We start from the raw sequence: 216476 nt of genomic DNA, 5'->3' as shown, positions 1-216476 counted from the left end.
TGACGTAATCTCTCTTCCTCAGCCAATCTAGCAGCTTCTGCTTCTTGACGTAATCTCTCTTCTTCAGCTAGTCTTGCAGCCTCAGCCTCTTGACGTAATCTCTCTTCCTCAGCTAATCTAGCAGCCTCAGCCTCTTGACGTAATCTCTCTTCCTCAGCCAATCTAGCAGCTTCTGCTTCTTGACGTAATCTCTCTTCTTCAGCTAGTCTTGCAGCCTCAGCCTCTTGACGTAATCTCTCTTCCTCAGCTAATCTAGCAGCTTCTGCTTCTTGACGTTGTCTCTCTTCCTCAGCTAGTCTAGCAGCTTCTGCTTCTTCATCTTTCTGCACAGAAACTTCTCTTTCTAATGATTTCTGAGATTGCTCTCTTCTTCTCTGCTCGGCCATTTCCTGCTCCAGTTTTTTCTGAGAGGCTAATCTTTCTTCCTCAGCTCGTTGTTCTGCAATCTCCAACTCAAGCTTTTTCTGTGCAGCTAATCGCTCTTCTTCTGCCTTTTGCGCTGCCATCTCCTGTTCTAGCTTTTTCTGTGCAGCTAATTGCTCTTCTTCTTCAGCTTTTTGCTTAGCTTCTGCCTCAGCAATTTGTGCTTGTCTAGCATCTTCCTCTTTAGCTGCTTCTTCAGCTTGTCTTTTCGCTTCAGCCTCTGCTTCCGCTTCTGCTTCTTGTCTTTCTGCTTCCGCTTCTCTGGCAGCTTCTTCAGCAGCTATTCTTGCCTCCTCAGCTTGTCTTCCAGCTTCCTCTTCAGCAGCTATTCTTGCTTCTTCTGCTTCTCTCGCTGCCGCTTCTTGAGCTTCTTTTTCTTCTTCTGCTCTTTTCTGCTCAGCTAATTCTAACTGAATCTTCTTCTGCGCTGCTAATCTTTCTTCTTCTGCTTTTTGCTCAGCCATCTCCAACTCCAATTTCCTTTGAGCAGCAAGCTCTTCTTCTTTTTTCTTATTCAGTAATTTTACTTCCTCTTCTCTCTGTAGCGCAAGCTCTCTTGCCTTTCTCGCTTCCTCTTCTTTTGCTTCCTGAATTGATCTCTCTAATTTATTCATTGCTCGTTGAGCCTGACTTAGAGAGTCATTCCTAGTACTTTGTAATTCTCTTATTAGTTTATTTTGATCTAAAATTTCTTTCTTCAATCTTCTTATTTCAGAATCTCTTTGTAAAGAACTTTTTGATGATAAGTTTCTTCTTTTTCTTCTACGTTCTTCTTTAGCGAAATTAAATGCCAAACCAAATTCGTGAGTTGCGCCAAATTCTGCTACACTTGCATCTCCTCCAATTCCAGGTTCTACAGTATATCCCACAGAAACAACTTTGGTAATATTAGCACCTATTCCTATTGATCCTCCATAGAAACTATTATAACCTAATTGTGCCCAACCGTATTTTTGAATTTCAAATAACACGTTTCCACCATATCTTAAATCTTGCTCACCTGGTTTAGAGGCGTAAACCATCCCTCTTAATTCATTTTCCGTTCTTCTCCAATCCAATTCAGTAGTATACATTACATGTCCAGAATATTCGAAATTATCCGTAAGCAATTCACTAGCCGTAACATTATAAGTAACTAAATTTCCAACAGAAACCCCTACATCAAAATTTCCGTAATTAAAATTTACACCTGGTCTAAGAAGAAAAACCGAACTGTTTTCATAATTATTTATGATGTCATCATCTGCTTGTGCTTGGTCTAGGTTACTTTTTAAAGCACTTTGAGAATAATTTAAATTTACACCAAAAGTGAAATTCATATCTCTGTTTAGTTCGAGATTGTATGCGTAATTTAATGTAGCCCCAAAAAACCTAAAAATTCCAACATTCTGTTGAAATAATCCAATTCCAATTCCTGTTTTTTCTTCAAATCTCGCTGAATAATTAAGGAAATATGTCTGAGAATTATCACTAAAACTGGAACGAGGATTTCTATTATAGATGTTTATAGAGTTTTTGTTTTCTCTTACTAAAGAAAACGTAGGATTAAACAAAAACCTATTATATTTTAAAGAATTATGTAACGGAATATCCGAAGGTAATATACCTGATGTATTGGAAGATCCATCTTGTGCAGATACTAGATGTGCACAAAAAATGAAAATAGATATATAGAGTATTTTTTTTATCATAAATTATCTCATTACTGTAATTGTCCCCTTTTTAACAACTGTATTACTTCTTGATATTATATAATAGTATATAAGTTCACTTGCTTGTGAGGCAGACTCATTTGGCCAATCAGCATTATAACCACCATTCTTTTGGAAATCTAACTTTCCGTTGGATGAATATATGCTTACTTCGACATCATTATCTGTAAAGGAATTTGGCAAAACCCATGAATTGTTTGCAGCATTTCCTCCAGGTGTTACAACATTAGGTATTAATTCGGATAATGCACCAGGTCCTCTAACCTCTGCGATCAGAGTATCTGTAGTACAAAGAGAGGAACTTATTCTTGCAAAGTAGTCTCCTTCTTCAGAAACCGTAAGCGTATTGGTTATTTCGCCATCGATTAATACTTCTGTACCATTTTGAATTACATACCACTCATACGTAAAATTGGTACTCGCTGGAGCTGTTAGCGTAACTGTTTGTCCATCTTCCAAAACAGCAGGATTTATATCTAAAACAATGCTATTGGATAAAAAGTCAATAGGTAAATTGTTAGAAACCGTATCTGGTAAACCTCCTGGATTAAAAATAGCCCTCAACTCGAAACTTCCTCCATTATCAGCACGAGAAACATCTAACGACAAAGAAGTCTCACCTGTAGAGACTCCATCATTAAACCACTCGAAATCAAAAAAGTTAAATTGTTCTGTAGTTAAGGGAACACGATCCCCTGTAGATGTTATACCAACCATTTCTTCTAAAGCAATAGTTATTGTGTCCTGATCACAATCGACGACCTCTCCAGGAGCAATCGTTATATCAAATCTTTCTGCTGCTACCACAACCGTTTCTGTTACTAGTTCTGACATACAAGGATCATCCGGAAATAAAGCATCAATTTCTAATCTATAATCTCCAACACCATTTGCAGGAACATCAAACGTAATAGTTGAGCCAGTAGTAACTCCTTGAATTATAATATTAGTATCACGAATCCATCTGAATGTACTTCCTATCGGGGCATCCGTCTCTACAGTTAGTGTTAAAATTTGTGTTGGTAGTAGTACCAATCCTGGCGGTAAAGGAGTTGTAATACTCGATCCTTCATTAGTAACCGTAACTGGATTTGTAACCAACGTACAATCTTCACTTAGATCTATACGTAATTCATATTCACCTCCAAAATCGTTATCAGGTAGCGTAATTGTTGGAGAAGTTTCTCCATCCAAGTCCACTCCATCTTTAATCCATTGATAACTATAAGAAAAGTCTATTTCACTAGCCTGTAAAACTTTTGTCTCATCAGGACAAAAAGAAAAATCTGGAGCTGTTGTAACAATAGAAATTTCACCAGTATTGACCAAAGACGCAGAGATCCTATTAGATTTATTAAAAACAAAAACATTATTACATAAACCTACCGAAACTCGTGCTTGGTAATCTCCTTCTTCCGTTATGAGTAGTCTTGGACTATTCTCACCAGGTATTAATGCTCCGTCCCTTAACCATTCCCAGTTAAAATTATTAACATCTACTTCGTTATTATTTTGATCTAAAACGACTACCGCCACTTCTTTAGCAAATGAAGCTACATTACAAAAAATGATATCGTCACCGCTATTCAAGCGAATTAAAAGATTATCATCATCGAAAAAATGAAATGGAATGGGGTCTGAAATTTCACTAATAATATTAGCTTCTGTAGCTATCACTCTTAGTCTATAATCGTCACTATTTGCATCCTGTGGAACAACTACATTAGGAAATTGAATAACCACTCCCGCCCCACTTGCCTCATTAGGAGGATCCACTGCCTGACCTATATCAGTAATTTCGGATGCATTCGCAAAACTTCCAGAAGGGTTGGAAAGCTGTAAAATAAAATCATTATTTGAAGGTAGTGCAACACCTGCTGACATATCCGCAGTAAAATCGAAGCTATTCGTCAATGTACCGCAAGCTTGAGCGCCTGATACCAAAGTAGGTGCTTCAATATTTCGTTGAGCTAAGGCTTCTTGAAATCCAAGAGCCAAAACAATCAAGACAAAGACTAAGTTAAGTTTCCTTCTCATAGCGATTATATCACTTAAATACGTGTGAAAATATGCACTACTAATCAAACGATTTGGGGCGTTTGTTAATAATATTGTTAATATAAATATACTAAAGTCATAAAATTATAAATTAAAAATTTATATCAAACCAAATTTTCATTTTTTTTTGTAATAATATTCTTACTAAAAGTTGAGGACAATAATTACATGTGTGAAAACCGTAGTTGATACATCTATAAAAAGATAGTAAAGCATTATTAACCAAATACTTAAATATAATCATTTTACAACAAATGTGGTTCAAAAAACTAGGAAAACAGTAGATAAATCTGAAAAAAAACAAAATTTTTATCCAAATTTCCTAAAAATACCATTGATATTCTGACATTTTATAGGATTGAAAAAAATCTAAAAACGGCAACTTTATCCGATTAAGTGTTTTTTTTTATTCCTTTTTTGAACTAATTTTTATAGCTTATCTAGAATATATGTAAGTAAAAATGTTTTAGGGAATTTTCCCTAAAAATAATATAAAAAAAGAACTCACTTTACTATGCAATTTTGCACATCTTTACTTGAATATAAAACGACTTAAAACGATATTTATACTAGTAAAACAAACCAAAATCATTCTTTTTTGTGTTTATTTATACAAGTAAAACCTTCCCGCAATTTTCCTTAAGCTTCATACAATCCTTTTCTTAATTTTAACAACAAAACATAAAAAAACCCTATAATTAATATTATAGGGTACGATATGGTGTTTAACTTGGTACTATTCTTTACTTTCTTCTGATGGCTTTTCACCATTAAGTTCAGTAATAATTTTATCAGTTAAGTCTAGCTCTTCTTTAGCATAAAAGATATTCTTTACTTCTGTTTGACCATAAATGTAAGTATATCCATTCTTTTTACCATAATCTTTAATAAAATCTTCAACCTTAGCAACAATAGAATCAATCTCGGTCTGACTACCTTGTTGAATCTCTTGCATTCTAGTTTGCTGTTCTCTTTGCAGTGCTTGTTGTTTTACCATTAACTCCTGCTCTTTTTTCTCTCTATTTGATTGTGTCATGGATTTCATTATATTTTGATATCCTTGAACCTCAATTTGAAATTGTTTTGCTTTTTCCTCTAACTCTGCCCTTACTTCATTATTCTTCTTTGTCCATTTTTCTTTCGCAGCTTTCATTTCTTTAAAATCTGAAACAACTTTTGTATTATTTACAAATCCTGTTTTTTCGGCCTGCTGATTACATGAGGTCATTACAAGTAATCCTATAGCGATGCATAAAAATTTTCTCATTATTCTAAATTTAGTTCTGCGCAAAAATATCAAAGTTCAGTATATGTTATCATTATAACATCATCAAATTACCTCGTCATAAGAAAAAACAATAATTATATCTTTTACAATTATCAAAATCAATTAAAAACGACTCAAAACAAAGCATTTTAAGCTGTTTTTAGAAATTTCCTATAGATTGGGTAACTTTTATTGCAAAAATGTCCTTAAAAAACTTTAAAAACAGAATTAATCGTTTTTTAGCACATAAATATGTGAAGAATACTGTTTTGATCTTCGTGCTTTAAGATTAGATATAAAACCTAGCCGAAAAGCTTTTATAAAATTCATTTTCCCATTCCTATACTTTTCGGATAATAATGAGACATAAAAAGAATCAAATAAAAGTGGTAATGTTTTTTGAAGTTTTATTTTTTCTTCCTGAAAAAGGTTTTCTATCGCCTTTTCAGAAAAATGCCATAAATGCCTAGGTACATCATAAGCAGCCCAATGCGAATTATAGTATTCTGCATCGTATGACTTAAAATTGGGAACAGCGATTATGAGGTGACCATTTGGTTTTAAGAGTCTCTTCAATTCTTTAATTTGAGCAGACAAATCGGGTACGTGCTCAAGAACATGCCACATTGTAATCACGTCAAAATTATTAGAAGATAAGTTAGATGTCGTAGTTTCTAACAAGACTCCTTTCTTTTTTGCTTGTTCCTTAGCTTGATCGTTGGGCTCAACTCCTATTACATCCCATTTTTGTTTTTGGGCTTGCATCAAAAAATCTCCAGTTCCAGCACCAATATCTAACAGAGTGCCTGGTTGATTATTTAATTCAGTTATTAGACGAACCTTTTTTCTTAATGAGTAACTTTTTACAATGTGATACAACTTTTCGAAAAACGTTCTTTTGGAATCGGTATGAGAAATATAATCATCACTTTCATAATATCTCCCCAAGACATCTTCGGATGGTTTAGGGACTGTTACAAGCATATCATATTTTTCATCCTTATACAATTTAAACAGCTCACCAGAAACTGTATAATCTTTACATTCTAAATAATATTCGTTTTCGTTATTCATTATCTATTCTAAACCAACTAAAAATCCTTTACTATTTCTATTTATGTTCACTGATTGACATGATATTAGTTTTTGTTCTATACATCGAAAATTATAATCAAGTATTAAATGTTCCACGTGGAACTAAGATTTTGTAGCATCAAAAACTTCAATATTTAAGAGTTTGCTTAATTCTTTGGCCTTTTCTAAAGCTTTATCATACTTCTCTGATTGAAACAACGTTGTTTTTTTATTTTCCTTAAAAAAACGAACAACATACTTATCATGTCTTTCTTTTGTTCCAATGGCACTTACCGTACTCCAATCATTATTCTGCACAAAACTTCCAGAAAACACAGAAACATAATCTGGAAATTCTAAATTCAGCTTTGTCTTAAAAAGCACCAAACCAAACACAGAAAATAATTTATAATTCTCGAAATGACTATTTATCTTATAGGAAGTTGAAAATCCAAAAAAAAGAGAAGAGACAACAACCAACAATATTCTTGACCACAATTCTTCTCTTCCAAAAAAAAGCATTAAAACAGAAAACACAAAAACTATTGTTACTAAAATCTTCCCTTTTAACGCTCTTTCTTGTTTACATATTACATAATTACTCATCGACCCATATAAACTAAAAGGACAGAAATATCACTAGGCGATACTCCACTAATTCTTGATGCCTGAGAAATTGTAGCAGGTTTTATTTTCGTCATCTTCTCACAAGCTTCATACGAAAGTGATTTCAATTTTGTATAATCAAAGTCCTTTGGAATTTTAATATTTTCCAATCGATTTAGTTTGTCAGCATTATTTTTTTCTTTTTCTATATAACCCGAATACTTAACCTGTATTTCTGTTTGTTCTAACACTTCCTTATCCAACTCATTTTTTTCAATATAATCCGCTACTTTTTCCAAGCGTCTCATATCTTCTAAATTAATTTGAGGTCGTGCAAAAATCTTGAACATTTTACCACTTTGGTTAATCGGAGAAGATCCTTTTTCCTCCAATACTGGATTCGCTTCTATAGGAGTCACACTTGTATCTTTAAAAAACTGAACAAAATTATCAGACTTCCTCTGCTTTTCTTCCATTCTTAATAAACGATCATCCGAAGCCAATCCGATTTTGTGAGCAACAGGAGTTAACCTAAAGTCAGCATTATCTTGTCTTAATAAAGTTCTATACTCTGCTCTTGATGTAAACATTCTATATGGTTCTTCTGTTCCCTTAGTTATCAGATCATCTATTAAAACTCCAATATAAGCTTCGCTTCTAGTTAAAATAAATGACCCCTCTTCTTTAACTTTTAGCGCTGCGTTTATTCCTGCCATCAAACCCTGAGAAGCTGCTTCCTCATACCCTGTAGTTCCATTTATCTGTCCTGCGAAAAATAAACCATCAATTAACTTTGTTTCCAAAGTATGTGTTAACTGCGTAGGTGGAAAATAATCATATTCTATTGCATAACCTGGTCTAAAGAATTTCACATTTTCAAACCCCACAACTGAACGTAATGCTTTAAATTGAACATCCTCTGGTAAAGATGTAGAAAATCCATTTACATACACTTCTACTGTATTCCACCCTTCTGGTTCAATAAACATTTGATGTCTTTCTTTATCGGCAAATCTATTAATCTTATCTTCAATTGAGGGACAATATCTAGGACCGATACTTTTAATTCTTCCATTAAACATTGGAGATCTATCGAACCCTTCTCTAAGTAAATCATGAACCTCCGGGGACGTGTATGTCATAAAACAAGATCTTTGCTCAGTAAGTGGTTTTGATAAATCAGAATAACTAAACTTTTCTGGATTATCATCTCCTGGCTGTTCAATCATTTTAGAATAATCTAGGGATCTTCCATCTACACGAGGTGGAGTTCCGGTTTTCATTCTTCCTGAATCAAAACCTAAATCTATCAATTGTTCTGTAATACCAGTTGCCGCTCTTTCTCCTGCTCTTCCTCCTCCAAATTGCTTCTCTCCAATATGAATCAAACCATTCAAAAAAGTTCCATTCGTTAACACAACAGTTTTTGCTTTTACCTCAATTCCCAATGATGTTCTTACTCCCACAACTTTCTCTCCTTCGATCAAAAGTCCATTCACCATTTCTTGATAGAAATCCAAATTTGGTGTTTGTTCCAAAAGCAATCTCCATTCTTCAGCAAATCTCATTCTATCACTCTGAACTCTTGGACTCCACATAGCTGGCCCCTTTGATTTATTCAACATCTTAAATTGTATAGCAGTTCTATCACTTACAATACCACTATAACCTCCTAAAGCATCAATCTCTCTTACTATTTGTCCTTTCGCTATACCACCCATTGCTGGATTACAACTCATTTGAGCTATATTTTGCAAATTCATTGTAATCAACAACGTGCTACAACCTAAATTAGCGGCTGACGCCGCAGCTTCACTTCCTGCGTGTCCTCCTCCAACAACAATCACATCATACTCTTTATCAAACATACCTGATCTACATTTGTTCCACGTGGAACATTTAAATTATATAAAAAATTTGTTCCACGTGGAACAAATTATAAAAACAAACTAAAGATGTTCCACGTGGAACATCTTTAGTTTTTCATTTTCTTTTTGTCTCATAACAAGCTTCTCTTCTTCTGTTTTGTCTTTGTAACCACAAAAATGCAACAGTCCGTGAACCATAACCCGTCTTAATTCTTCCTCAAAATCCACGTCGTATATCTCAGCATTCTCCTTTACCCGATCTACAGATATAAAAATATCACCAGCCAGTTCATTACCCATCGTATTATCAAAACTAATTATATCTGTATACGTGTCGTGGTTTAAATATTTCTGATTAATGTCCAACAAATAATCGTCTAAACACAATATTAAACTGATTTCACCAATTGACTTCTTCTCTGAAACAGCCACCTTGTTCAACCAACTTACAGTCGACAACTCATTAATATTCGTAGCCACCGATTCATAAAAAAAATTAATCATTTTCCTTTTTAAAATATTCTTGAACCTTTCTTTTGTGATTTTGCCGCAAAGGTAATACTTGTCTGTTTAATATCTCAGTAGTATTAAAATATTGTTGCGCCTTTTGAAGTTGACTGCTTGTGTCGTTTTTAAACAATGTTTGATTTGTTTTACTTTCCCTTCTGTTCTCTTCACCCTGTTCTAATGTGGCATCTTCTAGTTTTAATAACTCATGTTTTAGATTCAACATCTTACTAAGAGTGTTATTATTAAATCCTTTTTCTAATAACTCATTTTCTACTTGCTCCATTTTCTTTAACAACGCACTACCCTTACTACCTCCTATTCCTTCTTTTTTAAGTTTATCCTGTAACGCACTCCTTAATTGCTGTTGCTGCTTATATATCTCATATAGCTCTCCATCATTATTTTCCTGTTCACTATCGGCCTCTCCTTTACCATTTTTACCATCTTTACTTTCTCCTTTTTTGTTCCCACTCTCTCCTTTTCCTTTTTCTCCATTTTCTCCAGAACCGCCTTGGTTAGACTGACCCTGTTGTTGTCCCTCCTTTTTACCCTGCTTCTCACCCTTCTCAGTTCCATCTTTCATTTGCTCATTTAATTCTCCCTGTTTCTTTATAATATCCGGTAACTGAAAACCTCTTGATTTTCCACTATTCCCCTTACCTGCAGCAGACATACTGTTTTGCATTTGGTCCAATGCCTTACTTAAAAAATACGCTAAGTCATTAGAACCCGTTACTGCATATTGTTGATTAGCGGTTCCCTGTATTACTTGATTCTCAGACAAGCGTTCTAATGATTTATCTATATTAAACTCTATATCCGTTAATTTACTAGTCACTTCATCAGATATCTTAGGTTGACGTAACGCTAATGCATATAAACTATCATCTATATGAATAAAATTTTCTCTTAAGACACTTTGCTTTTTCAGTTTTGATGAGTAAGTTGGATTATTATTATTTATTCCTTTGAAACCTTTCATCAGCCCTTCTTGTTCCATTGAAAAATCTACCAGATTATCTAGAATCTGCCTCAACATTTCCATGTCTTCCTGTTGCTGTTCTCCACCAGCCATTTGCATCTGCATCTGCATTCCACTACTCATTTGTTTCATTTTCTGAGCTGCACTTTTCTGATTTTTCTTAGCATCAGATTTGTTGTTTTTATCTAGGTTATCGCTCGCTTTCTCTTGTTCCTCTTTAATCCCATCCTCATCTTTTTGCTCCTGATCCAAGTTCATAGGCTTCTTTAGTTTTTCATTATCCTTTCTTAACTCCTTCATTTCATCCTGAAACTTCTCGAACTTTTCATTTAATTTATCCTGCTTTTCCTTGGTGTTTTCTTCTTCCTTTTCAGACAACTCTTCCTGTTCTTTAGCAAGCTGACTCAACTCCTCTGCTAATTTCTCATGCTTCTGAATTACGTAATATCTTTTAGTAAGCTCCAAAAGCTGTTCTAAATTCTTCTTCAAATTCTTATTTTCTTTCGCAAGCTCCTCCAACTTTTCTGTTAATTCCTCCTTCTGGATCTTCTCTGATAACTTATTTATCTCTTCTAATAACTTTTCATTTTTCTTTAGCTTTTCCTCATTACGCTCCATCATTTCTTTTAATGCATCTTTAAAAGGTTCCTCCTCTTTCTTATCATCCAATTGCTCAAGATTATCTTTTAGCTTTTTAGAGAAATTCTGCATCATCTTTTCCTGTTCCTTTTGTCGTTTTAGATAGTCCTCTAATTTCTTTTTATCGTTAAAATCTAATTGTTTTTTTTCCTTTTGAATCTTACTAAGTTCCTTTAGATCGCTTTCCTGTTCCTCGAATTTTTTCAATGATTTATTCAAACCTGAAATCGCCTCATTTTGTTCCTTTAACCTTTTCTTATCTTCCTCTAAATTTGTCAATTTTCTGAAACTAAAAACTTGGCTTTTTGTTGATTTACTTCCATTCACTCCATCGTTATCATAAACTTCAAAATAAAAATCATAATTAATCCCATTATCCAAATCAAGATCACCTGGAAAAACATAGATAAATTCGTCAAAAACAGAAGAATTAATACTAATCTTTTTCTTTATTTTTACATCATCTTTATCGCTATTATAATACACCAAATTCAGACCTCTTAAACCATAATCATCACTTACTCTTCCAAAAAAGTAAAGTGTACTATTATCTATACTATCCTTCTCTGAAGTTAAATTAATTTCTGGATACTGATCCTTAATAACATTTATGCTAAAAGACAAATTGTCATAATCCTTAATATTCTTATTCGATGATGTTATCTGATAATCCCAATTTCCATATAACCTATTTCCATATTTAAAAGTAGATTTATCCTTCATAAACGTTATTACAGAATCTTTCGAAATCATATTAACGTATTCTGTATTTCTTGTATTCACTGACCAAGACACCTTTGTTCCTTCCGGAACTATTGCATTACCCGAACTATTAACACTTTCGTCCTTCTTTTGTGTATACTCCGGATAATCAAGATTCATTTTAAAATCCAATAATGTTGGTACTGGCACAACTTTTAATTCATAATCCTTAGAACGCACATCGCTCGCTGACAACCTAAAACTAATTGACTTCTTTGGCTGTATAAAAGTATATTCGAACTCCCCTACCTTATTACTTTTCATGAAATAAGTTTCTCCCTCATAATTGATACTCACACTCTCAGGAATCACATCACCACTCGTACGTACTTTTACAACAAAATCTTCATTCTCCAATGCATTCAAATTCTCGTTTACCACGAAAAATTGAAATGGTGCTGGCGGTTCATATGCCGTTCCATAGTTAATAACTCTATTGTAACTTTCTGAATACCAGTTTCTTTTATTAAATATACTTACTAGTAAAAAAACCGAAATCGGTATAATTATATACTTAAGATATTTCATATTTTTCTTAAAGTCTATTGCAGTTTTAAACGGTACAGGACTTAACTCTTGGGATTTTTGTTCTATACTCGCTAACAATAATGAAGATGAGGAATTATTTTCGTTTAACTGTAACAGGTTTAACAATTTATCATTTACTTTTGGAAAATGATCTCCTATAATTTTCGAAGCACTTTCATAATCTATACCCCTCGCAAGCTTAAATAATTTAAACAAAGGAATCACTATGAACTTCGAAAACAGACTTAACTCTACAATAACAAACATCCAAAATAATATAGTCCTCCATAGTTTACTTAACCAAAAAACATATTCTATTAACAGTGTAATCAAAAAATACAACAACCCAATAGCGGCAAAAAGAATTACGCCTTTAATCAGTTCGTTTGTATAATATTTCCTTATAAAACTTTCTAGTTTATTCTTGATTAACTCAAAACTGCTCATAACTTCACCTTTTCTTTTTCAGTAATTTATAAAACTACAACTTTATTTCTTATAGATTTGTTATATTTATTATAATTCAAAACCCTAGATTATAACTTGTTATGAAAGATCTTAAATACATATCTGCATATAGCATACCTTTAGCTGCAGTTTTAAGTATCTATCTAATGGATATTTATACCTACCTAACCCCTATCTATGTTTTTGGTATTATACCAATAATTGAACTTTTTACTCCTTCGTCTGAAGAAAATTTAGACCCTGATACCAGATTAACTAAATCCAAGAAAAAAATATTCGACTGGCTTTTATATATAAATCTCCCTTTGATTTATTTAATACTATTTTATGCTCTTTATACCATTTCCTCAAATGATTTAAAAACCTTTGAAATTGTAGGAATTATTATATCGACCGGAATAGTTCTTGGTGCCAATGGAATAAACGTCGGTCATGAATTAGGGCATAGATTTTCTAACGAAAGATTTATCGCTAAGGCTCTTCTACTTCCTTCATTATACATGCACTTTTATATAGAACACAATTTTGGACATCATCTTAAAGCTGCTACTAAAGATGACCCTGCTACAGCTCGTTATAACCAACCTGTATACATTTTTTGGATCACATCTGTAATTGGACAATATATAAGTGCTTGGAAAATTCAAAAAACACTTCTTAAAAAAGAGAATCGTTCATTTTTATCATTCAAAAACGATATGTTTTGGTATATGATTATCACAATATGCTATTTAGGTATGACCTATTCTTTTTTCGGTTTAACAGGACTATGGGCTACTATATCATGCGGTACTGTTGGCTTTTTACTTCTAGAAACTATCAATTACATAGAACATTATGGTCTTGTTCGTAAGAAAAATAACTCCGGACGTTACGAAAGAGTTCGTGAAATACATTCCTGGAACTCCAATCATCTACTAGGCCGTATTCTTCTTTTTGAACTTACTCGCCATAGTGATCATCATTATAGAGCCTCTAAAAAATATCAAATTCTTGATCACCATGACCAAAGCCCTCAACTACCATTTGGCTACCCTACCTCCATGGTACTTTCCTTATTTCCACCATTATGGTTTATGTTAATGAATAAACGTGTTCCACGTGAAATGAAACCTTTGTAACATTACATAATTAATTACTTTAAATCCTTTTTATACACTTTCATAAGATCGTATCTTTGTCATTTCTTTTATAACCTTACGGTTTAAAACATTTAACTATGACAAACAAACCACGTGTACGATTTGCTCCAAGTCCTACCGGTCCGCTACATATTGGTGGTGTAAGAACAGCTTTATTTAATTACTTATTTACTAAAAAACATCAAGGAACTTTTGTTCTTCGTATAGAAGATACAGATCAAAACCGTTACGTTCCTGGAGCTGAAGATTATGTAATCGACGCATTAAACTGGTGCAATATTCCTTTTGATGAAGGTCCAGGAAAAGAAGGCAATTACGGCCCTTACCGACAAAGTGAACGAAAACATTTATACAAACAATATGCTGACCAACTTATCCAAAATGGTCATGCCTATTATGCTTTTGATACTTCAGAAGAATTAGATCTACATCGTAAACAACATGAAGAAAACGGAAAAACATTCGTTTACAACTGGCATAATAGAGAAAAACTGAATAACTCACTGTCCTTATCGGAGAATGAAATATCGCAAAAAATTAATTCTGGCGAACCTTATGTTATTCGTTTTAAATGTCCTGTCGACGAAACTCTTCAACTTATTGACGAAGTACGCGGTACTATAACTATCGAAACTAATGTACTTGATGATAAAATTCTTTTTAAAAGTGATGGTATGCCAACGTATCACCTAGCTAATATTGTTGATGATCATCTTATGGAAATTACTCACGTAATTCGCGGTGAAGAGTGGTTACCTTCTCTACCGTTACATGTGCTATTATATAGATCATTAGGATGGGAAACTCCAAGTTTTTCTCACCTACCACTTATCCTGAAGCCTACTGGAAAAGGTAAATTAGGAAAACGCGATGGTATCAAAGGAGGTTTTCCTGTATTTCCCCTACAATGGATAGATCCAAAAACGAAAGAAATCGCCTCTGGTTATAGAGAAGATGGTTATCTACCCGAAGCTGTTATTAACATGCTAGCGTTCTTAGGATGGAATCCGGGAACAGAACAAGAAATCTTTTCCTTAAAGGAACTTATTCAATCATTTGATCTTGGAAGAGTGAATAAAGCGGGAGCCAAATTTGATCCTGAAAAAACAAAATGGTTTCAACAACAACATTTTCAAAATACAGACGACTCTCTACACGTGGAACAATTAAAAAATATTCTACAAAATAAGAACATATCTTCTTCCTTTGATTTAAACAAAATTGTTGGTCTTATTAAAGAAAGAGCCGTTTTTACAAATGACCTTTGGGATCTTAGCTCTTTCCTATTTATTGCTCCTTCTGAATATGATGAAAAAGCAGTTAAAAAAGCGTGGAAAGAAGACACAGCATCTCTCATGCATGAACTAACAAGGATACTAACTGATATTGATGATTTTTCATCAGAAAATGTTTCCAACATCGTTAAAAGTTGGATCAAATCAAAAGAAATTGGTTTTGGTAAAATTATGATGCCTCTTCGAATATCATTAGTTGGATCTCTACAAGGTCCAGACCTATTTGAGATCATGTCCATCATTTCAAAAGAAGAAACGATTAAAAGAATTGAATCTACGATAGAAAGAATATAACATCTATTTTACGCATTATCTTACTATAGCCTGTTACACAATTAACAGGCTATTTTGTTTTATTCTGTAACGTTTATGACTAAAACCATACAGATAAAGTAATGATCTTAAACTTTGTCATCTATGGAAAAACAATATAAAGTACTTAAAATATCAAATCTTTGGTCTACTGAAAAACTTCGCAAACAGGTTGAAGATACTCTTAATAAAGCGTCCAAAGATGGATGGGAAATAATTTCTGTAGCATTCGGTACCTCTAGCAGCTCTGGAATGTCCACCGCAATGATTACTATTGCGAAATAAAATTTATCTATTTACAATTAATTAGTAAATTCAAAGTATCTAATAACATTTAATATCGAAACCAATGACACTATATTTTATACCAATAATTATCCTAGGATTTCTTATACTGGTATCCGGGATATTTACAGTAAAACAACAGACAGCAGCTGTTGTTGAAAGATTTGGAAAATTTTTAAGTATTCGTAACTCCGGATTACATTTTAAAATTCCAATCTTTGATCGAATTGCCGGTCGTATTAATCTAAGAATACAGCAATTAGACGTTATTGTTGAAACAAAAACAAAGGACGACGTATTTGTACGTCTAAAAATATCAGTACAATTCCAAGTTATAAAGGATAAGGTTTATGACGCTTTCTATAAACTAGAAAATCCACATGATCAAATTACATCTTATGTATTTGATGTAGTACGTGCAGAAGTGCCAAAGATGAAACTTGATGATGTTTTTGAAAGAAAAGACGATATTGCTATCGCTGTAAAACAAGAATTAAATGAAGCGATGGTTAATTATGGTTATGATATCATAAAAACTCTTGTTACTGATATCGATCCAGATCTTCAAGTAAAAGAAGCAATGAATAGAATTAACGCTGCAGAAAGAGAAAAAGTTGCAGCCGAGTATGAGGCTGAAGCTGAACGTATTAAGATTGTAGCAAAAGCTCGAGCTGAGGCAGAGAGTAAGAGGTTACAAGGTCAAGGTATTGCAGATCAACGAAGAGAAATTGCTAGAGGTCTAGAAGAAAGTGTGGATGTTTTAAACAACGTAGGTATCAATTCTCAAGAAGCCTCTGCTTTAATTGTGGTTACCCAACACTATGATACTTTACAATCTATAGGTGAAGAAACCAACAGTAATTTAATTTTACTACCAAACTCTCCTCAGGCAGGAAGTGATATGCTAAACAATATGATTGCATCCTTTACAGCATCCAACCAAATAGGAGAAGAAATGAAACGCCAAAATGCCAAAAAAGGTATTGGTAGAAAAAACACAGAAGAATAAGAATTTCTTATTATAAAACTAAATCCGATCATTAATGGTGATCGGATTTTATTTTTTTACTAATTTTCAAAATATCTAATGAGATAAATTACTAATTTTGTAAAAAAACTAAAATAAACGGTTTTAAGCGCATTTTAAAAAAAAGATATAAAATCATACTATGCAACTTTTATTTAAGCTCATAGTCTTTTATATAGGACCATTTATGATAGATAGAACTAATTAAGAAAAATAATTAATCAATTTTTCTTATATACAAAAAACAGTCATTTATAATCGCAAGTCATGAAAAATTACTTAATCCTCTTTCTATTAATCTCAGGAAGTGTTTTTTCCCAAAGCATGTCCAAATTAGAAAAACTAGCTTTACGAGATGCAAAGATCGTATCCGAAGCTTCTGTACGAAAAGATGTTAATACTCTTTTACTTCATACACATCCTAAAATATCCAAAAAGATAGGAAACGAACAATTGAAACAAGAATTAGAAGATACCTTTAGAGCTATGACTGCTCAAAAAATTAAAATTGTTAGTTCACAAGTTGATGAAGTAACTGATATACGAAAAGAAAAAAAAGAATATCGCTGTCTAGTAAAAAATACCATAGAGATGGATTATAATGGTCGTACGGTGAAATTTAAATCCTCTTTATTCGGATTCTATAATAAGAAAAAAGAAAAATGGTACTTTATAGACGCTAATAAATTACTAGATGATGAGGATACTAAAAAAGTATTTAAAAATTTCAATACTGATATAGAAATTCCTCAAGATGAACAAATTGCAGATTTCTAACAGTATACATTAAAACAAAAAAAAGACGGACTAACATCCGTCTTTTTCTTTTTATGATGGTAATCAAAACTTTATAATCCTAATCCACTCGCTACTTGCTCAGCCTCTGCTCTTAATAACTCGTTAGCATCTTCTCTACCCTTCTTTATAAAATCAATAGCATCCTGATCAGGCGTTATACCCTTATGTTCTAATATAGCACCAAGCGCTAAAGTTGTCACTATTCTCGTTCCTATTTTCTTAGCAGCTGTTCCATATAACGGAACCAATTCTTCAATATCAACATCTTTAGCCGCTTCCAATATTTTCGATTTAAGAGCCTCTCTTTTCTCTTCTGATAAGTTGGTATACTTCTTCCCTGCTCTTTTAATCTCATTAATAGCAGACACTTCTATCTTTGTATTCTGAGGCTTTTGAGTATTGTTATTAGTATTCTGGGTAATAGGTTTAACTTTAGCCCAAGTATCTCTTAAACCGACAGTTTTATTAAAAATTAGGCTGTCCGAAGTACTATCAGGATCCACATTAAAATAACCCAATCTCTGGAACTGAAATCTTTCTAAATGTGTTGATTCTTTTAAACTAGGCTCTACATAACCCGTAATTATTTTTAAAGAACTTGGGTTCAAGAATTCCATAAAATCTTTCTCCTTGTGACTATCAGGAGCTTCATCGTTAAATAAACGATCATACAATCTTATTTCTGCTGGAATGGAATGTTGTATAGATACCCAATGTAATGTTCCTTTTACATTACGTTTAGATTCCTCTGTGCCACTACCCGATTTACTCTTAGGATCATACGTACAATGAATCTCAGTTATTACTCCATTGCTATCTTTTATAACATTCTCACCTTTGATAATATAGGCATTCTTAAGTCGTACTTCTTTACCTAATGTAAGTCTAAAATACTTACGCCCAGCTTCCTCCTTAAAATCTTCTCTCTCTATATATAATTCTTTAGAAAAAGGTACCTTTCTATTTCCTGCAGCTTCATCTTCTGGATTATTTTCAGCCTCTAACCATTCTTCTTCACCATCAGGATAATTAGTTATAACCAGCTTTACTGGGTCTAAAACAGCCATTACTCTTGGTGCTGTTTTATTTAAATCTTCACGAACACAAAATTCAAGTAATGATACATCTATCACATTCTCTCTTTTTGCCACACCAACAGTATCTACAAATTTTCTAATTGATGCAGGAGTATATCCTCTTCTTCTTAATCCAGAAATTGTAGGCATTCTAGGATCGTCCCACCCCTTTACTACACCTTCATTTACCAATCTAAGCAGCTTACGTTTACTCATAATAGTATAACTTAGATTTAGTCTGGCAAACTCTCGCTGTTTAGGTCTAATACTTGTGTTATCATACACCTGATCCAAAAACCAATCATACAATTTTCTATGTGGTTTAAATTCTAAAGAGCATAAAGAATGTGATATATTTTCTATGTAATCACTTTCTCCATGTGTCCAATCATACATAGGATAAATACACCATTCATCACCCGTTCTATGATGAGATTTTTTAAGGATTCTATACATCAAAGGATCCCTCATAAGCATATTAGGATCTGCCATATCAATCTTGGCTCTTACAACATGCTCTCCTTCTTCAAAATGCCCATTTTTCATTTTTTCAAATAGATCCAGATTTTCTTCCACTGTCCTATCTCTAAATGGACTATTAATACCAGGTTCTGTAGTTGTCCCCTTTTGTTCTGCTATAGCCTCTGAAGATTGACTATCTACATAGGCTTTTCCATCTTTTATTAATTGAACAGTCCAATCATATAACTGCTGAAAATAATCAGAAGAATAACATTCTTTATCCCATTGATATCCTAACCAACTAATATCCTCTTTAATCGCATCCACATATTCTTGCTCTTCTTTTGCAGGATTGGTATCATCAAAACGTAAATTTACTGGAGCATTATATTTTAAACCCATACCAAAACTAATTCCTATAGCTTTAGTATGACCTATATGCAAATATCCATTTGGTTCTGGAGGAAAACGAAAACGTAAATCTTCTTGATTCATTCCATTGGCCAAATCTTCTTCGACAATATGCTCTAAAAAATTGAGTGATTTTTTTTCTTCTGTCATTTGATAAAAATAAAACACAAAACTACCTAATATTTCCAATGATACACAACAATTATATAATTACTCTTTAATTGTTACAATAACCTAATACAAAAGGGGTGTTTCCTTGTAAATTCTTTGCAAAGATTCTATTACCTTTGTAAAAAAATTTTGTGGGGTTAATTACACTAAAAAACATCAAGGTTTATGCATATCATGGATGCCTTGTAGAGGAGAAAAAAATTGGTTCTGATTATAGGGTTGATCTAAAAGTTAAAGCTGATTTAAACACATCAGCTCATTCTGACCAGCTCTCAGATACTGTTGATTATGTGCATCTTAATCTTATCGTAAAAGAAGAAATGGCTATACGTTCTAAACTACTAGAACATGCCGCAGAACGAATTTTAAATCGTATATTAGAAGAGTTACCATTGGTTGAAAAAGCTACGGTAGATGTCTCTAAAATTAATCCACCTATTGGCGGAAATGTACAAATGGTTACAATTACCAGAAGTAAAAAAAGATAAATACATCTGAAGTATTCATAAATTTTTTTACATTTGCCGTCTAAGATCAAAAAGGGTGTCGTGGCCGAGTGGCTAGGCAGTGGTCTGCAACACCATCTACAGCGGTTCGAATCCGCTCGACACCTCAAAAAAAAGTCCTGTTAAATAACAGGACTTTTTTTATTTAAAACCAGAATCTGGTGTAATTTTCTCTATTCTATCTTGAATTTTCCGCTCCATCGTATCAGGAAGCACTCCTTTTACAATCAAAAAAATTCCAAAAACAACCATAATCATACTAATACTTCTTTTGATTAGGTATGTTCGCTTTGGAGTTAGTTTTCTTTTTAGTCTTTTTGCAAGTAACATTTTAAGTATATCAACAAATAGATAGGTAATTAAAACCATTGCAAAAAATACAATGATTCTATTTGTATTCATGTCCATCTGAGGTCCAGCTACTACAATAATGCCAATCCAAAATCCTAAAACACCAATATTGATGAAGTTTAATAAGAACCCTTTTATAAACAATACCAAGTAATTATTCTTATTAATAATTTCTACGGAAGTATCTCTAAGCTTATTGTAATTTTTTCGTTCCTTGATAAAAGATATAGCACCATAGGTCGCTAAAAGCATACCTCCAAATACAAAAAGTGCAGGATCATCCTTTATTTTTTCTAATATTTGATTGGTACTAAAATATGCAATTAAAATGAAGACAATATCTGCAAAAATAACTCCAAGATCTACAGCCAATGCTGCTCTAAACCCCTTGATTGCCGCAGTTTCTAATAAAACAAAAAAAACAGGTCCAATTAAAAAGGCAAGCACAAAACCTAAAAATATTGCTGCTTGAGCATCTTGAAACATAGAAAAGTAGATATATTTCTTACAAAGTTAGAAAATACTACTTAGTTTACCTCTATAATTTTACCACCAAAAACTTTTTTTCCATCTACTTCCTTCGGATTTCCATAAATTCTAATTGTTCCACCAGCCGCAGTATTTGCTTTTACATATTCACTTGCATTAACATTAGCTCTTCCTCCTGCGCTAATTTTAACCAGAGTACTTTTTGTTTTTAGATCTTCTCCCATAAACTGTCCACCTGCTTTTACAGTGACTTCTTGCTCATCAGCACTACCTTCTAAATGCAATCCACCGCCACTAACAGCTCTAGCCAACAATCTACCAGTTTTAATTTCAGCATAGATATCACCACCTTCTTGCGCTCGTAAATCTAATTCATCTGCAGAGATCATATCTTTCACCATAATCTTTGCTCCTTCATTCACATCTAACTTTGATATTGACTTATAATAGACAATTACTTCTGTATCATTATTATCCCAAGTATTGCTTAATGACATTTTTATTTTTAATACTTCATCCTTAAGCACTACATCCACTTCTCTTCTACTAATCCCCGAAATTTCAACCTTGTTTTCTGAACCCTTCAATAATTTTACTTCGATCTTATCAAAAACTTTTAGTTCATTAAAATCACCTACATTTTTAGTGATTACTTTTTGCGCTTGCAGTCCTGATACTACCAATAAAAATGTAAGAATTATTACTTTTTTCATTTCCCGATTACTTTTAAATTTGATAATTGTGTGATTTTTATTTAATAAACGATTATTACGTTTATTTTATTCTAATTCTTCTTTACTACCAAGCAATGTAAAATCTAAATGCCTCTTCACTAGATCTGCATTCTTAACTTTTACATACACTTCATCTCCTAACTGATACATTTTTTTAGAACGTTGACCAATTATAGCATATTCATCCTGATCAAAAATATAGTGATCATCATTCATATCTTTTAATCTGATCATTCCTTCGCATTTATTACTTATAATTTCTACATAAATTCCCCATTCTGTTACTCCAGAAATTACACCTAAAAACTCTTCATCTTCATGATCTTTCATGAATTTGATCTGCATATATTTAATAGAATCTCTTTCTGCACTTGCAGCTAAATTCTCCATTGAGCTACTATGATTACACTTTTCTTCATATTCTTCTTCTGCCACAGTTTTTCCGTTATCCAAATAATGTTGTAACAAACGATGTGCCATAACATCAGGATATCTTCTAATCGGTGAAGTAAAATGTGAATAATAATCAAAGGCTAATCCATAATGACCAATATTATGAGTAGTATATTCTGCTTTACTCATACTTCGGATTGCAAGGGTATCAACCAAATTTTGTTCTTTTTTTCCTTGAACATCTTTTAACAAACCATTTAATGATTTTGTGGTTGTTTTTCGATCTCGCAAATCCAACTTATATCCGAACCTTCCAATTATGTTTTGTAAAGCAGCAAGTTTTTCATCATTAGGTTCATCATGTACTCTATATACAAATGTTTTCTTTGGATTTTGTTTTCCAACGAATTCTGCGACCTTTTTATTAGCTAATAGCATAAACTCCTCAATAAGCTTATTAGCGTCCTTAGAAGTCTTAAAAAACACTCCTACTGGGTTCTTTTCTTCGTTTAAACTAAATTTAACTTCGACTTTATCAAAAGAAATAGCTCCTTTCCCCATTCTTTGAGTCCGCATTATTTTTGCTAGTTCGTCCAATTTTAATACTGCATCAGCTATTTTTTGATCCGCACTATATGCATTTCCAGTTAATGAAATTTCTTTCGGAATACTGTTTTTACCAGTCTCGATGATATGTTGTGCTTCTTCATACGCAAAACGTGCATCTGAGTAGGTTACTGTTCTCCCAAACCATTGTTTTTTAATTTCTGCTTTGTTATTTAATTCAAAAACAGCAGAAAACGTATACTTTTCTTCATGAGGTCTTAACGAACAAGCATTATTTGATAATACTTCTGGTAACATGGGAACTACTCTATCTACTAAATACACTGATGTAGCTCTTTCATAAGCTTCATCATCCAGAATAGTTCCTGGTTTTACGTAATGAGAAACATCTGCAATATGAATTCCTATTTCGTAATTTCCATTTTCTAATATTTCAAAAGAAAGTGCATCATCAAAATCTTTAGCATCTTTAGGATCGATAGTAAACGTTAGCGTTTTACGCATATCTCTCCTTTTTTTGATTTCTGATTCCTGAATGGAAGTATCTAGTTCATTTGCATAATTTTCAACTTCAGATGGAAACTCATAAGGTAATCCATATTGGGCTAAAATTGCATGAATTTCTGTATTATGTTCCCCAGGTTTACCAAGTACTTTTACTACTTTTCCAAATGGAGAATCTGCTTTTTCTGGCCAATCTTCAAGCTTAACTAAAACCTTATCTCCGTCTTCAGCATTTTTTATCTTGTTCTTAGGGATAAAAATATCCGTATACATTCTAGAATCTTGCATATTTACAAATGCATAGTTCTTCTGTATTTCTATAACTCCAACAAACTCATTTTTACTTCTAGAAATGATTCTAGAAATTTCTCCTTCGCTCTTACCTCTGCGTTTTCTTTTGTATACATAAACCTCTACTTCATCACCATTTAGTGCTTTGTTAAGATTATTATTTGGTACAAAAATATCATCCTCCAATTCCTCTACAATCACATATCCTGTTCCTTTAGAAGTTAATTCTAATACTCCTGTATAAGTGTTGATATTAGGAACTATTTTGAATTTTCCTCTATCTACCTCTTCTATCTCTTTTTTAGCCGCTAATTGCGTCAACTTTTTAATTATTTGATTCCTACTACTAGGATCATCTACCCCAAACTTGGCGGCAATCTGTTTATAATTAAAAGTTTTGTTAGGTTCTGATTTAAGTATCTTAAGTATTCCTTGTGTAATGTTTTCAATTTTGGGAGACTTTTTCCTTCTTCCTCTTCTTCTTTTTCTTTTCATTAATGTCTTTTAAATTTTATCATATAAAATTACAGCTTATCTTTTTAGGTTCACTGTTTTCTATATAAACTTTTACTTAATATTAAATTTTATTCTTGTTTAAAGTTAAAAAAATATTATATCTGTAAATCAAATGTTTACGTTTAAAATATTTAAACAAATCTTATTATTTTTCTTAAAATTTACTTAATTTTAAAATACGAAGATTGTTATTTATTCGTTTGGTACTAAGTAGTATGATACCTAAAGTCAAAAAAATTCATAAGATAATATTTCTGTTTACCCTAATATTTCTATTAGGCTTATATTATGCTACAGTATATATTGGAAACACAATGGACGAACATACAGATACCAATAAAAAATCAGAAATAAACGGTACGATCTTATCCGATAAGGAAGCAACACAAATCAACTAAGTCTTTTTTTAGATAATTTGTATATTGTAAATCATCAATTATCTGGACTTTTTTCATGAAAGATTTTATAACTATAGCAACCTTTACATATCCAAACGATTATGCAATATTACGACTTCTTTTGGAAAGAGAAGGAATTTCTTATTTTTTTGAGAATGAAACAATGATTGGCGTATTTCCATTTTACTCAAACGCTCTTGGCGGAATCCATCTAAAAATCCATCCAAAGGATAAAATTAGAGTTCAAGAAATCATAGATGATCTTAACACAAATTCTCATCTAAGAATTATCTAGTCTTATTATCCATACTTTTTATAGTTTTCAACATATATCATATATATATCTTTTTCTTTTTTTAAAATTTAAAATAAAAATGATGATTATAATATAGTGTTGATAGCGGTATAACTTTTCTATTTTTTTTTTGCTTTTTAAGTTAGATTGATTTTTCAGAAATATATTAACAACATATAAAAAGGTTAAATACTTGATAATCTTATTAGAATTAATTTTAATTAACAGATGTTCATAGTTTATAAACACATCTTTTTATTGATATTTTTGCATAAAAATCACAGTTGATAACAATAAATTAATGTTTAAAAACTTCACAAGAAAAAGTCATTAATAAATTTTGATTTGATGTCAAGACCTTTGTATTCTAATTTAAATTAAGATGTCCAAATAAAGTTTCTTTAATTTAGCAACTATTTATTCACATCCAATGTTAACAGAAGGTAAGGAGTTATTAACATTAGGGTAACGTTAAGGTAATTTATTGATTTTTTGAAGTTTACTTTTTTTGTTTGAAGTATCTTTGTTTTCAAATTATAAATCTAGAATCTTTAATAAAATAAAAATTTAAAAGTTGTGAAAATAGCTATTGGAAATGATCACGCAGGAACTGAATATAAATTCGGAATAATAACTTATTTAAAATCACAAGGAATAGAGGTTGTTAATTACGGAACAGATGAAAATAGTAGCGTAGATTATCCAGATTTTGTTCATCCGGTTGCGAAAGATGTTGATAATGGAACTGTAGATTATGGAATACTTATTTGTGGAAGTGGAAATGGTGTTTCTATGACAGCAAATAAATATAAAAATGTTAGAGCTGGTCTATGTTGGACTAAAGAAATAACGGAATTGACGCGCTTACATAACAATGCTAATGTGATTAGTATACCTGCTAGATATACTTCGTTACCACAGGCGGTAGAAATGGTTAAAACGTTTTTAGCTACTGATTTCGAAGGTGGAAGACACGAGAATAGAGTTAATAAGATCTCTATGTGTTAATCATTTTCTTTTATGAGCGATATAAATTTTGAAATTAAGCGTTTTGATGGATTGTCAACTCAGGAGTTGTATAAAATTTTGCGCTTACGCGCAGAAGTCTTTGTTGTTGAACAAGATTGCGTTTATCAAGATATAGATAACAAGGACCAAAAAGCACTTCATGTTATAGGTTATAAGAACGATGATATTGTGGCATACACAAGAATATTCGATGCAGGTAATTATTTTGATGAAAGCAGTATTGGTAGAGTTGTAGTTTCAGAAAAGGAACGAAAATATGGTTACGGACACGATCTTATAAAGCATAGTATCTCAGCGATAAAAGAGCACTATAAAACCGATAAAATAAAAATTTCTGCCCAATGTTATTTGAAAAGATTCTATGAAAAACATGGATTTATACAACAAGGTAAGGAGTATCTAGAAGATGGAATTCCTCATATAGCAATGATAACTTCATAAAAAATAAAACCCAGCAATAAAGCTGGGTTTTTATATGTTTACTATGAAAGTGTACTAACTATTTTAATATACTTTCATACTTAGATTTATTACCTAATATTTCTTTACTTTTTTCAATTTCAGGATTATTATTGATATAATAGTTATACAATCCTTCTCTATACGAATAACGTTTTACAATTTCGTCTGTAAGCAAGTTTGCAATTTCAGTTTTATAAGTATCTAATCCTTTTGCCTTAGAGGTTTTTATTGTAGCAAGTAATGCATTATAACTTTCTTTAATATCGGTATCCAGCTTGTCTCTTCTAGCAACTTCTAATGATTTTTTTAAAGATTTTTCTGTTGCTGTTTCATAATCAAAACCACTTTCTTTTACGAATTTTTTAAAGTCTTCATAATCTTTATCGGTAAACTTAAACTTGTTAACATCCATGTTCTCATGTTCATAATAATACTTTGTACCATAATCAAATATTGCGTCTGATTGTAATAATGAAGTGGTTATATTACTAAATTTAGAAGTTTCCATTTCGATATCTGGTTGTATTCCTCCTCCATCATAAACGGTTCTTCCATTTTTTGTTTTAAAAGCTTTAAAATCTTTTTCACTGATTCGAACTGCTTTATTGTTTTCATCTCGATTCCAATAATCCAATGCTTGAATACATCGACCACTTGGTGTATAGTATCGGGAAATAGTAATTTTAAGTTGCGTACCGTACGTTAATTTTTTTGGTCTTTGTACCAATCCTTTTCCAAAACTTCTGGCTCCTATTACTACTCCTCTATCTAAATCCTGGATACTTCCTGCAACAATTTCACTTGCAGAAGCGCTTCGACCATTTACAAGTACTACTAAAGGAATTTCGGTATCAATAGGAGTTTTTTTAGTAAAGTATTCCTTATTGTATTTTTTTACCACAGATTTTGTAGTTGTAATTAACTCTCCTTTGGGTACGAAAATATTCGTTACGTTTATGGCTTCACTTAATAAACCACCAGGATTTCCTCGAAGATCTAGTATGATCTTATCAGCTCCTTTAGCTTTTAAATCTTTTAAAGCAGCTATAGTTTCGGATGAGGCTTTGTTATTAAACTTTGATAATACTATATATCCAGAATTATCATCTAGTAATGTAAAAAATGGTACTGCTTTTACTTCTATTTCTTCTCTGGTTAGTGTGGTTGTCTTAATTTGATTTTGTCTTCTGTAACTAATTTCTACTTCGGTACCGCTAGCTCCTTTAAGAAGCTCTCCGGCATCTTCTTCAAAATCTGACACTGTAACATCACCTATTTTGATTATTTCATCTCCGGCTCTTAGACCAGCTTTATCTGCTGGATAATCTTTATAAGGTTCTACAATGATTATTTTATCTTTCACTGTTTTTACAGAAGCACCAATCCCTGTATATTCTCCTGCATTTCTAATTTTAGAAGCTTCTACATCCTGTTCATTCCAATATTTAGTATATGGATCCAAATCATCTAGCATTGCCTTTATAGCAGTATCCATAAGTTCTGCAGGATTTGTTTCATCTACATAGTTCATATTTAATTCTTTAAACATGGTAGTGAAAATTTCAATCTGTTTTGCTATTTCAAAAAAATCAGATTTAAAACTAACAGTAGAAAATAAAATGGCCACGATAAGGGTAGAATAAAGGATTTTCTTTTTCATACTTTTTATTTTTTTAATAAGTGAAAGGATATTAAAGCTAAGAAGTCTCTATTTCCTTTACAACAAACTTTTGTAGTATTTCTTTTATTTTAGATTCTATTAATATATAGTCAGGCATTTCTTTTCCTGTATACAAGAACATAAAAGTAAAGTGATGAGAAGTGTTATTGATCACAAGATACTTATTTTTTCGATAACTTTCGCGCAACAAACGTTTTATACGATTTCTTTGTACAGCTTTTTTAAAATTACGTTTACTGACCGAAACTGATGTTTGTATCGAAGACTCATTTTTAGATGAAGTTTTTCTATATATGAGACGTACAGGATATCTAGCAATAGATTTGCCTTCGGAAAAAATTAAATCAATTTCCTTTTTACTTTTCAATCGTTCTTTAGCGCCAAAAGTTGCTGTCATATACTGATAAATGTACTGATTTAAACGTTATTTACAATTATAAACCCAGAATTGATCGTGTCAATTCTGGGTTTTATCTTTTAAAAACAAATTTAATATTTACGGTTGTGTTGAAGAATATTCATTATTCTTTTTGTCTACGTCCGCCATTTGCTCGGTAATATCAATTTTCAAGGACTTTATGTCAGATTTAGGTTTAGAAATATTAAATGTATATGTTGGGTGCGTCCATGTCCAATCCGACAGAACAGCTCTCTTTGTTTTAGGAAAAGGGTTTTCTTTTTCTTTTCTCATCATTCTTAAAGGAATATAAAATGATTCTTTACTACCATCGTTATATTCTACATAAATATCTATAGGCATTGGCATTAGTCCTAAACGTTCTAAGGTTACTGCGGTGGTATTTCCTTTTTCCGAAACATCTTTAATACTATAATCAATAGTATTTGTAGTTTGTGTCCAATCAGTTAAATACCAATCTAACTGCATTCCTGAAACTTTCTCAGCAATACGTTTGAAATCATTGGGTGTAGGATGTTTAAATTTCCATTGATTATAGTATTTTTTAATAGTTTTGGTTAGGTTCTCTTGTCCAATAACATATCCAAGTTGTGCCATAAAAACGGCACCTTTTGCGTAAGCAGATGCGCCATAGGCTCCGTTTCTAGAGAAACGATCAGCATGAGTAGATTGCGGTTGCTCTATTCCGGATGTGGCTAATTGAAAATATCCTTGATACATACCTTTCATAGGATTTGGTTTGTTTTGCTCCATTACCTTATCCATCGCTAAAGTAGAAATATAACTGGTAAACCCTTCGTCCATCCATTCATGTTTAGCTTCATTTGTTGCTAAAATATGCTGAAACCACGCGTGTGCCATTTCATGAGCCGTTACGCCAACTAAACTACCAAAACTTCTTTTTCCAGTTATTAATGTACACATCGCATATTCCATTCCACCATCTCCTCCTTGTATTATCGAATATTGATCGTATGGATATTTTCCTATAGTAGTACTAAAATAGTTCATTAAATCTACTGATTTAGGCTGTAGCTTTTTCCAGTTTTCTATAAATGCTTTATCGTCACTTTTCTTATATAAGAAATGAAGAACAGGACCATCAGGAACTTGTACAACGTCATGAATATATTCTGGATCTGCTGCCCACGTAAAATCATGAACATTCGGCGCAATAAAATGCCAAGCAAGCTTTTTTCCTTTTTGTTTTACTTTGGTTCCAGGTTTTTCATATCCGTATCCAATTTCTTCTGGGTTTTGAAGATACCCTGATCCTCCGAGAATATAGTTTTTATCAATGTTAATAGTTACGTCAAAATTACCCCAAACACCATGAAATTCTCTTGCTATATATGGATCTGCATGCCATCCTTCGAAATCATATTCAGCAATTTTCGGATACCATTGTGTCATAGACAAGGCAACACCTTCTTTACTATTACGTCCAGATCGACGAATTTGATTTGGAACCTGACCGTTAAATTCCATTGAGAAGGTTACCTTTTCTCCTGGTGCAATTGCTTTATTGAGTTGTACCTCTAAAATAGTTCCCGCAACCTCATATTGTACTTTTTTTCCATTTTGCTTTAAAGAAGATACTTTTAGATACCCTATTTCTTCTGGAGAAAGCTTACTAATTCTATCCATTACCCTAGGATCTGGATCAGCAATATTTCGGGATCTTACATCCATTTCGCTTCCTGGTTGGAATGCATTGAAGTATAAATGATAAAAAACCTGATTTAAAGAATCTGGAGAATTATTGGTATAAACCAGTTCTTGGGTTCCGGTATACTGGAAATTTTTTACATTCATATCCACGTTCATTTTATAATCAACGTGTTGTTGCCAGTAGCTGGTGTTATTTTGTGCCGTAACACTGAAAATGGATATTAAAAATCCAATGGAGATTATTTTAGAGATCATGTTTTTTTATTTTGATAGTTTTTCAGCCAAAATAAGGGCGTTATATAGATTAACCATTTTACCGGATTTGGATAATTCGGTAAATTTATCAGACTTGATACCGTCTGATCCTACTACAACAGTTGCAGTTGTACTTAAACCACTATCCATTAAAATTTGTTTTACTTGTGTAGCCTTTAATTTAGGATAATAAGATCTAATTAATGCTGCCACACCAGATACTGCAGGAGCTGCCATTGAGGTACCCTGAAGATATTCATACGAATTTGATGGAGTAGTAGCCCATATTTTTACTCCCGGAGCAAAAGCATCTACATTACTTTTTCCGTAATTAGAAAAGCTTGCCACTAAATTAGAACCATATTCATAATTCAAAGCACCGATGGTAATAAAGTTATTAGAAATTTCAGAGGTGTTATCTGTTTGATCATTTGGATATACTGCTTTTTGATCTAGATCTAAACCTTCATTTCCTGCAGCATTCACAATTAAAACATCTTTTTCTCCTGCGTATTTTATCGCGTCTCTAACCCATTCTGGATGTGTAGAGTAGTATTTTCCAAAACTTGTGTTAATTACCTTAGCTCCATTATCTACTGCATATCTTATAGCAAGTGCAATATCTTTGTCATACTCATCGCCATTAGGAACGGCTCTAATAGCCATAATTTTTACATTTTTAGCAATTCCATTAACTCCTTTTCCATTATTACGTTCTGCTGCAATGATACCAGACACATGTGTTCCATGTTTTATTCCTTCTTTATCTGGATTAGGTCCCATGACATTGTTATTTCCGTAATTAACATCCGAAATATCATCTACATTATCTTTTACGATTGTTCTTCCATCAAAGTCTAGGTTTAGATGATAGTTTAGTTGTTCTGTAAAGTATTCGATACCACCTTCTAAATTATGAATCAAATCTGGAATTGTTTCTCCTTTTTCTAAAAAACCAAACATTTGAGATAACAAAGCAACATGTTGTTGCATTTGTGGGGTTTCAGCTTTTACGTTTAATAGTTCGTTTTGACTATAATCTTCTTTTCCTAAAACTTCGGCTATTTTTTGATGAGAAGGTTTTACCTGTTGCACGATCTGCTCATATCGTGTTTTGGTTCCAACAGCTTTTTGATATTCTTCTTCTAGTTCTGCTTTGGCGGAAATATATGTTTGATATTCTTCCTTATCTGAAGCGCTTACTGAAGCAAAGTTTTTCCCTTCAAATTTTGGTTTTAGCTTCTTTACGATTCTAGTATATTCGAGGTTTTCATTTTCAGAATCTCCAAGAAAGTTCCAACCATGGATATCGTCAACATACCCGTTTTTGTCATCATCTTTACCATTATTTTTAATTTCTTTTGGATTCGTCCAGATAACACCATCTAAGTCTTCATGTTCAATATCAACACCGCTATCAATCACAGCAACAATAACGGTTTGTCCGTTTTTGTTTTTGAGTAATTCATTGTAAGCTCTATCTACACTCATTCCAGGAATTGTGTCTGTCTTTAGATCCGCAGAATTCCAGTTTTTTAATTGTGCTTCTGTTAATACAATATTTTTTAGAGGAACTGTGTCAATATTTTCTATTGGAGTAGAAATTATTGTAGGAGCACCACAACCCACCAATAGCATTGATGAGGCAACAGAAGCAAAGATTATTTTATTAGACTTGGGGTTCATAGCATTTTTAATTAAATATTTCATTACAAGTAAATGTTTCTTTATATCGTACACCTTTTTCGGTTTCCTGTACAGTTATTATTTCGTTATGAGCATCATGTTCCATAAACAAATACCAATTATTTTTAGCTGCATTTTCCAAAAATAGTTTTTTCTCAGGCAATGTTAATAGCGGTCTGGTATCATATCCCATTACATATGGTAAAGGTATGTGACCCGCAGTTGGCAAAAGATCCGCCATAAACACAATGGTTCGATCTTTATAGGTTATATGTGGAATCATTTGTTTTTCTGTATGACCATCAGCAAATAGCACGCCAAAACCTAATTCAGTTTGTCTCTGGAAGGCCTCTCCTGTTCTAGAAATAAAATTAAGATGACCGCTTTCCTGAATTGGTAATATGTTTTCTGATAGAAAAGATGCTTTTTCTCGAGCATTAGGTTCGGTGGCCCATTTCCAGTGATTTTCATTACTCCATACTTTTGCATTTTTAAATGCCATTTCGTAACCCGTTTTATCTTTATTCCATGTTACGACACCTCCACAATGGTCGAAGTGTAAATGGGTAATAAATACATCGGTAATATCGTCTCTATGGAATCCCTTTTCTTTCAAAGATTTATCTAAATTATCATCTCCCCACAAGGAGTAATAACCAAAAAATTTATCAGATTGTTTGTCTCCCATACCAGAATCAATAAGAATTAATCGATTTCCTTCTTCTATTAAGAGACATCTGGCAGCAATATCTATTAGATTGTTTGCATCAGCAGGATTCGTTTTATTCCATAAAACTTTTGGAACAACACCAAACATTGCTCCTCCATCTAGTTTAAAGTTTCCTGCTTTTACAGCGTGTAATTTCATCTATTGATATGATTAATTTTAGAAATCAAATTGATTCATTGTATATTCTAAAGTGGGTTCAAAATTTTTGCAAAATAGAAAAAATGTTAAGGATCAGTATTTAATTTTTCGACTTTTTAACAATCTTTCTAGGTTTTACTGCAATAATCATAAAATAGGTCCTTATTTATATACGTTTTTTGCGAAAGTAATCCATCAGATCACTAAAGTTGTTATTTGTAAAAAATGTTAGGAAACCTTTTAAGCGATCATAAATTTGATTTGCGCTATGAATTTCTAAAAAAAATCTCATATTTTGCTAATCGTAACACTTATAAATGCAACATGGTTGAATTAGCCGGTATTATTATTTTAGGAATTTTGGCACAATGGGTTGCTTGGAAATTTAAAATTCCTGCAATATTACCTCTTATCCTTATTGGCCTCTTAGTAGGTCCTATTGCTACATTATATACTGAAGACGGCACAAAACTGATACAGCCTATTTATAATGGAACCGAAGGGCTTTTTCCTGGAGAGAGTTTATTTTATTTTGTATCCTTAGCAATTAGTATTATTCTTTTTGAAGGAGGATTAACGCTTAGAAGAGATGAAATTCTTAATGTAGGCCCAGTAATCCTGAAGCTTATTACTGTTGCTGTGGTGGTAACATTTTTTGGAGCAGGATTTGCGGCGCACTACATTTTTGATCTTAGTTGGCCAATTTCCTTTTTATTCTCATCTCTAATTATTGTTACGGGTCCAACAGTAATTACTCCTATTCTAAGAAATATACCTCTCAAAAAAGATATTTCTGCAGTTCTAAAATGGGAAGGTATTTTAATTGATCCGATAGGTGCTTTAGTTGCGGTATTAGTTTTTGAATTTATTAGTGTAGGTGAGGGAGAAGCTTTTACCAAAAAGGCGTTTATAGAATTTGGTAAGATTGTTTTGTTTGGTTTCACATTCGGTTTCACATTTGCGTATGCTTTAGCTTTTGGAATCAAAAGAAAAATAATTCCACATTATCTATTAAATGTTTTTACTCTTGCTGTGGTTCTTGGGGTGTTTGTATTATCGGATGTATTTGCTCATGAGTCTGGTTTATTATCTGTGGTAGTAATGGGGATGGTTTTAGGAAATATGAATCTTCCTAATTTTGATGAATTGTTATATTTCAAAGAATCATTAAGTGTATTATTGATTTCGATCTTATTTATTCTTCTTTCTGCAAATATCAATATTGAAGAATTACAATTAATATATAACTGGGATGCTATTTTACTTTTCGCCGCTGTTGTTTTTATTGTAAGACCTTTGGGTGTTTTTCTGAGTTCGATGAACTCGGGATTAAAAACAAACGAGAAATTATTTATTAGTTGGGTAGGTCCTCGAGGGATAGTTGCTGCTGGTATTGCATCGTTATTTGGCTTGAAATTAGCTAAAAATGGTATTCCGGAAGCGGAGTATATTACTCCTTTGGTTTTTATGATCGTTTTAGGAACCGTTCTTTTAAATGCTACTACTGCAAGATTATTTGCCAAAGTGGTAGGTGTGTTTTTAACGAAATCAGAAGGTATACTCATTATAGGAGCATCTAAGGTTTCTCGTTTGATTGCTTCATATTTAAAAAAGAATCAACGCCATGTTGTATTAGTAGATAGTAACAGAGAGAATATAAAGAAAGCTAAGAGCCTTGGTTTAGAAGCGCTAGAAGGAAGTATTTATAATGACCAATTAAAAAACAATATAGAATTAAATGATATTGGATTTTTAATGGCGCTTACTGGTAACAGTGATATCAATAAGTTTGCCATTCAACAATTTAAAGATCAGTTTGGCGAAAATGGATCATTTAGACTAGTAAGTTCTGAAGAAATGAATGATCCCGATAATAATCCGGATGAGGGATTATTTTCACATACAGATGATTACAACACTTTAATGAATCTAGCAGAAAAGTATCCAAGTATTCAGGAGATTAAAATTAATGATGGAGCGCAATACGATTCATTAATTGAATTGACCAAAGAAGATGAAGATATTATTCCTCTCTTTATTAAAGGACCAAATAATTCTATAAGAATTATTTCAGCCTATAGCGAAAAAATGGAACAAATCGATGAGGGTAGCTTCTTAGTTTATATTGGAAAACCAATAGATGTAGAAGAAGTTGGTTTAATCGACAAAAAGTAGGAAAATTCGATAAAATACTCATAATTAACAAAATATTTTGTTAATTATAAAATATTACTCTATATTCGCTCACATTTAAATTTTAAAACCCAAATTATGAAAAAACTTATGTTTGTTGCCGTTTTCGGTATGGCTTTAGGATTCACTTCTTGTGGTGAGGACGATGTTGTTGATTTCGTTTGTGATGCTGTAGTAGAGGAACTTAGAGCTGACGTAGATTCAGCATTTGCTGATTGGCAGGCAGAAGAAACTCCAGCAACTTGTAGTGCGTTAAAAGACGCAATTGATTCTTTTAGATCTAGTGATTGTGGTACTGCTGATGCTTATGCAGCACAAAGAGATGCTTTACCTGAAGATTGTTCAACAGCAGGTCAAGGAAACTAAAATCTATATATGATATTAATGAAAAAGGAGGCAATTGCCTCCTTTTTTTATACCTCTACTTTTCTTATCCATTAATTATTTTCTTTTATAAGATATACATAGACCGGGAAGTGATCACTATATCCTCCTGTATAAGCTCCATTTGCAAAACTTCGGTAAGGATAACCTTTATATCTTCCTCTTGGATTGGCAAGATAGTTTTTATTAAAAACTCCTGCTTTATAATATCTGTAAGAGCTGTAGTCTTTATCTAACAGTCCCTTAGAAACAATAATTTGATCAAAAAGGTTCCAACTATCTCTCCAGGCAAGTGATCCAATTCCTTTTTTAGACATATTATACATCGGATTATATAAGCCTTTTAGTTTTACGTCCTTTTTCTCAGATTTTGCACCTAATACTTTTTTCACACTATCATTATCTGGATCATCATTCAGGTCGCCCATTGTAATTATTTTGGCGTAGGGATCAATATCAAATAAGGAGTCAATAATCTTTTTGTTTAAAGCTGCAGCCTCCTCTCTTTTATATCGACTTCGTGCTTCTCCACCACTTCTAGAAGGCCAGTGATTCACAATGACATGTATTAAATCACCGTCTAAATATCCGCTTACCAGTAATTGATCTCTGGTATACACTCGCTTTTTGGCATCATTATTACTATAAATAAGCAATTCATGCACACTAGTATTCACTGGTCTAAATAGAGATTTCTGATATAATAGTGCCACATCAATACCTCTTCGATCAGGTGAATCAAACTGCACAATTCCATAGTCTTTTGGTAGAAGAACAGGTTCATTTGCAAGGTCTTCCAAAACTTTTCTATTTTCAATTTCTGCAACTCCTAAGATGGCGGGAGCGTTTTTTGTTACGTCAGCACCTATTTCAGAAATGACCTTGGCCATATTTTTTAGCTTGTCCTTGTAAATTTCTTCTGTCCAATGATCTTTTCCATTCGGAGTACGATCATCATCATATGTAATAGGATCATCCAGAGTATCAAAAAGATTTTCCACATTATAAAATGCAATTGTATTAACTTTATATGTTTTCTTTTCTTGAGAAAGAACAGTAAACAAAGGACTAAGCACAAAAGCAAAAATGAATAAATATTTTGCGTTCATTATGTAATTGATTATTAACTTATTGTAAAATACATTCCAAAATTTGAGCCAAAATTAGCTTTTCTATTTAAAACATGTACTTTTGCGCGGCAGAAATGTTAATTTTTTAACTAAAACAATTATTGAATGAAAGTGTCACAACTCAAAAAGAATCTTTTCTTTTTAATGATTTTTTTAAGTTCTGTTGCTATGACTAATGCTCAGCAAACAGGATTAAAGGGTAAAATTGTTGACGCATCTACCAATGAAAATCTAACTCAAGTACTTATTACAATTGAAGGAACTTTGCTTTCTGCAACGACTAATAATCTAGGGGAGTTTGATTTTGGAGGCGTACAACTACCATTAGGAGAACAAATAGCAGTTATATCCAAAGATGGATATATCACTAAGCGTTTTCCTATAATTATTAATGAAGGAAGTGTGTTAGATCTAAAAACGATAGATCTAAATTATGATGTAAATCAGGAACAAATCCAAATAGGTACGATAAGCCTTACGGATAACGAATTAGATGATGGTGATGACGATGCATCTGCTAATGTATCGGGATTATTACAAGCATCAAGAGATGTATTCCTTAGTGCGGCAGCGTTTGATTTTAGCGCTACATTTTTCCGCCCAAGAGGTCTTGGTAACGAAAATGCCAAGGTATTGATCAATGGAATTGAAATGAATAAATTGAACGATGGACGACCACAGTGGAGCAACTGGGGTGGACTAAATGACGTTCAGCGTAATCAGGAATTCTCCATGGGAATTTCTGCCAATGATTATACTTTCGGTGATCTGGCAGGATCGACTAATATTATTATGAGAGCTTCTCAATACAGACAAGGAGGTCGATTATCTTATGCAGCTTCTAATAGAAGTTATACCGGTAGAGTAATGGGTAGCTATAGTTCCGGATTAATGAGTAATGGTTGGGCATATACCATTTCTTTGGCAAGAAGAATGGGTAATGAAGGATATATCGAAGGAACCTTATATGATGCTAATTCTATCTTTGCAGCCGTAGAGAAAAAAATTAATGACCAACACAGCATTAATGTAACTAGTTTTTATACACCAAACAGAAGAGGTAGATCGACTGCAATTACCGAAGAAGTTTTTAGGCTAAAAGGAAGACAGTATAATCCAAACTGGGGATATTTTGATGGTGAAAAGAAAAACTCAAGAGTTCGAGAAATAGAAGAACCCGTTTTCATGTTAAATCACTTTTGGAATATCAGCGATAAAACAACGTTAAATACCAATATAGGGTATCAAACAGGTAAGATAGGAAATAGTCGAATTGATAACGGAGGTACAGAATTAGTTACTTTTAACGGAGTAGATACTTACTCTGGTGGTGGAGCCAGTAGAGATACTAATCCAATTCATCCTAGTTATTTACCAAGTTCTTTTTTAGATGATCCAAACCCTACACCATTAGATTTTCAAAATGCATTCTTAGCTCAACAAGAATTTGTAAGAAACGGGCAGTTGAACTGGAATCAGCTAATACAAGCGAATCAATTAAATGCCCAAAGAGGTGTTAATTCTACCTACATATTATATGAAGATAGAATAGATGATACGCAATGGACTTTTAATTCGATATTAAATAGCCAATTGACAGATAATATTACATTAAATGCTGCTGTAAACTATAGAACCTTAAAAAGTGAGAACTTTGCAGAAGTAACTGATTTATTAGGCGGAAGAGGTTTTTTAGATGTCGATTTGTTTGGAGCTCAACAAGATAATGATGTAGCTCCAGAAAATAGACTTAATCCAGAACAATTAGCTGATCGAGCGCAAAGTGATTTACGAAATCGTAACAGAGTTGTTGGAGTAGGTGATCGATATGACTATAATTACGAAATAGATGCTGATGTAGTTAGTGGTTTTGCACAAGCACAGTTTAAATTTAATAGAGTAGACTTCTTTTTGGGAGGTAATGTTTCTCAAACGACTTACCAAAGAAACGGATTATTTGAAAATGGATATTTTCCTGGTGAAGGACGTTTAGGATCTTTTGGTAAGAGTGATAAGTTAGAGTTTACGAATTATGGTGCAAAAGGAGGTTTTACTTATAAAATCAATGGTCGTAACCTTATTGATATTAATGGAACATATTTTACAAAAGCTCCAACGATTCGTAACTCTTTTGCAAATTCTAGACAAAACAATAGAACTATTGCTCAGTTGATAGAGGCTGAACCTACAATTTCTGGAAGTCAGGAAAGTGAAAAAGTTCAATCTTTTGATGCAAGTTATATCTTAAGAACACCAAAGTTAAAGGCAAGATTAACAGGGTATTATACGAAGATACAAGATGCGACAGAATTATCTTTCTTCTTTACGCAAGCTATCTCTGGATCTGATGTTGGTTTTGTTCAGGAGATTCTTACAGGTGTAGATAAGCAACATATAGGTGCTGAATTAGGTATTGAATATCAAATTACTCCTACGATTAAATTAAAAGGAGCTGCTGCGATAGGACAGTTTACATATGCTAACGATCCTGATTTGTTTGTGGCAAGTACCAGTAGTGATTTCTTGGGAGAAACTACAGGAGATTTGGACAGAGTGCGTTACTTTGGAAAATCTTCTCTAGAAGATTATCGTATCGCTGGAGGACCACAAAATGCAGCGCAGTTTGGTTTTGAGTATCGAGACCCTAAATTCTGGTGGTTTGGAGCAACAGCAAACTATTTTTCAAATGCCTATATAGATGTAAGTCCGTTTGCAAGATCATCGAACTTTAATCAAGATGTAGACGGATTACCGTTTAACGATTATGATGAAAACATTGCAAGAGAATTATTAAGACAAGAACAATTTGATGACTATATTCTTGTAAATGCGGTAGGAGGTAAGTCTTGGAGAGTAAAAGATTATTATATAGGGTTCTTTGCTACTATTAATAACATATTTGACAAAGAATATAGAACTGGTGGTTTTGAACAGGCTAGAAACGCAAATTATAGATTAGCATTAGAAGAAGCTCAGCGCGACACACCTGTTTTTGGACCAAGATATTTCTATGGGTTTGGTACTTCATACTACCTAAATGTATATGTAAGATTTTAATGATGAACACAACAAAAAAATATTATAAAATGAATTCAATTAATTTAAAGAAACTAATAAGCGTTTTAGTTTTAGCAGTTACTATTACTGCTTGTGTACAAGACGATGATTTTAGAACACCTGCGTTGGTGATAGAGGAGCCTGATTTTCCAGAGAACAGTACGTTTGTTCAAATTGGTGGTATTTTAGGTGATTTAGCGCAAGCTCAAAATGATGATGGTCCTGATGCTAAAGTTACTTTTGAAGTAGCCAACCAGTATTTAGAAGGTTATGTTGTGTCTAGTGATAAAGCAGGGAACTTTTTTGAAGAATTTGTAATTCAGAACTCACCATCCTCTCCTACTGCTGGATTAAGAGTTTTGATTGATGTAAATCCGTTATTTACAAGTTATGAATTTGGACGTAAAGTATTTATCGATTTAGAAGGGTTATCAATTGGAACAGAAAATGGAGTAGCAACACTTGGGGTGCTTTCTGGTGATGAGGTAGATCAGATTCCTTCGTTTTCACAGGAAGAGAGAATTCTTAGATCTTCCGAGGTTGCAGAAATTACACCTTTAGAAATCACGTTCGAGGAGTTTTCTGATGATTTAACTAATTTATACGTACAGATTAACAATGTACAGTTTAATCGAAATGATGTACTAGGAAATGACCCTTTAACCTTTGCTGGAGAACCTAGCGATGAGTTTGATGGAGAAAGAAACTTAGAAAGTTGTGATACGGGTGCTACCGCTGTATTAAGCACAAGTACTTTTGCTGATTTTAAATCATTAACATTACCAACACAACAAGGAAGTTTCGCAGGAGTTTTAACCAAAAACTTCTTTGGTGACACCTTTAATTTAGTGCTTAATGATGTTACAGGATTAGCATTCGATAATGAAAACCGTTGTGATCCTAATGTATTAGAGTGTGATGGAACTAGTGGTGGTGCCAATGTAGTTTTCGAAGAAGACTTTACAGGATTAAGCATTAGTGATTTAGAAGGTGCAGGATGGTTAAATGTAAATACGACTGGTGGAAGTTTAGATTATGTGGTTGGTAGTTTTAGCGGTAACCAATACGCGCAAATCTCTGGATTTAACTCTGGAGAAAGTCCATTCGAAGTTTGGTTAGTAACACCACAAATTGATCTTACAGCATCTTCTGCAGAAGAGCTGTCATTCGATATCCAAGCAAATTTTGATAACGGTAATATTCTTACAGCATTTATTACGGATAATTTTACAGGGGATGTAACCACTACAGAGTGGACGCAATTAGATGCATCTATACCTACTGGACCAAGTGGAGGTTTTGGAGATTTTGAAGGTGTCGGACCTATTAATATATCTTGTATTGATGGTAACGTTCGTATTGCGTTCCGTTATGCAGGAGCCGATCCTGGACCAACAACAAGATATCACATCGATAACATTGAGATTTCAGGAAACTAAGAGTTTCTTTGTTTACGACAACGAATAATAAAACTCCCTTAAGAAGCTTCTTAAGGGAGTTTTTTAATGGTTTAATACATGTTCCGTTAATAATCAAAAGTTACAGTGTAAGCACTATTATTTTTAGTTTTTACACGGAATCTAAACTGGTAACAAGGATTCTTAGTGTGAGAGAAACTTTGATTGTTAGAAATTAGTTTCCACTCATTTTGAATAGTAGCCCAACTACTGTTGCTATATGCTTTATACTTTAATCCATAATATACCCTTCTCCAGAAGTTATGTCTTGCAATCTCCGCTATTTGAGCTTGATTTACAGAGCTATAGTGCGTATAGTATTGCCAGCTAGCTTTGGAAGCATTTGTTTGAGGGTGATTAAAGTTGATCGCATATTTTGAATTTGGATTCGCTTTTGTAAGCTGTACTAATTCAAAGGCGATATCATTACCAGTTTCTTCAAAAGAGGCATCTTTAGCATCTCCCTCTTCAGAATCAATAGTAGTTTCTGTAAGATCCATGATGTTATGACGTACTAGGCTCTCTTTTAAAGTTTCATTAGAATGAATTTCCATTAAACTAAGGTTTTCAGTAGAATAATTGGTTAATGCTGATTGGTTATTTGCATAAATTCTTACCACTCCAGTACTACCTTCTTCTGAGCTAATCGTGACATCTTTTTGAAAGTCATAGATGTCTTTTAAAGAAAAATCAGATGTTATTGCTGATTCATCTATGATTTCATTGGATTCGTCCTTATCACAGGAAGCAAAGAATAATAATCCAAAGATTGGTAATGCATAAAATAACTTTTTCATTTGTTTGGTTTTTAAGAATAATTAATTGACTTGTTTAGCTTTTTGATACTTAGTATCCTTATTTTTTACTGTTTAATTGAAAAGAAGATTATTGTTATTGAAACTTCTTTTGGCGCCATTTGAGCTTCTTATCCTATGAGATGGATGATCTTAATACTATTCTTTTCATTTTAAGTAAAATGCGAACTCATAATTTTCTTTTTGAATTCGGATTCAAAAGTATAGGGGTAGGTATAATCAGCAAAGGAGATATTTTGTTTTGCGGAAATTTCCGCAAAACAAAATATTGAATATCAATTATTTAAGAATAAACAAAGGGTTTGTTACCAGAACAAAAAGGGGTTTATGTCCCGGCGTTTTAAAGTGAAATAACTTTATAGAAAAAAGGTGTTTGTTGGGTGTTTTTGTATGGGATTTACATATGATGTTTTAAATAAATGTAAACAGGAAAATGATCGCTATAACCTCCTTTATATTTTCCTCCAGCATATGTTCTAAAGGGCTTGCCTTTATATCGTCCTTTATAGATTTTAAGGAAGCTATCATCAAAGATATTAGCTTCGGCGAAACTATGTGTTCCTTTTTCGAACTTATGGAAGTTATTGCTAAAAATGATTTGATCAAATAGATTCCATTGGTTTTTATAGTTTAATGTTCCACGAAATCTAGTGTGTAATCTTTCCATTGGATTATAGAAATCATGACCAATAAGATGTTGTTTCACACTTTCACTACTAGGGTCATCATTAAAATCACCCATGATAATAATCTTTGCATTTGGATCTTTTTCGGTAATCCGATGAATGATTTCACGGTTTTTTTCTGCAGCGGCAATACGTTTATAAGCTGTTAATTCAGCTCCATCTCTTCTAGATGGCCAGTGATTTACCAAAATATGAATTTCTTCGTTCTGTAGTTCTCCCGTTACCCACAAAATATCGCGAGTAAAATCTCTTTCTCCATGATCATTCATTACTAGTAAAGGAACACTTTCTGAATATGTAACCGTAAATTTTTCTTTTTGATATAATAAACCAACATCTATTCCACGTTCGTCAGGAGATTCGTGATGGATTACACCGTAGTTTTTATGAATCAGGTGCTTTGTTTTTACAAGATCTTCTAAAACAGCTTTATTTTCTACTTCAGCTACTCCCAAAATCACAGGAGCCTTACCAGACTTAGCAAATCCAATATTAGAAATAGCGGTTCCAAGTTTAAACAGCTTCTTCTCATACCTTTTTTTATTCCATCTTTTTTCAGAATCCGGTAAGAAATCATCATCCAAAGTGTTAGGATCATCTTTGGTATCAAATAAGTTTTCTAGATTATAAAAAGCAATGGTATGTAGGTTTGTATCTTTTTTTTTGAAATAAGGTTTAGAAGACATGAAATAAAAATTTATTGTAGAGGCCTAAAGTACAAATTCAAATGCATACAATATTGTACCTTTGTAGATTAATTGTTGAAACAGTACGTAAGAAGTAGATCGCTGAAAAATTAGGCGCAGATGTTAGAAAAGGAAAAAATAAAATACGAAAAGGCAATACTAATAGGTATTGTTACGAAGAATCAGGATGAGGAAAAGCTAACAGAATTTTTAGATGAGCTGGAGTTCCTTACCTATACTGCTGGTGGAGAAGTGGTGAAGCGATTTACTCAAAAAATGGAGGTGCCCAATTCTAAAACATTTATCGGTTCTGGTAAAATGGAAGAGGTGTTGGCATATGTAGAACAACATGATATTGGAACTGTTGTTTTTGATGATGAATTAACGCCTGCTCAGCAACGTAATATAGAACGTATATTAAAAGCTAAGATCATTGACCGAACGAACTTGATTCTGGATATTTTTGCACAACGCGCTCAGACAAGTTATGCCCGTACACAGGTAGAATTAGCGCAGTATCAATATTTGTTACCGCGATTAACAGGTTTATGGACTCACTTAGAACGTCAGCGAGGAGGTATTGGAATGCGCGGACCAGGAGAAACAGAGATCGAAACCGATAGACGTATTGTAAGAGATCGTATTTCTTTATTAAAGAAAAAACTACTTACCATCGATAAACAAATGGCTACACAACGAGGTAATCGTGGAAAATTGGTGAGAGTAGCCTTGGTAGGATATACGAACGTGGGTAAATCTACCTTAATGAATGTAATTGCAAAAAGTAATGTATTTGCCGAAAATAAGCTATTTGCAACCTTAGACACCACAGTAAGAAAGGTGGTTATTGGCAACCTTCCTTTTTTATTAAGTGATACCGTAGGGTTTATCAGAAAACTTCCAACGCAATTGGTAGAAAGTTTTAAAAGTACCTTAGATGAGGTAAGAGAAGCAGATTTATTGCTGCACGTAGTAGATATATCTCATGGTCAGTTTGAAGATCATATCGCTTCTGTAAATAAGATCTTAGGTGAGATCGAAAGTATGGATAAGCCTACGATTATGGTGTTTAATAAAATAGATGCTTACGAGCATAAGACTATAGACGAAGATGATCTTACTACCGAAAAAACGGAAGTTCACTATACACTAGATGAGTGGAAACAAACCTGGATGAGTAGGATAGGTGATAATGCCTTATTTATATCTGCCATTAATAAAGAAAATATGGACTCTTTTAGAAAAAGAGTTTATAAAGAGGTAAGAGATATTCATGTAACCCGTTTTCCTTATAACAACTTCTTATATCCAGAGTTTGTGGAGGAGTAAAACTTACTAGAAATTTTTATTTATTTTTTAAAGTTATAAAGTTTCAAAGGCAGTAATGTCTTGGAGCTTTATAGGGAGAAATTTGCGCTCATTTTTTAAAAAGATTCGATCTAAAAATTCCCATTTTCAAAATATTTCTACAAAAATTCCTCATCTAGAGGTAACATATATTCTTTTGAAGACACTTACTAATATGTGACGGGAAATTTTAGGTTTTTTTATCAGGCTACTTTATTGATTTAAAGCAGTGTTTAAGCCTAAAGGACAAGTCATATAATAACACATTTATTTTTTAAATAAGATTAAATAGATGTGTTTATCGAATAAGTAAATTATTGTTTAACTTTAAATTTTTTAAAAATGAATGCAAATTTTTTTAAGCTATTAGAGGCTGGTAGTGTAGAATTAACACGAAATGAATTAAAAGAAACTACTGGTGGTTTTTCTATTCCAGCTGCAGTAGCTATTAGATGTGGAGATGGAAACATTTATACTTGCTCAGGAAACGATTGTACTGGACAAGACAATGTAGGCTGTTCCTGTGATGGAGGTGCGCAAAGTGTTTCTTGCGCCGATCATCCAAAGGAATAAGATCTAAAATTTTCTTGTTACGCAAGACCTTTATATTAATTAACGATATAGAAGGTCTTGTAACTTTTTAAAAATTTATTTATGAAACGAAGTTTTGTTTACACTATCTTTTTATTGACAATAATGCTTTCTTGTAAGCAAGAAAAAGATATAATCTCAGGAAAACAGAATGTTGAATTAGTTAAACAATCTGATCAAGGTCCTTTTCCGATTATGACTTCAGCATTTACCATGGTTGATTCTGTTCCATTTAATCTAAAGGGTATTCTAGATCTGGATAGCTTATCTATTCAAAGTATTAGGAGAACAAGTGAAAAAAGATTGAAAAAACTTTTGAATGATAATGAAATAGATTCTTTAACATTTAAAGAGCTTAATATAGAATGGTACGCTTTATCTGCTATTAAAGATGATAAACAAATTATTATCATAGACCAGAATCGAAATCTTGATTTTAGTGATGATAAACAACATATTATCGACAAAGAAATTAGAGAAACTTTAAGGAATAATGAAAAACTTCAAGATTCCTTTCCAACTATTATCTTTCCATACAAAAGATACATTAATGGTAAAATTTTAAATGATGACCTTAGAACAAAGGTCTTACCATATAAAAATTTCTTTTATCGAGAGAAACCAAGCGCTAAGGAATTAATGTATCTAGATCTATTATTAGTCTCTAGTAGACGTGAACATTGGCTTGGAAATTTTAAGTTAGATAGTATTCATTATAAAACAGCAATTGCCGATCATTGGAATGATTATCAGATAGTTTTTAGAGAACAAGACAAACCTTTTTATTCGCGTAGAAATAAAGATGACGAATATGAAGAATTTGTGGTGGGCGATACTGTGCAGTTAGGTTCTCATTTTATAAAAATTGATAGTGTAGGTGCTGATTTGAAAAACTTATACTTGCAAAAGTTACAAATTACCTCATTACCGCATGGGTATCGAAGAGAAGATGTAATGCGTAATTATCTTATAGAAGATATGGATGGTCGTAAGAGCAGAATTAAAGATCTTATTGGTTTTAATGATTATTTATTGATAGATTTTTGGGGGACATGGTGTGTTCCTTGTTTGCAACTTACACCGGATCTAAAGAAATTTCATGAAAATTATCCTAATGTTGCTATGTTAGGTGTGGATTTTGACTATGAAAAAGAACCAGGAGTTAAATACATAAAAAACAAAGAATTAGACTGGACACATATGTTTATTGAACGTGTTCGTAAAGATAGTTTATTACATACCAAATTAGTAGGTAAATTACGTATTGATCGATATCCAACTTTCATGCTTATCGATAAGAATTTAAAAATTATATATAGAGGAGTTGGTAAAAAAGGGTTGGATAGAATTGAAGAGCTGGTTGTAGCCTATAAAGCAAACGAAGAGTTTCAGAAAAAAAAGGAAGCGACTAATTAAAACTCATAATTTAATCCTAGTCCAAGAACTTCTCTGATTTGGAATCCGCTAGTAGCATTATCATCGTAGATGGCTTGGAATGCAAAACTACCGGAGATGTATTTATTTACGATTAAGTTGATGTTTAGCGTGTAATCAATATCGATATTATAAGGATCCTCGATATAATTAGAGTACAAATTTAGGATCTGCTCCATTGTAATGTTTTTGATAATGGGAAACTTAGCATAAGCCGCTAAGGATCCTCCAAACTCAAATCGTGAGCTTTTGCCAGCGTCTACACCAAAATAATCACCATCTACATAATCTGGAGTAGTGGTAAACTGATCGTCTACGAAAATCATACGAGAGGTTACAGGTGCTATATTAATATTTAGGTTATCGCTTTTTTTCCAAAGCAATCCTGGACCTATTTGTAAAAAAGCAGGAGAGAAAAAATGAGTTTCCTCGGTACGAATCGTTTCGTCGGTATCTGGGTCTTTGGAAAAACTATATCCCTTGGCAAATTGAGATCTAAAATTTACAAATAAGGAGTAGTTCCAATAGGATTCTGCAATCCTCTGTCCTAAACGAGAGTTCAATTCTAGACGATCATTCGTTTTGCGAGCAAAATTTTCGCCTTTTAGAAAAGTAAGACCATAATCTGCTAAAATTTTATTATCCCAAGTTAAACTGTTCTTTTTGTAGTTAATCTCATAATTAAGCGCTAGGTTTCCAGCTACGTTAGAAGTTCCTCCACCTTGCCAATCATAATTAAATGCAGATTGATTAAAAAAGAAAGAAAACTTTCCGAAGGATTTCCATCCTATATGAGGCTTTTTAACAGGCTTAGGGTTTAGTTTGTTCAAGAGTTTTTTAAGGACAATAACATTTAGTTCTTTGGGAGTATTTTGGAGTAAACTATCCAATGACCTTTCCAATCGAACTTGTATAGAATCTAGTTGTTTTACCTCTTTTTTTTCTTGACCAAAAGCTTTAATCAGTAAAAAGTATAGAAAAATAAATACAACAATCTTGCGCATGGGTAACAACGGATATGGGCACAAATATAATTTATGCGTATAGCTTATTCAAATATATAGACGTAACCTAATACCTAATGTAGCAGTGATTGTATTATGTAAACTATTATTTTTTTAGATTAGTATGCATGTATTTGAAAAATAAACTAGAAATAAAATGAACATCAAACTGCATAAGGCAACAAATGATGATATTACTTTTTTGTTGGAATTAAGAAGGCAAACTATGATTGAACATTTGGAAAAAGTAGGGTTGTTTTTATCAGAAGAACAACATTTGGCTAGAGTAAGAATTCATTTTGATCATGCATTTATAATTCTACAGCATAAAGAAAAAATAGGTGTACTAAAATATATCGAAACAGATAGTGTTATCGAAATTCTTCAACTTCAGATAACCCCTAAATTTCAGGGAAAAGGAATTGGAAATTACGTGCTTAACGATGTCATAGAACAAGCTATAGCAACCAATAAAGAAATAAGACTTAAAGTACTAAAAGAAAATCCAGCAAAGTTTCTATATGAGCGAAATGGTTTTTCGATATATGATGAAGATTCATACGAGTTTTATATGAAACTCCTGAAATGACAGAAATAAAAAAGGGTCAACTTCTTTAAGTTGACCCTTTTTTATTATACTATTTTTTTACTTAGAATGAGTAACTTAATCCTAAGTTCCAGAAAGATTGTAATTCATTATCAGTGTTCTCTAAAGTACGTACTTCTGTTGGAGGAGGAACAAGTAAAGCGTCTTGCGCCAATGCATAGTTGAATGCTTCTTGCTTGTTACTTCTAAGACCAAAATCAAATCCAACTCCTATAGCTTTCCATAAAGTATAAGAGAAAGAATTTGTCCATGTCCAGTTAGAATAATCAGCATCCTCATAACTTACAAAAGCAGATAAGTTGGTTTTAAAGTTAATAGCACCAAACTTACGTGTGTAATCTGCAACAATTTTAGCACCTAAAGAAGACTCGTACTGAGCATCACCTTTGCTAAATACAAAATTGTAGTTCAATGGATGCACAACTACAACTAGATTGTTAATAGGAGTCCAAGTAATACCCACACCTAAATCTAAATATCCAGGATCGTTAAAGTTGTTAAGAAGCGTAGTTCTATATTCTCCTAAAGTTGAAACCGCTAATGTATTTGTCAGTTTGTAACCAAATAAAGAAGAAACAGTAAACACATCTGTAGACTCTCTAAAGCTATCATCATCTGTTGGATCATCTCTATCATCTAATTTTACCCATGCTAAATTTACGTTAGCGCTATTTCTCCAAAAATACTTTTCTTCTAATAAGTTAGCGTATGCATTTACGGTTACTCCAATAGTACCTGCATCATTATTAGGAATTCCTTGTGCAAACCAGTTATTAAAACCAGAAAGACTTCCTCCAATGGTACCAAAAGCACCGATTTTCCATCCTGGTAAAGCATCTATTTGTGCTTGGATCGCGTTAGCTCTTCCTTGTATTGCAGCAATAGAATCTTTTTTTGCAGCTAATTTTGTTTTCAATTCTTCTTCTGTTTGTGCAAGCCCTATTTGGATTCCTGCTACTAGAAAAATAAATGTGAATACGATTTTTTTCATAATCTATATAGTTTTAAGTAGTTTGTTTATCACAAAGGATATTCTAAATTTAGTAATAAACTTTGGTAAAACAAGTTCAAGGTTTATGCAAAATTTTGCGTTGGCAAATATAATTGAAGTAATACGCTTCGATATAAAAGAATAGTATTCAAGGGTGAATTTTCGATAAAAAGCACTTTTTAACGATGAAGTTGTTATTTTCTTTTAAAAAGAGGTACAGAAGAGCATGCTTCACCGTACATAATACTTTTAGCAATTGGTTGTAGTTTTTGGATAAGTTGTATGTAAGCGTTTTCAGGAATAGGCTTATTTGCACAACCTTTTATGATTAATAGCTTATCCTGATATGCTGAGATATCAAGTGTACGAACAATATCAGAAAAGAGTATAGTCTCCAGGTCTTTTAATGATCCTACTACAACATGTTTGGCAAACGGAGTTAACTTGGTAGTGAGTAATAAATATGCCCATCCAGGAATAATAGCATCACTAGAACAATGTAGTGCCACATATGCGTTCTGGTATTGACTCCAATCATGTTCGGAAACTTGCTGTCTAAATTCCTTTTCGCGAAGAATAAAACCTTCATAAAGCCAATCCTTTATATCAAATACTACTCGATCTCCTGCTGGATAGTAATCCTCAAGATCAATGGTAATAAGATTTTTGTTATTTGCAACTCTATTAATGATTTCTTCTGCCATGGTATTAGATTTTATATCCTATTTTTTCGGTAAGGGCTATTTTACTTTTGGCAAAATTGCCAGTTCCAAAACCTATTTCTTTGCCATCTTCGTTATATAATACGGATTCTGCAACATAAAGATTTTGAGATCGGAATTTTATTTTTCCAATAGCTTTAATATCTCCTTTGTTTGCAGGGCGCACTAAATTTATATTGAAGGATGTGGTTAGTACAAAAGCATCTTCAACAATTGAATTTACAGAAAAAAACGCTGCATCATCTAATAATTTGAAGTAAACAGAACCATGAATTGCACCTAGTGCGTGAAAATATTTATCGGATATAGTCAGTCCAATTTCTGATATTCCTTCAGAAATCTTAACTGTTGTGGTATCAAAGATGTCCGTATTGATATTTGCATTCAAATACATCTTTTCTAATTTACGATAATGCTCCAGATTCATTTTTACTGTATATCAGCTATGCGAAAGAATGGTTTTTGAAGCTTACTTACAGCATTCCTAATTCTAATTTTGCCTCTTCACTCATTAAATCCTGAGACCATGTTGGCTCAAAAGTGAGTTCTAACTCTACATCATTAACTGCATCTAATGATTTTACTTTTTCTCTAACCTCTTCTGGTAAAGATTCTGCAACTGGACAATTTGGAGAAGTTAATGTCATAAGGATTTTTACATCATTATCTTCATTCACAAACACATCATATATTAATCCAAGTTCGTATATATCAACAGGAATCTCTGGATCGTAGATTGTTTTAAGCACTCTTACGATTTTTTCTCCTAGTTCTGCGGTATCTATATGGGTTTCGCTCATAGTATATTTTTAGTCGTCTTTTTCTAAATAAACTTAATTAATAGAAGACGAATTAATTTAACTGAGTTTGATATGCTACAGCATACATTTTTAATTGCTTAATCATGCTTACCAATCCGTTGGCTCTGGTAGGTGATAAGTGTTCTTTTAGTCCAATCTCATCGATAAAAGCGGTGTTTGCCTCAATAATATCCTTTGGATGCTGACCAGAAAAAACTCTAATCAGAATGGCAATGATACCTTTGGTAATGATAGCATCACTATCTGCGGTGAATTCTATTTTTTCATCTTTCATTTCTGCATGAACCCATACTTTGCTTTGGCATCCTTTGATGATATTTTCATCGATTTTATATTTTTCTTCTATCAGAGGAAGGGATTTACCAAGATCAATCATGTATTCGTAGCGTTGCATCCAATCATCAAACATGCTAAATTCATCAACAATCTCTTCCTGAAGTTTTTGTATAGACATATTCCTACAATTTTTTACAAAAATACAACAAGAATCCTTGCTATTCAACACTTTCGGTTAATCATAAGATAGTATTAACTATTTGGTTTACTTTGCGAGATTGATTTTTGAGAAAGAGGATAGTAATAAAAGAAGTTTTTTTGAAATTTAGAAGATTCTTTCACAGGTTTTCTCATAACGCAATACTAATAAACCCAAACGATATACAGATGTATACCATTTGGGTCACCGTTAATCAAATTAAAATGAAAACAATTCAATTTTTAACAACCAATTGCTTCGTTGTAATACCTTTTTTGGTAAAGATTTTTAAGATATAATTACCTGATTGTATCTGAGAAGTATACGTTTCTTTATTATAAGATGTATGTATAAGAATTCCTTGTTGATTATAAAATTCAACTTTTTCGAACGCGTTCGAATTTTTGGTTCCGATTGTTATTTTTTGAGTTGTAGGGTTAGGAGAAATTACAACCGTAGGGTTTTGATCTATAATCGTTGCCTGATTATTTTCTAAACATCCATTTTCATAATCAATAGCATCGGATGATAAGTCACTTATAAACTGTTCTTGTGCGGAGATATCACTTTTTAACTTGTAAGCAAACCAAGAATTAAGATAACCAAATACGATTTCTTGTTGTTCTTCTCTTGTTATTTGGATATTTCCTGAAGAAGAGTTTTCTCCAAAGTCGCACGCAAAATTACTGTTTGCATAATAACAATGTGCACCACCTAAAATATTAATGAAGTATTTACAATTAGCACCTAAACTATTGTAAATTGGGATATGATCTTCATTAGCAGGAGTAACTGCATCTCCACTTCCAGAAAAAACAATGGCATCTTCTGTAACTTCAGATGCAGGAGTTAAGGTATCGAAACGTAACTGAGCTGGAGCGAAAGTAACCAGTGTTTCTACTTCAACCAATGACGCTGCCACTGTGGCAGCTCCACCACCCATAGAATGACCGATTAATGCAGTTTTATCTGCAACGGATTGGTATAATACGGAACTAGAATTATCATTTTCTTGCTGAATAGCGTTTACCATAAACGCTAAATCTTCGGAATACGCTATATGATTTGCAAAAATAGAACCTTCAGTATTAACAAATACTACAATATATCCTTGAGGAACTAAAGTATCATAAAAATTCTGATAAGCATCAGAGCCCATAATGAAACCATGTCCAAGAACAATAACAGGAAATTGCTCATTTACCGATTGCGAAGTGTTATTGGAGATAGGGTAGTAGATCCGAGCATTTACTCTTCTATTTCTTCGATCTGCATCTCTAAAAGTTTTAGAACTAAACCCAATAGTATATTCTTGTGCTACTAGACCTGAGGATAAAAAGAGTAATGAGAAAATTATGAGTACTAAATTTTTCATGATTGTTTATTTTTTGGTTAGTGAGATAAAACTATCCTGAAAAATTTTACTATGCAAGCATAATAAACACTTTTTTATGCTGAAAACCAGCATTTTAAGTGTTGAAAAACAATAAAAATTAACAAATTTTAACAGTAACTAACTAACATTCATTAGTTTAAGAAATGATACTTACGATAGCATCATTTTTGCTTTTTTAACAGCCTCTACAAGAATATCGATTTCTTCTTTTGTATTGTAGAAAGAAAATGAAGCTCTAATGGTTCCTGGTATCTTATAAAAATCCATAATGGGTTGTGCACAATGGTGACCGGTACGTACTGCTACACCCAATTTATCCACAATAGAACCAATATCATACGGGTGGATATCACCAACATTAAAGGAAATTACCGAAGTTTTATGTTTAGAAGTTCCATAGATTTTTAAACCTTCGATTTCAAGAAGTTTACTTGTACCGTAGTCTAGTAGTTCTTTTTCGTATTGTGCAATAGCTTCAAAACCAATGCTATTCATATAATCTAAAGCCACCCCAAAGGCAATACCTCCGCAAATATTAGGTGTTCCAGCTTCGAATTTGTGAGGAAGACCAGCGTAGGTTGTTTTCTCGAACGTAACTTGATCAATCATTTCTCCACCACCTTGGTAAGGAGGTAATTTATTAAGCCACTCTTCTTTTCCGTATAATAAACCAACACCAGTAGGTCCACAAAGCTTATGCGCAGAGGCTACATAAAAATCAACATTTAGTTTTTGAACATCTGGCTTGATATGTGGACAAGATTGTGCGCCATCTATTAATACCGCCGCTCCAACCTCATGGGCTTTTTCTATTATTTCTTCAATAGGATTAATGGTTCCTAACGCATTAGAAATATGATTCGTAAAAACCAATTTGGTTCTTTCTGATAACAATTGATCATAAGCATCCATCAAAAGTTCTCCTTCTTCATTCATTGGTATCACCTTAAGAACAGCTCCAGTTCTTTCACAAAGCATTTGCCATGGAACGATATTAGAATGGTGTTCTAAAGCAGAAACGATGATTTCATCACCTTCTTTTAGTAAGCTGGAAAAACCAGTAGCTACGATATTAATACTATGGGTAGTTCCAGAGGTTAATATAATTTCGTAAGAATGTTTTGCATTAAAATGTTCTTGTACTTTTTTACGAGCAATTTCATAAGCATCCGTAGCTTCCTGTGATAATGTGTGCACGCCTCTGTGGATATTAGCATTGTAATTACTATAATAATCCACTATGGCATCAATCACTATTTGAGGAGTTTGTGAGGTGGCGGCATTATCAAAATATACAAGCGGTTTTCCGTTTACTTCTCTATCTAAAATAGGAAAATCTTGTCGTATTTTCTGTACATCAAACATATCAATTTCTTTCTGCAAAAATAGGAACTATTTCTAAGTGATATTGCTTATTTTTAAAAGGATTTAACACTTCACACAATGAAAAGATTTAAAAAGATTTTAGGTTTTATATTTATTGGATTGGTTGGGCTTATTCTGATTGCGGGTTTTTGGAATTATCCTAAGCTTACCATACTTTCCGGATATTCTGCCAAAAATATGGCTTCTTCTGTTTTTATAGGAAATCGTTCTGTAGAGTTTACAGATAGCAATGATAATAATTTTGCTCCGGTTCATTTGGCTGAAGATGAAGTAGATACCAATGAAAAATCTGCTATTGCTTCTGTTTTTGGATTAAATCAAAGAAAAGCTATCTATAGAGAAGGATTAGGAAGCGTATTGATTAATGATGGGTTTGATATAGATGCACCGTATAAAAAGCCAAAAAGAACCATGTTAAAGACGAATTTGCCTTTTCCGTATGGAAACCTACCTCAGAATGATACAGTTTTTGCTAACGTTGATTATAACAAAATAAAAAGTTCGGTTGCTACAGTATTTGATAGACAAGATGAAAGTATTAAGAAAACCCGAGCAGTAATAGTTCTTTATAAAGACCAGATCATTGAAGAAAAATATGCCGAAGGATATGACAAAAATTCGGTGCTTTTAGGATGGTCTATGACTAAAAGTATTTTAGCAACTAACTTTGGAATCTTACAAAAGCAAGGTAAAATAAACATAGCTGATAGAGCACCAATAAAAGAATGGCAAAATGATGATAGAAAAAAAATTACCATTAATAATTTGTTACAGATGAATTGTGGTTTAGCTTGGGATGAGGATTATGGGTCTATATCGGATGCAACAACAATGCTATACTTGGATGAGGATATGACGAAACCTCAAATTTTCAAAAAAGCGATCCATAAGCCTAATGAGTTTTGGTATTATTCTTCTGGAGTTTCTAATTTATTATCAGGTATTCTTAGACAGCAATTTGATAGTTATCAAGAATATCTTGATTTTCCGTATCGCGAATTTATAGACAAAATAGGAATGCACTCTATGTTAATAGAAACGGACATGGCCGGAAATTATGTAGGTTCATCTTATGCCTGGGGTACACCAAGGGATTGGGCAAAATTTGGATTGCTATACCTACATAGAGGAAACTGGAACGGAGAACAAATTTTTAATCCAGAATGGGTGGATTATGTGACTACTCCGACTCCTACTTCTGAAGGTGATTATGGAGGTCATTTTTGGTTAAATTCTGGAGGGTTTTATCAGGATGCTCCCAGAGATATGTATTCTGCTAATGGTTTTCAGGGACAACGAGTTTTTATAATTCCGTCTAAGGATTTAGTCATCGTTCGTTTTGGACTTGTTGGAGACGCAGGTGTAGATTTTAATGCATTTCTACGAGACATCAATGATGCAATAAAATAATGGTTTTAAACAAAAAACCTCTTCTAAAAATGAAGAGGTTCTATGTTGATAGTGTTCTATCGACCAAAGTAGTCGTAGTATCGTTCTGCATGTTGCTCATAACGCTTGATAAGATCGATATTTTTCTTTTCTAGATCTGTTAGTGTACCTCTAATATCGGTAGATACAGGAATATACCAATCAATATTGCTATCAAAAAAGTAGCGCATTTTGCGATTTTTGAAGGAGTACCCATGTCGGGCATAAATTAAATTTCTAAGTACTTCTAACTCTCCCTTATTAAGATTTTCGACATCAGTATTAGTTAGTTCCTTAATGGAGGCGTTAAGTTCTCCAATTACTTTAGAACTGATAGCTTCTAATTCTCCATTTTCATCATCTTGAGAGTCATATAGAGCTAAGTTATAATCATAGTCAATATCAAAAGATAAGTTTGATTCTGCATTATAAATAAATTTCCTTTTATTGAGTGTATATTCCCTTACAGTAACCGCCAAATCCTTATTGTTTGCGTACCATCTTCCAATAATTTTTTCTTCATCTGGATAAATAGTAAAATCAAACTGTCCATCATATTTATCGTCTCCAGGTTCTGTAGCCTCTACAAAAATTTTCGTTTTAAATCTAATAAGACCTTTAAATGGACGTGCGTTACCAGCTACTACAGAATGACCAAAAATGGAATCTTTCGTAATATGATTAATAGAAATATTTATTTTATTTGAATATGAAGGGTTTTTAGCCTTATTGCTAAATTCTTTAGCCTGAAAATAACCAACATAGAACCCTAATAAGTTTTGATGATCGGAGGCTTCTTTGAAAAAACGTGGTGTAAAAGGAACCATCACATTTTCTAAAATTGTGTTTTTATGAGAATACTGTTCGTCAGTTTCTTTTTCCTCTTTTTTTATAGAAGTATTTTGTTCTTTAACAATCTCACTTTCGATAACCGGGGTGATTTCCGTTTTTTCTTTCTGCACCTCTTTTTTACAAGCTATAATAAGTAAGGATAATATTAAGAATATCGTATGTTTCATTTTTTAATATATTTTAAAATAATAATTTCAGCAATTATCAGGTTCAATACCCAACCTAACCAGGCAACAATTTGATATACATCCATTGGTCTTGGTTGAAATGCAAGAACGATGATGTATTTCCAGAAACGTAAAGTTATTGCAGATAATGTTAAGGCAAAACTTCTGATCATAAAAATTTGATGCTTTTGATAATCATTTTGTTTTAAGGCTACAAACGCTTTTAAAGTAAACAAAAACCAACCTACTGCTAGTAGACAGAAAGCAAGTTGAGACCAGAACCCTCCATTGGCATAATAGCCAATCACTAAACCAGAGGGAGCAGCTAACAGGAGTATTGATACTATATAAATCCAACCTACAATTTTATGAACTTGACTATACTTAGTTCTTATAAATCGGGAAAATTGGGTAAATCCAGCAAATAATGAGAATATAGAGAAAGTTACATGTATATAAAATGCAATTTTATAATGTGTAAAATGGATATATTGTTGTTTAATTCGTAAAAAAGCCACATCAAAGTTGACTGGAAAATACTGTACAGTGATCTGAAACATTAGTATACAGAAGAAAGTATATACTACTAATAGTGATATTTGAAATGTTATTTTTTTCTGCATAAAAACAAAAAACCTCAACAATGATATGAAGAGGTTTAGTTACATATTTTAAAAGCTTAATTTTTTATAAATCAAAACCAATATTTACTCCTAGTTTATTGGCAATTAATTTATTGATTCGTTGTTTTAGTTGAGGTATTTTTACACTTTCCAAAACGTTATTGGCAAAAGCATACATCAACAATGCTCTCGCTTCTTTTTCTCCAATACCTCTAGATCTCATGTAAAACAATGCTTGTTCATCTAATTGACCAATAGTACAACCGTGAGAACATTTTACATCATCTGCAAAAATCTCTAATTGAGGTTTAGAGTTGATCGTTGCTTTATCACTTAATAAAATATTGTTATTAGATTGGAAAGCATTAGTTTTTTGTGCCTCTTTATTTACAATGATTTTACCATTAAATACACCTGTTGCTTTTTCATCAAAGATTCCTTTATAATCCTGATGACTTTCACAATTTGGTTCTGTATGATGTACTAGGGTATTATGATCTACATGTTGTTTTCCTTCGAGAATAGTAACTCCATTAAGAATAGAATCTATTCCTTGACCTTGCTGGTAGAAATTTAAATTATTTCGGGTTATATTACCTCCAAAAGCAAACGTATGAACTGATGCGATACTTTGAGCTTGCTGCTGTATATATGTGTTGTCTATTAAAGAAGCAGTCTCATTATCATTTTGAATTTTGTAGTAGTCTACAATAGCTCTTTTATCAGCAAAGATTTCTGTAACCGAATTAGTCAATACAGGATTGGATGTTAAACTCTGATGACGCTCTATTATCTGTACATGTGAGTTCTCTTCAACAACTATTAAGTTACGAGGTTGTAAAAGTTGTAATGATTCTTTTCCTGTAGAGAAGTGAATAATTTGAATCGGTTTATCTGCTAGCTTATTTTTAGGAATATAGATGTAAGCTCCTTCTTTAGAAAAAGCAGTATTTAAAGAAGTTAACCCATCTTTTTGAGCTACTTTATTAAAATAATTATCTATAACTGGTTTATACTTATCATGAGTTAATGCCGAGGACATTAAACACACATCAATTTTATCATGTGTAGTTTCCGACAGATGAGAAGAATACTTACCATCAATAAATACAATTTTATAAGTATCTAAATCATGAAGAAAATACTTCTTCACATCTTTAAATTCTAACGCATTTTCTTCTTTTGGAAAAATACTATAATCATGTTTTAGTATTGCATTTAGCGATGTGTATTTCCAGGCTTCTTCTTTTTTTGTTGGGAATCCCTTTTCTTCGAATACCTTGATAGCTTGGCTTCTGATATCGTGAACAGGAGCATCAACATCTACTGTGTTTTCAAAAGCAAGAAAAGAAGATACTAATTTTTCTTTCAGCTCCATAACTATGCGTTTATCTCTTCTTTAATCCAATCGTATCCTTTTTCCTCTAATTGTAAGGCCAATTCTTTGGTTCCTGATTTTACGATTTTACCATCGTATAAAACATGTACATAATCAGGAACGATGTAATCAAGCAGTCTTTGGTAATGTGTAATAACAATTACCGCATTGTCTTTACTTTTCAATTTGTTAACTCCATTCGCTACAATTCGTAAGGCATCGATATCTAGTCCAGAATCTGTTTCGTCCAAAATGGCCAGTTTAGGTTCCATCATAGCCATCTGGAAAATTTCGTTACGTTTCTTTTCTCCTCCAGAGAATCCTTGATTAAGTGAACGAGATAAAAACTTACGATCGATGTCTAGTAATTCTGATTTTTCACGAATTTTTTTAAGCATATCCTTTGCAGGCATTTCTTCTAATCCTTGAGCCTTTCTGGTTTCATTGATAGCGGTTTTCATAAAATTAGTAACCGTTACTCCAGGAATCTCTACAGGATACTGAAATGAAAGAAATACACCTTTATGTGCTCTTTCTTCGGCTGCTAAATCTTCTATATCTTCACCATCTAAAAGAATAGAACCTTCCGTTACTTCATATTCCTCTTTTCCAGCAACAATACTTGCTAAGGTACTTTTTCCAGCACCATTAGGACCCATTATTGCGTGAACTTCTCCGGCCTTTACTTCAAGATTAAGACCTTTTAAAATTTCTTTATCTTCAACGCTAGCGTGTAAATCCTTAATTTCTAACATTTCGTATCTTTCTTTTAAATAGTTTTTTTAGTCATTATATCTTCAGTACCACTTATTCTTGTCCAGCGGTTTCTGAAGATTTTATTTTTGTTGGTAATTCTGAGGTTGGTTCACTTACACCAACGATTTCTTTTATTTCTACAATCTCTGGCCAACCATCATCTTCGTTCTTTTTTATAATTCCTTTTACAACTACAGGAACCATGTCATATTCTTCTCTTTGTAATGGTTTTACTTTACTGTTTAATTCTTTGGCTATATCGTCTATAACCACACCATATATAAAGTCTTTTCCTTTTATAACACCTGCATCATCAATAAGTATGAATTCACCACGAATTAAAGTGGTTTCTCCATCTGAGGATTGTGATTTTTCGTTTTTACAGGAAAAAATTAAAAGACTTAAGATGATAAGAAGAAATGATTTTTTCATTTATGTGAGTTTGTTAGTTACACTTTTATCCAACAGAACCTTCTAGAGAAATTTCTAAAAGTTTTTGAGCTTCTACAGCAAATTCCATAGGTAATTTGTTCAAAACCTCTTTACTGAAACCATTTACGATTAAAGCAATTGCTTTTTCTGTATCGATTCCTCTTTGGTTACAGTAAAATATTTGATCTTCACCAATTTTACTAGTAGTCGCTTCGTGTTCTATTTGAGCGGTTTTGTTTTTCGCTTCAATATAAGGAAACGTATGTGCTCCACATTCATTGCCCATTAACAAAGAATCACATTGAGAAAAATTTCTAGCATTTGTAGCTCTGCTATTAATTTGCACTAAACCACGATAGCTATTTTGTGATTTTCCAGCCGAGATACCTTTAGAAATAATGGTACTTTTCGTGTTTTTTCCTAAATGAATCATTTTCGTTCCTGTATCTGCTTGCTGAAAATTATTTGTCACAGCAATAGAATAAAATTCTCCAACAGAATTATCTCCTTTTAGAACACAAGAAGGATATTTCCATGTTACAGCAGATCCTGTTTCTACCTGAGTCCATGAAATTTTAGCATTCTTTTCACATATACCACGTTTGGTAACGAAATTAAATACACCACCTTTTCCTTCAGAATTTCCTGGATACCAGTTTTGAACGGTAGAATATTTAATTTCAGCATCCTCTAATGCTATTAATTCTACAACTGCTGCGTGTAATTGATTTTCATCTCTGGATGGAGCGGTACAACCTTCTAGATAACTCACATAACTTCCTTCATCAGCTACCACTAAAGTTCTTTCGAACTGACCAGTACCTGCCTGATTAATTCTGAAGTAAGTAGATAATTCCATAGGACACTTAACTCCTTTAGGAATGTAGCAAAAAGATCCATCACTAAACACAGCAGAATTTAATGCCGCGTAGAAATTATCTTTTTGTGGCACAACGGTACCAATATGTTTTTTTACAAGTTCCGGATGTTCTTGTATAGCTTCAGAAATGGAACAAAATATAATACCCTTTTCTGCAAGGGTTTCTTTAAACGTAGTAGCTACAGAAACAGAATCCATAACGATGTCTACTGCTACACCAGCTAATTTTTTTTGTTCATCTAAAGAAATTCCAAGTTTTTTAAAAGTATCCAATAGTTCTGGATCTACTTCATCAAGACTATTATATTTTGGTTTTTTATTAGGAGCAGAGTAGTAGGAGATATCCTGAAAATTAGGCTTCTCGTAATTTACATTAGCCCATTCTGGTTCTTCCATTTGTTCCCAAACGCGAAAGGCTTCTAATCGCCATTCGGTCATCCACTCTGGTTCATTCTTTTTTTCTGAAATTGCACGAACAATATCCTCATTCAAACCAACAGGGAATGTATCAGATTCTATATCTGTATAAAATCCATACTCGTATTCTTTGGTCTCTAGTTCTTTTTTTAAGTCGTCTTCAGTATATGCCATCTTACGAAATCCCAAGCAATGCTTATAGGATAAATTTTAAATGTTTAAAGGGAAAAACTTTCTCCACAACCGCAAGTTCTGTTAGCGTTTGGGTTATTAAAAACGAATCCGGTTCCATTGAGTCCTCCGGAATATTCTAATGTAGTACCGATGAGATATAAAAAGCTTTTTTTGTCGACAATTATTTTAACACCATTATCCTCAAAAACTTTATCTCCTTCTTCTTGATTTTTATCAAACTTCAAGTCATATGATAAGCCGGAACATCCGCCACTTTTAACGCCTACTCGAATATAATCGGAAGAAACATCGTACCCATCATCTGTCATCAACTCTACGACTTTCTTTTTAGCTGTATCTGATACCTTAATCATACTCTTATAAATAGATTAATTCTAAATTGATTGCAAATATACTACATATGTAGGTTTTATTTACATAACCTAACATTTATCTAACATATATTAGAATAGGTAATATCTATTATAATATAAAAAAGGAGATTAAAATTCGGAAAAGCGATTGTCATTTAGGAAATCATCATCTGTAAGAGTCTTTAAAAAGGCAATAATCTGTTCTTTTTCTTCTTGACTCATTGGAATTCCTTTAATTGTATTGTCTGAGTTTTTGAAAGTAGGATCTAAGGTTTCAGAATCTACCATACCATCACTATAATGATCCAAAACATCTTGTAATGTTTTTAATCTTCCATCGTGCATGTACGGAAATGTAAGCTCTATATTTCTTAGTGTTGGTACTTTAAACTTGTAGATGTCAGACTCTAATCCTGTTACTCTTTTTCTTCCTATATCATTGTATTGTGGATCGATCGGAAGACCATTGTTTCTGTACGATTGATCAGTAAACAAAGTTCCAGCATGGCAAGAGGCACATTTAGATTTAAATAGTTCGAAACCAACTGCCTCTTGTTCTGTAAAAACAGCACCTTCATTACGCTCGATTTTATCATACTTGGTATTTGCGGAAACCATCATAATCATAAATTGTGAGAGTGCCCGAAGGATGTTTTCAGAATTAATTTCTTTATTTTCAAAAGCTAGTTCAAATAGTTGAACGTATTCTGGCTCTTCTTCAATTTTTTTGATGATACTTGAAAAGGTTTCATTCATTTCCACCTCTGCAGTTATAGGTATTATCGGTTGTAGATCTAAATGCATGGCAGCTCCATCCCAAGTAAATTCTTTCATAAACGCAAGGTTGTGCAAAGGTTGTGCATTTCGTGTTCCCAATGCACCATCCACTCCATGACTTACAATATGGGTATGATGTGTGAACGCAAAATCTTGGATATGACAAAACCCGCAAGAAACAACACCATCTGAAGCTAGCCTGCCATCATAAAATAGTTTTTTACCAAGCTCAAATCCTTTTTCTGTAGGAGGATTAGAACTTAAATCATAATCAAGATCTGGAAAATTAGATGGAATTTCGAATTCTAGTTTTGGATTTTGATCAATAGGGATATATTCTCCTTTATCTGAACTACAAGAAGTAAAGAAGCATATAAAAATCCCTATTGATACAAAATATTTCATCTATCAGTTTATTTATTGAATTTCGAACATAGTTTGCACATTCGTGGCGATTTTTGGTGCGTTTTCTGGATCTACCTGAATATCACTTTTATCTTCTAATGAATGCGTATTCGTGCTATCAAATATTTTAGCAACATCAGCATTAATGTTAATTGTTGATGTATTTCCATTAACGCTAATAGGATTAATTAAGTCTAATGTTATTTCTTTATAATTATCTAGCGCTTCTCCATGGCTACCTATGTGTAAAATAAAATCACTCGCGGTTCCGCCTTGAGGAGTATATGAGCCTTCAAATTTAAGAAATTTATAACCTGCAGACCAAGACCATAACATTCCTTGTTCTTCTGCAGTAGGTATAAAATTAGCAACTCCATTTAGTGGATAATTACTTTGATCTACTCCAAAACCAAATCTGATTTTGGTGTATACTCCAGCGTCAATACTACTAAGTTCGAATTGTTTAGAAGCAGGTACTTCTTCATTAATTAAAAAGTAACTATCGGCTACTGGATAGGTAAATTCATCACCATTTTCTTTTATTAAAACAATATTACTTATGATGTACTTCAATTCAGCGATAGTATAGCTTTCGTTACTTTGATTAGTATACGAAGTTGAGTTGAGTACAATGGGATTATTGTCGATAGTATTAGCAAACTCTAGATTTATAGTTCCAGCTTCTACCGTATCTGTTTCATTGTCGTCTTTACAGGCAAATACAATAGTTAAAGCCAATAGTGCAAATACGATTTTTTTCATGTGCGAGGTTTTAATTTTAGTTTATTTATATTTTATGATAACGGCATCTTTTGCCCCTTTATTTTCCGTAATATCACCATTATTACTAGCAGAACTTCCTGCCACAACAATTTTATTATCCGATGTTTGGATGACACCTGTGGCAAATTCTTCTTCAGTTCCTCCAAGAGAGTTTTTCCAGATGACGTTTCCATTGTTATCAATTAACATAGTCCATACATCACTTTGTCCTTTGTTTTGATCTACATCAATATCATTGCTACGTGAATTTCCAGTGATTACAAAGCCTCCGGATTGTATGGGATAAATTCCTCTTCCTGTATCGAATTGGGTTCCTCCTAAAGATTTTTCCCAAATAAGATTACCATTTCCATCAATCTGAATCATCCATAAATCAGCATTTCCATTGGCATTGGTTATGTTACCATCATTACTACGAGCGTCACCGACAATAACATATTTCCCGTTTCCGTCTGAAGCAATGGCATATGCCACATCAATTTCGGTACCGCCGAATGATTTTTCCCAGATTTTTGTTCCTTCAGAATTTACTTTAACTAACCAAAAGTCATAGCTTCCCTGGCTGTTGGTAATATCAAAGTCTACACTTTCTGAAGAGCCAATCATTAGGTAGCCTCCATCTTCGGTCTGCACAGCATCATAACTACGATCATTATCGGTTCCTCCAAAATAACGTCTCCATTCTGTATTTCCAGAGGCATCTAGTTTAATACCCCAAAATTCTCCAACGCCATGTTTTTCGAAAAAAGTCTTATTATCGTTTCCATCACCATTACTAGCGGTAACGTCTAAAAATCCTGTGATAAAATAACCACCATCATTTGTTTGGACTACCGAAAATGCACGATCAATACCAGGAAACCCAAAAGATTTCTCCCATTGTAGGTTTCCTGAAGCATCTATTTTTACGATCCAATAGTCCTGCAACCCTGCATTTTCGGTTACGTCTCCATCATTGCTTCTATTATATCCAACCAAAGCATATCCATTGTCTACTGTTTGTATAATCTTTTCTCCTCGATCATCTCCAGTACCTCCATAGGTTTTACTCCAGCTTATGGAACCATCTTCAGTAAGTTTTAATACCCAAAAATCACTATCGGTTGCGGTTTTATCGGTAATATCTCCATCTGTACTTTGGGTATATCCAAAAACGGCATATCCTCCATCGGAAGATTGTACTATAGATAGTGCTTCATCTTCCTGACTTCCTCCAAAGGTTTTAATCCAATCTACGGTTCCCTGAAAACCATCATCAGGATTAGTAGGAATTGTAGGATCAGTACCTCCATCATCACTGCTGCACCCAACGGAAATTGAAGTGATAAAAATTAAAAGGATTTTATAAAAGAACTTAGAATTACGCATTTGTTATTGTTGATTTTTATCTTTTTACTAATCGTTTAATAACTTGATTGGTGTCATTAAAAAACTTTAAAAGGTACACTCCAGGATTCAAACCTGAAACATCTATTGTTTTGGTAACGGTTCCTTGACTCATCAATTGTCCTGAAACAGATATAATTTCGTAAGATGCCGTTTGATCCGTATTTAAAAATACTTCTAAAGTCTGTCCAGATACTGGATTTGGATACATTTTTAAAGCCAAAATATCTTCGTCTTCATCACCAAAAACAGGAATAATATTAGCAGTTACCACTTGCTCGCTATTAGATCTTGAACAAGAACCTTCATAAATTTTTACCGAAGCAAAATCTGAATTATTACCAGAACCACTATCGTTATCATTAATAAATACTAAACGATCCATGGTACCTGTATAAAAACTTCCTACAGGAATTACATAAGTTGTAAAACCGCTACCAGAATAATTATCGTAATTGGTAACACCGTAATTCTGAGTTCCGTGAACTTTAAAATATCTACTAGAGGTTAAACTGTTATCATTTTCGAAACCTACAGCATGAATTTCTCCTTGAGAAGAACTTCTAAATTCGAATTCAATAACCGTATTGGAAGTAACCGTATAATTAAAAGGAATATATTTCCAAGTATTGTTCGTCAAAGAAAGTGTAGTTCCGCTACTATTTACGCTAAAATCTCCTGCAGCATCCTGATTAGAGAATGAATTAATCTGAAAGTCTCTAAAATCTATACTTTCACAGGTTGGTGGAGGAGGATTAGTGCCATCTGAAATACTAATGGCATCAATCGCAATGTCACTCTGCCATCCTTGATTTCCACTTCCTGTTAACACACTAAAACGTAATTGCACACTTGCTTCACCAGCATACGCAGAAAGATCAACATTTGCATTGTTCCAGTTATTTCCTTGATCTCCATTTCTACTAAAAATAGAAGACCAACTCCCTTGATTATCTACTCGCGCTTCTACGGACAGAGAATTAATTGCGCTACCTAACATATGGTATTGGAAATCTAAACTCGGTGAGGAAAGATTGGTAAAGTTAAGACAAGGAGAATTTAGAATTGCACTTTTATTTGGATATCCCGTTCCATTCCCAGAAGCTTCTACATAAATATAGGTATTACCATCTGCAGCGGTACTTGGACCTGTTCCATTAGATGGAGTTCCTCCAGAATCTCTGGTCCAATTAAGATCATCGCCAGAAGCATTTTCCCATGAACCAAAGCTAGATTCGAAGCTCTCTTCGAATGGGAAGCTAGTGACCACTGATGAACAATCATCTCCTCCACCATCTCCAGGCTCGCTTTTTCTTACTAAGAAAAACCCTCCTTCTATATCACTAATGACAATGTTTCCACTAGCAAAATAGGGATATACATTCCAAACGCCATTAAAAGAAGCGCTATTACTTGAAGGAAAAGTATCAAAAAATCCGACTTCATTAATGTTGGTATTTCCAATATCCGAAATATCGATTACTCTAAATCCAGCTCTATAATTTGCTAAATAAAATTTGTCTCCTTTTACATATCCATTATGATCTGTAGCAGCAGTAGGTCCATTGTAGATCATATGCTGTTGAGGGTTATCTAAATCTTGAAAATCAAAAATAATGGTCCGAGTATTAAAACCTACACCTTGTTCATCTGTTTCATCTCCTAATAAGAAGTATCGCATATCATCGGTAAACCAACCTTGATGAACATAACCAATATTTGAATATCGAATGGTAGAAATAGTCACAGGATTAGATTTGTTGGTAATATCTGCTATGACTACTTCAATTTCATTACTACCGATAAGAATTTCTCTACCAGTATAATCTGAGTCAGGACCATTGTATGTAACTACCTGAGCATCGTGAGTATATGCTCTTTGTCCTCCGGATAAAAATCCACCAGCGTTTACTGGGTTTTTAGGGTCCTGAATATTTATAAAAAGCGGTCCGCCATTGTAGGGGCCTGATCCTCTTTGTGCTCCTACAACATAGGCATATCCAGAATCCTCATTGATAACAATGTTATGAGCGTTACCAAATTCTGTATACCTACTATCTGCTGAAAAAGTAACAGGTGGATTGGAAACATTACGTAATCTGGTAAGATCAAAAACCTGCATACCATGTCCTGATGCTTCACTTACTATAAAAGCATGATCACTATAAACTTTTACATCTCTCCATAAGCTATTACCCGTTGCTGTGGGTAATTTTCCAAGATAAACAGGATTGGTTGGGTTAGATACATCTATGAATGCTGTACCATTATTGAGACCAATAATAGCATATTCTTTAGATGTTTGAGAATCTGTCCATCCCCAACTATCATTTCCTGAACTTGCGCTCATTTGAGAAAGTGAAATTCTAGACATAAGATCATAGTCGTTACAAGGGTAAGAACCAGCAAATCCGTTGGTACAAGGCGTTTGGCTTTGGCAAATAGTGGTGATTACCACAAAGCCTAAGGCTAGGGTGAGTTTTTTCATGAGTTTGTGTAATTAGAAGTTAGTTATTCTAGTTTTTTAAAAACTAGCCATTTACACAAAATTAAACTAAAAAATCCCAAAATCGTTCCTAGCTTTCCGCACTATTTCGCTGGTTTAACCATCTTATAATCAGTATTTAATTGTATTATACTGTTTTTATTTTTATGAATTATTAAACCTTTTATGTTTTTTAAAATTTAATAATTAGTTGAAATTTTTGAATTAATTTATGATTAGTTTTTTAGTGATATCGTTAATTTTCACTAAATATATTCCAGGTGAATAATCTAAAGGAAGCGTAACATTTTTAGCTCTGTTAAGATTATTAATTTAATTTATTTTTAAGAATTTGTTGAGTTAGTTTTCACTTTCTCTAACAAGTATAAATCCAGAATTGATATCACTAATGACAATATTTCCACTTTCAAAAAAGGGATATACATTCCAAGCCCCACTAAAACCAGCACTGTCACTACCTAGAAAAGTATCAATAAATCCAATTTCAGCCATTGATTTTGAAGCAATTGATGAGATATCAATAATTCTTATACCTGCTCTATAGTTTGCTAAGTAAAATTTATTTCCTTTTACATAGCCATTATGATCAATTGCCGGAGTTGTTCCAGAATAATTCATATGAAACTTGGGATTATCTAGGTCTTCAAAATCGAACACTACAGTTCTGGTATTAAAGCCTACTCGCTGTTCATCCAATTCATCACCTAACAAGAAAAATCTTTGATCTTCTGTAAACCATCCCTGATGTGTATATCCTATATTATCATAATTGATAGTTGATATGGTTTGTGGATTATCTTTATCAGTAATATCAGCAATAACAATTTCAATTTGATTACTTCCGATTAAAATCTCTCTTCCGGTATAATCCGTATCAGGACCACTATAAGTAACAACTTGAGCGTCATGACTATAGGCATCTCCTCCTGTAGAAATAAAACCACCTGCTGCAACTGGATTTTTAGGATCTTGGATATTCACAAAATGAGGTCCGCCATTAAAGGTTGCTGTTCCTACGCCATAAGCAAAACCACTTTGTTCATTTATTACGATATTATGAGCATTTCCAAAACCAGTGTAGGTTGTATTAGCTGTAAAAGTTTGAGGAGGATTGGTCACGTTTCTAAGGGTTGTTAGATCAAAAACCTGCATACCATGTCCAGGAGCTTCACTTACTATGAAAACATGATCCTGATATACTTTAGCATCACGCCATGGACTACTTTGAGTGGCCGTAGGAAGTTTTCCCAAATAAACAGGGCTCTCTGGAGTGGATATATCTATAAAGGCTGTTCCATTGTCAAGGCACATAATAGCATACTCTTTACCAGTTGTAGGATCTGTCCATCCCCAACTATCATTTCCTGCAGAAGCACTCATTTCAGATAGTGAAATAGACGAGACGAAATCGATACCACAACTTTCATAAATACCTCCATCACTTTCATTAGAACAAGCAATAGGATCTACGGGAGTTATTGTTGGGATGTTTATATCATCGTCATTACTGCAATTAATAAACAAGAATGCTATTAAAATATTTATTACCGTGGTTGGAATATTTCTCATATTGAATTTACTAATGTTTGTTAATAAGGATGCATATTTATATAACAGATAACTTTGAGAATACCCTAAAAAAACTGTTAAATAGAAATATGTAATCTCTTTTTTCTAAAAAATTGTCCAAAAGGTAACAAAAATTAATCATTGTTGATATAGGGGTGTTAAACGATAAAAAATCAAAAAAATGGAAATGAGAATTTTGAAAAAAGCATGGGTTTTATTTTTGATAGTCTTAAGTGTAGGGTGTTCAAAAGATGATGATATATCCATAGTTACTCCTGAAGTTACTTTATTTGAAAGAGAAGGCAAGTGGTTATGCGAATTAGGACAGACGTGTGAGAATATTTATCAATTTGAGTTCAAAAAAGACTCTAAAATATCTGTTAGTGTAGAGGATATTACTGGAAATTCTACAGTATCCTTAGATTTATCGGTAGAATTTGGGCAATTCGGAGGTCCTAATCTTTTAAATAATGGGGAGGTAAGTTATTATGGTTGTACAGATCAGAACGAAGAAATTTCGCTTACGAATATTACTATAAGCGAAACGGCCATTTATAATTTCTCGGTTGCGAGAGATTGGGGATTAAGTGCTGGACTTGAAGGAAGTTATAAAGTAACTATTATATCGGATACACCGTTTATTTATAAATCGGGAATTATTCAGAATACGGAAGCAATTAATTATGAAAGGGAATGTCTGTAATTAGATTCTTAAATGTTGAAATCCCGATTTTTCGGGATTTTTTTATGTCATACAATTTCTTTGTTGCCTACCTTTGCAGGTATGATTGAAGATAAAAATACACCAAGAACTTCTCTTGCGGAATTAGGAGAGTTTGGATTGATAGACCATTTAAGTAAGCATTTTGAAATTATCCATGAATCAACAATTCGAGGAATTGGAGATGATGCTGCAGTACTTGATTTTAAAGATAAAAAATGTGTTTTAACAACAGACTTACTTATCGAAGGAGTACATTTTGATCTTTCCTATGTTCCTCTAAAGCATTTGGGATATAAGGCGGTAATGGTAAATTTATCTGATGTGTACGCCATGAATGCTACCGCGACACAAATTACGGTTTCCATTGCTGTTTCTAATAGGTTTCCTTTAGAAGCGTTAGAAGAGTTATATGCAGGAATTCAAACGGCAGCAAAAATATATAAGATAGATGTTGTTGGCGGAGATACCACTTCATCCACAACAGGATTAATGATTAGTATTACAGCTGTGGGATATGCTAATGAGGATGATCTTGTATATCGAGATGGTGCCAAAGAAAATGATCTTTTAGTAGTTTCTGGAGATTTAGGAGCTGCGTATTTAGGATTGCAAATTTTAGAAAGAGAAAAACAAGTATATAAAGCCAACCCTAATTCTCAGCCTGATCTGGATCAGTATTCTTATTTAATTGAAAGGCAACTAAAACCTGAGGCAAGAAAAGATATTGTAGAACTTTTAAAAGCATTAGAAGTAAAACCAACCAGTATGATTGATATAAGCGATGGTTTATCTTCAGAAGTTATTCATTTGTGTACAAAATCAGAAGTTGGAGTACATTTGTATGAAGAAAAAATACCATTAGATCCAGTTGTTATATCTACGTGTGAAGAATTTAAATTGAACAGTACAACGGTTGCTCTTAGCGGAGGAGAAGATTATGAATTACTGTTTACAATAAAGCAAGAAGATTTTCCAAAGATTAAAGCAAATCCTAATCTTACAGTTATAGGTCATATAACCGATAAAAAAAGCGGAATGGGACTAATAACTAGAGCCAATGAAAAAATACAATTAACTGCGCAGGGATGGAATCCGATAAAAGAATAATTTAAGAAGCAGCTTGTAAGTTTATCTTATTTTTACTTTTAGCAATCTTTTTTTCGTGAACAGAAGCTAAGGCATCATTGATCTCTTTTAATTTTGGTGTCATAACTTCCAATCTTCCTCTACTATTGGTAGTAGCTTGTTCGCCACAATGAGAACAAGTATATTCTTTTATATGGTGCGTAACTTGTTTAGACATTACATAATTATGACCGAATAAAGCGCAATACATTTTTGATACGGAGAATGACGAACGGGGGGTATGTTTCTTCATTTTTGTGGGGGTTAAAAGTTCATAATCAATACAATAATAACATTTTTTTAGTTATTAACAATAATTTGTAAGAAAATTTTTTGTAAAAATGCTATTTTTTGACCAAAAAGTGTATTTTATAGCAACTTTGCCCCATTAAAATGTATTTCATCGATAAAATTATGATTTTCACATGGTGTTTTTTGTAAGTTGTTAAATTGTTAAGAAAAGCGGAAATAATCTATTTTTTACGGCAAGAAATCGAGTAATGATTTGATGATATCCTGTTTGTTTTCTATATATGACATATGTCCACCATTCAATACTATTAAATCTGTCTTACATAGTTCGGATTCGTTTACGCTTTGTTGATAAGATAAAACAGGATCTTTTTTTCCGCTAAAGATGATTTTATCACCTTCAAATTTATGTAATGTTTCGGTGTGGTCTTTTCTAATTTTCATTCCTTCTAAGGCAGCTATTATTCCTTGAAGAGGAGTTTTAGAAGCTTCAATTTTGATTTTTTCGATTTCATTCTTGTAGGCTTCACGGTTTTTTTCGGCAAAAAGATTTGCAATCGCCATACTGGTGTATGCATTAGGGTTTTTTTTAACAATAGCAATCGCTCGACTTCGATTTATCTTTCTTTCTTTACTGTCAGGGAATGAGGTAGAGTTTAATAATACTAACCCTGATATCTCGTCTGGAAATAAATCGAGATATGCTAAGGAAACATATCCACCCATAGAATGACCTATGAATACAGGGGTTGTATTTATAGAAATATCCAATACAGCTTTAACAGCATGAGCCATATCTTCCATTCTATGTATGTAGCCAATACAGTCTGTATTTCCATGACCTAATAAATCAATAGCAATGCAAGTATATTTTTTAGAAATATCTACAATAATTTCGTCCCACATTTTTAGATTTTCTAGAAAACCATGTAATAAAACCAAAGGCGCACCTTTCCCAGTAATGTTATAATTAATTTCAATTCCTTTATATGCTAATGTCATCTGGAAATTTTATATTTCAACTTTCATATTATTTGCAAAACAATATAAACCTAACCAAATGAGACTAAATAAAGAAACTTTTATTACTGGATTTGCTTTGTTCTCTATGTTTTTCGGAGCTGGTAATCTGATACTACCGCCAAGTCTTGGATTTAAGGCAGGAGATATGTGGTTTTGGGTAACGATAGGTTTTGTAATTTCAGCTGTGTTGCTACCCTTGCTTGGTATTTTTGCTCATGCCAGGTTGCAGGGAACAATGTTAGACTTTGGAAAAAAGGTTTCACCTACATTTAGTTTATTATATTGTTTTATAGTATATGCGATTTCCATTTCATTGCCATCACCAAGAACTGCGTCGGTTACTCATGAAATGGCGATTCAACCTTTTTTTGGATCTAGCTCTCTACTAACAAGTAGTGTTTACTTTGGTATTGTTTTATTTTTTGTATTAAATCGTTCTAAAATTCTTACTGTACTAGGTAAGTTTTTGACTCCAATTATATTTATAGTAATTCTGAGTATCATATGTATTGGAATGTTTTCTGAACATGTACCGATGAATATTTCAGATTTCGAAACACCTATTATAAAGGGATTGCTAGAAGGGTATCAAACTTTTGATGCTATTGGGGCTGTTGTTGTCGGAGGAGTGGTTATCATCTCACTTAAATTGAAAGGAAAACAAAGTTTTGAAGAGAATAGAAGATTGATTAGAGATGCAGGATTGATTGCTGGTATTGGTTTGTTTATCGTTTATGCAGGATTAATATTTAATGGAGCACTTTTTAATGGAACTTTTGAAAAAGAAATAAGTCGCACTGAATTGTTATCAGGGTTAAGTTTACAAACCTTGGGAAACATTGGAAGTACTTTTTTAAGTGTTTTAGTGTCTTTAGCATGTTTTACAACGGCAGTAGGTATTGTAACAGGGACTGCAGATTTTATTAAAGGTGTTTTTAAAGAATCTCATCAAGCATATGTAATAACTGCAGTGGTTGGTTGTGTTCTTGGAGTGGTTATGGGACAGCTTGATGTACACGATATTATTGTAGTGGCTATTCCTGCATTAATGTTTATTTATCCAATAACTATTGTATTAATCTTATTAAATGTCTTGCCAGACAAATTAGCTCCTGTAGCTGTTTTTAGATCTGTAGTTTTGGTAACCATATTATTTAGTTTACCAGATTTTTTGGCTTCGATAGGCTTCAAAGATCAGGTTCAACCAATTCTAGAAATTATTCCACTTGGTATCTATAGTCTCGCATGGTTGTTACCAGCGATAACAACTTTTATCATTAGTTCAATTTTCATCAAACTTTTGAAAGCTAAACAGTAAGTATAGTTTTTTAAGCACCAAAAGGTCTTTCCAATCTATTTTTTTATTAAATTCGCGCTCTTTAACATTTATTTAAGAACAAATGTTAAGAATTGGGGATTCATAACAATAGGGAAAACAAAAACTAATGAAAAAACTAACTTTTTTTTCAGCAATTGTATTGCTGATATCGTCTTGTACCAAAGATGATTATATTCCGATTACGTCTAATTTAGATGCTGAGTTATTAAACGCTTTGGATAATGCTTCTGATGGAGAAGGTGTATCTTTTTTTATACTACCAGAGAGCGATGATTATGCTAGTATTCCACAAGATCCTTTAAATCCTATTACATCGGAAAAAGTGACTTTAGGTAAACTGTTACTTCATGAAACAGCTACGGGAGGTGTTCCTAAAATTGATGCTATGAAAGGAACTTATTCTTGTGCTTCTTGTCATCAGGCAGCAGCAGGTTTTGGGGCAGGTATAAGACAAGGAATTGGAGAATGTGGAATTGGTTTTGGAATAAGGGGTGAAGAGAGAGTAGTGAATACCAATGTTCCTGTTGATTCAATAGATGTACAACCAATTAAATCACCTACAATTTTAAATGTAGCGTATCAGGATGTGATGCTTTGGAATGGTCAGTTTGGTGGAACCGGAACTAATGCAGGAACAGAAGCTAGTTGGACTGAGATTGAGGAGAATTTCTTGGGCTTACAAGGAATAGAGGTTCAGGCAATTAAAGGTCAGAAAGTACATCGATTACAAATAGATGATGATTTTGTAAATACTTTTGGTTATAAAGAACTTTTTGATGCTGCATTCCCAGATGTAGCAGAAAATGAAAGATATACTAAACATAATGGTGCTTTGGCGATGGCAGCATATGAAAGAACTTTATTAGCAAATAGATCTCCTTGGCAAGATTGGTTAAAAGGAAATACTAATTCTTTAGATGAGAGTGAGAAAAAAGGTGCTATCGTGTTTTTTGGAAAAGGAAAATGTTATGAATGTCATACGGGGCCTGCACTAAATGACAAAGGTTTTCATGCATATGGAATGGATGATTTTGCAAATACCAGTGATGCTTTATTATTGTTTAATGCCAATATGGATAAAGTAAAAAGAGGAAGAGGTGGTTTTACTAATAATCCAGATGATGATTATAAATTTAAAACACCAACATTATACAATCTAGTGGATAATGGTTTTTATGGACATGGAGGAACTTTTACATCGGTAAAAGAAGTAATCGAGTATAAAAACAACGGTGTTCCTCAAAAAGCGGAAGTGCCTTCAGAAAATTTGGCATCTCAATTTGGAACTATTAATCTTACTGAAGAGGAAATAGATGATATGACGGCATTTATAACCAACGGTTTACGAGATCCGGAATTGAATAGATATGTTCCTGATGCTATTATCTCTGGAAGTTGTTTTCCAAATAATGATGATACTTCTAGAGTAGATCTAGGGTGTGATTAATTTAGTGTAGCAATCCACCAGGTATTGCCGTAAGGATCTTTAAAGCCTGCAGCTCGAGCTCCATGATCTTCTTGCATAGGTTGCATTAGCGAAATAGCGCCTGCATCTATAGCATTAAAGTATGTTTGATCAGTATCCTTAACATAAACATACATAGATGTGTTTTGAGCAGGATAGGCTTTAGAAGCTTCAGTAATCATGATGGTAGCATCACCAATCATTACTTCGGAGTGTTCAATTTTATAAGAAGTATCTACTTTACGCACCATTTCTTGTGCGTTAAATATTTTTCTTATAAAATCAATAAAGTCATCTGCATTTTCAACAACTAGATAAGGCATAGCTTGTTGATGGCCTGCTGTAATTTTCATTCGTTGCATTCGTGTTCTATAAATATTTTATATCCAACGAATAAACAGGCATAAATATTCTCTAAATTTTCAAAATAAGATCATAAAAAACCCTTGATGATTAAAAAGTCATCAAGGGTTTTACGTTCTATACGTGTATATTGTTTACTATTTATTCATTAAGTCCTCGATTTCATCAGCTTCTATTGGAATATTAGCCATTAGATTAAAAGGTTCTCCTTTTTCTTGTATAACTACATCATCTTCTAATCGTATTCCAAAACCTTCATCAGGAATATAAATACCTGGCTCTACCGTAAATACCATATTTGCTTGCATCGGCTCTGTTAGAATTCCGTAATCATGAGTGTCCAAACCTATATGATGAGAGGTTCCATGCATAAAGTATTTCTTATATGCTGGCCAATCTGGATTTTCATTTTGAACGTCTACTTTATCTATTAGTCCTAAGCCTAATAACTCTGAAGTCATAATTTTTCCTACTTCCACATGATAATCTGCCCAAATCGTTCCAGGGACTAGCATTTTGGTAGCTTCATTTTTTACTCGGAATACAGCATCATATACAGCTCTCTGACGATCTGTAAATTTACCAGAAACAGGAATAGTTCTACTTAAATCACTAGAATAATTCGCATATTCAGCAGCTATATCCATTAATATAAGCTCCCCTTCCTTACATTGCTGATTATTCTCTATATAATGTAAAACATTAGCATTGTTTCCACTAGCAATAATAGGTGTATACGCAAAACCTTTAGATCTGTGATTAATAAATTCATGCAATAGTTCTGCCTCTATATTATATTCCCAAACACCAGGTTTTACAAAACTGAGTAATCTTCTAAACCCTTTTTCAGTGATATTACAGGCGGTTTGCATAAGGTCAATCTCAATAGGATCTTTCACAGAACGTAATCTTTGCAAAATTGGATTACTCTTTGCTACTGAATGAGCAGGATATTTTGCTTTCCACCATTTGGTAAAACGATCTTCTCTTGTCTCTGTTTCTACATTAGCTCTGTAATGTTCGTTGGTATTAACATAAACAGTATCGCATTGTGTCATAATCTCAAAAAAGATTTTCTCGAGATCCTGCAACCAATACACGGTTTTGATTCCAGAAGTTTCTAAAGCCTTTTCTTTCGTTAACTTTTCTCCTTCCCAAATAGCAATAAGTTCACTTGTTTCTTTGAGAAAAAGCATTTCACGGTGCTTTTCGTGTGGAGCATCTGGGAATAACACCAAAATACTTTCTTCTTGATCTACACCACTTAAATAAAAAATATCTCTGTGTTGCTCGAAAGGCATTGTGCTATCAGCACTAATAGGATATATGTCGTTACTATTAAAAACCGCAATACTATTTGGTTTCATCTGTGCTGCAAAATTCTTTCTATTTTTAATGAAAAGATTTTTATCTATTTGGTGATATTTCATTTGATATAAAGTCTTTAATGTATATTATGTGACTTCAAAAATACTAAAGCCCAAAAGATGTATTGTTAAACAATGTCTAAAAATTTTGACACTACTTTAGCATTCTATACTTTCAGCCAACTAAATTTCGATCATCATGAAAACACACATCTCAACTATCTTATTGCTGTTTTTTGCAAGTATTTCTTCATTCTCTCAACAAAATGCAACGAATGCGCAAGAGATACAGAAAGGATTGCTGCAGAAAGCACAATTAGAAAAATCATCAATTGTAAAAAATGTTCCGTTCGAAAACATTGGTCCTTCGGTAATGAGTGGTCGTGTAGTAGATGTAGATGTAAACCCACAAAATACAGCAGAGTTTTATGTTGGTTACGCTTCTGGAGGATTATGGTATACTAAAAACAACGGAACAACATTCGAACCAATTTTAGATAATGCTGAAACCATTAATGTAGGTGATATTGCGGTAGACTGGAAAAAAGGAACTATCTGGGTAGGTACTGGAGAAAATAATTCCTCAAGATCTTCTTATGCCGGAATTGGAATTCTTAAATCTGATGATAAAGGACAGTCATGGAAAAATGTAGGCTTAATTGATTCACATCATATAGGAAGAATTATTATCAATCCAAATAATTCTGATGAGGTAGTTATTGGAGTTACAGGACACTTATACTCTACAAATGATGAAAGAGGCATTTATAAAACAAATGATGGAGGTAATACTTGGAACAAAACATTGTTTGTAAATAATGAAACCGGAATTATTGATGTTGCTTACGCACCAGGTAATTTTAATGTTATGTACGCTGCAGCTTGGGATAAGGATCGAAAAGCATGGAATTTTGAAGGAAACGGAACTGGCTCTGGAATTTACAAGAGTACAGATGCAGGGAACACTTGGAATAAAATTTCATTAGATGGAAGTGGTTTCCCGACAGGAAATGGAGTAGGAAGAATAGGTTTAGCTGTTTTTGATGAAAATACAGTTTATGCTGTACACGACAGTCAATTTAGAAGGGAAAAAGGAAAAGAAACAAGTAAAAGTACAGGACTTACAAAAGATGATTTTAAAACAATGTCCGTAGATACTTTTTTAAATTTAGAGGATAAAAAACTAAATCGTTATCTAAAGACAAACGGATTCCAAGAAAAATATCGAGCAGGAAACGTGAAGCAAATGGTTCGTAGCGGTTCTGTAAAACCTATTGATCTTGCCAAGTATTTAGAAAATGCAAATGCTGCCCTTTTTGATACGCCCGTAATCGGTGCTGAAGTTTATAGAAGTGATGATGGCGGTAAAAGCTGGAAGAAAACACACACAGAATATTTAGATGATATTTTTTACAGTTATGGATATTATTTTGCTCAGATACAGGTGAATCCAGCAAATAAAGATCATATCTATATCTCTGGAGTGCCTATTTTAAAATCAAAAGACGGAGGAGCTACTTTTAAAAGTATCAGTGCAGAGAATGTACATGCAGATCATCATGCACTTTGGATAAATCCAAAAAAACCAAATCATCTAATTAATGGAAATGACGGAGGTGTAAATATTAGTTATGATGATGGAGAAAATTGGATAAAAGCAAATCAGCCAAGTGTAGGACAGTTTTATGCAATAAATGTTGATCATGAAAAACCATACAACGTTTATGGAGGATTACAGGATAATGGTGTTTGGGTTGGATCTGTTAGAGCAAAAGAAAATGTAGCTTGGCACCAAAGTGGGCATTATCCTTGGAAAAGTATTATGGGAGGAGATGGAATGCAAGTACAAATCGATAATCGAAATAGTGATATTGTATATACAGGATTCCAATTTGGAAACTATTTTAGATTAGATAGATCTACGGATGAGCAAACATACATTCAACCGAAACATGAGTTGGGAGAGTCTCCTTATCGATTTAATTGGCAAACACCAATTTTATTGTCTCCACATAATCAAGATATCTTGTATTTCGGAGGAAATAAATTAATGAGATCCATGAATCAGGGAGATGATTGGACAGCAATTTCTGGAGACCTTACTAATGGAGGTAAAAAAGGAAATGTAGCTTACGGAACATTAACATCTATTTCTGAATCTATATTTCAGTTCGGTTTAATATATACTGGAAGTGATGATGGATTAGTGTATGTAACCAAAAATTCCGGAGGAAATTGGACTAAAATTTCTAATAGTTTACCTAAAGATTTATGGGTATCGAGGGTTATCGCTTCTTCTCATAAAAAAGAACGTGTATATGTGACCCTTAATGGATATCGCTGGGATGATTTTAGTGCTTATGTATATATGAGTGATGATTATGGACAAACTTGGAAAAACATAGGAAAAGAATTACCAATCTCCTCGGTTAATGTGATTAAAGAAGATCCAAAGAATGAGGATGTTTTGTATGTTGGTTCTGATAATGGAGCCTATGTTTCATTAGATAGAGGAAAGACATGGCAGGCTTTTTCTAAAGGAATTCCGAACGTAGCTGTTCATGATATTGTTATACAACCAGAAGCAAATGATCTGCTCTTAGGAACTCACGGTAGAAGTATTTACAAAACAAATATAGAGCCTTTACAAAAGTTAAGTTCTAAGGTGCTTACATCAAGTTTGTATCTTTTCCCAATGAGTTCGATAAAAGCATCTCCAAGATGGGGAAGCTCTTGGAGTAAATGGTTAGAAGCATATGAACCTTCTACAATAGTGAAGTATTATACGAATAGTGCAGAGTCTGTTACTATAAAAATAACCACTCCCAATGGTAAAACATTAAGAGAGTTTTACTCAGATTCGGATAAAGGGCTTAATTACGCTGAGTATGATCTTACAATTTCGGAAAAAGGAAGAAAAGCTTTACTAAAAGAGTTTCCAGATGAGGAAGTTTCCAAAAAGAAAAATGGAAAATATTACCTTCCTGTAGGAAAGTATGAGGTAGTTATTAGCAAAGGAGGGCAAATAGAAAAGGTTCCTTTTGAAGTAAAATAACCGACAAATAAACTTGCATTTATTAGGTAGAGGATTTATATTCACATATACATAGAAGGTAATTTGTTTTTGTTTCTATGTATAAACGTTTATTAACCAACATAATGAACACGAACCTACTATATAATGCAACAATTATTTTTGTATGCTTAGCAGCTTTTGTTTTAGCATGTTGGTGGTTATATAGATATCAAAAAAATAAAAAAACAAGCTCCTTTATAGATACACTTATAGGAGCTAGCAATCCTAAAGAAAAATCTAAGTCTAAGAACTCTGAAGAATCTGAAGCTGTGCAAAAAGCTATCCAGAATTTTAGGATGTCTGGATTAAACCACATTTTTTCTGAAGAAGAATTAGAATTAATTCATTACGATAAGCCATCTCAAATAACAGGTATACTCAGTTATTTTTCCACCTCTTTATTTGATAAAAATAATCTAGATGATGTTCTCTGGGATATTGTGGAGAACTGTATTTCTCATCTACATTTAGAAGATTGCGTGATATATATATTAGATAATTCGAGAAAAGTTCTGATCCAAAAAGCAGCTTACGGTAATAAGGATAAAGGAGGGCGAACCATATTAAGTCCGATCGAAATTTCGTTGGGTCAAGGAATCGTTGGACAAGTGGCACAATCGGGAGAGTATGAGTGTATCTATAATGTAAATTATGATGATCGGTATGTTGTTGATGATATTAGTCGTAATTCTGAACTAGCAGTTCCAATAAAAATTGATGATAAGGTGGTCGGAGTGCTAGATTCAGAACATTCGCAAGAAGGTTTTTTTAATGAACATCATATATTACTCTTTCAGCTAATTGCTAAGTTAACGGCAAAAAAACTTGCCCAGATTGATATAAAAAACACATCAAACATTACTAATGACGATGTATATTTTAAAGAACTTCATTTTTTAATGAAGGAAGCCAAGATATACAGAGATGCAAGTTTAGGATTAGAAGGGATATCAAAAATGCTAAAAGTTAGTAGTAAGTATCTTTCTCAAATGATTGCTAAATTGAATGGTTCTAGTTTTGTAGATTATGTAAACAAGTTTCGAGTAGAAGATGCCAAATCTAAACTCAAAAACCCAAAATTCTCCAATTATACTGTACTTGCAATTGGTTTAGATTCTGGATTTAACTCTAAGTCAACATTTTATTCTGCTTTTAAAAAATATACAGGCATTTCTCCTAAAGAATACAGGGCAACAGCATTAGAAACTGAATAATTTTGTAAAAAAAGTTGTTCTTTTACACTAAGAGATTGATAATTATAGATCTGCAGTAATTTTTTTTACGTAAAAAACCTGATGAAGTACCTATATAAAATCATATTATTAAATGCTTGTTTTCTAATTTTTAGCATAGTTATTACTGCGCAAGTAGAGGGAACCTATCATGTGAAACCTTATACACATTTTAATGGTCTGTCGAATAATTGGGTTTCAGATATTTATCAGGATGATGATGGTTTTATGTGGTTTGCTACTCAATATGGATTAAATCGTTTTGACGGCAAAAGATTTAAGTTATTTACCTACGTTCCAGGAGATGCAAAGGCGTTAAGAGCTAATTGGGTTCGATGCATCACTCAGCTAAAAGGTGATGATAAGTTGTATCTAGGAACTCTTGGTGGAGGAGTAAATGTCATGAATTTATATGAGGAACATTTTGATTCTCTTTTTATCCCCAAGGATACATTAGATGATGATATTTCTATTGTAAACAATATAGTAAAGGATGCTAAAGAAAATCTATGGATTTCTTCTACCGCAGGGATATACCGTTATTATTTAAAAGATAGTACAGTAAGAAGATTTTATGATAAAAGTTCTTCTAATATTAGTATTGCTGAAGATGGATCAAAATATATACTTACACAGATATCCAAAGAAATATTTGTCGTTGATGGCGATACAGTTTTTAAACAAAATTTACCGAATGACAGATATAAAAATATCTCTGCTATTTCTAAAGATAGTTTCTTATTATATTCTAATAAAGAACTATTTATAGCCAGGAAATCCGATACGATTTGGAACCTTCAAAAATTGGGCTTCGAATCTGAATATAGAACCAGTGTGAGAGAACGTCCTTTTATTTTTAAAGATAAAAAAGGATATGTTTGGGTAAACGGGGGAGATAAAATCTATAAGTTTTCTCCAGATTTTAAGCATCAAGTGGTAATGCCTTTGCAAGAATTGCTAAATATTAAATCTTCTAAAAAGATTAAGGCAAATTGTATATTCCAAGATAGAGAAGACAATTTTTGGATTGGTACCAATTTAGGAGCATTTCAATTAATACCTCATAAGCCTTTTAGGCATCCTTTTTTAGGAACTTTAGGGCAGGTGAGGCAAGTTGTAGAATGTGGTAATAAATTATGGTTTGCACTAGGTGATGGTATTTATTCTTGGGATAAAGACACTGTCAATCCTCCTAAAAAAATTCAAAAAAGTACCGTAAATACTATAATTTGTGCTAGTGATGAATTTTTATATGCTTTAGGAAGAGACGACAAAGATCAAACAGCTTTATTAAAAATAAATCCGAACAACGAAAACACCATACCAATTTATTTATCAGATTTAAAATTTCCGTTAAGTGTTAGTTGGAAGATTACTGAAGATAAGAATCAAAGGTTGTGGATAGGTCAATGGGATAATATCATTATTTATGATCTTAAAAGCCAAGAGTATTTTGGTATTCCTGTCTTCGAAAACAATACTGGAATAATTGAGTTGTATCCGGATAATCAAGATAATATTTGGTTGGGAAGTATAGGTAAAGGAGTATTGAAATTTTCAAGTGCAAGTAAGATTACAAAAGACAGTAAAGTTAAGTTTAAACGATATGTACATAATATAAATGATCCCAAAAGTATAAGTTCTAATTTAATTCAATCTATTCATCAGGATAAAAAGGGATTCCTTTGGATAGGAACTGATGGAGGCCTTAATTGCTTGGATCCAAAAACCGGAGAGTTTAAAAGGTTTTTGCGAAGTGGTAAAATGCCTAATGATAAAATTTTAAACGTTACTAGCGATAAGAGTGGTGTGATATGGTTAAGTAGTATAAGTAATGGAATCATCTCTTATGATCCAGATAAAGATATATTTAAAACATATGACACACAAGATGGACTGTATGATAACTCTATGCTTTTAGGTTTTGCATACGTGGATGAACAAGGTTATGTTTGGATGGGAAGTGAAGGAGGTATTCAATATTTCAATCCCGATCAGTTGACTTTTTCAACTGAAAAAAAACCAAACCTAGTCTGGTTATCGTATACGAAATTCAGATCCGATACAACTATAGTATCTAAGTTTCCTAAAAAACAAGGATTAGTTGATAATGAAATTAAAGTATATCCAGAAGATCAGAGTATTACGTTTGATTTTCGGGCTTTAACCTTCGAAAGATCACAAAATGTTAGATATCAATTTTGGCTAGAAGGATTTCATCAGGATTGGCTTCCCGTTCAATCTGATGGAACTGTTACACTATCTTATTTACCAAAAGGGAAGTATACTCTAAAGGTTAAGGCATTTGATATAGATGATGCTTGGGAAATAGGAGATAGTGTTGAATTATCAGTAATACCGCCATGGTATAAAACGAACCTTGCTTATTTGCTATATAGTTTTTTATTATTCTTAATCGTTTTTGCATTTTATAAAATACAATTAAGAAGAAAAATTGCCGAAACAGAGAAAGAGTTTGTAAAAGACTTATCTCAATCTAAAACCCGGTGGTTCAATCAGATTGCTCATGAATTTAGAACACCGCTTACAGTAATTTTAGGGGCAACTGATCAAATTAGAGAGAAACTGACTAATTCTTCAGAAAAGAATACCAATGGACATCTCTCTCAGATTGAAAATCAAACCCATCATCTATCTAATCAAGTTCAAAAGATTTTAGAAATTGCTCAAATGCAAGACAATCAGTTGGAGATTCATGTGAGTGATGGAGATTTTGTAGCTTTCCAAAAGTACCTTTTTAACTCATTTGCCTCATTAGCTGATCAGAAAAGTATTGCGTTAAAATTTACAAGTTCAGATGAATCTGTTTTTGCATCTTTTGATGAAGATAAATGGAGAAAGATTAGCTCTAATCTAATTTCTAATGCTATTAAGTACAATCGCATTAATGGAACTGTTTCTTTAAATATAAATATTGATAAAAATAATAATACGGTTACAATTGATATAAGGGATACAGGAATTGGAATTGATAAACAGTTTCTTTCTAAATTATTTGATCCTTTCTCTAAAGAAAACACCGAAGACCCAAAAGGTGTTGGGTTAGGACTTACACTGACAAAGGAATTAATTCAATTGTTAAAAGGAACAATTACAGTGGATAGTAAAAAAGACAAAGGAACTTCTTTTAGAATAACTGCACCTTTAGATTTAGTTCCCAAAAGCAATAAAATCATAGAGCAAACAGATGATTTTATTATGGATCCTGATAAACCTATGGTGCTTATAGCCGAAGATCATAAAGAAGTACGATCATATGTTCATTTTTGTTTATCTCCAGATTTTACAATTATAGAAGCAGAGAATGGACTTATTGCTTGGGAGCTATGCAAAAAACATATTCCCGATCTCGTAATATCTGACGTAATGATGCCAGAATGGGATGGAATTAGATTAGGAACTGAAATCAGAAATGATCTAGCAACCAATCACATTCCTTTTATTTTATTGACCGCAAAATCCGGGCAGTCGAATCAGTTAGAAGGTCTGAAAATTGGGGCCGATGCATATTTAACAAAACCCTTTGATAGAAGCGAATTACTGATCAGAGTTGATAACCTGATCAAAACACGAAAAAAACTACAGGAAAAATACCAAAGAGGTGACACAACGATAACCTCAGAAAATGAAAAGATTGATCATTTTATGAAAGATGTTGTGCAGATTATTGAAGAAGAATTGGATAATGACGAATTTGGGGTGCCTCAATTAGCAGAAAGATTACACATTAGTAGAGTTCATTTATTTAGAAAAATCAAAAATTTGACTGGGTTACCACCAACCAAGTTTATAAGAAAAATTCGTTTGCAAAAAGCACATGAATTCGTATTAAGAAATGAGCTATCTATATCCGAGATTGCATACCAAACGGGTTTTAAAGATCCCGCATATTTTACACGAGTATATGTAGAAGAGTTTGGAAAACCACCTTCAGAATTTAGAAACAAATAGTTAGAATCCCTTTGTTTACAGTGTTTCTGAGCTAGATGTAACCAGAGTACAAGTCTATGTAACCATAGTGCAATACAATTTTTTAATCTCGCTTTACCTTGGTTGATATAATTAAAGTGACAAAATAAGATGTATTGATTTTTAGTGTCTACTAAAGTCAAGATCATGTTTTGTAATGGACAAAAAACAAGGTTATGAATATTCAGGAAAACAAAAACAACAGGATTGTTAATTCGATTCATGGATCAATTTGGGTATTACTCTTACTTATAATTGCTAGAATATCGAAAGATAATATCGGAGAGTTAGATTTTACTATAATTATCTATACCATAATTAGTTTGATCTCTTTTGTGATATTTTGGTTTTTTAGAGTTCGTTACATCTCTCTCTTTGCCTTACAAAACATAAATAGAGAATTTAGTTCGCCGAAAAAAAGAACTACATCACCGTTTCACAGTTACTACGAAACTTCCGTAGTAAAGTCAAGAAGAAAAGCGGATGATGCGCCAAGGAAACAAGAAGAGCCAGAATCTAAGAAAGAAATAACAAGCATACCATATCTTGAAGAAGTATTTTTAGACTTTGACAGTAATATATTAGAAAGAGCACCGATCCAAACTATATCCGTATTAAGTTACTTTGCTACCTCTCTTTTTGAAAAAAATAATGTAAATGATGTTCTTTGGGATATTGTAGAAAATTGTATCGCTCACCTTCATCTAGAAGATTGTGTGATTTATATGCTCGATAAAGAAAAAGAATACCTGATTCAAAAAGCTGCTTTTGGGAATAAAAATAATGGCGAAAAGAAAATTGTTAGCCCGATAAAAATAAAAGTAGGAGATGGTATCGTTGGCGCCGTTGCAAAATCCAAAAATTACCTACGAATTGATGATCTTAGAACAAATGACACATATATAGTAGATGATGTTTCGCGTTTATCAGAATTATCGGTTCCGATTTTTATTGATGGTGCTATTGTTGGCATTTTGGATTCTGAACATTCCGAACGAGACTATTTTACAGATGATCACGTATTTTTATTTCACCTTATTGCCAAGCTTACTGAGAAAAAACTAAAACAAATATGCAGTAACAATACTTCTTGTAGAATTACTGATGATAATATTTATTATAAAGAATTAGAGTTTTTAATGAGAGAAGCTAAAATATATCAAGATCCTCAACTGGGATTAGATAGTGTGGCTAAAAAGTTAAAAATTAGCAGTAATTATTTGTCTCAGCTAGTAAATAAATTAACTGGAAAAAACTTTGCAGATTACATCAATACGTTCAGAGTCGAAGATGCGAAAGCGAAATTGAGAAATCACAATTTTATAAACTATACGATTATAGGAATAGCACTAGAATCTGGATTTAATTCGAAGTCTACATTTTACAGTGCATTTAAAAAACTTACCGGTATATCCCCAAGTGATTATAGAAAGAATGGTTAAAAGTGTCCTGTTTTTTTGAAAGTCAAACTTTCGGGACATTAAATTCTATAGCAAGAATTATTTTTAGTCCGGTTAATAGATAACGTGCATTTTTATACCAGTAGAGATGGTATTAATAAGTGTTAGGTTATTTTTTGTGCAAAAGCAGTTTGTAATGACAGGTTTTTTGTCCAATCGCTTTTCATTACTATAGGATCCTCATTAAATATTCTAGTTATTTTTATTGAGGGTCCTTTTTTAAATTATAGGGTAATAATTTAAGCGATTATTACTACATTATTTAACCTAAAAAAATAATAAGATTTGCATATGAGAAGATTTATATCATTTGTGATATGTGCTTTTTCTACTAGTTTTTTTGGATATTCTTGTTTCTGGGATTACGACACTGTCGAAATGGAGAGAATGCAATTTCCTGATGTAATTGAGTTAATCTCTGGAAAATTTTTGAGGCATTCTCCAGAGTTTTATAGATGGAGAATAGCAGACAGAGAAGAAAAACTTAAAAGGTTTCCAGATAGCCTAGAATTATATGATGATCTTGCGGTTGCTTATTCTAAAATAGGAAATGACCCTAAAGCAATTCAGATTATTCTAAAGAAGGATAAGATTGCTCCAAATAATTATACAACATATGCTAATCTTGGTACTTTTTATATCCATAATGGTCAACTAGAAAAGGGAATTGAATATATAGATAAGGCAATTGCTATAAATCCAGATGCTCACTTTGGGAGAGAGATCTATCAAAAATATCTTGTGGAATATGTACAAAGTAAAATGAAAAATGGAAAAGTCATATTACCGTTATCTCCCGGATTTGATACTTCAAGAGGAACATTTCCGATAAAGACTTTTAATAATTTTTATTCTTTTTTAAGTAACAAATACTATAACAAAAGTGGAGATAATTTAAAAAGTAAATCACTACCCAATAAAGAGCTTCAAAAAGCAATTAAAGGAATTATGGGGATGATGAAGTTTGGGAATTACGACTCACCTGTTTTGCTAGAAGCACTCGGAGATTTATTAATGGCCGATGGTTGGAAAAAGGGAGCAAGACAGTTAGCTGCGAGAGCGTATTTTAAGGCGTCCTATCACAGTAAAGAGAAAGCCACAAAGTCATTATATGATCAAAAAATTGCACTTACACTTTATTATCAATACACCAAAAAAGGAGGAAGTCGATTTACGATCGATGCATTAGAAAAATCATTAAAAGAAGAAATTGCAGAAGGAGAAAAGTATTATAAAGAAATTCGTGAGACCGAAATACGATGGATAACCAATGGAAAAAACCCAGAGGTTGAGTTTTCGAAAAAGTATTACAAAAAACCTTTGGTAGGAAAAATAAAACAAGAAGCAAGTACTCCAACCGAAAAGGTAGAAAGTCATTATCATAAGTATAGACCTAAGACATCAGACACTCTAAAAAACCTTCCCAAAGACACTCTCGTGTTAAATGAAGCTATAGCAACTAAAGAAGATGTGATTACTGAAATAAAACAAACCGAAAAAAACACTAATACATCAAAAATACCTATCGCGATTTATTTTATAATTCCAGTTTTGATAATCATTCTTATCTACGTTGTAAAAAGCCGGAAGAACTAAGTTTTTTAGAGATTAAACCTTTTTAAAATGAAATATGCAATGCTATGTATGGTATTCATAGGTGTTTGTCGATCTCAGGCACAACATTGTTTCTGGGATATGTCTTCAATGATAATAATAGATGTTCGTGATATTAGAACAGGAGAAAAAATTCATGGTTTGACAATTAATATTACAGATGCTAAGGGAGTAGAATATGTGAAGAAGAAATTTATAGTTACACAAAAAATTGATGAGGTAATAACAAATCATCCTGGTTTAAGAAAGTTCCCTTCATATCATGATTATTATGTGCTAAAATTTGTTGAAAATGCTCAAAATTTACATGGAAAATTTATAACCATAAAAGACACACAAGTCAAAAATAGAGAAGGTTTCGAGAGTAAAACTGTACAGATCAAACCGGAACACTGTCAAAGCCTTTGTGTCGAGAATCCGATTTGGCAGCGTAAAGATTTGGTTAATAAAATGAAAATCAACGTGTGGTTAAAAAAGAAAGCCTTTCATAATAAGAACTAAATAATATCCGAATTCTTTGAAATTCAAACTTCTCGGACACCTAAAATAAGACCTGGGTTTATTTTTGATCAGATATTTTAATAATGTGTGATATGAGAAATGAATTTAGAATCAAAGGTTTCTTAAGACTATTGGTAGTGTTTTTTGCAGTTTGTAGTTGTGAATTAAAAGAAGATTTTACCAATGAGCCCCATTCTTTAGTTTCTTCAGAAAAAGTTGTAACTACTGATCAGCCTAGCTTTTCAAATACTGTGGTAAATGGAGAAACTCCTTATGGAGGAAGAGCAGCTCATACCTCTACTATTTTTGATAATAAAATGTGGGTGATTGGTGGCGTACAAAATCAATTTACTTATAATGATGTTTGGTGTAGTAAGGATGGCAAAAATTGGGAAGAAGTTACCCCAAGCGCACCATTTTCAGTTCGCTATGGACATGCGATGACCGTTGCTGATAATAAGATGTGGATTGCAGGAGGTACACAGGGAAATAAATATTTGAATGATGTGTGGTTTAGTAAAAACGGAAAAGATTGGATGCAGTCACAAAAAAACGCCCCTTTTTCTGCTCGTAGATGGCATACATTAGCCAGCCTAGAAAATAGAATGTTTTTGATTGGTGGGTTAAGTGATAATTTTGATGTAAAAGGAGATGTATGGACTAGTAGTGATGGTATACAATGGAACTTGATAACCAATCTGGCTCCATTTGGAAGGCGCTATGGACATGCTACAGTAGTATATGATAATAAAATATGGGTTATCGGAGGACATGATGATAGTGGAAATTACCTTAATGATGTTTGGTACTCTACAAATGGATTTGAATGGAATTTAGCCAGCGTAAATATTCCATTTTCTCCTAGAAGGAATCATGCAATAACTTTTAATAAAACAGGAATGTGGTTAACAGGTGGTATAGGACCACAAAATGACTATTATGATGACATTTGGTTTAGTCAAGATGGAATGGTTTGGGAGAAGATAAACGTTAAGAAAAATTTTCCATCCAGAGGCTATCATACTTCGGTGTACAATACAAACAAATTATGGATTCTAAACGGTTTTAGTCTACAAAATGGGGCTGTTTATTATGATGATATTTGGGGATATGAATAGTGTTTTATTGCGAAGTAAGTAAGTTAAGCGATAATATGAAATCGATAAAGATTTTAATAGTTTTGATAACGGTAATGGGCTGTAGAAATGACAATTTTTTATTAGACAGTACACCACCATTATTTACGATTCCGCCAATACCGATAGCGCAAGTTAGTTCATTCATTCCATTTGGACAGTTTCTTACCCCTACTCAGCAAAATCCAGCGATTGAATATTTTGGTAATCAATCAGATATACCAGTGGTATCGGTTTCAGAGGGAATTGTAGTAGATGTTAGAAGAAACCCAACTATTGATGATTTTGAAATATGGATAAAACCAAGTAATAATGCTACTTGGCTTATTATATATGATCACGTTGTTGAGGTTACTATTTCAAAAGGAGATCAAGTGCAAACAGGTAGTTTATTAGGAACAATTGGTCTTGGAAATAGGGTTGAACTTCAAGTTAATGATGATCAAAATATAGCACATTGTCCCTTGCAATTTGGAACTTCAAGCTTTATACAGCAACATAAGAATTTATATGAAGAATGGTGTGTTGAAGAAACTGTTATGCCATAAAAAAAACTTAAAAATAAAGGAAAAACTTAAATCGAAAATTATGAGATCTATTAAAATAACAATACTTGTTCTTCTTGTATGTCAAACTATTTTAAATGCACAAAAGATGAATTCAATAACAGTAATAGGAGAAACTAATATGCAACCTGAGATTAACGAGTATATTGTAAATGTAGAATTCAGAGAGATTGTTGGAGATAGTTACAGAAATATAAAAGGAAAAACAGTAGATGATGTAGCTAAAGAATTTGCAGCTTCATTAAGTAAAGTAAATATCGATTTTAGTCGTTTTGAAGAGGATGAGCTGTATCGGATTACATCATATAGCTATAACACATCTAGGTTTTATTTTTATAAAACTACCTCTTTAGATGAAGTAAAATTGGTTTTGAGTCAGAGTATGGAAGGCGTTACAAATACAAAAGTTGATATTATATCTAAAGAAATGGCCCATGAAGAAATGGGGAAACTGAGTAAAGATGCTATTGATGATGCCAGAAATGCAGCCACTAAAATTGCTGAGAATATTGGGGGAAACATTGGAGAGATTATTAAAATTGAAAACCATAATAACAAGCAGAAATATTTTAATTCGATGGCAATAAAAACACCAATAAAGTATTATGTTACGGTAACTTTTTCTCTTAAATGATATTTTTAGCTATATATCAAAAAATGAAGTTGATCAAGGTTCTAGCGTGCGTTTTTTGCTTATCATTTCTTTTTATTCAGTGTGAAAACAAAAAATCTAAAAGAGAGCCTAAAAAGAATATAGTGCTATCAACTTCAAAGGAGGTTAATTTAAAAGATACCCTAAAGATTGGATATACATATTGGTGGCCACAAAGTGGTCCGTTTATTGGAAATTGTGGTGAAAAATATAGCTTGGTTTTTTTAGGGACAGTGGATAAGATCTATAATAAAACAGAACAACCTCACTACACAGCTCGGAAAGGAGTAATAAGAGTGGATGAGGTTCTTACTTCTATAGAGTCCACAAACAGCTCGTATCAAGAGCAAAACTATATCATATCAGATTGTTTTGCTGATGTAGATGTTAAAGAAGGAGATAGTGTTATTGTATTTTGTTATGAGTATGAAGGAAATTATAGTACTCCTGGCGGAAAATCTATACTTAAAATTGAAGATAACAATGACCCTATTGTGGTTTCTATAAAAGAATATATCAAGTCTGAGCAAAACCCTTTGACCATAGAAAAAGATATTCCGTTGTGGAAGAAATATCAATTAGATACTGCTTTAAAACAGTTGATTTCTTGTAGAGAATCATATCAATAATATCTTAGGGATTTACCCTTAAAAACGTCCGAATTTATTGAATTTCAAATATTTCGGACATCCTTAAAACAACACCTAATTAAGTTTGTGCCATTAACTTTAAATACTTTTTTAAAATGAAAGCAATGAAAAATTTAATGGGATGTGTATTAGTTATATTACTATCTGCAAGTGTTATTTCTTGTGAAGGCGAAGATGGGGCTGTAGGGCCACAAGGTGAACAGGGACCACAAGGAGAACAAGGTGATCAAGGGCCGCAAGGCGATCAAGGAGATACAGGAACGGCAAATGTTATTTACTCAGACTGGATTGCTAGAGACTTTGTGTTAGATGGTGCTCAACAATCAAATTTTCAAGGATTAGATGTACTTAGCAGTTCAGAATTTAATCTTGCATCTGATGTGGTATTAGTATACGGAAGAAATGGAAATGATACTGATTATGAGATATATCAATTACCTTATTTATTGGCATCTCAAAATGAATATTATCTATTGAGGCTATTGGATACTACAGGTGGAGCTTCATTACAAGTCGAAGCTAGTACAACTGACAGCGGCACTAATCTATTTACATTCTTCAATGATTTTAGATATATAATTATTCCTGGAGGACAAACAGCAGGAAGGTCAGCTCAAGATTTTGAGAAAATGTCATACGAGGAAATAACTGCTCTTTTTGATATAAAATAAACAAAAAGATTATGATACAAAATTTCCTAAAGTTCAACTTTGGGGAATTTTGTATTATCTCTAAGACCATCCGAACAAACTGTATTTCCTTTTTATGAATTAAACACCAAAAAAAGAAGAAGATGATAATTTACGGAAGCAAATCAGTACACCTAAAATCAGAAAGATCAGAAATTTCCGTTTGTCCAAATTGCGGAACACAAGGATCTTTAGTTTTAAGTGTTTATAGAAGACATGCGCATATTTTCTGGATTCCATTATTCCCAATAGGAAAAAAGGGATTGTCTCAGTGTCAACATTGTAAAAATGTTCTTTATACCAAAGAAATGCCTTTGTCAATAAGAAAAGAGTATAATCTATTAAAAAATAAAGCAAAAGGCCCACTGTGGCAATATGCAGGTTTAGGCATATTAATAATTACAATTGTTTGCGCCGCGATATCAGTACAACTAGAAAGTTAGTACCTTAGTGTCTAAAATATTTGGTTATGACACTTACGATGGGTATTCCAGCATTACTTTTTCCTGCAATTTCTCTCACGATGCTAGCGTATAATGCTAGGTATCTTGCAATCGCAGCATTGATAAGACAATTGCATAAGGAATATTTAGATTCCAGATCTAAGAATACAGGATTACAGATTAAGAATTTACGAAAGCGATTATGGCTGATAAGAAATATGCAAGCCATAGCAATTATTAGCTTTCTTACGAGTGTAATTACAATGTTTTTGTTATATGTTGAGAAAAACAGTTTAGCAAATTTAATATTTGGCATCAGTCTTTTTGCACTTATGATTTCACTTTTTTTATCTTTTATAGAAGTGCAAATTTCCACCAAAGCATTATCAATAAGGTTAGACAGAATAGAGGAAAATAACTAGAAATTCTTATCTTGTTAGACATATTTGTTTTAACCAACCTCGCATGCTCCAGAATGAACTTTTTAATAACGTAATGCAAGATTTCAATACGGGTTATTGGCAATTGCTGAAGGATCCGTATAGAGAAAATTGGTCGGATAAATTTTATGAAGTTTTAGGGTATTCCAAGGAAGATGTGAAGTCTGATTTTGATTATTTTATATCGAAACTTATTCACGAAGAAGATGTAGCTTTATTTAGAGACAATTTTCTTAACTACAGAAATAATAACACCAATTTTAAACAGCACATTAAGATTCGTAACAAAAATGGACAGTATCTATTTTTTCGATGTGCTACGAATGACGAATTACCTGTGAACATAAAAGCAGGGGTACAGTTTTTATTTTTTTTCGAAACTAACATAGAGCCTGACCGAACGATAAAAAAGGATAACTTTTATTATAAAGAGACTGCACAGATGACTTCTACAGGGAGTTGGTATGTGGATTTTCAGAAAAGAGAAAGTTACTGGGATTTTGAGACCTATCGTATTTTAGAATACCCAGAAGATTATAAACCATCTTTAAAAGATTCTGCGGATTATTATACCGAAGATCATAGACAATTAGCGGCGGATTGTTTTTTTAATTGCGCTATGATGGGAACTCCTTTTAATACAGAAATAAAAATGGTCACTGCTAATAAAAGAGAGTTTTGGGCAAGAGCAATCGGGAAACCAATTTACAATGAAGGGAAAGAAATAATTGGTATTCGAGGTGTTTTTCAGGATATAGATGAAATCAAAAGAAAGGAAATAAGTTTACAGAAATCGGTAGATATTATAGCCGCTCAGAATTCTAGACTCTTTAACTTCGCGCATATTGTTTCTCATAATCTTAGATCTCATACAAGCAACTTATCATTATTAGTTCAACTCATAGAAGATATAGAAGACCCTAAAGAGAAAGAAGGGCTCATTAAGGAAGTAAAGACAATTTCTGATAATCTAAATACTACTATAGAACACCTAAATGAGGTGGTTACGATACAAACAAACAATAAACAAGAACGAGTTGCTGTATACTTTAATGAGGCACTAAAGTTAGTAGTTAATGGAATTAGTCATATGATTAGTAACAGTAATTGCCAGATTCGACCAGATTTTACCGAAGTTGAACAAATAAATTACATACCAGCGTATTTAGAAAGTATTTTGCTGAATTTGATTACTAACGCAATAAAGTATAAGCATCCAGAACGTGATCCTGTGATTGTTATTAAAACATATAACGAGAATGGAAACGCGTACTTAAAAGTTTCTGATAACGGAAGAGGGATTGATTTGACTCTTTTTAAGGATAAAGTATTTGGTATGTACAAGACGTTCCACTATAATAAAGATGCAGTGGGTATTGGGTTGTTTATGACCAAAAATCAAGTAGAATCTTTGGATGGAACTATCACAGTTGATAGTGAGGTAAATGAAGGAACGACATTTACTATAAAATTTTAAAACACACAATTCTTATAAAATGGGCGATAAAATAGGAATAGCATGTATCATCGATGATGATAGTGTCTATGTAAATTTGGTAAAACGAATAATTGAAGCAAAACACCTTTGCAAAAACTTATTAGTTTTTGAGAATGGCAAAGAAGCATTAAGCTATTTTGAAGCTATCTTAAGTAATATGGATGAGGAAAATCTTCCAGAAATAATTTTTCTTGATCTTAATATGCCAGTAATGGATGGATGGCAGTTTTTAGAACAATTTTGTGGGATAAAGAATAAGTTTGGTAAAGTGATCACCCTGTATATTGTGAGTTCTTCTATCAATCCAGTGGATATTAATAAAGCAAAAGAAATCAAAGGCGTAAAAGATTACTTAATTAAACCCATAACTATAGAAGATCTGGAAGGTATTTTTAATGCTTCAGCCTAAAATAAAACGACTTCTGAATTATAATCATCAGAAGTCGTTTTTTGTTTCTTTCTATAGCAAAGAGGTTCTTTTACATAAGTGATACTCTTAAGGTATTTACCATTCCTTTTTCTATTACAGGCATGGCTGCTAGATTGATAAGCATATCGCCTTTTTCTACAAAACCTCGTTCTAATGCTAAATTATTAACGTCATGAACTGTTTCGTCAGTACTTACATATTTATCATAATAAAATGCTTTAACGCCCCAAAGAAGACTTAGTTGTGATAATATTCTTCTATTACTGGTAAATACTAAAATATGAGCTCCTGGTCTCCAGGCAGAAATCTGAAAAGCGGTATAACCACTATTAGTTAATGTACAGATAGCTTTGGCGTTAATATCGTTGGCCATATGTGCTGCATGGTAACAAATAGATTTAGTAATGAATCGATTAGTTCTTATATGAGGAGGATCCTGAGGAACCTGAATAAGCTCAGAGTTTTCTACACTATTAATTATTTTAGTCATAGTAGCGATAACTTGTACAGGATATTTACCTACCGAAGTCTCTCCGGATAACATAACTGCATCAGCGCCATCCATTACCGAGTTGGCAACATCATTTACTTCTGCACGAGTTGGGGTTAAACTATCGATCATGGTCTCCATCATCTGCGTTGCTATAATAACAGGTATCCTAGCCGTCTTAGCTCTAAGCACTAACTTTTTCTGAATTAAAGGAACCTCTTGAGCAGGAATTTCTACACCTAGATCTCCTCTGGCAACCATAAGACCATCGCAATAAGCAACAATCTTATCTATATTTTCTACACCTTCAGGTTTTTCGATTTTTGCAACGATAGGAATCTTATGTTCGCTGTGTTCCTTAATAAGATCTTGTAATTCTATAAGATCCTGAGCATGTCTAACAAATGATAATGCAATCCAATCTACTTCTAGACTACAGGCAAAAATTGCATCTTTTACGTCCTTTTCTGTAAGCGCAGGTAAAGAGATATTCGTATTAGGTAAGTTAACTCCTTTTTTAGACTTTAAAGGACCTCCCTGAATTACTTTTGCCTTTATTGTATCCTTATTATTAGAAGAAACAACTTCAAAAATTAATTTACCGTCATCTAATAAAATTCTTTCTCCGGATTTTACATCTTTTGGAAAGTTCGCGTAGTTCATATAAACGCTGTCGGAAGTTCCTTCAAAAGGTTCTCCAGTAACAAAATTTATATGATCTCCATCATTAACAATAATATCACCTTTCATGACACCAACTCGTAATTTTGGACCTTGTAGATCTGCTAAAATAGCAGCATTAAACCCATGTTTGGCATTTAAGTCACGAATCATTTTTACTCGCTCTTTTACATCTTCATAATCAGCATGCGAAAAGTTGATTCTAAAAACGTTTACACCAGCTTCTAGCATTTTTTTTAGTACATCTTTCGTGCTTGTAGCGGGTCCAAGCGTTGCCACTATCTTAGTTTTTTTGGAGTTTGGCATTATTCAAATATTAAGTTGTTCTTTGATTTTAGTTGAGTATAATCCACAGCGTAAGCAGTTACAATTTGTGGAATAGTAAGTAGATTTTCTATGAGAGCTTTACTTGAAAATTGGGAAGTTTCAGCTTCTACCTTTAAAAAGTAATCTACATTTTTTAGTTCAGGAATTAGATATTCTGTAATAGCTCTTTCTGAAGCAGTCGATGCAAATAAGCCTTCAGCTGCTATCGTATCGGACTTAATTTTTGTTTTAAATTTATTTCCCAACAGACTATACATATTATATCTAAATTGATCATGATACTGAAACATCGGAAAACTTGCCGTATGTGTCTCATGTTCAAAATTTATATCTTCTTTTTTTCTGAAAAGTCGTAAGTCTAGATGCTTATTTAAAATAAAAGCTAATCTGTAGGTAGCTATCGAACTATGAACGGCAATAAGCTCATAATCATCATCAATAACATCGTCTAAAACCAGCCTTTGGATTGCCATTAGAATTTACATTTTTCCAAAATTATCGAGAAATATACAAATAAAATCTCCTTAGAAGTTTAATAAAAGATAAAGATATTATACGAAAACGATTGAGTTAGTATCTTTTAGGATTCTACACCTCAAACTTGCTATAAAATGAGAATTTAATAGTCTATTAACAGCTTAATAAAACAGAAATTAAAGAAAAGTTAGATTTTATGGGAAATTGATTTTTGACTGAAATGCGAAATAAGCTCTCTTGGATGCTTTTTCTTCAGCTTTTTTCTTTGAAGTTGCTCTGGCTTTTGCTACTACTTTATCGTCTATCCAGAGTTTTACCGCAAAATGTTTCATTTCGTCTTTTCCAGTATCTTCATAGATTTCATAGTTAAAATTCTTTTTAACTTTTTGACACCATTCTATAAGTAAACTTTTGTAACTAATTATTTGTCCTTCTAAACTTTCTATGTCAACATATGGATTAATAACGGATTCATGTATAAAACGTTCACAATAAACAAATCCTCGATCGAGATAAATGGCGCCAATTAAAGCTTCGAAGAGATTACCGTGGATATTAATACCAAATTGAGATTTTGGAATATTAGTACGAACAAGATCTATTAACTTAAGATCTTTGCCTAGTTCATTCAGGTGTTTCCTACTTACTACTTTAGCGCGCATTTTGGTAAGATATCCTTCGTTTCCTTCTGGAACCTCCTTAAATAAATGGGCAGCAATAACACTACTTAGCATAGCGTCACCAAGGAATTCTAAACGCTCATAGTTTATTGCATTTCCCTTTTTGTCTTTAAGATTTAAAGACCTGTGAGTAAAAGCCTTTTCGTAAGGCCCAATGCTTTTTGGTTTAAAACCCAATATGTTTTGGATTTTAGAAAAAAAATTCCCGTTCTTGTCAGAGCGGGAATTTAGTATGTTGCGAATAACACTCATTATTATTCGTCTAATTTTTTAAATAACACACATGCGTTATGACCTCCGAAACCAAAAGTATTACTCATAGCGTATGTAATGTCACGCTTTTGAGCTTTGTTTAAGGTCAAATTCAACGTAGGATCTATATTTTCATCCACAGTAGTGTGATTGATGGTTGGAGGCACCAAACTATTTTGCATAGCAAGTATAGAAGCAATTGCTTCGATAGCACCTGCAGCACCTAGTAGATGTCCAGTCATAGATTTTGTTGAATTTATATTAATGTTCTGTGCGTGATCACCAAATACTTTAGTAATTGCTTTTAATTCTGCAACATCACCTAATGGTGTGGATGTTCCATGAGTGTTTATAGCATCTACTTGTTCCGGTTGAACACCTGCATCTCTCAAACAATTGAGCATTACACGCTCTACTCCTATTCCATCAGGATGAGGAGCTGTCATATGATATGCATCACTAGACATACCACCACCTACAACTTCTGCATAGATTTTAGCACCTCTTGCTTTTGCATGTTCATATTCTTCAAGAATTAAAGCACCACCACCTTCTCCTAATACAAAACCATCTCTGGTTGCATCAAAAGGTCTGGAAGCAGACTCTGGACTTTCATTTCTTGTAGAAAGTGCGTGCATCGCATTAAATCCTCCCATACCAGCAATTGTTACAGCTGCTTCACTTCCTCCTGTAACAATGATATCACAATGCCCCAAACGAATATAGTTTAAAGCATCTATCATTGAATTTGCAGATGAAGCGCAGGCTGAAACCGTAGTATAGTTTGGTCCCATAAAACCATTTCGTATAGAAATATGTCCTGGAGCTATATCGGCGATCATTTTTGGAATAAAGAAAGGATTGAAACGAGGAGTTCCATTTCCATTAGCATATCCAATAACTTCTTCTTGAAAAGTTTCTAATCCACCTATACCAGCACCCCAGATAACACCCACTCTGAATTTATCAACCTTCTCAAGGTCGATAGCAGCATCTTTTATAGCTTCTTCAGAAGCGACAATAGCATACTGCGCAAATTTATCTAATTTGCGTGCGTCTTTTCTATCAAAATAGTCTGTGGGATTGTAATTTTTGACTTCGCAAGCAAATTTAGTCTTGAAATTTTCAGTATCAAAATAAGTAATAGGAGCGCATCCGCTTTTACCGTTTGCTAAACCATCCCAATACTCCGAAATATTGTTACCGATGGGCGTTAATGCCCCTAGTCCTGTGACTACAACTCGCTTAAGATTCATATAATGTTGTGAAGTTATTTACTTTGCGTCTTCAATATAAGATATTGCTTGACCAACTGTTGCAATGTTTTCAGCTTGATCATCTGGAATTTGAATATCGAATTCTTTTTCGAATTCCATAATCAACTCTACAGTGTCTAACGAATCAGCGCCTAGGTCATTTGTGAAGCTAGCCTCAGTTACAACCTCATTTTCGTCTACTCCTAATTTGTCAACGATTATCGCTTTTACTCTTGATGCAATGTCTGACATAATGTTTAATTTTAATTTTTTAATTAGGTCGCAAAAATAAAAAACTTTATTTTAAAACCCCATAATCCTCTAAAAATGTATTTGTAATTTATCAAATATATGGAAGTATTGGCTTTTTGCTGCCTAAAAATGGATAATAATTATTTTTTTTGTGCTCTCTAAACTAACACTCTATTGCTATGAAGCGTATCATAATTTTTGCTTCCGGTTCCGGTACCAATGCCGAAAATATTATTAAGTACTTTCAAGAACGCAAGAATGCAGAGGTAACACATGTGTTCTCTAACAACCTGCGTGCCAAAGTTTTAAAACGAGCTCATGACCTTAAAGTAAAGGCGTTACACTTTGACAAAGAGTCATTTTATGGTTCTAATGATGTATTAAATGTGCTAAAAGATGCCGAACCAGATATCATTGTCTTGGCAGGTTTTTTATGGATATTTCCTAAAAAGATCATTGATGTTTTCCCAGATAAAGTGATTAATATCCATCCCGCATTACTTCCAAAATACGGAGGAAAAGGGATGTATGGAAACCATGTACACGAAGCGGTTATTAGAAACAGGGAAAAAGAGAGTGGTATTACCATTCATTTTGTAAATGAACACTACGATGAGGGTGGAATTATTTTTCAGGCAGAAACTGCTATAAGCGAAAAAGATACTGCTGAGGATTTGGCAAAGGCTATCCATACTTTAGAATATAAATACTTTCCTGTCGTTATAGAAAAGGTTTTAGGTTTAAGAGATGAAATCTGATAATCAGTTTTAATTTAAAAGTATATTTATAGTTATTAGAAACATGGCCAAAAAGGAAAAGTTTTATGTCGTTTGGGAAGGACACAAGCCTGGAATTTATAACAAATGGGATGATTGTAAAGCTGCCGTAAAAGGATATGCAAATGCGAAATATAAATCTTTTGAATCTTTTGACCTGGCCAAAAAAGCGTACAATGGAAATTATGAGGATTATAGAGGAAAGAGCAAACCAAAATCTTCTTTAACTCCAGAACAATTATCAAAAATTGGAGAGCCTAATTTATATTCTATTGCGGTTGACGCAGCTTCAAGCGGGAATCCTGGTAAAATGGAATACAGAGGTGTAGATACTCAGACAGAAAAACAGCTTTTTCATCAAGGCCCTTTTCCTCAGGGGACAAATAACATAGGTGAGTTTTTGGCGTTAGTGCACGGTCTTGCATACCTTAAAAAGAAAGGGAGTGATCGGATTTTATATACGGATTCTAAAATAGCGATGGGTTGGGTAAAACAAAAAACCTGCAAGACCAAACTAAAGAGAAGTTCTAAAAATAAGCAAATGTTTGATTTAGTTGATCGGGCGATCATATGGCTTAAAGAAAACACGTATACAACCAAAATTGTTAAATGGGAAACAAAAGCTTGGGGTGAGATTCCAGCAGATTTTGGAAGGAAATAAACTCCTATTTAACGTACTTTAACAAGACCCTTTTGTAATTCAATTTATTTTTTTTCTACTAAATCATTATCGAGTATTGAACCTAATGACTTAGAAATGAAAAAAATAAATATCAAAAATATATCTTTCTTTTTACTCATTTTGATTCCGCTAACCATATGGAGTCAGGATGGATGGAGTCTTTCTAAGGATAGTGAAGGAATAAAAATATGGGTTAGAAATTATGAAGATAGCCGATATAAAGAATATAAAGCGATAACATCTATTAAAACTTCCTTGGACAAGGTAATACAAGAGTTGTTAACAGCTCCACGGTATAATCACAACTGCGAAGATGGAGTTAGTCATTTGGTTAAGGTATCTGACAATAAAGACTATATTTTTTATGTAAAGAATGATTTTCCTTGGCCTATAACGGATAGGGACGTGGTTTCTAAATTAAAATTGAATAAGATTTCTAATAATAAAGTAGAATTAAGCATTAGATCTGCATCAACAGAGGTTCCAGAGGTGAAAAATACACTTAGAGTGCAGGAATTGGTTGGACATTGGCTATTAGAAGAGAAAAATGGTTATGTTCAAGTCACTCAACAACTTTATGTAAATCCTGAAGGTACTTTACCTTCCTTTATTACGAATTCATTATTAGTACTTGGACCTTTTAGAACTTTTAAAAATCTTAGAAGTACCTTAGAAAATCTAAATTCTTGAAGAATCAACGTTTAAATTAGAATTACATTTCGAACGTAAACTTGATATAAAAAAAAGCTCTAGATCTGTATCTAGAGCTTTTGTATGAATTATTTTTTATTTATTAAGCACCGCAAGGTCCTAGATTACTCCATCCAGTGCTAGTTCTTTGATAAAGAGTTCCGTTATAAGTTACTTGGTCACCAACAGAATATGATGTGTTTCCGTTATAAGGAGCTACACCGTCACAAGGATCCGAGCTACCACATTCACCAAGATTACTCCACCCAGTACTAGTTCTTTGGTAAAGTGTACCGTTATAAGTTACTTTATCTCCTGTAGCATATGAAGTGTTTCCGTTATAAGGAGCTACACCTGCGCAGATATCTCCAGAATCTGGAAATGGATAAATTGTTCCAATAAATGCCTTATCAGTTGCAGATAACTGTGTGTTAGATCCAACTGCAACTCTATCTAGAGTATGTTCTGCAGGAATTGGATAATGCATAATTGATAATGGATCATATTCGCTATAATTACTGATACTAGCATCATAACGTCTAAAAAGATTGTTGTCTACTTGTGCTTGCGACCAATAATTAGGAGCACCAGCATAATATGCATATACAGCATCTTTATCCCAGTTAATTCCAGCAACTGGGTTTTGGTGTTCATGGATTAAACCTAAAGCATGACCAAACTCATGAATAGTTGTTCTTCTAAATTCGGTATCAGTAGTATTGTCGTTAAACCATCCAAAGTGCATACTATGTGCATAACTATTAGAATCTGTTCCTAGGTATGACCAAGAACCAGCTTCATCGGCATATTGCCCTTCTCTAAAAGCAATTTTTATATTGGCACTTCCAGAGGTAACCCATTGGAATTTTAAATTAGCGTACTTTTCCCATTCAACCGCATACTGTCTTACTTTGGATTGTACAAAACTATTTCCATTTAAGAATTTTACACGGATAGTTTGTCCAGGTTCCCATTGTTTAGCCTTTACACTTGTAGCTTTAGCACCGTTAGGAGCATCCCATTTAGCAATACATACGTGTGCAGATTTTGAAAAGTCGATTTCGTTCGTCTCTAATACATCTTCTGTGTCCTTGTCACAATTGGTTAGAGAAAAGGAGATTAGGGCAGCTAGCGCAAGTCTAGCTATCTTACTTTTTTTCATAATTATGTTGAGTTTATGTTAAAGTTATGACAAATTTAACATTATTTTAGTAGGAATCCAAGTTTTTTTGAAAGAAAAGAAGTTTTTAACATAAAATCATTATGGCATATCCACAAAAACTATTCAAAATAAATATGAGCCGCAATGTAACATAAAAAAGGTTTATACAAAGCTTTTAGTTGGATAAAAAAGGACATAATATCTAAGTAATCGTTTTAAAGTTTTTAGTAAAAAGTAAAGCGTATATTTGCAAAAAATTATTAAGCTATTTTATGAGTAAATTACTTATTGTAGGTTCCGTTGCTTTTGATGCTATTGAGACACCTTTTGGCAAAACAGATAAGATATTAGGCGGAGCTGCTCCGTACATTGCACTTTCTGCTTCCAACTTTAACATTCCATCTGCAATAGTTTCTGTGGTTGGAGAAGACTTTCCTAAGGATTATTTTAAAACATTAGAAGCGAAAAATATTGATACATCTGCAATAGAAATCGTAGAAGGAGGTAAAACTTTTTTCTGGAGTGGTAAATATCATAATGATTTGAATTCGAGAGATACATTAGAGACTCAACTAAATGTATTAGCAGATTTTCAACCAGTGGTTCCAGAAAATTATAAGGATGCGGAGATTGTAGTATTAGGAAATTTAAATCCGTTGGTACAGCTTAGTGTTTTAGAACAGTTTAAGGAGAAGCCTAAGTTGGCTATTTTAGATACTATGAATTTTTGGATGGAGGATGCTTTTATAAATGACTTGCATAAAGTTATTTCTAAAGTAGATGTTATTACCATAAATGATGAGGAAGCAAGGCAATTAAGCGGAGAGTACTCTTTGGTAAAAGCTGCAAGAGCAATAGAAAAAATGGGTCCTAAATATGTGGTGATTAAAAAAGGAGAACATGGGGCTTTATTATTTCATAAAGACCAAATTTTCTTTGCACCAGCATTGCCATTAGAAGAGGTTTTTGATCCTACAGGAGCAGGTGATACTTTTGCAGGAGGTTTTGCAGGGTATTTAACCAAAACAGGAAACCTTTCTTTCGAGAATATGAAAAATGCGATTATTCACGCATCCAATTTAGCATCGTTCTGTGTAGAGAAATTTGGAACAGAAAGAATGGAAAATTTGGAAAGGGACGAAGTTCAAAAGCGACTTAAACAATTTAAAGAGCTAACACAATTCGAAATAGAATTATCATAGTTTACAATAAATAGCCCTTTTCGATTTTAGTGAGGGCTTTTTTTAATTAATGATTTATTTAGAGCAAACCTACTACAACACAACAATAGAATTTTTGGAATACAATGAGTGATGCCTTAAAACATGAATGCGGAATAGCATTTATAAGATTACTGAAACCATTAGAGTATTATAAGGAGAAATATGGTAGTGCATTTTACGGAGTTAATAAAATGTACCTCATGATGGAAAAACAGCATAATCGCGGACAAGATGGTGCTGGTTTTGCAAGTATTAAATTAGACAGACCGCCTGGAGAAAGATATATAAGTAGAGTTCGATCAAGTGCTTCCCAGCCTATTCAGGATATTTTTTCACAGATTAATGATCGAATTAACAAAGAGCTTGTAGAGCATCCGGAGTATACGGATAATGTTGATTTACAAAAAAAGAACATACCATATATAGGAGAAGTTCTCTTAGGGCATGTGCGTTATGGGACTTTTGGTAAAAATAGTGTAGAAAGTGTGCACCCTTTTTTAAGGCAAAATAATTGGATGCATCGTAATCTTATCGTCGCAGGTAATTTTAATATGACAAATAATAATGTCTTATTTGAAAATCTGGTGAGATTAGGGCAGCATCCTAAGGATCATGTGGATACCGTAACAGTAATGGAAAAAATTGGTCACTTTTTGGATTCTGAAGTTGCCAAGTTATATAAAAAGCTTAAGAAAGAAGGATACAGTAAGGTAGATGCTTCTCCACAAATCGTAGAGCGATTAAACGTTGCTAAAATTTTAAAGAAATCTTCTAAAGATTGGGATGGAGGGTATGCTATGGCAGGAATGTTAGGTCATGGAGATGCATTTGTTCTTAGAGACCCAGCAGGAATTAGACCCGCTTATTATTATCAAGATGATGAAGTAGTCGTGGTAGCTTCCGAGCGACCTGTTATTCAAACAGTATTTAATGTTCCTTTTGATCAGGTAATCGAATTAGACCCTGGTAAGGCAATTATAGTTAAGAAAAATGGAAAAACATCTATAAGTAAAATTATGGATCCGTTAGAAAGAAAAGCTTGTTCTTTCGAACGTATTTATTTTTCTAGAGGTAGTGACGCAGAAATATATAAAGAACGAAAGAATCTTGGTAAGCTTATTATGCCACAGGTATTAAAAGAAATAGACCATGATACCGTAAATACTGTATTTTCTTTTATTCCAAATACTGCCGAAACTTCATTCTACGGAATGGTAGAAGCAGCCCAAGATGAACTTAATAAACAAAAGAACGAGACGATTCTTGCAGAAAAAGATTCGCTCACTGATGAACGTTTATCCGAAATACTATCTGCAAGATTAAGAACCGAGAAATTGGCAATAAAAGATGCTAAGCTCAGAACCTTTATTACTGAGGATAGTAGTAGAGACGATTTAGTTGCACACGTATATGATGTTACATATGGGGTGGTAAAGTCGGAAGATAATTTGGTGATTATAGATGACAGTATAGTTAGAGGAACGACGCTTAAAAAGAGTATTATTAAAATGCTTGATAGGTTAAATCCGAAAAAGATTATAGTTGTATCCTCGGCACCACAAATACGCTATCCAGACTGTTATGGAATAGATATGGCCAGACTAGAAGGTTTAATTGCTTTTAAGGCTTCTTTAGAGTTATTAAAAGAGAATGGCAATTATAGCTTAGTAGAAGAAGTTTATAAAAAGTGTAAAGCACAAGAAAACTTAGCAGATGAAAAAGTTCATAATTTTGTAAAAGAAATATATGAAGGGTTCACAGATCAGGAAATAAGTGATAAAATTGCAGAACTTTTAAGTGATGAGACTGTTGGCGCAGAAATAAAAATTATCTATCAAACCGTGGACAACCTTCATAAGGCATGTCCTAAAAACCTTGGCGATTGGTACTTTACTGGAGATTATCCTACTGCAGGAGGGAATCGAGTTGTAAATAAGGCATTTATAAACTTTTTCGAAGGAAAAGATGAAAGAGCTTATTAAAAAATAAAATATCTTGTTGTTAAAATCAGTTAATTTGTGTATTTCAACAAGTATTTTGGCTTTTCATCTAAAACATTTTTCCACATTGAAATAACGCTTTATATTAGCAGAGCCATAGCATAAGTAGGTTAAGTTCATGGTAGATTTGGGGCAAAAAAAGGTGGACTTTCCACCTTTTTTTATTTTAGAACATTTTGTAAAAATTGATATATAAAAAAAGAGTCATAACATTATTATGACTCTTTTTGTTTTGTAGTATATATTAGATATTACTTCCCTTGAGCATATCTAGTTGAAACTTCATCCCAGTTGATTACATTAAAGAATGCACTAATATAATCTGGTCTGCGATTTTGATAATTTAAGTAATATGCATGCTCCCATACATCTAGGCCAAGAATTGGAGTTCCACCACAACCTACATTAGGCATTAATGGATTATCCTGATTAGGAGTTCCACATACTTCTACTTTACCTCCTTCGTGAACACATAACCATGCCCATCCAGAACCGAATTGTGTTGCTGCTGCTTTAGAAAAAGCATCCTTAAATGCATCAAATGAACCAAAAGCGCTATTGATAGCTTCTGCAAGTTCTCCAGATGGAGCTCCTCCTCCGTTCGGAGACATTACTTCCCAGAATAAGCAGTGATTATAATATCCTCCACCATTATTTCTAACAGCACCGTTAGACATATCAAGGTTGATAAGGATATTTTCTATAGTCTTGCCTTCTAAATCTGTACCAGCAATAGCAGCATTTAATTTACTTGTATATCCAGCATGATGCTTATCATGATGAATTTCCATTGTTCGTGCGTCTATATTAGGTTCTAATGCATCAAAGGCATAGTTTAATTTTGGTAATTCAAATGACATAATCTATTTTTTAGTTAATAAGAAAAATGAAACCAAAGTTAGGAATAAGAGTTATGAATAAAAATTAATATTTGTTATAAATTAATTAAATCAAAATTTTTTCATTTCATTGATTAATATCGTAGTCTAATTCATTTTTACGAGTGATTCATGTTTGAAAAATAGTCTTTTTTGATACTTTAGTAAAAAAACAAACTATTGAATTCTAAGTACCCTTTTACAATTTATAATGCTGCTGCTGGAGCTGGAAAAACCTATACTTTGGTTAAAGCTTACTTAATAGCTCTTTTAACAGGAGAATTTAAGGATACTTATAAGAATATTTTGGCAATTACTTTTACAAATAAGGCAGTTGCAGAAATGAAAACAAGAGTTTTAGAAAATCTTGTTGGAATAAGTCAGGAAAATCCAGTAGCTAAATATGAATACTTATTAAATGATATTGTTCAGGAAACAAAAATTGAAGAGCATATCATAAAACAAAAATCAGATAGAATTCTAAAAAGTATTTTACACAATTATGCTGCTTTTGATATTGTCACTATTGACACCTTTACTCATAGAGTTATCCGCACTTTTGCTCGGGATTTAGGGATTCCTATGAATTTTGAAATTGAAATGGATACAGAATCCTTGATTGAAGAATCCGTGGATGCTGTAATTGCTAAGGTTGGTGACGATAAAATGTTAACAGATATTATTATCGATTTTGCGCTTAGTAAATTGGAAGACGATAAAAATTGGGATATTACTGTAGAATTAAACAAAGTAGCGCGCCTATTGTTTAGTGAGAATGATAGAATGCATCTGGATAAACTTGCTCAAAAAACCTCTGAGGATTTCGAAAGTTTTAAGAAAAGTCTGGGACAAAAAATTTCTGAATTAAAAACGGATATTATTTCGAGTTCTGAAGATATTTTGAAAAAAATAGAAGAGCAAGGTCTACAACATAAAGATTTTACTAGAGGGTCAGTTCCAGGGCATTTTAAAAAATTAGCAGAAGGAGACTTAAAAGTTGATTTTAAAGCCGCTTGGAAACAAAATATTCAGTCTGCATCATTCTACAATGCTAAGTTAGAGGATTACAAAAAGAAAAGTATAGACGGTCTTCGGGATGATATCGAACGTGCTTTTTTAGGCACAAAAGAGCAAATAGTACATATAAAGTTGTATGATAATATTATCAGAAATCTAATTCCCCTTTCTGTACTAAATCTTATTAATAAAGAACTTCAGGAAATAAAAAAAGAAAGAAGTATTTTATTAATTTCTGAATTTAATAAAATTATTAGTGAGGCCATTCAAGATCAACCTGCACCTTTTATTTACGAACGTCTAGGAGAACGATATAGAGATTATTTTATAGATGAATTCCAAGACACTTCCGAATTGCAATGGAATAATATAATACCATTAATTGATAATGCAATTTCTTCAGAAACGTTAAGTGGTAAAAGAGGTCAGGTAACAATTGTTGGCGATGCTAAACAAGCAATTTACAGGTGGCGAGGAGGAAAAGCAGAACAGTTTATTGACTTGTCATTAGATCATAATCCGTTTTCGGTACAAGAAAAACAGGTTCTAAATTTACCAAGAAACTATCGTAGCCATCAAGAAATCATAAAATTCAATAATGACTTCTTTACCTTTTTATCTAATGACTTTAGTAACGATCTTCACAAAAAATTATACCTATTAGGGAATAATCAAGAGTATAATACTAAGAAAAAAGGTTTTGTACATCTTTCTTTTATTTCGGCTAATAATATTGCAGAGGAAAATGAGGTTTATCCAGAAAAAGTATATGAATATGTTTTAGAGCTGCAAGAAAAAGGATATCTGCTAAATGAAATTTGTATTTTAACAAGAAAACAAAAAGAAGGAACGTTAATAGCAGATTTTCTAACTGAAAAAGGCGTTCCTATTGTTTCTTCCGAAACCTTGTTGCTTAAAAATGATCCAAGAGTTGGTTTTATTGTGAATATGCTTACCTGGTTCATATACCCTCATGAGCTTTCTGCTAAAACTAATGTCTTATATTTTATTGCAGAGCAATTCTCTATTACACAAAAACATAGTTTTTTTGATAAATTGATTTTTAATAGTCGGCAAGAATTCTGTGATGAATTGAAGATTTTAGGAATTGATTTTAGCTTTTATCAATTAGAAATCAAACCTTTTTATGAAGCGGTAGAATATATCATTAACTCTTTCGAGTTATCTAAGGTGTCGCCTGCTTATGTTCAGTTTTTTTTAGACACGGTTTTTGGATACACTCAAAAACAAGCTGAAGGTATCATTGGGTTTTTGTCATATTGGGAACAGAAAAAGGAAAAGTTAAGTATCATAGCTCCCGAAGGAGAAGAGGCGATTCGAATTATGACCATACATAAATCCAAAGGATTAGAATTTCCTTGTGTGATTTATCCATATGCGAATATCGACATATATAGAGAAATTGAGCCCAAATCTTGGTTGCCAGTATCAAAAAAAGACTTCAATGCTTTCGAGGAGGTATTTATAAGTTACAATAAGGAATTATCCGAGCTGGGAACAAAAGGAGCAAAAATAGTTCAGGAACGTGAATCCCAATTGGAATTAGATGCATTTAATCTTTTATATGTTGCATTAACAAGAGCAGAAGAGCAATTGTATGTTATTTCTAAAACTGAAATAAATTCTAAAGGAGAAACCAATCCGAATAAATTTTCTGGTAAGCTTATCAATTATCTAAAACATATTGGCAAATGGAATGACGAAGAATCTATTTATACTTTTGGAATAGATGAAAAACCGTTTCAAGAAGAACAATTAGATAGCACTAAAACAAAAAACTTTACACTTAGTAATTTACAAAGTTCTAAAAAGAAATATAAAGTAAATATTGTAACTAATGCTGGCAAACTTTGGGAAACAGATCAAGAAACAGCTATAGAAAAAGGTAACATTATTCATGAAATGATGGCTTCTATTGTTACTCATGGAGATATTGATGAAGCGGTAGAAAAGGCTTTCGAAACAGGGTTAATTAACCATCTAGAGAAGAATTCAATATATAATGATATTAAAAAGGTTATTGAACATCCTGAGTTGAGTACATATTTTTCTGAAGAGTATACCATATTAAATGAAAGAGATATTATTTCAGGCGGTAATATATATAGACCAGATAGAGTGCAAATAAATTCCGAGAATAAAGCAACAATACTGGATTACAAAACGGGAGAATATAATTCGGCACATTCAAAACAAATAGAAACGTACGGTTTTCTGCTTCAACAAATGGGATATGAAGTGGAAAATAAGATTTTAGTGTATTTCAACGATAAAATCATTCTAAAATATGTTTAATTAACAATTATTTTCGCAATTACTAGTAGAATTTTACGGATAAAAAATATTTTTATCTTATAATTGTAGCGTAATTAAGAAAATTATAGCGTTAAATTTTACTTAGTTAGGTGGTTTTTTTCACATTTGAGGGGTTCTTGATAAGGTAAAATTAAACCTTAAAAACTTCGCAAAGGTCGATAGACACTGGCCTATTAAGAAAAATTTATTAGTTTTGTCTTTGACAGTAATTTTTAACATATTACATTTGCTCTAATTAACACTTAAAAATTAAATTATTGAATATGAAACATCTTAGCAGATTTTTAGTGGCTTCGTTATTAGTACTTGGGTTTAGTACTGCGAATGCACAGGATGAAAACAACCCTTGGGCTGTATCGATTGGCGTTAATGCTGTTGATATATTTCCTACCGGAGGAGATTTACCTGTACAAGGGGAGATCTTTGACGAGTTTTTTAACGCTAGTGACCACTGGAATATTCTTCCATCTGTTTCTAAATTATCTGTTGGTAGATATATAGGAGATGGATTTACATTTACCGTTGCAGGTACAGTTAACAGAATTGACAAATTTGGAGAAACAGCTGACGGAACTGATGTAACCGTTGATGATTTATCATACTACGCTGCTGACGGTAGAATTAGCTATAGCTTCAAAAACGCTTTAAAATCTAAATGGTTCGATCCTTACTTAGGTGTAGGTGGAGGTTACACTTGGGTTGATGAGATTGGTGCTGGAACTTTAAATGGTTCTTTAGGTGTTAATGTTTGGTTAACTGAAAACTTAGCTTTCAATTTACAAACTACTTATAAGCATGTATTCGAAGATTACGAGACTGGAGCTTATCCTCCAACTCACTTCCAACACTCTGCTGGTCTTACTTTCGCTTTCGGAGGTAAAGATACTGATGGAGACGGTGTATTCGACAAAGATGATGAGTGTATCGACGTTCCTGGTTTAGCAGAATTTAACGGATGTCCTGATACTGACGGTGATGGAATCACTGACGCTAAAGATGACTGTCCAGATGTTGCTGGTACTGCAGAATTTAATGGATGTGCTGATACTGACGGTGACGGAATCCCTGATCCTAAAGATGAGTGTCCTACAGTTGCTGGTTTAGCTAACTTAAACGGATGTCCTGATGCAGACGGTGATGGAATCACTGATTCTAAAGATGGTTGTCCAAATGAAGCAGGTCCTGCAGCAAACAACGGATGTCCTTACCAAGATAAAGATGGTGACGGAGTATTAGATAAAGATGATAACTGTCCAGATGTTGCTGGTACTGTAGCTAACAACGGATGTCCTGAGGTAACTGAAGAAATCCAAAAGACATTAAATGAGTACGCTGCTCAAGTATTATTTGATTCTGGTAAATCTACTATTAAAGATCAGTCTACTAAAGTATTAAATGATATCATTGGTATCTTAAAAGAGTATCCAACTGCTAAGTTTACAGTAGAAGGACATACTGATAGCCAAGGTGCTGCTAAAGCTAACCAAAGATTATCTGATGCTAGAGCTAACGCTGTTAAGAACTTCTTAACTAGTAACGGTATCGATCAGTTTAGATTATCTGCTGTTGGTTACGGAGAAGACAGACCAATCGCTTCTAACAAAACAAGAAAAGGTAGAGCTCAAAACAGACGTGTAGAGATCAACTTAGTAAAGTAATTATTCTTTAGTAAGTATTAATAAATACATATACAAAACGTCCCGATTATTCGGGACGTTTTTTATTTTTAGTAAGTGGATAGTTTTTTAAAAGAAGTCATATCAGAGATCGAAAAAAAGGATGATAATGTAAGTAATCTTATTTTTATTCTTCCTAGTAAAAGAGCAGGACTTTTTCTCAAACGAGAATTATTAAAAAGGCATGTAGATAAAACATTTTTTGCTCCGATTATATTAAGTATAGAAGAATTTATTACTCAATTATCGGGATTACGCCAGATAGATACTATCCAAACATTATTTGATTTCTATGAAACCTATCTTACTACGCATACGCATCTCGATAAAGAAAATTTAGAAGTATTTAGTAGTTGGGCGCAAACACTCATACAAGACTTTAATGAAATCGATAGGTATTGTATAGATCAAAAAAGCTTTTTTTCTTATCTATCCAGTATTCAAGATTTAAACCATTGGTATCTTCAAAAGGAGAAAACAGAACTTATACAGAAATACATAAGTTTTTGGAACAACCTATATGATTATTACAACAATTTTAAAGATAAGCTTTTGAAAAAGAAAGTGGGTTATCAAGGTTTGTTGTATCGAAGAGCCTCAGAAAATATATCAGATTATATAAAACACACCAAACAAAAACATGTTTTAGTAGGTTTTAATGCGCTAAATAACGCCGAACAGATTATTTTTCAATCCCTGTTAGAAGCTAATATTGCAGATATATACTGGGATGCAGATTCGTTTTTTGTAGATAATAGATATCATGAAGCTTCCTTGTTTTTAAGAGATTATAAGAACAACTGGAACTATTACAAAGAACATCCTTTTAAATGGATACGAGATAATTTTTCATCGAATAAAGAGATAAATCTTATTGGTGTTCCTAAGAATGTGGGGCAAGCAAAGTTAGCAGGTAAAATATTAAACGGTATTCCCCAAAAGGACTTGGAAAAAACAGCATTGGTATTAGCAGATGAATCATTGTTGTTACCTGTACTTAATTCATTGCCAGATTCTATTGATTCATTAAATATTACCATGGGATTACCTTTGAAAGAGGTTCCTCTTTCATCTTTTTTTGAGTTATTATTTACCCTTCATAAAGCAACTCACCCTAAAGGCTTGTATTATAAACTAGTTTTGGAAGTATTAAATAATCAAGCTTCGCAGTGGTTATTAGGTAATGTAAGAAACCATCTTATTGGTAAAATTACCAAAGAGAATTTAGTATATATATCATTAGAAAAGCTTCAAGACGATATAGCTGAAGCTAAAAAAGAGCTTATAGAATTGCTTTTTTCTCCTTGGAAAAATGCACAAGACGCTATAGAAAATTGCAGAAAAATCATTCAACTATTGAAAGGGGATCTAGACAAGGAGCAAAATTCGATGGAACTTGAGTATGTCTATCATTTTCATCTTGTATTTAATAGATTACTGACACTTTGCAGCACATATCAATATGTAAATACCATAGCATCTTTATATTATTTGTATAAGGATGTTGTGAATTCAGACACACTGGATTTTAGAGGTGAGCCTTTTAGAGGGTTACAATTAATGGGGATGCTAGAATCACGATGTTTAGATTTTGAGACGGTAATTATCACTTCTGTTAATGAAGGTGTGTTACCAGCTGGGAAAAACATGAATTCTTTCATACCTTATGATCTTAAAAGGGCATACAATCTGCCAACATATAAGGAAAAAGATGCAATTTATACCTACCATTTTTATCGCTTAATTCAGAGAGCAAAAAAAGTATATCTCATTTATAATACCGAGGACGAAGGAGTTGGTGGAGGAGAAAAAAGTAGGTTTGTGTATCAATTAGAGATAGACAAGATTGATAATCATAATATATCCAATTATATAGCATCTTCCGAGATACCTAAACTACAAGCAGAACCAATTACTATAAAAAAAGACCAGACTATTCTTGCTAAAATAAAGGAATTAGCGCTTAATGGATTATCTCCCTCTGCTTTGACTACTTATATTAGGAATCCTATAGAATTTTATTATAAATATGTATTAGGAATTCAAGAAAGTGATCAGGTAGAAGAAACGATTGCGGCAAATACTTTGGGAACGGTAATACATAACACACTAGAAAATCTATATAAACCCTTAGAGAATAAACTAGTTTCTGTACAAGATATTACTGCAATGATAGCCCAGATTGATACAGAAATCAAATATCATTTTCGTAAAGAGTATTCGAAATTAGATATTACACAAGGTAAAAATTTGCTAATTTTTGAAGTAGCTAAGAGATATATCTATAATTTCTTAAAGTCTGAAGAGAAGTTATTAAAATCAGGATCAACATTAAAAATTATAGCAATTGAAAGTAACTTGAAAACTCAACTCAAGATTCCTGAGCTTGATTTTCCTGTTTTTATAAAAGGAAAAGTGGATCGCATCGACGAATTAGATGGAGAACTGAGAATTATAGATTATAAAACTGGAAAAGTTCAGAAAAGCGATGTAGTATTAATGGATTGGAACGTACTTACAGAAGATTATAAATATAGTAAGGCTGTGCAAGTATTGGCATATGCTTATATGCAATATAATGAGAATAGCGCATCAGAACCGTTTAAAGCAGGAATTATCTCATTCAAAAATCTTAAAGAAGGGTTTTTGAAATTTGGAACTAAAACATCAGTAAGAGGTAAAGTAGATTATGAAATTACATCCGAAGTATTTCAGGAATACTTACTCGAACTTAAAAAATTGATCTCAGAAATCTCTAATTTGGATCTTCCCTTTATAGAAAAAGAAATATGATAACAAAAGTAAAGAATCAGATAGTACAAGGAAAACATAACAAACCAATTCTTACAGATGTATTTTATGATGATACGAAAAAGGAACAAGCTGTAGTAATTTTTTGTCATGGCTATAAAGGCTTTAAAGATTGGGGAGCTTGGGATTTGGTTGCGGAGAATTTTGCGGAAGCAGGTTTTTTCTTTATAAAATTTAATTTTTCTCATAATGGCGGAACGACAGAAGAACCTATAGATTTTCCTGATCTAGATGCATTCGGAAAGAATAATTATCTGATCGAGTTAGATGATCTTTCCTCGGTGTTAGATTGGGTTGCCGCTTCAGATTCTTTATACAAAAAGTTTATCAATACTCAAAAAATCATTCTCATAGGGCATTCCAGAGCTGGTGGGATTACGGCAATCAAAGCTTCAGAAGATATAAGAGTTTCAAAATTAATTACTTGGGCTAGTGTTTCAGATTATGAAGGTAGGTTCCCAAAAGGAGAGGTATTTGACCGTTGGAAGAAAGAAGGAATATATTATATCGAGAATGGGAGAACGAAGCAAAAAATGCCACACGAATTTCAGTTTTATACCTCTTATGAAGAAAATAAAGAGAGACTTACTATCGCTAGGGCTGTAAAGAATATCAGAATCCCTCATTTGATTATTCATGGTACTGCCGATCCTACAGTTGATGTTCAAGAAGCAAAAGAAATACACACATGGAATCCAAAAAGTGAGTTGTTCTTGGTTAATGAGGCAGATCATGTTTTTGGAGCAAAACATCCTTGGAACCACCATAAAATGCCTAAAGATTTAACAATAATTACTGAAAAATCCATAGAATTTACTTCATTTTAACAGGAATTGAGGTTAAAAAATAAAATCTATTAAACTTTTTTTCGTTTATTTGCTGTCATGAAGTCAAATAAACACATAATTGCGTCCGTTTTTCTGGCACTTTTTTGTGTAATTCAGTTAGCAGAATTGCACATAATTGGTCATGAAGATACAGACTCTGAATGTGCATTGTGTTTGTTAACTTTAGATCAAGCAGAAGATGATTATGTTTTATTTTCTTCTGATATTGATATCCCAGAACCAACAGTTGTTTCTTTGGATATTGTTAAAACAAATTATGTAAACAGATATTTTGACTCTTATTTTGGATGCTTACCAACCAACAAAGCTCCTCCTGTTGCATAATACCTCTATGTCATAATATCCATTATATCTTGGATATTACCCTCTTGTATTGATAGCAAGTTTCAGTTTTATTTTTACCCATGAAAAGATACACATTAGTGTTAGTATCGATTTTAGGGACTCTTATTTCGAAAGCTCAGGATTGTACAATTAGTATTTCAGGAAGAGTAATCGATTTTCATGATGGTGTCCCCTTAAAAGATGCAACTATTACATTTAACGATCAAACCATTGTCACTGATAAAGAAGGAAATTATATAATTTCTGATCTATGTCCTGTTGCGTATGCTTTTACCATTTCGCATCCAAATTGTAATTCGCAAGTGATTACTCTAGACGTAGCTGAAGTAACTAAGAAAGATTTCTATTTAGAACATCATTTAGACGAATTGCAAGAAGTAAAAGTTTCTGGTAAAAAGCGTACCAAAACATCTTCTGCTCAAGAAGAGACAATAAGTAAGGATGTTATAGAGAAATATAGCAGTGCAGCCCTAGGAGATGCTCTTAAGGAAATTACAGGGGTTTCATCGCTTAATACTGGCTCTACTATTGTAAAACCAATTATACAAGGTTTAAGCGGAAGTAGAGTGCTAATAATGAATAATGGTGTTCGAATGCAAGATATGGAATGGGGAGATGAACATGCGCCCAATGTAGATATCAATACAGCAGGCAACCTTACTGTCGTTAAAGGAGCAGCAGCACTGCGCTATGGAGGAGATGCTATTGGAGGTGTTATTGTTATGGAGCCTAATAAAGTTCCTGCAAAAGATACATTAACAGGAAGAACAATCATTACAGGTGCTTCTAACGGAAGAGGAACAACGGTTTCCTCCGAAATTATAAAAGGATACAAATCAGGATGGTTTTTAAAGGCGCAAGGAACCCTAAAACGTTTTGGTGATGTAGAAGCTCCTGATTATGTTTTGTCTAATACAGGTATTTTTGAGAGAGGTGGATCTTTATCTTTTGGAAATAATAAATTTACTAATGGATGGGATGTGTATTATTCCTACTACCAAAATGAAATAGGCGTTCTGGCGGCATCTCATATTGGAAATGCAGATGATCTGATAGAATCAATAAATAGTGGACAACCTTCTGTGATAAACGATTTTACATATACCATTGATAATCCAAAACAAGACGTCACCCATCATTTGGGGAGACTGCGCTACTTTAAACGCTTCGAAAAGTTGGGCAAATGGACCACACAATATGATTTTCAGCATAACCAGCGTTTTGAGTTTGATATTAGACAAACGGAAGAATTAAGAAAAATACCTAGTTTAGATTTAGAACTTACTACACATACACTTACTTCTGATTTCGTATTGGATTCTAAATTTGATTACAATTTAGATTTTGGATTATTAGTACGTTATCAGGATAATTTTGCCGATCCCAGTACAAGAGCAAGGAGGTTAATTCCAGATTATGATAAATATGATGCGGGGTTATTCGTAACTGGGAAATACAACCTCAATGACAATATAACTGTCGATGCAGGGGTTAGATATGATTATAACCAAATAGACGCTAAAAAGTTTTATATAAAAACTAGATGGGACGAGCGAGGTTATGACCAAGAGTTTAATGATCTTATCATTGCTGATGAAGGTACGCAATGGCTTACAAATCCTAAATTTGAATATCATAGCATTTCTGCAACAACAGGTTTTAATTATGTTTTTGGAGAAAGCTATGAACTAAGAGGTAATTATGCGTTGGCGCAAAGAGCTCCTAATCCTGCGGAGCTATTTAGTGATGGTTTGCATCATTCTGCTTCCAGAATAGAATTAGGAGATTTAAGAATAGAACAAGAGACTTCTCACAAAGTTTCATTTTCTTTTCAAAAGAGTGATGAAAATTGGGGTTGGGAAATAGCTCCATATGCTAATTTTATTAATGATTATATTGTTTTAGAGCCCACCGATGTAGAATTGTCGATTAGAGGAGCATTTCCAGTTTGGGAATATAGACAAACAAATGCTAGGTTATTAGGAATTGATGCTAAACTGAATAAAAAATGGTTTCCTAATTGGAAAACAAACCATAGTTTTTCTTTAGTAAAAGGAAGGGATATTGAAACAGAAATTCCTCTGATTAATATACCAGCGGCTAATGTAAGCAATTCACTAATTTTTCATAAAGAGAATTGGAATGACCTAGTAGTAAGTCTAGAAAGTGAATATACATTTAGACAAAATGAATTTCCAGATAATATCATGGTTTTTTCACCACAGGAACAGGAAGATGTGCTTCTCGAAATTAATACACCACCAGGTGATTATCATCTTTTGCATCTAAATGCAGATATGACAGTACCGTTTATTAAACAGAACAAATTAAATATTGGTGTTACCATAAATAATATTACAAATAATACATACAGAAACTATTTAAACCGTCAGCGCTTTTTCGCAGATGAAGTGGGGCGGAACTTTTTATTGAGATTAACTTTTAACTATTAAATTTTAAAATGATGAACACACGTAAATTTTTATCAATGTTAGCAATTGCAGGCTTATTCGCATCTTCATGTTCTGATGATGATGACAACCCTGTTGTAGTAAATGAAGAAGAAGTAATCACAACAATGAACGTTACTTTAACGGCGGGAACAGATGTTGTTACTTTAACCTCTGTTGACCTAGATGGTCCTGACGGACCTAATGCTCCAGTTGTAGAAGTATCAGGATCTTTAGCAGCTAATACTACGTATACAGGTGCGATAGAATTATTAAATGAAAGTGAAATGCCAGCTGAAGAAATTAACGAAGAAATAGAAGAAGAAGCAGATGAGCACCAATTCTTTTTTGAAGTAGCAGGTACTCTTAATGCTACAGCTGCAGCTACGGATACTGAAGCTGACTATCCACCATTAACAGGTACAAACCCTGTAGGATTAGCTTTTGAATTAGTTACTACAGATGCTAGTACAGGTAGTTTAACTATTACCTTACGTCATATGCCTACAAAGCCAAATGATGGAACTTTAGCAGATGCTGGTGGAGATACTGATATTGCTCAGTCTTTTGATCTTACTATCGAATAATAATTAGATACCATAATTATCAAAGCTATAACAGATTAGTTGAGTTTGTTGCAAAACAAACTGTTTATCAAGTCAAGGCTCTTGAGGAGTAGTTACCTCGAGGGTCTTGATTTATCTTATCAAAACACAATTAAAATTGAAACAGCATAAATCATAAGTATAAATAATAAAGTTGAGTTTGTGTATTTATTATTAGTACAGATTTGTTTCAATAAAAGACCCTTAGTATAACGTGTACTAAGGGTTATTTTTTTGAGGAATTTTTAACCATTCTAAGCAAGATTAGGCATAAACTTTGCTTAAATTTTATTAAAAAATTATTAAATTTTTGGGTTTGTAGGTAAAAAAAACTGAGAATATGGTAACAAAATGGCTGCAAAAGATACTAATATATAGTAAACGCTGATTTTTAGTGGTTTAATCTCAATAATTTTAAAGAGATATTATGGCATCGTTAAATGTGCATTACCACTTAAAATTTGCTCGAATATATAAAGATTTGATCTTATATTCGCGGCGTAAAAACCTAATCGAAAAAACAGCAAAATTGAAACAATCATAATTATTGTATAAGTTGAGTTTGTGTTAAATATTATAATTTAGTTTCAATTCAGACCCTTAGGAGTAGTTAACCTAGGGGTTGTTTTTTTATAATAACTTTTTCTTCATAAAGTGGTATTTTTAAGTTGACGTAATTGAAAACAAATTCATAATATATTTAATTACGTTTTTAGGAGATTCCCTTTTAGTATCTATACTCACAATTTTTTATTTTTTACGAAAACTTGTTAAGTAGTTTTCGTTCATAATTTAAGTCCCATAGCGGTAATATTTTAAGGATTTTAGATTTTTACAAACAACAAGTTTACCTGCAGATGTATTATATAGGATTTGATATTGGGAGTTCATCGATAAAAGCTGCTTTAGTTCATTCTACTACAGGCGAAAACATAGCCTCTATTCATGAACCAAAACGGGAAATGAACATTATCTCTGTCAATAGTAATTGGGCAGAGCAAGATCCTGATTATTGGTGGGAACAGGTATGTATTGCAAGCAAACGATTATTAAAAGAAAATTCAATTTCTTCAGAATTGGTTTTAGGTATTGGAATTTCCTATCAGATGCATGGACTTGTATTAGTGGATCATGATGGTAAGTTATTAAGAAATTCTATTATTTGGTGTGATAGTAGAGCCGTTGCTGTTGGTAATAAAGCTTTTGAAGACTTAGGGACTCAGAAATGCAAAGAGCATTTACTCAATTCTCCAGCAAATTTCACAGCCTCTAAATTGAAGTGGGTGCGAGATAACGAACCTGAGATCTATAAAAGCATCTACAAATTTATGTTGCCCGGAGATTATATAGCGTATAAGTTTTCGGATACTATTTGTACCACAATATCGGGCTTATCAGAAGGAATACTTTGGGATTATGTATCTCAAAAACCAGCCGAATGGCTTTTAGAGTATTATGATATTGATTCAGCTCTTATTCCAGATATTGTAGATACATTCTCTAATCAAGGTAGCGTTAGTATTAAAGGAGCTAAAGAAAGTGGATTTAAAGAAGGAACCCCTATATTTTATAGAGCGGGTGATCAACCCAATAATGCATTGTCCTTAAATGTTTTTAATCCAGGAGAAGTTGCCCTTACTGGAGGAACATCAGGCGTTATTTATGCCGTTGCAGATAAGCTACAAGGCAACGAGCCAGTTAAGTATAATAATTTTGCGCATGTAAATTATAAAACCGATAAGCCGGTAATAGGAAAATTATTATGCATCAATGGTGCTGGAATTCAATATAGATGGCTTAAGAATAACCTGCACTTAGAATCAGATTCCTATCAAACCATGAATGCACTGGCTGCAGAAGCTCCCGTGGGAGCCGATGGCTTGCAGTTGATACCTTTTGGTAATGGTGCCGAGCGAATGTTTGAAAATAATACTATTGGGACTCAATTGTGTAATATAAACCTTAATAAACATACCAAAGCACATATATGTAGAGCAGCATTAGAAGGGATAGCATTTTCCTTTGTATATGGTATGGAGATCCTAAAGAATGATGGAGCAGACATACGAGTGCTAAGAGCAGGAAATGATAACTTATTTAGATCAGAGATATTTTCTAATACCATAGCTACTTTAATCAATCAAGAAATAGAAATTTATAATACTACTGGTGCTATTGGAGCAGCAAGAGCTGTTGGAAGAACCCATAATACCAGTAATAGCTTTGAGAAAACAATTGCTAAAAATGATAAGGTAATGACTTTTCACCCACTTAAAAATAGTGAAGATTATCAATTAGCATATGAAAAATGGAAAAACGAACTTAATAGAATTTTAATTCATAAAAAATGATACTACTAGGAAACCAAGAATATTTTAAAGGGATTGATCAAATTAAATACGAAGGAAAAGAATCTGATAATCCTTTAGCATTTAAATATTATGATCCAGAAAAAGTTGTAGCTGGAAAAACATTAAGAGAACATTTTAAATTTGCGATTGCTTATTGGCATACCTTCTGCGGACAGGGATCGGATCCATTTGGCTGGGGAACTCAAAATTTTGGATGGGATGTGTCTTCAGATCCGATTCAGGCTGCAAAAGATAAGGCAGATGCCGCTTTCGAATTCATTAGCAAAATGGGTTTTGATTACTTTTGTTTTCATGATTTTGATCTTGTACAGGAAGCACCCACATTATTAGAATCGGAAAAGAGATTATCTACGATTGTAGAATATATCAAGGAGAAAAAGAAAGAATCTGGAATAAAACTACTTTGGGGTACGGCAAATTGCTTTTCGAATCCAAGATATATGAACGGTGCGGCTACCAATCCAGATTTTAAGGTGTTAGCACGAGCAGGTGCACAAGTAAAATTAGCCTTGGATGCAACCATAGCCCTAGACGGAGAAAATTACGTTTTTTGGGGAGGTAGAGAGGGTTATATGTCTTTATTAAATACAGACATGAAACGAGAATTAGATCATTTGGCACAGTTTTTAACAATGGCCAAGGATTATGCAAGATCTCAAGGTTTCAAAGGAACATTTTTTATAGAACCGAAACCAATGGAACCTACAAAACACCAATATGATTTTGATACAGCAACATCTATAGGGTTTTTAAAAGAACATGGATTGGATAAGGATTTTAAAATCAATATCGAAGTAAATCATGCAACGTTAGCGCAGCATACATTTCAGCATGAGATAGAAGTCGCTGCAAGTGCCGGTATGTTAGGAAGTATCGATGCCAATAGAGGAGATTATCAGAATGGATGGGATACAGATCAGTTCCCGAATAATATTTTGGAAGTTACCGAAGCAATGTTAGTTTTCTTGAAAGCAGGTGGATTGCAAGGTGGAGGAGTTAATTTTGATGCTAAAATCAGAAGAAACTCAACAGATATAGAAGATGTTTTCTTAGCGCATATTGGAGGAGCAGATATCTTTGCAAGAGCTCTAATAACAGCCGATAAAATCATTACATCATCGTCTTATGATAAATTAAGAAAAGATAGATATAGCTCTTTTGATGGAGGAAAAGGGAAAGAATTCGAAAGTGGAGCATTGCAATTAAATGATCTTTATAAGATAGCTTTGGATAATGGTGAAATTTCCTTAACAAGCGGAAAACAAGAATTATTCGAGAATATTATCAATCAATATATTTAATCAAAAACAATCGATTTCTATAATAGATGTAGATGATACAAAATACCTTATATACGTCGGATGATCCAGATTGCGTTTCGCTAGTGCTTGGTAATGCAAATGGAGCTAAATTAACAGTAACTAATTATGGAGCATCTGTAGTAAGTCTGGAGATTCCGAATAAAAAGGGTGATTTGATCAACGTAATTGCAGGATTAGATAATGTAGCAGATTATGAAGAGGTTTCTTATCATCCAAGTGCAAAGTTTCTAGGTGCCTCGATAGGGAGATATGCTGGTAGAATTAGAGAAGGTAGGATTAAAATAGACGATGAACAGTATGCATTATATGATCAAAATGAAGTTCATCTGCATGGTGGTTTAAAAGGGTTTGATAAAAAGTTTTGGAAGTTAGAAAGTACAGGAGATAATACCATTACCTTTTCTTATGATAGTAAACATCTAGAAGAAGGATATCCAGGAAATCTAAGGGTAAAAGTGATGTACCAATTATCTAATGATAATGAACTCATTATTTCCTATCATGCTACTACAGATAGAGATACTTTTGTTAATTTAACAAATCATGCATATTTTAATTTAGATGGATCAGGAAGTATCTTAGACCATTCTTTGCAACTAAGTTGTTCGGATTATTTAGAAGTTGACGCACTTCAATTACCAACAGGACAATTAAAATCGGTAATGGGAACTCCATATGATTTTTTGAAACCGAAGAGTTTACAAAGTTTGGAAAATTATGGACTCATTGATGACACTTTTGTTTTTAGTTCAACTAATAAAAAAGTGGATAATCAAGTTCCAAAAATTAGTTTAGTATCTGATAAAAGTGGGTTAAAAATGGAAGTAAGGACGAATCAACCTGCAGTAGTTATCTATACTCCAGAAAGTTTTCCTGATTGGAATTTCAAAAATCAATCGATATATGGTCGCTTCCCTGCGATTTGTTTTGAGTGCCAGAATTATCCCGATGCTCCAAACCACCATCATTTTCCATCTGCTTTGGTAAAAGCAAATGACAAATATGAGAATAGAACTATTTTTAAGTTTTTAGCAATACAAATTTAGGAGAGTTTTTATTGCTCAATGCTATAATTACATTCTTCTGGTAGATTCTCTTTCTATAAGATTTGTTTTAATGACCTTAGTAGTATGCGAAGTTTCTATATTTTCGTTTTCTATTTTATCAATTAATATTTTGGCTGCAGCTTCTCCAAGATACGTACTATGTTGACTAACTGTAGTAATAGAAGGTGTGACATGGCGAGGCAAAACACCGTTGGTAAATCCAATAATAGAAATATCTTCGGGTACTTTATATCCTTTGTATAGTACCATTTTAAGAGTACTAATAGCAGAATCTTCTTCTAGGCATAAGATTGCATCTACTTTTTTCGAGTCTAATAGTATTTTTAGCAATGTATCTACATCATTAAACTCATCAACTTTTAGAATATAGTCGTCATCAATAGGAATATCTGCTTCTAATAAGGCTCTTTTGTAACCGCTAAGTCTAAGTTTTCCAACACTAAGTTTATGAATGTTAGAAACAATTGCAATGTTTTTACAACCAGTTTTGATAAAATAATTTACAGCATTATAAGAACCTTCTTCATCATTAACTATAACTTTATCACATTCTATCTCATCAGTTACTCTATCAATCATTACAATAGGAATACCCTGATTTATGGCATTCTGAAAATGTTTAAAATCTTGTTTAATTTGAGTTTCTTCTGCAATAGATAAAATGAATCCATCCAAATCAGAGTTTTTTAGAAGCTCCATTACTGTCATTTCTTTTTCTAGGGATTCATTAGAAATACAAGTTATGAGGTTATATCCTTTTTGAGTGGCAATTTTTTCGATACCCACAAATACTTTGGTAAAGAAATGATTGAGCATATTAGGAATAATCACTCCTATTGTTTTGGTATTTCTTTGTTTGTCGTTGTTATAAAAGCTATTATTTGATTTATATTCTAACTCTTTTGCATATTCCTGAATCATAGATTTTGTTCTGGTGCTAATCTCATAGCTATCATTGAGAGCTTTTGAGACTGTAGCAATAGAAACGTTGAATTCTTTGGCAATATCTTTTAATGTAATTCTCTTTTTTTTCATGACGATAGTGAATACTTTTTACTTCTAATTTTTTAAAAACCAATAGGGACAAATGGCTAATAAAAATTCATGTAAACTTCCCTTTTTGTAAAATAATCTTAATAATTCGATCTACAATGATGCAATATTCGGATTGCAACAAAATTTGCACATATTGCTTCAAATATTTCAGAAGTCTTTTGATAAAGAGTTAAATACTTGTTAGTATTTTATTTTTTAGCAATGAACAAATGGAAAGGATTATTCTTACAAGAGAAAGATAGGTGTAATTCCAAATTACAAGAAACATTTATTTGATTTACAAGGGTTTATGTGTTTACGAAAAGTTTTCGTAGAATTTGCTATTAAACTATGCGAATTAACAACTATTCGATTATAGAGTTATAATTTTGAGCATTAACTAAATTTTTAACACAAATTCATTCATATTTATAATCATTCTGCGCAGATAATTAGATGTGGATTATTTTAACTAAAACGTATGTAATTATGAAAACTTATTTATGTATTTCTTCCTTGTTTTGTTTGTTTTTATTTTCTGGTTGTTCAGATGATTTAAATGCAGACAATCTTCCAGAAACTGCGGAACTAGAACAAAAGTCAATAGATAGTAACGGATATATTAGTGATAACCGAACAGATGGATATAACAAAGGTTATTTCTGGACGATTTATAAAGAAGGTGGTTGGGGTAGATTGCGTTTTCCCTATGCGAACCAGTATGGTGGTAATTTCGAAATTGAATATAAGGATAATCAAGATATTGTTGGAGGTAAAGGGTGGCGTACCGGTAATGGTAGAACTATAAATTATAATATAGGAACACTACAAGGATCATACAATTTCGTTGGTGTATATGGGTGGACACAAACGCCATTGATGGAATACTACGTGGTTGAAAAAGGGAGCATTCCTGGACAAAATCAGAACAGAAATTATAGAGTTAACGGTAAGAATTACAAATTCAAAAAACAATTAAGATCGAATGCTCCGTCTATATTGGGAACAAAAACATTCTACCAATATATTAGTGAACACGGAAATGCTCCAACAGGGTCTAATCAGAAAGTAAATATGCAAGCACATATTAACCATTGGAATCAGCATGGTGGTCATCAGGGTAATCTAAGAAATTTTGACTATCAAGTGTTTGGAATCGAATCGTATACAGGAGGTTGGGGAAGAATCAACGCCAGTATATGGTAGATTATATATAATTAGATTTAAAAACATAGGATCCATATTCTGTAGAGTATAGATCTTATGTTTTTTGTTTTAAACACATTAAGTAAAATAACAATAAGAATTCGTTTTTAATTCAGAATATGCAAAAGGGTTTTAGTTATTTTTTTCTCGGAATAATCTTCGTATTCCTTTCCTGTAACCAAGAAGATTTTAATAAAAATGATATAGATAATTTGGTATTCATAAAGGGTGGCTCTGTTAAGAATAACAAGTCAAATCTTTATAATAAAAATGTATTTGTAAAAGACTTTTATATAGGAGCACATGAAGTGACGCAAAAGGAATGGAAAGCAATTATGGGAACTAATCCATCCAAATTTAAAGGTGATAGTTTGCCTGTAGAAATGGTAAGTTGGTATGATTGTGTTGAGTTTTGTATCAAAAAAAGTGAGCAAAAAGGTTTGGTGCCATATTATAAAATCTACAAAGATTCTACAGATTCTTTTAATACTTCCCAATTTGATAGTATCAAGTGGTTAGTGAAAAGAAATCCAAAGGCAAATGGTTATCGTTTACCAAGCGAAATCGAATGGGAATATGTAGCGAGCGGCGGACAACAAAGTAAAAATTATATCTATAGCGGTAGCAATAAGATCGATGATATCGCTTGGTATTGGAGAAATAGTGGCGATACTATCTTAGACCAACAATGGAATTATATAATTATAGAAAAAAATAAATGTAGGACACATATAATCAATAATAAAGAACCAAATGAATTAGGTGTTTATGATATGACTGGAAATGTAAGAGAATGGTGTGATGATTGGTATGAAGATGAGCGGATACCAAGAGGATTATTTCGTGCCCAAAGAGGCGGTGGATGGATTGGTCTCGAAGTTTATTTTAAAAATAGTGATCGAGATTACTTCGAGGCTAGTGGCATCGGACCTGATCAAGGTTTTCGTATTTGCAGAAACAAAAGTTAGATTTTAAAAATGATAAAATTTGATTGTAAATAACTAATTAAAAAGATTGATTGACCATAAAAAGTATCCTAATTAGGGATTATGGAAAACTTCCTTATAATAGAAATCTGAGAAATAGTTTTTTAAACTATCATATATACATAGAATGCTTCATAATTTACAACATTCGCTTCAAATTTTCTACCTGTTTGCTACCCCAACAGATAGTTTTGACTTTAATAAAATTTTAAGTAAAAATTAGATGAATTGTTAAACTATGCTTTTTAAAATTAAAGATAGTGTAACACTTGTAAGATGTTTCCTTTTTGTTCAAAAGGAAATACAAAGCATTTGTCTACTTGTAAATTACTGAAATTAACAATCAACATTAAATTATATAATAACCAAAAACAATTTATGGAATCAGTTTTAGAACAATTGGATTGGGTGGTATTAGGAGTATACTTTTTAGCACTTATTGGAGTAGCTGTATGGGTGATATTACAAAGAAATAAGGATACTGCGGATTATTTTCTCGCAGGTCGAAATGTAGGTTGGTTTGTTATAGGAGCTTCTATTTTTGCATCTAATATAGGTTCTGAGCACGTTGTGGGATTAGCAGGTACTGGAGCCGAATCTGGTATGCCTATGGCACATTATGAATTGCATGCATGGATTGTATTATTACTAGGATGGTTGTTTTTGCCTTTCTACATGAGAAGCAAAGTATTTACAATGCCAGAATTTTTGGAGAAAAGATTTGATAGCAGATCGCGTTGGTTTCTATCTGTTTTTTCATTAGCGGGATATGTGATAACTAAGGTTTCTGTGACCATTTACGCAGGTGGTATAGTAGTGTCTGAGTTATTAGGGATTCCTTTTTGGTATGGTGCAATTGGTATTGTAGTTTTTACTGGAGCATATACCATTGTGGGAGGAATGAAAGCAGTAATTTATACAGAAACATTACAAACGGTTGTGTTGATAGCTGGTTCTATAATTATAACTTATTTAGGATTGCAAGAAGTCGGTGGATGGGAGAACCTAAAAGCAACAGCAGGATCTGATCATTTTAATATGTGGAGACCAATGTCTGATCCAGAATTTCCATGGACAGGATTGCTGTTTGGAGGAACAATAGTAGGTATTTGGTATTGGTGTACTGATCAGTATATAGTACAGCGTACCTTAGCCGCAAATAATATAAAAATTGGGAGACGTGGAGCAATTTTCGGAGCGTATCTTAAGATATTACCAATTTTTATTTTTCTAATACCAGGTATCATAGCTTTCGCTCTTGCTAAACAAGGAGTGTTGTCTTATGATAAAGCAGATGAGGTATTTCCTGTATTGGTAAAAACGTTATTGCCAACCGGTTTAAAAGGGCTCGTAGCAGGAGGTTTGATGGCGGCACTAATGAGTTCCTTAGCATCTGTTTTTAACTCTTGTTCCACGATATTTACTATTGATATTTATAAAAAATTAAAACCTCAAACCCCAGAAAAGGATTTGTTGAATATCGGAAGAGTTGCTACTGCTTTAGTTGTAGTATTGGGAATTATATGGATTCCGATTATGAATAAAATAGGAGGAGGAGTTTTATATCAATATTTACAAAGTGTACAGTCTTATATAGCTCCTCCAATAACAGCGGTATTTATTCTGGGGATTATATGGAAAAGGGTAAATTCGAAAGCGGCAATAGTAACTTTATTTTCTGGGCTCTTGGTTGCAGCACTAAGAATAACTGCAGAGATTGTGAAGGATGATTTGTCAGGTTTCGCTTATGAGTTTGCAACCATAAATTTTGCTCACATGGCAATCTTTATGTTTATTTTTTCGGTAATTGTATGTATCGGTACAAGTTTGGTAACTACAGCACCAGATTATGCTACCATTCGAGGTCTTGCTTTTGGAACCTTGTCATCAGAACAAAAGAATGAAACAAAAAATAGTTATACTGGAATTGACATTGCTTTATCTGTACTGCTAGTGGTAGTAGTTGTTTCTATATTAACATATTTTACAGGGTGATAATAAAGACTATTTGGGTATCAATTGAAGATAGCTTCTTTCCAAGCTTTTTTTAAAAAAGTGAAAAATATTATATTTTTAGAATAGAACTTTTTTGATATATCAGCAAGAAATAAAGATCAAGTTGTTTTCAATTACAAATGAAAAGAGAGCATTTTTTATTAGATTTAGGAAAACAAACAAAAATGTCAATGGGTTTTGACGAGGAAGATGCTACGTATAATTTAAAAAAATTATACCGGTCTGAATATATCAACTGGATCATCTTCAGTGTACTATTATTCTATTCTTGTGTAAACTGTCTTACAGCACAAGAAAAATCTGAGCATTTTAATTTCGTAAGTGTCAAAGATGGTGTATCTAAAATAGCAGTTCCAGTAATTAATCAGGATCAGAATGGTTTTATCTGGATCGGAACCGCAGGAGCTGGAATCAAGAGATATGATGGAATTGACTATGTATCCTACAAACACAATCTAAAAGACACCACATCCTTAAGAGGTAGTTTTATTTATTGTTCGTATGTAGATAAAAAGAATAGACTTTGGGTTGGATCTGAAAATGGTTTAGACCTTTATGATCGGGAACGGGATCATTTTATCAGAATCAAAATACTAAAGCAGTTAAGAGAATTACAGCAAGCTAGTATTGCAATCAGCAGTATTGTTGAGGATGTAGAAGGAAATTTATTTGTTGGAACTTTCGAAACAGGCTTGATTAAGTTAGATCCTGAAACGAAAACAGTAGAACGAATTAAGAACGTAAACCTCGATAAAGGAAGTCTATTAGATATTAATGACCTAAAAGTAGACCAGAAAGGAAATTTATATGCGGCAACTAATTACGGTTTAAGAAAATATGATCCCGTTTCAAATACCTTAGGTCTGGCTACTTTTGAAACAGAAAATGGGAAAGCATCTATTGAAACACCTTTGCAAAAACTTCTTTTTGCTGCTGATGATATTTGGCTAGGATCTATATCAGATGGTGTCTATAATATCAATAGTGTTAACTCAAATCGATTTACAATTCAGAATTTTCTTTTTTCAAAAAAGAAAATCTTATCGATGATTACCAATTCCGATGGTACTATTCTTATCGGTACCGAAAATGACGGATTATTTCATATAACTGACAAAGGTGTCATCATTAAAAATTATCTTTTTGACAAGAACAATGAAAATAGTATTCGATCAAATTCTATATGGTCTCTGTATTTGGATCGTAATGAAAGGATATGGTTGGGATATTATAATAAGGGTATAGCAGTTTATGATAAATTGTACGATAAGTTTAAAAATATCGAAAGTCTTACCAGTAATCCTAACTCTTTAGAGTCAGGATCTGTAACAGGAATTGTTCAGGATGCCTCAGGTCTATTTTGGATTGGTACCGATGGTGGCGGAATAGATGTTTATAACCCTAAGACACAGAAGTTTATTCATATTAATAAGATCAATACCAAAGACTATTCGAACCTAACTTCCTATGATATTCAGACTATTTTTATTGATAGCAAAGAAAATGTATGGGCAGGTAGTTGGAGTGGTGGTCTTTTTTTACTCAAAAAAGGAACAACTAGATTTATTAATTATACCATAGAAAATACAAATGGAGATCTCTCATCTAATAGTATTATAAGTTTTGCAGAAGATAAAGATGGTATTATATGGATAGGTACTTTTTTTGGCGGTTTGATGTCATATAATCCATCTACTTCCAAGTTTATACATCATAATTCGGTTGGATTTACAACCTATGGAATTCATACTAGTGACATTCGTAAAGTGTTGGTTGACTCCAATAACAATCTTTGGATCGGGGCAACCAACGGTTTGTATATAGCTAATAAAAAGGATGATGGTCATTTATCTGTACGATTCTTAGGTGGTAATATGAAGAATGCTAACCAAAATGCAACCAACATTAACCATATCTTATCTATTTACGAAGCTTCAGATGGTTCCGTTTGGTTTGGAACAAGAGGTGGAGGATTATGTAGATACGATCCAATAAAGTATAGTTTTACTTGGTATGACGAATTATATGGATTGGAAGATGAAAATGTTTCTGCTATTATAGAAGATCAGAATAATAATATCTGGACAAGTGGGAATACAGGAATTCATAAATTAGATCTTAATAATGGAAACATTACTGATTATAATATTAACGATGGATTATTATCGAATGATTTTAATTTTAATGCAGCATTTATAGACAAACAAGGAACTATTTATTTTGGAAATTATGATGGTATCGATTATTTCAACCCAGAACGTATAGAGACCAATAATAGTTCTACAGAATTACATCTTACCGATTTTAAGTTATTTAATAAAAAGGTAAATCTTAATGATCCTGAATCGCCATTGACTAAGGTAATTTCCGAAACAGATAGTATATCGTTAAGTAATGAGCAGTCAGTTTTTACCATAGAATATACAGGAATTAATTATACACGTCCAGAAAAAAATACTTACGCTTATTATCTAGAAGGATTAGCAGATGATTCTTGGAATTATGTGGGTAATATGAGAAGTGCTACTTATACAAACCTAGATCCAGGTGATTATACTTTTAATTTAAAAGTTGCTAATAATGATGGGCAGTGGAGTGAAAAACCTTTACAACTGTATATAAAAATCTTACCTCCTTGGTGGAAAACTAATATTGCTTTATTATCATATATTTTACTGTTCTTACTAGGGATTTACATACTTAATAAAGTTACCCAAAATAGGATTAAAGAAAAACAGCAAATAAAATACGAAAGAGAAAAAAGAGCTAAAGAAGAGGAGTTAAATAATAAGAAGCTACAGTTTTTCACCAACATATCTCATGAGTTTAGAACTCCTTTAACGCTTATCATTAATCCGATAGAAGATATACTTAAAAACGAAAAACTAAATCTTCCTAAAGAAGTCACCGAAAAACATTTGGTAATCCATAAAAATACAGATCGATTATATCGATTAATAAATGAATTAATGGATTATAGAAAATTAGAGGTTAATAAACTAAATGTTAAGGCAAGGAAAGTTGATATCATAGCGTTCATTAGAGATATAGTAAGCTATTTTGTAATTGAAGCTTCACATAAAGAAATAACGCTCGATGTTCAAAAAGAAGTTAATGAGCTTACTGCATGGGTAGATGTTGGCATGCTCGAAAAAATTGTTTTTAACCTGTTGTCTAATGCATTTAAGGTAACTCCAGAAGGAGGTAAGATTACAGTTGGAATCAAAAAATCGGGGCAACTGCTTTTGGATAATCTTGATAATAACATCTCTAACGAAAGTTTTCAGATCAGTATTTCCGATACTGGACCAGGACTTAAAAAGGAACAAGTAGATAAAATATTTGAGCGATTTTATCAGGTTGATAACTTAAACAAGTGGTATTATGGAGGTACAGGAATTGGTTTAGAGGTAGTAAGAAGTTTTGTAGAATTACACAAAGGTAAGATCGATGTAGATAGTGTAGTAAATGAAGGAACTACTTTCGCGGTAACCTTACCACTAGGTAAATCACATTTTAAGGAAAGTGAAGTGGTATCTGAAGAAGAAGATTCGGAAGTATTGCTAAAAACTAAGTTCATAAGTCATGTTCATAATCAGAACTTAGAAGAGCAAATAGAAGAGGAACAAAAATCCAATAGATTACTTATTGTAGAAGACAATACAGAATTAAGAAATTATCTTAAAACCGAATTGAGTAATCACTATAAAGTTTATGAAGCTAAAAACGGAAATGAAGGTCTGGAAATAGCTAAGAAAGAGGCGCCAGATATTATCATTACAGATGTAATTATGCCCGAAATGGATGGGTTTGAATTTTGTTCCAGGATAAAAAAAGATATAAAAACGAGTCATATTCCTATACTTATGCTTACTGCTAAAACTATGGAAGATGATAAATTAAAAGGTATAGAATCTGGTGCAGATGTTTATCTAAACAAACCATTTGATATGAGGGTGTTGAAATCATATCTAACACAAATGCTTACCATTCGACAAATACTTTTTAATAAATATTTTGGAGATATCAGCGATGCAGAAATTAATGAGCATAATACATCATTAGATAAGGAGTTTATTCAGAAAGTCTTAAATCATATTTATGAAAATCTGAGTGATCCTAATTTAAGCGTAGAGTCCTTATCATCGGAATTACATCTTAGTAGAAGTCAGTTTTACAGAAAAATAAAAACACTTACTGGACAGACAGCGAATCAGTTTTTAAGAAACATAAGGCTACAAAAGTCAAAGGAGATTTTAGAAAGCGGTTCTACTAATGTTAGCGAAGTTTGTTATAAAGTAGGTTTCTCTTCTCCCTCCTATTTTACAAAATGTTTCAAAGCACAGTTTGGAATATTACCTACAGAAGTTAGTGTGAATGAAGAGTAATCTTACTTCAAAATACCGCTAACATTACCCTAAGTCTTTACTATTTCCTGGATTTCATTTTTGTTGAGATATTTTTAATACAACTACTCGCTATTTATCAATACATCAAAAAAGAGAATCAAAACTTCCTTTCTTGATAATTTCCTTCATCATAGAAGCCATACACTATAACGATTGAGGCAAAAATTACTTAGAATGTTGTAAAACAGGCGTTTTAGAAGCAAAATGCAACAAATGTTTTAGTATATGCTTTATATGTACTACTGTTTTTTTGATACTGTACATAAATTGTTAAAAATTTATTAATTGTTTAATCAGGATGAGAAAGAAATACTCTAACATTAAAATTCTAGCCGAGATATTCTTGATAGTAGTGGTGTTGGGATTGTTTGTTTTTATCCTTGATTTAATCTCATGAAAAACAATCTGTTTAATAGGTAATAATGACAAACACGAATTCCAGAAAAATATTTAAAAAACTTTATAAGATTAATAACCTACTTATAGTATGTATACTTCTTCAATTAAGTATAAGTTGTGGTACGAAGAAAGAGGATGAAAAGGAGTATAAATATAAGGACCCTAAATTATCTACAAGCGAAAGAGTAAATGATTTAATCAGTCATATGACACTTTCAGAGAAAGTATCACAGATGCGATATGACGCTCCTGCTATAGAACGTTTGGGGGTTCCTGCTTATAATTGGTGGAACGAATGTTTGCATGGAGTAGCTAGAGCGGGAAAAGCGACTGTTTTTCCTCAGGCAATTGGGATGGGAGCAACTTGGGATGCACCATTATTATTTGATGTGGGTACGGTGATTTCTGATGAGGCAAGGGCTAAACATCATCGATTTATTAAAGAAGATAGAAGAGGTATTTACCAAGGATTGACTTTTTGGACTCCTAACATCAATATTTTTAGAGATCCAAGATGGGGAAGAGGTCAGGAGACCTATGGAGAAGATCCTTATCTCACCAGTAGAATGGGAGTTAATTTCATAAAAGGCTTACAAGGCGATGACCCAAATTACCTTAAAGTGGTGGCAACAGCAAAACATTTTGCAGTGCATAGCGGTCCAGAAAAATCAAGACACGAAGACAATTACCATACATCTGATCGAGATCTGAAAGAAACGTATTTGCCTGCTTTCGAAGCTGCAATTAAAGAAGCAAATGTACAATCGGTAATGTGTGCATATAATAGGTATAGAGATGAAGCTTGTTGTGGAAGTAATTTATTATTAAATGATATACTTCGAAAAGAGTGGGGGTTTGATGGTTATGTGGTTTCGGATTGTTGGGCAATCAACGATTTTTGGGAGCCAAATAAGCATGAATTAGTCGAAACCCCTGCTGAGGCTTCTGCTCTGGCAGTAAATAGAGGAACTGATCTTAATTGTGGAGATGTATTCGACCCTAACCTAAACGATGCTGTGCTTCAGGGTTTAGTAGATGAAGATAAAGTAGATCGAGCATTAGCCAGGTTAATGGAAGCAAGATTTAAACTAGGAATGTTTGATCCCCAAGAAATAGTGCCTTGGTCAAAAATATCGTATGATGTTGTGTGTAGCGAAAAGCACTATCAGTTATCTGAAAAAACGGCAAGAGAATCTATGGTGTTATTAAAAAATGACAATAACACCCTTCCCTTAAAAAAAGATATTAAATCAATTGCAGTAATAGGACCTAATGCAAATGCAAAACAAGTTCTACTAGGAAATTATCATGGAACTCCTTTAAATAATATTACACCCTTAAAAGCGATTCAAGATAAACTTCCAAATGCACAAATAAACTATGCTAGTGGAAGTCATATAGCAAAAGGTTGGCCTTTATTACAACCGATACCATCATCGGTACTTAAGAATGGTGACACTAATGGATTAAAAGGAGAATATTTTGATAACAAGGAATGGAAAGGAACCCCTAAGGTAACTCGAAATGACAGTATTGTCAACTTTATATGGGTGTCCACAAAACCATTCGAAAATGCTACATCTGATAATTTCTCTGTAAGATGGACAGGAAAAATTGTTCCAGAAGAAAGTGGAAACTATAGAGTAGGATTAAGAGCTAGTAGTGCTGGTAAATTGTATGTAAACGATTCATTGAAAGTTGATTTTAAAGATGATCACGAACCTAAAATGAAGTATTTGGATATGAACATGGTAGCAGGAGAATCTTATGATATAAAAATCGACTATTATAATTATCATACAGATCCACAGGCACAGCTAGTTTGGGCCAAATTAGATCAAGACCTTTTGGCTCCGGCAATAGCAGCAGCAAAAAAATCAGAAGTTGTTGTGTTATGTCTTGGACTATCTCCGGATATTGAAGGAGAAGAAATGCCGGTAGTCTTAGAAGGTTTTGATAAAGGTGACAGATCAGAAATTTCACTTCCAAAATCTCAGATAAATTTAATGAAAGAGATCCATGCATTAGGAAAGCCAACGGTGTTAGTACTGATGAATGGTAGTGCACTTGCTATTAATTGGGCAGATGAAAATATCCCAGCCATTCTCGAAGCATGGTATCCTGGAGAGTTTGGAGGTAAAGCTATAGCAGATGTCTTGTTCGGAGATTATAATCCTGCAGGAAGACTTCCTGTAACCTTTTACAAATCTGCCGAAGATCTTCCAGATTTCAAATCTTATGATATGACCAATAGAACCTATAAGTATTTTAAAGGAGAGCCTTTATACCCATTCGGGCACGGTTTGTCTTATACCAACTTTACATATGCTAACGTAGGAATTCCAGAAACAATCAAAGCAAATGAAGATATTAATGTAACTGTACAGGTTACAAATGCAGGAGAGATGATGGGAGATGAGGTGGTTCAATTATATATCTCACATAATGATAAGGAGTATAAAGGAGCAGCGCACTCTTTAATTGGATTTCAACGAATCAATCTTAAAGCCGGAGAAACCAAAAAAGTAAGTTTTACGGTTACTCCTAAACAGTATGCTTGGATTACTACCGACGGACAAGAACAAATTAAATCAGGAGATATTCAATTACATATTGGAGGAAAACAACCAAGTGATCTTGGTAAAACAAAAACAAGTACAACACAAATCTTAACGAAAACATTAAAAATTAAAAGTTAAAGAAAACTTAAAATTTAACGTAATTATCAGAATATTCTTACTAATTTTAAGTGTGTTCTGGTTTTAAAAGTAAGTATAACCTTAATAAATTATATATGATAAAACTTAAACTCGCAATTATTGCATTGTTTATAATTGGGACACAGCATGTTTTTTCGCAAGAAAAAAGTGTGATTAGTGGTACAATCACTGATCAATCTGGTTTGCCCCTGCCAGGAGTTAACGTTTCGGTCAAAAACACCAATAAAGGTGTATTAACAGACTTTGACGGTAATTATGAAATCACAGGAATATCAATAGGAGATATTTTGGTGTTTTCCTATGTTGGGATGCAAACAATAGAAAAAATTGTTGTGCAACAAGAGAAAATTGATGTCGTAATGATTCAAGAAACTACCGATTTAGAACAGGTCGTAGTTATTGGTTATGGACAGAGTAGAAAAAAAGACCTTACTTCTGCAGTAGCCACAATTAGTGCAGATGTTTTAGAAAAACAAACTGTTACGAATATAGACCAGGGAATTCAAGGTTTAGTATCAGGAGTAACAGTAACAAGAAGTACAGGAAGACCAGGAGGAGCTGTATCCGTAAGAATACGTGGTACAACTTCGGTTACAGGATCTAACGAGCCATTATATATAATTGATGGAGTAAACGTTCAGAATTCTGAAGATAATTCCTTTAATTTTTCCCGTTTTGGAGGAACAGGAGGGCAAACCGCTTTGAGCCCTTTATCAGCATTGAACCCGAATGATATCGAATCGATTACAGTATTAAAAGATGCTTCTGCTGCTGCAATCTATGGTGCACAGTCTTCTAATGGTGTGGTTCTGATTACTACCAAAAGAGGAAAAACAGGGAAAGCCAAAATAAGCTATGAAACCTATGGAGGGATTCAGACGGCTCCTAAATTATTGGATATGATGAATCTTAGAGAATTCGCAGCATATTCGAATGAGGTTAGACAATCACCATCAACGAATTTGCCACCAGCACCACAATTTGAAGATCCAAGTATTTTAGGAGATGGAACAAATTGGCAAAGAGCTATTTTTAGAGCAGCACCAATAATTAATCATCAGTTATCGATCTCTGGAGGAAAAGAAAAAACAAAATTCTATGCTTCAGCGAATTATTTTGATCAGGAAGGTATTGTAATTAACTCAGGTCTTAGAAGATTTGGATTACGACTAAACTTAGATTATAAGTATAATGATTGGATCAAGTTTGGACATAACATCAACCTAAGTAGTTCATTAGAGCAAATTGGATTAAATGACTCGCGAAATGGTACTATTATAAATGCATTAAGACAAACTCCTGATGTGCCTGTTAGAAATCCTGATGGAAGCTTCGGTTCTCCAGAAAATGGTTTAGGTAATACAGGAGCATTAAATCCAGTAGCTGCCTCTGAAATCAGAAATAGTACGCTAGAAAGATTTAAAATGAATGGAAATATTTATTTAGATCTTAAATTAGCTAACAATCTTAAGTTCAGAACAGATTTAGGGTATGACTACAATACTGCTAAAACACAAAGTTTCTTCCCTACTTTTGATTTTGGATCGCTTTCTAACGGGTTGAACTCTTCTTTTAGAGCAGCCAATGAAGGCTTATACTATCTATTCAAAAATTACTTAACCTATACTCCTAGTATTGGAAATCATAACTTTGATATTCTACTAGGAACAGAAGCTCAGAAAACGCAATTCCAAGGATTATCAGGACAAAGATCTAATTTTCCTAGTAATGATGTTCCTGGTTTAAATACTGGAGATGCTGAAACATCCTTATCAGAATCATTTGAAGGTGCAGCTTCTCTCCTATCTTATTTTGGTAGAATTAATTATGATTATAATTCAAAGTATTTACTTTCAGCTTCCTTACGATATGATGGTTCTTCAAAATTTGGACCTAATAACAGATGGGGATTATTTCCATCAGTGTCAGCTGCATGGGTAGTAAGCGATGAACCTTTTATGGAGAGTATTTCTAGCGCTTGGAGTTATTTCAAGATTAGAGCTGGATATGGAACCAGTGGAAACCAGGATATAAATAACTTTCTATATCTAAGTTTTCTTAGAAACCAAAATACTGCACTCGGAAGTGGATTTAGTTTAGCTAATTTTAATAATCCTAATGTTGCATGGGAATCCTTAATCTCTCCTAACTTAGGAGTAGAACTTGGTTTCTTGGATAACAATATTAGATTGGATGTAGATGTATATAGAAAAACATCTAAAGATTTCTTAGCTACCAGACCTATACCAGGTTTCTTAGGGAGTTTAAATACCTTATCCTTTATAGGAGTGAATGCACCAGTAGAGAACTTTGGTGAGATGATCAATGATGGTATTGATGTTACCTTGAACACAAAGAATATTACGAATGAAAAATTTAGTTGGGATACAAACATTGTATTCAGTTTATATCGTAATGAGATCACAGAATTATCAGGAGAAAATGATGCGATTATTGGAACATTACAAGATGAAGAAATAATTGCGAATCTAACAAGATCAGAAGTAGGACAGCCTATCGGAATGTTCTATGGTTTTGTAACCGATGGATTATTTAGAGATATTGATGATTTGACGGGAACGGATCCTGCGGCTATTCCTGCAGAAAGTTCGGTAGACGAAGCGAATGGTACCTGGTTAGGAGATGTACGATTTAAAGATTTAAATGGTGATGGAGTGATTGATGATAATGATAGAACATTTATTGGAAATCCACATCCAGATTTTACCTTTAGTATGACCAATAATTTCCGATATGGAATGTTTGATTTATCAGTATTCTTACAGGGAACCTATGGTAACGACATTTATAACTATACTAGAACATATATCGAAGGAGTTAACCGATTCAATGCAAATCAGGCAACTTCAGTAATTGATAGATATAGTGCAACCAATACGGATGGAAGTTTACCAAGATACTCTGATGGAGATAAAAACGGAAATAATAGAGTATCAGATAGATTTATAGAAGACGGTTCTTATCTAAGAATCCAGAGTATCACTTTGGGATGTACATTACCTAAAGACACCTTTGGAGAAAAAATTAAGTTTTTCGATCAGATAAGAGTATATACAACAATCCAAAATTTATACACATTTACGAATTACTCAGGATACGATCCTGAAGTAGGATCACTAAATCAAAGTGCTTTATTCAAGGGTATAGATTTCGGAAGATATCCCGTTCCAAGAACAATGACTCTTGGACTTAATGTACAATTTTAATAAGAAAAAGAAAATAATATGTTTAGTATGAAAAGTATAAAGAGAATTTTTACATATGCTATTGTATTGACCTTTCTCTCATCTTGTGGTGATGATTTTTTAGAAATAGATGTTGTTGATTCTATTACCGAGGATAATTTTTATCAAACAGATGAGCAATTATTAGCAGGAGCTAATTCCCTGTATGGACAATCCTTTTTTACAACAAATGATAAGTTTATGTATTCGTTGGATATGTTAGCGGGTAACTCGATTGGTTTTGAATCAGATGCTCCATGGAGATTGTTCTCTGTGGGAGTAAATAACGGAGTGTTATTAGAAGGTTGGGAAGGTTTCTACAAAGGAATTGCTGATGCCAATCAATTATTAAAAGTAGTAAGTCAGCCATTAAGCGAAGAAATTTCTGATGATGTCAGAAATCAGGTAGAAGGTGAAGCGCGATTTGTGCGAGCTTTTTCTTATTTCTACTTAGTGCGTTTATGGGGAGAAATTCCGGTGATCGATGAGGTAACTTCAGATACTTCTTCGTTGTATCCTTTAAACACAGTTTCTAGTATTTACGCTTTTATAGAAAATGATCTACAAAAAGCTGCCGAATTATTACCTACAAGTTCAGCAGGATCAATAAGAGTAGGAAAAACGGCGGCGTGGTCTTATTTGGCAGAGATGTATTTAACCCTAAAAGATTATGATAAGGCTAGAGACTATGCTCAGATGGTTATAGATAGTGGAATACATAGTCTACAACCTAATTATCAAGATCAATTTATAAATCCATCTGCAAGTGTAAATGGAGAAGGGATTTATCGATGGGTTTGGACATCTATCAATGGATTATGGGGTATTCAGAATACCAATCAAGCATATCTTATCGCTAGTGATGATGTAATTGGAAATGATGGATCTTTTGGTTCTGTATCTCCAAGTATCGATTTGTTTCAATCCTTTGATAAAGTTACCGATGCAGGAGAAGAAGATCTCCGAAGACAATGGATTATTTGCGAACCAGGAAGATTCTATCCTGAATTATTAACGAGTCAAGGAGGATGGACATTCCCAGAAAACGGAGATGATTCTGCGACAAGATTACGCTATAGAAAATATGTTGTAGGATCACTAGATGAGCATCCAGACGTGTTTTTTATGAGAACTAATATGAGTACTCAATTAATGAGATATGCGGATGTGTTATTAATATATGCAGAAGCAATTATGGGTAATGCTGATTCCACTGGAGATGCTGCTGCAGTCGATGCTTTTAATCAAATAAGAAGAAGAGCTGGATTATCCGAAAAAGGAATGATTACAAGAGAATCACTTATGGATGAAAGAAGAATCGAATTTGCTTTTGAAGCAGGTAAATTCTGGTTGGATTTAGTAAGAATGGATAGATCGACTGCAAGATCAATTATTAGTAGTCAGGATAGAGGAACAGTGAATACCTTAGTTCCGTTTAATGTAGAGTCATTGTTTATAGACAGTATCGATGATGATGACTTTTTACTACCAATTCCATCTGCAGAGTTATCGTTTATAGATACAGCGAGTCCTGCAGTAGACTATGTAATTAATGACTAATAAATAAGTAATGATGAAAAAAAATAAAGAAATGATGTATATCAAGAAGTTACTTGTTTTGTGCTCAGCAGTTAGCTTATTGGTATGTATATCATCCTGTGGAGATGATAACGGAGATGGACTTCAATTCGGAGATCCACAAATAGTAAATATAGTATCACTGGGAGATGAGCCCGCCATCAATGAAGGATTTCCTGCAGAACTAGTAAGAGTAGAAGGTACTGGATTGAATGATATGAAGGAAATTATCTTCGATGGAACAGTGAACACCTTTTTTAACTCTACATTAAATTCTAGCGTAGCATTATTTTTTAATGTTCCGTTTGATGCTGATCAGGGGAGTCGTTTTGGAAATCAAACCGTAACCTTTACAAACCTTTATGGAGAATCTGTTTCTACAGAGTTTACTATTAAGCAACCAGCTCCTACCTTAACGGTAGCGGACACATTTTCACCATCAAAAGGAGAAGCAGGTGTAGAAATGAGGGCATTTGGAAATTGGTTTTTTAATGTAGAAGATGTACTTATTGATGGAGAATCGGTAGGTGATTTTACCGTGGTTTCTCCACAGGAAATCTTATTTACCTTTCCTGAAGGAAAAACAGAAACTACAGAATTTACAGTAGTTACAGCGGGAGGAATGGTTTCTAAAGATTTACCAATCGTTGGTGGAGTTGTACAGATCTTATTCAGTGATTTTGACGGAAACGGAGTACCAAACATTAATAATGATTATAATGCAGATTGGTTTAGTTATGGTGATCATAGATTCGAGATTAGCAACGGTTTAGGAGTAGATGGAAGCGGTGGAGCAGAACTTGTTTGGGATGATACAGGCACAGACGGTTTTACAGGAAGTGGTCATCAAGAAGTAGCACCGGTTACTACCTCAACAGATTCTGAAAATGCTTTTGTTGTTCTCGATATTAATGGAGATGATTATCCAGGAACTGTTATGGAATTTATTTTAAAAGATGCAACTACAGACAACTGGATTTTTAAAGTTCCTCTAACAGGATCAGGATGGCAAACACTAAGATTAAGACTATCCGATTTTGGTTTCGGCTTCGATGTCAATAATCAAAGTATGGGAGATCCAAATCCCGCTACTCTAGTGGCTATAAGAATGCAAATTAGTCATGAGGGAGATACAGGAGTAGTACCATCAGGGTATAGATACGATAATCTTAGATTAGAGGTACTGGAGCTAGACTAAAGCCCTTTTCAAAATAATATAACAGTAACGCATGTCCGGAGGAATCATATATAATTTAATAGGTCTTACTCCTCTGGATATGTGTTCTATAAAATAATTACTATGAGAATAGAAAAAGTATATACTAAGGTTTTCTATGCCTTAATTTTTATAGCACTGATGAACTTTGCAGCTTGTTCTGATGATGATAATACGTTAAGTTTTTCAGCAATCCCGCCAGTAGCAGAAGAAGCTTCTGAAATCAATTTTACGAGTTTTACAGCTAATTGGAGCAATGTGTTTTTGGCTAGTGGGTATGAGCTGGATGTAGCTACAGATCCTAATTTTGGATCTTTTGTTCAGGGATACGAGAGTTTAGCAGTAAATCAGTTATTTCAGGATATATCAGGTTTATCCTTAAATACCCAATATTACTACAGAGTAAGAGCAATTGTAAATGGTGAAGTTTCAGAAAATTCTAATACCATAAGCGTAGAAACTAATGAAGAGTTTCCAGAGGATGTAACGCTAAAATCAGCTACCGAAAATAATTTCTTTGTCGGTGTAGCAGTATCAGAAGCCAGAACAAACATCACTGCTTATGATGAGCTTTACACCACAGAATTTAGTAGTATTACTGCTGAAAATGATATGAAAATGGCCTCTATTTTTACTGGAATAGATGGCTCAGGGAATATTATTTACGATTGGAGTAAAATTGATGCGTTAATCGATTATGCAGAAGCTAATAATCTAAATGTACATGGACATACCTTAATATGGCATAGAAGTATTCCTGCAGCTTTAGAGAATTTTACAGGAACAGATCAAGAGTTCGAGGACCTAATTGAGCAGTATATTACAGATGTGTTTACAAGATATCAAGGTAGAATTAATTCTTGGGATGTTGTAAATGAAGCAATCGATGATGATGCGAGTATTCAATGGAGAAATACATTGTTCTTGCAGCGAATGGGTGATAATTATGTAGAGAAGTGTTTTGCTTTTGCTAGAGCGGCAGATCCGAATGTAAAATTGTTTTACAACGATTACAATATGACCTTCGATGGCACAAAAAGAGGAAAAGTACTAGATATGGTAGATGATTTATTAGCAAGCGATCTTATCGATGGTGTTGGATATCAAATGCATATTGATTATAACTTCCCAACCAAAGAGGAAATACAACAAGCTACGGATGAATTAGTAGCAAAAGATGTATTAGTTCATTTTGCGGAGTTAGATGTAAAACTTAATGCAGCGAATGATCTAACAGATCTTACTGAAGAACGATCTCAGGCGCAAAGACAGAGAGTACGAGAAGTAGTGGAGATTTTTAATGCGATTCCGCAGAATAAAAAATATGCCATTACTGTTTGGGGATTAAAGGATGATGATACATGGTTAATTCCAGAGAATAATGGAAGACCAGAATGGCCTCTTTTATTCGATGAATCCTTTGAAAGAAAACCTGCTTATTTAGGATTTTTAGAAGGACTATAACACGCACATATATATCCTTAAAACCAAGGAAACCCTGTAAATTAATATAGTTTACAGGGTTTCTTTTTTTTAAATAATCTAAAACAAAATAATAGCTTAGAACGAAATAAAAAGGTATATGCATTATTAGGATACAGAGAAACAATAGTAAAATCAGTAAAAATTTTAACGAAAACGTTTTCGTTAAAAAACACTAAATTTTCCATCAAAAAATAACATAATAAATATCTGAATATCAGATATTTGCGTTGTCTGTCAGCAAGATTAATAGATAAGAACCTCTTGTTACTTCCTCAATTTTTTAACGCTTTTTATAAGGATTTGATTGTCAGGTAATTGTTTGAAAGAAAATATAATAGTTTTAGGTCAACTAATTATCTAAAACACAAACTTCTTATGAAAACAATTACAACTAATCTATTCACATTATTGTTGCTCTGTGTTATGGTGGTATCAGGACAAGTCACAGTTCAGATCGAAGATCTAAATGTTGGTGGTCCTTATGCCGGAGCTATCGATACACCATTTAATGGAGTTGCTTTTTATGGCAATGGAGATAAAGCAGAAGGCACCGTAAATCTTTCCACACTTCCCGGTTTGTATCGTGTAGAAATTACAGGAGCTTCTTCCAATAACAATGAAGCTAGGATCGATCTAATGCTTGCCGGAAATAGTTTAGGCTCATTTGGTTTTTCGGGAACCTCAACGTCCACCAGCACAAAAGAGATCACTATATCAGGTACAAATCCTGTTGCATTGACATTAGAATTAACCACAGATAATGGATCTAACGATACCTTTTTGGATCAGATCACTTTTACTTTTTTAGGATCTCCACCACCACCAAGATCAGCTCCTGTAATTCCATCAGTACCATCGTTTGAATCTGGGGTCTATAGAAATATGTTTGTAGAATCCGGAAAAACTGAAGCTGCTGTAGCACAGAAAATGAATGCTATTTGGGATCAATATTTTGTTAATGGCGATAGTAACAATGAACGACTTTATTACGAAGTAGGAAATGATATGGCCTATATATTAGACACAGGAAATAATGATATTCGTTCTGAAGGAATGTCTTATGGAATGATGATCTGTGTACAATTAGGTAAAAAAACTGAGTTTGATAACCTATGGCGTTTTGCCAAAAGATATAGTCAGCATCCCGCAGGTACTCAAAGAGAAGGTTTATTTTCCTGGCAATTAAACAGAACTAATTTTTCTATGATTGACCAGAATTCTGCACCAGATGGAGAAGAGTATTTTGTAACTGCTTTGTTTTTTGCAGATAGACTTTGGGGTAGTACAGGAGGTATTAATTACCGAGCAGAAGCAAATTATATTTTAGATAGTATGCTAAACAAACCAGTGCCAAGTACAGGATCTTGTCCAACAGGTCTGGTAGATTTAGACGAGCGACAAATAGTATTTGGAATTTGTGGTAATTCAGCCAGTTTTACAGATCCATCGTATCACCTTCCAGCTTTTTATGAAATATGGGCATTAGAAGCAGACAATAACAATCAATTATGGGCAGAGATGGCCAATGTAAGTAGGACATATTTACTGCCTAGAGCGGCACATCCACAAACAGGATTAATGCCTGATTATTCAGAGTTTGATGGTACACCAGTAAACCAAGGAAACCATGGTAATTTTGAGTTCGATGCCTGGAGAAATATTATGAATATGGGATTTGACTTTGCCTGGTTTCAGAAAAGTAAGAATAGTATTCAGCCGTTGATTGATAATCAGATTGATTTCTTTAAAGATAAACCAGGATATAGCTCCTTATGGACTTTGGATGGATCTTTTAGTAGAAATAATGATCATTCTCCAGGATTGGTGGCATGTAATGCTGTAGGAGCGTTGGCATTAGAAGATGCAAAAGTATGGCCTTTTATCGATGAGTTTTTTGATACCCCTATTCCAGCAGGTCAATATAGATACTACGACGGGTTATTATATATGATGAGTTTTATGCACTTATCAGGAAACTTTAAAGCTTTTTCTGATGGTATTGATATTCCCGATTGTAATGGTACTCCGTTTCCCACTGCAACCGTTAGTGCTACAAATGAGACAACGCTAGGCGCAAATGACGGAAAAATTACCTTTATGTTCTCCGATGTTTCTGGGAGAAGTGCTATAGAGTTTAGTAACGATGGCGGTACAACATATCCATTACAAGTTAATGACAATGAAGGATCTGCAACATTTAATGATCTTTCTCCAGGTAATTATAACGTATGGGTACGTTGGGGTAACAATGATTGTCCTACTAATTTAGGAAGTGTAGTGATTGCCGAAGGGGATTCGGTAGATCCAATACAGACACCTTTTACAAGCCATAGCATTCCAGGAATCATTGAGGCAGAAGATTATGATAACGGAGGACAGGGAATTGCTTATAATGATGCCGATGCTAGTAATAATGGAGGACAAGGAAGAACGAATGAAGGAGTAGATATACAAAATACCAGCGATACCAATGGAGGTACTAATGTAGGCTGGACTGCTAATGGAGAATGGTTAGAGTATACTATTGGTAGTATTAGTACGGGAACTTATGATATTGTTTTAAGAGTAGCCAGTACCCAAAGTAATACGAAATCAATTGCGCTAAAATTAGGAACATCTGTTTTAGGATCTGCCCAAATCCCAAATACCAATGGATGGCAATCTTGGCAGGATGTTATCATACCTAATGTAGAAATCACCAATGGAAATGCAAATCAGGTTTTACGATTAGATATATCCGGAGGATTGTACAATGTAAATTGGATAAAATTTCAAGCATCTGATAATTCTGGAGGAGGTACTACTTGCGACAAAATAGAAGCAGAGGATCATGTAGAGAATTTTTATCAGCTGACCAATACAAATGGAGTAATGACCAATATTGGTTATTCGCATTGGTTAAAGTTTGATAATGTAAATGTATCAGACGGTAAGTTTACCTTCAGATATTCCAAAGGGAATAACGAAAATGGGTATATGAAAATTAGACTCGATAACAATCAGGAGAGCAATACCATTGCCGAGATCTACCCAGAAGGTACCGGAAGTTGGAATACTTATGTAGAGAAGACTGTTGATGTCTCTGCCTCGGGTAATCATGTAGTATATCTGTATTTTCATAATGCAAGCAGGAATATTCAATTAGATTGGATCAGTTTCGCTTCGGGATGTGATCAGCGAGCAGCAGATGAAACGATTGTAAAAGATGAAGCAGTCACAGTACAAGTGTATCCTAACCCAAGCAAGGGAACCGTAAATCTACAGTTATCCAAATATAATGGTATCAGAAATATTACACTATTTGATATTTCAGGCAGAACCATACGAAGTATATCTGATATTCAACAAACGGAATACAGTTTCAATAATCTTAGCAAAGGTGTCTATATCATTAAGGTGAATAATAAGCAAAAGCCTATTGTTAAGAAGGTCATTGTTCATTAATAGAGAAACTATTATAGCACGGATTCAAACAGTCATAAATTTATTTTTATGACTGTTTGTTTTTTAAGAGTCTTATGGCGGATAAGAAACTAATACCATTTCATATGAGAATTGGTATTTGATATGAGCGTATCATTTTTTACTTCAAAGAATACTCCTTTTTAGTTGATCTCTTTTTGCATATTTCAGCGACAAAACGAATGGTAAATATTTGTTAAACAAATTTATATGTAGCATTTCTCGATGCTTCTTATTTTTAAATCTAATGCAATTATTGTATTTTTGTTTAATGTAAAATGAAAAGTATTAAACAAAATGAAAGAAGGATTAGAAGAATTATGTACTGTTGTAATAGGAAAAAAAGGACTAGAGGATAGTTACACGTTTTACAAAAACGGGATGATACGACATAGTTATGATAAAAATATTTTCAATTACGGTCTTATGGAATGGGTGCAGCCTGGAGAGATAAACAATATCATAAAAAGAAGGATCATCAAAAACTGCAGAAATAAGTACAAAAGGAATATCCGTAGAATTTTAGATTTCAATCTTAGAATGAACTAGTATTCTGAGAGGGACGTTGCTTCCCGTTGCTTATTTGTAGATCTAAAACCAATTAAAAATAAAAAGTTTGAAAAAATCTGAGTATAAAGTTCATATTGTTGGAGCTGGGATTAGTGGTTTAATTGCAGCGCAAGTTCTAGAAAAATCTGGGTATCATCCAGTTATTATCGAATCAGAAGATAGTTGTGGTGGTAGAGTAAAAACAGATCAGATAGAAGGATATGCTATAGATCATGGTTTTCAAGTATTACTCACCTCATATCCAGCGGCGAAACAATATTTAGATTTTAGTGAACTAGCGCTTCAGGAGTTTTTGCCAGGAGCCGCAATATTTGAAGATGGCAAGCAGAAAATTATAGGAGATCCTCTAAGAGATCTATCATTACTATGGCCTACGATTACTGCAAATATTGGTAGCTTTTCTGATAAGAGTAAGATTTTAAAACTCAATCAGATTTTAAAAAAAACAACCATTCATGATATCTTCGAAGAAAGAGAACAAACCACGGTATCATTTTTAGAAGATTTTGGATTTTCTAGTAAGATCATCCATCAGTTTTTTAAACCTTTCTTTACTGGGATTTTCTTAGAAGAAAACCTTCAGACTTCTTCTAGGATGTTCAAGTTTGTTTATAAAATGTTCGGAGATGGTAATGCGGCTATCCCTAAATTGGGTATTGGAGAAATAGCGAAACAATTGGTCTCTACACTAGACCATACTTCGTTTATATATAATACTAAAGTTGAAAAGGTAACTGAGGGTTTAATTGTAACTACAGAAGGGAAAGAAATCGAGAGCCATTTTACCATCATAGCTACAGAACCTAGTTTTATAATTCCGAACCTGAAAAATCAGCAAATCACTTGGAAAAGTTGTGATACACTGTATTTCGAAACAAAAGATCGAGCAATCCATAAACCATTAATTGGTCTTATCCCTCATAAAGAAACGCTAATTAATAATATCTGTTACCCAACGGTTTTACAACCCAATACCACTTCTGACAAAGAGCTATTGTCGGTAACGGTTGTTAGATCACATAATTTATCAGAAACCGAGTTGATAGCAAAGGTTACAGCAGAATTGGCAGAACATTGTTCTATTCAAGTAGATCGGTTTATAAAGCGTTACGATATCTCTCATGCACTACCTGATATCACGAATCTACAGTACGAAATGTTACCTTCAGAAACTCGATTAACACCCACTATTTTTATAGCAGGAGACCAGCAACTTAATGGTTCTTTAAACGCTGCAATGATATCTGGAGAAAGAGCCGCTATGGGAGTTATTGATGCTTTAGAAAATGGAATCGTAATAGAAGAACTTACCTCAGATTCCATATAAATCTGGTATTTCATAAAAATATCTTTAGTGCTCGTTTTTATCTGCATGAATTTGAAAAATTTAGATGAAAATGGATAGATTTTCATACAATTTCAATTTTTTTAGCGACGTATTACTTTAATTTTTTCAGGAAATCGTAGACAGTATTTCATAATTCATCGGTGGTCTTTATTACGTTTTAAACATCTGTTATTCAATTAGTTAAAAACAAATTGTTACTAAGCATATTTTTCTAGTTTTTAAATATACATAAATAATTTTTATGCTTCTTATTATAAATATAAATAAAAACATATGAATTAGACTTGGTAATTTTACACCCAGAACATAGTAATAATATCAAAAAGCTATTAGTATGGAAACAGATATAAAATGGTCTTCGAGTGCGATACAAGTTCATAACGAAAAATCGATACTCACACTTCAAATTAACAAATCCAAACTCTTTACTTTTTCCAAAATTATTGCGCTGGTTGCATTCGTTTTGTTATATGCAGTTGTCGCTGTAATGAGTTATTTGGCAAATAGTGTATTGTTTTCAGAGCTTCTAAAAGTTGGAGCAATACTAGGACTTGTTGCTTTCGTGGCATTTAAATCAAAGAATAATTTTAAATCAAAATCAGAATAATTATGGTATCTACAGAAGTTACACACAAGGTACAATTGGTAGATGGAGTATTTACACCATCAGAAGCATCCGATGTGATTAATAGTTTAATCAGAGAAAAAGTAAATTTTCATAAGTTACACAGGCTATCCATTTGCGAAGGAGATATGCATAGCGATACGAAGTTTGATGACAGCAGAGTATCTCAGCTATTACAGGAAAAAGAAAATTTCAAACCTATTTATAAAGAAGCAATGTTAGGTGGTAAGAGAGTGAAAATAAGTGGTGTTTTAAACATTGAAATTATTGATTAACTCCTTATTTAATATTTAGAGATGAATTTACATCTTTTGGTTGATAATTTAACCAATCCAGCACTACTCTTCTTTGTATTAGGAATTATCGCTTCTCAAGTAAAAAGTGATCTTAAAATTCCTCAAAACTCTTCTAAGTTTATTTCATTATATCTCTTGCTCTCCATAGGTTTCAAAGGAGGGCAAGAGTTAGCTCACAGTTCGTACAATGTAGATATCACTTATGCGATTGCTGCCGGAATTGTCATGGCGCTTTTAGTTCCTGTGTACACATTTTTTATTTTAAGATTAAAATTTACGGTAGAAAATGCGGGTGCAATTGCTGCGGCCTATGGTTCTGTAAGTGCGGTTACTTTTGTAACGGCAGTGAGTTTTCTGGAGATGGAAGGAATTGATTTTGGAGGACATATGGTGGCGGTGATGGCGCTTATGGAAGCACCTTCTATTATCATTGGAGTATTATTACTACGATTATATTCTAATGGAAAAAAATCTGCTAACGAATTATTCCAGTTGGTGAAGCATGCCATTACCAACGGAAGTGTTCTTTTGATTCTAGGGAGTTTAGTGATCGGTTTTATAGCCAGTGATGCACAAGCAGAAGGAATCAAACCATTTACCACAGATATTTTCAAAGGATTTTTGGCCGTATTCTTATTAGATATGGGAATTACCAGCGGTCAGAAAATCGGGGCATTGCTTAAAAAAGGATGGTTTGCTTTCTTGTTTTCTATCGTTATTCCGTTGATTAATGGTCTATTCGTAGCAAAGATTTCTGGAGTATTTTTATCTAATGATGGGGATCGATTTTTACTAGCTATTTTGGCTGCAAGTGCTTCGTATATTGCTGTACCAGCAGCGATGCGAATTGCAGCACCCAAAGCCAATCCTAGTTTGTATCTGCCAATGGCATTAGCAATTACATTTCCATTTAATATTACCTTAGGCATGCCGATTTATATGTACGTCATTCAAAGTTTTTAGTATACATACTAGAAGAGACATTATGTGAGAAGTGAAGACTGAATTTTAGTATCCTATAATAAGAAACTAAAATTCAGTTTTCTCTTACTATAAGATTGAAATTTACCTAAAGCTTTTTTCCTTGCTCGATGTCAAAAATCAAACAATCTCCAGCAATGACATTTTACCACTGGCATGATCTTTTTTAGTAATAGTATAAACCGATAAAAATGCTCCTACTTCATGCTCATGTTTTGTATTTCGTACATTTTCTTGCAGATGTTTCTTAGTAAGTTTTACCAATTCTAGGGGTGCATATTTGGTTTTAAAATAGTAAGTGTTAAATGGAATACACCTACTCCAACCTCTTTTATTTTCTTTATAGATATGAATCCACTCGTTAGCACCTTCGAGTTCACAGAAATTACCATTTGGTAAAATGGTAAACCCAAAAGGATGTATATCTGCTTCCTGATCGATATTGGAAGAAATGACTTTTTTAAGATGCTCTAGGCGCAAAGGGTTTTTGGCATAATGCAATAATACTTCCATTCTATGCAGAAAATCAAAAACTTCCATTTTTTGCATTCCTTCAAAATGACGCATGACTTTATATAGGAGTTGTTGTTCTTGTTTCATCTTCTTACTATGATTGATTCCATAATACCCATCCCAATGAAAAATTTACTACCGGAAGTATCGTTTCCTGAATATCACTAAATCCATACCCCGCTCCAAACTCGAATCTAAGATTTAGTTTTTTCCAATATGTTCGCTGTAAACCATATACTCCAGCAATGGTAATGAAATAAGCATCTCTAGGATTAAAATCACTAAAAACAGTATTAGCATTCGAAAAAGAATTGGCTAATCCAAAGTAATTTGCCGAGTTACGAGTAGTATTTTTTCCTTTTCCTTGCCGCCTTCTAAAGTTGTAATAATATCGGTAATCGATGTCCAAAGTAGGATATAATACGACACGGGTTTCATCCAGGAAATCATTTTCTATCGTTCCCAGTTCTACACCTAATTGTAGACTTAGAGTAGTAGCATTGGTTACTCCTTTTTCATATTCCAAACTAGGAGTAATTAGTAGATTTCCTTTTAATAGGTGTTTGCTCGTTCCAGTATTAGTGTTTTGAGCATACATTAGGGTAGTACATAAGAGTACTATGACGATGAGTTTGTGTTTCATAAAAGATACGTATAGTTTCTATTACTTTAGTGTAGTTTTAAGCCAATTTGTTACCCATTTTTGGGGAATTATTTCCTGTTTTTTTACTGTATGGCTTTTGTGGCAATAGTTTCTGGATATAGTAGATATCCTTTATCCGTATAATGTATCACAAAATTGATGACCGTTGGGGTAGGTTCATTAATATCTTTACGAGAAATTCCGTTTAGACCTCTTTTAGGCATTACATCTTTAATAATTCTTGCTTTCCATAAACCAGATTGTTGAATTAGCATTTTTAAAGTAGCTCTATCATCATGGATAACAGCACTGCTTTGATCTACAGTAATATCTGTTAGTGTACCTTGTGTAGTAACAACAAAACTACATATAGTGTATCCCTTGGTATTATCGGTAGTAAAATGTTTAGAGAGATACTCATAAAAATTAGTATCCTTTTCGGGAGATTGATATCCTAGTTTTGTATAGCGCGCCATATGTTTGGTACAAGAATTACATTCTTTTATGTTTTTCATTCTGGCAGCTTCAATACCATCATCTAATTTAATATAAGGTGTATCAGTATATTTTTTTAAAGTGCGTGATCCAAATGGGTATCCTTCTCCTTTAATAAATCTACCATTTTTATATTCTTCTTTAAAAACAATTCTATTTATAGTGCTACGAGATAATGTCCATTGACCATCTGGAAGTCCATTTTTCAATTTTCCCTTTATGATAGCATGTCTGTGGTATTTGATGATTATAGTTTTTCCTTTACTATTTCCATTTTCTACTTTTTTCTTGCCTCTTTTTGTATAGTATTCCAAGATTTTAGCGGTATTATCCTCGTAGCTATAAGTTAAATAAGGTTTTCCATTTTCATACCAGTGTTTCCAAGTCCCTACTTTCTTCCCATTTTTATAAACGCCTTCCATCAATTTGTTACCATTTTCATAATACACGATAGCTTTTCCTTCTAATAATCCATCTATGATAGTGGCCTTGGTAGCAATAGCATCATTAGCTATATAATAATCTTCAAAAGCGCCTTCGATCATTAGGTTTTCGGGATTTACTTTGGCCAATCTGTAAAAGAAAGCACAATCTTGCGTAACAGGTCTTTCTGCATTATCCAGGTGTATTTTTACACTGTCTTTGGCCACAAACCGAAAACAAGGATCAAACCCTTGTTGTGCGATAGCGAGTTGAGTGAAAAGGATACTTATAAGTAGAAAGTTATATTTATTCATCATAGTTGATTCAGTTAGTTATCCTTTTAGTGTCAAAAATGTAGAAAGTGTTACTATATAAGTTTAGTTTTTTATTCATTACTCTTGTAAACCATAATATTCAATAGCTTTTGATTTTAAAGGGTTTTTTGACCAATCTTCCCATGTATTGGTGTAAGGATCATAACCACATTTAAGAGGTTTACTATAAAGATTTTCAGGATCTTCGATATATGCTCTGCAATCGGTGCAGACATGTCTAAACTCACAACCTTTACATACATTTATTTTATCTTTAGAGATATTCCAGTACTTTTTAAATTCTTTTTGCTCAACTACTTCATTTAGACTTATAGCTGTTATGTTCCCATAACTTTTCATCATAGAAGGACAGTTTTTGATATGACCATTGGTATCAATGGAAATTTTTCTGTTTAGGCAGGAATTAAATTTCTGGGATTCTGTAAATGTACTAATATTAACAGAAAATAAACTTGAGTCGATGATACCACAACATTTTTCGTTACTTATAATAGTATCTGTAATTATAATATATCCTCTTCTACTATCAATTGGGGAGATGAATTTGTTTTCACGACCTCCGTAATACCTAAAAGAAGAAACTCTACCATTAGTAGACATAAAATTTTGAATTGTTTCTATCTCAAAATCATTGTCAAAAGGGATTGTAAAATCTATCGAGATGATAGATGATTTTTGATCATCCAAAAATTCTACAATTGTTTTAATTTCTTCCAGAGAAATCTTTTTAAAAAAACGAAACTCAACATGTTTACAACGAAGTTCGTTTAGATTTTCTAAAGCGTGATATATATTATAATCACTTTGTTTTCCCACATCTATAATTGTATTAGTAATTGTATTTGGTTGATACCAATTCATCGACATTTTCGGGAATAATTCGGGAGTAGTAGTAAAGAATATAAACTCATGATCAATTAAAAACTCAAAATATTCATCTATAACGGTATCATACTTATGGTCATATTTCTTTTTAATTTCTAAAATAGAACTACCTTCATGGTTTTTTATTAATTCATATAAATCATTAGGAATTAGTTGTATAGATCCTCTATGAAGATCACAAATAGAACTTCTTTTAGCTCCTTTTACAGGAATACAATTTGCAATAAGTTTAAAAGGAGTTTCTTGTTCAATTTTCATAGGGTAAAAGTTTTTGAAATGGGTCTGTAAAAACTATAAGGGGTCATTGCATCTGTATCTATATAATTAATTGCAATTGTATTATTTTGTTGCTTGAAACTTCTATTTTTTTTAATTTCTGCTTTTTGAAACGTAAGTGGCAAGATGGGTTGTATTTTCTTTATATGGTCCATATTACTTTAATATTGATTATTTAGAAACTAGATATTCTGCTATGTTCTTTTCGATGTAATAATTGCAATGTTTTGAAACCCAATCTAATTGGCCTTGCGGATTTACTTCCAAGAATACATAATTGTCCGACTTGTCTACAATAAGATCTATGGATCCTGTAGAAAGTCCAGATTTTTTTATAAAATTTAGTATTTGTTGTTCAATGTGTTTTGGGAAAAGTACAGGAACATTTCTATTAGGTTTTTCTCTATTGTAATTACGGTAATCGACTGAAGTTTTGGAGTCGTTTTGTGATAAGATAGCCATAGGATACAAGGTGGTTTTGAAAAAGAAAACTCGGATTTCATACTTTTTTTCAATCTTTTCTTGTACCAATGTTGGAGCAAAATCGTCTTTCATGGATGTAATCATATCTTCGGATACCACAAAGGTACCTGCTGAATATATTCCCGAATCCCGAGCTTTTATCTTTATACCATATCGAATGTCTTTGGTTATAATTTGATCATAAGTATTAAAAAATGATTGTAATTCTTTTTTGGAAGTTGTTATTAATGTATCAGGGATTCGAATTCCACAATCTTTTGCTTTTAACAAATAATCAATTTTATAATTTTCAACCTCCTTATGATAACTACCAATATATTCTTTAGTATCACCAAGAATATCTTCTAACGATTTTAATAAACTATCTTCCTCCTTTTTTAGATAAGCATATAAAGATGAGGTGGCATTTCTAAGTGTACTTGGTAAAAAACGTATACTTCCACGACGATGCCATATTTTTTCAACTTTGCTTATATCTACACTTGCAATTTTTGTAGTGCAATTTTGATTTGTGATCTTAAGACTATTTAAAGGAGTATAGTCAGAGAAGTTAATTCGTTTTACATTTTTGGTGTAATGTTGAATCCATTCCATAGTGATATTTGTGGTAATGTCATTTGCATCACCAATTACGAGGATCATAGTATGTAAAATATATTAGTTTTGAGTTATAATTTTGAGAGGCAATAATTTTTATCGTCTATCTAAATTCCATAGGATCAGATGATATCATTTCAGATGTATAATTATAAGAATATGTTTTTTTTAGAGAGTAAGACTGATTCAGTATATAAAAATGATATTATCTGTTATCAATAATCTGTAATCCCGTTCCTTCTGGATATCCTTTTCTACCATTTACGTGCCACTTAAGCATTCCATAGGTTATACTATCCATCCGTTTTGAGTTATATTCCCTATCTATTAATGACTTAATTTCTTCGTGATATTCTCTAGGAGAGTGGTGCAATAATAACCAAACTGAGATCGGTTTGCCGGTTCTCCTTGGATCTGGAAATCCATATTTTTCGGTAATTTCTATAATCCTTTTTGTGTTTTTGTGATCTATGACTAGTTGTAGTTGCCAAATAGAATCCCATTGTTTTTGATACTGATTACTCTCTTTATCAAGGTTTTTAATTTTCTTCCTGTAGTATTGATCATTCCGAACCATTTCTTCTAACTCTTTCCAGAGTTTTTCGTTATTGATTTTCCGAAAAGCCTCTTCGATCACTATTTCCGTTGGCTGTGCCTGATTACAAGAAAACATAAAAAATATCGTTATCAGAAAAAAACATCGTAATATCATAATGAGTTTAATCTAAAATTATTTATTCTGTAAAAGAAAATGGACTCCCTTTTCTTCCTGTTAAATGCCATTTTATCATATTGTATTCCATGGTTGGCATTCGACCACTTTTATGTTCCTCTATTAATAGATCCGAAACTTCTTCTTTATACTCTTCAGGAGTATGCTGAAATATTAACCATGCTGGAACAGGGCTTTGTAATCTGTCAACATTTGGAAACCCATAGGTGTTTGTAATTTCGATCAATCGTTTTACATTGTTATTATCGATTATGATCTGCTTACTCCAGAATGAATCACGTTTAAACTTAATTAGATTTGAATCCAGTTGCTTTTTTTTAAGTTCAGTAATAAATAATCTTCCTTTTTGATCTAGTTCTACCATATTTTTAAGCTCTTTGGTCAACTTTTCTCTATCCTTTATTAGCTTTTCATCTTTAGATAATGAATCACAAGAAACTAGTATCAATATGATTAATGTTTTTAAGATTAATTTCATTTGTTGTTGGTTTATAAATATTTTTCCAAGATAAACAAAATAGTATATTTCGTTTATTGTTTATAGCGAGTTATCCATAATAGACAACTCGCTTTAAAAGGTCTACTCGTAGCAGATTGTATCACCTACAGAAAATTTTCCATCATCATCATTATCTGACCAGACATCAGGTTCATCTGCTCCATTGATACAGGTAGGATGGTCTGTACCACCAAGTATTTTTGATAAAAAATTATTGTTCAATTCCTTACTTTTAAGTTCAAATATTGTTTTCATAATTTTCTTTTTTTAAGAGTTATTTACAGTCTACGAATTCTAAACATTCTCCAGCATCTGGATGTCCATTACCATTTGTATCTTCGTAAACATCACATGATGTTGTTCCATCGGAGTTAGCCATAGTTGACTCAGTAGTTGTTCCTCCATAAATACTACGTAATCCAATTTGTTCGATTTTTAAGCTTTCAAATTTTTCCATGTTGTTTTTAAATTAAAATAATTTGTACCTACTCTATGATTAAAGGCTTTTCGGTTTCCGCCTTGTCCGTTGCGCAACGGTTTATTGTTGATTTTTAGATTGTTCGATCTTTGGATGCATTAGCTTTTCAATATTAATCACTCATAATTATTGATTCTTAACTCCTTAACTTCTATCTTCTGTCTCCCAGCACCTAACACCCAACCTCCTTACCACTCATTTTTCATTTATCAGTTTGGTTTCAGGTTTCTGCATCGGATTTTGGGTATCCGAGGACTGAGGCTCTCGAAGTCCGTATTATAACAAAGAGGGCTTCGAGTGCGTCAGCCTTTAATCTCTAAGAACTCAAAAACTAACTCACTACCAACTCTGCATATAAAGGATCATTTTGTATCATTTGAGCTAATCGTTCTTTATGAATATGTTTCTTTTTGCGAGTGTAGCCTTCTGATAGTCCGAAGCGACTAGCGATCTCCTTCATACTTTTTCCTTCAAAAAACAATTGTAGTAGTTGTTTACTTTGGCTACTTAATCGTGTAAAATGTTTGTAAAACAGGTCCTGCTCATCGGCTCTTGTTATTTGTTCTATTACAGATTCCGAGGGATCTAACGTATAGTTTTCATGAAGTTCCTGAAATGCTAATATGTGCTGTCTACGCCACTGGTTTCTCCATTTGTTTTTGCAAATCCCAATAAAATAGGTGTGAATAGAGGACTCCAAAGAAGCCAAACTACCAGAGCGAGCTTTGTGATATAATAATACCATCGCTTCCTGAAAAATATCTTCTACATCTTCGATAGTACCTTGATACCGTAGGATATATTTTTTTACAGCTGGTAAGTCTTTTTTATAAAATGATTTTAGCACCAGATGATCCCCTGAGATAATCCCTGCTATGATATGTTTGTTTGTTGTTGAGTTCATGTTTTCCTTTTTATTTCCCTATTTAATTTTTGACATAAGAATTCTTGTCGATGTTTAAAAACACCGTGATATAAGACAGCAATACGTGTTTGAAGTAGTAGGTGTTCAGACTTTCGTTAACCTTCCAATTATGGCAGCCATTAGGGGAATCAATATCCTATCTGTTACTATGTTACTATTTGGGATATCATAAGGGTGTATCCCCTTAACAAACTACCGCTGGATAGTAATTTACTGGCTGTAGGCATTCCTGTAATGCTTGCCACCCCATTGTTGATAGGGGTACCCTCTTATCCTCATATACCGATTTGGCACCTGATTCGTTTTCACCAGCTAGATACCTACTCATGCGATAAAAGCTTAGCGCATTGGTATAGTTATCATGATCTAATAGGGTTTTGGTATCTACCAGTTGTTGGGTTAGATTTTCTAGAAGTTGTACTCTGTTTTCTACTTGCGTACGAGCCAGATAGTCTTTATCAAACTCTTCTTTATCGATAAAACTAGGAATCCAATTAGGATGTTGCTCCATATAATTTTTGGCTTTGTCTACAATTAGTTTGTTCTGATTGGCAATACGCCCGTATTGTCTACGCTGATCAGGAGTAAGGTTTACTGTTTTACCAGTAAGTATCTGGCGAATACCCAGTAAATGTCCATCTAGCTGTGTTAATTCTTCTTCTGTAAAGCTAATGCTTATTAAATTTTCTAATGCCATTACGGAATTCTATAAAGTTACTATTGGTTTTTACTGTAGTTTTGTAACTGATCAGATTTTTGGAACTACTTTTTTGTCATGGCAAATATATGTGCGAGAATTACGTTAGTGCAAATACAGTATTATTGTTTTCTGAGAATTTCGAGTCGAAATTCCTTGAATATCGTTACTTAACTCTTATATATGGTTTGCATTTTTTATTTAAGGTTAAGCGATTTATAAATATTTAAATCATTGATAATCTTAAAGTATAAATTAATATTTTTTGATTAAAAAAAATAAATTATGTGTTTTGAGGAAATGTCTAAGTCAACTAGTGTTCTAATGGCTAAATATTTTTTATTGAGCTTATTTTGTTTGTCAAAATTAAGCGTTACCAACGCACAAATTAAAAAATTTACAATACCAGATAGCCTCATTAATAAGACATACGAGGAATTAAACAAATCCTTTACTAGTAATTACTACGATACATTAAGATGTAAGGTATATTTAAACACAATCCTTTCAAAATCGATTAAGGAAAAAAATTATCATTATCAGGCAAGAGCTTATTGTAATTTATCCTATTATGAAGAACTTGAATCGGACAAACTTAGATTAATTGATAAATCAATAGAGGTAAGTCATAATTTAAATGATAAATCGTACTTACTTCTTCCATATTCGTTTAAAGGTTTTTATTATTATAATAAAAGTCTTTATGCTTCTGCTTTAGAGAGTTATTTAAAAATGTTGGAGATAGCGGAGGAAGTTAATAGTCTAAATTATATTGATATAGCAAAACATAATATAGGTCTATTAAAAACCGAAATAGGAAAACACGAAGAAGCCTTACCCCTATTAAGAGAATCCTTTATCTATGAAAAACAAAGAAAGGAAATGGATACTTCTTCTTATCTTGAGTCTATGTTATCTCTGGCAAAATCATATACTTACAATAAAATTTTAGATTCTGCTACCATATATAATAGAAAAGGTGTTATTTACAGTAAGAGAAGCTATCCTAGAACATATGAACCATTTATTTTTAACGAAGGGATTAATTTATTTTACAAAAATAAAATTTATGAATCTAGTGATAGCATCAATAAAGCTCTTTCCTTAATGGATATAAAAAACCCACAACAAACCAATCTTTTTGTTATTGGAGAATTTTATAGAGGTAAAATCCAAGAAAAGTTAGCGAATGAAAATAGTGCATTATCACATTATTTGAAATTAGATACTTTAGTTCAAAAAAACCAACTTTTTTTAGCAGAGGTAAGAGATGGTTATGAATTTGTAATTAATAGCTATGATAGACTAAAAAAAAGAGATAAACAATTAGAATACATCAACAAACTACTGCATTTTGATAGTATTGTCTACTCACAAAGAAATTACCTAACCAATAAGTTATTCAAAGAATTTGATAAACCAAGATTACTTAGGGAAAAAGAATTAATTATTAATGAATTGAATTCTAACACAAAAAACACAAAGGTTTTATTGTGGCTGTCGATTTCCTTTTCACTGATTACTCTATTTATGTTTTATTTCCAGTATCAAAAACGAAAACTATTAAAAATAAGATTTAATAAACTACTAAAGCCTGATGTATTAGTCACGGCGGAAATTAAACATCTACAAAATGAGGAAAACTCAAGTGATATTGGAGTACCCGAAGAAATAATAAAATCAGTATTGTCGGGATTAGAAAAAATGGAAAAACAAGAGTTTTATCTAAAACAAAACATCACAGTTCAGTCTGTTTCGAAAAGTTTGGGAACTAACTCTAAATATCTCTCCAAAATTATTAATAGTCAAAAAAACAAAACTTTTATAAAATACATCAATGATTTGCGCATTAATTACGTAGTCGAAAGGCTAAAAAAAGACAAAAAATTACGCCAGTTTTCTATTCAAGGTTTAGCCGAAGAAATTGGATTTAATAAAGCTGAATCATTTTCTACAGCTTTTAAAAAAAATACTGGAATACAACCATCTTACTTCATAAAAAAACTAAATGCAAATAAATAGAATAACACCAAATTCACGGAATTTAGTGTTTTAGCTTTAAAGATAAATGGTATTAAAACATATATTTGTAGAGCTTAAATTAAAATAAAAATAAATGAAAACTAAAGACTTAAGAAACGAATTAAAACTAAAGAAACTTTCTATCTCTAATCTATCTAAAATTAAGGGTAGTGGAGGAAATGGTGATGGAGAGGCTAAAAGTGGACTTCCTTGGTGCCCACCCGTAGATGATCCTGATAATTAGTAGCTATAATGAAAGCGTTAGTTAAAAACAATGCTGTATAAAGTAGAACTTGTACAGCTTTTTAAATTTTTATAATATTCTTATGACACAATTATGAAATGTAGATTTTTCTTATTGGTGTTGATAACATCATCAATTTCTTGTAATGAGGTAACAGACAAAGTGTTTTCTTATCCCGATATAAAGCCTATACCAGCTATTGATAAATATCACGGACAGCAAATTAATGATACCTACAGAAATTTGGAAAATTTGCAAGACTCCATGGTTTTGCGTTGGTTTGAAGAACAAGGAAAATTTGCAAGAAAGTATTTAAATTCGATCCCTGGAAGAGCAAAACTTCTAGAAGATCAGTTAGAATTTGATTCTCGACAATCGTCTGATATAATTGATTTTAGATTAAATAAATATGGTAATGTTTTTTATCTTAAGAGAGAGATAGGAAGCGATATTTTTAAATTATATTATAGAGAAAAAATTGATAGTGAAGAGGAACTGATTTATGATCCGGATAAATGGAAACCTAATTTTAGAATAAAGTATTTTAAAGTTAGCTGGGATGCAACTAAGGTTGCTATAAGTCTTGCAAAAGGAGGAGAAAATATTTCTACATTGATTATTTATGATATAACTAAGAAAAGAGAATATCCCGAAATTATAAAAAACGTTGCTCCTGATATTGCGGGAGGAATCAATTGGCTACCAGATAATAGTGGTTTTATTTATCAAGTTATACCTAATACGGATCACAGAAATAAGGATTATTTGGTCAATACCAGTGCTGTTCTATATAAGTTGGGTATGAATCCGTCAGAATCTATTGATGTTTTGAGTCGTAAAAATAATCCAGATATAAAAATTGAACCAGCAGATTTTCCAGTAGTCATAATTAAATCTGAAACAACAAAATATATTTATGGAAAAATAAGTGGAGTTTCTTCCTATAAGGATTATTATATTGCAAATATTGAAGGTAAAGTTGACTATTCAAGTCTTGATTGGAAGCCATTATTTAAAAAAGAAGACCAAATTAAAAACTTCGTTATTTACCAAGACAGTCTAATTTATAGAACATCAAAAAATGCTTCTAATTTTAAAATTTGTAAGACCTCTTTAATAAATCCTGATTTTAATAATCCTATTGTTTTGGCTGAAGAGATTAATGATAAGGTAATAAAAGATTTCGAGTATATAGATGGAGAATTATTTTATATAACTTTAAAAAACGGGGTTGAGGCTGAGTTTTATAGTGTTAAAAATGGTATTGAAGAAAAAATAGAATTACCCTTGTCATCTGGTAACAGCTATGTTTCCTATGAAGGTAACTCTCTCATAGTGACTATAAATAGCTGGACAAAACCAAAACAAACTTATGTCTTTGACACAGAAAGAAGAAAATTTTCGATAATAAACCTTAATAGTAAAGCAAATTTCCCCGAGTTTGATGATTTTGTTGTTGAAGAAATTGAGGTTGCGTCTCACGATGGAGTAAAAATTCCTTTATCCATTATTTATAAAAAAGGAATTAAGAAAGATGGAAATAATCGACTTATTTCTCTGAGCTACGGTGCGTATGGAGCTTCGTTTAGTCCATTTTTTTCTATTCCAGCATTAACTTGGATAAATAATGGTGGTATATGGGTTTTACCTCATGTTAGAGGTGGTGGTGAGAAAGGGGATTATTGGCACAAAGCAGGTTTTAAAACTACAAAATCTAATAGTTGGAAAGATTTGATTGCTTGTACAGAATATTTAATCAAAGAAGGATATACTTCTAAAAAGAAGAATATTGCTTTTGGAGTTAGTGCAGCAGGAATTACTATTGGTAGAGCGGTCACCGAACGACCTGACCTTTTTGGAGCTGTAGTTATGAATTTTCCTGCATTAAATATATTAAGATCTGAATTTCAACCCAATGGTCCAAATAGTATCAAAGAATTTGGAACTGTTAAAGATTCAACAGAATTTGAAGCACTTTACGATATGGATGCGTATCATCATATAGAAAAAGACAAAAATTACCCTGCAATGTTAATAACTACAGGTATGAAGGACGGTAGTGTTGTACCTTGGGATCCAGGAAAATTTGTTGCTAAAATACAAAGTACAAATCCAAAAGGTAATCCTTTTCTATTTTCGGTTGATTTTGAGGCTAGCCATGGAGGTGATGGTTCTATATCTGATTATTATGAAAACATGGTTGACACATTTTCATTCGTTCTTTGGCAAACGGGACATCCAGATTATCAGCCGAAAAATTAACATTAATAAATAAACATTAATAAGAAGCCAGTATCCAGAGATACTGGCTTTGTTATAATAGATCTAATATATCAGGAGATTAAGAAAGAATAATTACAAAGAAATTAACTATTCAGGGTAACATAATCCTATCTTAGCACACTAACTAGTAGACAAAATTTATATAATACAATCAAATCAAGGGAATTCAACACCAATAAAAGTAATACCATGGCAAAAATTGCAAAGCTATTTGTACTCATAGTACTCATGTATCAATATCAAGTATCAGCGCAGACTAAAAAAGTGTCTAGAGACTGGACATCTTTTACCCAAACTATAGAAGTAACTACAGATACCAAAACAAAGTTTAAATTAGAGGGGCTTATCAAAGTAGAAAGAACCGATACCACAGGAGTTGCTGCATTATGGGCACGAGTAGATAATGTAAATGGCGAGAGCGGTTTTTTTGATAATATGCTCGATCGACCTGCTACTTCAAATGAATGGAAAACTTATACGATAGAAGGTGAAATAGATAAAAATGCTGAAACCATTAATTTTGGCGGTTTATGTTTGAATAATGGTAAGTACTATTTTGATGATATTCGTTTACTCATAGAAAATAAAGAAGGAGTTTATGAACCTATTTCATTAACCAATGCTTCTTTTGAGGATCCGGTTAAGGATGAACTTATACCAGGTTGGGCATATGGTATAGGTAAAGGAAACCAGGTTATGATAAAAGAATTTACGGCACAAACTGTAAAAAATAAAAAAGATGGGTCTAAAAGCTTATTGATAGAGGGAAATAACATTGTAAATTCATTCGTAATTAAAACAGATGAAGAGTTTTCTCCACAGATAGGGGTGATGATTTCGATGCTTAATAATTTGAGTAAACGGGTAGAAAGCAGAGTGGAGGGATTAGATATAAGAGAAACAGATCATCTAATGGATGAAAAAGCGAATCGTATTGGTGCATTGGTAATGCATTTAGCAGCAGCAGAAGCCTACTATCAGGTATTTACTTTTGAGAACAGAGGTTTTAATGATGAAGAAAAAGAAAAGTGGATGACAGCCTTAGAACTTGGAGATAAAGCCAGAGAATTGTACCAGGGAAAACCAATAGAATATTATTTAAATATCTATAAAGAAGTTCGAAAAAAGACCATAGAAGAGTTTAAAAAACGTGATGATAACTGGTTAAATGATATGAGACCGGGATCAGTGATGAATAATCATTATGCATGGTTTCATGTTATGGAACACCAGTCTAGCCACTTGGGTCAAATACTAATGATGGCAAAAAGAATTCCAGAAGAAAAAGAGCAAAAGAAAATAGAGGTTAAAAAGAACGTTGATCAGTAACGTATCGTAAAGTAATCCTTAAATTGTTCAAGAGGGAATTCAATTAGATGAAATTCAAGGCAAATACCTTTAATTCTCCAGTAATCTATAAAATCTAAATGTGTGAAATCAGTTGTTCTATCTATTGTTTTAGGGGCGCTACTAAGTTTAACGGCTTCTTGTCAAAAAAACAAAAAAGAAGTTTCGATAATCGAAACAAAATTAGATTCGCTCTATACCCAACAATTTCCAAACTCTAATGAACCTGGAGGTTCTGTTTTGATAAAGAAAGGAGACAAAACAATTTTTCTTGGAAATTATGGAGTAGCAGATCTAGAAACTGGAGAAAAAATCACCGAACATACTTTATTCAATACAGGATCTATTTCTAAAACCTTTGTTTCTAATGGGATCTTAATCTTGCAGGAACAAGGTAAACTATCAATAGAAGACTCTATAGGAAAATACTTTAGTGATTTTAAGAACAAAGAAATTGCAAACCGCATACAGATCAAACATTGGTTGAGTCACACATCGGGGATCCCTGATGTTCGAAAAATAAGAGAAGAAAGGGAGTTTTATCTCACCACAAAAGATACTCAGAATTTTGCTCCGCTAAAGCAAGTAGATAGTTTGCTTTTTGAACCAGGAGAAAAATTTCGATATTCTAACCCTTCTTACAATGGACTGGCACTTATCATTGATCAACTTTCTGGAATGCCTTGGCAGAGCTTCGTCAAAAAAGAGATTTTAGAGCCTGCTGGTATGACGCAAACTAAGATAGTAAATGGAGCTTATCCTCAGAAAGGGGTGGCACATGGATATGTCTTGGAAAACGGAAAATATCAGGAACGAGATTATGGAGAAGAACCTACCTATGCAGCATCTGGTAATAGCGGAGTGTGTAGCTCTGTATTAGAATTAGCAAAATATGAAAAAGCATTGCAGTATCAGGTTTTTCTAAGTAAAGAAAGTATTGATGCATCCAGAACTGTTTGGAAACCTCGGAACTGGAATACCAAATACAAACCATTTATTGGATACAGTTGGTTTATAGGTGACGAAAGTTTTTTATTTAAACCAAATCCTTATGAGGTGTCTTTTGTATATCATACAGGATCTAATGGCGGATATAATTCATTTTATATTGCAATCCCCGAAAAGGATTTGCTATTGGTTGGTCTTTTTAATCAACCTATCAAAGAATATAATGCTTTGGTACATAATACAATTTCAATATTACAAAAACATAATTGGCTAGACTAAGAAAATATCATGAGCCCTATAAAAACCATCATACAATTTATCAAAACACATATTCTGTATGTCTTAAGAGTTATCGCCAGATATTACATTGCTTATAACATGTTTTCATATGCATTTGGCAAGATATTGAAAACACAGTTTAACATGGGACTTACTTACGCATCTGATCTGGGATTAGATAATTTTAATGGTTTAGTGTTTACTTGGTATTATTACGGATTTTCACGTACATACGCGTTAGTCATTGCTTTTACCCAGATGACAGCAGGGGTTTTACTACTCTTTAGAAAAACGGTACGTTTAGGAGTAGTATTGTTTCTTAGCTTTATGGTAAATATTTTATTAGTAGATATTTTTTATGAAATTGATGGAGCGTTATGGCAAGCCACAAAACTTACGACACTAGGATTCTTTTTACTATTCTCAGACTGGAAAGGGTTTAAGATGTACTTTCTGAGAGCTATCGAAAAAGTTCAACTTATTCCACAAATACTGCCTTCTAAATTTAGACAGCTCTATTGGTTAAAATTCCTGATCATTCCAGCTATGATCTGGTATGCTTATAATTATATATACGAGATCAAACAAAGTTATCTTATCAAAAATGAATTATTTGGTGTATGGCGAAATGTAACGGATGATAAAGATCATTCACATCGATTGTACAAAGTAACTTTTGATTATGATAATGGATTAAAAATTAAAGATTTTGCTAAAAACATATATTTCGGAAGTATTGAAATGGATACTGTAGCAAAAACAATACAATTACAAGCAAGTCATTACTCAGAAGAGGCGACGTATTTTGTTCAAGATAGTTTAGCAAAGGTATCGGCAGCACAACAACAGGACAAAAACCTGAAAAAAGAGATCAGAAACTATTACCATACGATCAATCATTCTACATCTTTTCAAAAAGAATCGTACTCCTACAAGATAGAACAAGACACCTTGGTACTATCATCATCCAACCACAAAGAACTAAAGTTTGTAAATATTCATGTAGAGAACTAATGAGCGCTCACCAAAAATTCAACCAAAAGTAAGGTAACATTATCCCAGTTTTTGATACTTATTATAAAGGGATAAGCAAATATTTTGGGTCTTATATTTTAGAAAGGAGAAACTTTTTCTTATTATATAGGGGAAATAATAACCAAAAGTATGCAGATATATCAAGTATATCGTATAGCTCTTTTTCGTATCCTTATATAGGATACCATATATAGCCAAGTAATAACTAAAATGTAAACGTGTGAAGAGAATAATAGTGATCATGACCATCATAACCACGAGTATTTTTTATGGTCAGGAAGAGATTCCATTAGTAGAGTATAATCAGATATTAGAACGCTTATATGACTTAGAAGAAAAAGAAGACTATGAGGGCATTCTTACCGAGCTCGATAAGATTAGTGTAAATGATTCTATTTATACCGCTAATTTGGTGACCAAATCCTATTACTTACTACAGTTAGAGAAATATGATGAGGTAGTGGCCATCTGTGATCAGGGACTACAAGCCGAGGATACTACCGAGGAGTATTCCTTTTACCTAAACAAAGGATTGGCATTGATACAGGCAGAAAAGTATCCACAAGCGATAGAAGTATATACCAATGCCCTTAAACACTATCCTAAAAACAATGTACTGTATCACAATCTGGGATATATATACCAGAAAATGGAACAGTGGGAAAAAGCATTACAAAACTATAAACAATCCGTAATGCTCAATCCCTTCTATGAGAAAAGCCACTTAGAGATCGGGAAACTATCTTTTAAAGAAGGTCAGACGGCACAAGCGTTGATGGCTTTTAATATGTATCTGATTATAAATCCCGATGGAGAAAATTCGTTTAATGCGCTTAACCTGATCAATAATCTAGTCTCGCAGAAAAGCGACATAGAAGCCTTAGACATTACCATTTCTGAGGATGATGAAACTTTCGAAGATATTGATTTGGTATTGGATAGTAGAATGGCGATGAACAAGGATTTTAAACTAAATAATAAAATCAATATTGGATTAACACGACAGAATCAAGCGTTATTAGAGCAATTACAGGATTATGAAGGTAATGGGGGATTTTGGGATCGCAAATATGTACCATTTTTTAATTGGATTACAGAGAATAATCATTTCGATGCTTTTACCTACACCATTTCTTATAGTATTCAGAATAAAGATTTTAAGAAAATCGTAGATAAGAATGTAGATGAGATAAAGTCCTTTATTGATGTGGCTTATGATAAATGGCAAGCCATAATGGAGGCTGATAATGAAGAGGTATTCGAAGGAAAAAAACAAAAGGTGACCTATGCTTATGAAAATTATAACTTTTTACAAGCTGTAGGGATCATGAAAGAAGGTAAAAAGATAGGAAATTGGGAAGTGTATGATGATAAAGGAAGGCGCATAGGAAACGGAAAATTTAATGAAGATGGGGTGCGCACAGGAGATTGGCAATGGTATGATGCTTCGGGAAACATTTCTGAAGAAGAGCATTATAAAGACGGAAAACTAGAAGGACAGTATACCTATTTTTATAAAAATGGAAATAAGGAAATAGAATGCAATTACGTAGCCGGAAAATTAAACGGAGACTATAAAAAGTATAATAAAAAAGGAGCACTCGTAGAACACAAACAGTTTAAAAATGGAGTGCTTGATGGCCAGTACCTATCATATCACAAAATTGGTGAGCGCGCAAAGGATTATGAGCTGATGTATAAAGATGGGAAACCTGTAGGAGAGCTTAGACAATATTATGTAGATGGTTCTTTGTTTAAAAAACGTTCTTTCCTAGATGGAAAAGTAAACGGAACAGAAAAATTGTATTACCATACAGGAGAATTAATGGGAGAATACGAGTATAAAGAAGGATTGTATAATGGACCTTATGTCTCTTATTATCGCAATGGGCAGAAATCTGAAGAAGGTGTTACCGCACAAGGATATTATGATGGTAACTGGAAGTTATATCATCGAAATGGTGCCTTAATGAATGCTATTACCTATAAAAAAGGAGAACTTAATGAAGCCTATTTGGAGTATGATGTAGACGGAAAGCTACACTACGATTTTACCTATAGAAATGATGAGTTTATCGCTTTTAAATATTACAATAAAAACAAGGAGATCATCGGCGAAGGAAGAAAAAAGAAAGGCGAGTTTTATTATAAAGGATATGATCCTTTAGGAAGCTTAATTACCGAAGGCTTATACGATATCAAAGGAGGAAAAGTAGGAGAATGGAAATACTATTCTGAAGGGTATATGACTAACAAAGTGCCTTATGAAGATAATAAGGTACAAGGAGATAACTATAATTATTATAGATCAGGGAAAGAAGAATCAATTACACCTTATAAAAATGATTCTATTCATGGATATTACCGCAGTTATCATGAAAATGGTGCGCTAGCAGAACATGGTTGGTATCAAAAAAATCTGATTCATGGCGATTGGAAATCCTATTATCCAGACGGAACCCTGAAAAGAGAAAGTTTCTATCACAAAGGGAAACAACATGGAACACAAAAGCTTTATGGAGTAGAAGGAAAATTACTATCCACCAGTATGTATGCGTATGGCGATATAGTTGCAGAAAAAAAGTATCATCCAGATGGTAGTCTAATACAAGAAGTACTCTATGATCCTACCAAAGAATCCTATACCGTTACCATAAAAGGATACAACGGAAAAACTCAATCCACTACCGAATATATGTATGGTGTAAAAAATGGAAAGTATACCAAGTATAATACCGAAGGTAAAATAGTAATTGAAGGTAGTTTTCTGAATGATAATCTACACGGTTCATGGATCTGGTATTATGATAGCGGAGAAGTAAGTAGAAAAGGACAGTATTTTCAGGGAGAATATGATCAAACATGGACTACCTATCATGAAAATGGCACAATTAATGAGAAATTTTCTTACGAATCAGGAAAATTAAACGGAGTGTATGAATCGTATAATGAAGAAGGTATTCTAATTCGTAAGATTCCGTATATCGATGATAAAATGCATGGAGAGCGAGAGTTTTATAGTCCAGAAGGAAAATTACAGGTAGTTCGCTATTATCATTTGGATAATATTATTGGCTATAGCTATCATGATAAAGAGGGTAAGCTACTACCGATGATACCTATTGATAATTATAGCGGAAAGCTGCAAGCATATTTCGATAACGGGAAACCTTCTATGGAGGGAGAGTTTAAAAATGGAGTGCTTGTAAATCAGTTTAAAGCCTATTATTACTCTGGTCAGTTAGAACGAATTAGTGATAACAAATATGGAAATATTGATGGGAAATACACTAAATATTATGCCGACGGGAAAGTAAAAGAAGAAATGATCTATGATCATGGACTATTAAACGGAGTATACAAAAAGTATTACCCAAATGGGAAGATCAAAGAAGAGGTACTATATCGCCAAAATGAACGCAGCGGAAAAGCATTATATTATGATAAAGCTGGAAAACTAACCAAAGAAAAAGTATATTACAATGACGTAGCCACAAAATAAGATAAAAAATATGCTTAGAAATCAATTAGTAGTGCTGGTACTACTGCTGTCTTTTATAGGACATGCGCAAAGTGCCTCACCTTTATTTAAAGAATACAAAGCAAAATATCCCGAAGAATATTCGGTAAAATTGTTAGAAGAGAGAAACGTAGATATTCGCCTGAAGAATGGAGAGATTTTGATTACGCAAGAGGTAATGGAGGAGAATCTATACCTAGATGCCGCAGCAACATATCAATCAAAACAATCCATCAACTATTCTACTTTTTTAGAAGTAGAAGAGATAGAAGCAGCTTCTATGGTATATGAAAATGGAAAGTATAACACGATCAAAGTAGAAGATTTTGTGACCAAAGATGAGATGGACCAAAGTTTCTACGATGATTCTAAGTCGATTAATTTTATTTATCCCAATTTACAACCAGGCTCTAAATCCAAACTTAAGTATGTAGAAAAGATTAAGAATCCTCGATTTCTGGGAACCTTCTTTTTTGCAGATTTTAATCCCACAGTAAAGAGTAAACTAACAATTACTGTGGATAAGAATATCTCCATGAAATTTAAGGATTTTAATATTGGAGAACTTCCGATAAATTTTTCAGAATCCGAAAAACGAGGAAAGAAAGTGTATACTTGGGAAGTAAACCAAATGGACAAATTTGAGATAGAGCCTGGTGCTCCCAACTTTAGAAATACACTACCGCATTTGATTCCGATGATCACCGAATATGAATCCAAAGGAAAGAAAGTAAAAGTGCTTGGCGAAGTATCAGACCTATACGATTGGTACTATTCTCTAGTAAAAGATATCAATAAATCAGAACCAGATCAGGAATTAGAAAAGATAGTAGCACAACTTACACAGGATAAAAAAACTGATCTCGAAAAGGTAAAAGCTATTTACTATTGGGTACAAGAAAACATAAAATACATCGCTTTCGAATATGCTTTAGGAGGTTTTGTTCCTAGGCAAGCAAATGATGTGTTCAACAAAAAATATGGAGACTGCAAGGATAATTCTAGTATACTACAAGAAATGCTCGAAATTGCTGGCCTGCAAGGAAACTTAACCTGGATAGGTACGCGTAGCATACCATATAAGTATGAAGAAGTTCCTACTCCTTCTGTGGATAATCATATGATTCTTACCTACAAAGATGGTGATGACATATATTATCTAGATGCTACGGGAAGATACATTCCTATCGATTTACCAACTTCTTTTATCCAAGGAAAAGAAGCATTAGTAGCTGTAAATGAAAATGAATTTGAGATCAAAGAAGTACCCGTTATAGATGCTAAAAGAAATACGCTTATCGATTCTACCTATTTGAAAATTGAAGACCAAACAATAAAAGGGAAAGGAAGTTTTAAACTATCTGGATACTCTAAAATAGATTTCTTTAATGCCTTCGAAAGAGAGAAAAAAGAAGAGAATCTAAAGTCAATTTATACCAGAGAACTTAGAAAAGGAAGCAACAAGTTTTTGATCGAAAGCTTTGAAGAAATTAATAAGTACGATTACGATAAGGATTTTACCATCAACTATGCATTCAACATAAAGGATTACATGACTACCTTGGATAATGAAACCTATATTAACCTAAATCTCAATAAAGAGATTAGTCGTTTTAAACTTAAGAAAGACCGAAAAAGCGCAAGAGAATATAGATATAAATCCTATACCAAAAATGTAACAGTACTAGAAATTCCAAAGGATAAAGAAGTATCCTACATTCCTGAAAGTTTTTCTATTGAGAATGATTTTTTTCAGTGTTCGATTACTTATACCAAACAAGGATCTTCTATTCTATATGAATTAGAAATGAATCAGGATTTTATTTTATTAGATGTTTCTCAGCAAAAAGAGTTCAATAATTTGATTAAAAAGATAGAGAAAAATTTTAAAGAAGTGGTGATTTTAAAAGATAAAAAGTAAACAAATCCAGCACGTTTGACAACTAAAAAATTATAAATGAAAGAACTAAAATACTTAGCAATTATAATTCTTTTGACCAGCAATTTGTGGAGTCAAAAAGAACCTTACTATACAACCTACGATTGGGATGACGATCCAGTGGCTACTATCGATCTAAAAAAATATGAGGATAAAGACATCGTAGCTTTTAAAGATAAGGTAGTTAATGAGTTCTATTTTTTGGACGATGATAGCTTTGTAGAATATGCACTGATTCATAAACTATATTGGCTTAATTCTAATGATAATATCGAGAAATATAACAAGGTATACCTTCCTTCGAGTCCCAACTCTGAGGTGGTAACCAATAAAGCTCGTGTTATTACCAAATCAGGTAAAATTATAGAATTAGATGATTCTAAGATTCTAACTTCCGAAGATGAAGAAACAAAACGTACCTTAAAATATTACGCCTTAGAAGGAGTAGAAAAAGGAGGATTTATAGAGTACTTTTTTGTTGTAAAGAGATATCCAGGATATACAGGAAAAAGAGTAACATTACAATCAGATTTCGAAAAAGAGAATGTAAGTTTCGAATTGTTAGCACCTACCAATCTGATTTTTAAAACCAAAAGCTATAATGAGCTTCCTGATGTGATTCAGGATACTACCAATACAGATAAAAATCATTGGAAACTAGAGCTTGATACCTTAGAAGCGATTGATAATGAGGAGCAAGCTCCTTATGGTGCCATGAAAAAATACCTGATCTATAAGCTAGAGAAAAACACCAATAATCCAGCTAATGATATCGTTTCGTATCGAATAGGATCTCAGAATATTTATAAAAACTTATTTCCAGAAGTAGATGAAAAGCTCAATAAAAAAATAACAAAGTTTGTAAAATCTATCGAGGATGCAGATCATGAAGATACTGCTACAAAAATTAGAGCGCTAGAGAATTATATCAAAGCGAATATATATGTAGCCGATGTAAATCGAAAAGACCTGGAAGATGTTTCGAGTATATTAGACAATAAAGTGGCTAATGAAAGAGGTATTGTAAAACTATACCTTGCTCTAAGTAAAGTTCTGAACATTAAACATCAACTCGTATATACGACCGACAGGAGAGAAATGAAGTTTGATAAAGGGTTTGAGGCCTACAACTTTTTGCTAGAAACACTGATCTACTTTCCTAAGCTTAAATTGTATATGGCTCCTACCAAAATAGAGTCTAGATTAGGGTTTCCGCCAGGTTATTTTACAGACAATTATGGACTATTTATTAAACCTGTAACCTTAGGAGGCTTTACGTCGGGAGTGGGTAGTATCAAATATATCAAACCAGTAAATTATGATAAGACCAATTATAATTTAGTAATGAATGTAAGTTTTGATCCAGAAGATCTTACTGTAACAGACCTAAAAATGGATCGGGTTATGGATGGATATTATGCAGTGTACATACAACCATTTATGGATATCGCCAAAGAGGAAAACAAAGATGAAATGATCGAAAGTGTGATTAAATCTATCAATCCTAATGTCGAAATTGTAGCAAAGAAAGCAATCAACGCGTCTTCTAAAGACTTCGGAACCAAACCTCTACAAATTATTGCAGACCTAAAATCTGAAGACTATGTAGACAAAGCAGGCAATAAATACCTGTTTAAGATTGGGTCTATCATCGGTCCGCAGCAAGAGATGTATCAGGAAAAAGTACGACAGCTTCCCGCAGAAAATGAATTCGAAAGAAGTTACGATCGAAAGATTGTCGTAGACATCCCTACAGGATATCAATTCAAAAATCTGGATAAGATTAATATCAATGAATCTTATAACAAGGACGATAAAGAGTTGTTTATGTTTTCATCCTCTTACGAGATAAAAGACAATCAACTGATCGTATCGATTAAAGAATTTTATAATCAAAACATTATCGATGTTGCGTTATATGAAGACTACAGAAAGGTCATTAACAGCGCTGCTAATTTTAATAAAGTAACATTGGTATTAGAAAAGATTTAAATACTAGACAAGATAAAGCTATTACAGGTATAACCTCACTTGATTGGAAAATAAAAAAGCCTGCACAATGTGTGCAGGCTTCTATTCATGAGTGGAGAAGATGGGACTCGAACCCACGACCTCTTGACTGCCAGTCAAGCACTCTAGCCAGCTGAGCTACATCCCCAAGAATACTGTAATGATGGAGCGAGCGCCTGTCCGCCAAAGCGTAGCGGAGGAGCAAGCTACATCTCTATATCTTTCTAGTAAGCTCCTTTAAGTACCAACAAAGGAATTCTACTTTCAAAATCTTTTTTCAGGACTTTGTTATCTTCCCAAAGCTTCCCAAAGAATCCTCTATTACGTCGTAAAACACAAAGTAAATCTGGATTGTTTTCATTAAGGTGTTCTAAAACCCCTTGGAATAAAGTACCATTTTCCGATGATTTGTAAGAACTGATCAGCGTTGCTAAATCTTTCTGAAACTCCGAATCTTCTGGCAAATACTCTGCCGTTTTAACTTGTAACAATTTGATGTCAGCATTGAACGTACTTAGAATCTCTTTAATAGGATTTAAAGTTGTTTCTTTTTTGATAATACCAGACTTAATAGCCATTAATATTTTAGAAATTGGCTTGAACTCATAATTTTCCGGAATGATCAATACCGGAATTTCTGTTTTCTTAACCAAACTTCCGGAAGTCTCACCCAAAAAATAAGGCATTTTAATATCATCACTCTCCGCACCTAACACAATCAAATCAATAGAATGTTTTAGATTAAATTCTGGAATGGCTTCTAATAAATCTCCTTCTAGCGGAAGTGCTGTAACAGTAACATCTTTTTTGTCTACCTGAGCGAGTTTTTCTTCAATAGTAGTTGCCGAAATATCTTTTAGCGTCTCGTTTACTGAAGGAAGACTACCAGATCGGGGTAACTCCTTAAATACTTGCACTGCATATACCGTTCCGCCTAACTCTTTAGCAAAATCAATTGCATATTGCAATCGTGCGATACTTACAGAATTTTTGGATAACCCTAATGGGACTAGGATGTTTTTCATTACTAAGCCTGATTTGTGTTCTAAGGAGCAAAATTACAACTTTTGATGAGTTAAAAGGCTTTTTTGTCCATAGATGCACCACTAATCGCTATTTCTTTTCTTAAAGTTTCTTTAAAATAAATTATGCCTTCTTCTAAAACCTCCTCTTCGAGATAATAGTTTGTATTTTTGCCACTTGATAAAAATTATGATTCGTAAAGCGACACCTTCAGACCTAGATGCAATTCACAAGTTAACACAAGCTTGTGCTAAAGCAATGATTGCCAAAGGAATTTATCAATGGAACGAACACTATCCCACCCGAACTCGTTTCGAAAAAGATATTGAGTTAGAAGAGTTGTATGTTCTAGAAGAAGGTCATATCAAAGGTATCATTGTACTTACAGAACTGATGGACGATGAGTATATTCCTATACAGTGGTTAACAGAAAATGAGAATAGTCTATATGTACATAGATTGGCTGTACATCCGGATTATTGGGGTAATGGATATGCTCAGCAGTTAATGAATTGGGCAGAAACTCAGGCAAAAGAAAAGAAGTACGCATCGGTACGGTTAGATACATTTAGCCAAAACAAAAGAAATCATACGTTTTATGAAACCAGAGGATATCAGCGATTAGGGAACATATTTTTTCCTAAGCAAAGTGAGCATCCTTTCTATTGTTATGAATTGGTATTGTGAGTAGTATCATAAGTTTTAAAAATATTAATAAACTTGCTGTTCCGGCAATTATTGCAGGAATTGCAGAGCCTGTATTATCCGCTACGGATACTGCTATTGTGGGTAATATTCCAGTACACGGCACAGAATCACTTGCTGCGGTGGGAATTGTAGGATCATTTTTATCGGCACTTATTTGGATATTGGCACAAACGAGAGCGGTGATATCTGCCATCATTTCTCAATATCTGGGAGCAGGAAAATTGGATGAAGTTAAAATGTTACCAGCGCAAGCAATCCTTTTTAATATAGGATTGAGTATCGCAATATTATTAGCTACAGTTCCTTTTATCAAGGAGATTTTTATACTGCTCAAAGCAGAAGGCGTTGTGCTCGATTATTGTATTTCGTATTACAGGATTAGGGTTTGGGGATTTCCACTTACCTTATTTGTTTTTGCAATTTTTGGCATATTCAGAGGATTGCAAAATACATTTTGGCCTATGATCATTGCCTTAATCGGAGTGGTTGCCAATATCATATTCGATATTGTTTTGGTCTATGGGATCGAAGGGTTTTTAGAACCTATGTATCTAGAAGGAGCAGCATGGGCCAGTTTGTGTTCTCAGGTACTTATGGCCATTTTATCTCTGATTTTTTTGCTTAAGAAAACCGACGTTTCCTTACGATTAGAAAAATTATGGCATCCCGAGATGAAACGATTTATGATCATGAGTTTTAACTTGTTCATTCGTTCTTTTGCACTAAACACCACCATAATTCTGGCAGCAAGAGAAGCAACCAGTATTGGAACCAATTATATTGCAGCACATAGTATCGCTATACAATTGTGGTTGTTTTTCGCTTTTTTCATTGATGGATATGGCGGTGCAGGTAATATATTGGGCGGAAGATTATTGGGAGCAAAGGATTACAAAAACCTGATTGCCATGTCCAAAAAAGTAAATCTGTATGGAATTATCGTTGCTAGTATATTAGGAGGCGCAGCCTTACTCATTCCAGAGCGGTTAGGGCTGATTTTTACCAAAGATCCAGAAGTAATCACTATTTTTAAAAGCTTCTTCTACCTTGTAGTTATCGCCCTGCCAATTAATGCAGTAGCCTTTGTTGGTGATGGAATATTTAAAGGAATGGGTGAAACAGGTTTCTTAAGGAATGTATTATTAGGGTCTACTTTTTTAGGATTTATTCCTACTCTTATGATTGCCCGATATATGGATTGGAAACTCCATGGTGTATGGATTGCCATTACGGTATGGATGTTTATACGAGGATTGGCATTATTGATTAAGTTTAGACGAAAGTACTACCCTTTGGCCACTAGCTAAAAGCGAATTTTAAAATAGCCATCGCTATAACCACATACAAACAGATCAGTATAGCTCTAAACTTTATCAGATACTTTTTTTCCATGGATTAAAAGTACTGTGTGACACAAAAAATAGAAATAAGTAGAACTACGGGTTTTGTTAGAATAGCCTTGTGTTATGGTTGGGCGTTACCCTATCGGGTCGGGCTTTTCACTACAATTCCTCGCACCTCGTCATCCTCGGGCTGTGGGATTTACATTACAATCCCTAACGCGTAAGTTCGTATATTTATTAAAACAGAAGAACATTAGTTGATTATAAAATAATGTCAGCAGCATACCTAACACTAATAGAAATAGCATTACTGGTTTTTGTAATCCACAAGAGTTATCAATATTTTATTTTTAAATATCGTTCTAAACTGGTGGAAGCAACGGTAAAAGAAATTAAAGAGTATGAAGTGTTTCAGACCTTTACATCCAAAAGCTTTCAAGGTGAAAAATTAGCAATAAAAGTTACTTTGGAATATGAAATAGAAGGCAAAATTTTTTCAAAAATAGAAAGAATAACAAAAGATTCTAGTCAAATAGCATTAGGTGAAAAAATTCAGTTAAGAGTAGTTAGTAGTGATCCTGAACAGTGTAGTCTAAAGTCAGACAAAATACGTTTTAGAAATATGATATTGGGTGTCATTGTTTTGTTAATTTGGTCGACATTGACATTCGTTATTCTAAAAACCTCTAGTTAGAAAGTAGACATTTATATCCAAGTATAAAAGATTATGAGCAGCAATATGTTTAGTGATCATTTCTTTTAATAAAGAACAAATAGTAATTGTAAAAGTCACTTCGATCTATCGATGGCATTCTTTTTATAACCGCTGAATATTACCTATTTTTATCAAAAATCAAAACCAAATGACTACTACACGAACTAATGGAAGTTTGTATACACATACCGAAAACCATGTTGCTACCATAGAGTTTGGACATCCATCTAGCAATTCGTTTCCATCAGAATTATTAGAGCGATTAACCAAAGCATTTGATACATTATCCAATGATACATCTGTACATGTGATTATTCTAAAATCAGAAGGTGAGCGTGCCTTTTGTGCAGGAGCTTCTTTTGATGAGTTGATTTCTATTACCAATTTAGAAAAAGGGAAACAGTTTTTTTCTGGATTTGCCAATGTAATTAATGCTATGAGAAGGTGTAAGCAACCTATCATTGGTAGAATACAAGGCAAAACAGTTGGAGGAGGAGTAGGATTGGCGGCGGCTTGCGATTACTGTATGGCTACAGAAGCCGCTTCTATTAAGTTAAGCGAACTAACCATAGGTATTGGTCCTTTTGTGATTGAACCTGCGGTATCCAGAAAAATAGGATTGGCAGCTTTTGAAGCTTTGGCTTGGGATGCATCTCAATGGAAAAATGCCTATTGGGCCAAAGAACGAGGATTGTTTACCAGAGTCTTCGAAACGATTGAAGAACTAGATAAGGAAATACAACTATTTGCCGAAAAATTAGCAAGTTATAATCCACAAGCTACACAGCAAATGAAAAAAGTAACCTGGCTAGGAACAGATCATTGGAGTGATCTGTTGATCGAAAGAGCAGCTGTTTCTGGAGAATTGGTATTATCCGAGTTTACTAAAAATGCTTTACACAAGTTTAAAAAATAAGATATGGAAATACTGAATTTTTTAGGAGGCAACGGATTATTTATAATTCTGGGAATCATTTTAGTAGTTGTTTATTTCTATAATAAAAGAAAGAGAAGATAAGGTTGTCTAAAAAGTAACTTTATAATGTCAAACTGAGCTTGTCGAAGTTTTTAATCAGTTGATTTTCAATTTGTCTTCGACAGGCTCAGACTGACAATACGTGTTTTCAATACTTTTTAGACAGCCTGATATATCTGGTTATTTACAAGAAATCTCTCTTTAAAACTTCTTCTAAACTTTCCGGTTCTTGCCCTGTGAGATCCTTTATAGCTGTTGTTACTTCGCTTACCTTTCCTTGTTTAATCATTCCATAAACAGGAATCATATAATCTGCAATAAAATCTGGAGCACCAGATTCTTTTAATACCTGTTTATAGGTGCTTTCATCTGGATTAGGATAGGTAATTTCTCTTCCTAATATGTTGCTTAGCATAGAGGCAACATCAAAATGAGAGTATGCTTTTGCTCCAGTAAGGACATGAGTTTCTTTAACCCTATTCTGAGCTGTAAGTAATTCGGCAATAGCACTCCCTACATCTTTAGAAGAAACAAAGGATGATTTTCCTTCTCCAGCAGGAGAAAAAATAATATTACGATCCTGTATATTCTCTCGTTCATAGTTGCCGAAATTCTGCATAAAAAATCCAGGGCGAACGATATTCCAATCTAAAGAAGAATTCCTTAACTTTTCTTCCATTTTTTTGTGAAAAGGTAATTCTTCAAGATTTTCCATACCATTTCCCGATAAGTATATGAGTCTTCCTTTATAATTTTCTTGTAAATAATCTACAAAAGGTTCTAGTAATTCATAAAGCCCAGGATTTAATGGAGGACCTAATAAGAAGATTGCATCTGACTTTAAAACTTCTTGATAGGATGTTTTATCTTCGTAATCAAAGTATGCTCCAGTAACAGATTTTTCAAAAACGTCTTGGACTTTTTGGGTATTTCTAGTACCTGCAATTACTTGTTCTTTTTTAGTAAGTAGGTTGTTTACTACTTCTCTTCCTATAGTACCTGTAGCACCGGTAATAAAATAAGTTGACATAATGATGATCTTTTTTGTAACAAGGTAAATACATTAGTATCTTAGTGCAAGTAGGTACATAAAAGTGCAGTAGTTTCTTTTTATATACTAATATTGATTATCAGTATTTTCAAAATAAAATTTTATGAGTTTTTTATCAGAAAAAGAATGCGAAGGTCCAATTAAATGTCCGGTAATGACAACACTTAGCGTTATTGGAGGTAAATGGAAGCCTGGTATTTTATGGGAATTACAAAACAACGAAATATTGCGTTTTGGTCAATTAAAGAAAAGATTGGGAACGATTACTCAGAAAATGTTGACCCAGCAATTACGAGAGTTGGAAACGGATGGTATAATTATACGGAAAATATATCCCGAAGTTCCTCCACGTGTAGAGTATCGTTTATCTGATTATGGTAAAAGTTTATCTCCTGTACTCAATGAAATGGCAAATTGGGGTACAGGACATTTACAAACAATAACCAATGAATAAGCGTTATTTACTTTTTAAAATAAAATAGAAGATAATCTTCACTAACTTTGCAAAAAGTTAGATCACCGCAAATGAGTAAAATTAGAATCACAAAACAATTTTCTTTTGAAACAGGTCATGCACTTTATGGATATGACGGTAAGTGCAAAAACGTTCACGGGCATAGCTACAAGCTCAGTGTAACCGTTATAGGAGAACCTATTACAGATACATCTCATGTGAAACTAGGGATGGTAATAGATTTTGGAGACTTAAAAAAAATTGTAAAAGAAGATATCGAAGATGTGTTTGATCATGCCACAGTTTTTAATAAAAACACACCTCATGTAGAATTAGCAAAAGAGTTGGAAAAACGAGGGCATAATGTCATTTTGGTAGATTACCAGCCTACCAGTGAGAACATGGTGATTGATTTCGCGAAAAAAATAAGAGCTAAACTTCCTGAAAATATTGAGTTACACTCCTTAAAACTTCAAGAAACTGAAACTTCTTTTGCAGAATGGTTTGCCTCAGATAATGATCAATAGTAATTGTTTTTTCACTTTATAGTATCCCACAGATCCAATGAAAAACATATATTTAGCGGAAGGTAAGAAAATATATTTTGCATCAGATAACCATTTGGGAGCTCCTACAAAGGAGAAAAGCTTTCCAAGAGAGCAGAATTTTGTAAAATGGTTAGATGAGGTAAAGCAAGATGCCGCTGCTATATTTTTATTAGGGGATCTTTTCGATTTTTGGTTCGAATATAAAACAGTAATACCTAAAGGATTTACCAGAACTTTAGGTAAGCTCGCCGAGATTACCGATGCAGGAATTCCGATGTACTATTTTGTAGGTAATCATGATCTATGGATGAATGGATATTTCGAAGAAGAACTAAATATTCCCGTATATCATCAGCCACAAGAATTTAGCTTTAACGACACTACTTTTTTAATCGGTCATGGCGATGGACTTGGTCCTGGCGATAAAGGATACAAGCGAATGAAAAAAGTGTTTACAAATCCTGTCGCCAAGTGGTTCTTTAGATGGTTGCATCCTGATTTGGGGGTGCGATTAGCACAATATCTTTCGGTAAAAAATAAATTAATTTCTGGAGATGATGACGTTACTTTTCTAGGAGAAGACAATGAATGGTTAGTACAGTATTGTAAGCGAAAGTTGGAAACAAAACATACAGATCATTTTGTTTTTGGTCATAGACATCTTCCTATGGAGATTGATCTTAAAGACAATTCCAGATATACCAATTTAGGGGATTGGATTATACATTATACCTATGCTGTTTTTGATGGTAATGAAATGAAGTTGGAAAAGTATCCCTTACCCGAGTAGTCTGCAAAACTTAGAGGCAATAAAAAAGCGAATAATCATAAAGTGACTATCCGCTTTATAGGGTAGAAGTTCAAGGAAATACTATTGCCTTGCTATTTTTTTAGTAATTACAGTATTATCTAGTCGTACTTTTAATATATACAATCCTGTTGATAATTTGGATGTATTAAGGTCGTTCATCTGTATCGATTTTGTTCCAGAAGCTATACTTCCCAGATTTTTTGAAGCAATGCGATTTCCTTTAAGGTCTATAATTTCTGCGCTAGCATTACTTACTTTTTTAGATAACGAGATGTTAAGTGTTATATTATCAGATTGTATAGGAAGTGGATAAATATCCACCGAATAACTAGCTTCACTATTTTTGGTGATTTCTCGTATTCTAGAAGCACTTACTCCTTCTATAACAAATCGTTCCCAGGGACCTACGGCATTTCTATTGCAATTCATAGCTTTATTACCATTTTCATGGCTTACATATTTTCCATTATTTCCTTTAATGGCATATACATTTCCTCCCAAGGATTCCAAAGTAAATCGTTCCCAAGATCCCACGGCATTTCTATTACAGTTCATGGGTTTACCACCATTTTCAGAACTAACATATTTTCCATTATTTCCTTTAAAACTTACAGTTCCATTTGCTGCTGGTTCCATAATGAATTGCTCTAAAGTTCCTACAGAGTTTCTATTACAATTCATGGAAGCACTACCATTCTCTGAACTTACATATTTATTAATGGTTTGCCCTAAAATGGAAACAACGTCATCATTAGATCCACCACCATTGTCATCACCAACGGTAAAGGTTAGCGTTTCGGTAGTTTTTGCACCTTTAGCATCTGTTGCCTCTGCTTTTAATGTATACGTTCCTGCCGATAAATTCTTAAGCGCATTATCTTGGTTGTTATTATTCCAAGTATAAGGACTTACGTTTTCTTGTCTTATAAAAGAGTTATTTAAGTACAGGCGTACATTACTTACTCCATCACTATCTGTAGCTACTACAATTACTTGTAAGGTAGCTGGAGCTGTAAAAGAAGCATTGCTTGCAGGAGTACTAAAAGAAACACTTGGACCAGTATTGTCTCCGTCTCCACCACCACCAAATCTAGGTCTGGAACTTAACCATTCCATATCAAATTTTGGGCCTTTACATTGGCAACCTTGGCTCCCTTGATCTACACGACCAGGACATACTTTTTCATCTTTAATTCTCTTACCTTGTATAGTAATGGCATCATCATGCCCTGGTTCATTACCACATTGTATGGTATTATATCTAGGATCTCCATTGGCTAGATCTCTATAAAAAGGATGTTTCTTAAGCTCATCACAGATATCTTTGATATTTCTACCTTGTCCATTAATAGTAATTTTAAAATTACCTACGCCATGATCAAAGGAAGATTTACAGAAGCAAAAGCCATTTGCCTGATAACTATCCTTCCATGAATTTGCATTAGGAACTATTCTTACTCCTTGATCATAGGTGTCCTGACCAGTACAACCGGTATCTGGTACATTTTGCTGAGCATTGGTAATATTAGCAACAAATAGGAATGCTAATATTTTTAAAATTAATAGTTTACGTTTCATAGTTATTGGTTTTAAAAGTATAGGTTGTTATAAGGTAACAATAATTATTCGGAAGAAATATAAATTCGACCAATTCTAAAGATACTGTAACCTTGTGAATCTAAGATGCGAAAAATAGAATCCGTAAAGGATGAATTAGTGGGTGTTGCTTATAGGAGTTTATAGGCTATTTACTTTTGAAGTCTGGCATCCACAATTTCTGCTGAAATTTGTATCCCAATTTGTTTAGAGTTTTCTATAAAGTTAGGATGTTCAATAAAAATGATGCTGTTGTTAAAAACAGCTTCGATTAGATAATGGTTTCCGTTAAAATATGACTTTTTTACTTTTGCTGTTAAAGTAGCGTTATCTACAATCTGTAATTCATGAGGATAGAAAAGTAAGGTACCTGAGTCTTGTTTTTCTGGAAGTACACTTTGGATAGGTAATTCATTTACCTCGCCAAAAAGTGATGCGATATAGTAGTTTTTAGGATTGTTATAGATATTTAGTGTATTTCCTTTTTCAATGATTTCACCATTATGAATTACGATGGTTTCTTCTGCAAAGGAAAGGATATCGGTTTTGTCATGGGTAGCAGTGATACTAGTAATTTTATTTCTTTTTAGATAGGCAAAAAGATTTCTTCTTAGCGAACTACGTCTAAAATTATCAATATTTCCAAAAGGTTCATCTAGTAATAATACTTCCGGTCTATTGGCAAGCGCCTTAGCTAGTGCGACTCTTTGTTTTTGACCACCACTTAGGTTTTCTACTTTTGTATTGGCAAAAGAAGTCATCTCTACAATTTCTAACAGTTCATTTACTCGTCCTCGTTTTAATTCAGGTTCGAAATTAGATAAATATTGACCGATATTTTCTTCAACGGTTCTAAAGGCTTGTAATTCGAAACCTTGAGAAAGAAATTTCATATTTTCTTGTCCTGGAACTAAATTATAAGCTGGACCTAAAATTTGCTGATCATCCCAAAAAAGAGTACCCTCATCCACATCCATAAGACCATAGATAATTTTTAATAAAGTACTTTTTCCACAACCACTAGCACCGATAAGAGCAATATGCTGTCCTTTTTGGATAGTAAAACTTATATTTTTTAGCACTGGAATGGTATCGTAAGCAAAGGATAGGTTTTCAACTGTTAGCATATTTCATCTGTTTTATATGTGTTGTTTTTTGGTTGTCAGATGGAATCACCAAAAAATCGCTCAAGGTATGTTTTGCCATAATTTTTACGGCTTATTTCAAATATAAATAACTTCAATAAAAAAATCCGTTTCTTTTTAGAAAACGGATTCTTTATTTTTATAGAGAATAATTAATAGGTTTTATCCTTTTACTTCTTCATTTACTTGTTCTGGTAAAACTTCATATCCCATATTAAAAAGCGTAAAGCTAAAAATATCAGCATATTGTTCTATGGTCTTTTTTACAGGTGTTCCTGCTCCATGACCTGCATTGGTTTCAATTCTGATCAAGGTAGGATTCGAACCCTTTTGTTTAGCCTGTAGTTCTGCAGCAAACTTAAAAGAATGTGCAGGTACTACACGGTCATCATGATCTCCAGTGGTAACCATTGTTGCTGGATAGGATACACCTTCTTTTACATTGTGTACAGGAGAGTATCCTTTTAGGTATTCAAACATTTGTTTGTCGTCTTCTGCGGTTCCATAATCATACGCCCAACCAGCACCAGCAGTAAAGGTATGATAGCGTAACATGTCTAGAACTCCCACAGCAGGTAAAGCTACTTTCATTAAATCTGGGCGTTGTGTCATTGTTGCTCCTACTAATAATCCACCATTAGAACCTCCTCGTATCGCTAGATAATCACTAGAAGTATATTTGTTTTCGATTAAATATTCTGCAGCCGCAATAAAGTCATCAAATACATTTTGTTTCTGCATTTTAGTTCCAGCTACATGCCATTTTTTACCGTATTCACCACCACCTCTTAGATTTGCTACCGCATAGATACCGCCTTGCTCCATCCATACTGCATTAGCGATGCTAAAGGAAGGAGTAAGAGAGATATTAAAACCACCATATCCATATAAAATGGTTGGATTTTTTCCTGTAAGTTCTGTTCCTTTTTTATAGGTAATAATCATAGGAACTTTAGTACCATCTTTAGAATTATAAAATACTTGTTTACTTTCGTAATCGTCTGGATTAAAATCTATTTTAGGTTTACGGTATAACTCAGAAGTACCTTCAGCAATATTATATTTATAGATGCTTCCTGGAGTTTTATAATTCGTAAAAGAATAATATAGTTCTTTTTCTTCTTTTTTAGCTCCGAAACCTCCAACGCTTCCTACACCTGGTAGCTCAACATCGCGAACTAATTTGCCTTCATAATCATATTGTAAAACTTTGGATACTGCATCTACCATATATTCTGCAAAGAAATATCCACCACCTTTACTAGGGCTCAATACATTTTCTGTCTCAGGAATAAAGTCTTTCCAGTTTTCTGGAGTAGGATTAGCAGCGTCAACAGTTACGATTCTTCTATTCGGTGCATTTAAATTGGTTACTAAGAAAAGTTTAGATCCAACATTTTCTATGATATAGGTATCACTTTCTGTATTATCTAAAATAGTAACTAATTTACTATTAGGTTTCGTAAGGTCTTTTATAAAAAGCTTGTTTCCAGACGTAGATGTACTTGCAGAAATAATCAGGTAACGATTATCTTTAGTAACATTTCCGCCAATATAGCGGTGTTTTTCTTCTGGTGTTCCACCAAATATGAGTTGATCTTCTTTTTGTGGAGTTCCTAGTTTGTGATAGTAAACTTTATGTTGATCTGTTTTAGCTGATAACTCACTTCCCTCAGGCTTATCATAGCTAGAATAATAAAAACCTTCATTTCCTTTCCATGACATTCCGGAGAATTTGACATCTACAAGAGTGTCTTCTACAATTTCTTTGGTTTCTACATCTTTAACAATGACTTTTCTCCAGTCACTACCACCTTCAGAAATAGAATAGGCCAGTAATTTCCCGTTTTCAGAAAAACTAATACCTCCTAAAGAAGTAGTTCCATCTTTGCTAAAAGTATTTGGATCTAAAAAAACTTCAGGTGTATCACCTTCTTCTTTAAATCTATAAATTACATATTGATTTTGTAAACCATCGTTTTTATAAAAATAACTATAATCACCTTCCTTAAATGGAGCTCCTACTTTTTCGTAATTCCATAAACTAGAAAGACGTTTTTTTAGTTGATCTCTGAAAGGAATATTATCTAAATATCCAAAAGTAACCTTGTTTTGTGCACTAACCCAATCTTCGGTTTCTTTACTTCTATCATCTTCTAACCATCGGTAAGGGTCTTTAACTTCTGTTTCGAAATAGGTGTTTACTGTATCGACTTTTTTAGTTTCTGGATAATTCAATGCAATCGTGGTTTTGGTAGTTTCTTCTTTTGTTTCGTTTTTGCATCCAATTAAAGATACAATCGAACAAACTAATAAGAAAGTTTTTTTCATGATGAGCTAATTTATAAATTCATACTATAATAGTACTTAAACAAAAGGGTAGGCAGGTCACAAAACTATTAAAACTTATTCCCGAAAAGTGCTAAATAAAATATAAAAAAACTGCTCTAACGACGATCATATAGTGATTACACATTTAAAGCGTTGCTTTGGGGTTTAGCAACTCGGTTGATCATTGTAGTAGAGCAGTCGGAAAATTCCGTCCTCTAAGAAACGAAAAAAATTACTTTTATACTAGTAAAAAGTTTATAAGTAGTTGATTAGAACATACTTTTGTAAGCATTCCAATTCTTATATATTAAAAAAGCATTCGCAAGAAAAACAAATGCTCCAGGGCCTATATTTGCTGGATCCAAAGTAGCATGAAATAATATAATATTTACAGAGATTGGAGCCATTAGTACCAAAGCAAATGGCACTGCTTTTTTGCTTACTAATAAAAGACCAACTAGGATTTCTATGAGTCCAACAGTTTTAAGAATATAACTATTGGCTAATGCTCCAAAAAGAACACCAGCTTCTGGATTTGCAAATTCAAAATCTGGTAAAAAGCCTATAAATTTATTACTTCCAAAAATGATCAATAAGGCTCCTAATAATATTCTTAAGGCTAAAATTATTTTAGTATTCATTGTTGTATTTATTTATGATTAAGTTGAGGTATTAGAAGGAGAAATGTTAAAAACCTTACAAATGTTGTTGTAAACCGGAGCTAAAAAAATATCTTACACTTTCTGAAAAAGAACTAATTAACTTAATTTTTAATATTACTATAATGAAGCTCACACAACTTCTAGTACTCACTTCTTTGATCTATTTTTTAATGTTATTTCCCACATTTGGGCAAGACTATTTTTTGAAAGATAAAGCGCCTTTTTTATCTGAAATTCCTACACCCGAAGAGTTTTTGGGATACCCAGTAGGAGATCAGCATACCAGACATGATCAAATTGTAGCCTATTTTACCAAATTGGCAGAATTATCGGATCGGGCATCTATACAAACCTATGGGAAAACTTATGAGAATAGAAAATTGATCATACTCACTATTTCTAAACCAAAAAACTTAAATAACCTAGAGGATCTTAAAAAAAAGCATTTAGCTTTTACAAAACCTGCAAACAATCCTACTAATTATGATGAGGTGCCAGTTTTTATACAACTGGGATATAATGTTCATGGTAATGAGCCCTCTGGAGGCGAAGCAGCATTATTAACAGCATATACATTAGTGGCATCTAATAGCCCAGAAGTACAAACGTATTTAGAGAATGCAGTTGTATTTATTGATCCGACTATAAATCCGGATGGACGTGATCGACATACGCAATGGGCAAACCAGTTTAAAGGGTCACCGCTGGTAAGTGATCCTTTTGATGCAGAGCATAATGAAACTTGGCCTCGTGGAAGAACTAATCATTATTGGTTTGATCTTAATAGAGATTGGTTATTAGGAATTCATCCAGAAAGTCGTGGAAAATTAACTTGGTATCACGAATGGTATCCTAATGTAGTAACTGATTTCCATGAGATGGGAACAAATAGCACCTATTTTTTCGAACCCATGAAGCCAATTGGTTCTTTGGATCCCATAATGCCTAAAGAAAATTATGAAGATTTAAATAATCTATTTGCACCTTATTTTTCGAGTGCTTTGGATCGAATAGGATCTTTTTATTTTACCAAAGAAGCATTCGATGGAACATATCCTGGTTATGGATCTTCATATCCGGATTTGCAAGGTGCTTTAGCTTTGCTATTTGAACAGGCAAGTTCCAGAGGTCATTTGCAGAAAACCCAATATGGCACCATTTCCTTTCCTTTCACGATTCGTAATCAGTACGTTTCTAGCATGGCAACAATAAAAGCTGCGGTAGAGAATAAAGCAACCTTGCGTAAATATCAGCAAGATTTTTTTATATCTTCGGAAGCAGGTACTTCTAAAAATGGTTTTGCAGGATATGAATTTGGAGACCTTTATGATCAAAATAGAAACAAAGCTTTTATAGATAAATTATTACTTCATAAAATCAAGGTATATAAGAGCGGTGATCGATATGTTGTTCCTGTAAAACAACCTCAAAAGAGAATGGTGCAAACTGTTTTTGAAACTTATAATAAATATAGAGATAGTGTTTTTTATGATGCCTCTGCTTGGAGTTTGGCTAATTTTTACAATATGAAATACAAAGGAGTAAAGTCCTTACGTACCGGAGCTGAAGTAACGAGTACCGATGGAATTGTAAAAACTTCGAATTTTTCAAAATCCAACTATGCCTATATTTTAGATTGGGACGATTATAATGCCTCAGCAGCTTTATATTATATGCAGTCTAAAGGATTGCTTGTGGCATCAGCTTTTAAACCTTTTACCATCAAAACTTCTGAAGGAAATAGGAGTTTTAATTATGGAAGTATTCTTATTCCTGTAAGCAAACAGAAAAAGAATAAAGATGAAGTGTTTCGTATTTTAAAAAATGCTCAGGAAAAATTTAATGTACCAATCTATAGTACGGAAACCGGATTTAGTACTTCAGGAATTGATTTAGGAAGTGGTAATTTTAGAAAATTGGATACACCAAAGGCCTTATTGCTAATAGGAGATGGTGTATACTCTTATGAAGCAGGTGAAGTATGGCATCTATTGGACACAAGAGTTCATATGCCTATTACTAAGCTAAAATTAAATATGTTTAATTCAGTGCCATTAAAGGACTATAATACATTAGTAATGGTCTCTGGAAGATATCATCAATTAGATTCTCTTCAGCAGAAAAGGATAAAAGAGTGGGTTTCTTATGGAAACACCTTGGTTACTATTGGTAATGCTTCTAAATGGGCTATTGATAAGAAAGTGGTGAATGAAGTGCTTACTACAAAAGCAAAAGATAGTACTAAACAAAAAATCACAAAACGATTACCATATGTAGACGCAGGTGAAAATATTGGTAGAGAGCGTGTAGGAGGAGCTATTTTTGAAGTTGATTTGGATATAACGCATCCATTAGGTTTTGGTTATAGGAATAAATCAGTTCCTGTTTATAAGAATAATTCGGTTTTTATTACTCCTAGTAAGAACCCTTATGCTACAGTAGCCAAATACACGGAAAATGCACATATCGATGGGTATATCTCTAGCAATAATTATGAGAATTATTTAAAACCTTCTGCCTCTATTGTGGTAAGTAGTATAGGAAGTGGTAGAGTAATTTTATTCGCGGATAATCCTAACTTCAGAGGTTCATGGTATGGAACAGATCGTTTATTCCTGAATGCTTTATTTTTTGGGAAACATATTTATGTTCCGAATGTAAGAGAATAAGAGATTTATATTATTATAAGGAGAAAACCCTTGTTATAGAATCATAACAAGGGTTTTTTATAAAAATAGTTGGTTACTTAACCTATTAATTTATTTTCTACCAGATATTCTCCAATTTGAACAGCATTAGTAGCAGCTCCTTTTCGAAGGTTATCAGCTACAATCCACATGTTTAAAGCATTTTCTCTGGAGTGATCTCTTCTAATTCTTCCAACAAAAACATCATTTTTTCCTTCTGCATAAATCGGCATTGGGTACGTATTCGTATCTGGATTATCTTGTACTGTTACGCCAGAAGTATCACTTAAAATTTTACGAATATCACTTTCTTGAAATTCATTTTCAAACTCAAGGTTTACACTTTCGCTATGTCCTCCAACCACTGGGATACGAATAGCAGTTGCGGTTACAGCAATGGTTCTGTCATCAAGAATTTTTTGAGTCTCATTCACGAGCTTCATCTCTTCTTTAGTATATCCATTTTCCTGGAACACATCACAATGTGGAATTGCGTTTCGATGTATTGGATAGGGATACGCCATTTCTCCTTTTTCGCCAGCATATTCATTTTCTAATTGTTGCACAGCTTTTACTCCAGTACCAGTGATAGACTGATACGTAGATATAATAGCACGCTTGATTCCATATTTTGAGTGTAATGGACCAAGTGCCATTACTAATTGTATGGTAGAACAATTAGGATTAGCAATAATCTTATCGTCTTTAGTTAAATCTTTTGCATTAATTTCTGGTACCACTAATTTTTTAGTAGGATCCATTCTCCAAGCAGAAGAATTATCGATTACAGTAATTCCTGCTTCAGCAAATTTAGGAGCCCATTCTAAAGAAGTACTTCCTCCAGCAGAAAATAAAGCCACATCAGGTTTCATTTCTACAGCAGTGGCAAGACCAACAACCGTATATTCTTGATCTTTATAAGATATTTTTTTTCCTACAGATCTTTCTGAGGCAACAGGAATTAATTCTGATACAGGAAAATTACGTTCTTCTAATACTTTTAACATTACGGTACCTACTAAACCTGTGGCACCTACAACAGCTACTTTCATCAGCTTTATTTATTAATGACTTTTAGAGACACAAAAATCGGTCTTTTTTTAATTCCAGCAAAGGTGTAGATTATTTATAATAGAATTATAGTTTTTACTGAAATAATATTGATTTAAACAATTTGTTATATAATATACAAACTGTAAAAAGAACCGCTCCTTTAGAGAGCGGTTTAGTTAGAATATGTAGTATAGCGGTAGCTATAGATAATTCAAATTTAGAGTATGATTTATTTTTTAAGTAAATCTCTGATTTCAGCAAGTAATTCTTCCTGAGTAGGACCTGCTGGTGCCGGTGCTGCTTCTTCCTCTTTTTTCTTGCTTTTTTCGTAAGCTTTAAGAACGATAAAGATAAAAAGACCCACTATAATGAAATTTATAATCGCTTGGATTAAATTCCCATAGGTCATTACAGCTGCTCCAGCTTCTTTAGCTGCTGCTAGATTAGCATACTCTCCGCCATCTAACGCGATGAATTTTTGTGTAAAATCAGTTCCTCCTGTTATAATACCAACAATTGGCATAATGATATCGGCAACGGCAGAACCTACAATTTTATTAAATGCTCCTCCAATTACTACAGCAGTAGCTAATGATACGATATCTCCTTTTAGTAAGAAAGATTTAAAATCCTTAAAAAATCCCATTTTATTTAGTTTAGATAATTAGTATGCTACTAATTTAACAAAAATTAAGAAACAAATTTGGTATTAATTATAGTCTGTAAAGGCTTTTTTTCGACGAAGATCAATTATTGTCGATAACAACACGTTTTACTCTTGGAGAGATAGCTGTAAGTAACTCATAAGAGATGGTTCCAGCATTTTCGGCAATAGATGCTGCTGTATCTGTATGATCAAAGATGATCACTTCATCTCCTTCTTTGCAATCTATACCCGTAACGTCTATCATAATCATATCCATACATACATTACCCACTATATATGCTTTTTGCCCATTTACGGTGAAAAACCCATTTTTGTTTCCATAATGTCTGCCAATACCATCTGCATGTCCTAAGGGAATGGTAGCAGTTTTAGTATATCCTTCAGACGTATAGGCTCTGTTATATCCTAGTGTTTCTCCTGGTTCTAACGTATGAATTTGTGAAATAACAGATTTTAAGGAAGCTACTGGTTTGAGATGGCGATCATAAATATCTTCATTTCCGTAGCCGTATAAACCAATTCCTGTACGAACCATAGTAAAATGAGCTTCGGGATAGTTTAATATTCCCGAAGTATTACATTGGTGTACTATGGGTTTATAGCCAAGTCTTTTAATAATTTCCGAAGATGTTTTCTTAAAAGAATTAATTTGAGTGATGGTAAACTCTTTTTCGTTATGATCTTCACTAGCAGCAAGGTGGGATAATATTGATTGTATTTTAATAGATTCTGTTGCTTCTAGCGTATCCATAATATAGTCTACATCATTTTCCCAAAAGCCTAATCTATTTAATCCAGTATTAAATTTTAGGTGTACTGGATATCCTTTTTGATTTTCTGATTCAGCTACTATAATAAATTCTTTTAAAATTCGAGGGCTATATATATTTGGTTCAAGATTGTATTTTATTGCTGAAGCGAAATTTACGGGTTGAGGATGTAATACCAAAATTGGTGTTTTTATTCCAGCTTCGCGCAAAGCAATACCTTCCGAAACATAGGCAACAGCGAAATAATCAACTCCAATTTTTTCGAGATGTCGCGCTATTATCACAGCATCACTTCCGTAACCAGCAGCTTTTACAACAGCTAATAATTTAACCTCTGGCTGTAGCTTACTTTTTAGATAGTTGTAATTATGAGTAAGATGAACCAGATTAATTTCAAGAACGGTTTCTTTTACCTTACTCATCTGGTTTTTCTGAGTTTTTATTTAATTCTTTCGGGTCTGTTACCTCTATCCCTTTCACTTTTTCTTTTAGAGAAGCTTTATAATATGCTGCACGACTTAAAGGTTCATACTCATCTGTTTCTCCTAGCAGTACAAGATCATCCTTTTTGGATTTTCTGTAACTGTACTGTGCTAGATTTCCCGTACGTGTGCAAACGGCGTGTACTTTTGTTACATACTCTGCAGTTGCCATAAGAGCAGGCATTGGTCCGAAAGGATTTCCTTTAAAATCCATATCTAATCCAGCTACAATTACTCGAATACCTTTATTAGCAAGATCATTACAAACGCTTACTATTTCATCATCAAAAAATTGAGCTTCGTCTATACCAACCACATCACAGGTGTCTGCTAGAATTCTGATGTTCGCTGCAGCGGGAACAGGAGTAGATCGAATTTCATTAGCATCATGAGATACTACCATTTCGTCATCATAACGCACATCTATTGCAGGTTTAAAAATTTCTACTTTTTGTTTTGCAAATTGTGCGCGTTTTAGTCTACGGATCAATTCTTCGGTCTTACCCGAAAACATCGAACCACAGATCACCTCTATCCAACCAAATTGCTCTTTATGATTTACTGTATTTTCGAGAAACATTTTGTATTTTTCACCATCGTTTAAAAGAAACCCTACTCCTTAACAAAACCTAATTAATTCGGAAATGAATCTAATTTTTATATTCATTTTTGATTTTAATGAAGGTATTGTTCTTAAGATGAGGTAAATTTATTAAAAAACAACTAGTATAGCCCAAACGAATAAGAAAGTTATGAAGAAGAAGTTGGAAGCAGAACTCATAAGTATTGCTCATAGGATATTACAGCTTAAAGATAGATCAACCTTGCCGCAATTGCAGGAAGAGGCTAGACAGTTATATGAAAAACTGAGTATTTTAAATTTTGCAGAATCTCATTTTGCTGGGACACAACCTACTATAGGTCAGATAACGAGCGCTTTAGAGGAAGAAAAAGTGTCAGAGCCTAAAGAAGAAATTGTAGAGGAAGTTAAACCCAAACCTATTATAAGTTTGGACGAGAATAAGGAAGTGGAAGAACCTTCTGAGACGATGTTTAATCTGGGTAATCAAACGTTCGAAACTCCTAAAGAAGAAGTAGAAGAGCAAAAACCAGAGATTATTATCGAGAAGATTAATGAAAAAGTAACTGAAGATCTTTTTGTTCCGGCGCCTAAGTTTACAGAAGAGAATGTTTCTTTATCAGAACCGGTTTATGAAAAAAATGATAAAGAAGATATAGGATCAGTGCCGCAAAGTATGCCAATTTTGGATAACTTGAATACTAAAGATGACAAACCTAAATCATTAAATGACCAACTTAAAAGAGGAATTCATATCGGATTAAATGATCGCTTGGCTTTTATAAAACATTTGTTTGATGGAAGTTCTACAGATTATAATCGTGTTCTTTCTCAATTAAATACATTAAATAGTAAAAGTGGAGCAACTCAGTTTATAAAGAACATGGTGAAACCTGATTATAACAATTGGGAAGGAAAAAGCGAATACGAAGAACGATTTATGGAAATTGTAACGAATAAATATGAATTTTAAGTAAGGCATATCGTTTTTTTGTAACTAAGCTTCTTTATCGTTAAAAGAGTTTATATGAAAATCATTTATTGGATAGCTACTGTGGCCATGTGTGGAATTATGTTATTTTCTGCACAGATGTATTTTAGGGAAACAGAGATGGTGAGAGGTTTTTTCGAAAATTTAGATTATCCATCATATTTAGTAATTCCATTAGCGATTGCCAAAATAGGTGGGATTGTCGTTATTCTTACTAATAAAATTAAGTGGTTAAAAGAATGGGCGTATGCTGGATTCTTTTTCGATATGACTTTAGCGTTTACTGCTCATTATATGAAAGATGATGGTCAGGGCCTGTTTGCTACTCTAGGATTAATTTTTCTGGTAATATCATATGCTATCGGTAAAAAAGTAAGACCATAACATTCATATGTCTAAATTATTTATAGTTCCCACACCCATTGGTAATCTCGAGGATATGACTTTTAGAGCTATCAAAGTGCTCAAAGAAGTTGATCTCATTCTTGCCGAAGATACGCGTACCAGTGGTAAACTACTTAAGCATTATGAGATAGTGACACCTATGCAAAGTCACCATATGCATAATGAACATAAAACGGTAGACAGTATTGTAAGAAGATTGCAAAGTGGGGATTCCATTGCTTTAATCAGTGATGCAGGAACACCTGCGATTAGTGACCCTGGATTTTTGCTCACAAGAGCTTGTGTAGAAAATGCAATTCCAGTAGAATGCTTGCCAGGAGCGACAGCATTTGTGCCTGCTTTGGTAAATAGTGGATTACCTAATGATAAGTTTGTGTTCGAAGGATTTCTTCCAGTTAAGAAAGGAAGACAAACTCGATTACAGCTGCTTGCAGAAGAGAGTAGAACTATGATATTTTATGAATCACCGCATAAACTCATAAAAACTTTAGGAAACTTTGTTACCTATTTTGGCGAGGACCGCATGGTTTCGGTATCTAGAGAACTAAGTAAACTTCATGAAGAAACAGTAAGAGGAACGGCAAAGGAAGTATTGTCGCATTTCGAGATAAAACCACCTAAAGGAGAAATTGTTATTGTAATTGCTGGAAAAAAATAAAATATGACCACTACAGAATTTATAGATAAACTACGTGAAACCCCGGAATCGATTGTATTCGAAAAAACGATGAATGTTATCGATACCAATTATAACTTCACACCTGTTTCATTTACTAATGGTGAAATAGTTAATGAAGCAGGACAAAATTCTGGATCCTGTAAATTGTTTTCATTCGCAAAATTGCAAAAACTTACTCAACAAGAAACCTTGTACTGTTTTGGGGAACATTATAAAAATGTACTTGATCATCCAGATGGTGATAACCATCAAAATATTCGTAATTTTATGAAAACTGGATGGGAGCAACTATCATTTAACGATCAGGCATTAACCGAAAAAATATAGTAACACACTCTATTTTCCTTTTTTTAAACGCTTCTTGATTTCTTCCACAGTCTTCATGTCAGCAAAGGAAAATTTTGATTCTGATTTAAAATCTAAAGAAAGATAAGGTTTAAAAATTGGCATTACCTTAGGTGTATCGTCTATCAAAGAATGTTTTATCTGTTCATCCAATGCATAATCAGGATTATGTATTGGCATTTTTGAATATTTGTCAGCTTTTTTAGCTGTAAATTCAGGAAAATTTGGAGTCTCTGTAACTTTTTCTTGTCCATAGATACCAATAGATAGCATACAAGCTAAAATGAAAATCGAATATTTGTGTAAAGAAGAACTCATAAGTGGTGTTTTAAGAAATATAAAAGTACATATTTTGATTTGTAATCTAAAGACTTTAAAATAATTTAAAAATTACAACTATCTCTAAACGTTTTGATTATACTATAATTATTGTTGCCATAGTAGTTATCATACTGTGGAAATTGCCATATTTTGGATGGTTTCAATATCCCTTTATATTATTAGGAACATGGTTTCATGAGATGGGTCATGGTTTAACAGCTGTAATTTTGGGTGGTAGTTTTCAGCATTTGGAAATCTATGAAAACGGAGGAGGTGTTGCTTATTATCATTTGGGAGGAAGTTATTTATCTCCATCTCTAGGAAATGCCTTAGTAGCTGCTGGAGGATTATTAGGTCCGGCAGTAGTAGGAGCACTACTAATTGCCTCTGCAAAATCGCATAAAAGTTCCATGATTGCGTTAAGGATTCTGATAGGATTGATCATACTCTCTTTATTGTTGTGGATCAGATCTGTTTGGGGTATTGCGATGATGAGCGGATTTGCAGTATTTTTTTTCATTATCACACTATTCAAAAACAGAAAATTAGAAGTAATAACAATATTATTTTTGGGGTTGCAATCTGTATTAGGAACATATTTGCAATTGGATTATCTGTTTACCAAACAGTTCGAGAGAAATGGTGCTATTCAGATATCCGACACTCAAGCCATAGCAGAAAATACAGTTGGTACGTATTGGATATGGGCAATCTTAATTATTGTCATAAGCATATATCTTCTTTGGAAAAGTTTCCAGTATTATTTTAAGAAATAAGCTCAATTCTAGTTTAAGGAACAAATAAAAAAGACCTGTCACCTTTTTAAAAGCTAACAAGTCTTCATATGTTATAGATTGGATAAAAGCCTACAAGTGCTTTCCTTTTTCCCAACCGTGTTTACCCAAATATTTTTCTCCAGATTCGATTGCTCCTTCTTCTACAGTAGTACCCATAGAGTCATTCCAGCGATTTAGATAACCGAATAGAGAAATCACCCCAAGCATTTCTACAATTTCTCCTTCGTCCCAATATTTGTATAATTCTTCTTTAATACTTTCATCTACATTATTTGGAACCAATGAAGCAGCTAACGAAAAATCAAGGGCTGCACGCTCAGCATCACTAAAAGCAGGATGAGTTTTATATTCCCAAATATTATCTAATTGTTCTTGTTCTGCACCATATCGTTCTGCAGCTCTTATGGCATGTGCCTGACAATATCTGCAACCAGTAGCGTTGCTGCTTACCCAAGCGATCATACGTTTTAGAGCTGAAGTCACTCTACCTTCATTAGCCATAACAGCTTTATTAAGGTTTATAAAAGCTTTAGAGATGGCTGGTCTTCTTTGCATAGTTAATACAGAATTAGGACAAAACCCTAAGGTTTCATTGAAGAATTCTGCAAGTTCTTTTGTTTCTAAATCATGATCTGCAGATAGAGGTGTTACTAATGGCATGGGTATATATATTTTTTGAATTAATTGAAATTTAGCAAAGCAAAATACAAAACTCAGGTCAAACAAGAAGGAGTAAAGATGTTTTTTGTACTTTGGATTTTTAAATTATTTAGGAAGGATATTGCCAATGAGATGGACCCTAAGACCAAAATCTTCGAGTACAGTTACCACTAACTTAGCCAAAGCTCTAAATGTTGATGAAATTATTGCTTCTTTATTAGTTCAACGAGGTATTGAAACTTTTGAAGATGCTAAGCGTTTTTTCAGACCTTCTTTAGAGGATTTACATGATCCTTTTTTAATGAAGGATATGGATAAAGCAGTTGCTAGAATTGAAAAAGCAGTTGTGCATCAGGAAAATATTTTGGTGTATGGAGATTATGATGTAGATGGAACCACATCTGTGGCATTAATGTCTTCTTATTTGGAAACGATTACTCCCCAAGTGACAACGTATATCCCTGATCGATATGCCGAAGGTTATGGAGTGTCTTTTCAAGGCATTGACTATGCTTCTGATAATGATATTTCGCTGATTATAGCATTGGACTGTGGTATCAAAGCAATTGAAAAAGTCGTATATGCTAAATCCAAAGGTATTGACTTTATTATATGTGATCATCATAGACCTGGTGATGCTATTCCTGAAGCTGTAGCGGTTTTAGATCCTAAAAGAGTGGACTGCGCTTATCCTTATAAAGAATTATGTGGTTGCGGTGTAGGATTTAAGTTGATTCAGGCAATCGCTAGTAAGAAGGGGCAAACTGCCTATGAACTAACGTCTTATTTAGATCTTGTAGCAACTGCAATAGGAGCAGATATTGTTCCGATTACTGGAGAAAATAGAGTACTAGCATATTATGGATTAAGAACAATTAATCAAAATCCAAGAGTTGGTTTTAAGGCTATGTTAGCACAGGTAAAAAAGGAAACTTTTACCATAACCGATGTAGTATTTATTCTTGCGCCTAGAATTAATGCTGCCGGCAGAATGAAACACGGATTGCATGCTGTAAACTTATTAAAAGAAGATAATATTGAACTCGCTCTAGCATATGCGGCCGAGATAGAAAGTTATAATAGTGAGCGGAAAGATACGGATAAGAGTATTACCAAAGCGGCTTTAGAACAGATTGTTGATAATGATGAAGAACATAGGTTTACTACTGTGGTTTATAATGAAAGTTGGCATAAAGGAGTTATAGGAATTGTAGCTTCTAGATTGACAGAAACCTATTATCGACCCACATTAGTTTTTACCAAAAGCGGTGAAAAGTTAGCAGCATCTGCTAGATCTGTAAAAGGATTCGATGTGTATAATGCATTGGATAACTGTTCGGAACATATAGAACAATTTGGAGGACATAAATATGCAGCAGGCTTAACATTAAAAGAAGAACAATATGAGCTTTTTAAACAAAAATTTGAAGAAGTAGTAGCCAATTCAATTGATAAAAAGCTTTTGACTCCAGAAATTACCATAGATACTGAGCTAGAATTCCATGAAATAACACCGAAGTTCTTTAGAATTCTAAAACAGTTTGCTCCTTTTGGCCCTGGAAATATGACACCTGTTTTTATGACAGAAGGTGTTAAGGATACGGGATATGCAAGGTGTGTTGGTGCAGATGAAAAGCATTTGAAATGTAAAGTGCAAAAAAATGGATTGGCTATAGATGCAATAGGTTTTAATTTGGGTCCAAAAAAGGAATTAATCACACGTAGTCATCATGCGAAGATTGCCTATACGGTTGATGAAAATGAATGGAATGGTACCGTGTCATTACAATTAAAACTAAAAGATATAATTTAACTTGTTTTTATTTAGATTAATTATAAATAATTAATATTTTTGAATCAAATATGATTCGAAATGAGTGCTATAGATAAAATTTACAGTAATAAAGTTGGGATATCTTTTTTTTGGAAAAAACAACAGCCTAAAGGGAAACCAAAAATACAATTGGTATTTAGAGATATTGGGTTTTTGCTTACGCTCAATGAATTAAAAGATTTTTCAGATGCATGTAGTATTACAGAACAATCGCAATGTTGTAGTCAATGTGCGAGTCACCATAATTGTAGATCTCTTCTTCTAAGAACACCTTCTGATAAGATTGATTTGGCAGTTAGTAAAGAGGAACTGGAGCAAATTCAGGAATTGATAAATGGAACTATTTTTAGAATAGAATTACAACAATGGGTAACTACTACTGGGCTGAATTAATTATTTAAGAAAATCCAGGATTTTATAAGCTACTTCTTCTGCTTTAGTTTCCTGAATAAAGTGTTTTTCATCAATAAAATGAATGTCTGCTTCATCAACTTTAAGCGCATTGGTTACTTTGGTTTGTTGAGGCGTCCATTGAAGCATTGTATCATGAATTCCCCAAATCACTGCTACAGGAATATCGATGCTTTCAAAAACCAAGGAGTAATCAGGGAAATAGTTACAGGTTCTAGTAAAGAAATAATACATCCCATTGGTTTTTCCTTCTAGTAGTGGGGTTTTATATCCCTCTACATCGAGTTCATTTAGGTTGTTCTCTTTTAGACCTTCTTTAAAAAGTGATTTAAGTAACGTATTCGTAGTAACACCATTGCGATAAGACCACATTGCTGCTTTGGCAGCTGGACCGGGACTAAACCGTATCGGAGGATAAAAACCTTCTTCGTATAATAGTGTATTGAGAACAATAAGTTCTTCGATTCTATTAGGTGCTTGGTTAAATAGTTCCCATGTCCATACACCTCCAACATCATGCATAACATGAGACCAGTATTCTATTCCTAAACCATCCATAAGATCTAGTAATCTTTTTGCGTGTTCTTTTTCGCTATAAATCTTATATCCTTCTGGGGAATCACTTGAACCATACCCTAGCATATCTGGAACAATTACTCTATACCCACCAGCTACAAGAGGATCAATCATTTTACGATATAGCCAACCCGAAGTTGGTACTCCATGAAGTAGCACAATTACAGGGCCATTTCCTCTATCAATATACTTTATGATACCATTTTTAGTTGGAAAAGATCGCTGTTCAGCTCTGAACTCCGAATATGTCATTTGACCTTTTCTAATTTTGGTGTTTTGATAAGGTTTACACCCAAAAGCAATGATAACAATAAGAAGTAATAGAGAAAGTTTTTTCATCCAGACTGATAATTTGTGAAGTAGCAATTTACTTAAAATGATTTTTTTAAACCATTACATTTAACAAATTTATTGTAGGTTTTAAGGATTTTATAAGAATCGAGAATTGTTTTAATGGATCGATTAATCGATATGTTCTATCACTACATTTTTTCCATTAAAAAGAAAACGAGCTCCTACTGTTTTTCCTAGCAGCATTTTACCTATTGGTGTATTGATGCCAATGGCAAAATATGCTACTTTATCAATAATAATTTCGCCAACGGAAATACTTAAGAAATAATTTCCAGTACTAGTTGTTACCAGACTTCCCAAATGAGCAACACTAGAGTTGGAGGAGATATCAACTTTGGATAAAATTTCGTTTAATTTTTTGGCTTCAGATAATTGTACTCCGGTTTTTTCTCTTTCTAGCTGAAGCATAGCTCTTCCGGTTTCGTGCTTATCACCAGCAGTACTTTTTGTTTCTGAGGTTAATGATTCCTGAATGCTATTCATTCGATGATGAATACGATTAAGTCGTTCTTCTACAAACTGCTGACAATGATCGTATAATATCTCTTTAATACTTTTCAAAAAAATAGAATTTAGGAAATTCAAGATAGAATAACCTTTGGTATTGAACAAATATTATTACTTCATCAAACCAGAAAAAGGGGGTTTTTAAATCTTTGGTAAAAAGATATCTACTGTTCCTTCCAAAATTCCTGTTTGGTTATATGAAAAATCTATAATTCTACAATGCTCAGCGATCATAGCCGTTTCATCAATTAAAATTCTAGGATCATCTTTAAAGTAAATTTGAGTTTGTAAGGTGCGATAGTCTTTTGCCGAGATTTTATAATGAAAGTGTCTCGCTCTATAACCATGTACTCCAGGACGAATCGTTTTTACCGAATAGATTCCATTTTTATTAGTTCTTAGAGAACCTGATAATGTTCTTGGAGAAGCGAAATGAAAATTATTTTCATTTTGAAAAGCATTGGTATCAGTACTATGCCAAATTTCAATTTTCGCGTTCGGCACTACTTCGTTGTTTTTAGAATATATTCTTCCTGAAATTACCAAAGGAATTCCAGGAAGACTAGTTGGATTAAGATCGATTACCTTAGAAGATTTTGAATAATTCGATAATCGATTTTTATAATTATTATTTAAATAAAAAGGAATGATCAAGTTATTTTTTTCAAATACAGAAGTATGTCTGTGGGTGTTTTCCATAGTACTAGGGCTTTAACTGGTTTTATTTTCTAATATATCTATCCTTACAGGACAAAGTAATCCTATGCTTTTCCACTTTTTCCTGTATTACTTATCAACTAGTAAGCTTTTATTAAGTTTTAGCTTTTTCATTCCTTGATCTAACGATGTGATTTAGGTAATATTCACATAATGTTATAATTACAAGGTTTTGGAAATTTCAAGTTCAAAATCCACATCAACATTTGCAGTCGAAGATTTGCTATCGTCAAAAGAAATTCCTTCTCCTTCTGCAGATGCTGTAATCTCAACACTTCCATTGATAGTTCCTGTGGTTTTTAGAAATAAATTATATCCACTGGTTACATTGAGCGACTTTTCCCAAGTGCCTACAGTTAGGGTTTCAGATTTTAAATCCCCAGAAGCATCTCTATATTGGATTACAGGTGAGTTATTAAGAGCCCCGCTTACAACAGCTTTTAATGTTACGGTAACAGGTATAGCTTCAGGAGTAGTATCGTCATCATTACTACAAGAAGTCAGTACTGCTAAAGAAATTAAGATTAGTGCAAGTTTTTTCATTTTTTAATTTGTTTTAATTGTTAATTTATGTGGTTTTAAAGTTTTACTACTCTAAAACAGAAGACTTGCGATTTACCCTACCTGATTTGAATTATTTTTTAAATTTTTTATTCGGAGATCGAAAAGGGACCAAAATTGCGCATCTGTAGAAGAATCCACTTTTTTCTATGTTGTATGTATGAGGAAGGAGGATACGCAAGGTATTTTCTTGGGTTTGGAAGAATTGCTGCTATGGCAGCTGCTTCATCGGTATTTAGATTTTGAGAAGTTTTGTTAAACCAAAATTCGGCTGCTGCTTCAGCACCATAAATGTGATCACCCATTTCGATACTATTCAGATAGATTTCCAGAATACGTTCTTTGCTCCAAAGGAGTTCTATTAAAAATGTAAAATAACTTTCTAATCCTTTACGAATCCAGCTACGTTGTGGCCATAGAAATACATTTTTTGCTGTTTGTTGCGAGATGGTGCTTGCTCCTCTGAGTTTTTTACCGTTTTTATGATCGTCAATTGCTTTTTGTATGGCTTCGGTATCAAATCCACTATGTTCTAAAAAATGTTGATCCTCACTACAGACAACGGCAAGTTTAAGGTTCTTAGAAATCTTGGAAATAGGAACCCATTGATGTCTAGTTGTAACTTCTTCTGTAGATTGTAACTTTCGGATGATCATTAAAGGAGTTGCAGGAACGTTTATCCACTTATACGCAAGTACCCATAATACACTAATAAGCATGAAAGCTAAGATGCTTTTATATATAAAACGAAATACTTTTTTAAACATTATAATATAGGTTCTTATAAAAGATCAGCTAATTCTTTACCAACCAAACTGCCGATAGCTACTCCCATGCCGCCTAATCTTACGCCACAAAAGATGTTATTGGATATAGCTTTTACAATAGACTTTTTTTGATTTCCAACTCCCATAATTCCACTCCAACGATGATCGATTTCAAAATTAGTATTGGGTAAAATAGTCTCCTGTAAAATTTGTTCTAATGTTTGTTGTACCAATTCCGTTTGTCCGAATACAAAAGTTTCTTCAGTTTTAAAATCTAGATTTCTACCTCCTCCAAACAATATTCTATCATTGATATTTCTAAAATAATAATATCCTTTATCTAGATGAAAGGTTCCTTTGATATGTAAATTTTTGATTGGTTTGGTAATGAGGACTTGTGCACGAGCTGGTTGTACTTCTTCAATTCCTAATTGAGATGCAAAACCATTGGTCGCAATCAATACTTTATTAGTAGTAAACGAAAATTGTTCTGTTTTTATTTCAACACGGGTATTTAGATCTTCTATAGCATTTACGGTGCAATTATTTAATATTAGAATTCCAGATTTTCGGGCTTTATGTAATAATGCTTGCATCATATTTCCTGTATCAATTTGCCCTTCAAATTGATTTACGATGTAAGCAGGTTGTATTTTTTCGAAATCAAAAATGTTTGTTTCGGTTGTGAAAACATTGCTTTTAAAAATGGGTTTCAAGAGATGGTTGATATCATCAATTTTTGAAAGACAGGTTTCAAATAAGTCGTGATCCTCATTTGTAAAAAGTTCGTATCCTCCATTGGGTTGATAGTCGATTACAGTATCTCCTAGATTTTCTCGTAATAATTGGAGTCCGTTATATCTTTTTTGAATTAACTCTAAAACTTCTTCTTCAGAATGGGAATGCAAATCGTCAAGAATTTCAGACAGACTTCCAAAACAAGCAAATCCAGCATTTTTAGTACTTGCTCCATTAGGTAACATTCCCTTTTCGAGTATAAGAACTTTAGCTTTCGGAAATTTTTTGTTAAGCTCAATCGCACAATTAAGCCCTACAATTCCACTACCGATAATGGTAAAATCTACATTAGACAACCAAGTCTTATATTCCCAATAGCTAAAGCTCATATTTTTATATAAAAAAAGCCTCATTTCTGAGGCCCTAAGTTAGTTAGTTATCTGTTGGTTCTTTCATTTCAAAATCCTCCATAAACTTGGTAGTATAATTTCCAGCTACATAATCTGGATGATCCATTAACTGTCTATGGAATGGAACCGTAGTTTTTATTCCTTCTACTACAAATTCATCAAGAGCTCTTTTCATTTTATTGATCGCTTCTTCACGAGTTTGAGCGGTGGTAATTAACTTCGCAATCATAGAATCATAATTCGGTGGAATGATATAACCACTGTATACATGTGTATCTATACGTACTCCATGACCACCAGGAAGGTGTAAGTTTGTAATCTTTCCAGGTGATGGGCGGAAGTCTTTATAAGGGTCTTCTGCATTAATTCTACATTCTATAGAGTGTAATTGCGGGTAATAATTCTTACCAGAAATTGGCACTCCTGCAGCTACTAATATTTGTTCTCTAATAAGATCGTAATCCACTACTTGCTCTGTAATAGGATGCTCTACCTGGATACGAGTATTCATTTCCATAAAGTAGAAATTACGATGCTTGTCTACTAAGAACTCAACAGTTCCTGCTCCTTCATATTTGATATATTCTGCTGCTTTGATTGCTGCCAGACCCATTTCATCTCTCAATTCATCAGTCATGAATGGAGAAGGTGTTTCTTCGGTTAGTTTTTGGTGCCTTCTTTGTACAGAGCAGTCTCTTTCTGATAAGTGACAAGCTCTACCATTGCTATCACCAACTACCTGAATTTCGATATGTCTCGGCTCTTCAATAAGCTTTTCCATATACATATCATCATTACCAAAGGCAGCTTTACTTTCTTGTCTAGCAGATTCCCAAGCAGGTAATAAATCTTCTTCTTTCCATACAGCACGCATTCCTTTACCACCACCACCAGCACTAGCTTTTAGCATAACTGGGTATCCGGTTTCTTTGGCAACTTTTAGGCAAGTATCAAAATCAGGAATTACACCTTCACTTCCAGGAACACATGGCACACCAGCTTCAATCATCGTTGATTTTGCAGTGGCTTTATCTCCCATTTTCTCAATCATTTCTGCACTAGCTCCGATAAATTTAATATCGTGCTCTTCGCAAATTTTTGAGAATTTAGCATTTTCTGATAAAAATCCATATCCCGGATGTATCGCATCTGCATTTGTTATTTCTGCAGCAGCGATGATATTGGACATTTTAAGATACGATTCTGTACTTGGAGCAGGTCCTATACATACAGCTTCATCGGCAAAGCGAACGTGTAAACTATCTGCATCTGCAGTAGAATAGACCGCTACAGTCTTAATACCCATTTCTTTACAGGTTCTGATTACACGCATTGCAATCTCACCTCTATTGGCAATTAGAATTTTTTTAAACATAACGTTCTAAATTTAAAAACCTCAAATTCCTAATCCCAGCTTCGATAAATGAATCTAGAGATTTGTTTTATTGGAATTTTAAAATTGGGTTATGATGGGTCTACTAAGAATAAAGGCTGATCAAATTCTACAGGAGAATTGTCATCCACTAATACTTTTACAACTTTACCAGAAACTTCACTTTCAATCTCATTGAAAAGCTTCATTGCTTCGATAATACAAAGTACATCTCCTTCTTTTACACTGTCACCAACTTCAACAAAGGTAGGTTTGTCTGGTGATGGCTTTCTATAAAAAGTTCCAATGATTGGTGACTTTATTGTAACGTATTTAGAATCGTCATCTTCTTTGCTACTTGCAGCAGGAGTTTCTGTTACTGCTGGAGCAGTAGCTTGTACTTGAGTAACTGGTTGAGCAGCAGGGACTGCACTACCCATTGGTATCTGTTGTACAATTGTTGTTTCTTTACTGTCGTCTGAAGTTGTTCTGATCGTAATCTTCACATCTTCCATTTCTAATTTTACTTCGCTAGCCCCAGATTTGGCCACGAATTTGATTAAATTCTGAATTTCTTTTAAATCCATAATGTTGGGTATTGTGTGTTTTAGTTGTTTAGGAATTATAGGCCCATTTTAAGAAAATGGAACCCCAAGTAAATCCTCCTCCGAAAGAGGCAAATACTATATTATCTCCTTTTTTGAGTTGTTTTTCGTAATCGCTTAATAATAATGGTAAAGTTGCTGAGGTAGTATTACCATATCTATGTATATTCATCAGAACTTTACTCTCATCTAGATTCATTCGATTGGCAGTAGCATCAATAATACGCTTATTGGCTTGGTGCGCAACTAACCAGTCTACGTCATCACCAGTAATGTTGTTACGTTCCATAATCTTGGTACTTGCATCAGCCATATTGGACACTGCATATTTAAATACAGATTTCCCATCTTGTTGAACGAAATGTTGTCTTTTTGCAACTGTTTCTTCTGAAGGAGGTAAAATAGAACCACCTGCTTCAATCTTTAAAAACTGACGTCCCACACCATCGGTTCGTAAGTACTCATCTTGTAAGCCTAAACCTTCGTCATTTGGCTCAAAAAGTGCTGCACCACCACCATCTCCAAAAATGATACAAGTAGTACGATCTGTATAATCAATGATAGAAGACATCTTATCAGCTCCTATTAATAACACTTTTTTATACCTTCCAGATTCTATATAACTAGCTGCAGTCGACATTCCATATAAAAAACTAGAACATGCAGCTTGTAAGTCATATGAAAAAGCATTGATTGCTCCTATTTCTGTAGCAACATATGCTGCGGTTGCAGCTACGGGAAGATCTGGAGTAGCAGTCGCAAAAATTACCATGTCAATCTCTTTGGGATCGAGATTTTTTTTAGCAATTAAATCTTCTGCTGCTTTGATACCTAAGAAAGAACTTCCTTTACCTTCTTCCTTTAGTATTCTGCGTTCTTTAATACCAGTACGAGTGGTGATCCATTCATCGTTTGTTTCGACCATGGTTGCTAACATCTCATTAGATAACACATGATCCGGCACATAAGCGCCTACAGCTGTTATAGCGGCTGTGGTTTTACTCATATCTTTATTTTAGTCATCTGCTGTTTTATAATGATAAAACTTCAGATAGAATTTGCTAATTTCCTTTAGGCATGCTTGCTTTAAAAAAATTAGCATCAATAAATTGATTAGATCATTTTCTTACTTCTCACACAACACGTGCAAAAAAGTGGTTGAAAATACTAAATTACTTGCAAATATGGCGCAAAATAACTGGATTTTGACAGATTTTCAACTAAAAACAAAAAAACTCTCACTTTTGTGAGAGTTCTTCTATAATTTTAACAGTATGCTTATGCTACTTCTTCTTCAGTATTGTCAATAATTACCTGACCACGGTAATATAATTTACCTTCGAACCAATGAGCTCTGTGATATAAATGTGCTTCTCCTGTTGTAGGATCTGTAGCTATTTGTGGTACAGTAGCTTTATAATGTGTTCTTCTCTTATCTCTTCTAGTTTTGGAGATTTTTCTCTTAGGATGTGCCATTGCTTAGCTATTATTTATCGTTTAATAAGTTTTTTAATTTATCCCAACGAGGATCAATCTCCTCGTTATCATTCTCTAATGTTTTTTCTTTTGGACTTAATTCTTCCAGTTTATCAAGTATGTCCGATTTTAACGTTCCATCTTCGACACCAGGGTGCACTCTTTTCGAAGGTACCCCAAGTACAATAAGCTCATATATATATTGCTGCACATTGATTTCATATTCTCCATGCGGGATAATGAGAATTTCTTCGTTCTCATTATTATACTCTTCACCAAACTTAACTACCAGAAAAAACTCGTTTTCCATTGGTAGATCAAAAGGTTCATTAGTAACATCACAATTTACATTTACTGTACCTTTAGCAGTAAACCGAAGTTCTAACATCGTTGTTTTCTTGTTAAACTCCAGATCTACTTTTATAGCAGATGTATTAAATTCATCATACTCAAAATGTTCGAAGAACGTATCGCCAATCTCATACTCAAAACTATGTAATCCTAGCTTCAATCCAACAAAAGGAATAGTATACTCTTTTAGTGGTTTCATTTCATCATCAGTTTCAAGTCTTTACCAATTTGGTAAAAGGCGGGTGCAAAGATAACAAAAAATCGTTATGATTGCATTTTTGTAAATAAAATTATATCAGAAAGTTAGAATTTGCTTCGTTAGGTTTTAGTATTTGAACAAATAAATATCGTTTTTTTCAATTTAGTTATCTCCACTACTTTACCAAACTATGAATTCTTAATTCCCTTTAAACTGAGGTTTTCTTGGTTGTTTTTTTAATGGGTTTTTAGTCAGTTCTTTATATTCTTCTCTGTGTTTATAAATCTTTAAAGCAGCGAATACTGCTTCTTTAAAGGATCCATTATCTGCCTTGTTTTTTCCTGCTATTTCAAATGCAGTTCCATGATCTGGCGAGGTTCGTACTTTGTTTAATCCAGCGGTATAATTTACACCTTTTCCAAAAGATAACGTCTTAAAAGGAATTAGTCCTTGATCATGATAAGAGGCTACAATGGCATCAAATGATTTATAACTATTAGATCCAAAAAAGCTATCAGCAGCATAAGGTCCATAAACAAGTTTGCCAGATTCGTTGATTTTTTTAATCGTTGGTTTTAGTACTTCGTCATCCTCTTTTCCTATGACACCATTATCTCCGCTATGTGGGTTGATACCTAACACTGCAATTTTAGGTTTACTAATTCCAAAATCTTGTTGCAAAGCGTTATGAATAGTGTCTACTTTTTGTTCAATAAGTTCCGGAGTAATTGTATTAGCAATGTCTTTAACGGCTACATGGTCTGTGAGTAATCCAACTTTTAAAGTATCAGTAATCATGAACATAAGACTATTTCCCTGAAGCTCTTGGTCTAAATAATCGGTATGTCCGGGAAAATTAAAATCTTCGGATTGGATGCTATGTTTGTTAATGGGTGCAGTTACAAGTACATCGATCTCGTCATTTTTTAGAGCTTGCGTTGATGCTTTCAATGATTTTATGGCGTAAGCACCAACCTTTTCGTCTTCTTTACCGAAATTTATATCAACTCCTTCTTTCCATACATTAAGCACATTGATTTTTCCATCTAAAATTTGAGAAGTTTTGTCAATACCATGGAGGTTTGTATTGATTTTATATTGCTTTTTAAGAAAAGAAAGAATTTTAACCGAAGCAAAAATTACGGGAGTGCAAAAGTCTAACATTCGATTATCCTCGAAAGTTTTTAGAATAACCTCGCTTCCAATACCGTTTAAATCGCCAATAGAAATTCCTAATCTTATTTTTTGTTCTTTCTTCATTATATAAACTACTTTATAAGTATTTTTGAAGTGTCAAAAGGACTTCAAATTTTAGGACACAAATTTAATTAAATAATTCGCATTTATGTTTACAGGAATCATCGAAGAATTAGGAACGGTTGCTAATCTTAAAACTGATCAGGAAAATTTAGATATTACTATTCGTGCGAATTTTACATCTGAGTTAAAAATTGACCAAAGTGTTGCTCATAATGGGGTTTGTCTTACAGTTGTGTCTATAGAGAACGATCAGTATACGGTTACAGCGATTAAAGAAACTTTGGATAAAACGAATTTAAATGATCTTAAAGTTGGAAGTATTGTGAACCTAGAAAGAGGTATGAAACTAGGAGCACGGTTGGATGGTCACATTGTTCAAGGACATGTGGATCAGATTGCAAGGTGTACACAAATTAAGGAAGCGGACGGGAGTTGGTATTTCACTTTTGAATACGATCCTGCTCTTAGTAATATTACCATAGAAAAAGGTTCTGTTACCGTAAATGGTGTGAGTTTAACGGTTGTAAACTCTCAAAAAAATGCGTTTAGCGTAGCGATTATACCTTTTACATATGAACATACTAATTTCAATACCTTTAAAGTGGGTACTGTCGTAAACTTAGAATTTGATGTTATCGGTAAATATGTAAAAAGAATAACAGAGCTATCATAGATTTCTACAAATCTTCGCTAGCTTGCTAGAATAGTATCAATTTTTTCTACTTCACTAAAACGAAATAAAGAGAAAGAATTTTCATCTATTTTTAAAATTACTCCTCCCAAATCTTTGGAATTTGCGCAAGATTCGAAATCTAATACTTTTCCAAAATGCTGGCTTTTAGTATCAATTACTTTATACTGCATAATCACAAGTTTTCATTTGTATTCCCTAAATCATTATGATTGTTCTTTCCCCAAAAAACATACCATAACGCAGTGATCTTTGGATGTAAATTTAGAGTAGACATTCGAATTGAAAAAATTATTTTATCAGGTTTTATTAACAATAATCGTTCAATGAGTTGATTTTCAGTATAAATATGCTCAAAATGATGCAACAATAGTTAGGGTTTGGTTAATTTTTTAAATCCAAGCCTTCTTTGTTTTATCTTGGTATTAAAGTTGTGGGATAAAATACGATCTATAAGAATTTGAATGTTACTGTAGATTGAAAAACGAAAGGCTAACATTGAATCTTCAATGTGATTTTACTTAAAAAACTGCTTTATTAATCTTGGAAATATGAATACGCGCAAATTATTTTTTATTGTTTTTGGGTTTCTTCCTATACTGGTATTTTCGCAATATAATATTAGGATAGAGGCTTATGTAATTGATCAGCAAACAAATCAACCAATTCCGTATGTAAATATTGGATTTGTAGATAGTGGAATAGGAACGGTGAGTAGAGAAGATGGTTGGTTTCAGTTATTATATGACGAAGCCAGAATTCCTAAAACAGCAACCATACAGATTTCCAGTATTGGATACAAAACATTGAGTTTCTCGGCAAATAGATTTTATAATTTATTAACTAAAGACAATAAAATTTATTTAAAACCAGATGTACAAGCTCTTGAGGAAGCAGTAGTGGTCGCTGATAAAAGTATCAAAGATTCTTTAGGGTATTACTCATACAACTCCAATTTAATGGCTTACTGGAAGGACAAACAAGCACTTGGTGGAGAAATAGGTTCGTTTATCAAACTTGGGAAAAAGAGAAGTACAAAAATCCATAAATTAAAATTCAATATCTTAGAGAATACTGCTGATAGTTTATTGGTGCGGGTAAATGTTTATGATGAAAAAAGAGGGAAACCAAACAACAATTTACTTCGCAATAATATTTATCATACAATTTCTAAGAAAAATGGAGAAGAAATCATCGATTTGTCAGCTTACAACATCAGAGTAGATGATGATTTCGTAATGTCATTAGAGCTTATAAAAGTATATGGTGATGATATTCAATTTGCAATAACAGCCAGTGAATATGGTAAAGCGTATTTACGATACGTAAGTCAAGATGCGTGGAAAAAATTGTATAAGAAAGGAATCGCGTTTAAGGTAGAAACCTCTTATTTAGAATCACAAAAAGAAACAAAAGAAAGACAGAAACCACAGCATATTACGATGTATTGGGATGCTTCGTTATCTATGAGGAATAGAGATTTAGAAGCCGAAAAGAAAATCTTGGAAAAATATTTAGCTAATTTAGAAGAGGTAAGAGTAGACTTAATTCCGTTTACAAATCGTCTTCATGGTAAACAGACTTTTGATATTAGAAAGGGTAAGAGCAAAGACTTAATTAGGGCTATTGGAAATATCACGTATAATGGGGCTAGTAATTTTTCGGAATTATTTCCTGAAAATTTAGATACAGATCAATATCTGGTTTTTACTGATGGATTGGCAACTTATGGAGAACATCAAACTAAATATGAAGTTCCCATTTTTTATATCAATAGTAAAGATAAAGGGAATCATATAGCACTTCAGGAAGCAAGTCAATATAGTGAAGGTTATTATTTACATCTTCCTAAAATGAGCACGACTCAGGTTCTTACGTACCTATTAAAAGACAGTATTGATGTTTCTGTCTATAACAAACAAAGCACAGAAGATTTTGTTTCTGGAGAGGTGTTTTCTGATCAAAGTCCTGTTCAGGGTTGTACCGTTAGAGTAAGAGGTTCTCTAATAGAAGCTGAAACCGATGCTGATGGAAAGTTTTTAATTGATGCTAAGAGTGGAGATGTTTTGGTTTTTGAACATTTTGGTATGGTTAAAAAAGACATAACACTTTCTGAAGCGAAAGATGTAAAAGTAGATTTAGTCTCTAAATATGATAGATTGGATGAAGTAAACTTACAATCTAAGAAGTCAAGTGGTGGAGAAGAAATTGTAAATAGAGGAGACCAAAAAGTAAATAAAAGGAGATTAGGAAGTGCTAATTATGTTTTAGAACAAGAAGATTTTCCGAAGTCGGCGATTTTTTTATCTGATATTATTAGAGGTAGATTTCCAGGTGTTCAGGTGATTGGAGATGGAGACCGAGTGGTATATCGAATACGTGGTAGAAGATCTATTAATTTAGAAATTCCGCCATTATTTGTGGTAGATGGGGTTCAGTATACAAGACCTCCAGAGTTTTTACAACCTTTTATTATTAAAAGTATCTCTGTGATTAGTGGTATATCCGGTACAGTAAGGTATGGTGCTCTGGGAGCTGGAGGTGTTTTTATCGTAGAAACCAAACTAAATTCTCCTGATTTTGGTCCTGATAATGAAGCAAATTCTTTATTAGTAAAAGGAAATGATTACGATGAATCGGTGCTTTTGTTGGATGAGAATAAGAATAAGCCGGCATATCTGAACGATTTATGGAATAGTGCTACGTACAACGAAGCGCTAGATTCTTATTATGAATTAAGAGATACTTATTTCACGGATATTTCATTTTATCTTCAGGCGGCAGAATACTTCACTATGTGGGATGAAGACTTTTCTAAAGAAGTGTTGTCTAATATAGCTGAGATAGGTGGCCATAATTATAAAGCAATGCGTGCATTAGCGTTTAAGTTAGAAGAAACAAAACAGATAGATAAAGCGCTGTTAGTATATGAAAAATTGCGTGAACTAAAGCCCAATTCTGCGCAATCATATTTAGATCTGGCAAGGATTTATACAGAAAATGCAAAGTATGTAGAGGCTTTTGATCTATATAAAGAGATGTTGGCGAATAAGAATGATAATGTAAAGTTTGATGGTGTTTGGAAGCAATTAACTTCGCAGCTGCAGAGTTTTATGAATAATCATAGAGCTCAAGTATCTTACACCGATATTCCTGAAGCGTATCTGAGAGTTAAAAGTTCTCCAGCTCGAATTGTTTTTGATTGGAATGATCCTAATGCGGCTTTCGAACTTCAGTTTGTAAATCCTGAAAACAAATATTTTAAATGGTCTCATTATTATGAAAACCAACCAGAAGAATTATTAAAGGAACTGGAACAAGGAATTACCTCTAAAGAGTTTGTGCTAGATAAAAAATTTCAAGGAGAGTGGATAGTAAATATTAAATATTTAGGAGAAGTCACGTCATCTTTAAATCCTGTGGTAATGAAGTATACAATATATCATAATTATGGGCTACCAGATGAACGCAAAGAAGTGAAGTTTATCAAATTATATGATCAAAAAGAGAAAGTTAGTTTGGATAAGTTTGAAATTTAATCAAAGTATACATTAACATTTAGAATAATTTTAAAAAGCCCTGGCATACGTTAGGGCTTTTTTAGTTGGATTTTTATTGTTTAGTAAATACGTTTATTTTTATTACTAAGGACCTGTAAGTATTATTATGATGGTATTTACAAGAAAAGGGTTGTCAAAAAAATGACAACCCCCTAGTTTGTGCTAATTTTTAGAAGGCACGGATTATATTCCCGGGAATATAATATCGACTTGCCATATTGGTTAAATTGTATTTTGTTTAACTAATTAGGTCATTCTCCTGGTAAAACACCTATTAAAGATAAACAAAACTGACTAAAAAAGCACTTTAAAATGTTGTTTTAAGAACATATTAAATTCTACTAATACTTGTTGTCAAGAAAATGATATTTGCAAGGCTAATAATCTATCGTAAAACTTACTTTAAGAAGGTAATATTTTCCCTATTTATAATACTTCCCTATACCAATCATTTATTATAAAACACAAATCGCAAAACCATGCAAAAACTCACTGGTTATTCAGTAATAATAATGGTTATATTTATACAAACTATATTTGCCCAACAACAAACCGAAACTTATATCAATGTATCGATAGGATTGGCATTAGGACGGAATAATAATTTTGATGTGGGTTTATCTTATTACTTCTATCCTTTTTTTAGAACAGTTTAATGGTGCTTTTACGTTGAGCGTTTCATTTCCGTTAAATAAATAATTACTCATTACGTAAGTCTAAATATAAAAACTAAAAAAGCCCTAGTTTTCACTAAGGCTTTTGGGTGGTCCCACTTGGGCTCGAACCAAGGACCCCCTGATTATGAGTCAGGTGCTCTAACCAGCTGAGCTATGGGACCTAAAACGGAGGGCAAATTTAAGTAATTGATATAAACACGCCAAACATTTTTTGTAATTTAATTAATCTCTTGACAAAGCTCTACCAAAACACCATTTGTTGTTTTAGGATGTATAAAGGCAACTAGCTTGTTGTCAGCACCTTTTTTAGGGGTTTTATTGATCAATTGAAATCCTTCTTTTTCGAGTCTTTCTAATTCTTTTTCAATATCATCTACATCAAAAGCAATATGATGAATGCCTTCGCCTTTTTTGGTAATAAATTTTCCAATAGGGCCATCTTCACTGGTGCTTGCCAAAAGCTCGATCTTGTTTTCGCCAACTTTAAAGAAAGAAGTAATCACCGCTTCACTTTCTACTGTTTCTTCTTTATATGGAGCAACTCCTAGTAATTGTTCGTAAAGTGTATTGGCTTTATCAATATCTTTTACAGCAATACCGATATGTTCAATTTTGTTGATATGATTCACAAGTG

The 216476-nt window shown here is 33.1% G+C and carries 182 protein-coding genes and 3 tRNA genes; 94 read left to right on the top strand and 91 right to left on the bottom strand.

The annotated features are described in order from the left end of the window. The 8 genes from ACWNT5_RS06765 to ACWNT5_RS06730 form a co-directional block, all read right to left on the bottom strand. On the bottom strand, positions 1-2114 hold a 2114-nt coding region (locus tag ACWNT5_RS06765), incomplete at its 3' end, for a PorP/SprF family type IX secretion system membrane protein (RefSeq protein ID WP_456516946.1). Between the two features lie 3 nt (positions 2115-2117). Next, a complete protein-coding gene (locus ACWNT5_RS06760) occupies positions 2118-4172 on the bottom strand; it encodes a T9SS type B sorting domain-containing protein (protein WP_299609671.1) in 2055 nt (684 codons plus the stop codon). A gap of 757 nt (positions 4173-4929) precedes the next feature. Then, the gene (locus tag ACWNT5_RS06755; RefSeq protein ID WP_299609673.1) at positions 4930-5460 is read right to left on the bottom strand and encodes an OmpH family outer membrane protein; all 531 of its coding nucleotides are present in this window, start codon (positions 5458-5460) and stop codon (positions 4930-4932) included. 228 nt (positions 5461-5688) lie between these two features. Further along, on the bottom strand, positions 5689-6534 hold the full coding sequence (locus ACWNT5_RS06750; protein WP_299609675.1) for a class I SAM-dependent methyltransferase: 846 nt from the start codon (positions 6532-6534) through the stop codon (positions 5689-5691). 123 nt (positions 6535-6657) lie between these two features. After that, on the bottom strand, positions 6658-7140 hold the full coding sequence (locus ACWNT5_RS06745; protein ID WP_299609677.1) for a hypothetical protein: 483 nt from the start codon (positions 7138-7140) through the stop codon (positions 6658-6660). Then, a complete protein-coding gene (gene mnmG, locus ACWNT5_RS06740; protein ID WP_456516945.1) occupies positions 7137-9008 on the bottom strand; it encodes a tRNA uridine-5-carboxymethylaminomethyl(34) synthesis enzyme MnmG in 1872 nt (623 codons plus the stop codon). Before mnmG ends, ACWNT5_RS06745 begins: the two co-directional genes overlap by 4 nt. A gap of 81 nt (positions 9009-9089) precedes the next feature. Then, on the bottom strand, positions 9090-9512 hold the full coding sequence (gene ybeY / locus ACWNT5_RS06735) for an rRNA maturation RNase YbeY (protein ID WP_299609681.1): 423 nt from the start codon (positions 9510-9512) through the stop codon (positions 9090-9092). Further along, positions 9505-12876, bottom strand: a complete 3372-nt coding sequence (locus ACWNT5_RS06730; protein WP_456516944.1) for a hypothetical protein — start codon at positions 12874-12876, stop codon at positions 9505-9507. The genes ybeY and ACWNT5_RS06730 overlap by 8 nt, the downstream gene beginning before the upstream one ends. A gap of 101 nt (positions 12877-12977) precedes the next feature. Between ACWNT5_RS06730 and ACWNT5_RS06725 the strand changes: the two genes are divergently transcribed. The 5 genes from ACWNT5_RS06725 to ACWNT5_RS06705 all read left to right on the top strand — a co-directional run bounded on the left by ACWNT5_RS06725 (position 12978) and on the right by ACWNT5_RS06705 (position 17735). Then, positions 12978-14018, top strand: a complete 1041-nt coding sequence (locus ACWNT5_RS06725) for an alkane 1-monooxygenase (protein ID WP_456516943.1) — start codon at positions 12978-12980, stop codon at positions 14016-14018. Positions 14019-14116: 98 nt separating this feature from the next. After that, positions 14117-15628, top strand: a complete 1512-nt coding sequence (gene gltX / locus ACWNT5_RS06720) for a glutamate--tRNA ligase (RefSeq protein WP_456516942.1) — start codon at positions 14117-14119, stop codon at positions 15626-15628. 123 nt (positions 15629-15751) lie between these two features. Then, the gene (locus ACWNT5_RS06715; RefSeq protein ID WP_299609689.1) at positions 15752-15931 is read left to right on the top strand and encodes a DUF4177 domain-containing protein; all 180 of its coding nucleotides are present in this window, start codon (positions 15752-15754) and stop codon (positions 15929-15931) included. Between the two features lie 64 nt (positions 15932-15995). Continuing rightward, on the top strand, positions 15996-16940 hold the full coding sequence (locus ACWNT5_RS06710; protein ID WP_299609691.1) for an SPFH domain-containing protein: 945 nt from the start codon (positions 15996-15998) through the stop codon (positions 16938-16940). Between the two features lie 285 nt (positions 16941-17225). Then, complete coding sequence (locus ACWNT5_RS06705; protein WP_456516941.1) at positions 17226-17735, top strand: hypothetical protein; 510 nt, start codon at positions 17226-17228, stop codon at positions 17733-17735. A 71-nt stretch (positions 17736-17806) separates the two neighbouring features. Here the strand turns inward: ACWNT5_RS06705 and ACWNT5_RS06700 are convergent, their stop codons facing one another. Beyond that, on the bottom strand, positions 17807-19855 hold the full coding sequence (locus ACWNT5_RS06700; protein WP_456516940.1) for a glutamine--tRNA ligase/YqeY domain fusion protein: 2049 nt from the start codon (positions 19853-19855) through the stop codon (positions 17807-17809). A gap of 152 nt (positions 19856-20007) precedes the next feature. Between ACWNT5_RS06700 and folB the strand changes: the two genes are divergently transcribed. Further along, positions 20008-20364, top strand: a complete 357-nt coding sequence (gene folB / locus ACWNT5_RS06695) for a dihydroneopterin aldolase (RefSeq protein WP_299609700.1) — start codon at positions 20008-20010, stop codon at positions 20362-20364. A 54-nt stretch (positions 20365-20418) separates the two neighbouring features. Further along, positions 20419-20489, top strand: a tRNA-Cys gene (locus ACWNT5_RS06690). 34 nt (positions 20490-20523) lie between these two features. Here the strand turns inward: ACWNT5_RS06690 and ACWNT5_RS06685 are convergent. The 3 genes from ACWNT5_RS06685 to rnr all read right to left on the bottom strand — a co-directional run bounded on the left by ACWNT5_RS06685 (position 20524) and on the right by rnr (position 24206). After that, positions 20524-21219, bottom strand: coding sequence for a LysE family translocator (locus ACWNT5_RS06685; RefSeq protein ID WP_456516939.1), 696 nt, complete (start codon positions 21217-21219; stop codon positions 20524-20526). A 41-nt stretch (positions 21220-21260) separates the two neighbouring features. Continuing rightward, positions 21261-21935, bottom strand: a complete 675-nt coding sequence (locus tag ACWNT5_RS06680) for a head GIN domain-containing protein (protein ID WP_456516938.1) — start codon at positions 21933-21935, stop codon at positions 21261-21263. Positions 21936-22001: 66 nt separating this feature from the next. Beyond that, positions 22002-24206, bottom strand: coding sequence for a ribonuclease R (rnr, locus tag ACWNT5_RS06675; RefSeq protein WP_456516937.1), 2205 nt, complete (start codon positions 24204-24206; stop codon positions 22002-22004). A 474-nt stretch (positions 24207-24680) separates the two neighbouring features. Between rnr and ACWNT5_RS06670 the strand changes: the two genes are divergently transcribed. The 3 genes from ACWNT5_RS06670 to ACWNT5_RS06660 all read left to right on the top strand — a co-directional run bounded on the left by ACWNT5_RS06670 (position 24681) and on the right by ACWNT5_RS06660 (position 26390). Next, on the top strand, positions 24681-24920 hold the full coding sequence (locus ACWNT5_RS06670) for a DUF2007 domain-containing protein (protein WP_299609711.1): 240 nt from the start codon (positions 24681-24683) through the stop codon (positions 24918-24920). A gap of 576 nt (positions 24921-25496) precedes the next feature. Next, entirely contained in the window at positions 25497-25928 is a 432-nt protein-coding gene (gene rpiB, locus ACWNT5_RS06665; protein ID WP_299900313.1) for a ribose 5-phosphate isomerase B, read from the top strand. A gap of 12 nt (positions 25929-25940) precedes the next feature. Beyond that, entirely contained in the window at positions 25941-26390 is a 450-nt protein-coding gene (locus tag ACWNT5_RS06660) for a GNAT family N-acetyltransferase (protein WP_456516936.1), read from the top strand. 58 nt (positions 26391-26448) lie between these two features. Here ACWNT5_RS06660 and ACWNT5_RS06655 read toward each other — a convergent pair whose 3' ends face one another. The 5 genes from ACWNT5_RS06655 to ACWNT5_RS06635 form a co-directional block, all read right to left on the bottom strand. Beyond that, positions 26449-28071 carry a S41 family peptidase gene (locus ACWNT5_RS06655; RefSeq protein WP_456516935.1) on the bottom strand — a complete coding sequence of 541 codons (1623 nt, stop codon included), beginning with the start codon at positions 28069-28071 and terminating at the stop codon, positions 26449-26451. Positions 28072-28108: 37 nt separating this feature from the next. Beyond that, positions 28109-28489, bottom strand: coding sequence for a ribonuclease P protein component (rnpA, locus tag ACWNT5_RS06650; protein WP_299609720.1), 381 nt, complete (start codon positions 28487-28489; stop codon positions 28109-28111). A 99-nt stretch (positions 28490-28588) separates the two neighbouring features. After that, positions 28589-30436, bottom strand: coding sequence for a M1 family metallopeptidase (locus tag ACWNT5_RS06645; RefSeq protein ID WP_456516934.1), 1848 nt, complete (start codon positions 30434-30436; stop codon positions 28589-28591). Between the two features lie 6 nt (positions 30437-30442). Continuing rightward, positions 30443-32146: a S8 family peptidase gene (locus tag ACWNT5_RS06640; RefSeq protein WP_299609725.1), complete on the bottom strand. Its 1704-nt coding sequence runs from the start codon at positions 32144-32146 to the stop codon at positions 30443-30445. Continuing rightward, entirely contained in the window at positions 32130-32990 is an 861-nt protein-coding gene (locus ACWNT5_RS06635) for an MBL fold metallo-hydrolase (protein WP_456516933.1), read from the bottom strand. Before ACWNT5_RS06635 ends, ACWNT5_RS06640 begins: the two co-directional genes overlap by 17 nt. Before the next feature lie 324 nt (positions 32991-33314). On the opposite strand from ACWNT5_RS06635, the gene ACWNT5_RS06630 reads away from it, so the two are divergent. Continuing rightward, entirely contained in the window at positions 33315-35165 is a 1851-nt protein-coding gene (locus tag ACWNT5_RS06630) for a cation:proton antiporter (protein ID WP_299609730.1), read from the top strand. A gap of 96 nt (positions 35166-35261) precedes the next feature. Continuing rightward, complete coding sequence (locus ACWNT5_RS06625) at positions 35262-35549, top strand: hypothetical protein (protein ID WP_299609732.1); 288 nt, start codon at positions 35262-35264, stop codon at positions 35547-35549. 71 nt (positions 35550-35620) lie between these two features. On the opposite strand, the gene ACWNT5_RS06620 is transcribed toward ACWNT5_RS06625, so the two are convergent. Then, positions 35621-36676 (bottom strand): endonuclease/exonuclease/phosphatase family protein, encoded by a 1056-nt coding sequence (locus ACWNT5_RS06620; RefSeq protein WP_299609734.1) that lies wholly within the window; start codon positions 36674-36676, stop codon positions 35621-35623. Between the two features lie 126 nt (positions 36677-36802). On the opposite strand from ACWNT5_RS06620, the gene ACWNT5_RS06615 reads away from it, so the two are divergent. Together ACWNT5_RS06615 and ACWNT5_RS06610 are read left to right on the top strand one after the other, a co-directional pair. Further along, positions 36803-39754, top strand: coding sequence for a TonB-dependent receptor (locus ACWNT5_RS06615; RefSeq protein WP_299609737.1), 2952 nt, complete (start codon positions 36803-36805; stop codon positions 39752-39754). A gap of 29 nt (positions 39755-39783) precedes the next feature. Further along, on the top strand, positions 39784-41193 hold the full coding sequence (locus ACWNT5_RS06610; RefSeq protein ID WP_299609740.1) for a DUF5689 domain-containing protein: 1410 nt from the start codon (positions 39784-39786) through the stop codon (positions 41191-41193). A gap of 86 nt (positions 41194-41279) precedes the next feature. On the opposite strand, the gene ACWNT5_RS06605 is transcribed toward ACWNT5_RS06610, so the two are convergent. Together ACWNT5_RS06605 and ACWNT5_RS06600 are read right to left on the bottom strand one after the other, a co-directional pair. Next, entirely contained in the window at positions 41280-42008 is a 729-nt protein-coding gene (locus ACWNT5_RS06605; protein ID WP_299609743.1) for a hypothetical protein, read from the bottom strand. Between the two features lie 415 nt (positions 42009-42423). Next, the gene (locus ACWNT5_RS06600) at positions 42424-43398 is read right to left on the bottom strand and encodes an endonuclease/exonuclease/phosphatase family protein (protein ID WP_299609746.1); all 975 of its coding nucleotides are present in this window, start codon (positions 43396-43398) and stop codon (positions 42424-42426) included. Positions 43399-43518: 120 nt separating this feature from the next. Between ACWNT5_RS06600 and hflX the strand changes: the two genes are divergently transcribed. The 3 genes from hflX (at position 43519) to ACWNT5_RS06585 (ending at position 46752) form a co-directional block, all read left to right on the top strand. Further along, positions 43519-44727 carry a GTPase HflX gene (gene hflX / locus ACWNT5_RS06595; RefSeq protein WP_299609749.1) on the top strand — a complete coding sequence of 403 codons (1209 nt, stop codon included), beginning with the start codon at positions 43519-43521 and terminating at the stop codon, positions 44725-44727. A gap of 360 nt (positions 44728-45087) precedes the next feature. Then, positions 45088-45318, top strand: a complete 231-nt coding sequence (locus ACWNT5_RS06590; protein ID WP_299609752.1) for a hypothetical protein — start codon at positions 45088-45090, stop codon at positions 45316-45318. Positions 45319-45399: 81 nt separating this feature from the next. Further along, positions 45400-46752, top strand: coding sequence for a TlpA family protein disulfide reductase (locus tag ACWNT5_RS06585; protein ID WP_299609755.1), 1353 nt, complete (start codon positions 45400-45402; stop codon positions 46750-46752). Here the strand turns inward: ACWNT5_RS06585 and ACWNT5_RS06580 are convergent. After that, positions 46749-47774 carry a DUF3078 domain-containing protein gene (locus ACWNT5_RS06580; RefSeq protein WP_299609758.1) on the bottom strand — a complete coding sequence of 342 codons (1026 nt, stop codon included), beginning with the start codon at positions 47772-47774 and terminating at the stop codon, positions 46749-46751. The genes ACWNT5_RS06585 and ACWNT5_RS06580 overlap by 4 nt on opposite strands. Before the next feature lie 157 nt (positions 47775-47931). Between ACWNT5_RS06580 and ACWNT5_RS06575 the strand changes: the two genes are divergently transcribed. After that, positions 47932-48363: a GNAT family N-acetyltransferase gene (locus ACWNT5_RS06575; protein ID WP_456516932.1), complete on the top strand. Its 432-nt coding sequence runs from the start codon at positions 47932-47934 to the stop codon at positions 48361-48363. Positions 48364-48424: 61 nt separating this feature from the next. On the opposite strand, the gene ACWNT5_RS06570 is transcribed toward ACWNT5_RS06575, so the two are convergent. The 7 genes from ACWNT5_RS06570 to ACWNT5_RS06540 form a co-directional block, all read right to left on the bottom strand. Continuing rightward, a complete protein-coding gene (locus ACWNT5_RS06570; protein ID WP_299609762.1) occupies positions 48425-49372 on the bottom strand; it encodes a DUF3078 domain-containing protein in 948 nt (315 codons plus the stop codon). Between the two features lie 194 nt (positions 49373-49566). Next, the gene (locus ACWNT5_RS06565) at positions 49567-50076 is read right to left on the bottom strand and encodes a DUF2480 family protein (protein WP_456516931.1); all 510 of its coding nucleotides are present in this window, start codon (positions 50074-50076) and stop codon (positions 49567-49569) included. A gap of 4 nt (positions 50077-50080) precedes the next feature. After that, the gene (locus tag ACWNT5_RS06560) at positions 50081-50521 is read right to left on the bottom strand and encodes a PaaI family thioesterase (RefSeq protein ID WP_456516930.1); all 441 of its coding nucleotides are present in this window, start codon (positions 50519-50521) and stop codon (positions 50081-50083) included. A 46-nt stretch (positions 50522-50567) separates the two neighbouring features. Next, a complete protein-coding gene (locus ACWNT5_RS06555) occupies positions 50568-50894 on the bottom strand; it encodes an SUF system Fe-S cluster assembly protein (protein ID WP_299609769.1) in 327 nt (108 codons plus the stop codon). A gap of 52 nt (positions 50895-50946) precedes the next feature. Next, positions 50947-51369: a SufE family protein gene (locus ACWNT5_RS06550; protein WP_456516929.1), complete on the bottom strand. Its 423-nt coding sequence runs from the start codon at positions 51367-51369 to the stop codon at positions 50947-50949. Between the two features lie 256 nt (positions 51370-51625). Beyond that, a complete protein-coding gene (locus ACWNT5_RS06545) occupies positions 51626-52765 on the bottom strand; it encodes a poly(ethylene terephthalate) hydrolase family protein (protein WP_456516928.1) in 1140 nt (379 codons plus the stop codon). Positions 52766-52936: 171 nt separating this feature from the next. Then, positions 52937-54151, bottom strand: a complete 1215-nt coding sequence (locus tag ACWNT5_RS06540) for an aminotransferase class V-fold PLP-dependent enzyme (protein ID WP_299900715.1) — start codon at positions 54149-54151, stop codon at positions 52937-52939. A 78-nt stretch (positions 54152-54229) separates the two neighbouring features. Here ACWNT5_RS06540 and ACWNT5_RS06535 point away from each other — a divergent pair, with 78 nt between their 5' ends. After that, positions 54230-55582 (top strand): serine hydrolase domain-containing protein, encoded by a 1353-nt coding sequence (locus ACWNT5_RS06535; RefSeq protein ID WP_299609775.1) that lies wholly within the window; start codon positions 54230-54232, stop codon positions 55580-55582. A 56-nt stretch (positions 55583-55638) separates the two neighbouring features. Here the strand turns inward: ACWNT5_RS06535 and ACWNT5_RS06530 are convergent, their stop codons facing one another. The 12 genes from ACWNT5_RS06530 to ACWNT5_RS06475 all read right to left on the bottom strand — a co-directional run bounded on the left by ACWNT5_RS06530 (position 55639) and on the right by ACWNT5_RS06475 (position 69079). Beyond that, positions 55639-56619, bottom strand: a complete 981-nt coding sequence (locus tag ACWNT5_RS06530) for a YARHG domain-containing protein (protein WP_456516927.1) — start codon at positions 56617-56619, stop codon at positions 55639-55641. Beyond that, a complete protein-coding gene (locus tag ACWNT5_RS06525) occupies positions 56616-57179 on the bottom strand; it encodes a DUF2306 domain-containing protein (RefSeq protein ID WP_456516926.1) in 564 nt (187 codons plus the stop codon). The genes ACWNT5_RS06530 and ACWNT5_RS06525 overlap by 4 nt, the downstream gene beginning before the upstream one ends. A gap of 127 nt (positions 57180-57306) precedes the next feature. Continuing rightward, a complete protein-coding gene (gene sufD, locus ACWNT5_RS06520; RefSeq protein WP_299900284.1) occupies positions 57307-58620 on the bottom strand; it encodes a Fe-S cluster assembly protein SufD in 1314 nt (437 codons plus the stop codon). A gap of 2 nt (positions 58621-58622) precedes the next feature. Then, positions 58623-59375 (bottom strand): Fe-S cluster assembly ATPase SufC, encoded by a 753-nt coding sequence (gene sufC / locus ACWNT5_RS06515; protein ID WP_299609783.1) that lies wholly within the window; start codon positions 59373-59375, stop codon positions 58623-58625. Between the two features lie 52 nt (positions 59376-59427). Then, entirely contained in the window at positions 59428-59808 is a 381-nt protein-coding gene (locus tag ACWNT5_RS06510) for a hypothetical protein (RefSeq protein WP_299609785.1), read from the bottom strand. Between the two features lie 25 nt (positions 59809-59833). Next, positions 59834-61279 (bottom strand): Fe-S cluster assembly protein SufB, encoded by a 1446-nt coding sequence (gene sufB / locus ACWNT5_RS06505; protein WP_456516925.1) that lies wholly within the window; start codon positions 61277-61279, stop codon positions 59834-59836. 44 nt (positions 61280-61323) lie between these two features. Then, entirely contained in the window at positions 61324-61653 is a 330-nt protein-coding gene (locus tag ACWNT5_RS06500; protein ID WP_299609790.1) for a HesB/IscA family protein, read from the bottom strand. A gap of 129 nt (positions 61654-61782) precedes the next feature. Then, complete coding sequence (locus ACWNT5_RS06495; protein ID WP_456516924.1) at positions 61783-62835, bottom strand: cytochrome-c peroxidase; 1053 nt, start codon at positions 62833-62835, stop codon at positions 61783-61785. A 12-nt stretch (positions 62836-62847) separates the two neighbouring features. After that, complete coding sequence (locus tag ACWNT5_RS06490) at positions 62848-63597, bottom strand: MbnP family protein (RefSeq protein ID WP_456516923.1); 750 nt, start codon at positions 63595-63597, stop codon at positions 62848-62850. A gap of 21 nt (positions 63598-63618) precedes the next feature. Further along, on the bottom strand, positions 63619-64986 hold the full coding sequence (locus ACWNT5_RS06485) for a hypothetical protein (protein ID WP_456516922.1): 1368 nt from the start codon (positions 64984-64986) through the stop codon (positions 63619-63621). 16 nt (positions 64987-65002) lie between these two features. Further along, positions 65003-67492, bottom strand: a complete 2490-nt coding sequence (locus ACWNT5_RS06480; RefSeq protein WP_456516921.1) for a choice-of-anchor B family protein — start codon at positions 67490-67492, stop codon at positions 65003-65005. Positions 67493-67849: 357 nt separating this feature from the next. Continuing rightward, a complete protein-coding gene (locus ACWNT5_RS06475) occupies positions 67850-69079 on the bottom strand; it encodes a choice-of-anchor B family protein (RefSeq protein WP_456516920.1) in 1230 nt (409 codons plus the stop codon). A gap of 187 nt (positions 69080-69266) precedes the next feature. Here ACWNT5_RS06475 and ACWNT5_RS06470 point away from each other — a divergent pair, with 187 nt between their 5' ends. Both ACWNT5_RS06470 and thiL read left to right on the top strand, forming a co-directional pair. Continuing rightward, positions 69267-69782 (top strand): hypothetical protein, encoded by a 516-nt coding sequence (locus ACWNT5_RS06470; protein ID WP_299609803.1) that lies wholly within the window; start codon positions 69267-69269, stop codon positions 69780-69782. A gap of 81 nt (positions 69783-69863) precedes the next feature. Further along, positions 69864-70910 carry a thiamine-phosphate kinase gene (gene thiL, locus ACWNT5_RS06465; protein WP_299609806.1) on the top strand — a complete coding sequence of 349 codons (1047 nt, stop codon included), beginning with the start codon at positions 69864-69866 and terminating at the stop codon, positions 70908-70910. A 1-nt stretch (position 70911) separates the two neighbouring features. Here the strand turns inward: thiL and ACWNT5_RS06460 are convergent, their stop codons facing one another. Together ACWNT5_RS06460 and ACWNT5_RS06455 are read right to left on the bottom strand one after the other, a co-directional pair. Beyond that, the gene (locus ACWNT5_RS06460; RefSeq protein ID WP_299609808.1) at positions 70912-71181 is read right to left on the bottom strand and encodes a hypothetical protein; all 270 of its coding nucleotides are present in this window, start codon (positions 71179-71181) and stop codon (positions 70912-70914) included. 227 nt (positions 71182-71408) lie between these two features. After that, the gene (locus tag ACWNT5_RS06455; RefSeq protein ID WP_299609811.1) at positions 71409-72182 is read right to left on the bottom strand and encodes an alpha/beta fold hydrolase; all 774 of its coding nucleotides are present in this window, start codon (positions 72180-72182) and stop codon (positions 71409-71411) included. A 58-nt stretch (positions 72183-72240) separates the two neighbouring features. On the opposite strand from ACWNT5_RS06455, the gene brnQ reads away from it, so the two are divergent. Further along, complete coding sequence (gene brnQ / locus ACWNT5_RS06450; protein WP_299609814.1) at positions 72241-73521, top strand: branched-chain amino acid transport system II carrier protein; 1281 nt, start codon at positions 72241-72243, stop codon at positions 73519-73521. A 127-nt stretch (positions 73522-73648) separates the two neighbouring features. Further along, on the top strand, positions 73649-74989 hold the full coding sequence (locus tag ACWNT5_RS06445) for a cytochrome-c peroxidase (RefSeq protein WP_299609816.1): 1341 nt from the start codon (positions 73649-73651) through the stop codon (positions 74987-74989). Here the strand turns inward: ACWNT5_RS06445 and ACWNT5_RS06440 are convergent. Together ACWNT5_RS06440 and ACWNT5_RS06435 are read right to left on the bottom strand one after the other, a co-directional pair. Continuing rightward, positions 74986-75360, bottom strand: a complete 375-nt coding sequence (locus ACWNT5_RS06440; RefSeq protein ID WP_456516919.1) for a VOC family protein — start codon at positions 75358-75360, stop codon at positions 74986-74988. The two genes, ACWNT5_RS06445 and ACWNT5_RS06440, sit on opposite strands and share 4 nt — an antisense overlap. 147 nt (positions 75361-75507) lie before the next feature. Beyond that, positions 75508-76800, bottom strand: coding sequence for an aminopeptidase P N-terminal domain-containing protein (locus tag ACWNT5_RS06435; RefSeq protein ID WP_456516918.1), 1293 nt, complete (start codon positions 76798-76800; stop codon positions 75508-75510). Positions 76801-76936: 136 nt separating this feature from the next. On the opposite strand from ACWNT5_RS06435, the gene ACWNT5_RS06430 reads away from it, so the two are divergent. The 15 genes from ACWNT5_RS06430 to ACWNT5_RS06360 all read left to right on the top strand — a co-directional run bounded on the left by ACWNT5_RS06430 (position 76937) and on the right by ACWNT5_RS06360 (position 95093). Continuing rightward, entirely contained in the window at positions 76937-79792 is a 2856-nt protein-coding gene (locus ACWNT5_RS06430; RefSeq protein ID WP_456516917.1) for a VPS10 domain-containing protein, read from the top strand. A gap of 104 nt (positions 79793-79896) precedes the next feature. Further along, positions 79897-81027 (top strand): helix-turn-helix domain-containing protein, encoded by a 1131-nt coding sequence (locus tag ACWNT5_RS06425; RefSeq protein ID WP_299609825.1) that lies wholly within the window; start codon positions 79897-79899, stop codon positions 81025-81027. Positions 81028-81108: 81 nt separating this feature from the next. After that, positions 81109-85017, top strand: a complete 3909-nt coding sequence (locus tag ACWNT5_RS06420; RefSeq protein ID WP_456516916.1) for a hybrid sensor histidine kinase/response regulator transcription factor — start codon at positions 81109-81111, stop codon at positions 85015-85017. A gap of 194 nt (positions 85018-85211) precedes the next feature. Further along, positions 85212-86477 (top strand): helix-turn-helix domain-containing protein, encoded by a 1266-nt coding sequence (locus ACWNT5_RS06415; protein ID WP_456516915.1) that lies wholly within the window; start codon positions 85212-85214, stop codon positions 86475-86477. A gap of 309 nt (positions 86478-86786) precedes the next feature. Then, positions 86787-88091 carry a tetratricopeptide repeat protein gene (locus tag ACWNT5_RS06410; protein WP_456516914.1) on the top strand — a complete coding sequence of 435 codons (1305 nt, stop codon included), beginning with the start codon at positions 86787-86789 and terminating at the stop codon, positions 88089-88091. 27 nt (positions 88092-88118) lie between these two features. After that, positions 88119-88610: a hypothetical protein gene (locus ACWNT5_RS06405; RefSeq protein ID WP_456516913.1), complete on the top strand. Its 492-nt coding sequence runs from the start codon at positions 88119-88121 to the stop codon at positions 88608-88610. A gap of 92 nt (positions 88611-88702) precedes the next feature. Continuing rightward, positions 88703-89728: a Kelch repeat-containing protein gene (locus ACWNT5_RS06400; protein ID WP_456516912.1), complete on the top strand. Its 1026-nt coding sequence runs from the start codon at positions 88703-88705 to the stop codon at positions 89726-89728. A 35-nt stretch (positions 89729-89763) separates the two neighbouring features. Further along, positions 89764-90294, top strand: a complete 531-nt coding sequence (locus ACWNT5_RS06395) for a peptidoglycan DD-metalloendopeptidase family protein (protein ID WP_456516911.1) — start codon at positions 89764-89766, stop codon at positions 90292-90294. Positions 90295-90400: 106 nt separating this feature from the next. Further along, positions 90401-90946, top strand: coding sequence for an SIMPL domain-containing protein (locus ACWNT5_RS06390; protein ID WP_456516910.1), 546 nt, complete (start codon positions 90401-90403; stop codon positions 90944-90946). 122 nt (positions 90947-91068) lie between these two features. Beyond that, a complete protein-coding gene (locus ACWNT5_RS06385) occupies positions 91069-91593 on the top strand; it encodes a hypothetical protein (protein WP_456516909.1) in 525 nt (174 codons plus the stop codon). A 125-nt stretch (positions 91594-91718) separates the two neighbouring features. Then, positions 91719-92285 carry a hypothetical protein gene (locus ACWNT5_RS06380; RefSeq protein WP_299609847.1) on the top strand — a complete coding sequence of 189 codons (567 nt, stop codon included), beginning with the start codon at positions 91719-91721 and terminating at the stop codon, positions 92283-92285. Between the two features lie 122 nt (positions 92286-92407). Next, the gene (locus tag ACWNT5_RS06375) at positions 92408-92746 is read left to right on the top strand and encodes a zinc-ribbon domain-containing protein (RefSeq protein WP_299609850.1); all 339 of its coding nucleotides are present in this window, start codon (positions 92408-92410) and stop codon (positions 92744-92746) included. 26 nt (positions 92747-92772) lie between these two features. After that, the gene (locus ACWNT5_RS06370) at positions 92773-93168 is read left to right on the top strand and encodes a DUF2721 domain-containing protein (protein WP_299609852.1); all 396 of its coding nucleotides are present in this window, start codon (positions 92773-92775) and stop codon (positions 93166-93168) included. 43 nt (positions 93169-93211) lie between these two features. Continuing rightward, entirely contained in the window at positions 93212-94663 is a 1452-nt protein-coding gene (locus ACWNT5_RS06365; RefSeq protein WP_299609855.1) for a PAS domain-containing sensor histidine kinase, read from the top strand. A gap of 19 nt (positions 94664-94682) precedes the next feature. After that, positions 94683-95093: a response regulator gene (locus ACWNT5_RS06360; protein WP_299609858.1), complete on the top strand. Its 411-nt coding sequence runs from the start codon at positions 94683-94685 to the stop codon at positions 95091-95093. Between the two features lie 70 nt (positions 95094-95163). Here the strand turns inward: ACWNT5_RS06360 and pyk are convergent, their stop codons facing one another. The 5 genes from pyk to ACWNT5_RS06335 all read right to left on the bottom strand — a co-directional run bounded on the left by pyk (position 95164) and on the right by ACWNT5_RS06335 (position 99529). Continuing rightward, positions 95164-96591: a pyruvate kinase gene (gene pyk / locus ACWNT5_RS06355; RefSeq protein WP_299609859.1), complete on the bottom strand. Its 1428-nt coding sequence runs from the start codon at positions 96589-96591 to the stop codon at positions 95164-95166. After that, the gene (locus ACWNT5_RS06350) at positions 96591-97085 is read right to left on the bottom strand and encodes an IPExxxVDY family protein (protein WP_299609862.1); all 495 of its coding nucleotides are present in this window, start codon (positions 97083-97085) and stop codon (positions 96591-96593) included. Before ACWNT5_RS06350 ends, pyk begins: the two co-directional genes overlap by 1 nt. 198 nt (positions 97086-97283) lie before the next feature. Next, complete coding sequence (rnc, locus tag ACWNT5_RS06345; RefSeq protein WP_299609863.1) at positions 97284-98021, bottom strand: ribonuclease III; 738 nt, start codon at positions 98019-98021, stop codon at positions 97284-97286. Between the two features lie 2 nt (positions 98022-98023). Further along, positions 98024-99277: a beta-ketoacyl-ACP synthase II gene (gene fabF / locus ACWNT5_RS06340; protein WP_299609865.1), complete on the bottom strand. Its 1254-nt coding sequence runs from the start codon at positions 99275-99277 to the stop codon at positions 98024-98026. Positions 99278-99295: 18 nt separating this feature from the next. Then, the gene (locus ACWNT5_RS06335; protein ID WP_027394586.1) at positions 99296-99529 is read right to left on the bottom strand and encodes an acyl carrier protein; all 234 of its coding nucleotides are present in this window, start codon (positions 99527-99529) and stop codon (positions 99296-99298) included. A 179-nt stretch (positions 99530-99708) separates the two neighbouring features. Between ACWNT5_RS06335 and purN the strand changes: the two genes are divergently transcribed. The 3 genes from purN (at position 99709) to ACWNT5_RS06320 (ending at position 101677) form a co-directional block, all read left to right on the top strand. Next, positions 99709-100287 (top strand): phosphoribosylglycinamide formyltransferase, encoded by a 579-nt coding sequence (gene purN, locus ACWNT5_RS06330; protein WP_299609867.1) that lies wholly within the window; start codon positions 99709-99711, stop codon positions 100285-100287. A 43-nt stretch (positions 100288-100330) separates the two neighbouring features. Continuing rightward, positions 100331-100966 carry a ribonuclease H family protein gene (locus tag ACWNT5_RS06325; RefSeq protein ID WP_299609868.1) on the top strand — a complete coding sequence of 212 codons (636 nt, stop codon included), beginning with the start codon at positions 100331-100333 and terminating at the stop codon, positions 100964-100966. Positions 100967-101062: 96 nt separating this feature from the next. Then, entirely contained in the window at positions 101063-101677 is a 615-nt protein-coding gene (locus ACWNT5_RS06320; RefSeq protein WP_299609870.1) for an START domain-containing protein, read from the top strand. Positions 101678-101780: 103 nt separating this feature from the next. On the opposite strand, the gene ACWNT5_RS06315 is transcribed toward ACWNT5_RS06320, so the two are convergent. Then, positions 101781-102839 (bottom strand): carbohydrate-binding protein, encoded by a 1059-nt coding sequence (locus ACWNT5_RS06315; RefSeq protein ID WP_299609871.1) that lies wholly within the window; start codon positions 102837-102839, stop codon positions 101781-101783. 272 nt (positions 102840-103111) lie between these two features. Between ACWNT5_RS06315 and ACWNT5_RS06310 the strand changes: the two genes are divergently transcribed. Together ACWNT5_RS06310 and ACWNT5_RS06305 are read left to right on the top strand one after the other, a co-directional pair. Continuing rightward, positions 103112-104041: a PfkB family carbohydrate kinase gene (locus ACWNT5_RS06310; RefSeq protein WP_299609874.1), complete on the top strand. Its 930-nt coding sequence runs from the start codon at positions 103112-103114 to the stop codon at positions 104039-104041. Between the two features lie 104 nt (positions 104042-104145). Further along, positions 104146-106044, top strand: coding sequence for an amidophosphoribosyltransferase (locus tag ACWNT5_RS06305; protein ID WP_299609876.1), 1899 nt, complete (start codon positions 104146-104148; stop codon positions 106042-106044). Between the two features lie 269 nt (positions 106045-106313). On the opposite strand, the gene ACWNT5_RS06300 is transcribed toward ACWNT5_RS06305, so the two are convergent. After that, the gene (locus ACWNT5_RS06300; protein WP_299609878.1) at positions 106314-106922 is read right to left on the bottom strand and encodes a superoxide dismutase; all 609 of its coding nucleotides are present in this window, start codon (positions 106920-106922) and stop codon (positions 106314-106316) included. Between the two features lie 198 nt (positions 106923-107120). On the opposite strand from ACWNT5_RS06300, the gene ACWNT5_RS06295 reads away from it, so the two are divergent. The 10 genes from ACWNT5_RS06295 (at position 107121) to ACWNT5_RS06250 (ending at position 123769) form a co-directional block, all read left to right on the top strand. Beyond that, complete coding sequence (locus ACWNT5_RS06295) at positions 107121-110273, top strand: UvrD-helicase domain-containing protein (RefSeq protein ID WP_456516908.1); 3153 nt, start codon at positions 107121-107123, stop codon at positions 110271-110273. A gap of 284 nt (positions 110274-110557) precedes the next feature. Then, entirely contained in the window at positions 110558-111952 is a 1395-nt protein-coding gene (locus tag ACWNT5_RS06290; protein ID WP_299609883.1) for an OmpA family protein, read from the top strand. A 75-nt stretch (positions 111953-112027) separates the two neighbouring features. Beyond that, entirely contained in the window at positions 112028-114763 is a 2736-nt protein-coding gene (locus tag ACWNT5_RS06285; RefSeq protein WP_299609886.1) for a PD-(D/E)XK nuclease family protein, read from the top strand. Beyond that, complete coding sequence (locus ACWNT5_RS06280) at positions 114760-115608, top strand: alpha/beta hydrolase family protein (RefSeq protein WP_299609888.1); 849 nt, start codon at positions 114760-114762, stop codon at positions 115606-115608. Before ACWNT5_RS06285 ends, ACWNT5_RS06280 begins: the two co-directional genes overlap by 4 nt. A 57-nt stretch (positions 115609-115665) precedes the next feature. Continuing rightward, on the top strand, positions 115666-115953 hold the full coding sequence (locus ACWNT5_RS06275) for a hypothetical protein (RefSeq protein ID WP_299609890.1): 288 nt from the start codon (positions 115666-115668) through the stop codon (positions 115951-115953). Positions 115954-116033: 80 nt separating this feature from the next. After that, positions 116034-118427 carry a TonB-dependent receptor gene (locus ACWNT5_RS06270; RefSeq protein WP_456516907.1) on the top strand — a complete coding sequence of 798 codons (2394 nt, stop codon included), beginning with the start codon at positions 116034-116036 and terminating at the stop codon, positions 118425-118427. A gap of 11 nt (positions 118428-118438) precedes the next feature. Beyond that, positions 118439-119011, top strand: a complete 573-nt coding sequence (locus ACWNT5_RS06265; protein ID WP_299609894.1) for a type 1 periplasmic binding fold superfamily protein — start codon at positions 118439-118441, stop codon at positions 119009-119011. 875 nt (positions 119012-119886) lie between these two features. Next, positions 119887-121380, top strand: a complete 1494-nt coding sequence (locus ACWNT5_RS06260; RefSeq protein ID WP_299609896.1) for a xylulokinase — start codon at positions 119887-119889, stop codon at positions 121378-121380. Next, the gene (gene xylA / locus ACWNT5_RS06255) at positions 121377-122702 is read left to right on the top strand and encodes a xylose isomerase (protein ID WP_299609898.1); all 1326 of its coding nucleotides are present in this window, start codon (positions 121377-121379) and stop codon (positions 122700-122702) included. Before ACWNT5_RS06260 ends, xylA begins: the two co-directional genes overlap by 4 nt. A 32-nt stretch (positions 122703-122734) precedes the next feature. Further along, complete coding sequence (locus ACWNT5_RS06250) at positions 122735-123769, top strand: aldose epimerase family protein (RefSeq protein WP_299609900.1); 1035 nt, start codon at positions 122735-122737, stop codon at positions 123767-123769. Positions 123770-123796: 27 nt separating this feature from the next. On the opposite strand, the gene ACWNT5_RS06245 is transcribed toward ACWNT5_RS06250, so the two are convergent. After that, on the bottom strand, positions 123797-124825 hold the full coding sequence (locus tag ACWNT5_RS06245; RefSeq protein ID WP_299609902.1) for a LacI family DNA-binding transcriptional regulator: 1029 nt from the start codon (positions 124823-124825) through the stop codon (positions 123797-123799). 489 nt (positions 124826-125314) lie between these two features. Here ACWNT5_RS06245 and ACWNT5_RS06240 point away from each other — a divergent pair, with 489 nt between their 5' ends. The 15 genes from ACWNT5_RS06240 (at position 125315) to ACWNT5_RS06170 (ending at position 151349) form a co-directional block, all read left to right on the top strand. Continuing rightward, the gene (locus tag ACWNT5_RS06240; protein ID WP_299609905.1) at positions 125315-126031 is read left to right on the top strand and encodes a glycoside hydrolase family 11 protein; all 717 of its coding nucleotides are present in this window, start codon (positions 125315-125317) and stop codon (positions 126029-126031) included. Between the two features lie 119 nt (positions 126032-126150). Then, the gene (locus ACWNT5_RS06235) at positions 126151-126999 is read left to right on the top strand and encodes a formylglycine-generating enzyme family protein (RefSeq protein ID WP_299609907.1); all 849 of its coding nucleotides are present in this window, start codon (positions 126151-126153) and stop codon (positions 126997-126999) included. 396 nt (positions 127000-127395) lie between these two features. Then, on the top strand, positions 127396-129012 hold the full coding sequence (locus tag ACWNT5_RS06230; protein ID WP_299609909.1) for a sodium:solute symporter: 1617 nt from the start codon (positions 127396-127398) through the stop codon (positions 129010-129012). A gap of 140 nt (positions 129013-129152) precedes the next feature. After that, positions 129153-133421, top strand: coding sequence for a two-component regulator propeller domain-containing protein (locus ACWNT5_RS06225; RefSeq protein ID WP_456516906.1), 4269 nt, complete (start codon positions 129153-129155; stop codon positions 133419-133421). 443 nt (positions 133422-133864) lie between these two features. Then, positions 133865-136540 carry a glycoside hydrolase family 3 C-terminal domain-containing protein gene (locus ACWNT5_RS06220; RefSeq protein WP_456516905.1) on the top strand — a complete coding sequence of 892 codons (2676 nt, stop codon included), beginning with the start codon at positions 133865-133867 and terminating at the stop codon, positions 136538-136540. Between the two features lie 95 nt (positions 136541-136635). After that, positions 136636-139788 (top strand): SusC/RagA family TonB-linked outer membrane protein, encoded by a 3153-nt coding sequence (locus tag ACWNT5_RS06215; RefSeq protein WP_299609915.1) that lies wholly within the window; start codon positions 136636-136638, stop codon positions 139786-139788. 27 nt (positions 139789-139815) lie between these two features. Then, positions 139816-141366 carry a RagB/SusD family nutrient uptake outer membrane protein gene (locus ACWNT5_RS06210; protein ID WP_299900156.1) on the top strand — a complete coding sequence of 517 codons (1551 nt, stop codon included), beginning with the start codon at positions 139816-139818 and terminating at the stop codon, positions 141364-141366. 13 nt (positions 141367-141379) lie between these two features. Next, entirely contained in the window at positions 141380-142582 is a 1203-nt protein-coding gene (locus ACWNT5_RS06205; protein WP_299609919.1) for a hypothetical protein, read from the top strand. A 102-nt stretch (positions 142583-142684) separates the two neighbouring features. Continuing rightward, positions 142685-144064 (top strand): endo-1,4-beta-xylanase, encoded by a 1380-nt coding sequence (locus ACWNT5_RS06200; RefSeq protein ID WP_456516904.1) that lies wholly within the window; start codon positions 142685-142687, stop codon positions 144062-144064. A gap of 396 nt (positions 144065-144460) precedes the next feature. Continuing rightward, a complete protein-coding gene (locus ACWNT5_RS06195) occupies positions 144461-147529 on the top strand; it encodes a glycosyl hydrolase family 8 (RefSeq protein ID WP_456516903.1) in 3069 nt (1022 codons plus the stop codon). Positions 147530-147844: 315 nt separating this feature from the next. Further along, on the top strand, positions 147845-148096 hold the full coding sequence (locus tag ACWNT5_RS06190) for a hypothetical protein (protein ID WP_299900145.1): 252 nt from the start codon (positions 147845-147847) through the stop codon (positions 148094-148096). 67 nt (positions 148097-148163) lie between these two features. After that, a complete protein-coding gene (locus ACWNT5_RS06185) occupies positions 148164-149444 on the top strand; it encodes an FAD-dependent oxidoreductase (RefSeq protein ID WP_456516902.1) in 1281 nt (426 codons plus the stop codon). 355 nt (positions 149445-149799) lie between these two features. After that, complete coding sequence (locus ACWNT5_RS06180; protein WP_456516901.1) at positions 149800-150072, top strand: hypothetical protein; 273 nt, start codon at positions 149800-149802, stop codon at positions 150070-150072. Between the two features lie 2 nt (positions 150073-150074). Continuing rightward, positions 150075-150365: a hypothetical protein gene (locus tag ACWNT5_RS06175; protein ID WP_299609931.1), complete on the top strand. Its 291-nt coding sequence runs from the start codon at positions 150075-150077 to the stop codon at positions 150363-150365. Between the two features lie 21 nt (positions 150366-150386). After that, on the top strand, positions 150387-151349 hold the full coding sequence (locus ACWNT5_RS06170) for a sodium-dependent bicarbonate transport family permease (RefSeq protein ID WP_299609933.1): 963 nt from the start codon (positions 150387-150389) through the stop codon (positions 151347-151349). A gap of 138 nt (positions 151350-151487) precedes the next feature. On the opposite strand, the gene ACWNT5_RS06165 is transcribed toward ACWNT5_RS06170, so the two are convergent. The 11 genes from ACWNT5_RS06165 to ACWNT5_RS06115 form a co-directional block, all read right to left on the bottom strand. Further along, positions 151488-151967, bottom strand: a complete 480-nt coding sequence (locus tag ACWNT5_RS06165; RefSeq protein WP_299609934.1) for a hypothetical protein — start codon at positions 151965-151967, stop codon at positions 151488-151490. Between the two features lie 7 nt (positions 151968-151974). Beyond that, positions 151975-152523 carry a DUF3575 domain-containing protein gene (locus tag ACWNT5_RS06160; protein WP_299609936.1) on the bottom strand — a complete coding sequence of 183 codons (549 nt, stop codon included), beginning with the start codon at positions 152521-152523 and terminating at the stop codon, positions 151975-151977. A gap of 83 nt (positions 152524-152606) precedes the next feature. Then, the gene (locus tag ACWNT5_RS06155) at positions 152607-153758 is read right to left on the bottom strand and encodes a toxin-antitoxin system YwqK family antitoxin (RefSeq protein ID WP_299609938.1); all 1152 of its coding nucleotides are present in this window, start codon (positions 153756-153758) and stop codon (positions 152607-152609) included. A gap of 75 nt (positions 153759-153833) precedes the next feature. Next, a complete protein-coding gene (gene gwsS, locus ACWNT5_RS06150; protein ID WP_456516900.1) occupies positions 153834-154919 on the bottom strand; it encodes a grasp-with-spasm system SPASM domain peptide maturase in 1086 nt (361 codons plus the stop codon). 189 nt (positions 154920-155108) lie between these two features. Continuing rightward, a complete protein-coding gene (gene gwsG / locus ACWNT5_RS06145) occupies positions 155109-156062 on the bottom strand; it encodes a grasp-with-spasm system ATP-grasp peptide maturase (protein WP_299609942.1) in 954 nt (317 codons plus the stop codon). 160 nt (positions 156063-156222) lie between these two features. Then, on the bottom strand, positions 156223-156690 hold the full coding sequence (locus ACWNT5_RS06140) for a hypothetical protein (RefSeq protein WP_299609944.1): 468 nt from the start codon (positions 156688-156690) through the stop codon (positions 156223-156225). A gap of 61 nt (positions 156691-156751) precedes the next feature. Then, positions 156752-157228, bottom strand: coding sequence for a hypothetical protein (locus ACWNT5_RS06135; protein WP_299609946.1), 477 nt, complete (start codon positions 157226-157228; stop codon positions 156752-156754). Positions 157229-157330: 102 nt separating this feature from the next. Continuing rightward, positions 157331-157504: a hypothetical protein gene (locus ACWNT5_RS06130; protein ID WP_299609948.1), complete on the bottom strand. Its 174-nt coding sequence runs from the start codon at positions 157502-157504 to the stop codon at positions 157331-157333. A 19-nt stretch (positions 157505-157523) separates the two neighbouring features. Beyond that, positions 157524-157706 (bottom strand): hypothetical protein, encoded by a 183-nt coding sequence (locus ACWNT5_RS06125; protein WP_299609950.1) that lies wholly within the window; start codon positions 157704-157706, stop codon positions 157524-157526. Between the two features lie 352 nt (positions 157707-158058). Continuing rightward, positions 158059-158631 (bottom strand): RNA polymerase sigma factor, encoded by a 573-nt coding sequence (locus ACWNT5_RS06120; RefSeq protein WP_299609952.1) that lies wholly within the window; start codon positions 158629-158631, stop codon positions 158059-158061. A gap of 205 nt (positions 158632-158836) precedes the next feature. Continuing rightward, positions 158837-159349, bottom strand: a complete 513-nt coding sequence (locus tag ACWNT5_RS06115; RefSeq protein WP_456516899.1) for a hypothetical protein — start codon at positions 159347-159349, stop codon at positions 158837-158839. Positions 159350-159673: 324 nt separating this feature from the next. Here ACWNT5_RS06115 and ACWNT5_RS06110 point away from each other — a divergent pair, with 324 nt between their 5' ends. The 9 genes from ACWNT5_RS06110 (at position 159674) to ACWNT5_RS06070 (ending at position 174958) form a co-directional block, all read left to right on the top strand. Then, positions 159674-161371: a helix-turn-helix domain-containing protein gene (locus ACWNT5_RS06110; protein WP_456516898.1), complete on the top strand. Its 1698-nt coding sequence runs from the start codon at positions 159674-159676 to the stop codon at positions 161369-161371. Positions 161372-161465: 94 nt separating this feature from the next. Further along, the gene (locus tag ACWNT5_RS06105; protein WP_456516897.1) at positions 161466-161615 is read left to right on the top strand and encodes a hypothetical protein; all 150 of its coding nucleotides are present in this window, start codon (positions 161466-161468) and stop codon (positions 161613-161615) included. Positions 161616-161708: 93 nt separating this feature from the next. After that, a complete protein-coding gene (locus tag ACWNT5_RS06100; protein WP_456516896.1) occupies positions 161709-163877 on the top strand; it encodes a prolyl oligopeptidase family serine peptidase in 2169 nt (722 codons plus the stop codon). Positions 163878-164087: 210 nt separating this feature from the next. Beyond that, positions 164088-165227: a mycothiol transferase gene (locus ACWNT5_RS06095; protein ID WP_456516895.1), complete on the top strand. Its 1140-nt coding sequence runs from the start codon at positions 164088-164090 to the stop codon at positions 165225-165227. 102 nt (positions 165228-165329) lie between these two features. Then, positions 165330-166472, top strand: coding sequence for a serine hydrolase domain-containing protein (locus tag ACWNT5_RS06090; protein WP_456516894.1), 1143 nt, complete (start codon positions 165330-165332; stop codon positions 166470-166472). A gap of 9 nt (positions 166473-166481) precedes the next feature. Then, positions 166482-167486, top strand: coding sequence for a hypothetical protein (locus ACWNT5_RS06085; protein ID WP_456516893.1), 1005 nt, complete (start codon positions 166482-166484; stop codon positions 167484-167486). Positions 167487-167727: 241 nt separating this feature from the next. Then, positions 167728-171009 (top strand): tetratricopeptide repeat protein, encoded by a 3282-nt coding sequence (locus ACWNT5_RS06080; RefSeq protein WP_456516892.1) that lies wholly within the window; start codon positions 167728-167730, stop codon positions 171007-171009. A 10-nt stretch (positions 171010-171019) separates the two neighbouring features. Next, positions 171020-172948, top strand: coding sequence for a DUF3857 domain-containing protein (locus tag ACWNT5_RS06075; RefSeq protein WP_456516891.1), 1929 nt, complete (start codon positions 171020-171022; stop codon positions 172946-172948). Between the two features lie 36 nt (positions 172949-172984). Then, positions 172985-174958, top strand: coding sequence for a DUF3857 domain-containing protein (locus ACWNT5_RS06070; RefSeq protein WP_456516890.1), 1974 nt, complete (start codon positions 172985-172987; stop codon positions 174956-174958). Positions 174959-175050: 92 nt separating this feature from the next. On the opposite strand, the gene ACWNT5_RS06065 is transcribed toward ACWNT5_RS06070, so the two are convergent. Together ACWNT5_RS06065 and ACWNT5_RS06060 are read right to left on the bottom strand one after the other, a co-directional pair. Beyond that, positions 175051-175124 (bottom strand) — tRNA-Ala (locus tag ACWNT5_RS06065). Positions 175125-175200: 76 nt separating this feature from the next. Next, positions 175201-176001: a universal stress protein gene (locus ACWNT5_RS06060; RefSeq protein WP_456516889.1), complete on the bottom strand. Its 801-nt coding sequence runs from the start codon at positions 175999-176001 to the stop codon at positions 175201-175203. Between the two features lie 187 nt (positions 176002-176188). Between ACWNT5_RS06060 and ACWNT5_RS06055 the strand changes: the two genes are divergently transcribed. The 4 genes from ACWNT5_RS06055 (at position 176189) to ACWNT5_RS06040 (ending at position 179681) form a co-directional block, all read left to right on the top strand. Then, a complete protein-coding gene (locus tag ACWNT5_RS06055; protein WP_456516888.1) occupies positions 176189-176686 on the top strand; it encodes a GNAT family N-acetyltransferase in 498 nt (165 codons plus the stop codon). Continuing rightward, positions 176683-178014, top strand: a complete 1332-nt coding sequence (locus ACWNT5_RS06050) for an MATE family efflux transporter (RefSeq protein ID WP_456516887.1) — start codon at positions 176683-176685, stop codon at positions 178012-178014. Before ACWNT5_RS06055 ends, ACWNT5_RS06050 begins: the two co-directional genes overlap by 4 nt. 307 nt (positions 178015-178321) lie before the next feature. Continuing rightward, a complete protein-coding gene (locus ACWNT5_RS06045) occupies positions 178322-178744 on the top strand; it encodes a hypothetical protein (protein WP_456516886.1) in 423 nt (140 codons plus the stop codon). A gap of 169 nt (positions 178745-178913) precedes the next feature. Next, a complete protein-coding gene (locus ACWNT5_RS06040) occupies positions 178914-179681 on the top strand; it encodes an enoyl-CoA hydratase/isomerase family protein (protein WP_456516885.1) in 768 nt (255 codons plus the stop codon). A gap of 244 nt (positions 179682-179925) precedes the next feature. On the opposite strand, the gene ACWNT5_RS06035 is transcribed toward ACWNT5_RS06040, so the two are convergent. Next, positions 179926-180771, bottom strand: coding sequence for an NAD(P)H-binding protein (locus ACWNT5_RS06035; RefSeq protein ID WP_456516884.1), 846 nt, complete (start codon positions 180769-180771; stop codon positions 179926-179928). Positions 180772-180895: 124 nt separating this feature from the next. On the opposite strand from ACWNT5_RS06035, the gene ACWNT5_RS06030 reads away from it, so the two are divergent. The 3 genes from ACWNT5_RS06030 to ACWNT5_RS06020 all read left to right on the top strand — a co-directional run bounded on the left by ACWNT5_RS06030 (position 180896) and on the right by ACWNT5_RS06020 (position 182584). Then, a complete protein-coding gene (locus tag ACWNT5_RS06030) occupies positions 180896-181246 on the top strand; it encodes a winged helix-turn-helix transcriptional regulator (protein WP_299604697.1) in 351 nt (116 codons plus the stop codon). 71 nt (positions 181247-181317) lie between these two features. Further along, positions 181318-181773, top strand: coding sequence for a 6-pyruvoyl trahydropterin synthase family protein (locus tag ACWNT5_RS06025; RefSeq protein WP_299604700.1), 456 nt, complete (start codon positions 181318-181320; stop codon positions 181771-181773). A 37-nt stretch (positions 181774-181810) separates the two neighbouring features. Continuing rightward, complete coding sequence (locus ACWNT5_RS06020) at positions 181811-182584, top strand: UDP-2,3-diacylglucosamine diphosphatase (RefSeq protein WP_456516883.1); 774 nt, start codon at positions 181811-181813, stop codon at positions 182582-182584. A gap of 81 nt (positions 182585-182665) precedes the next feature. On the opposite strand, the gene ACWNT5_RS06015 is transcribed toward ACWNT5_RS06020, so the two are convergent. From ACWNT5_RS06015 to ACWNT5_RS06000, 4 genes are all read right to left on the bottom strand, one after another. Beyond that, positions 182666-184183, bottom strand: coding sequence for an Ig-like domain-containing protein (locus ACWNT5_RS06015; protein WP_299604702.1), 1518 nt, complete (start codon positions 184181-184183; stop codon positions 182666-182668). 170 nt (positions 184184-184353) lie between these two features. Further along, positions 184354-185328: an ABC transporter ATP-binding protein gene (locus tag ACWNT5_RS06010; RefSeq protein WP_299604705.1), complete on the bottom strand. Its 975-nt coding sequence runs from the start codon at positions 185326-185328 to the stop codon at positions 184354-184356. 180 nt (positions 185329-185508) lie between these two features. Further along, positions 185509-187677, bottom strand: a complete 2169-nt coding sequence (locus ACWNT5_RS06005; protein WP_299604708.1) for a prolyl oligopeptidase family serine peptidase — start codon at positions 187675-187677, stop codon at positions 185509-185511. A gap of 269 nt (positions 187678-187946) precedes the next feature. Then, entirely contained in the window at positions 187947-188318 is a 372-nt protein-coding gene (locus ACWNT5_RS06000; protein ID WP_299604710.1) for a DoxX family protein, read from the bottom strand. A 143-nt stretch (positions 188319-188461) separates the two neighbouring features. Here ACWNT5_RS06000 and ACWNT5_RS05995 point away from each other — a divergent pair, with 143 nt between their 5' ends. Continuing rightward, positions 188462-191008: a M14 metallopeptidase family protein gene (locus ACWNT5_RS05995; RefSeq protein WP_299604713.1), complete on the top strand. Its 2547-nt coding sequence runs from the start codon at positions 188462-188464 to the stop codon at positions 191006-191008. Between the two features lie 77 nt (positions 191009-191085). Here the strand turns inward: ACWNT5_RS05995 and ACWNT5_RS05990 are convergent, their stop codons facing one another. The 4 genes from ACWNT5_RS05990 to ACWNT5_RS05975 form a co-directional block, all read right to left on the bottom strand. Next, positions 191086-192078 (bottom strand): aspartate-semialdehyde dehydrogenase, encoded by a 993-nt coding sequence (locus ACWNT5_RS05990; RefSeq protein WP_299604716.1) that lies wholly within the window; start codon positions 192076-192078, stop codon positions 191086-191088. Positions 192079-192308: 230 nt separating this feature from the next. Next, positions 192309-192725: a large conductance mechanosensitive channel protein MscL gene (mscL, locus tag ACWNT5_RS05985; protein ID WP_299604719.1), complete on the bottom strand. Its 417-nt coding sequence runs from the start codon at positions 192723-192725 to the stop codon at positions 192309-192311. Between the two features lie 100 nt (positions 192726-192825). After that, positions 192826-193938 (bottom strand): alanine racemase, encoded by a 1113-nt coding sequence (gene alr / locus ACWNT5_RS05980; RefSeq protein ID WP_299604722.1) that lies wholly within the window; start codon positions 193936-193938, stop codon positions 192826-192828. Then, positions 193931-194578 (bottom strand): thymidine kinase, encoded by a 648-nt coding sequence (locus ACWNT5_RS05975; RefSeq protein WP_299604725.1) that lies wholly within the window; start codon positions 194576-194578, stop codon positions 193931-193933. Before ACWNT5_RS05975 ends, alr begins: the two co-directional genes overlap by 8 nt. A 172-nt stretch (positions 194579-194750) precedes the next feature. Between ACWNT5_RS05975 and ACWNT5_RS05970 the strand changes: the two genes are divergently transcribed. From ACWNT5_RS05970 to ACWNT5_RS05955, 4 genes are read left to right on the top strand one after another with little or no spacing between them, the layout of a single operon-like run. Further along, on the top strand, positions 194751-195551 hold the full coding sequence (locus tag ACWNT5_RS05970) for a hypothetical protein (protein ID WP_456516882.1): 801 nt from the start codon (positions 194751-194753) through the stop codon (positions 195549-195551). Positions 195552-195605: 54 nt separating this feature from the next. Then, positions 195606-195953 carry a DoxX family protein gene (locus ACWNT5_RS05965; RefSeq protein ID WP_456516881.1) on the top strand — a complete coding sequence of 116 codons (348 nt, stop codon included), beginning with the start codon at positions 195606-195608 and terminating at the stop codon, positions 195951-195953. A gap of 7 nt (positions 195954-195960) precedes the next feature. Further along, entirely contained in the window at positions 195961-196632 is a 672-nt protein-coding gene (gene rsmI, locus ACWNT5_RS05960) for a 16S rRNA (cytidine(1402)-2'-O)-methyltransferase (protein WP_299604732.1), read from the top strand. Between the two features lie 3 nt (positions 196633-196635). Then, positions 196636-196980 (top strand): HopJ type III effector protein, encoded by a 345-nt coding sequence (locus tag ACWNT5_RS05955; RefSeq protein WP_299604734.1) that lies wholly within the window; start codon positions 196636-196638, stop codon positions 196978-196980. 9 nt (positions 196981-196989) lie between these two features. Here the strand turns inward: ACWNT5_RS05955 and ACWNT5_RS05950 are convergent, their stop codons facing one another. Beyond that, a complete protein-coding gene (locus ACWNT5_RS05950; RefSeq protein ID WP_456516880.1) occupies positions 196990-197316 on the bottom strand; it encodes a hypothetical protein in 327 nt (108 codons plus the stop codon). Between the two features lie 71 nt (positions 197317-197387). Between ACWNT5_RS05950 and ACWNT5_RS05945 the strand changes: the two genes are divergently transcribed. Next, positions 197388-198095 (top strand): M50 family metallopeptidase, encoded by a 708-nt coding sequence (locus ACWNT5_RS05945; protein ID WP_456516952.1) that lies wholly within the window; start codon positions 197388-197390, stop codon positions 198093-198095. 90 nt (positions 198096-198185) lie between these two features. On the opposite strand, the gene ACWNT5_RS05940 is transcribed toward ACWNT5_RS05945, so the two are convergent. After that, positions 198186-198776: a carboxymuconolactone decarboxylase family protein gene (locus ACWNT5_RS05940; RefSeq protein WP_219011594.1), complete on the bottom strand. Its 591-nt coding sequence runs from the start codon at positions 198774-198776 to the stop codon at positions 198186-198188. A 127-nt stretch (positions 198777-198903) separates the two neighbouring features. On the opposite strand from ACWNT5_RS05940, the gene recJ reads away from it, so the two are divergent. Further along, positions 198904-200589 carry a single-stranded-DNA-specific exonuclease RecJ gene (gene recJ, locus ACWNT5_RS05935; protein ID WP_456516879.1) on the top strand — a complete coding sequence of 562 codons (1686 nt, stop codon included), beginning with the start codon at positions 198904-198906 and terminating at the stop codon, positions 200587-200589. A 60-nt stretch (positions 200590-200649) separates the two neighbouring features. After that, on the top strand, positions 200650-201003 hold the full coding sequence (locus tag ACWNT5_RS05930) for a hypothetical protein (RefSeq protein WP_456516878.1): 354 nt from the start codon (positions 200650-200652) through the stop codon (positions 201001-201003). On the opposite strand, the gene ACWNT5_RS05925 is transcribed toward ACWNT5_RS05930, so the two are convergent. The 12 genes from ACWNT5_RS05925 to pdxA form a co-directional block, all read right to left on the bottom strand. Further along, positions 201004-201936: an alpha/beta fold hydrolase gene (locus ACWNT5_RS05925; RefSeq protein WP_299604748.1), complete on the bottom strand. Its 933-nt coding sequence runs from the start codon at positions 201934-201936 to the stop codon at positions 201004-201006. It lies immediately after the preceding gene. Between the two features lie 123 nt (positions 201937-202059). Then, on the bottom strand, positions 202060-202512 hold the full coding sequence (locus ACWNT5_RS05920; protein WP_299903108.1) for a 3-oxoacyl-ACP synthase: 453 nt from the start codon (positions 202510-202512) through the stop codon (positions 202060-202062). An 87-nt stretch (positions 202513-202599) separates the two neighbouring features. Beyond that, positions 202600-203157, bottom strand: a complete 558-nt coding sequence (locus ACWNT5_RS05915; RefSeq protein ID WP_456516877.1) for a dioxygenase family protein — start codon at positions 203155-203157, stop codon at positions 202600-202602. A gap of 180 nt (positions 203158-203337) precedes the next feature. After that, positions 203338-203718 carry a hypothetical protein gene (locus tag ACWNT5_RS05910; RefSeq protein WP_456516876.1) on the bottom strand — a complete coding sequence of 127 codons (381 nt, stop codon included), beginning with the start codon at positions 203716-203718 and terminating at the stop codon, positions 203338-203340. A gap of 107 nt (positions 203719-203825) precedes the next feature. Then, positions 203826-204503, bottom strand: coding sequence for a monofunctional biosynthetic peptidoglycan transglycosylase (gene mtgA / locus ACWNT5_RS05905; protein ID WP_456516875.1), 678 nt, complete (start codon positions 204501-204503; stop codon positions 203826-203828). Positions 204504-204517: 14 nt separating this feature from the next. Further along, entirely contained in the window at positions 204518-205630 is a 1113-nt protein-coding gene (locus tag ACWNT5_RS05900) for an NAD(P)/FAD-dependent oxidoreductase (protein WP_456516874.1), read from the bottom strand. A gap of 43 nt (positions 205631-205673) precedes the next feature. Further along, positions 205674-207026 (bottom strand): acetyl-CoA carboxylase biotin carboxylase subunit, encoded by a 1353-nt coding sequence (accC, locus tag ACWNT5_RS05895; protein WP_299903102.1) that lies wholly within the window; start codon positions 207024-207026, stop codon positions 205674-205676. An 89-nt stretch (positions 207027-207115) separates the two neighbouring features. After that, positions 207116-207610 (bottom strand): acetyl-CoA carboxylase biotin carboxyl carrier protein, encoded by a 495-nt coding sequence (gene accB, locus ACWNT5_RS05890; RefSeq protein ID WP_299604765.1) that lies wholly within the window; start codon positions 207608-207610, stop codon positions 207116-207118. Between the two features lie 28 nt (positions 207611-207638). Next, positions 207639-208634 (bottom strand): beta-ketoacyl-ACP synthase III, encoded by a 996-nt coding sequence (locus tag ACWNT5_RS05885; RefSeq protein ID WP_456516873.1) that lies wholly within the window; start codon positions 208632-208634, stop codon positions 207639-207641. Between the two features lie 272 nt (positions 208635-208906). After that, positions 208907-209104 carry a 50S ribosomal protein L32 gene (gene rpmF / locus ACWNT5_RS05880; RefSeq protein WP_027394691.1) on the bottom strand — a complete coding sequence of 66 codons (198 nt, stop codon included), beginning with the start codon at positions 209102-209104 and terminating at the stop codon, positions 208907-208909. Positions 209105-209114: 10 nt separating this feature from the next. Continuing rightward, on the bottom strand, positions 209115-209654 hold the full coding sequence (locus ACWNT5_RS05875; protein ID WP_299604772.1) for a YceD family protein: 540 nt from the start codon (positions 209652-209654) through the stop codon (positions 209115-209117). Positions 209655-209852: 198 nt separating this feature from the next. Continuing rightward, positions 209853-210914 carry a 4-hydroxythreonine-4-phosphate dehydrogenase PdxA gene (pdxA, locus tag ACWNT5_RS05870; protein ID WP_299604774.1) on the bottom strand — a complete coding sequence of 354 codons (1062 nt, stop codon included), beginning with the start codon at positions 210912-210914 and terminating at the stop codon, positions 209853-209855. A gap of 85 nt (positions 210915-210999) precedes the next feature. On the opposite strand from pdxA, the gene ACWNT5_RS05865 reads away from it, so the two are divergent. Beyond that, positions 211000-211587 (top strand): riboflavin synthase, encoded by a 588-nt coding sequence (locus ACWNT5_RS05865; RefSeq protein WP_456516872.1) that lies wholly within the window; start codon positions 211000-211002, stop codon positions 211585-211587. 17 nt (positions 211588-211604) lie between these two features. On the opposite strand, the gene ACWNT5_RS05860 is transcribed toward ACWNT5_RS05865, so the two are convergent. Next, positions 211605-211778, bottom strand: a complete 174-nt coding sequence (locus ACWNT5_RS05860) for a hypothetical protein (protein WP_299604778.1) — start codon at positions 211776-211778, stop codon at positions 211605-211607. Positions 211779-212156: 378 nt separating this feature from the next. Here ACWNT5_RS05860 and ACWNT5_RS05855 point away from each other — a divergent pair, with 378 nt between their 5' ends. Continuing rightward, positions 212157-215144: a carboxypeptidase-like regulatory domain-containing protein gene (locus tag ACWNT5_RS05855; protein WP_299604780.1), complete on the top strand. Its 2988-nt coding sequence runs from the start codon at positions 212157-212159 to the stop codon at positions 215142-215144. A gap of 785 nt (positions 215145-215929) precedes the next feature. On the opposite strand, the gene ACWNT5_RS05850 is transcribed toward ACWNT5_RS05855, so the two are convergent. Continuing rightward, a tRNA-Ile gene (locus ACWNT5_RS05850) sits at positions 215930-216003 on the bottom strand. A 57-nt stretch (positions 216004-216060) separates the two neighbouring features. Next, positions 216061-216462 carry a methylmalonyl-CoA epimerase gene (gene mce, locus ACWNT5_RS05845; protein WP_299606334.1) on the bottom strand — a complete coding sequence of 134 codons (402 nt, stop codon included), beginning with the start codon at positions 216460-216462 and terminating at the stop codon, positions 216061-216063. Between the last annotated feature and the right edge of the window lie 14 nt (positions 216463-216476).

The organism is Aquimarina sp. 433 (genome assembly GCF_054054605.1).
The sequence above is the reverse complement of the archived record's forward strand: the minus strand, read 5'-3'. Positions and strand labels throughout refer to the sequence as shown.

Excerpts from the sequence above, each read along its gene's own strand:
- ACWNT5_RS06760 (WP_299609671.1), bottom strand. The coding sequence starts at position 4,172 with ATGAGAAGGAAACTTAACTTAGTCTTTGTCTTGATTGTTTTGGCTCTT.
- ACWNT5_RS06755 (WP_299609673.1), bottom strand. The coding sequence starts at position 5,460 with ATGAGAAAATTTTTATGCATCGCTATAGGATTACTTGTAATGACCTCA.
- ACWNT5_RS06750 (WP_299609675.1), bottom strand. The coding sequence starts at position 6,534 with ATGAATAACGAAAACGAATATTATTTAGAATGTAAAGATTATACAGTT.
- ACWNT5_RS06745 (WP_299609677.1), bottom strand. The coding sequence starts at position 7,140 with ATGAGTAATTATGTAATATGTAAACAAGAAAGAGCGTTAAAAGGGAAG.
- mnmG (WP_456516945.1), bottom strand. The coding sequence starts at position 9,008 with ATGTTTGATAAAGAGTATGATGTGATTGTTGTTGGAGGAGGACACGCA.
- ybeY (WP_299609681.1), bottom strand. The coding sequence starts at position 9,512 with ATGATTAATTTTTTTTATGAATCGGTGGCTACGAATATTAATGAGTTG.
- ACWNT5_RS06730 (WP_456516944.1), bottom strand. The coding sequence starts at position 12,876 with ATGAGCAGTTTTGAGTTAATCAAGAATAAACTAGAAAGTTTTATAAGG.
- ACWNT5_RS06725 (WP_456516943.1), top strand. The coding sequence starts at position 12,978 with ATGAAAGATCTTAAATACATATCTGCATATAGCATACCTTTAGCTGCA.
- gltX (WP_456516942.1), top strand. The coding sequence starts at position 14,117 with ATGACAAACAAACCACGTGTACGATTTGCTCCAAGTCCTACCGGTCCG.
- ACWNT5_RS06715 (WP_299609689.1), top strand. The coding sequence starts at position 15,752 with ATGGAAAAACAATATAAAGTACTTAAAATATCAAATCTTTGGTCTACT.
- ACWNT5_RS06710 (WP_299609691.1), top strand. The coding sequence starts at position 15,996 with ATGACACTATATTTTATACCAATAATTATCCTAGGATTTCTTATACTG.
- ACWNT5_RS06705 (WP_456516941.1), top strand. The coding sequence starts at position 17,226 with ATGAAAAATTACTTAATCCTCTTTCTATTAATCTCAGGAAGTGTTTTT.
- ACWNT5_RS06700 (WP_456516940.1), bottom strand. The coding sequence starts at position 19,855 with ATGACAGAAGAAAAAAAATCACTCAATTTTTTAGAGCATATTGTCGAA.
- ACWNT5_RS06685 (WP_456516939.1), bottom strand. The coding sequence starts at position 21,219 with ATGTTTCAAGATGCTCAAGCAGCAATATTTTTAGGTTTTGTGCTTGCC.
- ACWNT5_RS06680 (WP_456516938.1), bottom strand. The coding sequence starts at position 21,935 with ATGAAAAAAGTAATAATTCTTACATTTTTATTGGTAGTATCAGGACTG.
- rnr (WP_456516937.1), bottom strand. The coding sequence starts at position 24,206 with ATGAAAAGAAAAAGAAGAAGAGGAAGAAGGAAAAAGTCTCCCAAAATT.
- ACWNT5_RS06670 (WP_299609711.1), top strand. The coding sequence starts at position 24,681 with ATGAAAGATTTTATAACTATAGCAACCTTTACATATCCAAACGATTAT.
- ACWNT5_RS06660 (WP_456516936.1), top strand. The coding sequence starts at position 25,941 with ATGAGCGATATAAATTTTGAAATTAAGCGTTTTGATGGATTGTCAACT.
- ACWNT5_RS06655 (WP_456516935.1), bottom strand. The coding sequence starts at position 28,071 with ATGAAAAAGAAAATCCTTTATTCTACCCTTATCGTGGCCATTTTATTT.
- rnpA (WP_299609720.1), bottom strand. The coding sequence starts at position 28,489 with ATGACAGCAACTTTTGGCGCTAAAGAACGATTGAAAAGTAAAAAGGAA.
- ACWNT5_RS06645 (WP_456516934.1), bottom strand. The coding sequence starts at position 30,436 with ATGATCTCTAAAATAATCTCCATTGGATTTTTAATATCCATTTTCAGT.
- ACWNT5_RS06640 (WP_299609725.1), bottom strand. The coding sequence starts at position 32,146 with ATGAAATATTTAATTAAAAATGCTATGAACCCCAAGTCTAATAAAATA.
- ACWNT5_RS06635 (WP_456516933.1), bottom strand. The coding sequence starts at position 32,990 with ATGAAATTACACGCTGTAAAAGCAGGAAACTTTAAACTAGATGGAGGA.
- ACWNT5_RS06630 (WP_299609730.1), top strand. The coding sequence starts at position 33,315 with ATGGTTGAATTAGCCGGTATTATTATTTTAGGAATTTTGGCACAATGG.
- ACWNT5_RS06625 (WP_299609732.1), top strand. The coding sequence starts at position 35,262 with ATGAAAAAACTTATGTTTGTTGCCGTTTTCGGTATGGCTTTAGGATTC.
- ACWNT5_RS06620 (WP_299609734.1), bottom strand. The coding sequence starts at position 36,676 with ATGAACGCAAAATATTTATTCATTTTTGCTTTTGTGCTTAGTCCTTTG.
- ACWNT5_RS06615 (WP_299609737.1), top strand. The coding sequence starts at position 36,803 with ATGAAAGTGTCACAACTCAAAAAGAATCTTTTCTTTTTAATGATTTTT.
- ACWNT5_RS06610 (WP_299609740.1), top strand. The coding sequence starts at position 39,784 with ATGAATTCAATTAATTTAAAGAAACTAATAAGCGTTTTAGTTTTAGCA.
- ACWNT5_RS06605 (WP_299609743.1), bottom strand. The coding sequence starts at position 42,008 with ATGAAAAAGTTATTTTATGCATTACCAATCTTTGGATTATTATTCTTT.
- ACWNT5_RS06600 (WP_299609746.1), bottom strand. The coding sequence starts at position 43,398 with ATGTCTTCTAAACCTTATTTCAAAAAAAAAGATACAAACCTACATACC.
- hflX (WP_299609749.1), top strand. The coding sequence starts at position 43,519 with ATGTTAGAAAAGGAAAAAATAAAATACGAAAAGGCAATACTAATAGGT.
- ACWNT5_RS06590 (WP_299609752.1), top strand. The coding sequence starts at position 45,088 with ATGAATGCAAATTTTTTTAAGCTATTAGAGGCTGGTAGTGTAGAATTA.
- ACWNT5_RS06585 (WP_299609755.1), top strand. The coding sequence starts at position 45,400 with ATGAAACGAAGTTTTGTTTACACTATCTTTTTATTGACAATAATGCTT.
- ACWNT5_RS06580 (WP_299609758.1), bottom strand. The coding sequence starts at position 47,774 with ATGCGCAAGATTGTTGTATTTATTTTTCTATACTTTTTACTGATTAAA.
- ACWNT5_RS06575 (WP_456516932.1), top strand. The coding sequence starts at position 47,932 with ATGAACATCAAACTGCATAAGGCAACAAATGATGATATTACTTTTTTG.
- ACWNT5_RS06570 (WP_299609762.1), bottom strand. The coding sequence starts at position 49,372 with ATGAAAAAAATCGTATTCACATTTATTTTTCTAGTAGCAGGAATCCAA.
- ACWNT5_RS06565 (WP_456516931.1), bottom strand. The coding sequence starts at position 50,076 with ATGGCAGAAGAAATCATTAATAGAGTTGCAAATAACAAAAATCTTATT.
- ACWNT5_RS06560 (WP_456516930.1), bottom strand. The coding sequence starts at position 50,521 with ATGAATCTGGAGCATTATCGTAAATTAGAAAAGATGTATTTGAATGCA.
- ACWNT5_RS06555 (WP_299609769.1), bottom strand. The coding sequence starts at position 50,894 with ATGAGCGAAACCCATATAGATACCGCAGAACTAGGAGAAAAAATCGTA.
- ACWNT5_RS06550 (WP_456516929.1), bottom strand. The coding sequence starts at position 51,369 with ATGTCTATACAAAAACTTCAGGAAGAGATTGTTGATGAATTTAGCATG.
- ACWNT5_RS06545 (WP_456516928.1), bottom strand. The coding sequence starts at position 52,765 with ATGAAAAATTTAGTACTCATAATTTTCTCATTACTCTTTTTATCCTCA.
- ACWNT5_RS06540 (WP_299900715.1), bottom strand. The coding sequence starts at position 54,151 with ATGTTTGATGTACAGAAAATACGACAAGATTTTCCTATTTTAGATAGA.
- ACWNT5_RS06535 (WP_299609775.1), top strand. The coding sequence starts at position 54,230 with ATGAAAAGATTTAAAAAGATTTTAGGTTTTATATTTATTGGATTGGTT.
- ACWNT5_RS06530 (WP_456516927.1), bottom strand. The coding sequence starts at position 56,619 with ATGAAACATACGATATTCTTAATATTATCCTTACTTATTATAGCTTGT.
- ACWNT5_RS06525 (WP_456516926.1), bottom strand. The coding sequence starts at position 57,179 with ATGTTTCAGATCACTGTACAGTATTTTCCAGTCAACTTTGATGTGGCT.
- sufD (WP_299900284.1), bottom strand. The coding sequence starts at position 58,620 with ATGGAGCTGAAAGAAAAATTAGTATCTTCTTTTCTTGCTTTTGAAAAC.
- sufC (WP_299609783.1), bottom strand. The coding sequence starts at position 59,375 with ATGTTAGAAATTAAGGATTTACACGCTAGCGTTGAAGATAAAGAAATT.
- ACWNT5_RS06510 (WP_299609785.1), bottom strand. The coding sequence starts at position 59,808 with ATGAAAAAATCATTTCTTCTTATCATCTTAAGTCTTTTAATTTTTTCC.
- sufB (WP_456516925.1), bottom strand. The coding sequence starts at position 61,279 with ATGGCATATACTGAAGACGACTTAAAAAAAGAACTAGAGACCAAAGAA.
- ACWNT5_RS06500 (WP_299609790.1), bottom strand. The coding sequence starts at position 61,653 with ATGATTAAGGTATCAGATACAGCTAAAAAGAAAGTCGTAGAGTTGATG.
- ACWNT5_RS06495 (WP_456516924.1), bottom strand. The coding sequence starts at position 62,835 with ATGAAATATTTTGTATCAATAGGGATTTTTATATGCTTCTTTACTTCT.
- ACWNT5_RS06490 (WP_456516923.1), bottom strand. The coding sequence starts at position 63,597 with ATGAAAAAAATCGTATTTGCACTATTGGCTTTAACTATTGTATTTGCC.
- ACWNT5_RS06485 (WP_456516922.1), bottom strand. The coding sequence starts at position 64,986 with ATGCGTAATTCTAAGTTCTTTTATAAAATCCTTTTAATTTTTATCACT.
- ACWNT5_RS06480 (WP_456516921.1), bottom strand. The coding sequence starts at position 67,492 with ATGAAAAAACTCACCCTAGCCTTAGGCTTTGTGGTAATCACCACTATT.
- ACWNT5_RS06475 (WP_456516920.1), bottom strand. The coding sequence starts at position 69,079 with ATGAGAAATATTCCAACCACGGTAATAAATATTTTAATAGCATTCTTG.
- ACWNT5_RS06470 (WP_299609803.1), top strand. The coding sequence starts at position 69,267 with ATGAGAATTTTGAAAAAAGCATGGGTTTTATTTTTGATAGTCTTAAGT.
- thiL (WP_299609806.1), top strand. The coding sequence starts at position 69,864 with ATGATTGAAGATAAAAATACACCAAGAACTTCTCTTGCGGAATTAGGA.
- ACWNT5_RS06460 (WP_299609808.1), bottom strand. The coding sequence starts at position 71,181 with ATGAAGAAACATACCCCCCGTTCGTCATTCTCCGTATCAAAAATGTAT.
- ACWNT5_RS06455 (WP_299609811.1), bottom strand. The coding sequence starts at position 72,182 with ATGACATTAGCATATAAAGGAATTGAAATTAATTATAACATTACTGGG.
- brnQ (WP_299609814.1), top strand. The coding sequence starts at position 72,241 with ATGAGACTAAATAAAGAAACTTTTATTACTGGATTTGCTTTGTTCTCT.
- ACWNT5_RS06445 (WP_299609816.1), top strand. The coding sequence starts at position 73,649 with ATGAAAAAACTAACTTTTTTTTCAGCAATTGTATTGCTGATATCGTCT.
- ACWNT5_RS06440 (WP_456516919.1), bottom strand. The coding sequence starts at position 75,360 with ATGAAAATTACAGCAGGCCATCAACAAGCTATGCCTTATCTAGTTGTT.
- ACWNT5_RS06435 (WP_456516918.1), bottom strand. The coding sequence starts at position 76,800 with ATGAAATATCACCAAATAGATAAAAATCTTTTCATTAAAAATAGAAAG.
- ACWNT5_RS06430 (WP_456516917.1), top strand. The coding sequence starts at position 76,937 with ATGAAAACACACATCTCAACTATCTTATTGCTGTTTTTTGCAAGTATT.
- ACWNT5_RS06425 (WP_299609825.1), top strand. The coding sequence starts at position 79,897 with ATGAACACGAACCTACTATATAATGCAACAATTATTTTTGTATGCTTA.
- ACWNT5_RS06420 (WP_456516916.1), top strand. The coding sequence starts at position 81,109 with ATGAAGTACCTATATAAAATCATATTATTAAATGCTTGTTTTCTAATT.
- ACWNT5_RS06415 (WP_456516915.1), top strand. The coding sequence starts at position 85,212 with ATGAATATTCAGGAAAACAAAAACAACAGGATTGTTAATTCGATTCAT.
- ACWNT5_RS06410 (WP_456516914.1), top strand. The coding sequence starts at position 86,787 with ATGAGAAGATTTATATCATTTGTGATATGTGCTTTTTCTACTAGTTTT.
- ACWNT5_RS06405 (WP_456516913.1), top strand. The coding sequence starts at position 88,119 with ATGAAATATGCAATGCTATGTATGGTATTCATAGGTGTTTGTCGATCT.
- ACWNT5_RS06400 (WP_456516912.1), top strand. The coding sequence starts at position 88,703 with ATGAGAAATGAATTTAGAATCAAAGGTTTCTTAAGACTATTGGTAGTG.
- ACWNT5_RS06395 (WP_456516911.1), top strand. The coding sequence starts at position 89,764 with ATGAAATCGATAAAGATTTTAATAGTTTTGATAACGGTAATGGGCTGT.
- ACWNT5_RS06390 (WP_456516910.1), top strand. The coding sequence starts at position 90,401 with ATGAATTCAATAACAGTAATAGGAGAAACTAATATGCAACCTGAGATT.
- ACWNT5_RS06380 (WP_299609847.1), top strand. The coding sequence starts at position 91,719 with ATGAAAAATTTAATGGGATGTGTATTAGTTATATTACTATCTGCAAGT.
- ACWNT5_RS06375 (WP_299609850.1), top strand. The coding sequence starts at position 92,408 with ATGATAATTTACGGAAGCAAATCAGTACACCTAAAATCAGAAAGATCA.
- ACWNT5_RS06370 (WP_299609852.1), top strand. The coding sequence starts at position 92,773 with ATGACACTTACGATGGGTATTCCAGCATTACTTTTTCCTGCAATTTCT.
- ACWNT5_RS06365 (WP_299609855.1), top strand. The coding sequence starts at position 93,212 with ATGCTCCAGAATGAACTTTTTAATAACGTAATGCAAGATTTCAATACG.
- ACWNT5_RS06360 (WP_299609858.1), top strand. The coding sequence starts at position 94,683 with ATGGGCGATAAAATAGGAATAGCATGTATCATCGATGATGATAGTGTC.
- pyk (WP_299609859.1), bottom strand. The coding sequence starts at position 96,591 with ATGCCAAACTCCAAAAAAACTAAGATAGTGGCAACGCTTGGACCCGCT.
- ACWNT5_RS06350 (WP_299609862.1), bottom strand. The coding sequence starts at position 97,085 with ATGGCAATCCAAAGGCTGGTTTTAGACGATGTTATTGATGATGATTAT.
- rnc (WP_299609863.1), bottom strand. The coding sequence starts at position 98,021 with ATGAGTGTTATTCGCAACATACTAAATTCCCGCTCTGACAAGAACGGG.
- fabF (WP_299609865.1), bottom strand. The coding sequence starts at position 99,277 with ATGAATCTTAAGCGAGTTGTAGTCACAGGACTAGGGGCATTAACGCCC.
- ACWNT5_RS06335 (WP_027394586.1), bottom strand. The coding sequence starts at position 99,529 with ATGTCAGACATTGCATCAAGAGTAAAAGCGATAATCGTTGACAAATTA.
- purN (WP_299609867.1), top strand. The coding sequence starts at position 99,709 with ATGAAGCGTATCATAATTTTTGCTTCCGGTTCCGGTACCAATGCCGAA.
- ACWNT5_RS06325 (WP_299609868.1), top strand. The coding sequence starts at position 100,331 with ATGGCCAAAAAGGAAAAGTTTTATGTCGTTTGGGAAGGACACAAGCCT.
- ACWNT5_RS06320 (WP_299609870.1), top strand. The coding sequence starts at position 101,063 with ATGAAAAAAATAAATATCAAAAATATATCTTTCTTTTTACTCATTTTG.
- ACWNT5_RS06315 (WP_299609871.1), bottom strand. The coding sequence starts at position 102,839 with ATGAAAAAAAGTAAGATAGCTAGACTTGCGCTAGCTGCCCTAATCTCC.
- ACWNT5_RS06310 (WP_299609874.1), top strand. The coding sequence starts at position 103,112 with ATGAGTAAATTACTTATTGTAGGTTCCGTTGCTTTTGATGCTATTGAG.
- ACWNT5_RS06305 (WP_299609876.1), top strand. The coding sequence starts at position 104,146 with ATGAGTGATGCCTTAAAACATGAATGCGGAATAGCATTTATAAGATTA.
- ACWNT5_RS06300 (WP_299609878.1), bottom strand. The coding sequence starts at position 106,922 with ATGTCATTTGAATTACCAAAATTAAACTATGCCTTTGATGCATTAGAA.
- ACWNT5_RS06290 (WP_299609883.1), top strand. The coding sequence starts at position 110,558 with ATGAAACATCTTAGCAGATTTTTAGTGGCTTCGTTATTAGTACTTGGG.
- ACWNT5_RS06280 (WP_299609888.1), top strand. The coding sequence starts at position 114,760 with ATGATAACAAAAGTAAAGAATCAGATAGTACAAGGAAAACATAACAAA.
- ACWNT5_RS06275 (WP_299609890.1), top strand. The coding sequence starts at position 115,666 with ATGAAGTCAAATAAACACATAATTGCGTCCGTTTTTCTGGCACTTTTT.
- ACWNT5_RS06270 (WP_456516907.1), top strand. The coding sequence starts at position 116,034 with ATGAAAAGATACACATTAGTGTTAGTATCGATTTTAGGGACTCTTATT.
- ACWNT5_RS06265 (WP_299609894.1), top strand. The coding sequence starts at position 118,439 with ATGAACACACGTAAATTTTTATCAATGTTAGCAATTGCAGGCTTATTC.
- ACWNT5_RS06260 (WP_299609896.1), top strand. The coding sequence starts at position 119,887 with ATGTATTATATAGGATTTGATATTGGGAGTTCATCGATAAAAGCTGCT.
- xylA (WP_299609898.1), top strand. The coding sequence starts at position 121,377 with ATGATACTACTAGGAAACCAAGAATATTTTAAAGGGATTGATCAAATT.
- ACWNT5_RS06250 (WP_299609900.1), top strand. The coding sequence starts at position 122,735 with ATGATACAAAATACCTTATATACGTCGGATGATCCAGATTGCGTTTCG.
- ACWNT5_RS06245 (WP_299609902.1), bottom strand. The coding sequence starts at position 124,825 with ATGAAAAAAAAGAGAATTACATTAAAAGATATTGCCAAAGAATTCAAC.
- ACWNT5_RS06240 (WP_299609905.1), top strand. The coding sequence starts at position 125,315 with ATGAAAACTTATTTATGTATTTCTTCCTTGTTTTGTTTGTTTTTATTT.
- ACWNT5_RS06235 (WP_299609907.1), top strand. The coding sequence starts at position 126,151 with ATGCAAAAGGGTTTTAGTTATTTTTTTCTCGGAATAATCTTCGTATTC.
- ACWNT5_RS06230 (WP_299609909.1), top strand. The coding sequence starts at position 127,396 with ATGGAATCAGTTTTAGAACAATTGGATTGGGTGGTATTAGGAGTATAC.
- ACWNT5_RS06225 (WP_456516906.1), top strand. The coding sequence starts at position 129,153 with ATGAAAAGAGAGCATTTTTTATTAGATTTAGGAAAACAAACAAAAATG.
- ACWNT5_RS06220 (WP_456516905.1), top strand. The coding sequence starts at position 133,865 with ATGACAAACACGAATTCCAGAAAAATATTTAAAAAACTTTATAAGATT.
- ACWNT5_RS06215 (WP_299609915.1), top strand. The coding sequence starts at position 136,636 with ATGATAAAACTTAAACTCGCAATTATTGCATTGTTTATAATTGGGACA.
- ACWNT5_RS06210 (WP_299900156.1), top strand. The coding sequence starts at position 139,816 with ATGAAAAGTATAAAGAGAATTTTTACATATGCTATTGTATTGACCTTT.
- ACWNT5_RS06205 (WP_299609919.1), top strand. The coding sequence starts at position 141,380 with ATGAAAAAAAATAAAGAAATGATGTATATCAAGAAGTTACTTGTTTTG.
- ACWNT5_RS06200 (WP_456516904.1), top strand. The coding sequence starts at position 142,685 with ATGAGAATAGAAAAAGTATATACTAAGGTTTTCTATGCCTTAATTTTT.
- ACWNT5_RS06195 (WP_456516903.1), top strand. The coding sequence starts at position 144,461 with ATGAAAACAATTACAACTAATCTATTCACATTATTGTTGCTCTGTGTT.
- ACWNT5_RS06190 (WP_299900145.1), top strand. The coding sequence starts at position 147,845 with ATGAAAGAAGGATTAGAAGAATTATGTACTGTTGTAATAGGAAAAAAA.
- ACWNT5_RS06180 (WP_456516901.1), top strand. The coding sequence starts at position 149,800 with ATGGAAACAGATATAAAATGGTCTTCGAGTGCGATACAAGTTCATAAC.
- ACWNT5_RS06175 (WP_299609931.1), top strand. The coding sequence starts at position 150,075 with ATGGTATCTACAGAAGTTACACACAAGGTACAATTGGTAGATGGAGTA.
- ACWNT5_RS06170 (WP_299609933.1), top strand. The coding sequence starts at position 150,387 with ATGAATTTACATCTTTTGGTTGATAATTTAACCAATCCAGCACTACTC.
- ACWNT5_RS06165 (WP_299609934.1), bottom strand. The coding sequence starts at position 151,967 with ATGAAACAAGAACAACAACTCCTATATAAAGTCATGCGTCATTTTGAA.
- ACWNT5_RS06160 (WP_299609936.1), bottom strand. The coding sequence starts at position 152,523 with ATGAAACACAAACTCATCGTCATAGTACTCTTATGTACTACCCTAATG.
- ACWNT5_RS06155 (WP_299609938.1), bottom strand. The coding sequence starts at position 153,758 with ATGATGAATAAATATAACTTTCTACTTATAAGTATCCTTTTCACTCAA.
- gwsS (WP_456516900.1), bottom strand. The coding sequence starts at position 154,919 with ATGAAAATTGAACAAGAAACTCCTTTTAAACTTATTGCAAATTGTATT.
- gwsG (WP_299609942.1), bottom strand. The coding sequence starts at position 156,062 with ATGATCCTCGTAATTGGTGATGCAAATGACATTACCACAAATATCACT.
- ACWNT5_RS06140 (WP_299609944.1), bottom strand. The coding sequence starts at position 156,690 with ATGTTTTCTTGTAATCAGGCACAGCCAACGGAAATAGTGATCGAAGAG.
- ACWNT5_RS06135 (WP_299609946.1), bottom strand. The coding sequence starts at position 157,228 with ATGAAATTAATCTTAAAAACATTAATCATATTGATACTAGTTTCTTGT.
- ACWNT5_RS06130 (WP_299609948.1), bottom strand. The coding sequence starts at position 157,504 with ATGAAAACAATATTTGAACTTAAAAGTAAGGAATTGAACAATAATTTT.
- ACWNT5_RS06125 (WP_299609950.1), bottom strand. The coding sequence starts at position 157,706 with ATGGAAAAATTTGAAAGCTTAAAAATCGAACAAATTGGATTACGTAGT.
- ACWNT5_RS06120 (WP_299609952.1), bottom strand. The coding sequence starts at position 158,631 with ATGAACTCAACAACAAACAAACATATCATAGCAGGGATTATCTCAGGG.
- ACWNT5_RS06115 (WP_456516899.1), bottom strand. The coding sequence starts at position 159,349 with ATGGCATTAGAAAATTTAATAAGCATTAGCTTTACAGAAGAAGAATTA.
- ACWNT5_RS06110 (WP_456516898.1), top strand. The coding sequence starts at position 159,674 with ATGGCTAAATATTTTTTATTGAGCTTATTTTGTTTGTCAAAATTAAGC.
- ACWNT5_RS06105 (WP_456516897.1), top strand. The coding sequence starts at position 161,466 with ATGAAAACTAAAGACTTAAGAAACGAATTAAAACTAAAGAAACTTTCT.
- ACWNT5_RS06100 (WP_456516896.1), top strand. The coding sequence starts at position 161,709 with ATGAAATGTAGATTTTTCTTATTGGTGTTGATAACATCATCAATTTCT.
- ACWNT5_RS06095 (WP_456516895.1), top strand. The coding sequence starts at position 164,088 with ATGGCAAAAATTGCAAAGCTATTTGTACTCATAGTACTCATGTATCAA.
- ACWNT5_RS06085 (WP_456516893.1), top strand. The coding sequence starts at position 166,482 with ATGAGCCCTATAAAAACCATCATACAATTTATCAAAACACATATTCTG.
- ACWNT5_RS06075 (WP_456516891.1), top strand. The coding sequence starts at position 171,020 with ATGCTTAGAAATCAATTAGTAGTGCTGGTACTACTGCTGTCTTTTATA.
- ACWNT5_RS06070 (WP_456516890.1), top strand. The coding sequence starts at position 172,985 with ATGAAAGAACTAAAATACTTAGCAATTATAATTCTTTTGACCAGCAAT.
- ACWNT5_RS06060 (WP_456516889.1), bottom strand. The coding sequence starts at position 176,001 with ATGAAAAACATCCTAGTCCCATTAGGGTTATCCAAAAATTCTGTAAGT.
- ACWNT5_RS06055 (WP_456516888.1), top strand. The coding sequence starts at position 176,189 with ATGATTCGTAAAGCGACACCTTCAGACCTAGATGCAATTCACAAGTTA.
- ACWNT5_RS06045 (WP_456516886.1), top strand. The coding sequence starts at position 178,322 with ATGTCAGCAGCATACCTAACACTAATAGAAATAGCATTACTGGTTTTT.
- ACWNT5_RS06040 (WP_456516885.1), top strand. The coding sequence starts at position 178,914 with ATGACTACTACACGAACTAATGGAAGTTTGTATACACATACCGAAAAC.
- ACWNT5_RS06035 (WP_456516884.1), bottom strand. The coding sequence starts at position 180,771 with ATGTCAACTTATTTTATTACCGGTGCTACAGGTACTATAGGAAGAGAA.
- ACWNT5_RS06030 (WP_299604697.1), top strand. The coding sequence starts at position 180,896 with ATGAGTTTTTTATCAGAAAAAGAATGCGAAGGTCCAATTAAATGTCCG.
- ACWNT5_RS06025 (WP_299604700.1), top strand. The coding sequence starts at position 181,318 with ATGAGTAAAATTAGAATCACAAAACAATTTTCTTTTGAAACAGGTCAT.
- ACWNT5_RS06020 (WP_456516883.1), top strand. The coding sequence starts at position 181,811 with ATGAAAAACATATATTTAGCGGAAGGTAAGAAAATATATTTTGCATCA.
- ACWNT5_RS06015 (WP_299604702.1), bottom strand. The coding sequence starts at position 184,183 with ATGAAACGTAAACTATTAATTTTAAAAATATTAGCATTCCTATTTGTT.
- ACWNT5_RS06010 (WP_299604705.1), bottom strand. The coding sequence starts at position 185,328 with ATGCTAACAGTTGAAAACCTATCCTTTGCTTACGATACCATTCCAGTG.
- ACWNT5_RS06005 (WP_299604708.1), bottom strand. The coding sequence starts at position 187,677 with ATGAAAAAAACTTTCTTATTAGTTTGTTCGATTGTATCTTTAATTGGA.
- ACWNT5_RS06000 (WP_299604710.1), bottom strand. The coding sequence starts at position 188,318 with ATGAATACTAAAATAATTTTAGCCTTAAGAATATTATTAGGAGCCTTA.
- ACWNT5_RS05995 (WP_299604713.1), top strand. The coding sequence starts at position 188,462 with ATGAAGCTCACACAACTTCTAGTACTCACTTCTTTGATCTATTTTTTA.
- ACWNT5_RS05990 (WP_299604716.1), bottom strand. The coding sequence starts at position 192,078 with ATGAAAGTAGCTGTTGTAGGTGCCACAGGTTTAGTAGGTACCGTAATG.
- mscL (WP_299604719.1), bottom strand. The coding sequence starts at position 192,725 with ATGGGATTTTTTAAGGATTTTAAATCTTTCTTACTAAAAGGAGATATC.
- alr (WP_299604722.1), bottom strand. The coding sequence starts at position 193,938 with ATGAGTAAGGTAAAAGAAACCGTTCTTGAAATTAATCTGGTTCATCTT.
- ACWNT5_RS05975 (WP_299604725.1), bottom strand. The coding sequence starts at position 194,578 with ATGTTTCTCGAAAATACAGTAAATCATAAAGAGCAATTTGGTTGGATA.
- ACWNT5_RS05970 (WP_456516882.1), top strand. The coding sequence starts at position 194,751 with ATGAAGAAGAAGTTGGAAGCAGAACTCATAAGTATTGCTCATAGGATA.
- ACWNT5_RS05965 (WP_456516881.1), top strand. The coding sequence starts at position 195,606 with ATGAAAATCATTTATTGGATAGCTACTGTGGCCATGTGTGGAATTATG.
- rsmI (WP_299604732.1), top strand. The coding sequence starts at position 195,961 with ATGTCTAAATTATTTATAGTTCCCACACCCATTGGTAATCTCGAGGAT.
- ACWNT5_RS05955 (WP_299604734.1), top strand. The coding sequence starts at position 196,636 with ATGACCACTACAGAATTTATAGATAAACTACGTGAAACCCCGGAATCG.
- ACWNT5_RS05950 (WP_456516880.1), bottom strand. The coding sequence starts at position 197,316 with ATGAGTTCTTCTTTACACAAATATTCGATTTTCATTTTAGCTTGTATG.
- ACWNT5_RS05940 (WP_219011594.1), bottom strand. The coding sequence starts at position 198,776 with ATGCCATTAGTAACACCTCTATCTGCAGATCATGATTTAGAAACAAAA.
- recJ (WP_456516879.1), top strand. The coding sequence starts at position 198,904 with ATGAGATGGACCCTAAGACCAAAATCTTCGAGTACAGTTACCACTAAC.
- ACWNT5_RS05930 (WP_456516878.1), top strand. The coding sequence starts at position 200,650 with ATGAGTGCTATAGATAAAATTTACAGTAATAAAGTTGGGATATCTTTT.
- ACWNT5_RS05925 (WP_299604748.1), bottom strand. The coding sequence starts at position 201,936 with ATGAAAAAACTTTCTCTATTACTTCTTATTGTTATCATTGCTTTTGGG.
- ACWNT5_RS05915 (WP_456516877.1), bottom strand. The coding sequence starts at position 203,157 with ATGGAAAACACCCACAGACATACTTCTGTATTTGAAAAAAATAACTTG.
- ACWNT5_RS05910 (WP_456516876.1), bottom strand. The coding sequence starts at position 203,718 with ATGAAAAAACTTGCACTAATCTTAATTTCTTTAGCAGTACTGACTTCT.
- mtgA (WP_456516875.1), bottom strand. The coding sequence starts at position 204,503 with ATGTTTAAAAAAGTATTTCGTTTTATATATAAAAGCATCTTAGCTTTC.
- ACWNT5_RS05900 (WP_456516874.1), bottom strand. The coding sequence starts at position 205,630 with ATGAGCTTTAGCTATTGGGAATATAAGACTTGGTTGTCTAATGTAGAT.
- accC (WP_299903102.1), bottom strand. The coding sequence starts at position 207,026 with ATGTTTAAAAAAATTCTAATTGCCAATAGAGGTGAGATTGCAATGCGT.
- accB (WP_299604765.1), bottom strand. The coding sequence starts at position 207,610 with ATGGATTTAAAAGAAATTCAGAATTTAATCAAATTCGTGGCCAAATCT.
- ACWNT5_RS05885 (WP_456516873.1), bottom strand. The coding sequence starts at position 208,634 with ATGAGTAAAACCACAGCCGCTATAACAGCTGTAGGCGCTTATGTGCCG.
- rpmF (WP_027394691.1), bottom strand. The coding sequence starts at position 209,104 with ATGGCACATCCTAAGAGAAAAATCTCCAAAACTAGAAGAGATAAGAGA.
- ACWNT5_RS05875 (WP_299604772.1), bottom strand. The coding sequence starts at position 209,654 with ATGAAACCACTAAAAGAGTATACTATTCCTTTTGTTGGATTGAAGCTA.
- pdxA (WP_299604774.1), bottom strand. The coding sequence starts at position 210,914 with ATGAAGAAAGAACAAAAAATAAGATTAGGAATTTCTATTGGCGATTTA.
- ACWNT5_RS05865 (WP_456516872.1), top strand. The coding sequence starts at position 211,000 with ATGTTTACAGGAATCATCGAAGAATTAGGAACGGTTGCTAATCTTAAA.
- ACWNT5_RS05860 (WP_299604778.1), bottom strand. The coding sequence starts at position 211,778 with ATGCAGTATAAAGTAATTGATACTAAAAGCCAGCATTTTGGAAAAGTA.
- ACWNT5_RS05855 (WP_299604780.1), top strand. The coding sequence starts at position 212,157 with ATGAATACGCGCAAATTATTTTTTATTGTTTTTGGGTTTCTTCCTATA.